Source organism: Gilliamella sp. B14384G12, assembly GCF_016101825.1.
Lineage (GTDB): Bacteria > Pseudomonadota > Gammaproteobacteria > Enterobacterales > Orbaceae > Gilliamella > Gilliamella apicola_N.
The window spans coordinates 1-230686 of record NZ_JACFPU010000002.1 but is presented as its reverse complement, the minus strand read 5'-3'; the positions used below and the strand labels follow the sequence as shown (position 1 = coordinate 230686).

General features: G+C 34.0%; 208 protein-coding genes, 9 tRNA genes, 2 pseudogenes and 1 CRISPR repeat array (1 of these 220 cut by a window edge). Of the genes and pseudogenes, 132 read left to right on the top strand and 87 right to left on the bottom strand.

Features of this window, described 5'->3' with window-relative positions; all coding sequences use genetic code 11:
* The 10 genes from pitA to H3S73_RS03600 form a co-directional block, all read left to right on the top strand.
* Positions 1-204, top strand: partial view of an inorganic phosphate transporter PitA gene (gene pitA / locus H3S73_RS03645; protein ID WP_065737726.1) — the final stretch only. Its footprint begins 1311 nt before the window's first position; the window shows 204 of its 1515 coding nt (coding positions 1312-1515); its start codon lies off the left edge, out of view; the stop codon is at positions 202-204.
* 65 nt (positions 205-269) lie between these two features.
* Entirely contained in the window at positions 270-722 is a 453-nt protein-coding gene (gene uspA, locus H3S73_RS03640; protein ID WP_065602434.1) for a universal stress protein UspA, read from the top strand.
* 189 nt (positions 723-911) lie between these two features.
* Complete coding sequence (locus H3S73_RS03635; RefSeq protein WP_065737725.1) at positions 912-1664, top strand: SDR family oxidoreductase; 753 nt, start codon at positions 912-914, stop codon at positions 1662-1664.
* A 139-nt stretch (positions 1665-1803) separates the two neighbouring features.
* Entirely contained in the window at positions 1804-2133 is a 330-nt protein-coding gene (locus tag H3S73_RS03630) for a hypothetical protein (protein WP_198235602.1), read from the top strand.
* Positions 2134-2492: 359 nt separating this feature from the next.
* Entirely contained in the window at positions 2493-4949 is a 2457-nt protein-coding gene (thrA, locus tag H3S73_RS03625; protein ID WP_039128552.1) for a bifunctional aspartate kinase/homoserine dehydrogenase I, read from the top strand.
* On the top strand, positions 4950-5888 hold the full coding sequence (gene thrB / locus H3S73_RS03620) for a homoserine kinase (RefSeq protein ID WP_086326973.1): 939 nt from the start codon (positions 4950-4952) through the stop codon (positions 5886-5888).
* A gap of 109 nt (positions 5889-5997) precedes the next feature.
* Positions 5998-7287 carry a threonine synthase gene (gene thrC / locus H3S73_RS03615; RefSeq protein WP_144091808.1) on the top strand — a complete coding sequence of 430 codons (1290 nt, stop codon included), beginning with the start codon at positions 5998-6000 and terminating at the stop codon, positions 7285-7287.
* 614 nt (positions 7288-7901) lie between these two features.
* The gene (gene nrdR, locus H3S73_RS03610; RefSeq protein ID WP_039129891.1) at positions 7902-8354 is read left to right on the top strand and encodes a transcriptional regulator NrdR; all 453 of its coding nucleotides are present in this window, start codon (positions 7902-7904) and stop codon (positions 8352-8354) included.
* Between the two features lie 9 nt (positions 8355-8363).
* On the top strand, positions 8364-9473 hold the full coding sequence (gene ribD / locus H3S73_RS03605) for a bifunctional diaminohydroxyphosphoribosylaminopyrimidine deaminase/5-amino-6-(5-phosphoribosylamino)uracil reductase RibD (RefSeq protein WP_198235601.1): 1110 nt from the start codon (positions 8364-8366) through the stop codon (positions 9471-9473).
* 69 nt (positions 9474-9542) lie between these two features.
* On the top strand, positions 9543-9992 hold the full coding sequence (locus H3S73_RS03600) for a hypothetical protein (protein WP_198226402.1): 450 nt from the start codon (positions 9543-9545) through the stop codon (positions 9990-9992).
* Positions 9993-10108: 116 nt separating this feature from the next.
* Here H3S73_RS03600 and H3S73_RS03595 read toward each other — a convergent pair whose 3' ends face one another.
* From H3S73_RS03595 to H3S73_RS03580, 4 genes are read right to left on the bottom strand one after another with little or no spacing between them, the layout of a single operon-like run.
* Positions 10109-10546, bottom strand: coding sequence for a PTS sugar transporter subunit IIA (locus H3S73_RS03595; RefSeq protein ID WP_086326905.1), 438 nt, complete (start codon positions 10544-10546; stop codon positions 10109-10111).
* Positions 10547-10603: 57 nt separating this feature from the next.
* Positions 10604-12019 carry a PTS fructose transporter subunit IIC gene (locus H3S73_RS03590; protein ID WP_198235600.1) on the bottom strand — a complete coding sequence of 472 codons (1416 nt, stop codon included), beginning with the start codon at positions 12017-12019 and terminating at the stop codon, positions 10604-10606.
* 12 nt (positions 12020-12031) lie between these two features.
* A complete protein-coding gene (gene pfkB, locus H3S73_RS03585; RefSeq protein WP_198235599.1) occupies positions 12032-12952 on the bottom strand; it encodes a 1-phosphofructokinase in 921 nt (306 codons plus the stop codon).
* A gap of 11 nt (positions 12953-12963) precedes the next feature.
* Positions 12964-13818 (bottom strand): tagatose bisphosphate family class II aldolase, encoded by an 855-nt coding sequence (locus H3S73_RS03580; protein WP_086326902.1) that lies wholly within the window; start codon positions 13816-13818, stop codon positions 12964-12966.
* 342 nt (positions 13819-14160) lie between these two features.
* Between H3S73_RS03580 and H3S73_RS03575 the strand changes: the two genes are divergently transcribed.
* Both H3S73_RS03575 and H3S73_RS03570 read left to right on the top strand, forming a co-directional pair.
* Positions 14161-14988, top strand: a complete 828-nt coding sequence (locus tag H3S73_RS03575) for a DeoR/GlpR family DNA-binding transcription regulator (protein WP_086326901.1) — start codon at positions 14161-14163, stop codon at positions 14986-14988.
* 1 nt (position 14989) lies between these two features.
* On the top strand, positions 14990-15955 hold the full coding sequence (locus tag H3S73_RS03570) for a sugar kinase (protein WP_198235598.1): 966 nt from the start codon (positions 14990-14992) through the stop codon (positions 15953-15955).
* A 252-nt stretch (positions 15956-16207) separates the two neighbouring features.
* Here the strand turns inward: H3S73_RS03570 and hemW are convergent, their stop codons facing one another.
* Positions 16208-17341 (bottom strand): radical SAM family heme chaperone HemW, encoded by a 1134-nt coding sequence (gene hemW / locus H3S73_RS03565; protein WP_198235597.1) that lies wholly within the window; start codon positions 17339-17341, stop codon positions 16208-16210.
* A gap of 197 nt (positions 17342-17538) precedes the next feature.
* Between hemW and H3S73_RS03560 the strand changes: the two genes are divergently transcribed.
* The 21 genes from H3S73_RS03560 to yfbR all read left to right on the top strand — a co-directional run bounded on the left by H3S73_RS03560 (position 17539) and on the right by yfbR (position 40269).
* Entirely contained in the window at positions 17539-18411 is an 873-nt protein-coding gene (locus tag H3S73_RS03560; protein WP_198235596.1) for a D-hexose-6-phosphate mutarotase, read from the top strand.
* Between the two features lie 182 nt (positions 18412-18593).
* Positions 18594-18878: a 50S ribosomal protein L25 gene (gene rplY, locus H3S73_RS03555; protein ID WP_198226414.1), complete on the top strand. Its 285-nt coding sequence runs from the start codon at positions 18594-18596 to the stop codon at positions 18876-18878.
* A 182-nt stretch (positions 18879-19060) separates the two neighbouring features.
* A complete protein-coding gene (gene zwf, locus H3S73_RS03550; protein ID WP_198235595.1) occupies positions 19061-20521 on the top strand; it encodes a glucose-6-phosphate dehydrogenase in 1461 nt (486 codons plus the stop codon).
* Positions 20522-20534: 13 nt separating this feature from the next.
* Complete coding sequence (pgl, locus tag H3S73_RS03545) at positions 20535-21233, top strand: 6-phosphogluconolactonase (protein WP_198235594.1); 699 nt, start codon at positions 20535-20537, stop codon at positions 21231-21233.
* A 411-nt stretch (positions 21234-21644) separates the two neighbouring features.
* Positions 21645-22091, top strand: a complete 447-nt coding sequence (mraZ, locus tag H3S73_RS03540; RefSeq protein ID WP_065737710.1) for a division/cell wall cluster transcriptional repressor MraZ — start codon at positions 21645-21647, stop codon at positions 22089-22091.
* 18 nt (positions 22092-22109) lie between these two features.
* Positions 22110-23048 (top strand): 16S rRNA (cytosine(1402)-N(4))-methyltransferase RsmH, encoded by a 939-nt coding sequence (rsmH, locus tag H3S73_RS03535; protein ID WP_198235593.1) that lies wholly within the window; start codon positions 22110-22112, stop codon positions 23046-23048.
* Entirely contained in the window at positions 23038-23415 is a 378-nt protein-coding gene (gene ftsL / locus H3S73_RS03530) for a cell division protein FtsL (protein WP_198235592.1), read from the top strand. The genes rsmH and ftsL overlap by 11 nt, the downstream gene beginning before the upstream one ends.
* Positions 23415-25193 carry a peptidoglycan glycosyltransferase FtsI gene (ftsI, locus tag H3S73_RS03525; RefSeq protein WP_198235591.1) on the top strand — a complete coding sequence of 593 codons (1779 nt, stop codon included), beginning with the start codon at positions 23415-23417 and terminating at the stop codon, positions 25191-25193. The genes ftsL and ftsI overlap by 1 nt, the downstream gene beginning before the upstream one ends.
* Positions 25194-25206: 13 nt before the next feature.
* Positions 25207-26757, top strand: coding sequence for a UDP-N-acetylmuramoyl-L-alanyl-D-glutamate--2,6-diaminopimelate ligase (murE, locus tag H3S73_RS03520; RefSeq protein WP_198226429.1), 1551 nt, complete (start codon positions 25207-25209; stop codon positions 26755-26757).
* Positions 26754-28109, top strand: a complete 1356-nt coding sequence (gene murF / locus H3S73_RS03515) for a UDP-N-acetylmuramoyl-tripeptide--D-alanyl-D-alanine ligase (protein WP_198235590.1) — start codon at positions 26754-26756, stop codon at positions 28107-28109. The genes murE and murF overlap by 4 nt, the downstream gene beginning before the upstream one ends.
* An 18-nt stretch (positions 28110-28127) precedes the next feature.
* Positions 28128-29210: a phospho-N-acetylmuramoyl-pentapeptide-transferase gene (mraY, locus tag H3S73_RS03510; protein ID WP_198235589.1), complete on the top strand. Its 1083-nt coding sequence runs from the start codon at positions 28128-28130 to the stop codon at positions 29208-29210.
* 21 nt (positions 29211-29231) lie between these two features.
* Positions 29232-30566, top strand: coding sequence for a UDP-N-acetylmuramoyl-L-alanine--D-glutamate ligase (murD, locus tag H3S73_RS03505; protein WP_198235588.1), 1335 nt, complete (start codon positions 29232-29234; stop codon positions 30564-30566).
* Positions 30563-31714, top strand: a complete 1152-nt coding sequence (gene ftsW / locus H3S73_RS03500) for a cell division protein FtsW (RefSeq protein WP_065737702.1) — start codon at positions 30563-30565, stop codon at positions 31712-31714. Before murD ends, ftsW begins: the two co-directional genes overlap by 4 nt.
* Positions 31714-32766 (top strand): undecaprenyldiphospho-muramoylpentapeptide beta-N-acetylglucosaminyltransferase, encoded by a 1053-nt coding sequence (gene murG, locus H3S73_RS03495; protein ID WP_198235587.1) that lies wholly within the window; start codon positions 31714-31716, stop codon positions 32764-32766. The genes ftsW and murG overlap by 1 nt, the downstream gene beginning before the upstream one ends.
* Positions 32767-32914: 148 nt before the next feature.
* Positions 32915-34363, top strand: coding sequence for a UDP-N-acetylmuramate--L-alanine ligase (gene murC, locus H3S73_RS03490; RefSeq protein WP_198235586.1), 1449 nt, complete (start codon positions 32915-32917; stop codon positions 34361-34363).
* Positions 34364-35272, top strand: a complete 909-nt coding sequence (locus H3S73_RS03485; RefSeq protein WP_198235585.1) for a D-alanine--D-alanine ligase — start codon at positions 34364-34366, stop codon at positions 35270-35272.
* 12 nt (positions 35273-35284) lie between these two features.
* The gene (locus H3S73_RS03480) at positions 35285-36115 is read left to right on the top strand and encodes an FtsQ-type POTRA domain-containing protein (RefSeq protein ID WP_198235584.1); all 831 of its coding nucleotides are present in this window, start codon (positions 35285-35287) and stop codon (positions 36113-36115) included.
* A gap of 21 nt (positions 36116-36136) precedes the next feature.
* Positions 36137-37390: a cell division protein FtsA gene (ftsA, locus tag H3S73_RS03475; protein ID WP_198226444.1), complete on the top strand. Its 1254-nt coding sequence runs from the start codon at positions 36137-36139 to the stop codon at positions 37388-37390.
* Positions 37391-37471: 81 nt separating this feature from the next.
* Positions 37472-38611, top strand: coding sequence for a cell division protein FtsZ (gene ftsZ, locus H3S73_RS03470; protein ID WP_065737696.1), 1140 nt, complete (start codon positions 37472-37474; stop codon positions 38609-38611).
* A 67-nt stretch (positions 38612-38678) separates the two neighbouring features.
* Positions 38679-39593: a UDP-3-O-acyl-N-acetylglucosamine deacetylase gene (lpxC, locus tag H3S73_RS03465; protein ID WP_065737695.1), complete on the top strand. Its 915-nt coding sequence runs from the start codon at positions 38679-38681 to the stop codon at positions 39591-39593.
* Between the two features lie 82 nt (positions 39594-39675).
* Positions 39676-40269: a 5'-deoxynucleotidase gene (gene yfbR, locus H3S73_RS03460; protein WP_198235583.1), complete on the top strand. Its 594-nt coding sequence runs from the start codon at positions 39676-39678 to the stop codon at positions 40267-40269.
* 88 nt (positions 40270-40357) lie between these two features.
* On the opposite strand, the gene H3S73_RS03455 is transcribed toward yfbR, so the two are convergent.
* From H3S73_RS03455 to H3S73_RS03405, 11 genes are all read right to left on the bottom strand, one after another.
* Positions 40358-42805, bottom strand: coding sequence for an autotransporter outer membrane beta-barrel domain-containing protein (locus H3S73_RS03455; RefSeq protein ID WP_198235582.1), 2448 nt, complete (start codon positions 42803-42805; stop codon positions 40358-40360).
* A 123-nt stretch (positions 42806-42928) separates the two neighbouring features.
* Positions 42929-43600: a response regulator gene (locus H3S73_RS03450; protein ID WP_065737692.1), complete on the bottom strand. Its 672-nt coding sequence runs from the start codon at positions 43598-43600 to the stop codon at positions 42929-42931.
* Positions 43578-45221, bottom strand: a complete 1644-nt coding sequence (gene dcuS, locus H3S73_RS03445; protein WP_198226448.1) for a DcuS/MalK family sensor histidine kinase — start codon at positions 45219-45221, stop codon at positions 43578-43580. Before dcuS ends, H3S73_RS03450 begins: the two co-directional genes overlap by 23 nt.
* Positions 45222-45338: 117 nt before the next feature.
* Positions 45339-46502, bottom strand: a complete 1164-nt coding sequence (locus tag H3S73_RS03440; RefSeq protein WP_370528580.1) for an NADP-dependent malic enzyme — start codon at positions 46500-46502, stop codon at positions 45339-45341.
* 114 nt (positions 46503-46616) lie between these two features.
* The gene (locus H3S73_RS03435) at positions 46617-47912 is read right to left on the bottom strand and encodes a 2-hydroxycarboxylate transporter family protein (RefSeq protein ID WP_198226452.1); all 1296 of its coding nucleotides are present in this window, start codon (positions 47910-47912) and stop codon (positions 46617-46619) included.
* Between the two features lie 158 nt (positions 47913-48070).
* A complete protein-coding gene (locus tag H3S73_RS13970) occupies positions 48071-48298 on the bottom strand; it encodes a substrate-binding domain-containing protein (RefSeq protein ID WP_198226720.1) in 228 nt (75 codons plus the stop codon).
* Positions 48299-48407: 109 nt separating this feature from the next.
* Positions 48408-49073: a DUF799 domain-containing protein gene (locus H3S73_RS03425; RefSeq protein ID WP_086327327.1), complete on the bottom strand. Its 666-nt coding sequence runs from the start codon at positions 49071-49073 to the stop codon at positions 48408-48410.
* Between the two features lie 3 nt (positions 49074-49076).
* Positions 49077-49436: a DUF4810 domain-containing protein gene (locus tag H3S73_RS03420; RefSeq protein ID WP_198226454.1), complete on the bottom strand. Its 360-nt coding sequence runs from the start codon at positions 49434-49436 to the stop codon at positions 49077-49079.
* A 34-nt stretch (positions 49437-49470) separates the two neighbouring features.
* Positions 49471-50142, bottom strand: a complete 672-nt coding sequence (locus tag H3S73_RS03415) for a CsgG/HfaB family protein (RefSeq protein WP_198226456.1) — start codon at positions 50140-50142, stop codon at positions 49471-49473.
* Between the two features lie 486 nt (positions 50143-50628).
* The gene (locus H3S73_RS03410) at positions 50629-51216 is read right to left on the bottom strand and encodes a hypothetical protein (RefSeq protein ID WP_086327326.1); all 588 of its coding nucleotides are present in this window, start codon (positions 51214-51216) and stop codon (positions 50629-50631) included.
* A 184-nt stretch (positions 51217-51400) separates the two neighbouring features.
* Positions 51401-52105, bottom strand: coding sequence for a lipopolysaccharide core heptose(II) kinase RfaY (locus H3S73_RS03405; protein ID WP_039127007.1), 705 nt, complete (start codon positions 52103-52105; stop codon positions 51401-51403).
* A 565-nt stretch (positions 52106-52670) separates the two neighbouring features.
* On the opposite strand from H3S73_RS03405, the gene H3S73_RS03400 reads away from it, so the two are divergent.
* The 9 genes from H3S73_RS03400 (at position 52671) to H3S73_RS03360 (ending at position 60090) form a co-directional block, all read left to right on the top strand.
* Positions 52671-53405: a GntR family transcriptional regulator gene (locus tag H3S73_RS03400; RefSeq protein ID WP_039127009.1), complete on the top strand. Its 735-nt coding sequence runs from the start codon at positions 52671-52673 to the stop codon at positions 53403-53405.
* Positions 53406-53414: 9 nt separating this feature from the next.
* Positions 53415-54263 (top strand): class II aldolase, encoded by an 849-nt coding sequence (locus H3S73_RS03395; protein WP_025314740.1) that lies wholly within the window; start codon positions 53415-53417, stop codon positions 54261-54263.
* Between the two features lie 20 nt (positions 54264-54283).
* Entirely contained in the window at positions 54284-54742 is a 459-nt protein-coding gene (locus H3S73_RS03390; protein WP_025314741.1) for a PTS sugar transporter subunit IIA, read from the top strand.
* A gap of 11 nt (positions 54743-54753) precedes the next feature.
* Positions 54754-55041, top strand: coding sequence for a PTS sugar transporter subunit IIB (locus H3S73_RS03385; RefSeq protein WP_025314742.1), 288 nt, complete (start codon positions 54754-54756; stop codon positions 55039-55041).
* Between the two features lie 2 nt (positions 55042-55043).
* A complete protein-coding gene (locus tag H3S73_RS03380; protein WP_039127019.1) occupies positions 55044-56390 on the top strand; it encodes a PTS galactitol transporter subunit IIC in 1347 nt (448 codons plus the stop codon).
* A gap of 190 nt (positions 56391-56580) precedes the next feature.
* Positions 56581-58089, top strand: a complete 1509-nt coding sequence (locus H3S73_RS03375; protein WP_198226460.1) for an L-fuculokinase — start codon at positions 56581-56583, stop codon at positions 58087-58089.
* Position 58090: 1 nt separating this feature from the next.
* Complete coding sequence (locus H3S73_RS03370) at positions 58091-59125, top strand: zinc-dependent dehydrogenase (protein WP_198235581.1); 1035 nt, start codon at positions 58091-58093, stop codon at positions 59123-59125.
* A 74-nt stretch (positions 59126-59199) separates the two neighbouring features.
* Positions 59200-59571 (top strand): hypothetical protein, encoded by a 372-nt coding sequence (locus tag H3S73_RS03365; protein WP_025314746.1) that lies wholly within the window; start codon positions 59200-59202, stop codon positions 59569-59571.
* Between the two features lie 222 nt (positions 59572-59793).
* Complete coding sequence (locus H3S73_RS03360) at positions 59794-60090, top strand: GIY-YIG nuclease family protein (RefSeq protein WP_025314747.1); 297 nt, start codon at positions 59794-59796, stop codon at positions 60088-60090.
* A gap of 81 nt (positions 60091-60171) precedes the next feature.
* Here the strand turns inward: H3S73_RS03360 and H3S73_RS03355 are convergent, their stop codons facing one another.
* From H3S73_RS03355 to H3S73_RS03345, 3 genes are all read right to left on the bottom strand, one after another.
* Positions 60172-61161 (bottom strand): serine/threonine protein kinase, encoded by a 990-nt coding sequence (locus H3S73_RS03355; protein ID WP_144091832.1) that lies wholly within the window; start codon positions 61159-61161, stop codon positions 60172-60174.
* A 16-nt stretch (positions 61162-61177) separates the two neighbouring features.
* Positions 61178-61789, bottom strand: a complete 612-nt coding sequence (gene yihA, locus H3S73_RS03350) for a ribosome biogenesis GTP-binding protein YihA/YsxC (RefSeq protein WP_039127030.1) — start codon at positions 61787-61789, stop codon at positions 61178-61180.
* Positions 61790-61856: 67 nt separating this feature from the next.
* Positions 61857-63068 carry an aspartate aminotransferase family protein gene (locus tag H3S73_RS03345; protein WP_039127032.1) on the bottom strand — a complete coding sequence of 404 codons (1212 nt, stop codon included), beginning with the start codon at positions 63066-63068 and terminating at the stop codon, positions 61857-61859.
* A gap of 216 nt (positions 63069-63284) precedes the next feature.
* Here H3S73_RS03345 and H3S73_RS03340 point away from each other — a divergent pair, with 216 nt between their 5' ends.
* From H3S73_RS03340 to pflA, 5 genes are all read left to right on the top strand, one after another.
* Entirely contained in the window at positions 63285-63554 is a 270-nt protein-coding gene (locus H3S73_RS03340) for an oxidative damage protection protein (protein WP_039127035.1), read from the top strand.
* A gap of 8 nt (positions 63555-63562) precedes the next feature.
* Complete coding sequence (mltC, locus tag H3S73_RS03335; RefSeq protein WP_086326725.1) at positions 63563-64633, top strand: membrane-bound lytic murein transglycosylase MltC; 1071 nt, start codon at positions 63563-63565, stop codon at positions 64631-64633.
* A gap of 199 nt (positions 64634-64832) precedes the next feature.
* On the top strand, positions 64833-65681 hold the full coding sequence (gene focA, locus H3S73_RS03330; RefSeq protein ID WP_232352919.1) for a formate transporter FocA: 849 nt from the start codon (positions 64833-64835) through the stop codon (positions 65679-65681).
* Positions 65682-65749: 68 nt separating this feature from the next.
* Entirely contained in the window at positions 65750-68032 is a 2283-nt protein-coding gene (pflB, locus tag H3S73_RS03325; protein ID WP_039127042.1) for a formate C-acetyltransferase, read from the top strand.
* 275 nt (positions 68033-68307) lie between these two features.
* Positions 68308-69066, top strand: a complete 759-nt coding sequence (pflA, locus tag H3S73_RS03320; RefSeq protein ID WP_198235580.1) for a pyruvate formate lyase 1-activating protein — start codon at positions 68308-68310, stop codon at positions 69064-69066.
* A 48-nt stretch (positions 69067-69114) separates the two neighbouring features.
* On the opposite strand, the gene rarD is transcribed toward pflA, so the two are convergent.
* The 10 genes from rarD to recA form a co-directional block, all read right to left on the bottom strand.
* Positions 69115-70011, bottom strand: a complete 897-nt coding sequence (gene rarD, locus H3S73_RS03315; protein ID WP_198235579.1) for an EamA family transporter RarD — start codon at positions 70009-70011, stop codon at positions 69115-69117.
* A gap of 79 nt (positions 70012-70090) precedes the next feature.
* Entirely contained in the window at positions 70091-71383 is a 1293-nt protein-coding gene (gene serS / locus H3S73_RS03310; RefSeq protein ID WP_198235578.1) for a serine--tRNA ligase, read from the bottom strand.
* A gap of 156 nt (positions 71384-71539) precedes the next feature.
* Positions 71540-71616, bottom strand: a tRNA-Arg gene (locus H3S73_RS03305).
* Between the two features lie 19 nt (positions 71617-71635).
* Positions 71636-71712: transfer RNA gene (locus tag H3S73_RS03300), tRNA-Arg, on the bottom strand.
* An 18-nt stretch (positions 71713-71730) separates the two neighbouring features.
* Positions 71731-71807, bottom strand: a tRNA-Arg gene (locus H3S73_RS03295).
* A 19-nt stretch (positions 71808-71826) separates the two neighbouring features.
* Positions 71827-71919, bottom strand: a tRNA-Ser gene (locus H3S73_RS03290).
* Between the two features lie 125 nt (positions 71920-72044).
* A complete protein-coding gene (gene csrA, locus H3S73_RS03285) occupies positions 72045-72245 on the bottom strand; it encodes a carbon storage regulator CsrA (RefSeq protein ID WP_198235577.1) in 201 nt (66 codons plus the stop codon).
* A gap of 152 nt (positions 72246-72397) precedes the next feature.
* Entirely contained in the window at positions 72398-75031 is a 2634-nt protein-coding gene (alaS, locus tag H3S73_RS03280) for an alanine--tRNA ligase (RefSeq protein ID WP_198235576.1), read from the bottom strand.
* A 212-nt stretch (positions 75032-75243) separates the two neighbouring features.
* Complete coding sequence (locus H3S73_RS03275) at positions 75244-75744, bottom strand: regulatory protein RecX (protein ID WP_198226468.1); 501 nt, start codon at positions 75742-75744, stop codon at positions 75244-75246.
* On the bottom strand, positions 75744-76790 hold the full coding sequence (recA, locus tag H3S73_RS03270; protein WP_025314760.1) for a recombinase RecA: 1047 nt from the start codon (positions 76788-76790) through the stop codon (positions 75744-75746). Before recA ends, H3S73_RS03275 begins: the two co-directional genes overlap by 1 nt.
* Positions 76791-77339: 549 nt before the next feature.
* Between recA and H3S73_RS03265 the strand changes: the two genes are divergently transcribed.
* Genes H3S73_RS03265 through H3S73_RS03255 form a run of 3 tightly spaced genes read left to right on the top strand, consistent with a single transcriptional unit; the run spans position 77340 to position 80822 of the window.
* A complete protein-coding gene (locus tag H3S73_RS03265) occupies positions 77340-78593 on the top strand; it encodes a PqiA/YebS family transporter subunit (protein WP_198226470.1) in 1254 nt (417 codons plus the stop codon).
* A 7-nt stretch (positions 78594-78600) separates the two neighbouring features.
* Positions 78601-80238, top strand: a complete 1638-nt coding sequence (gene pqiB / locus H3S73_RS03260) for an intermembrane transport protein PqiB (RefSeq protein ID WP_198226471.1) — start codon at positions 78601-78603, stop codon at positions 80236-80238.
* A complete protein-coding gene (locus H3S73_RS03255) occupies positions 80238-80822 on the top strand; it encodes an ABC-type transport auxiliary lipoprotein family protein (protein WP_198226473.1) in 585 nt (194 codons plus the stop codon). Before pqiB ends, H3S73_RS03255 begins: the two co-directional genes overlap by 1 nt.
* A gap of 52 nt (positions 80823-80874) precedes the next feature.
* Here the strand turns inward: H3S73_RS03255 and pabB are convergent, their stop codons facing one another.
* Entirely contained in the window at positions 80875-82614 is a 1740-nt protein-coding gene (gene pabB / locus H3S73_RS03250) for an aminodeoxychorismate synthase component I (protein ID WP_172398125.1), read from the bottom strand.
* Between the two features lie 7 nt (positions 82615-82621).
* Complete coding sequence (locus tag H3S73_RS03245; protein ID WP_086300788.1) at positions 82622-83191, bottom strand: aminodeoxychorismate/anthranilate synthase component II; 570 nt, start codon at positions 83189-83191, stop codon at positions 82622-82624.
* A 495-nt stretch (positions 83192-83686) separates the two neighbouring features.
* On the opposite strand from H3S73_RS03245, the gene yiaK reads away from it, so the two are divergent.
* From yiaK to yccX, 8 genes are all read left to right on the top strand, one after another.
* Positions 83687-84700: a 3-dehydro-L-gulonate 2-dehydrogenase gene (gene yiaK / locus H3S73_RS03240; protein WP_198235575.1), complete on the top strand. Its 1014-nt coding sequence runs from the start codon at positions 83687-83689 to the stop codon at positions 84698-84700.
* Positions 84701-84787: 87 nt separating this feature from the next.
* Complete coding sequence (locus H3S73_RS03235) at positions 84788-86296, top strand: MFS transporter (protein ID WP_198235574.1); 1509 nt, start codon at positions 84788-84790, stop codon at positions 86294-86296.
* Between the two features lie 378 nt (positions 86297-86674).
* Positions 86675-87889, top strand: coding sequence for a D-mannonate dehydratase ManD (manD, locus tag H3S73_RS03230; protein ID WP_065737658.1), 1215 nt, complete (start codon positions 86675-86677; stop codon positions 87887-87889).
* Positions 87890-87904: 15 nt separating this feature from the next.
* Complete coding sequence (locus H3S73_RS03225; RefSeq protein ID WP_198235573.1) at positions 87905-88921, top strand: Zn-dependent oxidoreductase; 1017 nt, start codon at positions 87905-87907, stop codon at positions 88919-88921.
* A gap of 52 nt (positions 88922-88973) precedes the next feature.
* Positions 88974-90314, top strand: coding sequence for an MFS transporter (locus H3S73_RS03220; protein ID WP_370528776.1), 1341 nt, complete (start codon positions 88974-88976; stop codon positions 90312-90314).
* Positions 90315-90330: 16 nt separating this feature from the next.
* Complete coding sequence (locus tag H3S73_RS03215; protein ID WP_198235572.1) at positions 90331-91812, top strand: mannitol dehydrogenase family protein; 1482 nt, start codon at positions 90331-90333, stop codon at positions 91810-91812.
* A 184-nt stretch (positions 91813-91996) separates the two neighbouring features.
* Positions 91997-92680 carry a GntR family transcriptional regulator gene (locus H3S73_RS03210; RefSeq protein WP_039128639.1) on the top strand — a complete coding sequence of 228 codons (684 nt, stop codon included), beginning with the start codon at positions 91997-91999 and terminating at the stop codon, positions 92678-92680.
* Positions 92681-92842: 162 nt separating this feature from the next.
* Complete coding sequence (yccX, locus tag H3S73_RS03205) at positions 92843-93121, top strand: acylphosphatase (RefSeq protein ID WP_198235571.1); 279 nt, start codon at positions 92843-92845, stop codon at positions 93119-93121.
* Positions 93122-93226: 105 nt separating this feature from the next.
* Here the strand turns inward: yccX and H3S73_RS03200 are convergent, their stop codons facing one another.
* Complete coding sequence (locus tag H3S73_RS03200; RefSeq protein WP_039128647.1) at positions 93227-93820, bottom strand: CHAP domain-containing protein; 594 nt, start codon at positions 93818-93820, stop codon at positions 93227-93229.
* Positions 93821-94102: 282 nt separating this feature from the next.
* Here H3S73_RS03200 and lptC point away from each other — a divergent pair, with 282 nt between their 5' ends.
* From lptC to H3S73_RS03180, 4 genes are read left to right on the top strand one after another with little or no spacing between them, the layout of a single operon-like run.
* Positions 94103-94666, top strand: a complete 564-nt coding sequence (gene lptC, locus H3S73_RS03195) for an LPS export ABC transporter periplasmic protein LptC (protein ID WP_198235570.1) — start codon at positions 94103-94105, stop codon at positions 94664-94666.
* Positions 94667-94670: 4 nt separating this feature from the next.
* A complete protein-coding gene (lptA, locus tag H3S73_RS03190) occupies positions 94671-95222 on the top strand; it encodes a lipopolysaccharide transport periplasmic protein LptA (RefSeq protein ID WP_198235569.1) in 552 nt (183 codons plus the stop codon).
* A 1-nt stretch (position 95223) separates the two neighbouring features.
* Complete coding sequence (gene lptB / locus H3S73_RS03185) at positions 95224-95949, top strand: LPS export ABC transporter ATP-binding protein (protein WP_086326368.1); 726 nt, start codon at positions 95224-95226, stop codon at positions 95947-95949.
* Positions 95949-97364 carry an RNA polymerase factor sigma-54 gene (locus H3S73_RS03180; RefSeq protein ID WP_198235686.1) on the top strand — a complete coding sequence of 472 codons (1416 nt, stop codon included), beginning with the start codon at positions 95949-95951 and terminating at the stop codon, positions 97362-97364. The genes lptB and H3S73_RS03180 overlap by 1 nt, the downstream gene beginning before the upstream one ends.
* Positions 97365-97412: 48 nt before the next feature.
* Here H3S73_RS03180 and H3S73_RS03175 read toward each other — a convergent pair whose 3' ends face one another.
* The 5 genes from H3S73_RS03175 to leuA all read right to left on the bottom strand — a co-directional run bounded on the left by H3S73_RS03175 (position 97413) and on the right by leuA (position 103085).
* The gene (locus H3S73_RS03175; RefSeq protein ID WP_370528775.1) at positions 97413-98183 is read right to left on the bottom strand and encodes a class I SAM-dependent methyltransferase; all 771 of its coding nucleotides are present in this window, start codon (positions 98181-98183) and stop codon (positions 97413-97415) included.
* Positions 98184-98220: 37 nt separating this feature from the next.
* Positions 98221-98823: a 3-isopropylmalate dehydratase small subunit gene (gene leuD / locus H3S73_RS03170; protein ID WP_198235567.1), complete on the bottom strand. Its 603-nt coding sequence runs from the start codon at positions 98821-98823 to the stop codon at positions 98221-98223.
* An 11-nt stretch (positions 98824-98834) separates the two neighbouring features.
* Complete coding sequence (leuC, locus tag H3S73_RS03165; protein ID WP_198235566.1) at positions 98835-100235, bottom strand: 3-isopropylmalate dehydratase large subunit; 1401 nt, start codon at positions 100233-100235, stop codon at positions 98835-98837.
* A gap of 159 nt (positions 100236-100394) precedes the next feature.
* Entirely contained in the window at positions 100395-101474 is a 1080-nt protein-coding gene (gene leuB / locus H3S73_RS03160) for a 3-isopropylmalate dehydrogenase (protein WP_065737645.1), read from the bottom strand.
* 63 nt (positions 101475-101537) lie between these two features.
* Complete coding sequence (gene leuA, locus H3S73_RS03155; RefSeq protein ID WP_065737644.1) at positions 101538-103085, bottom strand: 2-isopropylmalate synthase; 1548 nt, start codon at positions 103083-103085, stop codon at positions 101538-101540.
* A 607-nt stretch (positions 103086-103692) separates the two neighbouring features.
* Here leuA and nfsB point away from each other — a divergent pair.
* Positions 103693-104337 carry an oxygen-insensitive NAD(P)H nitroreductase gene (gene nfsB, locus H3S73_RS03150; RefSeq protein WP_198235565.1) on the top strand — a complete coding sequence of 215 codons (645 nt, stop codon included), beginning with the start codon at positions 103693-103695 and terminating at the stop codon, positions 104335-104337.
* A 259-nt stretch (positions 104338-104596) separates the two neighbouring features.
* Positions 104597-106264: an energy-dependent translational throttle protein EttA gene (ettA, locus tag H3S73_RS03145; protein WP_065737642.1), complete on the top strand. Its 1668-nt coding sequence runs from the start codon at positions 104597-104599 to the stop codon at positions 106262-106264.
* Positions 106265-106430: 166 nt separating this feature from the next.
* Here the strand turns inward: ettA and H3S73_RS03140 are convergent, their stop codons facing one another.
* The 6 genes from H3S73_RS03140 to H3S73_RS03115 all read right to left on the bottom strand — a co-directional run bounded on the left by H3S73_RS03140 (position 106431) and on the right by H3S73_RS03115 (position 112963).
* Positions 106431-108059 carry a DUF2813 domain-containing protein gene (locus H3S73_RS03140; protein WP_198235564.1) on the bottom strand — a complete coding sequence of 543 codons (1629 nt, stop codon included), beginning with the start codon at positions 108057-108059 and terminating at the stop codon, positions 106431-106433.
* A 14-nt stretch (positions 108060-108073) separates the two neighbouring features.
* Positions 108074-108877 (bottom strand): lipopolysaccharide core heptose(I) kinase RfaP, encoded by an 804-nt coding sequence (rfaP, locus tag H3S73_RS03135; protein ID WP_144091850.1) that lies wholly within the window; start codon positions 108875-108877, stop codon positions 108074-108076.
* Positions 108870-109991 carry a glycosyltransferase family 4 protein gene (locus H3S73_RS03130; protein WP_198235563.1) on the bottom strand — a complete coding sequence of 374 codons (1122 nt, stop codon included), beginning with the start codon at positions 109989-109991 and terminating at the stop codon, positions 108870-108872. The genes rfaP and H3S73_RS03130 overlap by 8 nt, the downstream gene beginning before the upstream one ends.
* A 1036-nt stretch (positions 109992-111027) precedes the next feature.
* Positions 111028-111954 carry a TIGR01212 family radical SAM protein gene (locus H3S73_RS03125; RefSeq protein WP_198235562.1) on the bottom strand — a complete coding sequence of 309 codons (927 nt, stop codon included), beginning with the start codon at positions 111952-111954 and terminating at the stop codon, positions 111028-111030.
* A 322-nt stretch (positions 111955-112276) separates the two neighbouring features.
* Positions 112277-112429: a hypothetical protein gene (locus H3S73_RS03120; protein WP_198235561.1), complete on the bottom strand. Its 153-nt coding sequence runs from the start codon at positions 112427-112429 to the stop codon at positions 112277-112279.
* Between the two features lie 66 nt (positions 112430-112495).
* The gene (locus tag H3S73_RS03115) at positions 112496-112963 is read right to left on the bottom strand and encodes a hypothetical protein (RefSeq protein WP_198235560.1); all 468 of its coding nucleotides are present in this window, start codon (positions 112961-112963) and stop codon (positions 112496-112498) included.
* A 95-nt stretch (positions 112964-113058) separates the two neighbouring features.
* A CRISPR array of direct repeats spans positions 113059-113271; the repeat unit is 29 nt; unit sequence CGGTTTATCCCTGTGTGTACAGGGAACAT.
* 642 nt (positions 113272-113913) lie between these two features.
* Between H3S73_RS03115 and H3S73_RS03110 the strand changes: the two genes are divergently transcribed.
* From H3S73_RS03110 to H3S73_RS03065, 10 genes are all read left to right on the top strand, one after another.
* Positions 113914-114552, top strand: coding sequence for a nitroreductase family protein (locus H3S73_RS03110; RefSeq protein WP_198235559.1), 639 nt, complete (start codon positions 113914-113916; stop codon positions 114550-114552).
* 15 nt (positions 114553-114567) lie between these two features.
* Positions 114568-115767: an FTR1 family protein gene (locus H3S73_RS03105; RefSeq protein WP_198235558.1), complete on the top strand. Its 1200-nt coding sequence runs from the start codon at positions 114568-114570 to the stop codon at positions 115765-115767.
* A gap of 214 nt (positions 115768-115981) precedes the next feature.
* Positions 115982-116545 carry an iron transporter gene (locus tag H3S73_RS03100; RefSeq protein WP_198235557.1) on the top strand — a complete coding sequence of 188 codons (564 nt, stop codon included), beginning with the start codon at positions 115982-115984 and terminating at the stop codon, positions 116543-116545.
* 47 nt (positions 116546-116592) lie between these two features.
* On the top strand, positions 116593-117894 hold the full coding sequence (locus tag H3S73_RS03095) for a Fe-S-containing protein (protein WP_198248891.1): 1302 nt from the start codon (positions 116593-116595) through the stop codon (positions 117892-117894).
* A 21-nt stretch (positions 117895-117915) separates the two neighbouring features.
* The gene (locus tag H3S73_RS03090) at positions 117916-119202 is read left to right on the top strand and encodes an ABC transporter permease (protein ID WP_198226524.1); all 1287 of its coding nucleotides are present in this window, start codon (positions 117916-117918) and stop codon (positions 119200-119202) included.
* A gap of 17 nt (positions 119203-119219) precedes the next feature.
* Positions 119220-120362, top strand: coding sequence for an ABC transporter permease (locus H3S73_RS03085; RefSeq protein ID WP_198235556.1), 1143 nt, complete (start codon positions 119220-119222; stop codon positions 120360-120362).
* A 10-nt stretch (positions 120363-120372) separates the two neighbouring features.
* A complete protein-coding gene (locus H3S73_RS03080) occupies positions 120373-121032 on the top strand; it encodes an ABC transporter ATP-binding protein (protein ID WP_039130581.1) in 660 nt (219 codons plus the stop codon).
* An 18-nt stretch (positions 121033-121050) separates the two neighbouring features.
* A complete protein-coding gene (locus H3S73_RS03075; RefSeq protein WP_065737631.1) occupies positions 121051-121518 on the top strand; it encodes a DUF4418 family protein in 468 nt (155 codons plus the stop codon).
* A gap of 36 nt (positions 121519-121554) precedes the next feature.
* Positions 121555-122766, top strand: coding sequence for an ABC transporter permease (locus tag H3S73_RS03070; protein WP_198235555.1), 1212 nt, complete (start codon positions 121555-121557; stop codon positions 122764-122766).
* Positions 122766-123431: an ABC transporter ATP-binding protein gene (locus H3S73_RS03065; protein ID WP_039130482.1), complete on the top strand. Its 666-nt coding sequence runs from the start codon at positions 122766-122768 to the stop codon at positions 123429-123431. The genes H3S73_RS03070 and H3S73_RS03065 overlap by 1 nt, the downstream gene beginning before the upstream one ends.
* 63 nt (positions 123432-123494) lie before the next feature.
* Here H3S73_RS03065 and H3S73_RS03060 read toward each other — a convergent pair whose 3' ends face one another.
* Positions 123495-124076 (bottom strand): nucleoside triphosphate pyrophosphatase, encoded by a 582-nt coding sequence (locus H3S73_RS03060; RefSeq protein ID WP_065602359.1) that lies wholly within the window; start codon positions 124074-124076, stop codon positions 123495-123497.
* Positions 124073-124483, bottom strand: coding sequence for a GNAT family N-acetyltransferase (locus tag H3S73_RS03055; protein ID WP_065737628.1), 411 nt, complete (start codon positions 124481-124483; stop codon positions 124073-124075). The genes H3S73_RS03060 and H3S73_RS03055 overlap by 4 nt, the downstream gene beginning before the upstream one ends.
* 223 nt (positions 124484-124706) lie before the next feature.
* Here H3S73_RS03055 and H3S73_RS03050 point away from each other — a divergent pair, with 223 nt between their 5' ends.
* Positions 124707-125135 (top strand): universal stress protein, encoded by a 429-nt coding sequence (locus H3S73_RS03050; RefSeq protein WP_065737627.1) that lies wholly within the window; start codon positions 124707-124709, stop codon positions 125133-125135.
* Between the two features lie 130 nt (positions 125136-125265).
* Here the strand turns inward: H3S73_RS03050 and rlmKL are convergent, their stop codons facing one another.
* From rlmKL to glmU, 6 genes are all read right to left on the bottom strand, one after another.
* The gene (gene rlmKL, locus H3S73_RS03045; RefSeq protein WP_198235554.1) at positions 125266-127386 is read right to left on the bottom strand and encodes a bifunctional 23S rRNA (guanine(2069)-N(7))-methyltransferase RlmK/23S rRNA (guanine(2445)-N(2))-methyltransferase RlmL; all 2121 of its coding nucleotides are present in this window, start codon (positions 127384-127386) and stop codon (positions 125266-125268) included.
* Positions 127387-128405: 1019 nt separating this feature from the next.
* A complete protein-coding gene (locus H3S73_RS03040) occupies positions 128406-128957 on the bottom strand; it encodes an MltR family transcriptional regulator (RefSeq protein WP_086326003.1) in 552 nt (183 codons plus the stop codon).
* A 7-nt stretch (positions 128958-128964) separates the two neighbouring features.
* Positions 128965-130125, bottom strand: a complete 1161-nt coding sequence (locus H3S73_RS03035) for a mannitol-1-phosphate 5-dehydrogenase (protein WP_198235553.1) — start codon at positions 130123-130125, stop codon at positions 128965-128967.
* An 83-nt stretch (positions 130126-130208) separates the two neighbouring features.
* A complete protein-coding gene (locus H3S73_RS03030) occupies positions 130209-132083 on the bottom strand; it encodes a PTS mannitol transporter subunit IICBA (protein WP_198235552.1) in 1875 nt (624 codons plus the stop codon).
* 288 nt (positions 132084-132371) lie between these two features.
* Complete coding sequence (glmS, locus tag H3S73_RS03025) at positions 132372-134204, bottom strand: glutamine--fructose-6-phosphate transaminase (isomerizing) (RefSeq protein WP_198235551.1); 1833 nt, start codon at positions 134202-134204, stop codon at positions 132372-132374.
* A 3-nt stretch (positions 134205-134207) separates the two neighbouring features.
* Positions 134208-135587, bottom strand: a complete 1380-nt coding sequence (gene glmU / locus H3S73_RS03020; RefSeq protein WP_370528774.1) for a bifunctional UDP-N-acetylglucosamine diphosphorylase/glucosamine-1-phosphate N-acetyltransferase GlmU — start codon at positions 135585-135587, stop codon at positions 134208-134210.
* 611 nt (positions 135588-136198) lie between these two features.
* Between glmU and hemG the strand changes: the two genes are divergently transcribed.
* A complete protein-coding gene (gene hemG / locus H3S73_RS03015; protein WP_198235549.1) occupies positions 136199-136732 on the top strand; it encodes a menaquinone-dependent protoporphyrinogen IX dehydrogenase in 534 nt (177 codons plus the stop codon).
* Between the two features lie 155 nt (positions 136733-136887).
* Positions 136888-138714, top strand: coding sequence for a translational GTPase TypA (gene typA / locus H3S73_RS03010; protein ID WP_198235548.1), 1827 nt, complete (start codon positions 136888-136890; stop codon positions 138712-138714).
* 61 nt (positions 138715-138775) lie between these two features.
* Here the strand turns inward: typA and H3S73_RS03005 are convergent, their stop codons facing one another.
* Together H3S73_RS03005 and H3S73_RS03000 are read right to left on the bottom strand one after the other, a co-directional pair.
* A complete protein-coding gene (locus tag H3S73_RS03005; protein ID WP_025314827.1) occupies positions 138776-139195 on the bottom strand; it encodes an RnfABCDGE type electron transport complex subunit B in 420 nt (139 codons plus the stop codon).
* Positions 139195-140895 (bottom strand): formate--tetrahydrofolate ligase, encoded by a 1701-nt coding sequence (locus H3S73_RS03000; RefSeq protein WP_198235547.1) that lies wholly within the window; start codon positions 140893-140895, stop codon positions 139195-139197. The genes H3S73_RS03005 and H3S73_RS03000 overlap by 1 nt, the downstream gene beginning before the upstream one ends.
* 153 nt (positions 140896-141048) lie before the next feature.
* On the opposite strand from H3S73_RS03000, the gene sohB reads away from it, so the two are divergent.
* The 6 genes from sohB (at position 141049) to H3S73_RS02970 (ending at position 150792) form a co-directional block, all read left to right on the top strand.
* Positions 141049-142152 (top strand): protease SohB, encoded by a 1104-nt coding sequence (sohB, locus tag H3S73_RS02995; RefSeq protein ID WP_198235546.1) that lies wholly within the window; start codon positions 141049-141051, stop codon positions 142150-142152.
* 228 nt (positions 142153-142380) lie between these two features.
* A complete protein-coding gene (locus tag H3S73_RS02990) occupies positions 142381-143397 on the top strand; it encodes a hypothetical protein (RefSeq protein ID WP_198235545.1) in 1017 nt (338 codons plus the stop codon).
* Between the two features lie 434 nt (positions 143398-143831).
* A complete protein-coding gene (gene aspT, locus H3S73_RS02985; RefSeq protein WP_198226576.1) occupies positions 143832-145532 on the top strand; it encodes an aspartate-alanine antiporter in 1701 nt (566 codons plus the stop codon).
* A 28-nt stretch (positions 145533-145560) separates the two neighbouring features.
* Positions 145561-147162, top strand: a complete 1602-nt coding sequence (locus tag H3S73_RS02980) for a bifunctional aspartate transaminase/aspartate 4-decarboxylase (RefSeq protein ID WP_086301680.1) — start codon at positions 145561-145563, stop codon at positions 147160-147162.
* Between the two features lie 210 nt (positions 147163-147372).
* Entirely contained in the window at positions 147373-149391 is a 2019-nt protein-coding gene (locus H3S73_RS02975) for a TonB-dependent receptor (RefSeq protein ID WP_198235544.1), read from the top strand.
* Between the two features lie 186 nt (positions 149392-149577).
* Positions 149578-150792, top strand: coding sequence for an MFS transporter (locus tag H3S73_RS02970; protein ID WP_198235543.1), 1215 nt, complete (start codon positions 149578-149580; stop codon positions 150790-150792).
* 553 nt (positions 150793-151345) lie between these two features.
* Here H3S73_RS02970 and H3S73_RS02965 read toward each other — a convergent pair.
* Positions 151346-152041: a helix-turn-helix transcriptional regulator gene (locus H3S73_RS02965; RefSeq protein ID WP_198235542.1), complete on the bottom strand. Its 696-nt coding sequence runs from the start codon at positions 152039-152041 to the stop codon at positions 151346-151348.
* Positions 152042-152357: 316 nt separating this feature from the next.
* On the opposite strand from H3S73_RS02965, the gene H3S73_RS02960 reads away from it, so the two are divergent.
* The 6 genes from H3S73_RS02960 (at position 152358) to H3S73_RS02935 (ending at position 156465) form a co-directional block, all read left to right on the top strand.
* The gene (locus H3S73_RS02960; protein WP_086327768.1) at positions 152358-152702 is read left to right on the top strand and encodes an antiterminator Q family protein; all 345 of its coding nucleotides are present in this window, start codon (positions 152358-152360) and stop codon (positions 152700-152702) included.
* 1026 nt (positions 152703-153728) lie between these two features.
* Entirely contained in the window at positions 153729-154037 is a 309-nt protein-coding gene (locus H3S73_RS02955) for a phage holin family protein (protein ID WP_198226584.1), read from the top strand.
* Positions 154038-154270: 233 nt separating this feature from the next.
* Positions 154271-154708 carry a lysozyme gene (locus H3S73_RS02950; RefSeq protein ID WP_198226586.1) on the top strand — a complete coding sequence of 146 codons (438 nt, stop codon included), beginning with the start codon at positions 154271-154273 and terminating at the stop codon, positions 154706-154708.
* Positions 154709-154728: 20 nt separating this feature from the next.
* Complete coding sequence (locus H3S73_RS02945; RefSeq protein ID WP_144093075.1) at positions 154729-155076, top strand: DUF2570 domain-containing protein; 348 nt, start codon at positions 154729-154731, stop codon at positions 155074-155076.
* 562 nt (positions 155077-155638) lie between these two features.
* Positions 155639-156103, top strand: a complete 465-nt coding sequence (locus tag H3S73_RS02940) for a hypothetical protein (protein WP_198235541.1) — start codon at positions 155639-155641, stop codon at positions 156101-156103.
* Positions 156046-156465, top strand: coding sequence for a hypothetical protein (locus tag H3S73_RS02935; protein ID WP_198235540.1), 420 nt, complete (start codon positions 156046-156048; stop codon positions 156463-156465). Before H3S73_RS02940 ends, H3S73_RS02935 begins: the two co-directional genes overlap by 58 nt.
* A 381-nt stretch (positions 156466-156846) precedes the next feature.
* On the opposite strand, the gene H3S73_RS02930 is transcribed toward H3S73_RS02935, so the two are convergent.
* Together H3S73_RS02930 and H3S73_RS02925 are read right to left on the bottom strand one after the other, a co-directional pair.
* Complete coding sequence (locus H3S73_RS02930; protein WP_198235539.1) at positions 156847-157017, bottom strand: hypothetical protein; 171 nt, start codon at positions 157015-157017, stop codon at positions 156847-156849.
* Positions 157018-157100: 83 nt separating this feature from the next.
* Positions 157101-157361: an ROK family protein gene (locus tag H3S73_RS02925; protein ID WP_370528773.1), complete on the bottom strand. Its 261-nt coding sequence runs from the start codon at positions 157359-157361 to the stop codon at positions 157101-157103.
* 343 nt (positions 157362-157704) lie between these two features.
* On the opposite strand from H3S73_RS02925, the gene H3S73_RS02920 reads away from it, so the two are divergent.
* A complete protein-coding gene (locus H3S73_RS02920) occupies positions 157705-158604 on the top strand; it encodes a glycyl-radical enzyme activating protein (RefSeq protein ID WP_198235538.1) in 900 nt (299 codons plus the stop codon).
* A 14-nt stretch (positions 158605-158618) separates the two neighbouring features.
* A complete protein-coding gene (locus H3S73_RS02915) occupies positions 158619-161051 on the top strand; it encodes a formate C-acetyltransferase/glycerol dehydratase family glycyl radical enzyme (protein WP_198235537.1) in 2433 nt (810 codons plus the stop codon).
* Positions 161052-161141: 90 nt separating this feature from the next.
* On the opposite strand, the gene H3S73_RS02910 is transcribed toward H3S73_RS02915, so the two are convergent.
* Complete coding sequence (locus H3S73_RS02910) at positions 161142-162017, bottom strand: aspartyl protease family protein (RefSeq protein WP_198228748.1); 876 nt, start codon at positions 162015-162017, stop codon at positions 161142-161144.
* 475 nt (positions 162018-162492) lie between these two features.
* On the opposite strand from H3S73_RS02910, the gene H3S73_RS02905 reads away from it, so the two are divergent.
* The 3 genes from H3S73_RS02905 to H3S73_RS02895 all read left to right on the top strand — a co-directional run bounded on the left by H3S73_RS02905 (position 162493) and on the right by H3S73_RS02895 (position 164091).
* The gene (locus H3S73_RS02905; RefSeq protein ID WP_198235684.1) at positions 162493-163236 is read left to right on the top strand and encodes a DNA-binding transcriptional regulator YciT; all 744 of its coding nucleotides are present in this window, start codon (positions 162493-162495) and stop codon (positions 163234-163236) included.
* A gap of 309 nt (positions 163237-163545) precedes the next feature.
* Positions 163546-163686 (top strand): hypothetical protein, encoded by a 141-nt coding sequence (locus tag H3S73_RS02900; protein ID WP_198235536.1) that lies wholly within the window; start codon positions 163546-163548, stop codon positions 163684-163686.
* Positions 163687-163809: 123 nt separating this feature from the next.
* On the top strand, positions 163810-164091 hold the full coding sequence (locus H3S73_RS02895; RefSeq protein WP_198235535.1) for a YciI family protein: 282 nt from the start codon (positions 163810-163812) through the stop codon (positions 164089-164091).
* Positions 164092-164469: 378 nt separating this feature from the next.
* Here the strand turns inward: H3S73_RS02895 and H3S73_RS02890 are convergent, their stop codons facing one another.
* The gene (locus tag H3S73_RS02890; protein ID WP_198235534.1) at positions 164470-165378 is read right to left on the bottom strand and encodes a LysR family transcriptional regulator; all 909 of its coding nucleotides are present in this window, start codon (positions 165376-165378) and stop codon (positions 164470-164472) included.
* 103 nt (positions 165379-165481) lie between these two features.
* On the opposite strand from H3S73_RS02890, the gene H3S73_RS02885 reads away from it, so the two are divergent.
* From H3S73_RS02885 to H3S73_RS13965, 6 genes and pseudogenes are all read left to right on the top strand, one after another.
* Positions 165482-167257 (top strand): CocE/NonD family hydrolase, encoded by a 1776-nt coding sequence (locus tag H3S73_RS02885; protein WP_198235533.1) that lies wholly within the window; start codon positions 165482-165484, stop codon positions 167255-167257.
* A 297-nt stretch (positions 167258-167554) separates the two neighbouring features.
* Entirely contained in the window at positions 167555-168013 is a 459-nt protein-coding gene (locus tag H3S73_RS02880) for a lipocalin-like domain-containing protein (RefSeq protein WP_198235532.1), read from the top strand.
* Between the two features lie 894 nt (positions 168014-168907).
* Positions 168908-170407 carry a class I SAM-dependent DNA methyltransferase gene (locus H3S73_RS02875; RefSeq protein ID WP_198235531.1) on the top strand — a complete coding sequence of 500 codons (1500 nt, stop codon included), beginning with the start codon at positions 168908-168910 and terminating at the stop codon, positions 170405-170407.
* The gene (locus H3S73_RS02870) at positions 170404-171576 is read left to right on the top strand and encodes a restriction endonuclease subunit S (RefSeq protein WP_198235530.1); all 1173 of its coding nucleotides are present in this window, start codon (positions 170404-170406) and stop codon (positions 171574-171576) included. Before H3S73_RS02875 ends, H3S73_RS02870 begins: the two co-directional genes overlap by 4 nt.
* 27 nt (positions 171577-171603) lie before the next feature.
* Positions 171604-174930 carry a DEAD/DEAH box helicase family protein gene (locus tag H3S73_RS02865; protein ID WP_198235529.1) on the top strand — a complete coding sequence of 1109 codons (3327 nt, stop codon included), beginning with the start codon at positions 171604-171606 and terminating at the stop codon, positions 174928-174930.
* A gap of 574 nt (positions 174931-175504) precedes the next feature.
* Positions 175505-176361, top strand: a pseudogene (locus H3S73_RS13965) (KilA-N domain-containing protein).
* An 11-nt stretch (positions 176362-176372) separates the two neighbouring features.
* Here H3S73_RS13965 and H3S73_RS02855 read toward each other — a convergent pair.
* Positions 176373-177191 (bottom strand): helix-turn-helix domain-containing protein, encoded by an 819-nt coding sequence (locus tag H3S73_RS02855; protein ID WP_198235528.1) that lies wholly within the window; start codon positions 177189-177191, stop codon positions 176373-176375.
* 275 nt (positions 177192-177466) lie between these two features.
* Between H3S73_RS02855 and H3S73_RS13960 the strand changes: the two genes are divergently transcribed.
* Positions 177467-177826 carry a hypothetical protein gene (locus H3S73_RS13960; RefSeq protein ID WP_370528772.1) on the top strand — a complete coding sequence of 120 codons (360 nt, stop codon included), beginning with the start codon at positions 177467-177469 and terminating at the stop codon, positions 177824-177826.
* A gap of 206 nt (positions 177827-178032) precedes the next feature.
* On the opposite strand, the gene H3S73_RS02845 is transcribed toward H3S73_RS13960, so the two are convergent.
* Together H3S73_RS02845 and H3S73_RS02840 are read right to left on the bottom strand one after the other, a co-directional pair.
* Positions 178033-179562, bottom strand: coding sequence for a DHA2 family efflux MFS transporter permease subunit (locus H3S73_RS02845; RefSeq protein WP_198235526.1), 1530 nt, complete (start codon positions 179560-179562; stop codon positions 178033-178035).
* 8 nt (positions 179563-179570) lie between these two features.
* Positions 179571-180746 carry an efflux RND transporter periplasmic adaptor subunit gene (locus H3S73_RS02840; RefSeq protein ID WP_086309077.1) on the bottom strand — a complete coding sequence of 392 codons (1176 nt, stop codon included), beginning with the start codon at positions 180744-180746 and terminating at the stop codon, positions 179571-179573.
* 412 nt (positions 180747-181158) lie between these two features.
* Between H3S73_RS02840 and H3S73_RS02835 the strand changes: the two genes are divergently transcribed.
* Entirely contained in the window at positions 181159-182226 is a 1068-nt protein-coding gene (locus H3S73_RS02835) for an NAD(P)/FAD-dependent oxidoreductase (RefSeq protein WP_198235525.1), read from the top strand.
* A gap of 271 nt (positions 182227-182497) precedes the next feature.
* On the opposite strand, the pseudogene H3S73_RS02830 reads toward H3S73_RS02835, so the two are convergent.
* The 3 genes and pseudogenes from H3S73_RS02830 to H3S73_RS02820 form a co-directional block, all read right to left on the bottom strand.
* A pseudogene (locus tag H3S73_RS02830) lies at positions 182498-182749 on the bottom strand (Arm DNA-binding domain-containing protein); the annotation flags it as partial.
* A gap of 12 nt (positions 182750-182761) precedes the next feature.
* Positions 182762-183028 (bottom strand): hypothetical protein, encoded by a 267-nt coding sequence (locus H3S73_RS02825; protein ID WP_198235524.1) that lies wholly within the window; start codon positions 183026-183028, stop codon positions 182762-182764.
* Between the two features lie 81 nt (positions 183029-183109).
* Positions 183110-183197, bottom strand: a tRNA-Ser gene (locus H3S73_RS02820).
* A gap of 192 nt (positions 183198-183389) precedes the next feature.
* On the opposite strand from H3S73_RS02820, the gene H3S73_RS02815 reads away from it, so the two are divergent.
* From H3S73_RS02815 to H3S73_RS02790, 6 genes are read left to right on the top strand one after another with little or no spacing between them, the layout of a single operon-like run.
* Positions 183390-183707 carry a TusE/DsrC/DsvC family sulfur relay protein gene (locus H3S73_RS02815; protein ID WP_086327225.1) on the top strand — a complete coding sequence of 106 codons (318 nt, stop codon included), beginning with the start codon at positions 183390-183392 and terminating at the stop codon, positions 183705-183707.
* Between the two features lie 21 nt (positions 183708-183728).
* Positions 183729-184025 (top strand): cell division protein FtsB, encoded by a 297-nt coding sequence (gene ftsB, locus H3S73_RS02810; protein WP_039128044.1) that lies wholly within the window; start codon positions 183729-183731, stop codon positions 184023-184025.
* Positions 184022-184723 (top strand): 2-C-methyl-D-erythritol 4-phosphate cytidylyltransferase, encoded by a 702-nt coding sequence (gene ispD, locus H3S73_RS02805; RefSeq protein WP_039128042.1) that lies wholly within the window; start codon positions 184022-184024, stop codon positions 184721-184723. The genes ftsB and ispD overlap by 4 nt, the downstream gene beginning before the upstream one ends.
* Before the next feature lie 18 nt (positions 184724-184741).
* Positions 184742-185227: a 2-C-methyl-D-erythritol 2,4-cyclodiphosphate synthase gene (gene ispF, locus H3S73_RS02800; RefSeq protein WP_039128040.1), complete on the top strand. Its 486-nt coding sequence runs from the start codon at positions 184742-184744 to the stop codon at positions 185225-185227.
* A gap of 21 nt (positions 185228-185248) precedes the next feature.
* Entirely contained in the window at positions 185249-186271 is a 1023-nt protein-coding gene (gene truD, locus H3S73_RS02795) for a tRNA pseudouridine(13) synthase TruD (RefSeq protein WP_198235523.1), read from the top strand.
* Between the two features lie 5 nt (positions 186272-186276).
* On the top strand, positions 186277-186906 hold the full coding sequence (locus H3S73_RS02790; RefSeq protein ID WP_039128036.1) for a protein-L-isoaspartate(D-aspartate) O-methyltransferase: 630 nt from the start codon (positions 186277-186279) through the stop codon (positions 186904-186906).
* Positions 186907-187268: 362 nt separating this feature from the next.
* Here the strand turns inward: H3S73_RS02790 and pnuC are convergent, their stop codons facing one another.
* Positions 187269-187958 carry a nicotinamide riboside transporter PnuC gene (gene pnuC, locus H3S73_RS02785; protein ID WP_086327552.1) on the bottom strand — a complete coding sequence of 230 codons (690 nt, stop codon included), beginning with the start codon at positions 187956-187958 and terminating at the stop codon, positions 187269-187271.
* 2 nt (positions 187959-187960) lie between these two features.
* Complete coding sequence (gene nadR, locus H3S73_RS02780) at positions 187961-189196, bottom strand: multifunctional transcriptional regulator/nicotinamide-nucleotide adenylyltransferase/ribosylnicotinamide kinase NadR (RefSeq protein ID WP_198235522.1); 1236 nt, start codon at positions 189194-189196, stop codon at positions 187961-187963.
* 242 nt (positions 189197-189438) lie between these two features.
* Here nadR and H3S73_RS02775 point away from each other — a divergent pair, with 242 nt between their 5' ends.
* The 3 genes from H3S73_RS02775 to recD are packed head-to-tail and all read left to right on the top strand — an operon-like array spanning position 189439 to position 191846.
* Positions 189439-189579 (top strand): hypothetical protein, encoded by a 141-nt coding sequence (locus H3S73_RS02775; protein WP_198228767.1) that lies wholly within the window; start codon positions 189439-189441, stop codon positions 189577-189579.
* Between the two features lie 23 nt (positions 189580-189602).
* Complete coding sequence (locus H3S73_RS02770) at positions 189603-189974, top strand: DUF4139 domain-containing protein (protein WP_198235521.1); 372 nt, start codon at positions 189603-189605, stop codon at positions 189972-189974.
* Between the two features lie 21 nt (positions 189975-189995).
* Entirely contained in the window at positions 189996-191846 is a 1851-nt protein-coding gene (gene recD, locus H3S73_RS02765) for an exodeoxyribonuclease V subunit alpha (protein WP_198235520.1), read from the top strand.
* 105 nt (positions 191847-191951) lie between these two features.
* On the opposite strand, the gene H3S73_RS02760 is transcribed toward recD, so the two are convergent.
* The 14 genes from H3S73_RS02760 to H3S73_RS02695 all read right to left on the bottom strand — a co-directional run bounded on the left by H3S73_RS02760 (position 191952) and on the right by H3S73_RS02695 (position 205969).
* Positions 191952-192677 carry an amino acid ABC transporter ATP-binding protein gene (locus tag H3S73_RS02760; RefSeq protein WP_198235519.1) on the bottom strand — a complete coding sequence of 242 codons (726 nt, stop codon included), beginning with the start codon at positions 192675-192677 and terminating at the stop codon, positions 191952-191954.
* Positions 192674-193375 carry an ABC transporter permease subunit gene (locus tag H3S73_RS02755; protein WP_198235518.1) on the bottom strand — a complete coding sequence of 234 codons (702 nt, stop codon included), beginning with the start codon at positions 193373-193375 and terminating at the stop codon, positions 192674-192676. Before H3S73_RS02755 ends, H3S73_RS02760 begins: the two co-directional genes overlap by 4 nt.
* 1 nt (position 193376) lies before the next feature.
* Positions 193377-194111, bottom strand: a complete 735-nt coding sequence (locus tag H3S73_RS02750) for an amino acid ABC transporter permease (protein WP_198235517.1) — start codon at positions 194109-194111, stop codon at positions 193377-193379.
* Positions 194112-194191: 80 nt separating this feature from the next.
* Positions 194192-195100 carry a glutamate/aspartate ABC transporter substrate-binding protein gene (locus H3S73_RS02745; RefSeq protein WP_198235516.1) on the bottom strand — a complete coding sequence of 303 codons (909 nt, stop codon included), beginning with the start codon at positions 195098-195100 and terminating at the stop codon, positions 194192-194194.
* A 227-nt stretch (positions 195101-195327) separates the two neighbouring features.
* Complete coding sequence (lnt, locus tag H3S73_RS02740; protein ID WP_198235515.1) at positions 195328-196869, bottom strand: apolipoprotein N-acyltransferase; 1542 nt, start codon at positions 196867-196869, stop codon at positions 195328-195330.
* Position 196870: 1 nt separating this feature from the next.
* The gene (corC, locus tag H3S73_RS02735) at positions 196871-197734 is read right to left on the bottom strand and encodes a CNNM family magnesium/cobalt transport protein CorC (RefSeq protein WP_198235514.1); all 864 of its coding nucleotides are present in this window, start codon (positions 197732-197734) and stop codon (positions 196871-196873) included.
* Between the two features lie 82 nt (positions 197735-197816).
* The gene (ybeY, locus tag H3S73_RS02730) at positions 197817-198284 is read right to left on the bottom strand and encodes an rRNA maturation RNase YbeY (RefSeq protein ID WP_039128837.1); all 468 of its coding nucleotides are present in this window, start codon (positions 198282-198284) and stop codon (positions 197817-197819) included.
* A 23-nt stretch (positions 198285-198307) separates the two neighbouring features.
* Positions 198308-198778 carry a 23S rRNA (pseudouridine(1915)-N(3))-methyltransferase RlmH gene (gene rlmH, locus H3S73_RS02725; RefSeq protein ID WP_025314901.1) on the bottom strand — a complete coding sequence of 157 codons (471 nt, stop codon included), beginning with the start codon at positions 198776-198778 and terminating at the stop codon, positions 198308-198310.
* A gap of 4 nt (positions 198779-198782) precedes the next feature.
* The gene (gene rsfS, locus H3S73_RS02720) at positions 198783-199100 is read right to left on the bottom strand and encodes a ribosome silencing factor (protein ID WP_039128832.1); all 318 of its coding nucleotides are present in this window, start codon (positions 199098-199100) and stop codon (positions 198783-198785) included.
* Between the two features lie 138 nt (positions 199101-199238).
* The gene (gene cydC, locus H3S73_RS02715) at positions 199239-200882 is read right to left on the bottom strand and encodes a cysteine/glutathione ABC transporter ATP-binding protein/permease CydC (RefSeq protein WP_198235513.1); all 1644 of its coding nucleotides are present in this window, start codon (positions 200880-200882) and stop codon (positions 199239-199241) included.
* Complete coding sequence (gene cydD / locus H3S73_RS02710) at positions 200876-202591, bottom strand: cysteine/glutathione ABC transporter permease/ATP-binding protein CydD (RefSeq protein ID WP_198235512.1); 1716 nt, start codon at positions 202589-202591, stop codon at positions 200876-200878. The genes cydC and cydD overlap by 7 nt, the downstream gene beginning before the upstream one ends.
* Before the next feature lie 15 nt (positions 202592-202606).
* Positions 202607-203560, bottom strand: coding sequence for a thioredoxin-disulfide reductase (gene trxB, locus H3S73_RS02705; protein WP_198235511.1), 954 nt, complete (start codon positions 203558-203560; stop codon positions 202607-202609).
* Positions 203561-204041: 481 nt separating this feature from the next.
* Complete coding sequence (locus H3S73_RS02700; protein WP_198235510.1) at positions 204042-204698, bottom strand: NAD(P)H-dependent oxidoreductase; 657 nt, start codon at positions 204696-204698, stop codon at positions 204042-204044.
* An 8-nt stretch (positions 204699-204706) separates the two neighbouring features.
* On the bottom strand, positions 204707-205969 hold the full coding sequence (locus H3S73_RS02695; RefSeq protein ID WP_198235509.1) for an AmpG family muropeptide MFS transporter: 1263 nt from the start codon (positions 205967-205969) through the stop codon (positions 204707-204709).
* A gap of 262 nt (positions 205970-206231) precedes the next feature.
* On the opposite strand from H3S73_RS02695, the gene H3S73_RS02690 reads away from it, so the two are divergent.
* Together H3S73_RS02690 and mltB are read left to right on the top strand one after the other, a co-directional pair.
* Complete coding sequence (locus H3S73_RS02690) at positions 206232-207236, top strand: 2-hydroxyacid dehydrogenase (RefSeq protein ID WP_198235508.1); 1005 nt, start codon at positions 206232-206234, stop codon at positions 207234-207236.
* A gap of 53 nt (positions 207237-207289) precedes the next feature.
* Complete coding sequence (gene mltB / locus H3S73_RS02685; protein WP_198235507.1) at positions 207290-208366, top strand: lytic murein transglycosylase B; 1077 nt, start codon at positions 207290-207292, stop codon at positions 208364-208366.
* Between the two features lie 1004 nt (positions 208367-209370).
* Here the strand turns inward: mltB and H3S73_RS02680 are convergent.
* Complete coding sequence (locus H3S73_RS02680; RefSeq protein ID WP_198235506.1) at positions 209371-210177, bottom strand: sulfite exporter TauE/SafE family protein; 807 nt, start codon at positions 210175-210177, stop codon at positions 209371-209373.
* Between the two features lie 296 nt (positions 210178-210473).
* Between H3S73_RS02680 and H3S73_RS02675 the strand changes: the two genes are divergently transcribed.
* The 4 genes from H3S73_RS02675 to H3S73_RS02660 all read left to right on the top strand — a co-directional run bounded on the left by H3S73_RS02675 (position 210474) and on the right by H3S73_RS02660 (position 215438).
* Positions 210474-210893 carry an OsmC family protein gene (locus H3S73_RS02675; RefSeq protein WP_086309100.1) on the top strand — a complete coding sequence of 140 codons (420 nt, stop codon included), beginning with the start codon at positions 210474-210476 and terminating at the stop codon, positions 210891-210893.
* Positions 210894-211004: 111 nt separating this feature from the next.
* On the top strand, positions 211005-212354 hold the full coding sequence (locus H3S73_RS02670) for an APC family permease (protein WP_198235505.1): 1350 nt from the start codon (positions 211005-211007) through the stop codon (positions 212352-212354).
* Between the two features lie 91 nt (positions 212355-212445).
* A complete protein-coding gene (locus H3S73_RS02665) occupies positions 212446-213069 on the top strand; it encodes a LysE/ArgO family amino acid transporter (RefSeq protein WP_370528771.1) in 624 nt (207 codons plus the stop codon).
* A gap of 407 nt (positions 213070-213476) precedes the next feature.
* Positions 213477-215438 carry a glycoside hydrolase family 3 protein gene (locus H3S73_RS02660; RefSeq protein WP_198235503.1) on the top strand — a complete coding sequence of 654 codons (1962 nt, stop codon included), beginning with the start codon at positions 213477-213479 and terminating at the stop codon, positions 215436-215438.
* 333 nt (positions 215439-215771) lie between these two features.
* Here H3S73_RS02660 and H3S73_RS02655 read toward each other — a convergent pair whose 3' ends face one another.
* The 5 genes from H3S73_RS02655 to H3S73_RS02635 form a co-directional block, all read right to left on the bottom strand.
* Complete coding sequence (locus H3S73_RS02655; RefSeq protein ID WP_198235502.1) at positions 215772-216380, bottom strand: tetratricopeptide repeat protein; 609 nt, start codon at positions 216378-216380, stop codon at positions 215772-215774.
* 172 nt (positions 216381-216552) lie between these two features.
* On the bottom strand, positions 216553-217257 hold the full coding sequence (locus H3S73_RS02650; RefSeq protein WP_086327466.1) for a tetratricopeptide repeat protein: 705 nt from the start codon (positions 217255-217257) through the stop codon (positions 216553-216555).
* Positions 217258-217802: 545 nt separating this feature from the next.
* Positions 217803-217878: transfer RNA gene (locus H3S73_RS02645), tRNA-Lys, on the bottom strand.
* Between the two features lie 20 nt (positions 217879-217898).
* A tRNA-Val gene (locus H3S73_RS02640) sits at positions 217899-217974 on the bottom strand.
* A 35-nt stretch (positions 217975-218009) separates the two neighbouring features.
* Positions 218010-218085 (bottom strand) — tRNA-Val (locus tag H3S73_RS02635).
* Between the two features lie 199 nt (positions 218086-218284).
* Between H3S73_RS02635 and H3S73_RS02630 the strand changes: the two genes are divergently transcribed.
* From H3S73_RS02630 to tusA, 6 genes are all read left to right on the top strand, one after another.
* Positions 218285-219241: a PilN domain-containing protein gene (locus H3S73_RS02630; RefSeq protein ID WP_198235501.1), complete on the top strand. Its 957-nt coding sequence runs from the start codon at positions 218285-218287 to the stop codon at positions 219239-219241.
* Entirely contained in the window at positions 219231-219704 is a 474-nt protein-coding gene (locus H3S73_RS02625; protein ID WP_198235500.1) for a type II secretion system protein, read from the top strand. Before H3S73_RS02630 ends, H3S73_RS02625 begins: the two co-directional genes overlap by 11 nt.
* A complete protein-coding gene (locus H3S73_RS02620; RefSeq protein ID WP_198235499.1) occupies positions 219701-220075 on the top strand; it encodes a hypothetical protein in 375 nt (124 codons plus the stop codon). The genes H3S73_RS02625 and H3S73_RS02620 overlap by 4 nt, the downstream gene beginning before the upstream one ends.
* A gap of 64 nt (positions 220076-220139) precedes the next feature.
* Positions 220140-221408: a secretin N-terminal domain-containing protein gene (locus tag H3S73_RS02615; RefSeq protein WP_198235498.1), complete on the top strand. Its 1269-nt coding sequence runs from the start codon at positions 220140-220142 to the stop codon at positions 221406-221408.
* 123 nt (positions 221409-221531) lie between these two features.
* Positions 221532-222338, top strand: coding sequence for a Cof-type HAD-IIB family hydrolase (locus tag H3S73_RS02610; protein ID WP_198235497.1), 807 nt, complete (start codon positions 221532-221534; stop codon positions 222336-222338).
* A 19-nt stretch (positions 222339-222357) separates the two neighbouring features.
* Positions 222358-222594 (top strand): sulfurtransferase TusA, encoded by a 237-nt coding sequence (tusA, locus tag H3S73_RS02605; RefSeq protein ID WP_198235496.1) that lies wholly within the window; start codon positions 222358-222360, stop codon positions 222592-222594.
* A gap of 35 nt (positions 222595-222629) precedes the next feature.
* On the opposite strand, the gene H3S73_RS13955 is transcribed toward tusA, so the two are convergent.
* Positions 222630-223037 carry a protein YgfX gene (locus tag H3S73_RS13955; RefSeq protein ID WP_198235495.1) on the bottom strand — a complete coding sequence of 136 codons (408 nt, stop codon included), beginning with the start codon at positions 223035-223037 and terminating at the stop codon, positions 222630-222632.
* A gap of 267 nt (positions 223038-223304) precedes the next feature.
* Here H3S73_RS13955 and H3S73_RS02595 point away from each other — a divergent pair, with 267 nt between their 5' ends.
* The 9 genes from H3S73_RS02595 to H3S73_RS02555 all read left to right on the top strand — a co-directional run bounded on the left by H3S73_RS02595 (position 223305) and on the right by H3S73_RS02555 (position 230336).
* A complete protein-coding gene (locus H3S73_RS02595) occupies positions 223305-225836 on the top strand; it encodes a penicillin-binding protein 1A (protein WP_370528770.1) in 2532 nt (843 codons plus the stop codon).
* Between the two features lie 13 nt (positions 225837-225849).
* Positions 225850-226413 (top strand): 16S rRNA (guanine(966)-N(2))-methyltransferase RsmD, encoded by a 564-nt coding sequence (gene rsmD, locus H3S73_RS02590; protein WP_198235493.1) that lies wholly within the window; start codon positions 225850-225852, stop codon positions 226411-226413.
* Positions 226413-226670 carry a DUF1145 domain-containing protein gene (locus H3S73_RS02585; RefSeq protein WP_086309111.1) on the top strand — a complete coding sequence of 86 codons (258 nt, stop codon included), beginning with the start codon at positions 226413-226415 and terminating at the stop codon, positions 226668-226670. Before rsmD ends, H3S73_RS02585 begins: the two co-directional genes overlap by 1 nt.
* Positions 226671-226740: 70 nt before the next feature.
* Positions 226741-226816: transfer RNA gene (locus tag H3S73_RS02580), tRNA-Gly, on the top strand.
* Between the two features lie 324 nt (positions 226817-227140).
* Positions 227141-227353, top strand: coding sequence for a Flp family type IVb pilin (locus tag H3S73_RS02575; protein WP_198228783.1), 213 nt, complete (start codon positions 227141-227143; stop codon positions 227351-227353).
* Positions 227354-227818: 465 nt separating this feature from the next.
* Complete coding sequence (locus tag H3S73_RS02570) at positions 227819-228040, top strand: Flp family type IVb pilin (RefSeq protein WP_198228784.1); 222 nt, start codon at positions 227819-227821, stop codon at positions 228038-228040.
* Between the two features lie 558 nt (positions 228041-228598).
* Positions 228599-228817 carry a Flp family type IVb pilin gene (locus H3S73_RS02565; protein WP_198228785.1) on the top strand — a complete coding sequence of 73 codons (219 nt, stop codon included), beginning with the start codon at positions 228599-228601 and terminating at the stop codon, positions 228815-228817.
* A 564-nt stretch (positions 228818-229381) separates the two neighbouring features.
* Positions 229382-229603: a Flp family type IVb pilin gene (locus H3S73_RS02560; protein ID WP_198235492.1), complete on the top strand. Its 222-nt coding sequence runs from the start codon at positions 229382-229384 to the stop codon at positions 229601-229603.
* A gap of 511 nt (positions 229604-230114) precedes the next feature.
* Complete coding sequence (locus H3S73_RS02555) at positions 230115-230336, top strand: Flp family type IVb pilin (protein ID WP_198229211.1); 222 nt, start codon at positions 230115-230117, stop codon at positions 230334-230336.
* Positions 230337-230686 lie beyond the last annotated feature (350 nt).

Here is a 230686-nt window from a genome sequence, read left to right as displayed (position 1 = left end):
TCAATTGGTATTGCTAGCTATACGGGTATGCCAGTATCAACTACTCAAGTCCTTTCATCATCAGTGGCTGGAACAATGATCGTTGATGGTGGTGGTGTACAAAGCAAAACGATTAAAAATATTGCATTAACATGGATTTTGACATTGCCGATTTCAATTTTGTTATCTGGGTCACTTTTTTGGCTTGCTCAAAAATTAATTTAGTAGTAAAAAGAGAGTATAAATTCAAAATTTAACCTGAGCGTCAAAATAGGAAGGAGTAAAATATCATGGCTTATAAACATATATTAGTCGCAGTGGATTTATCACCTGAAAGTGAAGTTCTTGTCGAAAAAGCGGTCTCTATGGCAAGGCCATATAATGCTCAAATCTCTTTGATTCATGTTGGTATTAACTATTCTGATCTATATACAGGATTAGTTGATATTAATATGAATGATATGAAAGACAAAATCACAGAAGATGCGCACATTGCTTTAAATAAACTGGCTGATGATGCTGGATATCCTATTGCGCACACACTTTCAGGAAATGGTGAGTTTGGTCAAGTATTGATTGAAGCGATTCACGAATATGGCGCTGATCTTGTTGTGTGTGGTCATCATCAGGATTTTTGGAGTAAGTTAATGTCTTCTGCACGTCAATTAATCAATAATACTCATATTGATACATTGATTGTTCCATTGAAAGACGAAGAACCATCAGAAGAACTTGCTAAATGAAATTTAAATATTAGCCCGCTTTTTTAGCGGGTTTTTTATAAGAGTTGTTTTGCATTATTGTCAAGAAGTTTCAGGTTAACTATACGTTTAAGTAAAATTATGTATTTACCACTTTTTGCATAATTATCATATTGATTATGAGAATATACTCGTATCTATATTATCTTTAAGCCTATAAGGAGTTTTACTATGAATATTGCTTTAGTTACTGGCGCTTCCTCTGGATTTGGACAAGCTATTTGCTGCAAGCTAATAGCCGATGGCTATAAAGTTATTGGTGTCGCTAGGCGAACCGATAAACTACAGAAAATAGCTGATGAATTAGGTTCAAATTTCTTACCATTGTCTTTAGATGTAACAAAAAAAGATGCGGTGGAATCAATTTTGTTACAACTTCCTAAAGAGTTCCAACCAATTGATATTTTAATTAATAATGCTGGATTAGCTTTAGGATTAGAGCCAGCATACCAAGCAGACTATAATGATTGGGAAACCATGATTGAAACCAATATAATAGGCTTAGTACATTTAACTCACCAAATTTTGCCAGGAATGGTCGAACGTAATTTTGGATATATTATTAACCTTGGTTCAGTAGCAGGTAGTTATGCTTATAAAGGCGGTAATGTTTATGGTGCATCGAAAGCATTTGTTAAGCAGTTTAGTGCAAATTTACGAACAGATCTTTTAGGAAAAAAAATTAGAGTTACCAATATTGAGCCTGGTTTGTGTGGTGGTACAGAATTTTCAAATGTAAGGTTTCATGGAAATGATGAACAAGCGGCGGAAGTATATAAAGGCGTAGATTATATCACGCCCGAAGATATAGCTAATACCGTATCTTGGTTAGTTAATACACCAACGCACTTTAATGTTAACTCAATTGAGATAATGCCTGTTGCACAAGCTTCAGCCGGATTATCTGTTTGCAAGGATTTATAATAATAAACTTATTAGCTATTAATTGGTATATGCTGTTTACTAAAAGTAAAAAACTATGTTTAATAAACAAAATACACTTGCACTTCTGCTGACGGGTTGCTATTCTTTCATCTTGTGATTTTGATTGGGGTTTATTGCAATGACATTTTCTGAAGTAACGAAAACATTTGCGACAAGTTTGCCGGGTACGGATAGCTATGTAAAACTACGCAAGGCAATGAGAGCATTAATTCAAGAAGATTCGAAAAATGCATCGGTCTATTTTTTGATCTTTGGATTTGCCCGTACTTATGTCATGTTATATGAAGATCAGGAAGTATCACCGCAGTTTGCCGAAGACAATCAAAAATTAATGTTGTCGTACCTCAATATTCTTGATGAAGCATTAAATAAACAAGATGCGCAAAGTATATATCAAGCTTTGAATAAAGTTGTTAATGAGTACGAAAACAGCAAAAAAGTTTTTTAGAATTACAGCCTGACATGAAAATGTCGGGCTGTTTTGTTTAGAGTTTAAGTGAAAAAGTTTTAGGAAAAATAATGATTATTTCAATCCGTATGACAGGCATTATTGGCACCTTAGGTACTATTACGCGATCTAGGGCGGGTTGATTTTTCCCAAAAAATATAAAAAACCCGCCCCTAAAAGGCGGGTTTTTTTATTGTGTAATAAATATTTTTATTAAAATTTAACTATAGTTTGAAAATAAAATTATAACTAATGTTATAACACTAAAGGGTTTTCATAATACCTATCGATGTAAAAAAGTCGAATAATTGTATTTTGAATCGTAATGGCATAAATAAAAAAGATAAGTAAGGTGTGATATGAAAGTTTTAAAATTTGGAGGAACATCTGTTGCTAACGCAGAACGTTTTTTGCGAGTAGCAGAGATAATTGAAAATAATGCTAAACAAGAACAAACAGCGACTGTTTTATCAGCACCTGCTAAAATCACTAATCATTTAGTTGCAATGGTTGAAAAAACAGTTGCCGGACAAGAAATCAAAAACAATATTTATGATGCGGAAAAAATTTTTGCTGATTTATTAGCGGGGCTTGCAAAAGTACAACCTAATTTTGCTTATGAAGAAATGAAACGTTTTGCGTTAAATGAATTAAATCATATTAAGCAATTGCTGGAAGGAATTCGCTTATTAGGTCAATGCCCAGATAGTATTAATGCATCAATTATTTGTCGTGGTGAAAAACTGTCAATTACTATTATGCAAGAGCTGCTTAAGGCGAAAGGTCACACCATTACCGTAATTGATCCTGTTGCAATGCTTATTGCGGAAGGTGGCTACTTAGAATCTACGGTTGATATTCCCGAATCAAGTCATCGAATTGCACAGATGTGCATTCCACAGCAAAATATTATTTTAATGCCTGGGTTTACAGCGGGTAATGACAAAGGGGAGTTGGTTGTACTTGGTCGTAATGGTTCTGATTATTCGGCTGCTGTTCTTGCTGCTTGTTTAAGAGCCAATAGCTGTGAAATTTGGACCGATGTTGATGGTGTTTACACTTGTGATCCTCGCACTGTTCCTGATGCTAAATTACTAAAAACTATGTCATATCAAGAAGCGATGGAACTTTCTTATTTTGGCGCTAAAGTTCTTCATCCTAGAACTATTTTACCTATTGCACAGTTCCAAATTCCATGTTTAATAAAAAATACCAATAACCCTGATGCACCAGGTACACTTATTGGCGCCAATGTTGTTGATTCAACCACTCCTGTAAAAGGGATTACTAATTTAAATAATATGGCGATGATTAATGTTTCTGGTCCTGGTCTAAAAGGCATGGTTGGTATGTCGGCTCGGGTTTTTTCGGCGATGTCTTACGCAGGCATATCTGTTGTTCTTATTACACAATCATCATCTGAATACAGTATCAGTTTTTGTGTACCACAATCTGAACTTTATCGTGCAGAAGAAGCTTTAAGTGATGAATTCTTCTTAGAATTAAAAGATGGATTACTTGAACCGATTGAAATTATTGAAAGACTGGCTATTATCTCAGTTGTGGGCGATGGTATGCGCACATTACGTGGATTATCAGCTAATTTCTTTACTGCATTAGCTAGAGCAAATATTAACATTGTCGCTATTGCACAAGGATCATCTGAACGTTCAATTTCAGTTGTGGTTGATAATGATGTTGCGGTAATGGGCGTTCGAGTTGCTCATCAAATGCTATTTGGAACAGATAAAATGCTTGATGTCTTTGTAATTGGTGTTGGTGGTGTGGGTGGCGCACTTGTTGATCAAATTGGTCGCCAACAAAAATGGCTTAAAAACAAACAGATTGATTTACGGGTATGCGGTTTATTTAATTCAAAACATAGCGTGCTTAATCGAGATGGTATTATTCTTGATAATTGGCGTGAACAAATCAAACAGAGTGAAATGAAATACACATTAGATAGTATTATTGAATTTGCCAAAAATAACCGACTGCTTAACCCAATTCTAGTCGATTGTACTTCAAGTAGCGAAGTATCCGACAAATATGCTGACTTTTTAGCTAATGGTTTCCATGTGGTTACTCCAAATAAAAAAGCAAATACCAGCTCTATGGCCTATTATCTACGCTTACGCCAAGAAGCTGCAAAAAGTAAACGCAAATTCCTATATGATACCAATGTAGGTGCAGGCTTACCGGTAATTGAAAACTTACAAAATTTACTAAATGCGGGTGATGAGCTTATTAAATTTTCAGGGATATTATCAGGTTCGCTTTCTTTCATTTTCGGTAAGCTTGATGAAGGAATGTCATTGTCTGAAGCAACTAAACTAGCTAAAGAGAAAGGTTTTACTGAGCCAGATCCTCGGGATGATTTATCTGGAACAGATGTTGCTAGAAAATTACTTATTTTAGCGCGAGAAGCTGGATTACAACTTGAACTCGATCAAATTAATGTTGAATCTGTTTTACCCGCTGAATATTCCCAAGGCAATATTGATGAGTTTATGACTAAATTACCGCAATTAGATGCTGAATTTAAAGCAAAATCTGAACAAGCAGCCAAAAACGGAAAAGTATTACGATATGTTGGTAGTATCGAAAATAATCAATGTAGTGTTAAAATTGAAGCAGTTGATAGTGAAGACCCTCTTTATAAAGTTAAGAATGGCGAAAATGCTTTAGCATTTTATACTCGTTATTATCAACCAATTCCATTAGTACTACGTGGTTATGGGGCGGGTAATGACGTGACTGCAGCGGGTGTTTTTGCTGATATTTTACGCACTACATCAGGTAAAATCGGAGGTTAAATGAGTCATAAATCTTTAACAGTATATGCGCCAGCATCAATGGCGAATATCAGTGTTGGTTTTGATATTTTAGGTGCTGCCATTAATCCGATTAGTGGTGTGATGTTGGGTGATCTGATCACAGTTGAAACCGCAACAGAATTCTCTCTTACTTGTAAAGGAATATTTGTTCAAAAGTTACCACGCGATCCTAAATACAATATTGTATATCAATGCTGGCAGCGTTTTTGTGAAGCGATGGGTAAAACGCTCCCAGTTAGTATGACACTTGAAAAAAATATGCCTATTGGTTCAGGATTAGGATCCAGTGCATGTTCAGTAGTAGGGGCATTGGTTGCTTTAAATGAATTTTTTGATAAGCCATTTAGTGAGTTTGAAATGCTTTCTATGATGGGAGAACTTGAAGGTCGGATTTCTGGAAGCGTTCATTACGATAATGTTGCACCCTGTTATTTGGGAGGAATGCAACTTATCCTTGATGAAATGGGGATTATTAGTGAATCCATTCCACATTTTGACAATTGGTATTGGGTGATGGCCTATCCAGGTATAAAGGTATCGACAGCTCAAGCACGAGCTATTTTGCCTGCACAATATCAAAAAGCGGATTGCGTCGCTCATGGTCGATATGTTGGTGGTTTTATTCACGCTTGTTACACAAATCAACCAAAACTTGCTGCAACAATGCTGCGCGATAATATTGCAGAACCTTATCGTAAACAACTATTACCTAACTTTGATGAAACGCAAAATCGGGTAAAACAACTTGGTGCTTTAGCATCGGGTATTTCTGGATCAGGACCGACCATGTTTGTCATTGCTGACAAACTTGAAACAGCGCAGCAAATTGAATTGCTATTAAAAAATTGCTACTTACAAAATGAGGAAGGTTTTACGCATATTTGTAAGATAGATAACCAAGGCGCAAGAGTTATATAACTCTATCTACGATATAAAGTTTGAAAGTTTCCATAGCGTTATCGATAGGTCAATAAATGACTAACAGATAAAGTAAACAATATAAGCATAAAGATAATCGGAAAATATTATGAAATTGTACAACTTAAAAGATCACACACAGCAAGTTAGCTTTGCACAAGCAGTACAACAAGGATTAGGAAGAGGACAAGGTCTATTTTTTCCTCAAGATTTACCAAAATTTTCGCTAAATGAAATTGATGCATTATTAAAACTAGATTTTGTAAGTCGTAGTGCCAAGATTTTATCCGCTTTTATTGGTGATGAAATTGGTGATACTGATATGCATAGATTGGTAAAAAATGCATTTCAGTTTCCTGCTCCAGTCAAATCAGTAGAAAAAGATATAGGTTCATTAGAGTTATACCATGGCCCAACATTAGCCTTTAAAGATTTTGGTGGTCGCTTTATGGCCCAGGCTTTGGTGCAAGTTGCGGCTGATAAAAAAATTACGATTCTAACTGCGACATCCGGCGATACTGGAGCAGCGGTTGCTCATGCATTTTATCATTTACCGAATATTCGAGTAGTGATTTTATATCCAGAAGGAAAAATTAGTCCATTACAAGAAAAGCTATTTTGTACGCTTGGCGATAATATTCATACTATTGCGATACAAAGTGATTTTGATGCTTGCCAAGCGTTAGTTAAAAAAGCATTTGATGATGAAGATTTAAAAACAGCCATTGGCTTAAATTCAGCTAATTCTATTAATATAAGTCGATTATTAGCACAAATTTGTTACTATTTTGAAGCTTTCGCTCAGTTAACCCCAGCACAACGTGAGCAATTAGTGATTTCGGTACCAAGTGGCAATTTTGGTGACTTAACAGCAGGTCTACTTGCTAAGACAATGGGATTACCAATTAAACGTTTCATTGCTGCAACCAACGCCAATGATACTGTGCCACGCTATTTGGAAACAGGTAAGTGGGAACCTCATGCAACGGTAGCAACGCTATCCAATGCTATGGATGTTAGCCAACCTAATAATTGGCCTCGTATTGAGGAGATTTATAAAAGAGAAGGGTGGGCGCTTAAATCACTTGGTCATGCTGCAGTCTCTGATGAAGTATCCAAACAGACGGTACAGGAACTTGACAAAAAAGGTTACCTTTCTGAACCTCATGGTGCAATTGCTTATCGTGCACTGCGTGATCAGTTACAAGAAGGGGAATACGGACTATTTTTAGGTACTGCACATCCAGCTAAATTTAAAGAAGTGGTAGAAGACATTCTTGGTAAATCAATTCCTCTACCGAAAGCTCTCGCTGAACGTGCGGATATGACATTGCTTTCTCATTATATGCCAGATGATTTTGCCAAATTGCGTGATTTTTTAATCAAATTAGATTGGTAAATCTTTATTTCCGTCGTTAGTTTGGCGACGGAATTTTTGTTTTATTATTTTTTATTAACCTAATCTATTGGATTATTGTTTATTTTTTTATAATTGGCAAGTCCTTAATCTCTTTCTAATGTTAATATTGAAGCTAATAAATTTTCTTTAATAGTTTAGATTAGGTAATGCCAATTTCGACTTACCACGAGTTTTTTATTTTAAGAAAATTATGATTTAATGTGTCTGCGTATTTTTTGTTTCTGTTGATGTGTTTACCGTCAATTATTATTGTTGATCTAGATTATAATTATTTGATTTCTTATTCTTTCTAGCTTTTCTTGTTATGCGATCTTAAAACTATAACTAAAAAACGTTAGAATTTTTAAACATTTATCAATGTTATAGCATAGTGGCAATAAATGTAATGAAATGATAAGAATAATAATGTATATATTCATTAATTTAATAGTTTTTTTAATAAATTAATGAGGATTATTTCTTAATTTTAGTTATGTTTAAAATGAATAGAATCATAAAATTATTAATGTAACAACCATTCATTATTGAAACCTTGTTTTAATTGATATTTTCAGCTATTGTAGTGTTAGTTGTGACATTATTAGGATAATTTTATGCACTGTCCGTTTTGTAATGCTGATGATACCAAGGTGATTGATTCACGTCTTGTTGGTGAGGGTTTTCAAGTTCGTCGCCGTCGACAATGTGTAGAATGCAATGAACGTTTTACTACATTTGAAGTTGCTGAATTAATTATGCCTAATGTTATCAAAAGTAATAAAGTTCGTGAGCCGTTCAATGAAGATAAATTACGCAATGGTATAAAACGCGCATTAGAAAAGCGCCCAGTTGGTCTTGATGCAATTGAAGACGCAATTACGCGTATAAAATCAAAAATTAGAGCAACCGGTGAACGTGAAATACCAGCTAAACTTATCGGTAATTATGTTATTGAAGAACTAAAAGATCTAGATAAAGTTGCCTATATCCGTTTTGCTTCAGTCTATTTTAGTTTTCATGATATTGAGCAGTTTAGTAATGAAATTGCTAAACTACAACAAAAATAATTACGTGATATGATAAGAGATAAAGATCAATTTTATATGCAGCAAGCAATTGAGCTTGCTAAACTCGGACGCTTTACTACCCCTCCCAATCCTAATGTCGGTTGTGTTATTGTTAGAGATGATCAGATAATCGGCAAAGGTTATCATCAAAAAGCTGGTGAACCTCATGCAGAGGTTTATGCGCTAAAAATGGCTGGCAATAAGGCACAAGGAGCAACCGCTTATGTGACATTAGAACCATGTAGTCATTTTGGTCGAACTCCTCCCTGTGCTGATGCATTGATAAAAGCAGGTATAACTCGTGTTGTTGTTGCTATGCAAGACCCTAATCCCAATGTTGCGGGTAACGGTATTAAACGATTAAGAGACGCTGGAATTGAAGTTATTGTTGGTGTTTTATATGAACAAGCTGAAGCCATTAATAAAGGTTTTTTAAAATGTATGCGTACAGGCATACCTTATGTCCAACTTAAACTCGCTTCTTCGTTAGATGGTAAAATTGCTATGGCATCAGGCGAAAGTAAATGGATCACTTCAAGTACAGCAAGACAAGATGTACAACAATATCGAGCTCAAGCCAGTTGTATTTTAAGTACTCGAGCAACGGTTCAGGCTGATAAGGCAAGTTTAACGGTTAGATATGACGAATTACCTAATGAGATTAGAAAAATCTATCCAGCAGAAAATATTCGACAACCGATTCGCATTATCATAGACAGTCAAAATCGATTAACAGGGGATGAAAATATTTTCAGACAATCAGGTGAGACATGGATCGTGCGTAAACAAAATATCCCAATTATTAAACCCAATACCAAGTTAATTATTGAATCTTCAGATCAAAATTACATAGATCTAGTCCAATTATTAAAGGAATTAGGTAAAAATCAGATTAATTCTGTTTGGGTTGAAGCGGGGGCACATCTTGCTGGTGCGTTGATTGAACATGATTTAGTTGATGAACTCATTATTTATTATGCGCCTAAATTGCTAGGTCATAATGCAAAAGATTTATGTGTTTTACCTAATCTTAAAAAATTATCCTTAGCACCCCAATTTCAATTTGAATCCGTAAAAGCAATAGGTGATGATTTAAGGACTATTTTAAAAAGAAAGTAAACTGCTTTGGTCATGATTCAATAAGTTAAATAAGATGAAAACTGGAAATAGAAAAGCGATTTAATTGATATGTATGATAAAACAAAATTTAGTATGCTCAATATTGATGATTTTTTTTGTTCAAATCAATATCAAACTTTTGAAGATTTTAGTTACGCTGATGTCCAAGGCATAGGAAAAGGTGGTTATCAAATTCTATTTTTTTATATTTTAGATCGTGTTGAGGCATTATCAATTGAAGAAGTTACAAATAACGCTTTTTTAATTGATAAAGCTAATCAAATTTTAAGTTACCTTGGTTTTGATTTTAAGATTGGTCACCCGTTTGAGTTAACTGATGAATTTAATCATAACTATAGATTTAAAGATAGTATTATTGAAGATCAGATACGTTATTATTATGATTTTAAAGGAATGTTAATTGTTCTAGGTATTACTTGGGAAGGCATTTTGGACTCATTTGAAATGGTTAACAATGAAACAATTATCAATAATCGTCTGGAGTTTTTTACTACCTAATATTCTTCATATAGTTTAAAAACTAACTGTATTAACCGATTTAATTGATTAATCGTCAATCAGATGGAGATAACCTCCCATGAGTTCACATCATTTCTTCTCATGGGATGATTATATTAGTTTCCTTGAAGGATTGTTAATAGTTCTTCTGGTTTTTTAACTGATTGAATTCGCTCTATTGTATTTTCAGCAATAACCGCTCGCGTTAATTGCCGTAAAATATCTAAATGTTCATTATTTTTAGCTGCTATACCGACTACCACATAAGCAATATTGTTATCTTCATCCCATTTTATGCCTTGCGGATAATATATTACTTTCAAACCAGTTTCAATGACACTACTTCGTTTATCTGTAGTGCCATGTGGAATGGCAATACCGTTACCCAAAAATGTGGAAATTTGTGCATCACGGTCAAACATGGCTTGAGTATAGTCATCTTTGACTAAACCAGATTTAATCATGTTTTCTGCTACAGCTTGAATTGCCTCTGATTTAGAATAATATCCATTAATGATTGAAATATCATCGGCTGTTAATTTTAAATTGCTCATTTTATTTCCTTGTTGATTTAGATAAATAGAATATTAAATGATATATCAAAGGGTTAATTATTTAGTTGTTTTAGTCGCTATTTGTCGGTTTTGATGAATACGCAATAAACCTAACAATATTGCTCCAACTAATGCCCCAGTAAAAATACAACCGACCCATAAAAATGGTTTATTGACTAACGGAAGTACTAAGAAACCACCATGAGGTGCAGGTACTTGTATTTGACTAATAAATGTTAATACTGATGCGATAGCTGAAGATAACATCATAATAGGAATTACGCGTAGTGGATCTTTTGCTGCGAATGGAATGGCTCCTTCGGTGATATGGGTTGCTCCTAAAATATAATTTACTACACCTGCGGCACGTTCTTCTTCAGTAAAAGCCTTACCTCGAAAAATAGTAGTGGAAAAAGCGATAACAAAAGGAGGAACAATACAAGCTGCTGAAACACCCGCCATAAAGTAGAAGTTGCCCTCACCTAATAACATCGTACCTGTTACATAGGCAGCTTTATTAACAGGCCCACCAAAGTCGAATGAACACATTGCTCCAATAACCATACCAAGTAAAACAGGATTAGCAGATTGTAATGACTCGAGGAATGATTTCATTGCATTGTTAATATCTGCTATTGGACCACCCAGTAAGAACATTCCAGCGCCGATTACAAATACACCAATTAATGGCATAATAAATATGGATTTAAGGCCTTCAAATGAACGAGGTAGTCCATCAAGTAATTTTTTGACAAAAAGCATCAAGTAACCAGCAGCAAAGCCAGCTATAATGCCCCCTAAGAATCCTGCACCAGTGACATTGGCTATTAATCCGCCAACAAACCCAGCAACCATCGCAGGCCTTCCGCCTATTGAGTAAGCAATAAAACCAGTAAAGATTGGTACCATTATGCCAAATGCTTGTCCTCCTATTTTCATCAATAACGCTGCAAACTCATTGTATTGAGCATTATTGGGATCGGCAGAATAGATTCCCCATAAAAATGATAAAGCAATCAAGACTCCACCAGCTACCACAAAAGGCAACATGTTTGATACACCACTCATTAAATGTTTATAGATTTGACGTCCAATCGACTCTTTTACTACCACTTGATTTGATGATGTCGTGTTAGTAGTACTATTTTGTGTCCCTTTACGAATAGGAATCGTTCCAGAAGTAATTTGTTCAATTAATGTCACAGCTTTATGAATACCATCTTTAACGGGAACTTCAATAACAGGTAATCCATTAAATCGATCGGGATTGACGTCTTTATCTGCTGCGATAATCACGCCAATCGCATTTGCAATATCAGCATCAGTAATAGCATTATCAACACCTCCAGCACCATTTGTTTCAACTTTTATTTCTATTCCTGCTTTTTGGGCTGCAGTTTTCAACGCTTCTTCTGCCATATAAGTATGGGCAATGCCTGTTGGGCATCCTGTAACGGCTAATATCTTCTTCATAACATTCCCCTTTTATTTAATTTTGGTTACTGCTAGTTTGTCCATATAGACGTTGATTTTATCAAGTAAACCTAAGCCATCTGATTCGGCAACATTAGCGCCCGTTGCGGAAGCCTTTTTCATTGCATTCTCAATATTTCCTTGTTCTGGTAACCACTCGCTTAAAAAAGCTGCCAGTGATGCATCACCCGCACAAGCAGAGCTAACCAATTTGATTGTAACGGCATCGCAAAACCAAATGTGTTGCCTATTTGAAAAATAGAGACCTTTAGATCCCATCGTTAATAAAATATTTTGAGCACCGAATGAGTGCAATGTTTCTATAGCTGTAATGACTTGTTCAATTGTTTGGGTTTTCAATCCAAAAATATCATTTAATTCATCATCATTTGGTTTAATTAACAAAGGATGATAAGTGAGTAATTGTTTTAATTTTGGATGGCTGATGTCTAAAATAACTTGTATATTCTGTTTATGACATAACTCTATGATAGATTGGTAATAATCAGATTCAATATTATTTGGTAAACTACCACTAATGACCAAATAACTATTTTTTTCAAGATTACAGATAATATTTAGCATTTCTGCCTTTTTGTTATCTGGAACAAAGGGGCCTTTACCAACTAATTTATATTCTTTCTGTCCATCATTAATAAAAACATTAATACGTGTGATATCGTCAATAAAGCAAGGCATTGTTTGAATTTGCATCTTAGTTAATTCTTCAACGATATATTTACCGGTAAATCCTCCAAAAAATCCTAATGCACACGTTGGTTTGTTAAATTTATGCAACACTATTGAAACATTGACTGCTTTGCCATTTGGACTGTATTCAGTATGTGATGTACGATTGACAGAATATGGAATTAATCCTTGGCAATGTATATTCATATCAATCGCAGTATTAAGTGTTAATGTATAGATCATTATATTGGCCTCTACAATTTACCTGCACATCCACAAGTAGTGATAATTTTTTTAACAATCTCTTTCATTGCCGCTTTTGCGGGTTTCATATAATGACGAGGATCATTAGCATCTGGATGCTCAATAAAATATTCTTTTAATGCATCAGAAAAAGCGATTTTCAATTCTGTTGCTACATTGACTTTACATATACCCCGTTTAATACATTCACGAACATCTTTATCAGGAACACCTGAAGCGCCATGTAGTACCAGTGGAATATCTACCATAGAACGGATCTCTGATAAACGCTCAAAGTCAAGTTTTGGTTCAGATTTATAAAGCCCATGAGCTGTACCTATTGCAATTGCAAGTGAATCAATACCTGTCTTTTCAATAAAATCTACCGCTTGTTTGGGATTTGTATATAAGGCATCTTTAGCATCGACCATTAGATCATCTTCTATTCCGCCAAGGCGTCCTAGTTCTGCTTCAACACTGACATCATAACGGTGAGCATATTCAACAACTTGTTTTACGATGGCAATATTCTCTTCATATGGAAAATGTGAACCATCGATCATTACCGATCTTATGCCAGCGTTAATTTTGTAAGCGATATCGTTATATTCTTCATGGTGATCTAGATGCACAGCTAAAGGAATGTTGTGTTTTTTCGATAACTCTTCAGCAATGGCGATGATATTTTCCGTACCAGCATAACTATAGGTACCGGGTGTTCCAGCTAAGATAACTGGAGACTGTAATTCAGAAACTGTTTCAACAACAACTTGTATCGTTTCTAAATTATGGATATTAAAGGCAGGAACAGCATAATGTTCTTTTTGTGCTTTTTTTAACATGTTATGACTGGAAATGATAGACATGTGTTTTCTCCTTAAATTTCTAAAAATTGTAAAAAATTATAACTTTCAATTCGAAACTTATAATTTAAAATTATGCTTACAAAACGAAAGTTGTGCTAGTGTTAATCGCGTGAGGAAGATCACAAAAATGGATTTTAATATTCAAAAAATAATAAATTTGTTGCCAAAATTTAGTTTTGGCGGTTAACTATTTACTACCTAGATTAGGTTGTAAGAACAATATAATTATTCTTGATTTTTTTAAAGAATTAAGTAATTATTCGATCAATTGATATTGACCACTAGTATGATAAATTTTATTATCTTTGTTTTAATAATTATCAGTTATATAGGAAGTAAAATTTGGCTAGAGCGTCTTCAGCCCTACTAAAACGACGATTAGATATTGCCGAAATCGTACGCAAACAAGGTGAAGTAAAAGTGGATAAGTTATCTGACATGCTTCGAGTCTCGAATGTTACGATTCGACAAGATTTGACTTATTTGGAACAACAAGGATATCTAAAACGTTCTTTTGGGGGAGCGATTTATATTTCACCTGAGAATTTGATTAATCATACAACTATTGAACCACTAAATTACACTAATATAGGTATGGAAAGAGGTGAAATAGATTTAGTAAAAAATTGTTTAAACTATATTAATGATGGCGATACTCTTTTTTTAAGTCATGGCAATTTGATTCGAAAACTTATTCCTTTTTTGCATAACAAAAAGTCATTAAGATTGATTATGAATGACATTAATAATGCTCAATTAGTTAAAGAATTTTCTGATGCAGAAGTTATTCTTGTTGGGGGTGTTTTACAAGATGGAAATACTCTTCAAAATAGTAATACATTAACTCCTATCCTTAATCAATTTCATATTTCGCATTTCATTTTTGAACTAGCAGCTATTAATGATAATAATCATTTGATTATAGAAAATAGTGAACAACAAAATACGTATCAACAGATATTTAAAAATGCTGATCACACCATCGGTGTTTTGCCTCAACGATTTTTATTACCTGATAACTATAGTATTGGAAAATTAAAACATATGGATGTCGTAATATTATCAAAAGCAGCTGTTACTGAATATCATCAACAATTAATAGATTCAGATTTTAAGCAACGTGCTATAAACAAATACTGCATAACTTATCACAATTCAAAGGTAACTTAATATGCAATTTAAAATTTGTACTATTGGAGAATTACTTGTTGAGTTTTTAGCAAAAAAGCAAAACCAACGTTTTGATCAAACTGGTGAATTTATTGGGCCTTTCCCAAGTGGCGCACCTGCAATATTTGCCGATCAAGTAGCAAAATTAGGTTTTCCTGTCATTTTTTTTAGCTGTATAGGTAAAGATCCTTTTGGCAATATGTGTATTAAGCGACTTAAGCAAGATGGGGTTATTATTGATGGTATTACTACTCATAATAAGGCGAATACCGGTAGTGCTTTTGTAACTTATAAAGGTTCAAATGATAGAGACTTTATTTTCAATATTCCTAATAGTGCATGCGGCTTACTTTCGTTCAATCATATCAATGAGAACTTATTAAAAGACTGTAGTCATTTACATGTTATGGGCTCATCACTATATTCTTTTCGGGCAATTGATGCGATGCGTAAAGCACTTGATATCATTAAAAGTAAGGGTGGTACAATTTCGTTCGATCCTAATTTACGCAAGGAAATGTTTAATATTCAAGAGATGGAGCAATCTTTTGACTATATTATGGAATATACTGATATATTTTTACCAAGTGAGAGTGAAGTCAGTTATTTTGCTAGTAGTAACGATGAAAGTGAAGATCAAACAATGTTTACATTGCTCAATAAGGGTATTAAACACATTGTGGTAAAAAAAGGTAGTAAAGGTGCTGATTATTATGGTCGAGACGATAACAATAATTTATTAACATTGCATGTTGACGGCTTTATTACAACATCAGTTGATCCAACTGGAGCGGGGGATTGTTTTGGTGCGACATTTATCAGTCTGATGTTGGCAGGGTATTCAGTTGAGCAAGCATTGCAATATGCTAATGCCAGTGGTGCATTAGCGATATCGAAAACAGGCCCAATGGAAGGAACTTCTACATTTGCTGAATTAAAACAATTTATAGCTCAGTATAAGCAATAAATAAAAGTGTTGTATTATTATTCACAAAGAAACTTAGGTAAAAAAAATCCCAATAACAAAGTTATTGGGAAAACATAAGGAATAGGAAAACAATGAAATAAATGCATTGTCGAGCGTTAGTATGCGCTTTTTTTCCAAGAATGTATGTAAAAATAAATAAATTATTAATTAAATGGTTAGTATTAATATCGTTAAATAAGTGTAAATTTAAAAAATTATTTTCTAATAAATTTATATTTATTATATAATTATTCATAAAAATATTTCTAATAACGAATTTAAAAATAGTTTACCTCGTTCAGTTATTTGCCAACCCAGTTCATTTTCAATTAAATAATTCTGTTCAATAGCAAAATTAATTTGTTTGTTTACAGTCTGTAGAGGTAAAAAAGTTCGTTGCTCAAATTCATGTTTAGGTACAATTTCAAATAACCGAAAACGATTCATAAAAAATTCAAATGGTAATTCTTCTTTTGCAACAATATAAGATCTATCTAAATAACGTCCTTCCAAATAACCTCTAGGATGACGTGTTTTTATTGTACGAATAATCTCACCATTCGATCGCGTAATTTTGCCATGAGCTCCACAACCAATACCTAAATAATCGCCGAAACGCCAATAATTTAAATTATGTTGACATTGAAAATCTGGTTTAGCATAAGCTGAAGTTTCATATTGTTGGTATCCATGATCCGTTAATAATTGGTGACCTTGTTGATAAATTTCCCATAAATTATCGTCATCTGGTAATACTGGTGGTTTTGAACCAAATAATGTATTGGGCTCTATCGTTAATTGATACCATGATAAATGGGGAGGAGCAATCTCAATTGCTTGTTTCAAATCATATAAAGCATCATCCACACTTTGATTAGGTAAACCGTGCATTAAATCTAAATTAAAGCTACGTAAATTTAGGTTATGAGCAAGCGTACCTGCATTTATGGCTTCCTCTGGATTATGTATACGCCCTAAGTTTTTAAGTTTATTGGCTTGAAAACTTTGAACACCAATTGAAATTCGATTAATTCCTGCTTGTTGATAACCATTAAATCTATCTACATCAACAGAATTGGGGTTAGCTTCAATTGTGATTTCTGCATCCTTGTTTATCGGAATGATTTGGTTAACCTTTGTCAAAAGTTTAGCAATTAGTTCAGTAGAAAACAGGCTTGGTGTACCGCCACCAATGAAAATTGAGTGAATTGAACGATCAGAGCACAGAACAACATCTTGTTGCAGATCTTTAATCAAATTATCAATATATGCTTCATAATCAGGGCTTTTTTTCACAGTATGTGAATTAAAATCACAATAAGGACATTTTTGCACACACCATGGCATATGAATATATAGGCTTATTGGGATTTTATACTGAAACATATACATTTCCTGAAACTTTTTGACAAATAATAAATGATGATTTAATGAGTGCGGGGTATATTACTCTAATTAACTAAAAAAAGCTTATTTACGTTATATCGTTTTTATAATGCGCTCAAAAAGCGTAAAATCAATACCAGTATTTAAATTAATTTTTTAGACATTGATCGTCGATCAAGTTAAATATAGGAGTCAATATGAATATTTATAAACAAATTTTAGATAGTACTACAGAATCAAAATTATTAAGCTCATCTGTAAAACAGACAAAATTTGGTGAATTACCTATTTTAGTTATTCAGCATAAAAGTTGCTATGCTGCTGTTAGTTTGCAAGGTGCACATTTATTATTCTGGCAACCTTCAACTGAGCAGACGCCTGTTATTTGGTTAAGTAAACAATCAAAATTTGAAAAAGGTACCGCAATTCGTGGCGGTGTGCCAGTTTGTTGGCCTTGGTTTGGACCTTTAGGAACACCTTCTCATGGCTTTGCTCGTATTGTTGAATGGACTTTAGACTCATGTAATGAAGATGATAACGGTGTCGATCTTGTATTGGTACTCTCTAATAATCAACAAACAAAACCTTATTTTGACAAACCGTTTAATGTATCTTTAAAGATCCATTTAGGTAAAACTTGCGAGGTGACTTTGAGCTGCTCAGGCGACTTTGAAGCAACCAGTGCGCTGCATACTTATTTTGGCATTGACAATATTAGTCATGTTGTTGTTAGTGGATTAGGTGATACTTATCAAGACCGACTTACTGTTGAAAATAAACCAGTTACTGTTGGTCAAATGACTTTTAATCAAGAAGTTGATCGTATTTATACAAATGCCAATACTGAAATGACTATTAATGATAATGTTCGAACTATTAAGCTTACCACTACTAATGCAAGTGATGTAGTTACTTGGAATCCATGGATAGATAAAGCTAAAGCAATGGCTGATTTTGGTGATGATGAATATCAATCTATGGTTTGCGTTGAAGCAGGACGCATCAATAAACCGTTAAAATTGTCACTAAATGAACAATCAACTTATGGTTTCAAGATAGAATTGATTTAATTATTTTTTTGATTATAGTTGTACACGCAATCAATATGATACAAAGTCGATAGTATTATTTGATTGCGTTTAATCGGATTAAACTTTATAATCGCTAGCGCTTTTTAAAGCACCTATTTTATAGCCAACTACTGGGTCGCCTGTAATTGGTTTTTATTTTAAAATAATTAAGAGAAATGAAAATGTTTAAACTTAAAGCAGAAGTTAGAAAAGAGCATGGTAAGGGTGCGAGCCGCCGCCTGCGTCACGCTGGTAAATTCCCAGCCATTATTTATGGTGGAACTGAACCTGCAATCTCTGTTGTGCTTGATCACAACCAAGTCTTCAATATGCAAGAAAAACCAGAATTTTATTCTGAAGTTTTAACTATTGAAGTTGACGGTAAAGCCGTTAAAGCGAAAGTGCAGGCGGTACAACGTCACGCGTTCAAGCCAAAACTAGTTCATATGGATTTTGTTCGCGTATAATTATATTTTAATTGGATATTATCCAATCAAAGATTTAAGATAAAGGTCACCTACATGGTGACCTTTTATTTTAGAAAAAATAAGGCAAATGCCTATTATTATGATTTACCCCATTAACTAGGTATACATAGGTAATACAACAGAATAGAATAAAGTATATTCTACCACCTTAGGAGAGAACCATGTCTGATATCCCAGCTTGCAATTTAGTTATTTTCGGTGCTAAAGGGGATTTGACAAGACGCAAATTATTACCGTCTTTATATCAATTAGAAAAATATGGAAAATTGCCAACACAGACCAAAATTTTAGGTGTCGGACGTGCAGATTGGGATCATGCCGCTTATGTTGAAGTTGCGAAAGATGCATTAACCACCTTTATGTCAGAACCATTGGATGAAAATATTTGGCAAAGATTTAGCCAAAGGCTTAACTTCCATAAATTGGATGTTAATAATCTTTCAGGTTTTAATGCACTCAAAAATGAGCTTGATCAAACTCGACCTACTATTTTTTATTTTGCGATGCATCCAGGGGCTTTTGGTACTATTTGCCAAGGTCTAGCTGAAGCTGGATTAAATCAAGATCAGAATCGAATCGTCATGGAAAAACCGCTGGGTACTGATTTACAATCATCGCGTGAAATCAATGATTCAGTGGCAAAATATTTCAGTGAATCACAAGTGTATCGTATTGACCATTATTTAGGTAAAGAATCCGTTCTAAATCTATTGGCATTACGTTTTGCTAATCCACTGTTTGCCTCATTTTGGGATAGAAATTCGATCGATCATGTGGAAATAACGGTAGCCGAACAAGTTGGTATTGAGGGTCGATGGGGATATTTTGATAAAGCTGGTCAAATGCGTGATATGGTGCAAAATCATTTATTACAAATTTTAACTATGATTGCTATGTCGCCTCCTGCTAACCTAGAAGATAATAGCTTACGTAATGAAAAAATAGCAGTTCTTGATGCACTTAGACCAATAAATAAAACAAATATTCGTGAGAAAGTTGTAAGGGGTCAATATACGGCAGGATTTGTAAATGGTATTAATGTCCCTGGTTATTTAGAAGAAGATGGAGCAAATAAGGAGAGTAATACCGAAACATTTGTAGCCATTCGTGTTGATATTGATAACTGGCGCTGGGCTGGAGTACCTTTTTATTTGCGAACAGGTAAACGTTTACCAAGCAAATGCTCCGAAGTTGTTGTTTATTTTAAACCATTACCACTTAATTTATTTAGTGAATCTTATCCAGAGTTACCACAAAATAAATTAACCATTCGGTTGCAACCGGATGAGGGAATGGATATTGAAATTTTAAATAAAGTCCCAGGATTAGATAGTACGCATACGTTACAAACAACTAAGCTTGATCTCAGTTTTAATGAGGCTTTTCATCAACATCGTGCTGATGCTTATGAACGATTATTACTTGAGGTTATGCGAGGAAGACAAGCTCTATTCGTCCATCGTGATGAAGTCGAAGCCGCATGGAAATGGGTTGATTCGATTATTAGCGCTTGGGAATCAGACAAAGAGTCACCAAAAACTTATCAGGCAGGTACATGGGGGCCGGTTTCATCGGTTGCCTTAATCACTAAAGATGGGTATTCATGGCATGAATTTGAATAAAGGAAAATTAAATATGTTTACGTTAAACAAATATGAAAATAGTCAGTTGTTGACTAAAGATTTAACCTCACATATTGTTAATGCTTTAAAACAAGCAATTGAAAAAAATGGTCATGCTTCTATTGCTGTTTCTGGAGGTAAAACACCTATTCCATTGTTTACCTTACTAAGTCAACAAGATCTAGAATGGAATCGAGTTTTTATCACATTAGTTGATGATAGATGGGTTGATGATACTGATGATGCCAGTAATGAAAAATTAGTAATGACATACTTGTTACAAAATAAAGCAAAATTAGCTAATTTTATAGGACTAAAAAATAGTTATGATAATCCATTTGATGGAGCAGAACTTACTGACAAAATTTTAGATAAAGTACCAATGCCATTTGATGTGGTCATTTTAGGTATGGGAGAAGATGGTCATACAGCTTCATTATTCCCTGGAGCAGCTAATTTGCAAGCGGGCTTAGATATGAAATCAGGTCGTAAGGTTGTTGGCATGACTCCGTTGACCGCTCCTCTTGATCGTATTACCTTGACTTTACCAACTATTTTGAATAGTACAAATATCTATTTGCATTTAGTTGGAGAAAGTAAAATGGCTGTATTAGAGCAAGCAGAAAATGGCGATGATGTTAATGAAATGCCAATTCGAGCCATTTTGCAGCAAAATAAAGTTAAAGTAACTGGATTTTGGTCAGCTTCCTAAATTACATAAGTTAGCCGACAAATGTCGGCTAATTATTTTCAGATAAATTAATCCTTTGTAATATTTTGTTAATTCTTATCATTACTAAAGCAAATATTTCTACTCATTTAGCCCCATATTGTTAATCAGTTTGTGTGATTTTTATACTCAAAAGTAGCATAATCATTCGAATGTTATCTTTAACACTTTGTTATTATTTAAAATAAAAACTTTGGTGATTTTTAGTTTATTTTTAAAAAATAAAATAGAACTGTGTTGTTAAACAATGAGAAATTAATTAATTAAATGCCTATTAATTTTGTGACTTTTGTGGTAAAAAGTGGGGTTAAGTGGCAAGAAAGTCATAATTATTTAACTAATTGATTATTAACAAATAAAAAATACTAAAAATTTATAACTAACGGTGCTTTTATGTTCAGCGGTGCAACTTCAGTCACTTTAGATAGTAAAGGGCGGATGGCTATTCCTACTCGCTACCGTGAATTTTTGTCTGAAGGTATGGTTTGTACTATTGGATTATACCATCCTTGTCTTACTCTTTACTCCATGTCTGAATGGAAAAGAATTGAGCAACAACTTTCGACACTTTCCACTGTGGTTGAGGCTGAACGTAGAGTTAAACGATTATTATTAGGTTATGCAATTGAGTGTCCAATGGATAATTCAGGCAGAATTTTGTTACCGCCAACGTTACGCACATATGCCAAACTAGAAAAACATATCATGTTTGTTGGACAATCTAATAAATTCGAGATTTGGGATGAAGTAATATGGTATCAACAAATTAGTGATGATATTGCAGCATTATCAACCGATATTGCAAATTTATCTGATAATTTGAAAAGTTTAACTATTTAACAAAGAGTAAAAAAATTAATGAGCTATCAACATACTACAGTTTTATTAAATGAAGCCGTAACAGCATTGAATATAAAAAAAAACGGCATTTATGTTGATGGGACTTTCGGTCGAGGTGGGCATTCTCGTCTGATACTAGAACAACTTGGAGAGCAAGGAAAGTTAATTGCTATTGATCGTGACGCGTTAGCACAACAAGCCGCAGCTGAAATAAAAGATCCTAGATTTACCTTTATTCGTGGAGAATTTTCTAATGTTTATCAATATATTGATAATTTAGGGTTACTCGGTAAGGTTGATGGTTTTTTATTAGATCTTGGTGTCTCATCACCACAATTAGATGATCCTCAAAGGGGATTTTCATTTATGCGTGATGGCCCTCTTGATATGCGAATGAATAGCCATAAAGGTATGACTGCAAGTGAGTGGTTATTAACTAGCGATGAAGCTGATATTGCTTGGGTGCTAAAAACATTTGGGGAAGAAAAGTTTGCTAAACGTATTGCTCGGGCAATAGTTGAACAAAATAGAATTGCGCCAATAACTCGAACTTTAGAATTGGCGAATTTAATTGAAAAAGCCACACCTAAAAAAGATAAATATAAACATCCTGCAACTCGGAGTTTTCAAGCGATTCGTATTTATATCAATAGTGAATTGGAAGAAGTTGAACAGGCATTAAATAGTAGTTTGTCAGTACTGGCCGATAAAGGTAGATTGGCAATAATTAGTTTTCATTCTTTAGAAGATAGAATAGTTAAACAGTTTATTAGTAAAAATAGCAAAGGACCAGAACTTCCTGCTGGATTACCACTAACAGAACAACAAATTAAACAATATGGTGGGGCTAAACTAAAAACACTTGGTAAAGTTAAGCCAGGTGCTGATGAGATTAACCACAACCCTCGTTCACGAAGTGCAATATTAAGGGTAGCTGAAAGGAAAAATGAATCGTAATCAAAGTAATGATTTTGATAACTTATATACTGAAATTGATAGCCAAAAAAGGCCAAGAAATAGTCTATTTGGTCTAATTATTGGTGATCTGATTAAGAATCAAAAATTTTCATTACTATTACTAGTTCTTATAATTTTGTCGGCTGGTGCTGTATTAATCACAACTCAACAGGTTCGTAAACAGCTATTTGAACGTGAACAACTTTTATTAGAACAGGATGTCTTAGAGAGTGAATGGCGTAATTTAGTCATCGAAGAAAATGTACTTGCAGATCCGAAACGTGTTGAATATAGAGCAAAAAATCAATTAGATATGTCTTATGTGACACCAGAAAATGAAACCGTCATTGTGATAAAGAGTAAATAATGAAACCTGTTAAAAAAAATAATAAAGATAAATCTAAAAAGGTTTTTAAGACAAGTAAAGTAAACAAACTGAATAATAAAAAACAGTTTTTTACACCTAATCGTTTTTATGTGGTATATGGTCTTATCATTTTTGCTATTGTTTGTTTGATTATCCGAATGGCAATTTTGCAAATCATAGAACCAGATAAACTTATTGCAGAAGGTGATAAACGATCAATTCGATATCAAGAGATGGATGCGCCAAGAGCTATGATTACTGATCGTAATGGACGAGCCTTAGCTGTGAGTGTACCAATGTTTGATGTGTGGGCTGATCCAAAAATTGTTGTACAAAAAGGTGGTGTAAAAACTGATGATATAAGGTGGCAAGGATTAGCAAAAACGCTAAATATTCCGATATCAACGCTTGAGCAAAAACTGAGTAATCCGTCTATGCGCTTTGTTTATTTATCTAAACAAATAACACCGACAATCTCAAATTATTTAGAACAATTAAAATTGCCAGGGATTTCGTTTGCAAAAACGTCAAAACGCTACTATCCAGCAGCAGAGAACATTGCTCAGCTTATTGGTTTAACGGATATCGATGAAAATGGTACGGAAAAAGGTGCTGAAGGTATCGAAAAAAGTTTTAATAAATGGTTAACGGGTGAATCTGGGCAAAGAGTTATTAGACGTGACCGAGTAGGACGCGTCATTGAAGAAATAGAACGAACAGAGAGTGAAGCAGCAGAAGATTTAATATTAAGCATTGATGAACGGTTACAATCTTTAGTTTATAGCGAGCTTAGTCAAGCAGTCGCATTTAATAAAGCGGATAGCGGTACAGCCGTTTTAATTGATGTACACACGGGTGAGATTTTAGCGATGGTAACTAGTCCATCTTATAATCCTAATAATCGCTCATCAATTGATTATAATTTGCTGCGCAACAGGGCTGTAACGGATGCATTTGAACCAGGTTCTACGGTAAAACCTTTAGTTGTGATGGCTGCGTTAGAGAAAAAAATCGCTGATTTGAATACCGTTATTGATACTAGACCTTTTTTAGTAAATCGTTACGAGATTAAAGATGTGTCATATCAAAAATCATTAAATTTAGCAGGTATTTTGGAGAAATCGAGTAACGTTGGTGTGAGTAAATTGGCTTTGCAAATGCAATCTGGCGAACTTGTTGAGTATTATAGTCGTTTCGGTTTAGGACAGCCAACAGGACTCGGACTAGGTGGGGAAGTCAATGGATCAATAGCTGCAGATAGAACCAGAAAATGGGCTGATATTGAAAGAGCAACATTTGCATTTGGATATGGATTAAGTGTGACACCGCTACAATTAGCAAGAGCCTATGCAACGATTGGTAGTTATGGCATTTATCGACCTGTTTCTATTTTAAAAGTTAATGAACCTATCGAAGGTCAGCGAGTTGTACCAGAAAAAATAGCGAAAATAGTTGTTCAATTAATGGAAGCGGTAGCTGTTTCAGGTGGTGGGGCAAAAGCATCTGTGCCTGGTTATAGTGTCGGGGTTAAAACCGGTACTGCTAAAAAATTATCAAGTGGGCGCTATGTCAATCAATATTTGGCGTACACGGCCGGGATTGCACCAGCAACAAGGCCAAAATATTCGTTGGTCGTAATTATTGATAATCCGAAAGCTGGTCAATATTACGGAGGTTCTGTTTCTGCCCCAGTTTTTAGCCGCATTATGGGGGGCGTACTTAGAACTATGAATGTTAAACCAGATCGGCAAGTTGACGGTCAAACGATTATTTATTAATAGGTGGTAAATGATGGCTACAAGCACATTTAAAACATTATTTAAATTATTAGGGGGGGATGAAACTCTAAAATTAAAAAATTTCCCGCTTAATAATTTGCGAATTGATAGTCGCAAAGTGAAAGAAAATGATGTATTTGTTGCTATTAAAGGTTATTCAGTTGATGGGCGAAAATTTATTTCTGAAGCTATTTCAGCGGGCGCTGTTGTTATTTTAATTGAAAGTCATATAAAATCGAATGATTTAAAAATTGATTATTTGAAAAAAGATGATCAATCAGTTATACCACAGATCAGTGTTTTTCAACTTTCACAGCGCTTATCTGTTATTGCAAATGATTTTTATCATTCTCCATCAAAAAAATTATCGGTTATTGGCGTAACAGGTACGAATGGAAAAACTACGATTACACAACTTATTGCTCAATGTACAACATTGCTTAATGATAAAACAGCTATATTAGGTACCATTGGAAACGGAATTTATAATCATCTAGAACCATCAATTAATACAACGGCATCCGCGATAGATGTTCAATCATTATTAGCTGATTTTGTGAAAAAACATGTTAAAGTTGTGGCGATGGAGATCTCATCTCATGGACTTGCGATGAATCGAGTGAAAGGCTTAAATTGTGCCGCAACGGTATTTACTAATTTAAGTCGTGATCATCTTGATTACCATAAAACCATGAGTAAATATGCTAAAGCAAAGTGGTCGTTATTTAATCCTGATGAAAAAGAAAAACACGTTTCAAACTCGGGTAAGTCAATTATTAACTATGATGACAAATATGGTAAACGTTGGATTGAAAAGCTTTCACAAGTGACGGCTGTATCTTGTCAACCTAAATCTTTAAGACGATTAAAAGCGTTAAATACTCCTTATGTTGGCGTATCTATGATTGAATATCATGATAAAGGTGCCAAAATTCATATGGAGTCTACTTGGGGTAATGCCATTATCAACAGTCGATTATTAGGTGAATTCAATGTGTCTAACATATTGTTAGCTATAGCAACATTATTAACGCTTGATTATCCATTTTTTGCTGTAATTAATATGGCATCTTTTCTTAAACCAATTTGTGGACGAATGGAAGTCATACATTCAAACAATAATCCAACAGTCATTGTTGATTATGCCCATACGCCTGATGCATTACAAAAAGCATTACAAGCAAGTCGAATTCATTGTAAAGGATCTTTATGGGTAATTTTTGGGTGTGGTGGAGATAGAGATACAGGCAAAAGACCTTTAATGGCTGAAATAGCTGAGCAATTTGCTGACAAAGTAGTATTAACTAATGACAATCCTCGTACAGAAGATGAAATGAATATTATTCATGATATACAGCAAGGTTTCCATGATAATAAAGAGATACAAGTAATCACAGATAGAGCGCAAGCTATTACACAAACACTTGCACAAGCAAAGCCAAATGATGTGATATTAATTGCAGGAAAAGGCCATGAGGATTATCAAATTATTGGCAAAACAAAATATCACTATTCAGATCAGGAAACAGTCAGACAGCTTTTAGGAATTGAGAGTCAATTATGATCCCATTAAGTATTGAAAAAATTAAGCAACTGATAAATGGAAAATCTTATCATATTGATAATGAAAATTGGGTAGTTGAAGCTATTAGTACCGATTCGCGAAAAATTTCTAATATGTCACTATTTATAGCGCTTATTGGCGATAATTTTGATGGACATGAATTTGCCGAGCAAGCGATAAAAAATGGCGCTATAGCGGTGATTGTTAATCATAAAATTGATCATGAAATACCACAAATTATTGTAAGCGATACTCATCAGGCTTTAGGCAAAATAGCTGCATTTATTCGTCAACAAAGTAAAGCAAAAATTGTAGCGCTTACTGGTTCTTCGGGTAAGACATCAGTTAAAGAAATGACCGCTTCGATTTTACAAAATTGCGGACCAACACTTTATACACAAGGTAATTTCAATAATGATATTGGTGTACCATTAACGCTATTTCGTTTAACACAACAAGATGAGTTTGCTGTAATAGAATTAGGCGCTAATCATATCGGTGAAATTGCCTATACAACTAATATTGTTAAACCTCAAACAGCTTTAATTAATAATATTTCTGAAGCGCATCTTGAAGGTTTTGGTTCACTTGAAGGTGTGGCAATAGCTAAAGGTGAGATTTTTCAAGGGTTACCTAAAGATGGTATTGCAATAATTAATTTGGATAGTTGCAGTGATAAATGGTTTACTCAATTAACGAATAAAACTGTCTGGACTTTTTCATTGAATAATTCATCGGCAGACTTTTATGCTAGTAATATTCATATTTCAGAACATACTCGATTTATTTTACATTCCCCTCATGGCGAATGCGAAATTATATTACCATTAATTGGACAGCATAATGTTTCTAATGCTATTGCAGCTTCAGCTTTAGCTATTTCGGTAGGCGCCAATTTTGAACAAGTGGTTAAAGGTTTATCTACTTTAAACCCTGTAAAGGGGCGATTATTTCCAATAAAATTAAATGGAACACAATTAATTTTAGATGATACTTATAATGCCAATGTTGGATCGATGTCTGCTGCGATTAAAGTTTTAGCAAGTCAACAAGGGTATCGAGTGTTTGTCGTTGGTGATATGGCTGAACTTGGATACGAAGCAGAAAAATATCATCAAAAAATAGGTGAAATAGCTAAACAAGAGCAAATTGATTGTGTAGTAAGTGTTGGAAAACTCAGTCAGAGTATTAGTGAGTTTAGTGGTGTAGGTCACCATTTTATTAATAAACAAGATGCGGTTAGTTATTTACTAACTTTACTTCGTCAGTATCCAAAATTAACTATGCTTGTTAAAGGTTCGCGTAGTGCAAAAATGGAAGAACTCATCGAAAAAATACAATTTAAACAATAGTGAGTCAGGATAAAAATTATGTTGGTTTTATTATCAGAATATTTAGTTAAATATTTTACATTTTTTAATGTTATCTCTTATTTAACGGTAAGAGCTATTCTAGGTTTATTAACTTCATTAGCAATTTCGTTAATTATGGGACAAAAAGTCATTGATTGGTTGCAAAAATTACAAATCGGTCAAGTTATTCGTAATGATGGCCCAGAATCTCATTTAAGTAAAAAAGGCACTCCAACTATGGGTGGCATTTTAATTTTGGCATCTATTTCGTTATCGGTACTTCTATGGGCTGATCTTCGTAATCCTTATGTTTGGGTAACACTATTTGTATTAATTGGTTATGGAATAGTTGGCTTTGCTGATGATTATTTAAAAGTAATTCGTAAAAATAGCGCAGGACTGATTGCAAGATGGAAGTATTTTTGGCAATCGGTTATTGCTTTAGTTGTAGCGTTTGGTCTTTATGCTTATGGTAAAGATAGTTCAGTCACAGTGCTCGTTGTGCCATTTTTTAAAGATGTAATGCCACAATTAGGAGTATGTTTTATTTTACTTACTTATTTTGTCATTGTAGGGGCTGGTAACGCCGTTAATTTAACTGATGGTCTTGACGGACTTGCGATTATGCCAACTGTTTTTGTAGCAGCGGGTTTTGCACTGGTTTCTTGGGCGACAGGTAATGTCAATTTTGCTGCTTATCTGCATATTCCGTATATAAAATTTAGTGGTGAATTAATGATTATTTGTACCGCTATTATTGGGGCTGGACTAGGCTTCTTATGGTTTAACACCTATCCTGCCATGGTATTTATGGGTGATGTTGGTTCATTAGCTTTAGGTGGAGTATTTGGCATTATCTCTGTGTTATTACGGCAAGAATTTTTATTACTGATAATGGGTGGTATTTTTGTTATTGAAACGTTATCGGTCATATTGCAAGTAGGCTCCTTTAAATTACGAGGAAAAAGAATATTTCGCATGGCACCCATTCATCATCACTATGAATTAAAAGGTTGGCCAGAGCCTCGAGTTATTGTGCGTTTTTGGATAATCTCATTAATGTTAGTTGTAATTGGTTTATTAACTTTGAAATTACGCTAATCAAAATATCAGGATTGAATCATGGTTAACTATCAGGGCAAAAATGTTGTTATTATTGGATTAGGCATCACAGGTTTATCTTGTGTTGATTATTTCCTTGCTCAAAATGTTATTCCCAAAGTCATTGATACGCGTCTACAACCACAAGGATTAGAACAATTAGATGAGCGTGTTGATTACCATTTAGGGGAATTAAAAATTGATTGGCTATTAGCTGCTGATTTAATTATTGTCAGTCCTGGTATTGCGCTATTCACACCAGAATTGAAACAAGCCGCTGACAAAGGTATTGAGATTATTGGTGATATTGAGTTATTTTGTCGTGAAGTGAATCTACAAAATAATAAAAAGATTGTCGCGATTACTGGTGCGAATGGAAAAACGACGGTGACGACTTTAGTCGGTGAAATTGTTAAGTCTGCAGGTATTAAAGTAGGGGTTGGAGGTAATATTGGTCAGCCGGCATTATCTTTATTGAATCAAGACTGTGAAGTATATGTACTTGAGCTCTCAAGTTTTCAGTTAGAAACAACAAGCAGTCTAAAAGCCACTGCAGCAACAATTTTAAATATATCCGAAGATCACATGGATCGTTATCCACTAGGTCTAAAACAATATACAGCGGCTAAACAACGAATTTATCATAATGCAAAATATTGCATAATTAATCATGATGATCAATTAACCTTTCCAATATCTAAACATCATTATACTGTTTCATTTGGATTAAAAGAAGGTGATTACCATTTAGATGAACAATGTAAATATTTAATTGCTCAAAATCACGCAGTATTATCAACTAAAGATATGAAACTGACAGGTAGTCATAACTATCTTAATGCTTTGGCTGCATTAGCTATTACTGATAAATTAAATATAGATAGGCAATCCAGCTTAGCTACAATCATGAACTTTCAAGGTTTACCGCATCGCTTTGAGTTAGTTTTAGAGCAAAACGGTGTGAAATGGATTAATGATTCTAAAGCAACAAATGTTGGTAGTACAGAAGCCGCATTGAAAAGTGTTGTCTGTCATGGAAAATTATATTTGTTATTGGGTGGTGATGGTAAATCAGCTGATTTTTCACCTTTAATTCCTTATTTACAAAATAAAAATCTCGAAATTTTCTGTTTTGGTCGAGATCGCGATTTATTAGCTAAATTAGCGCCTAATTTAACTACTGTTACAGAAACAATGGCAGAGGCTATACAAATTATTGCCCAGAAAGTACAATCAAATGATGTAGTCTTGCTTTCCCCGGCTTGTGCGAGTTTAGATCAGTTTAAAAATTATATTGAACGAGGAAATCAATTTGCCAATGTAGCCAAACAGTATGTTCTAAGGAGTGAAAAATGACACTTTTTGGAATAAGAAAACAAGTTAATCCAAATATACCATTTGATAATTCATTACTTTGGACTGTGATTAGTTTAATGGTATTTGGTTTGATAATGGTAACATCTGCATCAATGTCATTTAGTGAAAACGATCCTTTTTTTTATACGCAGCGTGAATTGATTCAAATAACAATTTCATTGTTATTAATGATTATTACTTTATATATTCCTATGCAGCGCTGGCAACAATTTGGATCTGCATTATTAATTATTGCCATTATAATGTTAATTGTAGTTTTAGGTATAGGTGCTTCAATTAATGGCGCTTCAAGGTGGATTCCATTAGGTGTATTTAATTTTCAACCAGCAGAGTTAGCTAAATTATCACTGTTTATCTTTTTGGCAGGATATTTATCAAGAAAGTCAGATGAAGTGCAAAATCGATTTTGGGGATTTTTTAAACCTATGGTCGTAATGACTGTTCTTTCTATTTTGTTGCTTAAACAACCTGATTTAGGGACAGTTATTGTATTATTCATGGTAACAATCGGCATACTATTTATTGCTGGAGCCCAATTATGGCAATTTATTGCTATTTTATTAACTGGTGTAGGTGCGGTAATTTGCTTGATATTGTTTGAGGCTTATCGTTTAACTCGTTTACTAACTTTTCTTGACCCTTGGCAAGATGCTACAGGTTCAGGGTATCAATTAGTTGCATCATTAATGGCAATCGGTAGTGGCGGTATCACCGGTCAAGGAATGGGTAATTCTATTCTTAAATTGGGTTATTTACCAGAATGTCATACTGACTTTATTTTTTCAATTATTTCTGAAGAATTTGGTTATGTTGGTGTAATTACTTTATTAATTTTACTTTTCTTTTTGACATTTAAAGCATTGGCCATTGGATACCGAGCGTTAAATGATGGTTCTTTGTTTTCAGGATATTTAGCTTGTGAAATAGGTATATGGTTTGGTTTTCAAACTTTCGTCAACATTGGCGTTACATCAGGTATGTTACCAACTAAAGGATTAACATTACCATTTATTAGTTATGGTGGTTCAAGTCTTATTGTAATGAGTATTGCTGTAGCAATATTATTGAGAATTGATTTTGAATTTAGACAAAAACAGGCGCAAGCAAGAATAAGGATTATAAAGTAATGAAGAAATTGTTAGTTATGGCAGGCGGTACTGGTGGCCATGTTTTTCCTGGTATTGCCGTTGCGCATTATTTGATGCAACAAGGTTGGCAAGTGAAATGGTTAGGTACTGCAGATAGAATGGAAGCACGCCTTGTACCTGAAAATGGTATAGATATTGATTTTATCGAGATTTCAGGACTACGTGGTAAAGGGGTAATGGCATTATTAAAAGCTCCTTATAAAATTTTAAAAGCAGTGTTACAAGCCAGAAAAATCTTAAAAACTTTTCGTCCTGATGTTGTTCTAGGTATGGGTGGATATGTCTCTGGTCCAGGTGGTATAGCTGCTAAAACTCTTGGTATACCTGTGGTATTGCATGAACAAAATGGCATAGCAGGTTTAACAAATAGATACCTTGCAAAAATTGCAACAAGAGTGTTACAAGCATTTCCAACAGCATTTCCTAATGCTCAAGTAGTTGGTAATCCAGTAAGAAGTGATTTGTTAACTATTGCTAAACCTGAGGACAGATTTAAAGATCGAAATGAGCCTATTAGAGTATTAGTGATGGGAGGCAGTCAGGGAGCAAAAGTTATTAATGACATAGTACCTCAAGCGATAACAAAACTATCTGATAACTTTGAGGTATGGCATCAAACGGGTAAAGGTATGTTGAATTCAGTCATTCAATCTTATCAAAATTGTGATATGACAAAGATTAAGGTTACTGAATTCATTTCTGATGTAGCCGAAGCTTACAGTTGGGCAGATATCGTAATTTGTCGTAGCGGAGCATTAACTGTGAGTGAAATTGAAGTTGTAGGTATTGGAGCAATATTTATTCCATTTATGCATAAAGATCGTCAACAATATTGGAATGCAAAATCCTTAGCTGATGTCGGTGCGGCGCACATTATAGAACAACCAAATTTTAATGTTGAAGCGTTATCAGATTTATTATTAAATTTGAATCGTGATAAGTTAATAGATATGGCCGTTAAAGCAAAAAGTTTATCTATTGTCGATTCTACAGAAAAAGTGGCTGAAACTATTTGTTCAGTGGTAAAATAATAGTTTTTACATAATGTTATGTAATGGTTTTGGTTAATTTAAAGTGTTGGGATAAATGTTTAATTGAATTTAAAAATTAGTATTATGATTTCAATTTTCAATAAAGATTTGACGATAGACACTAAATAAAATGATTAGGAGTTAAATTGTGAATACTAAGGAATTAGCTGAATTAAGGGCAATTATTCCCCAAATGAAACGTGTCAAGCATATCCATTTTGTTGGAATTGGTGGCGCAGGAATGGGGGGTATTGCTGAGGTTCTAGCTAATGAAGGGTACCAAATTAGTGGTTCAGACATTGCTGAAAATGCGGTTACTCAACACTTAGAAACATTAGGTGCAAAAATTGTTATTGGGCATGCTGCTGGAAATGTTCTTAATTCAAGTGTTGTTGTTATTTCTTCAGCCATTTCACAAGATAATATTGAAGTAATCGCAGCTCGTGAAGCTCGTATACCTGTTATTCAAAGAGCAGAAATGTTAGCTGAATTGATGCGTTTTCGATATGGTATAGCAATCGCTGGTACTCATGGTAAAACCACAACAACAGCAATGGTGACAGCCATTTATGCTGAGGCAAAACTTGATCCCACATTTGTTAATGGTGGTTTAGTTAAAGCTGCTGGAACACATGCAAGATTAGGTAGTAGCCGATATTTTATTGCAGAAGCAGATGAGAGTGATGCCTCATTTCTTCATCTACAACCGATGGTATCTATAGTAACAAATATAGAGCCTGACCATATGGATACTTATAACGGTAGTGTTGATAATCTTAAACAGACATTTATTTCGTTTTTGCGTAATCTTCCGTTTTATGGTTTAGCTGTTATGTGTTATGACGATCCCATTAATCGTGAATTATTGCCGATTGTTGGACGTAAAATCATTACTTATGGATTCAATGAAGAGGCAGATGTCGTTATTAAAAATTATCGTCAGGAAAGAGGTGTAAGTTATTACACCGTTTGTCGCCCTGACCGTGAAGATTTACAAATTGAGTTAAATGCACCAGGAAAACATAATGCCCTAAATTCAGCGGCCGCTATTATTGCTGCAACTGAAGATGGTATTGATGATGAATCGATTGTAAAAGCATTAGCTAAATTTGCAGGTACTAGCCGACGTTTTGATTTATTAGGTATTTTCCATAATTCGGATGGAGGCGATATCATGATGGTTGATGATTATGGTCATCATCCAAGTGAAGTTAATGCAACAATTCAAGCTGCAAGAAATGGTTGGCCTGATCGTAGATTAGTAATGTTATTTCAACCACATCGATATACGCGTACACGAGATTTATTTGATGATTTTGCACAAGTATTATCACAAGTTGATGCACTTGTCATGTTAGATGTCTATTCAGCTGGTGAGCAACCAATTGCTGGTGCTGATAGTCGTTCATTATGTCGAACTATTCGCAATCGAGGTAAAGTTGATCCAATTTATGTGTCTGATTTAAAGTTATTACCTGAAATTATGCAAGAAATATTAAAAGGTGGTGATCTTTTATTGACACAAGGTGCTGGTAGTGTTGGTCGAGTAGCACGTCAGTTGGCCAATACACAATTATTTACAAAAGAGGAATTATAAATGGTTGATAAAGTTGCCATATTATATGGTGGTACCTCTGCAGAGCGAGAAGTATCGCTTAAATCAGGTAATGCGGTACTAAATGGTCTATTAGCAAATGGTATTGATGCACATCTTGTTGATACTAAAGATCACTCTATTACTAATTTAAAACAAAAAGGATACACAAAGGCTTTTGTTATTTTGCATGGGCGTGGTGGTGAAGATGGTATTGTTCAGGCAATACTGACTTATCAAAATATTCCTTATACTGGTAGTGACGTATTGGCTTCAGCATTAACGATGGATAAATTAAAAACCAAATTAGTTTGGAAATCATTAGGTTTACCTGTTGCTGATTATGTAATGGTAGAAAAAACACAATCTTTTGATATTGACGCTATTGTTAAACAATTGGGCTTACCATTGTTTGTCAAACCAAGTCATGAAGGTTCTAGTGTAGGTATGACTAGGGTTAATCAAGCATCGGAATTAAAAGCTGCACTTGAGGTTGCCTTTAAATATGATAGTGTTGTGATGGTTGAATCTTTTTTAGCAGGGCCAGAATTTACAGTAGCAATAGTCGGAGATGAAGTTTTACCTTCAATTTACATTAAGCCATCTACCCAATTTTATGATTATGATGCAAAGTATTTATCAGACACAACTCAATACTTTTGTCCAAGTGGATTATCCGATGAAAAAGAACAAGAGATTCGTAAATTAGCTTTAGATGCTTATAAAGCTGTTGGTTGCAGAGGTTGGGGGCGAGTCGATATTATGTTTGATGATAATCAAAAACCATATTTACTTGAAGTTAATACTGCTCCGGGCATGACGGATCATAGCTTAGTGCCAATGGCAGCTAAACAACATGGTTGGTCATTTAATCAACTAGTTAGCCAAATATTACAACTAGCAGCAGTTTAACTGGCTAATTTTATGAAACAAGTTAGACAAGCAGCACATAGAAGAGATGAAACTAGAAGAAAGCTGCTTATTTTTCGTAGTAAGGAACAATTGATAGGATTTTTGTTCTTTATTACGATTATTCTAATAAGTGCTTGGATTGTACAAAGTGTTAAAAACTGGATGGATGATCCCGAACAAATGGTACTGTCACAGTTAACATTAAGTGGTGAACACATTTTTACAACAGAAGATGATCTTCGGGAAGCCATTTTAGGATTAGGATTGCCTAATACTTATGTTGGGCAAGATGTTGTTGATATTCAGCAAGAAATAATGAGATTTCCATGGGTTAAGCAAGTGAGCGTACGAAAACAATGGCCAGATAGGTTAATTGTCTTCGTAGAAGACTATAAACCAACATATTATTGGAATGACTTGTTTTTTCTTGATGAAGAAGGGAATGTTTTTAGTGTGCCATCGGATCGTATTGCTGATTTAAAGTTATCAAGGCTTTATGGTCCAGAGGGTAAAGCTAAGTCTGTACTTGAAAATTATTCTAAATTAGAAAATCTTTCTAAAAAATTAGCTAACAATCAGTTGGCATTAAAGATTAACGCTATAATATCAGATGAGCGTAATTCTTTACAACTGAAGGTAATACAATGTATAGCTGGTGTATGTGAAGACAATCAGGAAATGAAATTAGTGTTGGGAAATAAAAATATTGAAGCACGTTATGAACAATTTATTAAATTGTTTCCTGAAATTCAGTCAAGAACACCGGTTGATGAAAGAATAACGGTCGCTGATTTACGTTATGAAAATGGTATTTCAGTACAAACAGAGAAAATAGCGCAGTAAGGAATCAATAAAGGCTGAAATATGAAAGCAACAGAAAAAAAATTGGTTGTTGGATTAGAAGTTGGTACCTCTAAAGTACTTGCTCTCGTTGGCGAAGTTCTTCCCGATGGTATTATTAATATTATCGGTGTAGGTCATTGCCCATCAAAAGGTGTTGATAAAGGTGGTGTTAACGATCTAGAGTCGGTAGTGAAATCAATCCAACGAGCAGTTGATCAAGCAGAGCTAATGGCTGATTGCCAAATATCTTCCGTTTATTTAAGCCTTTCAGGAAAACATATTCGTTGTCAAAATGAGATTGGTATGGTGCCAATAGCAGAAGAAGAAGTGACAGCAGAAGATGTTGAAAATGTTGTGCATACAGCGAAATCAGTTCGAATTTTAGATGAACACCGTATACTGCATGTGATTGCCCAAGAGTATTCTATTGATTTACAGGAAGGGATTAAAAATCCAATTGGTTTATCCGGTGTACGAATGAAAGCAAAAGTACACTTAGTTACTTGCCATAACGATATGGCAAGAAATATTGTAAAAGCCGTTGAACGCTGTGGATTAAAAGTTGATCAACTTATTTTTTCTGGTTTGGCTTCTAGCTATGCTGTATTGACTGACGACGAAAAAGAACTTGGTGTCTGCGTCATTGATATGGGTGGAGGTACAATGGATGTGACTGTCTATACAGGTGGCGCATTACGACATTCCGTTGTCATACCTTATGCAGGGAATGTAGTTACTAGTGATATTGCTTATGCATTTGGTGCGCCGCCTATGGATGCTGAAAATATTAAAATCCGTTATGGGTGTGCCGTAGGTTCATTAATTGGTAAAGATGAAGTGATTGATGTGCCAAGTGTAGGTGGAAGACCATCACGTTCTTTGCAAAGACAAACGCTTGCTGATGTAATTGAACCTCGATATTCAGAACTTCTTTCATTAGTACAAAAAGAGTTGCTTACTTTACAAGATGAACTGAAGAAACAAAATGTCAAATACCAATTAGCAGCAGGGATTGTATTAACAGGTGGTGCAGCACAAATTAAAGGAATGGTTGAATGTGCTGAGAAAGTTTTTCAAAATCAAGTGCGTATTGGTCAGCCTTTAAATATTTCGGGGTTAACTGATTATGTACAAAAACCTTATTGTTCAACGGCAGTAGGATTATTGCATTATGGAAAACAAAGTTTATTAAATGATGATTCGAAAGATTGTGATAAATCATCATTAAAAGGGATAGCTAAACGTTTGACCGGTTGGTTTAAAAAAGAATTTTAGCTAATATATTACAAGAACTTCGTGGACATTGCAGGCGGTTATCTGTACAATGTTCATAGAGCGTAAATTTGGAGATAAGTTATGTTTGAGCCTATGGTTGCAGATGATGAACCAGCAGCAGTCATTAAAGTTATTGGTGTAGGTGGTGGTGGCGGTAACGCTGTCGAACATATGATTGCTGAACATATCGAAGGTGTAGAGTTTTTTGCGGCAAATACAGATGCACAAGCATTGCGAAGAATTAAGGTAGGTCAAACTATCCAAATCGGTACCAATGTTACTAAGGGACTTGGTGCTGGAGCTAATCCAGAAGTGGGTAGAAACTCTGCAGAGGAAGATCGTGAAGTAATTCGTAGTGCTATTGAAGGTGCTGATATGGTATTTATCGCAGCTGGAATGGGTGGAGGCACCGGAACAGGTGCAGCGCCAGTAGTTGCCGAAATAGCCAAAGAGTTAGGTATTTTGACTGTAGCTGTTGTGACTAAACCTTTCGGTTTTGAAGGGAAAAAGCGCATGGCTTTTGCTGAGCAAGGTATAGCTGAATTAGCAAAACATGTTGATTCGCTTATTACTATACCAAATGATAAATTATTAAAAGTGTTAGGTCGTGGTGTTAAACTACTTGATGCTTTTGCCGCGGCTAATGGTGTGTTAAAAGGTGCGGTACAAGGTATTGCTGAACTGATTACTAAACCAGGTCATATCAACGTAGACTTTGCTGACGTTAGGACTGTTATGTCTGAAATGGGTTATGCCATGATGGGTTCAGGCTGTGCTAGTGGTGATAATCGCGCTGAGGAAGCAGCTGAAATGGCAATTTCTAGTCCATTACTAGAAGATATTGATTTATCTGGAGCACGTGGTGTCCTTGTCAATGTAACAGCTGGTTTAGATCTTGGATTAGAAGAATTTGAAACAGTGGGTAGTACAGTTAGAGCTTTTGCTTCTGACAATGCGACTGTTGTAGTTGGTACAACTTTTGATCCAGACATGTCCGATGAAATTCGTGTTACAGTTGTAGCAACAGGTATTGGTATGGACAAACGTCCAGAAGTAAAAATAGCTAAACCAATGACCCAAAATCCATTATTTGGTCAAACTAGTAACTTAGGACAACAAGAAGAGAGATTAGCTAAAGTTGTGAATGAACAAGGTATTTCTCCTCTTGAAGAAAATAAAATTTTAGATATTCCTGCTTTTATTCGTAAGCAGGCAAATTAGTATTGAACTTAGTTGAGTTTTTATTGTCTAATACGACAGTAAAAACAAATAGAATAGTAGGTGCAAAGTGAAACAAAGAACATTAAAAAAGACAATACAAGCGACAGGTGTAGGTTTGCATACTGGCAAAAAAGTTACTTTGACCTTACGTCCCGCACCTGAAAATACAGGGATTATTTATCGTCGTACTGATTTAAATCCGTATGTAGATTTCCCTGTTGATGCTAAATCTGTGCGTGATACTATGCTTTGTACGTGTCTAGTGAATGAAGATAATGTTCGCATTTCAACTGTTGAGCATATTAATTCAGCACTAGCCGGTCTTGGTATTGATAATCTTATTATTGAAGTTAATGCGCCAGAAATTCCAATTATGGATGGTAGTGCAAGTCCATTTGTTTATTTATTGCTTGATGCAGGTATTACCGAGCAAAATGCATTAAAAAGATTTTTACGAGTTAAAGAAACCGTTCGAGTTGAAAATGGTGATAAATGGGCTGAATTGAGACCGTATAATGGTTTCAAATTAGATTTTACTATCGATTTCCAACATCCGGCTATTGATAGTAGCTCACAGCGTTATCAATTAGATTTTTCTTCTGAATCTTTTATTCGCCAGATTAGCCGTGCTAGAACATTCGGTTTTATGCGTGATATTGAAGCATTACAATCAAAAGGTTTGTGCTTAGGTGGTAGTTTGGATTGTGCTATTGTTGTTGATGACTACAAAGTACTTAATGAAGATGGTTTACGTTTTGAAGATGAGTTTGTTCGTCATAAAATGCTTGATACTATCGGTGATTTATACATGAGCGGTCATAACATGATTGGTGAAGTTGTTTGTTATAAATCAGGGCATGCTTTAAATAACCAATTATTACAAGCATTATTGGCAAAACAAGAAGCATGGGAATATGTGACATTTACTGAAGAGCAAAGTGTTCCACTTGCTTTAGGTACACAGCAACTTGTTTTAGCATAAAACTCTAAATCAATATATTTTAATCGATTGAACGCTTCCATTATATGGAGGCGTTTTTATTTTCTAAAAAAGAGAATTTTATATGAACGGCAGCCATTTTTTTGCTCACTTATCACGATTAAAATTAATTAATCGTTGGCCATTAATGCGTAATGTAAGAACTGAAAATGTATCTGAACATAGTTTGCAAGTTGCTTTTATCGCACATGCCTTAGGGATTATAAAAAACCAAAAATTTAATGGTAATGTTAATCCTGAACGAATTGCATTATTAGCTATGTATCATGATGTTTCTGAAGTGATAACAGGGGATTTACCAACGCCAACAAAATATTACAATCCACAAATTACGATTGAATATAAAAAGATTGAAAAAATAGCACAACATAAACTTATTAATATGCTTCCTGAAGAGTTACGGGATGATTTTAAATTATTGATCGATGATGACTATTACGATGAAGCAGAAAAAAGTATAGTAAAACAAGCAGATGCCTTATGTGCGTATTTAAAGACGATTGAGGAACTGAGTGCTGGTAATAACGAATTTAGATTAGCTGAACAGCGTTTAAAAAAAACCTTATCAGAACGTAATAGTCCTGAAATGGACTATTTTTTAGAAGTCTTTGTTCCTAGTTTCAAATTATCTTTAGATGAGATCACCATGGATAATTAATACATTATTAATATCTAAAAATTTAATATTGAGATCTATGATGCTCATAAATAATATATATGTAGCATCATATTTTTATTTTAAATTATTAAAAACCGAATTTAGCAAGTGCTGTAATATAGTTTGAGTTTTTCTTGCTTTCACCATAATATTGATAGTCAATATTAAAATCAAAAAGATTATAGTGATAGGTTAGTCCAAGACCTAGATTGTATTGATTGTTGGAGCGATTGGCGGTATGAGCACTCATTTTTGCTAATCCATTCACTCCATTGATAGTGATATCACTATCAAATTCATTATGACTTAAATTTACTATATATCCTGTTTTAGCTCTTAATGATATTTGATTATCCTGATCTTTGAAAATTGAATAATCAATGGTCATATCCATTGGTATTAAAAATGCCGAATTCGACGCTTTACCATATTTAACTAAATCAATTTTATTATAGCTAGCATTATGGGAACTGTTTTCAGTATAAAGGTAATTTAAACTAATACTCGGTATTAAAGTTAACTTTTCTTGGACTTGCCAATTATATCCAACAGTACTTCCAACATTCCAAGTATTACTGTGGAATTTTTCATTAATTGAATAATAATTGTCATGGGAATCTAGGTGATTTTTTCCATAAGTATAGCCAACATAAGCAGAAGTAGTAATATTATTAGAAAAACGATAACCAGAATATAATTGGATCTGATAATTATTTATATCAGAATCATTTGAGGATGCCGCTTTATCTTTATATTTACCGGAAGTATAACTAAGTGTTGTGCCAACTAAAAAATTATCTATTATTTGTTTATCATATCCCACGATGAAACCATTAGACGTATATTTGTATCCAGAGATACCTTGGTAATTATTTGCACTCTGATGATGATTAATTAAATTTATCCAAAAATTATCATCCATTCCTTTGTTAGTTTGATCAAAATGTTCAATACGTTTATTTAATGTATTTCGAGTATAATTAAACGAACTCAGTGCGATTTCTGTTAAATGCAACCCATGATTATTATTATATAATCCTGCTAAATTCCGATTGAAATATAATGGAGTATTTTTATTTTCAATAGCCAAATTTCCTCTTCCTATGGCAGCTAGAATATCCCAATTTAAATCACCAGCTAAAGATTTATCAGAACTTACATTGCCATTTGTGAATGTATTGTAAAGTGATTGGTAGGATACTTTTGCTAAATTTTGTGCAAAACCTTTGGCAATATTTTTAACTTTTGTTCCAACTTGCTCGTAGTAACGAGAAATTTGTCGTTCTGCTGCCAATTTGGTATGTTGTATATTACTAAAGTCGGTGACATTACTTGCATTAACAAATTTGAGTTCATTTCCAATTTTTTTAAAGTTTAGGTCACCATAAATATTCTGAATTAGCGCTTTAGTTTCGCCATCTTTAATATTAGAAATATTTAAGGAATTATTTGCAGATAATACGGTGGCATTTATTTCAGAGGAAATGTATTTAAGACTGTTTTTAATAAAGTCATCAGTTGCAGAGATTTTAGCGGAAGATAGAATATTAACATTATCTCCATGAATAGTATTATATTGTTTGGTATCTGATATACCAAAATTAATGGTTCCAGCAATATTCAGATGAGAGGTATTATTATGTTGATTACTTATATATAGCGAACCTTTAGTTGACTCAATTGTGGCTTTTTTATCAATATTAAGTTGTCCATTAGATGAAAGTTTAACAAAACCATCCCCTCTACTAGCCGTTAATATACCTTTATCAATAACATCAAAGTTACCACCATGACTTAAATCAACAGTACCTCCGCGCATAATGATCATTTTTCCGGTTTTACCTATTACAACAGAAGATTTTTGAATATCATTATTAGTTGTTTCTAATACTGTTTTAGCGCCGATAATTTCAATATCGCCACCCGTTATATTAAAACTACGTGTAATTAGTTTTGCTGGCGATGATGATGTTCCCGCTAAATGGTTATCACCACTACGGATATTGGTATCACCATCTACTTTCACTGTTATTTTTCCAGTAGTTATAGGGCCTGTTCCCATGACATTACCAGATAAAATCATGAGTCCGCCTCTTTTTTTGTCAGCGCCTAATTCGACATTAATGTCTCCAGTTACATGCAAATCAATATTATGATCAACAGGATTATATGGAAAATCAGCATGTAACCCTAAATACTCAGTAAAAAACTTTGTATCGAATTTGCCAATCCAAGTATCATTATAAATTTGAAAATTACCGTTAACTTTCATATTGATATCACCGTTAGCAATCGAAGCAGGTTCTGTTGCGGTTTTACCGGTAAAACCGAGATGAAATGATCCTTCACTATTAACGGTCAAGTCATCAGATGTCGTAATATTGATAGGTAGATTACTGCTGTTTGTGAGAAAATAGCGTTCATTGATCTGGTTAAAGGGTAACTTTATATCTGTTGATGCATCATAATTATATGCTTGAGCATAACTTGCGCCAAATAAAGCTGTTATTAGAAAAGAAATTAGTTTGATTTTCATTGTTTTATTTAAAAATTATTATAAGAAAATAAAATAATAAACTATTGAGAATGATAATCAATGAGTTTCAAGTTGTACGTTTATTGGTTCAGCTTAATATCTACTTATTTGATAACAAAAAACTTACTTTTGATAGATATAACGTTTTACCGGTCGGCCAATTGATAAATAAGTTAAATAACTTTCAAGTTCGCCTAGTTCTTCCAAATAATCAAGATATTTTTTTAATGATATTCTTGATAAAGTAATTAATTCAACAATATCACTCATTGAGAATTCATTATTATAGCTAATGATTACCTCTCTAACCTTTTTTAATGTTTGGCTATCGATACCTTTAGGTAGATTTTTATAATGAATAGTTGGTTTTGCAAAGATACGATCGTCTAGCTGATGTTGATTAAGTATTTTTGATGATGATAATAAACGAATTCGTTCTTGGTATGAAATGAGTGCTGTTCTTAATCGTTCAAAAGTAAAAGGTTTAACAATGTAATCAATCACACCTAACCGTAATGCTGTTTGGATATCGCCAGTATTACATGCGGCTGTAACCATAATTATATCGATTTGTGGATAACTAATACGTATATGTTGTAAAAGTTCAAGACCATTTAATTTTGGCATAAAGACATCAAGTAAAATAAGATCAATATGGTTATCATGGATAAAATGTAATGCTTGTTCTCCATTATTGACATTGGCAATAAGATTGAAACCTGAGATCATTTGTAAATATTTTTTGTTTAATTCAGCAACCATAGGGTCATCTTCAACTATTAAAACTTCTATCATGAATTTCTTTCTCCCTGTAGATCTCTTTTAGAGGCAATAATACTTTAAAACAGGCGCCTTTTTTATTATCTACATCACATAATTGAATATGACCATTTAACTCATCGATGCTTGCTAAAACTAAATAAAGTCCAATACCTCGATTATCCCCTTTAGTTGAATATCCTTTTTGAAAAATGTATTGTGTATCTTCTTCTGAAATACCATTTCCATTATCAATAATCTCTATTTGAAAGGTATTATTGGATATAACTAAATTTACATTTATCTGTTTCTCATCTAAAAATTGAACAGCATCTAAACCATTATCAATAAGATTACCAAGGATTGTTATTAAACTATGAGTCACAGAGGTATTGGGAATAAGTTTTAATTCACCATCCACATTTAAAGATAGACAAACACCTAATTCTCTCGCTCTGCTAAATTTGCTATTTAAAAAACCAGCAATAATAGGATCTTTTATTGTTTGACTAATCACATTTGATTCGGCTTGTTTATTTCCTATTATTTCTTCTAAATAATCAATTAGTTCTTGCTTGTTATTGTTGAATGCTAAACCATAAATTACATGCAATTTATTGTTGAACTCATGGGATTGAGAACGTAATGCATCAGCATATCGATTCACTCCGGTAAGATTTTCGGCCAATTGTCGAACCTCAGTCATATCCCGAAACGAAGCAATGGCTCCAACTAAAGATTCTTTTACAAACAAGGGGGTTCTATTGGTAAGAATCACGACACCATTGATATTTTGCTCACAATCATATTGAGCAACACCCGTCATCATGACTTCATATAACCGAGTATTGGGAATGATGTCGTCAATCTGTTGTCCAATGATATTCTCTTTACTATTACTAATGCGTAATATGCGCCTTGCTTCATTATTAATTTGGGTTATATCCCCTTGACGATTAACCACAACAATCCCTTCTTTAACCGTTCTGATGATTGCATTTCTCTCTTCAAAAAGCTGCGCTATTTCTAATGGCTCAAGTCCATATAGGATTTTTTTTATATTACGGGATAATAATGAGGCTAAAATGATGGCAATGACTAGGGATGCAACTAATGATAACCAAATAGGTTGACTTGTCCTTGCTGCTAAATGGTCAATTTTTTTTAAGGTTTGACCTACTAGTACTCCGCCAATTTGCTGATGATGCTCATTAAAAATAGGGCTAAATGCACGAACAGAATCACCTAATGTTCCTTTAGCGATCGATGTATAAGATTCACCTTTTAATGCTCTTTGCTCATCCCCCCCAACAACGAATCGACCTATTTTATTTTTATCAGGATGAGAATAACGAACACCTTGCATATTGAAAATGACAACAAAATCAACTTGCGTCAACTTTCTAACTTGCTCAGTATTTGTTTGAATAAAATCTAGATTTAGTGGGATTGGGTTTTGTATTCTATCAATAAAATCAATTGAATTTGAAATTATATTAGCAACATTTTCAACTTGTTGACGAGAATTAGTTAAATATTCATCGTTCACAATGTGGATAATATAAATATTTTGCGCAATAACTGAAAGTATAAATACTAGACAAATTAAGCTAATGAGTTTAAATTTTAACGTCAATCGATTAAAAAGATATTTCATTTTATTATTCAATTTATTAATACTAACATCATTGTACTAAGGTATTAAATACCTACTAACAAAAAAGATTATTAGTAGGTATATTTGAAATAAATTAGATAATTTTAGAATGGTCAATTAATATTTAGCTGCATTTTTTACACTTTCTGCAACTATTTTTGCTACATTTGGTTCAAAGGCATTTGGTAAAATACAATCTACTGATAATTTATCATTCGATACAATGCTTGCTAAACCTTTGGCTGCGGCTAATTGCATTTCTAACGTAATATTTTTGGCTCTTGCATCTAAAGCCCCTCTAAAAATACCCGGAAATGCTAGAACATTATTGATTTGGTTAGGATAATCACTACGCCCTGTACCAACAATATAAGCTCCAGCCGCTTTGGCTTCTTCTGGAAAGATTTCAGGTGTTGGGTTAGCCATAGCAAAAATAATCGATTTTTCTGCCATTGTAGAAACCCATTCAGGTTTTAATACACCTGGTGCTGAAACACCGATAAATACATCTGCATTTTTTACTGCATCTTGTAAGGTTCCTCGTTGTTTTGAACGATTAGTTCTTTTTGCCATTGCCATATGATGAGAAGGTAAAGAACTATCATCTTCAGATAAAATTCCTATTTTATCGACTACTTTTAGATCTGTTACCCCAGCAGCTAATAGCATATCTGCAATAGCAATACCTGCCGCGCCTCCACCGTTTATTACCACTTTGGCTGATTCAAGTTTTTTATTTGCAACTTTCAGGGCATTATATAATGCAGCTAAAACAACAATTGCAGTGCCATGTTGGTCATCATGGAAAACAGGAATATCTAAAATTTCTTGTAAACGTTTTTCAATTTCAAAACAGCGTGGAGCACTGATGTCTTCAAGATTAATGCCACCAAAGGATGGTGCAAGCGCAGCAATATGTTTAACAAGTTCATCTGGGTCTTGAGTATTTAACGATAAAGGAATTGCATCTACATTGGCAAATTGTTTAAACAATATCGCTTTACCTTCCATAACCGGAATCGCTGCTTCTGGTCCAATATTACCAAGTCCTAATACCGCAGAACCATCGGTAATCACTGCCACTAAATTACGTTTACTTGTATATTCATAAACAGATTCAGGATGTTGTGCGATCTCTGTACAAACCGCTGCTACTCCAGGCGTGTAAGCAACACTAAGATCCGACATTGAATTAACGGGTACTTTTGAGTTGATTTCAAATTTACCATGCATTTGTTTACTAATGGCTAAAGCTTTTTCTTGAACTGTTTTCATGATTATTCCTTTCTGATTACACTTAAAAACTATTAAATTAATAACTAATATTTTTGTTGTTTATATTGTATTAATTACTTTTAAAATCATAGTTCTCATTACTTTTATAATATTATACAACTACATATGTAAGTATCTTAATAATGCTGTGGTACATATTACCATTAAAGCCCCTCCTAATCTTGTTGCAACTTGTGCAAATGGCATTAAGTTCATTCTATTTGCTGTTGACAGTATCGCTACATCACCCGTTCCACCCATACCACTTTGACATGATGAGATGATTGAAGCTTCAACAGGATACATTTTTAGGAAAAAGCTACAGACAAAACCTGTCATTGATACGGTAAATACTACAGAAATAATGGTTATAAAATAAGGAATAGTTAAAACATTTACAACACTGTTTAAATCAATATATAGTAGACCTAGGCCAGTCATTAAAGGGAAAGTAAAATTACCCGAGATAAATTTATACCATTGTTGGCTACCACGTTCGACACTTTCAGGTAATAAACGAAAATATTTAACAAATGCAGTGGCAATAATCATTAATACCGGACCAGGGAAATGAGTTATCTTTTCTAAAATCATACCAAATATGAATAATGTGGCTAAAATCATCACCGCCCCACTCATTGCTCTGGCGTCTAATGGCGTTTTATCTTCTTTTAAAGCATCAGCTAAACCATCAAATTCAATTTTTACTAATTGCCCATGGCCACTTAAATGAGGTTTAACTTCACCAATTCGACTCATTATGGCGGTAAAGGTAATTGCAAAAAAGTTACCTACTACGGTTGCAGGAATTAAAGCACTTACAAATTTATCATAATCCTGCTCAAGGATATTACTATAAGCGTTAGACAGTTGTAATACGCCTTCACCAATTCCTCCAGCCATAACGGGCGAAACAGTATAGAAAAAAGCATGTTCCCAAGTATCACCAAAAGCAACGGCAACACAGACACCGACTAAAGCAGCTAGACACATACCAAGTAACATCGGAATCATCATCCGAATAAAACCTTGTATTAAAATGACTCTATGCATACCTAAAATACTACCACATACTAAGCTGGCAATATAAAAGAGTAGGAAATTAGAGTTTCTCATTAACATGTTGGCCGCAGATAAAGTATTTTCATCAAAAACACCGCAGTAAACTAATAGTGACGGTACAATTAACGATAAAATTGCCGGAGCTCCAAATTTTTTAAAAAAAGGTATATTTTGACCTACTGTTCCTAAAAACCAACCTAATGGTAAAATAACAGCAAATCCCCCAATCAGTGTTTTTGGCAACATATCTAATTGGGCAGCAATAATCACAATAATTGAACAAATCGCAAAAATGGGTAAGGGTAGCGATCCTATGTAAATTTTGTTAATTTTGAAATCCTTCGTCATGCTCATAACTCAACCTTTTGTTGTTTAACTTCGCTTTGGAATCTTAAACAGTATAGTTGTTGATGAAAAATTCAGAAGAATAAGAAAGTTATATAACTAATTATGTAATTAATGTAAGTCATTTAACTATCTTTCAAAACATTAAATTTTTAAATAATAGTCATTTAGGAAAAACCGTATCTAAGTAAGCACTCTTGCACTTGCTTTTTTTGTAAAAAATCGATAAATAATTTTGCATCAATATTTGTTGGATTGAGTAGGGCCATACTGTATTCAATAGTAGGAAAAAGGTGATTAGGTATTTCAATAACCGTTAATTGGGCATTTTGTTGTATTAAGGGAGCATAATTAGCATAACCAATATAAACATTTATCGTATTATTTAAAAATATTGAATAAAAATAAAGTACAAAATTACTTTCTTAATAAAAAAGCGGTAATTAATACCGCCTTGAGTTTACTATAAAGTTATTAATTTATATGGAGTTAGATTAAATTAATCTATTTTTCTACTTTAGTCGTTGCATAAGGTCCATATAATATTCCATTTGCTTTTATTGGATTTGGTGTAAATAATCGTGCCGTAGCAACTCCAGAAATTGCAATACTGTGATCTCTGACAGTATCGGTGATTTGTGTAATTGCAGCAGAAATTAAACTCGATATTAGACTATTGCTAGATTGTTGATTTTCTAAACTTGAAGCAGATGCAAAGCCAGTCCAAAGAATCTTTTCAGAGCGGGCATCGACTAGTTTTGCGTCTAATGTTACCCGTGTGTCACTTTGAATGACTTGATAATTCGTTCCATAATTTTGGATATTGATATATAAAACAGCATCAGGATTAAAGATTTGTCGTATTTTTGCTAGGCTAACCGATTGTATCTCATCCGCAACGGTTAATCCATTTTGTTTAAATACTTCATTAGTTAAGTTAACTGGAAAAACATAGTATCCAGCTTCTGATAGTGGCAATGTTACTTGTGAAAAAACCCCAAAGCTGGCATTAATTTCGTTTGACTGATTGGTTGGTAATAAGACCAATATAGAAGCGGGTTTGCTTTCTTTAAATGCGGTGTAATCGTAGTTTTCTTTTTGTGTTGAACAACCAACTAGCATAAAGAGTGCGAATAAAGTTCCTAATAGAGCAATAAATTTATTATTCATTAATTAACGTCCTTGATATTTGCGTTCAACAAACTCAATAAAGTTTTTGGATTCTGGAAAAAGTGTTTTTTCCAATTCAAATTGTTCCATAGCTTTATTGTTGTTTCCTTGAGTTGTATATAATAATCCCAAGTGAGCATGTAACCCCGGGGGAATAGGTTTATTGGCTGATTTTGCTTTTTCAATGGATTTTTCTAAAGCTAAGATTTGTTCAGAATAGCTTGATTTATCAGGTTGATTATAGTTATAAAGATTTTCTTGATAACCATCCCAATAATAGATTGTATTTGAAGATTGGCAGCCACTTAATAACAACAAAACTCCTGAAAACAATAAATAGGTAATATATTGTTTTTTTAACATTATGATAATCCTTTAATAATTGATTTTTAATTTTTTATTTTGTTGCAGGTTTCCATGCACCATTATTTAATCCATTAACTAGATTATTAATCGCTTCTCGAATAGCGAGATCCAATACTTTTCCGTTGAGAGTTGAATCGTAACTAGCTGTGCCACCAAAACCTATAACCTCACGGTTGGATAAACTGTATTCACCTGCGCCTTGCACGCTATAAACCACTTGAGATGTATTAATATCTATGATGTTCAAATTAACTTTGGCATAAGCAATCTGCTGTTTACCCTTTCCAAGAATTCCCCATAACTGATGATCCCCAACTTCTTTGCGTCCAAACTCAGTGATATCACCAGAAATAATATAATTGGCGCCGATTATGTTTTGCTTTTGTTTTTTATAATTTGCTTCAGCAGCCAGTTCCCCCATATTTGTTCTATCTAATACATTGAAATGATTAGTTTGCTGTAAATGACTAATGAGCAATGTTTTTGATTGATTACCTAACCTATCAACTCCATCTGAAAATATACCATTTTGATAATTAGAACGGTTTTCAAATTTACCTACAGCAATACTGGTTTTCACACCGTTATATTGTGAATTATAACTATTGACTGTTGGGGAAACGATGGTTTGTGATGACTCTTTAGCACAACCAATTAATAAACTACTAAAAATAATAATTCCAACTAATTTTTTTGTATCCATGTCTATCTTGTCCTTTTTTATTAAATGATGAATATTTAGCCATAAATAATATAATAATAATGACCATTATCAATAATAATTTAGTCATTATCATTAAATTTTAATAATTCGACTGTTAGATTAATTATTGTAATATTCAAGTCGGCGATGAATTTGTTAAACAGTTATATTATTTAAATGATGGCATTACTATAAACTACATTCTTAATGTTATTTAAATTCGCAATAGCATAACAACAATCATGATGCTAAAGATTCCTTAAATAAAGTAACAAGAACTTTAATAAGAGGGAGGGATTGATATTGGTGTCATCTGATTTACAATGGAAAGTAAGTATAATCTACAACAATAATAATTATACTAACAATATATTGTATTGAATGATTTTATTTTTTACTAAAAACAATTACATAATTAAATAAAATATACTCAAACGTATGCTTAACCTCAAACTTTTTTACAGAATTTTATACATTACGGCAATCTTATTGGCGTACTAAACACTCCTGAATTTTATCTACTTCTTTATTTAGAGCCTCAATAACCAAGTCTGGATGAGCTCTTTCAACCGTTTTGATATACTCAAATCCATCATTTATTGATGAGCCAGTATATTGCTGAGCTTGCTTAATATTACTAAATAGGTAATTAATACCATTTTTATTACGAGTAGTCGTTAAAGTATAACTTATAAAATATTTTGAGTAATATTGATAATCCGTTACAGCATTAGCAACAACATTATTACCTTCAACAAGTTTTATTGTGTCACCACCACTGACAGTAATTGATTGATGATTATTCATATTGTAATAAGACCACCAATTTGAACCATAATAATTTTCATTAGTAAGTACTACAGGACTATTATCAAGTTCTTGAGCGATGCAGAGTGATAATGAAGAGCGAAGTATGGTGATAGGTCTTGATGTACTATATTTCTTCAATATATCTATGCCTGACGAGTTTTGACCAATTTCTACTCCTTCAGTTTGATAAATTGACATCATTTTTTGAGATGTACAGCCAGTTAGCAAAGCAAATATTGTAAAAATTCCAAGTAACTTTTTCATGTAACGCCCTTTTTAGGATAAGCTAATTAATTCTAGCTGTTTACGTATTGATTTGCTAGTGTTTGCATAAGGAATAAGACTATTAATCAAAAATAGAACGTTTATTGATATTAATTCAATAAGATATACTGTTAAAGTGCAAATTAGAAATGTGAGAGAAATAAAATTTCTCTCATTTGTTATATTAGACTTCTTTACCTCGTAATTTACGAGATAATTTTTTAAATCCGTGAGTAAATTTTTTAATTGCCATTGCCATAACGGGTACTTTAATTTTGATATTGAAACGTTCTTTTAGCTCGATAGCATCATTGGCCTTAGTTAACCAAATAAAGCCCGAATTGGTCAAATCAATTGCTTTAATCTTTCCTTCTGGCGTTAAAATAAAATTACCACCATGTACGTCATTCGAAACCAAATTATAACTATGTAATTTTTCAATACAATCCTTTACTTGATCGCCATATTTATTCATTTCTTCCCATTTCAAGGAACGACCTTCAACAAAATTGAATATCATATAGTGACGTTTGGTTTTTTTATCAAATGCGACCAAATACAGCTCATAAGCGATGTCGCATTTATCAAGTGAAATTTTTGCTAACTTATGAATTAAATTGAAATAAAAATCACCTGTAATTTTAGCAATAATTCGACGCTCTAAACGTTCTTCTACTCCACCATCAATTTTAAAAATAAATTTGCTTTGATTATGATTAATTAGATAAGTATATCGTTCTAATTTATCGCTGGGATCAAGTAACTCATGATGTCCTTCTTCCGCTAAAAACTGATCAAAAAGTTCTAAATAATTTATTTCATTATTTTCTACATAAGCGAACTTCATATCGCCGCGTTCAATTTCAATAATGTTTGCAAAGTTATTCAAATTTTAAGTCCCAAGATACATCAAAAAATTGGTTTATCTTAAACACTATCAAGCTTAAAGTAAATGAAACTGTCAATTTTTAAGAAGATACGAATTAGGACAAACAATAGAGATCAATGAGTAATTTTCAATTCTACTCCTTAAGGTTAATAGAAAAAGATATATAAATTGACAAAATAAAGAACCAATTATTAATAGTCTATTGGTCTAGTCTGATACCCAATCATCTAAATCTTCTAAATGGAGATATGAGTCATTGATTTTTGCATAAACTTAAAAGTGTTGGCTTTGTTAATGATTCATAATAAATTTGTTTTTAATTTTTGTCAAAATTGATACTTTTCATTTGCAAAAAAAAGATATTTCTTCAACAATTCTATATTGTTATTTAGTTACAAATTATTTTTTATTAGATGGATAGCTAAATGCTATCCATGTTCTGAATATTATCAATTAACAATAAAATGTGATTAAGTTCACATTTTGTTTAAAAACAGGTTGTCCATAGTTGTACATAGTTGTCTATGGATGTATATTTAACTTAACCAATATTTTGGGGTAACCAATGAATATAAACAAATTTTCTAGCACACCACTTTACGTACAAGTGAAAGAGTGGATAAGAAATCAGATATATCGTAATGATTTGAAAGCTGGAGATAGAATTCCTTCAGAAAATGAGATTATGAGCATACTTTCTGTTAGTCGAGGCACAGTTAGAAAAGCGGTTGAATTATTGATTAATGAATCTGTTTTAGAACAAATTCAAGGAAAAGGAACTTATGTAAAAGCTGAAAATATCTCCTATCAATTAGGCTATGGTTTACAGTCATTTGCAGAATCGTTAGAGATGCAACATGTTAAGTTCACTACCGAAGTTATTACTAAAAGAGTTGAAAGAGCAAACGAATATATTAGTGGAAAATTACAAGTTCCAGTTAATTCGAACATTTTTTATATGGAACGGGTAAGAAGCGTTAATGGCGAAAAAATTATGTTTATAGAAAATAGAATCAATTTGTCTTTATGTCCAGAAATAGAGCATGTGGATTTTACAAAATATAGTTTATTTAGTGAATTAGAGCGGATTAGTCATAAAAAGATAGATCACTCGGATTGTCGATATTCAGCCCGAGTGGTAGGAAAAGAACGCGCAGATATATTAAATATTAGCGATATATCTCCAGTTCTTCATTTAGAACAATTAGTTTACTTTGATGATGGTCAGCCAATTGAATTTGGTAATGTATGGTTAAAGTCAAATGTTAACTACTTGGGGACAACACTTAGACGAAAGTAGGAGTAAATTATGGCATTAGTCAATGGGTATACTTTAATAGGTGAAGCTAAAAAACAGAAAACTTTAGCTGGCGCATTTAATACAACAAATTTGGAAACAACATTAGCCATATTAGATGCAATTGAGGAAAGTAATATTCCAAGTATGGTTCAAATTGCACCAACAAACATTGTGTTATCTGGTTACAAATATATTGTAGATATGGTACGTAATCGAGCTAGTACGATGAAAACACCCTTTTGTTTACATTTAGATCATGGAAAAACTTTTGAGGATGTAAGGCAAGCCGTTGAAGCTGGGTTTACCTCAATTATGATTGATGGTTCTCATTTACCTTTTGAAGAAAATATTCAATTGACGAAAAAAGTTGTCGACTTTTGTGGTGGATATAATATCCCTGTAGAAGCTGAATTAGGTGCTATTACTGGAAAAGAAGATGATGAGGTTAATGAAGCGGATCGTAAAACAGATCCTAATCAAGTCCTTGAGTTCGTGAAAAGAACTGGCTGTGCAACACTTGCCGTATCAGTTGGTAATGTTCATGGATTTGAACAACAACCGAAAATTGATTTTGATTTACTGGGTAAATTATCTGATATATCGCCAGTCTCACTAGTTATTCATGGAGGTTCAGGAATTGATGATCAAACTTTACAAAAAATTAGTCAATATAATGTAGTCAAACTTAATATTGGTGGTGATTTGCGTAGAGCTTATATTAGTTCAATTGGTAAACAATATGTTGCTAATAATAATGAATACAATCTTATTAAAGTTCTACTTAAAGCAAAAGGTGATGTTCAGCAAGTAGTTTACAACAAAATATTATCTATGAATTTATTAAACATCCATCATTAAAATAAAAATAGGTGGTCATTATGGAATTAGAACAATTGGATGACAATATTATATTTTTAAACAAAAACTTTTCAAGTCGAGAAGATATGTTTAAATCTATAAGTCATGAATTATTAGATAACAATTATGTGACTGAGCAATATTTAGAAAAAGTTATTCAAAGGGAAAATGAACATCCTACAGGATTTAAGTTGAAAACACTAAATGTTGCTATGCCTCATGTAGACTGCGAATTTGTTAAAAAAGATGGCATGTTTGTTGTAACCAGTAAAGAAGGCATTATTTTTAAAAATGCAGAGACTGATGAGGATCTACCCGTCAATATTATATTTGGATTGTTACTTAAACAATCCGATACACATTTAACTTTTTTAATGAAATTAGCATCATCGTTCAGCAATGACATGATTTTGCAAAAGATAGTTGAAAGTAATAACAAATTTGAAATTAAAAATATTTTAAAAGATATTTTGAAATAAGGAGCATCATTATGAAAAAAAGAATTATTTTTGCCTGTACTAGCGGTATTGCTACTTCAACTATTGCAACGGAAAAAGTCAAAAATTATTGTGCTGAACACGGAATTGAAGTCGAAAACATTCAGTCAGATGTGGCAACGGTTCAATCTCAAGATGGTATGGCTGACTTAATTATTGTGACTTCTAAAGTATCCTATAAGTTAGAAAAAACACCAATTATCAATGGAGTACCTTTAATCACTACAATAGGTGAAGAAGATGTCCTGGCCGAAATCGTTAGGATTTTGAAAGGGGATTGATTATGGCTGACAAACTACTGGAAGTTGTTCAATACATATTAGGATTTGGTCCGACCGTCATGTTGCCTGTTGTGATCTTTATTATGGCACTTTGTTTAGGTGTAAAGATAGGTCGGGCAATTCGTTCATCATTAACCATTGGTATGGGTTTTGTTGGTATTTTTGTTATCTTCGACCTATTGGGTACGAGCCTAGGCAGTGCCACCTCGGACTTAGTTGAACATGCAGGAATTCATTTACCAGTAATCGATTTGGGATGGCCTCCATTGGCAGCAATTGCTTGGGCATCTCCGATTGCACCTTTTGTAATACCAATGACCATTATTATTAATATTGTAATGTTAACCCTAAATTGGACTAAAACAGTTGATATTGATTTGTGGAATTTTTGGCATTTTACCTTTGTTGGTGCATTAGTTTACAGCAGTACTGGTAGTTTTATGTATGGGTTAATTATAGCAGGCATAACTGCAGTAATAACCTTTATTCTTGCTGATTGGTGTGCCCCTATGATTCAAAAATATTTTGAATTACCGGGTATATCATTACCGACACTTTCTTCTGTCATTTTCTTTCCTATCGGTGTATTAGGCAATCTAATATTAGATAAAATACCAGGATTGCAAAAATTACATGCTGATCCCGAAACTATTCAAAAAAGATTTGGTATATTTGGCGAGCCGATGATGATTGGATTTGTGATAGGAGGGGCAATAGGAATTGCAGCAGGTTATGATGTTAAAGGTATTTTAAATTTAGCTATCAATCTTGGTGCTGTAATGTTAATTATGCCGAGAATGGTTAAATTGTTAATGGAAGGATTATTGCCATTGTCTGATGCGGTAAAACAATTTTTGAATAAAAAGTTTCCTAACAGAAAAAACTTATACATCGGCTTGGATATTGCTGTTGCTGTTGGTCATCCGTCCGTACTTTCCACTGCATTATTATTAATTCCTGTCGGCTTGATTTTATCAATTATTTTACCTGGCAACCGACTATTACCATTAGGTGATTTAACAAATATTTGGGTGCCTATATCAATGGTGGTATTAGCTTGTCGTGGTAATATCGTCAGATCATTTATCATAGGTATACCTTGTTTAATTGCTAATCTTTATGTTGCTTCATCTGTAGCACCAATTATTACCAATATTGCAAAAAGTATTAATTTTCCAGTAAAAACCGACGGTGAATTTTCAAGTCTATTAGATGGTGGCAATCCTTATCGTTTTTGGGCAGTCAAAGTATTTGAAGGAAATTATATTGCTCTAGCTTTAATTCCAATAATATTTGTGACTTGTTTCATATTGTATCGTCATACAAAGAAATCTTGGGATATAGCCTAAAAAATAACGTACACCCATATTATTAATCAATGTATTAAATCAGATAAGTTAACTTATCTGAATAGGGAAAGCTACAATTTTTTTAAAGATAAGTTGTTTCAAATATATAAATAAATTGAATTTTTTATTTTGGGTGTACATTTGATTTGCTTGAAAATAATAGACAAAAAGAGTAAATAAGGAGGTTAATATGTATTCAATTGGCGTTGATATTGGGACGACAAATTGTAAATTGTGTGTTTTTGAATTGCCATCTTTAAAACTAGTAAATAGCTTTTCTTTTGTTACACCAAAAGTAATCACAAAATATGGTTCTGATTTTGATATTACAGAGTTATACAATCAATTAGAAAAAGGGATAATTGAGATAATTGGCTCACTTTCTGATCCTGAACAAGTAAAAAATATTGCGATTGCTAGTGTGGGTGAGTCTGGTGTTCTTATTGATGAAAAAGGAGATGTTGTAGGTCCTGCTATCACATGGTATGACACAAGGACAAAAAATAATCTCGCGGATATTAATACAAAATTTAGTGATGACGAACTTTATACCATTACAGGTATTCCTATTCATAGTAATTATAGTTTAACTAAAATTTTATGGATAAAAGAAAACTGTGATATTAACCTAAATAAAGTTAAATGGTTATGCATAGCCGAATATATTGCATATAAATTAACTGATGTTAAAAAAGCTGAACCTTCATTAGCATCAAGAACCTTGGTTTATGATTTAAAAAACCATTGTTGGTCAGAAAAAATTTCGTCAATTTTTAAAATTAATAACTTATTTTCTGATTTTGTTCAATCAGGTAAAAATATTGAGAAATTAAAGTCATCATTAGCAAGTAAACTTAATTGTAGTCAGCCTATTTATGTATCAATTGGTGGTCATGATCATATGTGTGGTTCTATAGCCGCTAGACTTAAATCAGGAGAAATACTTAATTCGACTGGTACTACTGAAGGATTGTTGCTTTTACTTAAACAAGCTAATTTTGATAAAAGCTTTTTAAACAGTCATTTGTCAAACGGTCAATATGTAATTGATGATTTATATACTCTTTATGCATCTCTTCCTTCGGCTGGATATAGTATTGAATGGTTTAAACGGACTTATTGTGTAAGTAATGAAGATTTTGATCTACTTATCGAATCACTATTTAATAAACTCTCCGATATTAACTATATAAAGCAGAAGTTAAATATTTTCATTCCACATTTACGTGGTAGTGGCCCTCCGAAACGTAATATTGATTCTAAAGGCTTATGGTATGGTTTTGCTGAAAACAGCTCTTTACAAGACACATTGTTGGCTATTTTTCAGGGATTATGTTTTGAACTAAAAAATATACTTATAACTATTGAGAAACTAACTTCTACTCATCATCCAATAATAAAAGTGATAGGAGCAGCTGCAAAAAATCCAGTTTGGTTGCAGTTAAAGGCCGATATTCTTGGAAGAGAAATAGTATCTTGTAATATCAAAGAAGCCGTATGTAAAGGGGCAGTTATGTTAGCGGGGTATCAAAATCATTATTTAGATAAAGATATTGATAATCAATTTGAAAATCAAATAGTCAGATATATGCCTAATCAACAAATAACGCAATATTATGACCAAGTATTTAATAACTATTATCAACCATTTTATGATTTAAAAACTCAATTAGAATTCCATCGAAAAAAGGGTAATTAAAATGAAAGCGTCAGTGTGTTATAAGCAAAATGATTTAAGAACAGAAGATCTTCCTATTCCTGAAATTTCCGATAATGAAGTATTAATAAAAATGCTTGCATGTGGTTTATGCGGTACTGATATTCAAAAGATTCGTGGTGATTCAGTCAATAAACCTACAGTTTTAGGACATGAAGTTGTCGGTGAAATTGTCAAAAAAGGTAAAAATGTTAGCAAGTTTGAGATAGGGGATAGAGTGATCACTGCTATACATGTCCCTTGTTTTACTTGTCACTATTGTAATAAAGGACACTATACGATTTGTGAACAATTTAGAACCAATAATATCGATCCCGGTGGATTTGCTGAGTTTATTCGTATCCCTAAATTACATTTGAACCATTTAACTCATAAAGTTTCAAATAATGTAACCGATGAAGAAGCTACATTAATCGAACCTATTGCCTGTTGTTTACATGGATTAAAGCAAGCAGATATTAGACCAAATGATAGTGTTTTAATCATGGGAGCAGGAACAATTGGGATATTACATGCTCAATTAGCCAAGATTAAAGGTGCCAATAAAGTGATTGTCAGTGATATGTCCAAATTTAAATTACAAAAAGCACTAAACGTTGGTTGTGATTATGCAATAAATATTAAGGAAAAAAATATTATAGATGAGGTGAATAAAATCACTGATGGCCAAGGTGTCGATGTAATAGTTATTGCTGCTGGTGTTTCCTCTTTAGTTGCAGATGCCGTTAATATGGTAAGAAGAGCTGGTAAAATAATCGTATTTTCAGGATTTGATAAAAATAAATTAGTCACACTTGATGTCAATCGTTTTTTCAAAGATGAGATATCCATTATTGGAACCTATTCCGTTACACCGTATGAGTTTCCTGAGGCGTTAGATCTACTTGAAAAAAGGAAACTCAACACAAAAGAGATGATAACCCATGTTTATCCATTAAATAAATTAAGCGAAGCTATTGATATATCAACGAACCCAGAACAGCCAGTATTAAAAGTTATTATTAAAGCTGAAGTTTAGAACAGTATTATTATTTATATTTACTAGACTTTTGAAATTATGAAATGAGTAAAATTTAAAGTAAGGTAGCACCGATGAAAAAGATACCGATTATTCTGATTTTAACAGTATTATTGTTTAACTTTTTTTCTATTAGTTATGCCTTATATTTAAATTTTACTGAATATCAATTTGATATTTTGTCAACGTTACTCTATTTAGTGATATTGTCTTCTATCGTATTTTTAATCAATTTAATCATTAAAAAAAATACTAAAGCACCGATTTTTCTATCTTATTATTTTGTTCTTTGCTTAATTACCACTATGGCAGAAATTACTTATCTGTCTTACCAAGAAATAGGAACTAGTAATAACATGATCTACTTTCTAATCTATTTTTCACTTTTTATTTATGTCACTAAATCAATTAGTCTAAAAAAATATTTTTCTACTAAAAACAATTAATAATGATTTTTATAGACTGAAAAATATCAATTTTTGCTTTATCAGCCATGGTTCAACAGATTTGAATCAACTACAATAATTTTAATAATGTTTGTAAACTTCTCGACTTCTTTTAAAAGAAATACATCGGATTAAGTTAATAACTAAAGCATATAAAAATATATTTATACACAATCAGTGTTATCATACCCAATTTGTATCTTAGTTATAAAAAATATTATTATGCAAAATAACGCTGTAACATGGTTTTTATATATTATTAGAACATCTAACCAATCATTGTATACTGGAATCACAACAGATGTATCTAGGCGGTTACAGCAGCATCAAAATGGTCGTGGCGCTAAATATCTAAAAGGTCATAAAGATATTTATGTTGTTTATCAAATAAAAGTTGGCGACAGGTCTACCGCTTTAAAATTAGAGTATCGTATAAAGCAACTTTCCAAGCTGAAAAAAGAACAATTGGTTGCAAACTCTCCAGACTTAACTAATTTATTAACATTACTCAATCAATAATCGACTAATTAATTTTATGCAAAGTTTTGGATTTATAACCGCAATCTATTTGGATTTATTATTTACTTTATCAGTTAATATTTAGAATATCGACATCAATTGTAATGGTGGCGCTTTAAGGGCATTTATCTGTTGGTTGAATTCAGATAGTTGTCGTTTCCAAAAATCAATATCAGTTATCCATGGAAAGGCAATAGGAAAGGCTGGATCTTGCCAACGCTCAATAATCCATGCCAGATGATGAATTATTCGCATTGCTCGTAAAGGCTCAATCAATTTAAGTTGTTCTTTATCGAAATCATAAAACTCTTGATACAATTCAAGCAGTTCATCTAACTGTAGGCGTTGTTCTTGTTGATTACCATAGAGCAACATCCAAAGATCTTGAATTGCTGGGCCATTACGAGAATCATCAAAATCTAAGAATATAGCATTATCATCACGCCACAAAATATTACCAGCATGGCAATCAGCATGTAATCGTATTGGTTGCCAATCATTATGCCAATATTGTTCAATCGTTTTGATCAGCTTGCTCAATACTGTTTTGAGATCGAGTTGAATGCTATTGGGAATATAGGTTGAGGATAATAAGATCTCTTGCGGGCGATAAACATATTCCTCAAGTCCAATAGTTGGGCGGTATGAAAAAGTTTCAGTTGCACCAATTTGATGTATACGACCAATCATCGTACCTACCGATTCCATTTGATTTGGATTATCCATTTCATAGGGTCTACCACCCAAACTAGGAAATAAAGCGAATAGATAGCCTTGATATTCATGTAATGTCTTATTATTGATTACGAGTGGCGACACTACAGGAATATCAGCACGGTATAATTGTTCAGTAAATTGGTGTTCTTCAAGTATTTGTTCTCGACTCCAACGATGAGGACGATAAAATTTTGCAACATAACGTTTATGTTCTTCATCGTGAAATTGATAGACGCGATTTTCATAACTATTTAAAGCCGTTAAACCCGAATCTATATATATGCCAATTGAAGCCAAACTCTCGACAATAAGATCGGGTGATAATAATTGAAATGAAAATGCTGAACTATCCATTGAATGATTCCTCTAGTTACTGTTGATTAAACCATTCATCTAGTTTTTGTTTTAATGCTTCAAGTCCAACTCGTTTAGGTGATGAAAATGGTGCAACAGTAATATCACCTTGGAAAGGTAAAATGGCTTCTTTTACCATATTAACTTGCTTCTTAACAGCACCAGAGGCAAGTTTATCCGCTTTAGTCAGTAACAACATGACTGGAATTTCAACCGAAACTGCCCATTGAATCATCTGTTGATCTAAATCTTTTAAAGGATGTCTTATGTCCATTAAAACAACTAGCCCCAATAAACTTTCGCGTTTTTGTAAATATTCTCCTAGCGATTTTTGCCATTGGCGTTTTATCGCTTCAGGAACTTGGGCATAGCCATAACCCGGTAAATCCACTAAACGGCAATTTTTTTCTACCTCAAAAAGATTGATTAATTGGGTTCGCCCAGGTGTTTTACTCGTACGAGCTAAAGACTTCTGGTTAGTTAATGTGTTGAGTGCGCTGGATTTACCTGCATTAGATCGACCAGCAAATGCTACCTCTACACCACTATCACTGGGTAAATGAGAAATATCTGGAGCACTTAAAATAAAATGTGTTTTTGCATAATTTAATGGACGAATATCAGTCATAAAAAGTATCCTTTAAATGCTTTAACGGCACTTAATTGATTTAAATGCCGCTACTGTATAGAAAAACTCAAGCATTGACAACTTTTTCGACTGCTTTTGTAAATCGCATCATGCCTTCTCGAATCTCTTCTTCCGAAATAATTAACGATGGCGTGAAACGCAACACATTTGGCCCTGCATTTAATATCATCACTTTAAATTCTGTTGCAACATTTAAAAAATCACGGGCTTTATGGTGGAATTCTGGTTGTAACTCTGCCCCTAATAATAGACCTTTACCCCGATATTCTCGAAATACTCTAAATTTATCATTAATGTTTTCAAGATGCTCAATGAAGATTGCACGACGTTTTTGTACCCCCTCTAAAACCTCTGCGGTGTTAATGATATCAAATGCTTCACAACCAACTGCACAGGCCAAAGGATTACCGCCATAAGTTGTACCATGGACGCCGGGATGCATTACTGTAGCAATGTCTTCTGTTGTTAACATAGCACTAATTGGAAATCCACCCCCAAGCGCTTTGGCAGAAGTCAAAATATCAGGTGTTACACCATATTGTTGATAAGTATATAAGCTTCCAGTTCGGCCCATTCCACATTGAACCTCGTCAAAAATGAGTAAGGCATGATATTTATCACAAAGCTCGCGAACACCTTGTAAAAACTCAAGTGATGCGCAGGTTAATCCCCCTTCACCTTGTACAGGTTCTAGCACAACGGCACAGGTATGATCGTCTATCACTGCTTTTACTGCATCCAGATTATTAAATGGAACATGGATAATGTCAGCAGGTTTTGGACCAAAACCATCTGAATATTTAGCTTGACCACCGACAGAGACTGTAAAAAATGTTCGTCCATGAAAAGATTGATGAAAGGCGATAATTTTAGTTTTATAAGGATTGTATTTTTCAATAGCATAATAGCGAGCCAATTTGAAAGCCGCCTCATTTGCTTCTGCTCCAGAATTGGCAAAAAAGATGCGATCAGCAAAAGTATTATCAATAAGTTTTTGTGCTAAATTTAAGGCTGGCTCATTGGTAAAAACATTACTAACATGCCATATTTTTTCACTTTGTTCATGCAATGCTTTAACTAGTCTAGGATGGCAATGACCAAGGGCATTGACTGCAATACCACCAGCAAAATCAATATATTCTTCACCATTTTGATCCCATACTCGGCTACCTTTCCCTTTAACTGGTATAAATTGGGCTGGCGCATAAACGGGTAAAATGATCTTATCAAATAGTTGGCGTGTGATCTTTGGCTGCATTGTTAAATCCTTATCTGTTTTTATTGAATAAATTACCATTTATTTTATGCTAATTAATAGCAGAGTAAAGTAAATAATTATTCAAATATAATGAATTAATATTCATCTGTAAAAAATTTTTAAATTCAAAACATATTCAATAATTTACTTCTTTTCTTTAATTATTTTCAGGTATAATCGAATTCTGTTGGTTAATTGCATCTAAAAGAGTTAAAAATGAGTCGTATTATTTATTGCCATTATTTAAAAAAAGAAGCAGACGGTTTAGATTTTCAGCTTTATCCTGGTGAACTTGGTAAACGAATTTTCAATGAAATATCAAAGCCTGCATGGCAAGAATGGCTCAAAAAGCAAACCATGTTAATTAACGAAAATAAACTTAATATGATGAATCCAGAGCATCGTAAACAGATTGAAGCAGAAATGATTAAATTTTTATTTGAAGGTGAAGAAGTTGTTATTGATGGATATAAACCCCAAAACTGAGGTATAACATGAAAAACAATAAAAAGATCATTACGTTGTTTATAGCAATGAGCCTTTTAAATGGATGTTCAGGTGGTAATTCATCTAAGAATAATGAAGATTTTTATATTAAAGACACCAATGCTTTCAATATTTTAATTGGTCAATATGCGAATAATATAGAAGAAATTTGGGGGCCTCAGGAAGTCCTTATCGCTGGCCCAAAAGATTATGTTCAGTATGAGGATAATTTACAAACTCGAGTTCATATCAACTTTGTTTCTGGTGTGATAACAATTGAAACTTTGTCTGATTCTCCCATAGAATCGTTAAAAGAAGCGATAGTTTCAACATTACTAATGCCCGAACCTGTCGATATCATACGTCATGATAAAATTAGTCAAGATTTGTCACAAGAGCCTTTCTTATACAATCAAGTATTAGACCAAGAACGGCAACCTATTCGTTGGAGTGGTCGAGCGAATAATTTTGCTGATTATGTGCTGGCTAATAACTTGAAAATTCGCCCATCGGGCATGCACAGCATTACTTATGTGGAAATTAAATTGGTTCCGAATCACATTAATGAACGAGCAAGAAAATTCTTACCATTGGTGACGGAAGCTTCAAACCGCTATTTCATTGATGAGCGTTTAATTTTAGCAATTATGGAAGTCGAGTCTGCTTTTAACCCTTATGCGGTAAGTCGCTCGGATGCGCTTGGGTTAATGCAAGTTCAGCAGCATACTGCAGGACGTGATATTTTCCAATTACGTGGTAAATCAGGAGAACCAACGAGGAAATATTTACTTGATCCTCGTAATAATGTCGATATGGGTACCGCTTATTTATCATTATTAAAAACGAAATATTTGGCAGGTATTAATAATCCTGTATCTTTAAGGTATGCAATGATTACTTCTTATAATGGTGGGGCAGGTAGTGTATTGCGGACGTTTTCTAATGATCGTGATCGCGCAATTGATATTATAAATTCAATGACACCACAACAAGTTTTTCGAAAAATAGTCACATCACATGTTTCTCAAGAATCACGTAATTATCTGATAAAAGTAAGTAATATATTAGATAACAGATAACATTATGTTATCTAATAATAGCTATCACGGATAAGATAAGGAACTAAGAATGAAATTATAATTTTATCGGCAGTAATATCTTTAAAAAAATAAGATTTTTGTGGTTTAAAAATTTTTTAATAAAAAAAAACGTGATCTACTTCAAATTTTGAGTATACTATGCGTCTCATAAAACCCTAGTTTTTTTGAGGATGTTAGTTTGAGTACCGATAAACTTGTGGATTCATATTCCCCCGCACAAATGACACAAATTGCCGAAGACCTTGGCAACTACAAATTAAGTAAACACCCATGTAGTACGATTTTATCTGCTATTATTGCAGGTGTGTTTATCTCTATTGCTTTCGTATTTTATATTACCGTAACAACTGGCACCGCAACTGTTGCTTTTGGTTTAGCCAAACTAGTTGGTGGCATATGTTTCTCATTAGGATTAATGTTGGTTGTTTGTTGTGGTGCTGATCTTTTTACGTCAACTGTACTAACGATATTACCTAAAATGACTCATAAAGTTACGTGGAAGAAAATGATCCGTAATTGGATTTTAGTCTATGTTGGTAACTTTATTGGTGCTATACTGTTTGTAACAGTTATTTGGTTTTCTGGTCAATATATGGTTGCTGATGGATTGTGGGGATTAAATGTCCTGCAAACAGCGGATCATAAGTTACACCATACTTTTATTGAAGCCGTCTTTCTTGGTTTATTGGCTAATTTGATGGTTTGTTTGGCAGCTTGGTTAAGTTATGCTGGACGTAGCTTACTTGATAAAATGTTAATTATGGTTTTACCTGTAGCAATGTTTGTTGCTAGCGGTTTTGAACATAGCATTGCGAATATGTTTATGATCCCTATGGGAATTGTAATTAATAATTTTGCATCGCCTGAGTTTTGGACTGCAGTAGGGGTATCACCAGATACATTTAAAGAACTAACTGTAGAGCATTTTATTTTAAATAATCTAATTCCTGTAACAATTGGGAATATTTTAGGTGGGTTAGCTGTTGCGCTACCATATTGGGCTTTATATTTACGTAAACCACATTGATTTTAAGATATTTATCCTCATATTGGAGAGGATAAATAGGTATTTTTGTAAACCTGAGGTTAATAATTATGAGTAATTTAAACGAAGTACAAGCAAAGGCTTGGAAAGGATTTAAAGAAGGTGATTGGCAAAATAATGTCAATGTTCGTGATTTCATTCAAACAAATTACACACCTTATGAGGGTGATGAATCTTTCTTAGCTGGCGCTACCGATGCTACCACTAAATTGTGGGACAAAGTGATGGAAGGCATCAAATTTGAAAACTCCACTCATACACCAGTTGATTTTGATACAAGTGTAATTTCTACTATCACTGCTCATGATGCGGGTTATATCGAAAAGGATTTAGAGAAGATTGTTGGTTTACAAACTGAAAAACCATTAAAACGAGCTATTATCCCGTTTGGTGGTATCAAGATGATTGAAAACTCTTGTAAAGCTTACGATAGAACTTTAGATCCATTAGTCAAAAAAATCTTTACTGAATACCGTAAAACTCACAACCAAGGTGTGTTTGATATTTATACTCCAGATATCCTTCGTTGTCGTAAATCAGGTGTTATTACTGGTCTTCCTGATGCGTACGGCCGTGGTCGTATCATTGGTGACTACCGTCGTGTGGCACTTTACGGTATTGATTACTTAATGCAAGATAAATTTGCTCAATTCACTTCTTTACAAGCTGACTTTGAAAATGGTGTTGATTTACCAATGACCATGCAACGTCGTGAAGAAATTGCTGAGCAACATCGTGCACTTGGTCAAATTAAAGAAATGGCTGCAAAATATGGTTTTGATATTTCAGCTCCAGCTACAACGGCACAAGAAGCTGTTCAATGGACCTATTTTGGTTACTTAGCTGCAGTTAAATCTCAAAATGGTGCAGCAATGTCATTAGGTCGTACTTCGACTTTCTTTGATATTTATTTCCAACGTGATTTAGAAGCAGGTCTAATCACTGAGCAAGAAGCACAAGAAATTGTTGACCATTTCGTGATGAAATTACGTATGGTTCGTTTCTTACGTACACCTGAATATGATGAATTATTCTCTGGTGATCCAATTTGGGCAACTGAATCTATCGCTGGTATGGGTATTGATGGCCGTACATTAGTAACTAAGACTTCTTTCCGTTTCTTAAATACTTTATATACAATGGGTCCATCACCAGAACCAAACATGACTATCCTTTGGTCAGAACACTTACCAAGTGGATTTAAAGAATTCGCATCTAAAGTATCAATTGATACTTCATCATTACAATATGAAAATGATGATTTAATGCGTCCAGACTTTAACAACGATGACTATGCAATTGCGTGTTGTGTAAGCCCAATGATTGTCGGTAAACAAATGCAATTCTTCGGTGCTCGTGCTAACCTTGCAAAAACTCTTCTATACGCAATCAACGGCGGTGTGGATGAAAAATTAAAAATGCAAGTTGGTCCTAAAGAAGATCCAATCACTGACGAATATCTTGATTTTGATAAAGTGTTCGCTCGTTTAGATCACTTTATGGATTGGTTAGCAAAACAATACGTGACAGCTTTAAATGCTATTCACTATATGCACGACAAATATAGCTATGAAGCATCATTAATGGCGTTACATGACCGTGATGTTATTCGTACTATGGCTTGTGGTATTGCAGGTCTATCTGTTGCAGCTGACTCATTATCTGCAATTAAATATGCGAAAGTGAAAACGATCCGTGATGAAGATGGTTTAGCAACTGATTTTGAAATCGAAGGTGAATATCCACAATTCGGTAACAATGATCCGCGTGTAGATGATATTGCTGTTGATTTAGTTGAACGTTTCATGAAGAAAATTCAAAAACTTAAAACTTATCGTAATGCAATTCCTACTCAATCAGTATTAACCATTACTTCAAACGTTGTATATGGTAAGAAAACTGGTAATACTCCAGATGGTCGTCGCGCTGGTGCTCCATTCGGACCAGGTGCTAACCCAATGCACGGACGTGACCAAAAAGGTGCGGTTGCTTCATTAACATCTGTTGCTAAACTTCCGTTTGCTTACGCTAAAGATGGTATTTCATATACTTTCTCTATCGTTCCAAATGCTTTAGGTAAAGATGATGATGCACGTAAACGTAACCTAGCAGGTTTAATGGATGGTTATTTCCATCATGAAGCTACTGTTGAAGGTGGTCAGCATTTAAATGTTAACGTATTAAACCGTGAAACATTATTAGATGCTATGGAACACCCTGAAAAATATCCACAATTAACAATTCGTGTATCTGGATATGCAGTGCGTTTCAATTCATTAACTAAAGAGCAACAAAAAGACGTTATTACACGTACTTTCACTCAATCAATGTAATTTGGTTAACTGAAAAACTAAACTTAAATAGCGCCTTTAAGGCGCTATTTTTTTATTAAGTAGCAAAAATAGCTGTTTTAAAGTTAACAAAATTGTAGTACAGCAAGCATTATTAAATATGGTTGTTTTTTGTATAATTTAGTCAAAAACAAAACATATCAATTAATGCAATTGGTGTATGCAAAGTATTATCTGAGTTAGAATAAGAATTAAAATATAAAGCAAAAAGCAATGTGAGTAATTATTAGAGAATATTTATGGAACAAAACATTATTATGACAACGAAACTACCTATAAAAGGTCGTATTCATTCTTTTGAATCCTTTGGTACTGTTGATGGTCCTGGAATTCGCTTCATTGTTTTTTTTCAAGGCTGTTTAATGCGCTGTTTGTACTGCCATAATCGTGACACTTGGGATTTAAAAGCTGGGCGAGAAGTCACTGTTGAAGAACTGATGAAAGAAATTGTTTCTTATAAAAGTTTTATCATGCCTAATGGCGGTGGTGTTACAGCATCAGGTGGCGAAGCTACCTTACAATCTGAATTTATCACTGAATGGTTTAAAGCCTGCCATGAAGAAGGTATCAGTACGTGTTTAGATACTAATGGTTATGCTAGACAGTTAGACCAAACGGTTGATGATCTTTTAGATGTCACAGACTTAGTGATGCTTGACTTGAAACAAGTCAATGATGAAATCCATCAAAAACTTGTCGGAGTATCTAATAAACGTGTTCTTGAATTTGCCAAACATCTACAAAAAATTAATAAACGGACTTGGATCCGCTACGTAGTGGTTCCTGGATGGACGGACGACGACGACTCAGCACATTTACTGGGTAAGTTTATTGAAGGTATGGATAATATTGAACGAGTGGAACTACTTCCTTATCATAAGATGGGCGCTTATAAATGGGATACCATGGGGGATGAATACAAATTACAAGGAGTAGAAGCGCCTCCTCGTGAAACACTTGATAGAATCCAAGCGATTATAGAAAGTTATGGTCAACCAGTAACATTCAGTAAGTAATAAGCTATCGACACTTAATAGGCACCTATAATGGTGCCTTATTTGTATTTATTTTAATTTTTTGCGCTTTACCGCACGTAATAGATAAATGCCACCTTCTAAAGCCAAAACACAAACGGATAACCAAATAAGCCCATATGGAACGATGTGCTCTTTAGATACCGATTCATGCAAAAATAACACCGAAACAAGAGTTAGCAGTACTGGCTCTACGTATCCCAGTAATCCAAATAAACCAAGTGGTAATAACCGTCTCGCAACAAAATACATGGCAAAAGCAATGGCAGTAATGATACCGAGCATTGGAATAAAAATATGAAAGTGAGATAGGTCACTTATAACCTGATTAAAAGAGTAGTGTAAAATAAAATAAATAAGGCAGCCTACAAAGATAAAAAAGAAATCGGAAAATGTCCCTGAAATGCCCTCTATTTGCAATTTACGGCGTGTCATAAAGTAAATTGGGTAACCCAATGCAATAACGGCTGTTTCCCACGAAAACGCGCCAGTTATATAAATTTCCAAAACAACACCTATGCTGGCGAGCACGACTGCTATTTTTTGAAAAATACTTAGCTTTTCTTTATAAAATATTTGCCCGAAAATGACCATCGTTAATGGCAGTAAAAAGTAGCCTAATGAAGCTGATAATCCATGTCCATTGATCGGAGCCCAAATAAAAATTAACATTTGGATGGTCAACAGAAATGAAGAAAATATTAGACCAATTAAAATCAGTGGCTGTTGTTTAATTCGCATAAATAAATTGATAATAGCTGACCACTGTTTTTCGACAATAATTAGTATAATTATTGCGGGAAAGGAGGTTAATAATCGCCAACAAAAAATATCAACAACTGACAATGGTTCTAATAGAACAGGGTAGTAATATAGTAAACCAAAAAGACATGATGCAAATATTGAAAGCGCAACGCCCTTTATCATTCTTTCACCTTTGTTAATAAAAAATAGCGCTAATGATTAGCGCTATTATCTATATGTAATGTAGTGGAATAAATTTTATTTATCCAATTACCTCAACACCATTCATATAAGGTACTAATACGGATGGAATTCTAATTGTTCCATCTGCTTGCTGATAGTTTTCCATAATTGCAACTAACGTGCGTCCTACAGCTAAACCAGAGCCATTTAACGTATGTACTAAATAAGTTTTATTATCAGCTTTATTGCGATAACGCGCTTGCATACGGCGTGCTTGGAAATCCCACATATTAGAGCAAGAAGAAATTTCACGGTAAGTATTTTGAGCCGGTACCCACACTTCAAGATCATATGTTTTACAGGAACCAAAGCCCATATCACCTGTACATAATACAATTTTACGATACGGTAATTCTAGTAATTGTAATACTTTTTCTGCATGTACGGTTAACTCTTCTAAAGCTTTCATAGATTCTTCTGGTTTAACAATTTGCACCAGTTCTACTTTGTCAAATTGATGCATACGGATTAAACCGCGAGTATCTTTACCATAAGAACCCGCTTCAGAACGGAAACATGGAGTATGTGCAGTCATTTTCATAGGTAACGCGCTTTCATCAAGAATCTCGTCACGAACCAAATTGGTTACTGGTACTTCAGCAGTTGGAATAAGCGCGTAATTACTGCTTTCTGATTCTTCATCTAGTGGTTTTGTGTGAAATAAGTCACCTGCAAATTTTGGTAATTGTCCTGTACCGAATAAAGTGGCCTGATTGACAAGATAGGGCACATAAATTTCAGCATAACCATGCTGCTCTGTGTGAAGATCTAACATAAATTGTGTGATAGCACGATGTAGGCGGGCTATCTGTGACTTCATAACAACAAAACGTGCGCCAGTTAGTTTTACACCTGCAGCAAAGTCTAATCCTCCAAAACGTTCGCCTAATGCAACATGATCTTGGATTGGAAAGTCAAATGTTCTTGGGGTTCCAAAGCGAGAAACTTCGACATTGTCGTTTTCGTCTTTACCATCAGGTACAGAGTCATCAGGAATATTCGGAATAGTAGAGGTGATATCTTTAATTTTAGTTAGTAAGATTTCAAGCTCAGCTTTAGCATTATTCAGTTTTTCACCGAGTTTATTAACTTCTTCACGTACGGCTGTAATGTCTTCGCCTCGAGCTTTAGCTTCACCAATAGCTTTAGAACGAGCATTACGCTGTGCTTGTAAGCTTTCAGTTTCAACTTGCAGTACTTTGCGTTTTTCTTCTAGTTGACTAATAGTATCAACATCTAATTTAAATCCACGACGAGCTAACTTTTTAGCGACAACATTTAATTCATTTCGGAGTAAATTCGGATCCAACATAAATAACGTCCATTCTCATTAATAAGGAAATATCTTTCTACTTTAACAGTTATTCTAATATAGTTAACAAAACATATAAATCAAAAAGTAGATTGATTATAGATATTAAATTTTGTGAGCTTAGTATACTAGAATTATATCGGGATTCAACCGCAATGGCGCACCCGAAGGGATTCGAACCCCTGACCGCTCGGTTCGAAGCCGAGTGCTCTATCCAGCTGAGCTACGGATGCGTGTAAGTTCGTAAAAAAATGGTGCATCCGAAGGGATTCGAACCCCTGACCGCCCGGTTCGTAGCCGGGTACTCTATCCAGCTGAGCTACGGATGCATTTTGAATTTGTTAAAATGGTGCATCCGAAGGGATTCGAACCCCTGACCGCCCGGTTCGTAGCCGGGTACTCTATCCAGCTGAGCTACGGATGCATATTTTAATTTTTTAAAATGGCGGTGAGAGAGGGATTCGAACCCTCGATGCAGCTTTTGACCGCATACTCCCTTAGCAGGGGAGCGCCTTCAGCCTCTCGGCCATCTCACCAAAAACATTATGACTTTGCTTGAACAACAAAATCATAATGTCGTGGCGCACATATTACGTTTTACAAAAAATAAGTCAAACATTTTTTTGCTTACGCGTGCTAGTTGTTTATTTCATGCCCAAAATTACTCTTTGGACTCGGGTAATTCATCATTTTTGTTCTGAGATTGATGAATTCTATTGTATATCTCTTCTCGATGAATTGAGACTTCTTTAGGTGCATTAATACCGATTCTGACTTGATTACCCTTCACCCCAAGAATAGTAATAACAACATCATCACCAATAATTAGTGTTTCACCTACTCTCCTAGTTAAAATTAACATTAGATCTCCTAATATCAGTTAAGTATACATCACAATTTTAAGATATAGCTTCGTCAGCCCCCCATCAATATGACAGAAAGACGGAATTTTACAGAAATATTCAAATATTCGATTAATAAATATCTTATTAACCAATATTAGAATATATCTGGCTAACTTGCTTGTAATTTATTACTGATTTCCTTTTTCATTGAAGACAATGCTTCTGGTAATGCTAACAGATCCATTCCACCTGCTTGGGCGAAATCAGGCCGCCCACCGCCTTTACCACCTACTTTTAATGCTAATTGGGAAACTAATTCGCCAGCTTTGACAATATTGATTAAATCATTTGTTACGCCAGCGGCTAAGTTGATTTTGTCATCATTAACAGCAGCCAAAATAATTACTCCTGTTTTTAATTGATTTTTAAGATCATCAATCATAGTACGTAATACTTTTGCCTCGACATTATCAAGTTTAGCAATTAGTAAATTTTTATTATTGATTTTTTCACATTGATTAATTAATTGTGCGCTTTGTTGGCTAGCTTTTTGCGCCTTTAATTGCTCGATGTTTTTTTCAAGTAGTTTAGTTTGTTCGAGCAACTGCTCTACACGAACTAAAACTGCTGATTTATCGCTTTTAACCAATTGTGCAATTTGGCTTAATAAATTTGCTTCATGGTGTATAAAATCCATCGCATTTTGTCCAGAGGTTGCCTCAATACGGCGAACTCCAGAAGCGATGCTTGATTCAGATATTATTTTAAATAAGCCTATATCGCCCGTTCTATCTACATGAGTACCACCACATAATTCAATTGAGAAATCGCCCATAGTTAGAACACGAACAATATCTTCATATTTTTCACCAAATAGCGCCATTGCCCCTTTATTTCTAGCTTCATCTATTGGCATCAGTTCAACGTCAACAGGTAGATTACAACGAATTTGTTGGTTAACTAGATTTTCAATTTCAACAATTTGTTCTTGTGTGATGCTTTGATTATGCGAAAAATCAAAACGCAGATAGCTGTCATTCACTAAAGAACCTTTCTGATGAACATGGCTACCTAAAATTTGTTGTAATGCAGCTTGTAATAAATGAGTCGCTGAATGATTGCGTCTAATACGTTCTCTTAACTCAACATCAATTGCCGCTGTTACTAAATCACCAACTTTAAGGGAACCTTTAACAAGGTTACCGATATGGCCAATGCTTTTGCCATATTTTTGGCTATCTAAAACAGTAAATTCGGCGTTTGCAGAAGTTAATAAACCTTTATCACCAATTTGTCCGCCTGATTCTCCATAAAATGGCGTCTTATCTAAGATGATAATAGCTTCTTCACCAGCATTGGCGCTTTCTACTTTTTTACCATTTTGGAAAATGGCAATTACTTTCCCTGATGCTTCGGTAGCTTGATAACCTAAAAATTCGGTTTTATCATCAAGTTTAATCACATTGCTATAGTCAACACTAAAAGCACTTGATTCACGAGCACGTTTACGTTGTTCTTCCATACATTGATTAAATCCATCTTCATCAATGGTAATATTTTTTTCGCGACATACATCTGCGGTTAAATCTAATGGAAAACCAAATGTATCGTAAAGTTTAAATGCAACATCGCCGGGTAACACCGAATCGGTGATTTTAACCAATTCTTGGTCAAGTAAAAACAATCCTCGTTCTAATGTTTTTAAGAATTGCTCTTCTTCAATTTTAAGTGCATCTTCAACTATTTTTTGATTTTTCGCTAATTCAACTGCTGCACTTCCCATTACATCAATGAGAGGCTTAACTAATTTGTAAAAGAATATTCCTTTAGCACCTAACATATGTCCATGACGCACTGCCCGTCGAATAATGCGACGTAAAACATAGCCGCGACCTTCATTAGAAGGCAATACGCCATCAGAAATTAAAAATGCACAAGAACGAATATGGTCAGCAATAACACGTAAAGATTTACTTTCTAAATCTTTCGTTTGAATTATTTGTGCTGCATCATGAATTAATTTCTTAAATAAATCGATTTCATAATTGGAATTAACATGTTGTAAAACAGCAGCAATTCTTTCTAAGCCCATACCCGTATCGACCGATGGCTTAGGTAATGGTTCCATTGTGCCATCAGGATGACGATTAAACTGCATAAAGACAATGTTCCAAATTTCAATGAAACGATCACCATCTTCTTCTGGGCTGCCTGGAGGTCCTCCCCAAATATGATCACCATGATCATAAAAAATTTCTGTACACGGTCCACATGGTCCTGTATCACCCATTTGCCAGAAGTTATCTGAAGCATAGGGAGCCCCTTTGTTGTCACCAATACGCACGATACGTTCTTTGGGTATACCAATTTCTTTTTCCCAAATTGCGTATGCTTCATCATCTGTTTCATAAACAGTGACGGTTAATTTTTCTTTAGGAAGATTAAACCATTTTTCACTGGTTAATAGCTCCCAAGCAAAATGAATCGCATCATGTTTAAAATAGTCACCGAAACTAAAGTTTCCTAACATTTCAAAAAAAGTATGATGTCGAGCAGTATAACCCACATTATCCAAATCATTGTGTTTACCGCCAGCGCGAACACAGCGTTGTGCCGTTGTTGCTCTGGTATAAGGACGTTTTTCTATCCCTAGAAATACATCCTTGAACTGATTCATTCCAGCGTTGGTAAATAATAGCGTTGGGTCATTATGAGGAACAAGGGAACTACTTGCTACAATTTCATGTCCTTTGCTATTGAAAAAGTCAAGAAAAGTTTGACGAATTTCTGCAGTGCTTTTCATTTAGGCATCCATATAAACGATAAATTTTTAAACATAGTAATATACCTGTTACAACTAAAGTTGAAAAGTAAAGAAAAGTAAAATATTCTTTATAATACAGTTGATCTAGCTAATATTACATGCAAATAAAAGGAAAAATAAATTGATTTAGTGAGCTTAACTAATGGGTATTGAATAATTTAATTCTCGTGTATTTTAGATATTATCAAAATTTAAGTCAATAAATTATACACATCTTTTATATCGTCTTGAGTATAACCTCGAGTAACTAAAAATTGCATTACTTTCTGTTTTTCCGAGATATTTTTAACATTAACTTGTTTAAATTTTTTTAATAATTGCTTATGGGCATTATACGACCAATTTATATCTAATATACGTAAAAGTTCATGGATTAAGTCAGTGGATAGACCGCGTTGTTTTAATTCCATAGCAATTTTATATCTTCCATAACCTTTATTAGCACGCATAACAATATATTTTTCAATATATTGTGTATCGTTCATCCAATTTTGATTTGTACAATATTGAATTACATCAGCGGTTTCTATTCTAAGTTGGTTTAATTGCTCATAGTATTCATCCTCTGAACATTTTATTTTCTTTGTAAAAAATTGGATGATTTTATTCGTTAGTTCGTAGGATGAATGATCGCGCTGTGCAAGTAATTGCACAGCTTTATTTAAGATTAATTTATTGAGTTTTTTGTCCATTATTCAAAGCTTTCATCTTCCGATGTAGTATCTACGTCATCCGCAGCAAAAACGGCAGGACTATTTAATAATAAATCACGTAGTTTTGTTTCAAGCTCTTTGGCTATTTCTGGATGTTCTTGTAAAAATTTGATTGAATTCGCTTTGCCTTGACCAACTTTTTCGCCATTGTAGCTATACCAAGCACCTGCTTTATCAACTAATTTATGTTTAACACCTAGATCAATCAATTCACCTTCTTTAGAAATACCACAACCGTAAAGAATCTGGAATTCAGCTTGTCTAAATGGTGCAGCAACTTTATTTTTCACTACTTTTACACGTGTATCACTACCAATGACATCTTCACCTTCTTTTACTGCGCCAATGCGTCGAATATCTAAACGAACAGATGCATAGAATTTAAGTGCATTACCGCCAGTAGTTGTCTCTGGATTACCAAACATTACACCAATTTTCATACGAATTTGGTTAATAAATACCACTAAGCAGTTAGCATTTTTAATATTTGCAGTTAATTTACGTAAAGCTTGTGACATTAAGCGAGCTTGTAATCCCATATGTGAATCGCCCATTTCGCCTTCAATTTCTGCTTTAGGTGTTAATGCCGCTACTGAGTCAACAATAATAACATCAACAGCACCAGAACGAACTAAGGCATCACAAATTTCAAGTGCCTGTTCACCAGTATCAGGCTGAGAAACTAATAGATCATCAACTTGCACACCTAATTTAGCCGCATAAATTGGATCTAAAGCATGTTCAGCATCAATAAATGCGCATGTTTTACCTTCTTTTTGCGCTTGGGCGATAACTGATAAAGTTAATGTTGTCTTACCTGATGATTCTGGTCCAAAAATTTCAACGATTCGACCCATTGGTAAGCCGCCAATACCTAATGCAATATCGAGTCCTAAAGATCCAGTAGAGACAGAATCAACATCTAACGTTTGGGTATCCCCTAAACGCATAATAGAACCTTTACCAAATTGTTTTTCTATTTGACTTAATGCAGCTGAAAGTGCTCGTTGTTTGTTTTCGTTCATATTATAAAATTCCAATGAGTTAGTATATTGATATACATTATACTGTATTGTTATACAGTATCAAGTTTTTTTTATATCCAATAATCATTTAGTTAATAATGGGAAATGCTTCACAATTTTTTTCAAAATATTACTGGTTATCGTCTAATTGATTGTAACAAATGGTGACGAAACGATAATATTCAAGATTAGATGTAAACCGATAAATGGATTTGATAGCGATATAACTTTGTATAAGGTTATTATGAGATTTTATTTATTTTTTCTTTGAGATAAAATTTTAAATTCAGCGTGTAAAAAATATTGTTTAACCAACTGAAATACTCAAAATCAAGTAATCAAATTATGCTAATGGGGGTAGGTAATACTTTCATAAAAAAATGTCATTTGATATGATTAGCAAAGAAGACGTTTTAGTCATTGTTGTATATTAAAAGTAGTTATCCCACTTGCAATTGAGTAAAAGTAATTTATCAATTATTTACTTAAAGGTTATGCTAATCTGAAACATCTTTACACTTAACTGAATTATCAAATTAAAGGGAAATAATGACTGTTGATAAGCAACAATATGTTTTATGCTCGCACTGCGATTTGGTCATAGAATTATCCGATATAACAATAGGACATAAAGCTATATGTCCTCGTTGTAATACTACATTAGCCAAAAAAAGCATTAATATGAAATTTCGAGCCACAATGTATGCTGTTTGTTCACTCATTATGATTATTGTTGCTTGTGGTTTTATTTTTATTGATATTCGCCTAGTCGGTAATTTTAATGGTGTAAGTGTTTTAGATATACCTAAAACTCTTTTTTTTGATAAATATAGTTATATTTCAGCGCTATTTATTTTATTTGTTTTAATTTTTCCCATAATAAATCTATTAATTATTAGTTTGCTTTGTTCAAAGTTTACAGTGTCAAAATATCGCAAAAGAGATTTATTAATTATTTATGAAAAATTTAAACATTGGTGTATGCCTGAAATATTTATAACAGGCATTTTGGTTAGCTTTGTAAAATTAATGAGCTATGGCAGTATAGGTGTTACAAGTACATTTTGGGCGTTTTGTTTATTTGTCTTTTTTTATATAAAAGCACAAGTAATTTTTTCACCTGAAACAATTTGGGAAGAAATTCATACCAATAATTTTGCTCAAGCACCATTAAAAGTTGGTAAGACGGCAATTAGTCAAAATTTGAAGCTGTGTGGTTGTTGCCATGCTATGATGCCAATCGCTTATGCTAAATGCCCAAGATGTAAACAGAAAAGTGCTGTAAGAAATCGCGACAAAATACAATGGACGATAGCATTATTGGTCACTTCACTAATTATTTATATTCCTGCAAATGTATTTGGAATCATGATAACAGTCGTTTTGGGTTCACCGTCAACGTCGACAATTATGGATGGTGTTATTTATATGTGGCAGGCGGGTGATGTACCTGTAGCATTAGTTATTTTTGTTGCCAGCATAGTTATTCCAATTTTGAAAATAATTTCATTAAGTTGGCTTTGCTATTTTGCAATAGCTGTGAAAAAGAAAAATAAACATAATTGCCTAAAAATGAAAAAATTATATGGTGCAGTAGAATTTATTGGCAAATGGTCAATGATTGATATATTTGTTGTATCAGTTGTTTGTTCACTAGTTAGAAATCAACAAATGATGGGGGTTTATCCTGATATAGGCGTTACATTTTTCGCAACTGTTGTGATTATCACTATGATTGCATCGCAAAAATTTGATCCGCGTTTAATTTGGGATCATTCTCCAAATAAAAGTTATAATAAATAGGAACATTATGGCAACATCAAGTAAATTAGCGAAAATCATCAAAATTAGAGCCATTTCGGCGATATGGATTATTCCGATTGTTACTGCAATTGTTGGTCTTTGGATCATCTATTCTCATTTTGCTGATAGAGGGACTTCTTTTACCTTACTTGCCAAAGATGCAAGTGGTATTGTTGCTGGTAAAACCGTTATTAAAAACCGCAGTGTTGATATCGGTATTGTCGATGAAGTAACATTATCAAAAGATTTTGAAAAAGTGGTCATAAAAGGCCGAATCTATAATGATATGGAACCGCTGCTTAAAAATGACTCTATTTTTTGGGTTGTCAAACCAGAGATTGGTCGTGATGGTGTAACAGGATTAGGTACTATTTTATCTGGTGTTTATATTGAGTTAGCATCCGGCAACGATACACATAGTTTCAAAAATAATCCATTTATACTATCAGATAATCCGCCATTATCAGATCCAAGTATTAAAGGTATTCGGGTTAATCTTGAAAGTGATCAAAACGGTGTGATTCCGCGTGGAGCATCTGTGATGTTTCATGGTTATCGTGTAGGTAATGTTGAAACTTCTGAATTTGATATTGATTCACGTAAAATGAAATATCAAATTTTTATCACCAAACCTTACGATGCTTTAGTCACTCAAAATGTTCGTTTTTGGAAAGAAGGGGGCATTGATTTAGCACTTTCTTCATCGGGTGCGAGTCTTAATGTGCCTTCTTTAGATGTATTAATGTCCGGCGGTATAAGTTTTGATTTGCCTGATGGTTCTAAGTTAGGTGCGCCAGCTGAGCAACATGCAGTATATAAATTATATGAAGATAAAAAATCAATTCAAGATTCACAATATACAGAATATAAAGAATTTCTGATTATGCTTTCTGAATCCATATCTGGATTGGTTGAAGGCGCGCCTGTTGAGTATCATGGTATTCGCCTTGGTACGGTATCTAAAGTACCATTTTATACATCTGAAATGTTAAATAAAACATTTATTTTAAATCAAAGAGTACCCGTATTAATTAGGATCGAGCCCGATCGCTTATCTGAGTTGGTTGATGAAAAGATCGATATTGCTACCTTAATTATGGACGAGCAAAAAAATGGCTTAAGAGCCTCGTTAAAAACTTCAAATATGTTTACAGGTGCGCTTTTTATTGATCTTGATTTTTATCCTGAATTAAAAAATAAATATAACGCTAAATCAAGCATTCTATATGGTTATAATACTATAGAAACAACGTCAACAGGTATTGCACAGATTCAAGCTAAAGTGATGCAGTTATTAGATAATTTCAATAATTTACCACTAAATAATACAATGACGGAATTTAATAAATCGTTAGCTTCAACTCAGCGCTTAATGAATTCATTAAATCAAATTATGGCGAGTAATGAAATGCAAAATATGCCTGGCGATCTACAAGAAACGTTAAGAACGTTAAACGAAACCATGAAAGGCATACAACCAGGTTCAGAACTTAATAAGCAAATGAATGAAAGTCTGCAAAAAGTTCAACAAATGATGGATGAATTAACACCATTACTTAATACACTTAATGATAAAAGTAATGCGTTGATTTTCTCTGCTCCAAATAAGAAAGACCAAGAACCGAAAGCGAAAGGTAAAAAGTAATGAATAAAATGATGCGAAATTTCCTTATAACATTTTGTGGAACTGCATTTATGTTACTCGTTGGCTGTTCAGCAAACACGCAAGACAAAAGTTATTTCCAATTAGCTAGTAATTTGCCTGTTCAAACACCAAAAACAATGAAATCAACTAATCGTTTTATAAAGATCGATTCCATTGATGTAGCCAGTTTCTTAAATAAATCTGGTATTGTTTTGCAAACAGAAGATATCAAGTATGTTACAGCTATAAATAATCTATGGGTTTCGACGCTTTCTCAACAGCTTGAAGAACGATTAGTACAAGATTTAAGTTTGTTACTGCCAGATTATTTGATTTCGAGTAAGTCGCTAGCAACTCCAACATTAACCGTTAAACTTTTTATTGATGGTTTTCATGGTAGTTACAATGGAGATGCGATTATAAAGGGGCGTTGGATTGTTACAAACAATAAAAACCATATCGAAACAAAACCATTTGAACGTCATATTCCATTAGCCAAAAATGGTTATGATGCTTTAGTTAAAGCGTTGTCAAAAGGATGGCAAGAAGAAGAGCAAGATTTTGCTAATTCTATAACATATTAAATTAATAAAACATTCCGCCGCCATTCTGGCGGAATGTTTCAATAATAGTAGATCACAACATCTGCTTGAACCGATCAAATACCTTATCATCAATTTCAACCCATTTGCGAACACTATTAATAAAAGCAATTTTATCAGCCTTTAATAATTCATCGATTAAAATTGTTTTTTCAATTATTTGTTTTTGATCCAAATAAAATTGTCGCATAGTACCAGCCAATAATCCCGATTTAATTTTAGGTGTAACCCATTGATTATTAATTAATAGCACAAGATTACCGTTAACAAATTCAGTTATTTCATTGTTTTGATTAAAATTAATATATTCTTTACCTATCGTTAGTTGCGGAAAATGTTCACGGTTTGATGTTTTGTGATACAAATAGATATTTTTATTATTTACACATTGTGGTGCGAGTGTGATTTCATTGATTTCCATTGGTACGTTAATAATGTCTTTGCTAATATCACATCGACCATCTTGTTGTAGTAAAATTCTGACCTTACAAATACTTTCACATTCTGCACTGGCTAATTTAATCAATTGTAATTTGATGGAATCAATATCGCATTTAAAATCAAAATAGTATGCAGTATTAGCAAGTCTAGTTAAATGTTCATCAAGCAATAAAATTTGCCCTTTTTCTAACAGTAATGATTCAATAAGATATTGGGGGAACCTTGCTGTGCGGTTTAATATAGCGGATTTTGCTAAGATTTCACTATATTCATCGTTTGATGTTGAATCCCAAGTTATCCCACCTCCAACACCATAATGCATCTGCTGATTGTGAATTGTTAATGTACGAATGGGTATATTAAATATTGCAGTTTTCATATAGGGGGTAATGTAACCTATGGTTCCACAATATACACCTCTAGGTGAATTTTCAGTGTCTGCAATGATTTGCATTGTACTTGTTTTAGGTGCTCCAGTAATTGAACCACATGGGAACAATGCTTGAAAAATTTGATATAAACTGATCTTTTCAGCCAACTCGGCTTGAATGGTTGAGGTCAACTGCCAAACGGTAGGGTATTTCTCGGCAGAAAATAATTTTGGGACAACGACCGAGCCAGCTTTAGCAATTCGGCTTAAATCATTACGTAGTAAATCAACAATCATCATATTTTCAGCCTGATTTTTCTCAGAAAATAATGTCTCTAACTGTTGATTATCATGGTGAATATTTAAACCTCGAGCGGCAGTTCCTTTCATCGGTTTTGTTGTGATTGTTTGATTATCTAACTTAAAAAATAGTTCAGGAGAAATCGATAAAATCTGATAATTTTCAAATTCAAGATAAGCACAATAACTCGCTTGGTTATTTTCTTGTAAAAATTTGTAATAATCATAGGCATTATCATTAAATGGTGCACTAAATTGGATCGTGTAGTTGGTTTGATATGTATTTCCCGATTCAATCTGCCCACGAATATAGTCAATTTTTTGATTATATTCTTCAATTGAAGTGTCACATTTTAAATCGAAATGACAAGGTTTATAATCGCTTTTTGTTAATGATTCAACTGTTGAATAATCTTGATAAATACCAAATAGTAGTACAGGTAGCGCATTATCTGATTTTTGGATATTCTTGGTTTTATTTGCTTGATTAAATCCCATTGCACTTTCATAAGCAAGATAACCAACCGCATAAAAACCTTGCTGTGTGAACTTTTCGATTGCATCTAATTGTTGTTTAACCGTGGAGTAATCGTTGGATCTCAAAATTGTAATAGGATCAGAAAAACATTTCTGTTGACCTTCAAAATCAATATAAACTTTCATATTAATATTACTCATAAATAAAATTATGAATCATTTGTAAACCTGATTCTGTTTTAATTGCTTCTGGATGAAATTGCACGGATTCAATGGGTAATGTTTTATGTCGTAATCCCATAATTAATCCTTGTTTGTTACGAGCGGTAACCATGAGAGGTGACTTTGTTTGAGATAAATTATCGTCAGCAATTAAAGAGTGATAGCGAACTACAGAAAGAGGGTTTTTAATGCCTTTAAATAATCCTTGACCATCATGTATAATTTCATCGATTTTACCGTGCATAGGCATAGGTGCTTTGCAAATGGAATAACCATAATACTGTGCAATTGTTTGATGACCCAAACAGATACCTAATATTGGACAACAATTGGCAAATTCGGCAATCACTGTTAGTGATATTCCAGCATTATCGGGCGTTCCCGGACCAGGTGAAATAATTATTTTAGAAAAAGTTAGCTCTTTTATTTGTTCAACGGTCATTTCATCATTTTTTATCACTTGGACTTTTGCACCCAATCGGCATAAATAATCGTAAATATTGAACGTAAAAGAATCATAGTTATCTATTAATAGTATCAAAATATCTTCCGTTAATTAAAAAAGAATTTTTTGTCAACTTGGTGATTATGGAAATCATCATTATAAATGACAAGTCACCATTGCCGACATCATGATTAAAAATTTCATTTCATTGTTTCGATTAATCAAGCTAGATTTAGTTTAAATCCAGCTATTATTGACGCCATTATACAAGCAAGAAGTGCTAATAAGAGATGATTACTAACTTAATATTACTTTATTCCTATTTTTTTACTTAAACGTACCCATAACCTGAAACTTTTTGACAAAAATACCTTCTTTTTGTGATAACTCTCACAAAAGCCTACAGCTATTCTTGTATGGTAGTATATTTTATTATATTTTTCCTAAATTCAATCAACATAGACTTTATTTAATAACAACAACAAACAAATTAGACGTTTTTATGACTCCTTTTTTGATTGAATTATTAAACTCACCAAAACTAAACATTAATAAAAGTTTCGACAGGTCTGTTTATTTGAGGATAAAAATATGCAAAAAATAACATTTGAAGAAATGAAAGCGACTATAAAAAAAGCATTTCTTAATGCTGGATTATCTGAATCACAAGCAGAAATATGTGCACACATACATACCGAATCTACTTCTGACGGGGTTTATTCCCATGGATTAAATCGTGTCGCTCGTTTTGTTGATTATGTCAATAAAGGTTGGGTAGATATTAACGCTAAACCTAGTTTAGTTAAATCACTGGGTGTGCTTGAAGTTTATGATGGAAATCAAGGGATCGGAATAACAAATGCACTATTTGCTTTAGATAAAGCAATTGAATTAGCTAAAAAACATGCTGTTGGCATTATTGGATTACGTAATACAACGCATTGGATGCGAGGCGGAACTTACGGTTGGAAAGCTGTAGAAAAGGGATTTGCAGCAATGTGTTGGACGAATACCGAATCGTGTATGCCTGCGTGGGGAGCAAAAAATACACGTTTAGGCAATAATCCATTCGTGATGGCAGTGCCTAGTTCAGATGATTCAATCGTTGTTGATATGGCGATGTCACAATATGCATATGGTAAGCTTCAAGTCACTCGCTTAAAAGGTGAGAAACTTCCATTTCCAGGAGGGTATGACAAAGATGGAAAATTAACTGATGATCCAGGATCAATCGAAGAATCAATGCGAATTATACCAACTGGATATTGGAAAGGGTCAAGTATGGCTATCGTATTAGATGCAATGGCTGCACTTTTATCGATGGGCAATCCAACTAATGAAATTGATAAGATTCAAAAAGGAAGTTGTACCGGTGCTAGTCAGATTTTTATGGTATTTGACCCATCTCAATTAGGAGGAAAAGAATTTAACGAACAGATGGTTAATAGTATTACTCAATATGTTAATACCTCAACACCAGCTGAAGGACAAAAAGCAGTTTTTTATCCAGGTGAATTATCAAAAAAAACACGCAAAGAGCATCTAACCAATGGTATTCCTGTTGATACTGAAGTGTGGCGTGAAGTTGTTTCATTAGCAAATTAGCTGAAAATCAAAATTAATAATTAAAAAATATATAGCAACTCATTAATTTTTACGCCAAACGAAGAATTGATTAAAAAGGAATAGGATATGAATAATGCGGTTAGTAACAAGAAAAAAGTGACGATTCCAATCGCTATCGGTTATGGTTTAACGGATATTATGGGTGGTGGTGCCTTTACCATCATTGGAGCATGGTTACTCTTTTTTTATACCACCTTTGTAGGATTAACGCCTATTGAGGCAGCATCTATTGTGGCAATTGCACGAATTGTTGATGCAATCGTTAGTTTATTTATGGGTAGTTTTACCGATAATTTTTACAAATATAAATTAGGACAAAAATTTGGTAGAAGACGGTTTTTCTTACTAATTGGTTCTCCTCTTATGTTGATTTATGTTTTACTTTGGATAACAGGGATGAATTATTGGTTTTATTTAACCGTATATCTAGTATTTGAAATTGTTGCAGCTATTGTATTAATTCCTTGGGAAACATTACCCTCAGAAATGACTAAAGATTATAATGATCGAACCAAATTATCTACAGGCCGGATGTTTTTATCTGCGAGTGGAACTTTCTTAGCAACTTTAGTGCCGGGTATTTTAATTCATAATTTTGGTGAAAATAACGCTTACGCTTATTTTATTAATGGACTTTTCTTCGCGATTATTTTTGCTGTTTGTGTATTTATTTCATATAAAGTAACGTGGGAACGAGAACTGACTCCAGAGATGTTAAAGCATCAAGAACAAGGTGTGAACAAAAAGAGTTTTTCTGAAAAAGTAAGTTCTGTTAAACAACTAGTTAAGGATTATTTATCTACATTTCATATTAGAGCTTTTCGTCGCCATTTAGCTATCTATTTATTTTCATTTACAGCAAAAGATATTTTTAATACGGTTTTTGTCTTCTTTTGTGTCTATTGTTTATGTGTCTCTTCGTCATTTGCTGGAGGACTATTATCGTTAAGTATTATAGGGTTACCAATAACATTATTGGCTGGTGTTGCAATGGTAAAATACGGTCCAGGAAAGCTGTATGTTTTCTCTTATACAACTATGATCATCTGTATTCTTGGTTTTTATGCAATATATATAGTCGATCCGTCATCCAAAATCTGGTGGTTGTATATTATAGCGATTTGTTATCAAGCTGGTCGTTGTATTTTAGAATTTACCCCATGGAATGTGTTCCCATTTATTCCTGATATTGACGAAATGCTCACCAGACAACGTCGAGAAGGTTTATTTGCGGCGGTAATGACATTTGGTCGTAAAACAACGGTTGCTATCGCAACGTTTATTGTGGGATTAATTCTACAAAAGGGTGGCTTTATACAAGGAAGTACTCAACAAAGCGCTGAAGCAATAAATACCATAAGTATTTTATTTGTTGGTGGTACCGTTGGTTTATTATTAATTGCGTTAATTTATGCTTTAACTTTTAAGTTAAATAAACAAACTCACACAATTTTGGTCGCAGAAATAGAACGTCTAAAAAATAATGGTTCAAAAAATGATGTTTCAGAACAGACACGTAAAGTTGTTGAAAATCTTACTGGTCATAAATATGAACATTTGTGGCGAGATAAATAATGCAATTATGAGGAGATACATCTTCGCTCATGATAAATATTGTTATCTATAAGATCCTCTATCAAATCTGATATTTATAAATATTTTTATAAAAAAATGTAATATTGATTCAATACTACATTTTTTTATCTATCCCAAATATATCAATAATTAATTTTGATAATCTTGTTTAAAATCAACTTAATAATCTAATGATAATTATCTAATTAACTATTTTTTCAGCATTCCAATCTATAGTTAAAACATTTGCTAAACCTCAATTTCTTTACGATCTCTCCTCCTTAGTGTGATCTTTCTCACAAAAACATTCTAATCTACTTGTATGGTAGTATTGGATCGATTAATTTGATGCTGCACTAATTATTAACGAGGTATTCAATGAAAATTGTAAAAGCAGAAGTTTTTGTATGCAGCCCGGGGCGAAACTTTGTCACATTAAAAATAACTACAGATGAAGGCGTTTATGGTGTTGGTGATGCAACACTTAACGGGCGAGAATTATCAGTAGCATCTTATCTTAAAGATCATCTTTGCCCTCAACTTATTGGGCGTGATCCTCATCAAATTGAAGATATTTTCCAATATTTTTATAAAGGAGCTTATTGGCGTCGTGGTCCAGTGACAATGTCAGCGATATCGGCAATTGATATGGCGTTATGGGATATCAAAGGTAAAGTTGCCAATATGCCACTTTATCAATTATTGGGCGGTGCTTCACGTACTGGCGTAATGGTGTATTGCCATACCACTGGTAAAGATATCGAAGAAGCGTTAGATGATTATGCTAAACATAAAGAGATGGGTTTCAAAGCAATCCGAGTCCAATGCGGTATACCCGGAATGAAAACGACTTATGGTCAAAGTAAAGGGAAAAATCTTGCATACGAACCCGCTACGCGTGGCAATTATCCTGAAGAACAGTTTTGGGCAACGGATAAATATTTAGACTTTACGCCAAAATTATTTGAAGCAGTGCGAAACAAATTCGGTTTTAACGAACATCTATTGCATGACATGCACCATCGCTTAACCCCAATTGAAGCTGCGCGTTTTGGTAAAAGTATTGAAGATTATCGTCTATTTTGGATGGAAGATCCTACACCGGCTGAAAATCAAGAATGCTTCCGTTTAATTCGTCAACACACTGTAACACCCATTGCTGTTGGTGAAGTATTTAACAGCATTTGGGACTGTAAACAACTGATTGAAGAACAGCTCATCGATTACATTCGAACCACAATAACTCATGCTGGTGGTATCACTCACATGCGTCGAATAGCTGATTTTGCTGCGCTTTATCAAGTTAGAACTGGCTCTCATGGACCATCTGATTTATCACCAATCTGTCATGCCGCAGCACTACATTTTGATATGTGGGTGCCTAACTTTGGTGTTCAAGAATTTATGGGTTACTCAGAACAGATGTTAGAAGTCTTTTCTCCAAATTGGACTTTCAATGATGGTTATATGCATCCAAGTGACAAACCAGGTTTAGGTATCGATTTTGATGAAAAACTAGCCGCTAAATATCCATACAACCCCGCTTATTTGCCAATTGCTCGTTTAGAAGATGGCACTTTGTGGAATTGGTAAGTTAAAGGAGTTTATATGAAAAGTATTGCAATAAAACAACCCAATGAATTAGTAATCGAGGAACGTGAAGTTCCTCAACCTAAATCAGGTGAGGTTAGAGTAAGAGTAAAATTAGCTGGTATTTGTGGTTCAGATAGTCATATTTACCGCGGACATAATCCTTTTGCTAAATATCCAAGAGTAATTGGGCATGAATTTTTTGGGGTGATTGATGCTGTTGGAGAGGGGGTTGATCAATCTAGAATCGGTGAGCGTGTTTCTGTTGATCCTGTAATTAGCTGTGGATGTTGTTACCCTTGTTCAGTTGGTCGTCCTAATGTTTGTTCCTCTTTAACTGTTTTGGGTGTTCATCGTGATGGCGGATTCAGTCAATATGCTGTTGTACCAAGTAAAAATGCTTATGTGATACCAAATGAAATCAATGATGAATTTGCTGTAATGATAGAGCCTTTCACAATAGCTGCTAATGCAACTGCACAACTAAAACCGACCCAAAATGATGTTGCATTAATTTATGGTGCAGGCCCAATGGGATTAACTTCAGTGCAAGCCCTGAAAGGTGTGTATAACGTTAAAGAAGTTATTGTTGTCGATCGTATTGATGAACGTTTAGCGATGGCAAAAAGTAGTGGTGCTGATCGGACTATTAATAACACATCATTATCATTAAAAGATGAATTAGATAAATTGAATATCAAACCAACGGTAATCATTGATGCCGCTTGTCATCCTTCAATTTTGCAAGAAGCAATTACAATTGCATCGCCAGCTGCAAGAATTCTCATTATGGGTTTTTCAAGCGATCCATGTCAAATAACACAACAAGGTATTACCAGTAAAGAGCTTTCTATTTTCTCTTCACGACTCAATGCAAACAAATTCCCAATCGTCATTGATTGGTTAAATAAAAAATTAATTGATCCTAACAAACTGATTACTCATCGATTTGATTATACGGATGTGGTTCAGGCAATCCAAACTTTCGAAAAAGATCAGAAACAGTGTTGCAAGGTTTTATTGACTTTTAGTTAGGTCAATTTTTATAAACTAAATGATAAGTGAGAGCGAGTAAAATATGAATAAGATAGGAAATAATAAAAGTGAAAGAAATACTTCAGATTTAGTTAAAGCTGCTGTTTCTGGTTGGCTTGGAACCGCATTAGAGTTTATGGATTTCCAATTATATTCTTTAGGTGCTGCACTTGTATTTCATGAAATATTTTTCCCTGAACAATCAGCGATTATGGCATTGATATTAGCGATGGGAACTTATGGCGCTGGATACGTTGCACGTATTGTTGGCGCTTTTGTTTTTGGCCGCATGGGTGATGCAATTGGTAGAAAGAAAGTATTATTTATCACTATCACTATGATGGGTATTTGTACCACATTGATAGGTTTTTTACCCACCTATGCTCAAGTCGGTATTTTAGCGCCATTAATGTTAGTTGTTTTGCGTATTATTCAAGGATTAGGTGCTGGTGCAGAAATTTCTGGTGCTGGCACTATGCTCGCAGAGTATGCGCCAAAAGGAAAACGAGGAATTGTTTCTTCACTTGTCGCGATGGGTACTAACTGTGGGACTTTAAGTGCGACAGCAATTTGGGCAATTATGTTTTTTATACTAGATAAAGATCAACTCATATCTTGGGGGTGGCGAGTACCATTTATTGCCAGTGTCATTGTTATGATCTTTGCCATTTGGCTCCGAATGAATTTAAAAGAGAGTCCTGTTTTTGATGATGTAAATGATGCAACAGCAAAAACAAGTAATGAAAAACCAGCAATTAAACATATTTCATTATTGGAGATGTGTAAAAGTAAATCTTTTTGGTTAGCAACGGGGTTACGCTTTGGTCAAGCTGGGAATTCTGGTTTAATTCAAACTTTTTTAGCCGGTTACTTAGTACAAGCATTGTTATTTGAGAAAAGCATACCAACTGATGCTTTAATGATCAGTTCAATTGTTGGTTTTTTCACAATTCCTTTCTTAGGTTGGTTATCCGATAAGATTGGGCGTCGCGTACCTTATATAATTATGACTTTATCAGCAATTATTCTTGCTTATCCAATGTTATCTATTATTGTTGATAAAAATCATTCAGTGAGTACCATTATGTTATGTTTGATTGTTATTCATAACGTTGCGGTATTGGGACTGTTTGCATTAGAAAACATCACAATGGCAGAAATGTTTGGCGCGCGTAATCGATTTACTCAAATGGCGATATCTAAAGAAGCAGGTGGACTTATTGCGGTAGGATTTGGTCCAATATTAGCGGGAATTTTCTGTAAAATGGTTAACGATTGGTGGCCAATTGTTGTTATGATTATTATCTATTCTTGTATTGGTTTAGTTTCTGCGATTTTTATGCCTGAGGTAAAAGATCGTAATTTAGCTGATTTAAAAGATGCAGCAGAATAAAAAAATGGGAAAAATAATGAAATTATCAAATCAAACTTTATCACAACTACCTGAAGCGGTAGTTGTACCAAATTATGATAGAAATCAGCTTAAAACTAAAATCGTTCATCTTGGTTTTGGTGCTTTTCATCGTGCTCATCAAGCTGTATTTGCCGATATTTTAGCTGCCGAACATGGTAGTGATTGGGGATACTGTGAAGTCAATTTAATTGGTGGTGAAAAACAAATCGCTGATCTTAAAGAACAAAATTATCTATTTAGTGTTTGTGAAATGTCCTATGATAACTGGTCTACTCGAGTGGTGGGGGTCGCCAAAGAAGCATTACATGCAGATATAGATGGTATAGCAAAAATTTTAGAGGTTATGACGCGTCCAGAAATCGCAATTATATCAATAACTGTCACTGAAAAAGGTTATTGTTATTTACCCGCGACAGCATCAATTGATATCAATAATGTCCTTATTCAACACGACATTGACAATCCAACTCATCCTAAAAGTGTGCCGGGGGTCATTGTTGAAGCTTTACGTATTCGTAAAGAAAAAGGCTTGAAACCTTTTTCGGTCATGTCTTGTGACAATATGCCAGAAAATGGTCATGTAACACGTAATGTAGTTTTGGCTTTAGCAAAAATAAGGGATGCAAACTTATCCCAATGGATTGAAAAAAATGTCAGCTTTCCATCTACTATGGTTGACCGTATTGTGCCAGCAGTAACGCCAGATACAATAACAAAAATACAAAAGCAATTGGGGGGCATTGACGATCCTGCAGGTGTTGCTGGTGAGCCATTCAAGCAATGGGTAATTGAAGATAATTTTGTCGCAGGTCGTCCAGAATGGCAAAAATCGGGTGCAGAGTTAGTCAATGATGTTTTACCGTATGAAGAAATGAAATTACGCATGCTAAATGGCAGTCACTCCTTTTTTGCCTATCTAGGGTATTTGGCAGGATATTTACACATAGATGAATGTATGCAAGATCCCCATTATGTAAAAGCGGCTCGTCACCTTATGTTACAAGAACAAGCAACGACCTTACGCGTAAAAGGGGTTGATTTATCTGCTTACGCAGATTCGTTACTGGATCGTTATCGTAACACTGGTCTTAAACATCGTACTTGGCAAATTGCCATGGATGGTACATTAAAATTACCACAACGTATGCTTGATTCAGTTCGTTATCATTTAACCAATAATACACCATTTGATTGTTTAGCTTTAGGCATTGCTGCTTGGATGCGATACGTTAGTGGTATCGATGATAATGGTAAAAATATTGAAATTAGTGATCCAGCCGCAGAGCAACTAAAAGAGTTGGTATCAAACAGTCCCGATAATGAAGAGCGAGTCAAAGCATTATTATCATTGACGCATGTTTTTGGAAATGATTTATCTAATAATCAACATTTTATAGTTCAGGTTACCAACGCTTATTTATCTTTAAGAGATAAAGGTGCTAAACAAACCGTTCAACAATTAGCACAAAGTTTTTAACACAACTAACAATAATTAATAAAACACAAAGTGTAATAACCAGTAATGGTATTACACTTTTCTAACTGTCTAAATATGAAGCAGCGCCTAATTTATTATTATGGGTATTTATCAAAAAAACTTTTCTTATGCTTAAAAATCACCTACTATTCTTAATTATTTATTCTTTTAAATAAGATGGTATATGTTTAAATCTATCGACTTAAATATTTCTGAACCCGTTAATCAACAAATTTATCGTACATTACGAAAAGCTATTATTACCTGTTATGTTTTACCAGGTGTTTTACTTTCAGAAAAAGAAATTTCCAGTCAATTCAATGTTTCTCGCCAACCTGTTCGTGAAGCATTTATTAAACTAGCTGAAGCAGGTCTTGTACAAATTCTTCCCCAACGTGGCACATTTGTAACGAAAATTTCTATCAAGAAAGTGATGGATGGGCAATTTATCCGTGAAGCAGTTGAATGCGCCATCATCAAACGTGCCGCTGTAGAGATCAGTCAATCAGATATTTTATTATTGCAAAAAAATCTAGCGGAACAAAAACAAGCTAATGAACGTAAAGACATACGCTATTTTTTGGAAAAAGATGACGAGTTTCATCAAATATTAATGAATGTAATTGATTGTCCGATGGCATGGCAAACAGTTGAAAATATCAAAGCTATGATGGATAGAGTAAGATATTTAACATTAGAAGATGTCTCTCCACCGGAAGATCTAGTTAAACAACATGAAAAAATTTTAATTGCACTGGAAAATCATGATCCAGAGCTTGCAGCACAGGCTTTACATGAACATTTGTCGGCGATTCTACAAACTATAACAATCGTGTCGCAGCAAAAAAATGAATGGTTTGTTGATTAATACTGATATTATCTTATCTTTTTTTATTGTAAAACCTGATTATTTATTAAATTTTGTATTCATATCTTTAGCTTATTTAGTTAAAAAAATTAATAAAATTACTGGTTATAATTATCACGCTATAATGTTTTTTGATTTGAAAAACCTAGGTAAGGTTGTAATATGATTAAACAAGTAAAAATTCAAGTGAGTGGACGGGTACAAGGGGTTGGATTTCGTTTTTTTACTCATCAACAAGCAAAAAAGCTGGGTTTATTTGGCTACGTTAAAAATTTGGATAATGGTGATGTTGAAATTCTTATTCAAGGCGATAGTTTACAAATAACTAAATTTACTGAGTGGCTTAACCAAGGGGGACCTTCTTCTGCCCGCATTAGCAATCTTAATATTTGTGAATTAGTACCTAAAAACGATTTAACTTCTTTTAATATCCGATATTAGTTTATTTAAATAAGTTAATCTTAGATGATTTTTAATGGTAGTCACCCAGTTTTTCTAAATAATACTTAGATGGTTAATTAATATAAAATATTATTAAATTTGCTTTTAACGCTTACGTAAATAACCTAAAACACGAAAGGCATCTATTTTCCATAATCCATCTTTATAAACTAGCGGAAACGTAGCTCGACTACTGGCAGTAGGGCCGGGATTTTGCTGAACGATCTCAATATCAGTGTCAGTAACTTTACTGATGATGGCTACATGACCATATCTAGACCAACCTAAGACAATAATATCGTCAACTTGAGGTTTAGTGGGGGAGCCATTATGGAATTGAAGTAAATTCCGTTTAGGATTAAGAGCTCCATCTGGTATCGAATCATCAAAAAAATCTTTAGCATGGCCATAACTGTCAGGCATTTTATGATTAAACCGTTCGTAATAGTAACGTTTAATAAACTCAACACACTGATACTTCAAGCCTAAATTATAACCATCTTTTGCTACATTTCTACCACTAACATGGTTTACTGCACCATTATAATAAACTTTAACACCATTGAATTCATCAACAACCATGCCAATTTTACTTTCATCAACATTTAAATCAGCATAAACAAAATGATAAAAACCAATACCCAATAACATTACTAAAACAATTATTGAAAAAACAATTTTTTTAAAGCTTAATAACATCTGGGGTCCCTTTTACATATCTTTTTTATCTTAAAAACGAAGAATGTTCTAATCCTTGAATGTGTTATATATTATCATTAAAAGTTATCTGTTTTATAGTAAAAAGAAAATTTATAAGTAAATTATCAATATTTTCAATTATTATTTTGAGAATACTTAACTTCTTTTAATGTCAGATATTAATTTAATAAAAAATAAAGTAAAATAACCAAATTACAGAACTTAAAGATAACGATTTATCCTTGTTATTGATTAAACTTATTCGTGTGATAAAAATATGCTATGAATAAAAAAAATTTAATCTATATCTTACTTATCATTGTGGTGGTTGGTGTTTATTATAATTATCAGAAAGATGATGATTCAGATTCAATGTCAACAATCAGCTTATCGGATACGCCGATATATCAAAGTGATGATATGATAACAAATATTTATGACATATCAGGAGAGATCATCTACAAAATTGAATCAGTTAAAGTAAAACATTATGATGAATCAAATAATACTGAATTTGATTTCCCCAATTTGACTATTTATGATCGGGAACATTCCGCTACATGGAATATTCACTCTCAAAAAGCAACGTTAACCAATGATAAATTGATTTATCTTAATCAAAATGTTCAATTAGATAATTTAACTACTGATGCTCAATTAAAGCATGTATTAACGGATAATGCCATTATTGATTTAACGACCCAAAATGTCACCTCTAAAGATCTTGTTACTATTAAAGGGGTTGGTTTTTTTTCAACGGGGCAAGGATTAATTGGAAATTTACGGACAAAAACTGCAAATATACTTGAAAATATAAAAACTTATTACAACACTGAGGCAAAATAAAAAAATGAGATTGCAAAAACGGTTTATTTATCCATTATTTTTTATGTTATCTATTTCATATGGGTGTTTTGCCGATGAGCCAAATACATCAACATCCGAAGAACAACATGATAAAAAGATGTTAGTTAATAATAAACCTATTACTATAGATGCGAATAATCAGCAGATTGATATTGAAAAAAATATCATAACATTTAGTGGTAATGTGCAAATAATTCAAGATGGTTTGACTATTTTAGCCGATAAAGTGATAGTGACTGATATGCAGGATTCCACAAAACAGAAAATTACAGCGTATGGTAATCCAGTCAATTTTAAACAAATTTTACCTCAAAATAATAAAGTTGTGACAGGGCATTCTGAGCAAATTATCTATGATGTTAAACAAAATATTGTCACCTTACGGAACAAAGCAGAATTATTTCAGCAGGATAATCACGTGGTTAGTTCAATCATTTCTTATAATGTAAAACAACAGTTAATACTTGCCCAACCCAAAAATGGTCGAGTAAAAAGCACTATTATTCCTAGCCAAGTTAAAGAGATAAATAAATAAAATGTCAATTTTAAAAGCGGAAAATTTAGCCAAAATTTACAAGAAACGTCGTGTGGTTGAAGATGTCAGTTTAACTGTAAACTCAGGTGAAATTGTTGGTTTATTAGGACCTAATGGTGCTGGTAAAACCACCACTTTTTATATGGTTGTTGGTATTGTAACTTTAAATGCGGGTAAAATATTTCTTGATGATCATGATATAAGTATATTGCCTCTACATGAACGAGCCCAAAAGGGTATTGGATATTTACCGCAAGAAGCGTCAATTTTCAGAAAACTCTCGGTTATTGACAATATTATGGCTATTTTAGAAACACGCAATGATATTGATAAAAGGGAAAAAATTGACAGAGCAGAAGAACTTCTTGAAGAATTTCATATCACCCATATACGTGACAGTATCGGACAGTCTTTATCGGGCGGTGAAAGACGTAGAGTTGAAATTGCCAGAGCGTTAGCAGCTAACCCTAAATTCATTTTACTTGACGAACCTTTCGCTGGGGTTGATCCTATATCGGTTATTGATATTAAAAATATCATTAAGCATTTACGTGATAGAGGACTAGGTGTATTAATTACGGACCATAATGTGCGCGAAACGTTAGATGTATGTGAACGTGCTTATATTGTAAATAAAGGACATTTAATTGCTGAAGGTTCACCAAGTGATATCTTAAGTAACGAATATGTTAAACGCGTTTACTTAGGAAATGAATTTAGATTATGATAAGACCCAGTTTACAACTGAAAATTTCTCAACAGTTGTCAATGACACCTCAACTTCAACTAGCCATTCGATTGTTGCAGTTGTCAACATTAGAACTACAGCAAGAAATTCAAACGGCACTTGAAAATAATCCATTACTTGAAATTGCAGATCAATATGATGAAGTAAATATTGAGAAAATTGAGTTAAATGAAAATGTTGACACTCGTGAAGCCTTAGATAGCCGAGAAATTCCAGACGACATCCCACTTGATGCATCATTAGATGATATTTATACGGCAGGTACGCCTTCTGGAACTCATTCTGATTATCGTAATGATGAGTTACCGGTTTACCAAGGTGAAACCCATGAAACATTATATGACTATTTAAAATGGCAACTTGATTTAACCCCTTTCAGCGACATTGATCGTGCCATTGCTGTGTCAATTATTGATGCGATTGATGACAGAGGTTATTTAACTGTTTCATTAGATGAAATCTTGGAAGAACAAGGTAATGATGAGATTGAACTTGAAGAAGTTGAAACTGTTTTAAAACGAATTTGGCATTTTGACCCAATCGGTGTTGGTGCCAGAACGCTGCAAGAGTGTTTATCTATCCAAATCCAATATTTGACACCACCAACATTTGTTAAGCAAATCATTGATGACTATCTTGATTTATTGGCAGTTCGGGATTATCGAACATTAAAAAAAATGTTGAATGCAACAGATGAACAACTTAAAGAATCTATCGATTTTATTCAGCATTTACAGCCTTATCCGGGTGATTCGGTTAATACCACTTCCCCAGATTATGTGATTCCAGATGTATTAGTCAGAAAAATGGATGGGCGATGGGTTGTTGATTTAAATAATGACACCATGCCGACTTTACGCATTAATCAGCAATATGCAGCAATGGAAAAAATTGCCAGTCAAAGCGATAGTCAATATATAAAATCACATTTGCAAGATGCCAATTGGTTTATTAAAAGTATTGAAAATCGTAACGAAACCTTGTTGAAAGTCAGTCAATTTATCGTTGAACACCAACAAGAATTTTTTGAACATGGTGCAGAATATATGAAACCGATGATTTTATCGGATGTTGCTACAGCGATTGATATGCATGAATCCACGATTTCTCGTGTGACTACTCAAAAATATTTACAGTGTCCAACAGGAATATTTGAACTAAAATTCTTTTTTTCAAGCCATGTTAATACTGAATCTGGGGGCGAAGCATCGTCTACTGCTATTCGTGCTTTAATTAAAAAATATATATCCACAGAAGACAGTAAAAAACCATTGAGCGACAGTAAATTAGTTTCAATGTTAGAAAAACAAGGGATTATTATTGCTCGAAGAACCGTGGCCAAATATCGCGAAAGTTTGTCAATTCCACCATCGAGTCAGCGAAAACAGCTTTGAGCGACAGACTAATTACAAAGCTGTTATCTAACCATTTGAATTGATAAATCAAACAATTCTACTGGTTTCAATAATCATCATATCTGTAGTAAATGAGCCATCAGGTTGCAGTTCAAAATAGTTTTTTGTATCACTAGCAGCTGTTTCTTGATAAGCTCTAATTGCTTCCACTAATTGAGTTGGTGTACGCATGCGTTTAACCCATGTATCAAAAGAGAGTGTTAAACGATGACGAGCAATATTATCGATAGTAAAACCAGCTCCGGTCAAAAAAGTTAACCATTCACCTGGCGTATAGTCACGAACATGTGATGTATCACGCAACGCTTCAATGGTTTGTAACCAGATATCTAATACTGGATGTCCGGGGGATACCACATCCATAATTATCAATTTGCCATTTGGTTTAGTGATCCTATGTAGTTCACGTAAACTTTTACCCACATCGTGCCAATGATGTGCGGAATAGCGACTTGCGACAATATCAAATTGACTATCAGCAAAAGGTTGCTGTTCGGCATAACCTTGTACTGTGGTTAGATTATTTAAACCTCGTTCCTTAGCTGTTTGAGAAACGACAGATAACATTTCATCGGATAGATCATAAGCGATAACGTGTTTTACATGCTGTGCGGCAATAAAACTAACATGACCTGCACCGCAACCCATATCAAGTAATTGAGCTTCAGGATAGTTAGCAAGCAAGTTAGATAAATATTGTAGATCGGGACCTTGGGCGTGAACTTTACTGGTCAAATAGGCATTAGCTTGTTCACCAAATTGCTGTTTTACATGATCGTGATGTGTTGCCATAGCGATTTCCCATAATTTGGCGCCAAAAGGGCGCCTTAAATAATTAAGCTAAAAAGGTTGGAATTTTGTTTTCAAATGCGCTAATCGCATCTTCATGCTGTAAGGTTAATCCAATATTATCCAAACCATTTAATAAACAGTGACGTTTAAATGTATCAATTTTAAATGAATATTGTTTATCGCCAGCAATCACGACTTCGTTAACCAGATCGATAGTAAATTCTATCCCTTCGTTAGCTTCAACAATTTTAAATAATTCATCAATATCATCTTCTGATAAATTAACTAATAGTAACTGATTATTAAACGAGTTATTGTAAAAAATATCAGCAAAACTTGAACCAATGATGGTTTTAAAACCATAATCGGCAAGTGCCCATGGCGCATGTTCACGTGATGAACCACAACCAAAATTTTCGCGTGCTAATAAAATACTTGCGCCTTTATAACGTGGTTTGTTCAGTACGAAATCGGGATTTGGTTGCTGACCAGCATCATCTAAAAAGCGCCATTCATGAAATGCATGTTTACCAAAGCCAGTACGGGTTACTTTTTGTAAAAACTGTTTAGGGATAATTGCATCAGTATCAACGTTAGCCGCATCTAAAGGTACGACTAGTCCGGTATGTTTTGTAAATTTAGCCATGACAAGCCTCCTTAAAATGATTTGCGAATATCAGTAAAATGACCAGTAATAGCTGCCGCTGCTGCCATAGCAGGACTGACTAAATGCGTACGGGCATCACGACCTTGACGACCTTCAAAATTACGGTTACTGGTTGATGCACAGCGGTCGCCTGGTGCTAACTTATCATCATTCATCGCTAAACACATTGAACAGCCCGGTAAACGCCATTCAAAACCAGCTTCAATAAAAATTTTATCTAACCCTTCAGCTTCTGCTTGCTCTCGAACTGGCCCTGATCCAGGAACGACCAATGCTTGCACTCCATCGGCAACTTTACGACCTTTAGCAATTTGAGCCGCAGCACGTAAATCTTCAATACGTGAATTAGTGCATGAACCGATGAAGACTTTATTAATTTTTATGTCCGACATTTTAGTTCCAGCTGTTAATCCCATGTAAGCTAAAGCTCGTTCTGCTGAATGTTTCTCGATAGGATCAGTAAAATCATTAGGGTTTGGCACTTGAGCATCAATCGAAGTGACCTGACCAGGATTAGTACCCCATGTTACTTGTGGCGCAATATCTTTACCTTCTAACGTTACGATGGTATCAAAATGGGCACCTTCATCTGTTTTTAATGTTTTCCAATAAGCAACTGCTTTGTCAAAATCTTCACCTTTTGGCGAAAATTGACGACCTTTCAAATATTCAAAGGTAACTTCATCGGGTGCGATAATGCCCGCTTTCGCACCCATTTCAATTGCCATATTACATAATGTCATACGGCCTTCCATAGATAAGGCTTTTATTGCTTCACCACAAAACTCAACCACATATCCAGTACCACCAGCACTCGTAGTTTTACCAATAATTGCTAAAATAATATCTTTTGCGGTAATACCATCGGCAACATGCCCTTTAACTTCAATTTTCATGGTCTTGGCTCGACCTTGTTTTAGCGTTTGGGTTGCTAACACATGTTCAACTTCCGAAGTACCAATACCAAATGCTAATGCCCCAAAAGCCCCGTGTGTAGCTGTATGGGAATCACCACATACAATGGTCATTCCTGGTAAAGTCATTCCTTGTTCTGGTCCTACCACATGAACAATACCGCGTAATGGACTTTGTAAACCATATAATGAAATCCCAAATTCTTTGGCATTTTTATCCAGTTCGGTTAATTGAATTCGAGCCATTTCACTACAAGCGCTAAGATCATTACTTTTAGTTGAAGTATTATGATCCATTGTTGCAAAAGTTTTATTAGGTTGACGTACTTTACGATTCATGGCTCGTAAACCATCAAATGCTTGCGGGGAGGTAACTTCATGAACTAAATGACGATCGATATATAAGATAGGCGTCTCATTAGGCGCTTCGTAAACGACATGTGCATCATACAATTTTTGATACAGTGTTTTTGACATTGCTGTTTTCCTTGTTATTTCTTATAACGGGTACTAAAAAATTAACTAACATATATCATTCTCTAACAGTTAAATAATCATTAAAACCTGAAAAGGGATATCAAAGAGTGACAAGACACCAATACTCAAATATCCCTTAATTGGATTGATAAAAAACTATTAAATAAGTTTACAAATAATATCACCCATTTCATCGGTTGAAATCGATTGCTGTTTTTGGGCAAGATCAATTGTACGATAGCCTTTTTCTAATGCTTGATTAACGGCCGTTTCAATCGCTGTAGCAATATCATCGCGTTTTAAACTGTAACGAACTAACAACGCTAATGACAAAATTTGTGCAGCAGGATTAGCTATATTTTTACCAGCAATATCTGGTGCACTACCACCAGCAGGTTCGTATAATCCAAAACCTTGCTCATTAAGACTTGCAGATGGTAACATTCCCATAGAACCAGTAATCATTGCGCATTCATCCGATAAAATATCACCAAATAAATTAGAACACAAAATTACATCAAATTGTGAAGGATCTTTTACTAATTGCATGGTGGCGTTGTCAATATACATGTGTTCAAGAGCAACATCAGGATAATTTTTTGCAACTTCTGTCACAACTTCACGCCATAAAATTGAGGTTTGTAGTACATTAGCTTTATCAACAGAAGTCACTTTTTTACGACGTAAACGCGCAGCTTCAAAGCCCATTTTAGCAATCCGCTCAATTTCAAAGCGGTGATATACTTCGGTATCATAAGCTTTTTCTTGAGCACCACTGCCTTCACGTCCTTTAGGTAAACCAAAATAGATGCCGCCTGTTAATTCACGCATACACAAAATATCAAATCCGCGTTCTGCAATATCCGCTCGTAATGGACAAAGATCCTCTAAACCTTGGTATAAACGGGCAGGGCGCATATTAGCAAATAATTTAAAGTGTTTACGTAATGGCAATAAAGCACCACGTTCTGGTTGTTGATCTGGCGGTAAATTAGTCCATTTAGGCCCACCTACTGAACCGAATAAAATTGCATCGGCTTTTTCACAGCCTTCTAACGTATCTTTGGGTAATGGGCAACCATGAATATCAATTGCAGCGCCACCAACATCATATTCACTGGTTGTTATAGCTAAATTATATTTTTTACGGATGACTTCAAGTACTTTATAGGCTTGTTTCATTACTTCTGGGCCAATACCGTCGCCGGGTAGTACTGCAATATGGTAACTTTGTGTCATTTTTCTTATTCCTTAACAATTTAATGAATTGATTAACTTTGCTTCTTAAATCACAAAATAATATTAAACAAGATGTAATTTTTGTTTTTCTTGTGCTACTTGATTTGCTCGATAAACATTATTTAAAACATTAATTAATGCTAATGCCGATGCGTGAACAATATCGGTAGCTAATCCTACACCATGGAAATTGCGCCCTTTATATTCTGCAACAATATCAACTTGACCTAAAGCATTTTCGCCTTGCCCTTTGGAAGCGAGTTGATATTTAACAATTGCTATAGGCTCATTAGTAATTCGATTTATTGCTTGATATACCGCATCAACAGGACCATTACCCGTTGCTGCATCGGAAAATTTTTTATCCCCAACGATTAAGCTAACCGAAGCTGTTGAGACAACTGTTGAGCCAGATTGGACATTAAAATAATCCAAAACATAATGCTCTTTGTCATCTTTTAGTTGATTAATAAAGATAAGTGCTTCAAGGTCGTAGTCAAAGACTTGTCCTTTTTTATCGGCAAGTTCTAGAAATGCTTCATAGACTTGATTTAAGTTATAGTCTTTATCATGATAACCAAGTTCTTCTAAACGGTGTTTCACAGCGGCTCTTCCTGAGCGTGAAGTTAGATTCAATTGAATTTGGTTTAATCCAATTGATTCAGGCGTCATGATTTCATAAGTTTCGCGGTTTTTTAATACCCCATCTTGATGAATTCCTGATGAGTGTGCAAAGGCATTACTACCAATAACCGCCTTATTAGACGGTATTGGTGTATTAGTAATTTGGCTTACGATTTGGCTGGTACGATATATTTCTTGATGATTGATATTAGTGTGAACATTTAAAATATTTTGACGAACTTTAATCGCCATAATCACTTCTTCTAAGGCTGTATTGCCCGCTCGTTCACCTAAACCATTCATCGCGCCTTCAATCTGCCTAGCGCCTTCTTGAATCGCGCTAATCGAGTTAGCCACCGACATGCCCAAGTCATCATGACAATGAACAGAGATAATCGCTTTATCAATGTTCGGGACACGTTCAAATAAGGTACGAATAATGCCACCAAATTGATAAGGGACAGTATAACCGACAGTATCCGGAATATTGATCGTTGTTGCCCCTGCTTGAATTGCTGCTTCAACAATCCGACATAAGTTATCAATTGGGGTACGGCCTGCATCTTCACAAGAAAACTCCACATCATTAGTATAATTACGTGCACGTTTAATACAGTGCACAGCCCTATCAATGACATCTTCAAATGTCATTTTTAATTTGTCTTGCACATGTAAGGTTGAAGTAGCCATAAAAGTATGAATTCGAAATTGATCAGCAACTTTTAAGGCTTCTGCTGCAACATCAATATCTTTGTCAATACAACGAGATAGTGCACAAACACGACTATCTTTTATTGTTTTTGCGATAGTTTGCACCGATTCAAAATCACCAGGAGATGAAATAGGAAAACCAACTTCCATAATATCAACATGCATTCTTTCTAACGCAAGCGCTATTTGTAATTTTTCTTTAACACTTAAACTGGCCTGTAACGCTTGTTCGCCATCGCGTAATGTTGTATCAAAAATAATGACTTGATCGCTCATTGTTTTATCCTTTGTATATTCTAGCGCTATTGCGATATTTCAAGTTAAGAAAACAAAAAAACCCGCACTTTAGCGCGGGTTCTTGTTAATTAGTCGAGTTATTTAATAAATTATCTTTACTCCACACACAAGGTATCCGCGCAATAAGATGCGAGGAGGAGAGTGAGCAAAAGGTAATTTGTTTTAATCATTAAAACTCTCAAACTAGTTAATTTAAATTGGTCAAAATATTAACATCATTTTTATCAAATAATAGTTTAAATGTCAAGATTAATATTTATAGAGTATTACTTTTAACGTACTAATTATTGGGTAAAAATTTTGTATGCGTTAATAACAATTGTTCATTATTATTAGCCATGCTAGTTTACCTGTTTAATGGATTTTTTATGTCACCCTATACAGAGATATCATTTAAGCAACAATTACATTATAATTGAACAAAATGTGTGCACAATATTAATCAATGTTTATTAAAAATATACTCATTACTTTAGTTATTTTAATTGTTATCCAATTCATAAATTTGACAAGCGTATCTAATTAATCTAATTTTAAAAATCTTTAAGTTACCTTTCATTAACAATCATTAAGATGGAGTTATGATATGAATATTGTCGAGATTTCCCAAAATCGTTACACAACCAAACATTATGATAAGACTAAAAAAATCCCTAAAGAGAAACTTGAACAATTATTAACAGTTTTACGAAACAGTCCATCATCAGTCAATTCTCAGCCATGGCATTTTTTTGTGATTGATAATGATACCGTTAAAAATAAAATTTTACCGGCAATTGCTGAGTTTAACCAACCTCGGGTCACAGACTCATCGCACACTATTATTTTTTGTATTAAAACGCCATTAGATGAAGCACATTTGGTTAATTTATTAAATCAAGAAGAAAAAGATGGGCGTATACCAACCGCAGAATTAAAGGATGCTCAGGATCAAGGTAGACGTTATTTTGTTAATTTAAATAGCTCAACACCTCAATCTCTGCAATGTTGGGAGGGTAAACAAGCCTATCTCGCTTTAGGGCAATTGCTTTTTGCAGCAGCTGCTATTGGTATTGATTCAACAGCCGTTGAAGGATTTGATTCTGAAAAAATGGATGAGATTTTAGATTTAAAAGCAAAAGGATTAAAAAGTTTAGTGATTGCGACTCTAGGTTATCGATCTGAAAATGATGGTAATGCGCATCGTCCTAAATCACGTCTACCAAAAGAACAGATTTTTACTTTTTTATAAATATTAAAATAAAGTAATATTTATGATTATCCCGTCCAATAATGGGTGGGATAATTTAAAAAGACCGGTACTATTTATTGAAAATAATTGTCAGATTTTAAGAAGATATCTTCAGTCATTTGTTGTTGTTCTGGTATAAATTTGTCATTATAAAAAAATAACCCTAGACCATACAGATAGAATCATTACAATATACGCCATCAATCATTTAGCAATACAATAGGTTGCTAGTTTTAATTAATTAAACGGATGATGTTTTATGGCACAATATGTCTATACCATGAATCGCGTAGGGAAGATTGTTCCCCCTAAACGCTATATTTTAAAAGATATCTCTTTAAGTTTCTTTCCGGGTGCCAAAATTGGGGTACTCGGTTTAAATGGTGCAGGTAAATCTACACTATTACGCATTATGGCGGGTGTGGATACTGAGATTGAAGGCGAAGCTCGCCCACAACCCGATATTAAAATCGGTTATTTACCTCAAGAACCTAAGCTCGATCCTAAGCAAACTGTACGCGAGGCGATTGAACAGGCTGTTGGTGATGCAAAAAAAGCACTCGCTCGACTAGATGAAGTTTATGCCGCTTATGCTGATCCTGATGCCGATTTTGATAAATTAGCCAAAGAACAAGCAGAGCTTGAAGCAATTATTCAATCGCAAGATGCCCACAATTTAGATAACCAATTAGAGCGTGCCGCCGATGCTTTACGTTTACCTGATTGGGATGCGAAAATTGAAAATTTATCAGGTGGTGAGCGTCGTCGTGTTGCTATCTGTCAGTTATTGCTTGAAAAACCAGACATGTTATTAATTGATGAACCAACTAACCATCTGGATGCTGAATCTGTAGCTTGGCTTGAACGTTTTCTACATGATTATGAAGGAACCGTTGTTGCTGTAACTCATGACCGTTACTTCTTAGATAATGTTGCGGGATGGATTTTAGAGCTTGACCGTGGTGAGGGTATTCCATGGGAAGGTAACTATTCATCTTGGCTTGAACAAAAAGATCAGCGCTTAGCGCAAGAAGCGGCAACCGAATCAGCACGTCGTAAATCGATTGAAAAAGAGCTTGAATGGGTAAGACAAAATCCAAAAGGTCGCCAAGCGAAGAGTAAAGCCCGTTTAGCTAGATTTGAAGAGTTAAACAGCAACGATTACCAAAAACGTAACGAAACAAACGAACTCTTTATTCCACCTGGGCAACGTTTAGGTGACAAAGTTATCGAAGTAAGCAATTTAAGTAAATCTTATGGTGATCGCGTACTGATTGATAATCTTTCATTCACTATTCCAAAAGGGGCAATTGTGGGGATCATTGGTCCAAATGGTGCCGGTAAATCAACGCTATTTAGAATGTTGTCAGGTAAAGAGCAGCCAGATTCAGGTACTATTACCTTAGGTGATACAGTACAATTAGCGTCGGTTGATCAGTTCCGCGATAGTATGGATGATAAAAAAACCGTTTGGGATGAAATATCCAACGGACAAGATATTATGCGTATCGGTAATTTCGAAATACCAAGCCGTGCTTATGTTGGTCGCTTTAATTTTAAAGGCGTTGATCAGCAAAAACGTGTTGGAGAACTTTCCGGTGGTGAACGTGGACGAGTACATTTAGCCAAATTATTACAAGTTGGTGGTAATGTGTTATTGCTCGATGAACCGACCAATGACCTAGATGTTGAAACATTACGTGCGCTTGAAAATGCGTTATTAGAATTTCCGGGCTGTGCCTTAGTGATTTCGCATGACCGCTGGTTCCTTGACCGTATTGCAACGCATATTTTGGATTACCAAGACGAAGGGCATGTTGAGTTCTTTGAAGGTAACTTTACTGAATATGAAGAGTGGAAAAAACGTACTTTAGGTGCAGAAGCTGTCGAACCAAAACGTGCTAAATACAAACGTATTACGAAATAGTTGATATTGTCAATTAAGCTTATCCGCCGATAATGATTCGGCGGAATACTAATAAACAAGAAATAATTAGACACAATCGCTATATCTACAACTGATATTTAAAATAATCATTCTATCCATCCCATTAATTAACAAATCTTTTTAACAATACGGATGCAACAAGTGTTTAAGCAAAATTTTTGGATGCTTTAACAATTTTAGCAAATGTATCAGTTAACAAATGTGGTATAGCACTTACGCCACGGGATTTTGCAGCATCACAAACAGCAATAGCTAAATCGGGTTTAGAACTGCGATGAATCGCTTTTTGAATAATTTTAGGTACAGGCATATCAATATGTTGCACAGTATTATACGCTGCCAATTTATAAACATCACTAAAACCATGTTTAAACAAGAAGTTTTCAATATCGCGCGCAGGTAATACGGTTAAATAATCACTTGGATTTTTGCCTTCAGGACATAGTGATTTTACTGTATCAGCATATTTTTTACCTGCCATATCTCCATCAGTTATTACATACCAATGAATGCCCATTCGATTAGCGTATTTTATCAACGGTTTTAAACCGCATTGAGCAAATTCAATTAACTGTACGCCTTCCGAACTTAAATGATAACCACTCTGTTCAGCGAGCTCTCGCAGTAACCAAACTTCGGTTTCGCCTTCCACTAATAACCAACAACGGGCAAATATGGCGCTGGCACGTCGATAGAAAATATGAAACAAAATTCGACGACTATCATCAGTTCCAAAAGAACGTGGCGTAATGTATTTTGCAATGATTTTATCCGGTAGACGAATCAAGCGATAAATGGTATCTAATGGAAAGAGTGATACTAAATCACTTGAATTAGAGGTGATAATTTTTTGCGTTGGTAGATGTTTGAGTAACCGAAATCCAACCGATAAGATGATAGGGTGGATTTGGCTTTCAGGCTCTTCTAAAATTAAAATGGGTACTGAACTTTGTGAAAGTGCAGTATTACCTTTAGCATTAATAAGCGACCCAAATACTCCTAACAAGGTGGCACGTAAGTAATCATCATCTAAATCATCTAAAATATTATTAATGCGTTCAAGTGAATCCCAATCTTCACTGCGTGGGCTGGTTTTTTTGGCCACTTGTTTATAATGATAGCGATGCTGCTGATCCACAAAGTAATATTCTAAAAGTGCACGAGCAGCTTGCAAACCGCGTTGTAATTCATTTTGGCTTAATTGTGAAGAATGTGTCTTTAACTGATTTGACAGTTGCTCAACAAAATATTGCGACAAGGGTTGATTGGTAATGGGTAAATCATAACTATTAATTGTATTTTTTAACGCCATAATTGGGTTGAGTTCAATTAAATGTGCGATCAACAATTTATGATTTTCAACATTAAAAGGCTCACCATTTGCATCAACCAACACATGCTCACTAATAATATTATCACCTTGTTTATCGGCGCTAATATGGTAAGTAATACGGCGCAACTTATCTTGTTCTGAATTAAAGCTAACCGGTATGAGTGAGTGATAAGCTTGCTTATCTAGCTCGTTTAAGGAAGATTCACAATAAGTAATTTTGATGCTAATGTGATCTCCATAAACATGATTTTGGTCATGATAAAAGTCAGTATCAACAAATTGATAAAACTTATTGTTGAGGGATAACAATGTCAACGCACTAATTAAACTTGAGCGTCCCCAACGGTTCTCGCCAATTAGTACGCTGGAACTTGCGTTAAATTTCAAAGATAATTGGCTAATACCCCGAAATCCTGTAATATCAATTTGCTCAATAAACATAGTATTTCCTTATGTTAAAGTTGATACTTCTGTGTCCGTTTACTAATTCGTTCTGCTTTTTGTTGTGCGCTGGTGATTAATTTATGCTCATCACGTAAAATTGTTTTAATGGGTTTATTAAAATAAACTTTCAAAAATCGCCAAATATCCCGATTTGTTAAGCCAATTTTAGTTGATGAAAAATAAAGTCCAATTAGATCTTTATCACGCCAACGAGTAGGTACTTTATCGCGAATTTGGGCTCGGTGTAAATCGATTACTGATAATTTAATTTGCTGATGATTTTCAAATAACGGTATATCAAGCAAAAAATGACACAAATAGCAGTCACGATGATTTACTCCAGCTGCATGCATTTTAGCGGTCATATTGGCTAAATAAATAATCAATGAACGCTTTAAATGATAACTAGGAGGTTGGTTTGGCCATGGCTTAGTAAAATCTTCTAAACTTATGGTAGGGTTAAGATCTTTGGTAATAATAAACGAGTGACGTGTCAGTGGATTTAATCCCTTTCGTCCAAATGCGCGCCCATCCATAGTATTTACGCCAGCTTGCTCTAAACGATGAATCGCATCCCACTCTTGTTTGGCATCTAAAACAGGTAAACGCAATGAAATTAGATTCTTTACAATCTCTTTAACGGTGGTGCCGCGGTGAATTTTAATAAAATATGATTCATCTTCTAATTGAAAGTTTAACGTTTTACGCTGTTTGACTGCGCGATAGACTTTACCTGAAATTAATTCAACTTCAGTAAACGGATCTTTTTGTTGCCATAACTGCTCAAAAGGTGATTTAAGTATAATTTCATTCATGATGACATCCTAAAATAATGTCTGCTGCACGCTGCGCTAAATGATATAAATCTTCACTATCACCATAGGCAATGGCATTTTTATGCCAACTTAGCCATTGCTCTTTATCGTTAATTAAATTTGCCAATGCTTGATCTAAAGCACTTTGATGATAAGGTTCACTTAACACAATGCCCGCATTCGCTTGGTTAATATGATAAGCATATCCAGAAATTCCTGATACAATAATAGGTACGCCCGCCGCTAATGCTTCAATCAGTACCATACCAGCGGCTTCTTGTCTGGCTGGATGAAGTAATAGATCGGCTGAAAATAAAAAATCAGGAATATCATCACGACCCAAAAAAAATCGTACTTGTTTTGTAATATTTAATTCCTCAGCCAATTTTTGATAGGGTTCAGGTTTATCTTGCCCAACAACCAAATAGATGACTTTTTGTTTTGATTCATTAGGTAAAGCTGCAATGGCTTTCAATGACCGATCCACCCCTTTACGTTTAAAATCTGAGCCAATTTGAACTATCACAAAATCATCTTGATTAATTTGATTTTTTTGTCGAAATTGTTCACGCTTTATTGGGGAGCAAACACTGTATTTACGATCTAACGCAATTCCCGGTGGTAATAAAAAGAATCGTTCATTTTGAGTATGATAATAATTTTTAAAATCTTGAGTTTGTTGTTTAGTCAACACCATGATTTTAGTTTTTGAACTTTGGTCAAAAACGGCTTGTTCAAAGGCTAAATAGTGTTTGCAACGTTTAGAGTGTTTATAAAAAAAGCCCTTGTGTGCTGCTTTTTCAGCAAAACAAGTATCACCTGCAAAATAGACATCTAATCCCGGCATTTTGTTAAATCCTACAACACAATCAGCTGGATTGGCTTGTAAATGCGCTTGTACCCAATGGTAATAAGCTTGATTACGACTATGGTTAGTTAACCCTTTTTTAGGAACAATAATAATATCAAATCCCGCCGGTTTATCTCCTTGCCAGTCTAATACATAAACACGAATTTGATGCCCACGAGCTTGGCAAGCAGTAGCAACTTGCAAAAAATCACGTTGCAAACCACCAAAAGGGAAAAATTTATAAATACAAAAAGCCAGTTGCATGCAGATTATCTCAAATGATAAAACGTCATTATATACTTGTTGTTAATAAAGGTACAAAAATACGCTGATTCAATTAATATTTTTCACTAAATTCGTATAAATAGTATGTAAAAATCTAAAAATGCCTTAAGTTATCACTTTATGGTTTTATATTTAATCGATAATCGATATAGATAATTAAATTTACTTAAAAAATGAATGTGATACTATGTTCAACTTATTAGTGAAATATGAATGTTTATCACAATAAATTAAAAATTATTAATATGTTGAAATGGATTCGGTAGTAAATGTTGTTTATAAATTTAAGCAATCCTTATTACTCACTTGGATAAAATTTAATTATACAATGATTAGGGAATAACCATCGCATCTGCACGGTTTTTGAACTAAACATTGAATAAAATGAATCACGAATTAAATCATCGCTTAATTCAATATATTAATAAAACAGATTTGAATCAATTTTTTGATAAAAATATTAAAGTAGTTTTCAATAAAACAATTCCTAATAGTAATAAATTAAATTTTACAGTTGGACTTGTTTTATAAGTCGGTCTTGCTGATAGTGGATTATTTTTTACTTTAGGAAATTATATTTTTTGATGTTTGATTTTTTTCTGAAATAGAAATGTCCAATATCAGCATTTTTTATGCTCATACCATGAACTAATAAGTAGGATTAAACAAAAGGTAAGTATTTTATTTTTTGTTATCATGTAATTGACGTGTTAATTGTGGGCAGGAGATAACCTTTTTATTTTGCTTTTTAAATAAACCAAACACCTCAAATTCACTAACTTTATTATCTGTTTTTATTACTTTCATAAACTGGTGTGTATAAACTTGATTTTATAATTCAGCAATTGCATCAATATTAACTTCAAATTTTTTGACAGCTTACGCGAAGTAAACCCATATGTACATCAATTCATTGTATCTTAATAGTTTACATCGACATTTGGTTGCTAATTAATGTCAAAATATTCATTAATAAATTAATTATCGCTTATTTAACTATATCAATGTTATTTCTTTATCGTTTAAATTGGTAAGTATCACCAATCGCACTACCTTGAACACCAAATTGGCGTAAGTTGTTATCGACAGCATTCATGGATTGCCAATGATTTTCGCACCAATCAGGGGCGAGTAAAGTTGGTTTTCTGGCATTGGCTGAAATTCGATGATATAAAATATTAGCGGGAGTTTGTCGAATAATATCACCAGCAATATCCACATACTCCTCTAATGACAATACCGTTAAGCGACCCGCTCGCCATGCTTTTGCCATAATACTGCCTTCAACAATATGCAAAGGATGTAGTTTTAGCCCATCAACACCACTGGTTAACACGCGATCAAGCGTAATTAAACTATCTTGCTTGTTCTCATTTGGTAAACCAATAATTAAATGGGTACATACTTTTATACCAAGTTTACGGGCTTTTTGTACCGTTTGGTTATAATCGTCAAATGTATGCCCACGATTAATATGATGTAACGTTTTATCATTAGCAGTTTGCAAACCAAGTTCTAACCAAACTTCGTAACCTTCATCTTGATAATGAGCAAGTAAATCTAATGCTTCTTTAGGTACACAATCTGGGCGAGTACCAACACAAAGCCCGACAATATCAGCACTGTTGAGCGCTTCTTGATACATCTTTTTAAGAATTTCAACTTCGGCATAAGTGCTGGTATAAGCTTGAAAGTAGGCAAGATAACGCTTTGATTTTTTCATTTGATGCGCTTGGGTTGCAAGCTGGTCAGAAATAGATTTGACTTGGATAGATTCATCGATAATTGACGCAACATTACAAAAAGTGCAACCGCCAACACCAAGAGTACCATCACGATTTGGACAACTAAATCCACCATGTAACGTTAATTTATAGATCTTTTCTCCATAACGACGCTGCAAATCGGATCCAAACGTATTAACCACTAAATGTAATTGCATAACAAACCAAAATAAAAATTTTTTTTATTGTACGAAGATAACCAATGAACATCAAGAACTAACAAAACGTTACTTCAACTGTTCACTTTGTTGAAGTATGGTTTTAATACATTAGTTATTATGTCTCTTGATAACGTATTGCTATCCATCAAATAATTGATCAGTTAACTAGATTAATTTTTTATATTTTTATACTGAAACGTAGGCATAACCTGAAACTTTTTAACAAAAATTAGCAAAATCTTGCATAAAAGAAAAATCCCTGTGTGTACAGGGAACATGTTCTGATAAACATGTTCAAAGTCTCGAATTTCTTCATCCGTCATTTTTTTGAGCGTTTTTTTGCTGCTGTTAATTCATCAGTAGCCACCACCGCTTCTTCAGCTTTTTTACTGAATGCATCTAATTTTTTACTAGCCTCGTCAACACTTTGGGTATTGATTTCAAGCGTGAGTGATGTGATTGCTTCTGCCACTGTTTTCTCCAGACATAAAAAAACCTGCCGAAGCAGGTTCTATTCAATTTAGTTTTGCTATTAAATTTAATGTACTACTTTAATACAGTTTTCTTCATGCTTTTGCCTTAAATTATGTTCTACTTGCACTTCCTCTGAATAACCTTTAAAAACATTCTCAATAAACTGAGTGTATTTATATTCTTTATCTGAAATATATTCAAACTTATTAGATATATATTGTCTAAAAGACTCTGATATGCTTAAAATTTTTTCATCTTGCATAGCAACAGTTGACGATACTGAACCCCAGATACCCTTGGCAATGTCATCACCACTCCCTTTCATCAACACTCCATCATAGTTTTTATATGTAATTAGGACTTTTTCACTTATGACCTTTCCAAAATCTTGAAAAGTTCCATTTTCCCATCTTGCCGTTTGCTCGGTATTTGTACACTCCCAATCTCCTGCAAGCATCTCCTCAGTGACTTTCTTTTCACCACAGCCCGATGAAATCAACCCAATCAAGCCTACTAAAATTATTTTTTTCACACCATCTCCTTGATCTTTATATTTTTTTGCAATGGTATGTTATTTAAAGGATTTTGGCAATGAAAAACCGCCACTAGGGCGATTTGTAATATTTTTATTTTATCCCTGTGTATACAGGGAACATATAACCGGTATCGGGTACGGTGTTTATGAACACGGTTTATCCCTGTGTGTACAGGGAACATGCAGGCGCGTGTGTTTTCAATGTACATTAAACGCGGTTTATCCCTGTGTGTACAGGGAACATGATATCAAAGTTTTTAAAAAAACAAATGTTGCCGGTTTATCCCTGTGTGTACAGGGAACATACCAATTATAACATACTGTTTTATAATTAAAATATTGACCGTCAAATTTCTACCGATTTTTTGGGATATTTTTCATTAAAATCAGAATATATAACACTATGTTTTTATTTGATTAATTAAAACTAATGGAAATTAAAATTAGGTTCTACGGGATTCTACCGATAAATTTATATTTTTCATGCAGTTAAAAAATGGTTAACAATAAAATATAGAATTGCGATTTTTGAATAGCAAAAAATGCTATGTAATATTAACGCCCGCCGATTTATCCCTGTGCATACAGGGAACACAAGGGAGTGAATAAATGTATTTTTCTCGAGTTAGATTTATCCCTGTATATACAGGGAACACTCTAATTATAACTTTTTGTTTTATAATTAAAAGTAAGTACATTAAAATTTTACCAACTTTTTGGTTTGTTTTTTGAGCAAATTGTTTTGATTTAACGAGTATTTTTATTATTGGCATAATTAATGCTATAAAGTTGATGTTAGCGCATCGACCGTTAACGATAACCTTATTGATTATTATAATAATTTTAATTTAGCTTAAAAATGATAATTATTATTATTTGGTATTGATAATTGTGATCATTAGCAATAAGATATCACCACATTATTACCAAAAGGTTAGAGGTATGCTATGCCTTGGGGTTTACGGAAGACCGTTGCTGTTCTATTTTTATCATTGTTTTCTTTATCATTTTGTTATGCCGATATTACCTTACCGACACCGCAAACGAAAGATGGAATGAGTCTGTTTGAAAGTCTAAAAAAACGCGCATCAACGCCAGGTGGTGGTTTCCCTGCTGGGCAAGTAACGGATGATGAATTATCAACAGTACTTTGGGCCGCTAGTGGATTAAACCGTGGTAAGACAGGGTGGACAGTTCCGATGGCGAAAGGCAAAGCTCCTTATGTGCGCATTTACGTTGCAAGTGAAAAGGGGACTTTTTTATATGAGTGGGATGGTCATTATCTGCGAGAAATCAATAAGCAAGATATCCGAGGTGATATTGGTCAGCAAAGCTTTACCAAACGTGCCGCTTATTCATTAATTTTTGTGTCAGATGCGAACGCATTGACAGATATTAAACCAGACGAAGTCACAAACTTCAGTTATACCGCAGTTGGTGCTATGAGCCAAAACGTATATTTAGCAGCGGCTGCTTTAAAATTAAGTACTCGTTATATCCATTCCATTAAGTCAGAAGCAATAAGCCAAGAATTACAATTGCCAAAAGACGATATACCGTTAGGTATAATTTTGTTAGGAAAGTAAAAGGTAAAGGACGTTATGAAAAAGTTTTTTACGTTAGCTTTATTGCTAATTGCTAGCTTGGTTGCTTTTGCACCCTCATCTTATGCTAATGAAAAACAGTACAAAAGCTGGAACGAAATTATTGATGAAATGGATGTTATCTTAAATGATGCTTATGATATCTATTTCATGAAAGATGCCGAACGAGCCAAAGCACGAGTCAATAATGCCTATTTCGGTTTTTATGAAAAGTATGGCGTTGAACGTGCAGTAATGTCTTATATTTCAGGAAAGCGCGGAACGGATACCGAGTATCAATTTGCTAAAATTAAGCGATTAATGACCAATGGCGCGCCAAATAAAACCGTTCGTGCTGAAATTGATGTAATTTTAAAAATGTTACATGAAGATGCAAACGAATTGGATGGTAAAAAAGAGAGTGGTTTGAGTGTCTTTTTTGCTTCATTCATTATTATTTTCCGTGAAGGTTTAGAAGCCATATTGGTGATTGCTGCCATTTCTGCCTATTTAGTGCGTACCAATAACAAACCAATGTTAAAAGTAGTATATATCAGCTCAATGGTAGCCATTTTTGCAAGCATTCTTGCAGCTATTGCCTTGCATACTATTGTAGGTTTAAGTGGTGCTAATCAAGAAATTATGGAAGGTAGCGCGATGTTATTGGCGACTGTTGTCCTGTTGTTTGTCAGTAACTGGATGGTTTCAAAAGCTGAAGCCGAGGCTTGGAAGAGTTATGTGGAAGGTAAAGTACAAACCGCGGTAACTACTGGTAGCAGTTTTGCTTTGGGGTTTGCTGCATTCTTAGCTGTATTTAGAGAAGGGGCTGAAACCATTATCTTTTATCAAGCTATGTTAGCTGATGCTAAAGAACATATGGATATGGTGTGGTATGGTCTGGGTGTTGGAACGATCATTTTAACATTTATCTTTCTTGTCATTCGTTTTGGTGCAGTTAGATTACCACTTAAACCATTCTTTATTTGCACAAGCATGCTCATGTATGTGATGGCGATAGCTTTTGCTGGTGGCGGTGTAAAAGAGTTACAAGAAGCGGATATTATTCCTGTAACACCAGTTGATTTTATACACTCGGTTGAAATTTTAGGCATTTACCCAACCGTCGAAACATTGATACCGCAAGTAATTATGGTTCTTGTTGTAGTACTGTCTGTGATGTACTACAAAAAAGGTGAAAATAATAAAAAAGCGCAATAAATTAAAATCCACCTTGTTAAGGCCTAATGATTGAATTGCAAAAGTGGAAAAGTAACAGGCTATTTTTAGTTACCTACATTTTGACTACGCAAAAGATGTTCTAAAAAGCAATAGTACTGTTACCAACGAGTAATAACAGGTAGTTAATCAAAAGTAGTTTAAAACGGATCAATAAGATCGTTAAAACACTATTTAAATTGTAAAGGAGTTTTCAATGAAAAAGTTAGTTATAGCTGTCGGTATTTCATCAATACTTGCATTATCTTCATTTGCTCATGCAGCAGCACCAGCCCCAGGCGAACAAAAAGGTTTTGAAGAGTTTCCGATCGGTGACGAAGTAACAGTTGGTCCATTACATATTGGCGCAGTATATTTCCAACCGGTTGATATGGAGCCAGTTGGTGTTGGTGGTTTACCAGCATCAAAATCGGATATGCATCTTGAAGCTGATATTTCAGCTGCGGAAGGCAATAAATTAGGTTATGGTGTGGGCAGTTTTGTTCCTTATTTAACGGTAAAATATAAAATTCAAAAAGAAGGCAGTAATAGAACTACCGAAGGTAACTTTATGCCTATGAGTGCCTCTGATGGCCCGCATTATGGTAATAACATCAAACTTGAAGGTGCAGGTAAATATAAAGTAACCTTTATTATTGAAAACCCAGAAAAACAAGGTTATTTATTACATGTAGATAAAGAGACGGGGGTTGAAGGTCGTTTCTGGAGTAAACCTATTGAAGTTTCTTGGGACTTCGATTATATCCCTCGCGCATGGTAATTTGTTGTAAAAAAGCAGTATAATGCTTTTTAAAATTAGGATGATTTATGGCGAGTATTAAGCTCGCCGATCTATATTGTAATAACCAGGCAATGATTATGCTTCAATATCTTATCAACATTACCGACAATACTTTTATTTCTGTAATCATGATTGCACTACTCAGTGCAGTAATTGCCAAATCAAATATCTTCTGTCATAAAAAAATTATTTCCTTTGGTTTTCTATTAGGATTTATTGCAGCATTAATTTTTGCCATTTTAAAACGTAACACAGGGTTTGCGGTGCGTGAATTTTATGATCTTGGAGTAATTATACCTTGGGTCATTATTGCGTTACCTTTATTAGTTTGCATTTGGATGCAAAAATCTTGGCATAAAACCTTGATTAAGGTTTTATCTATAATGTTATTTGTGCTGGCTAGTGGTTTAATTACGGCACAATGTTTACCGAATTTAATGCTCTATCCATTCGAATTTGCTGTCGGAATGGAGTCCATTTTTAATAATGAATATTTGTTTAAATGGGTTGGGTATGGATTTGCTCTATTGGTTTGTGTCTTAATTGGTTTATTCACTTATCGACTGTGTGGCAGGTTATCCAATAGGCTAGTTACAATAGTAACAACGCTTTCAATCATTATTTTTACCATTCAAAATGGTATTAATATCATGCAAATTTTAATCGTTAGACGGTTTATTGCTTCGCAGAAATGGATGATGGAATTGGTGATTTTTATTTTAGGTCATGTCAATTTTTTCACATTTATTTTTATGGCAATCCTACTGCTGTTGACGATAGTGCTCTATATCAAATCAAAAACAACCTCGTTAGTGGGTAGCAATCCTGCTCAAATCCGCAAACTTAAATCGCAATTACTTCGAGACAGAAGAACTTCACTATTTTTGATGGCTGGCGTTGCTATTACGGCTTATACAGTGACACGAGCACGTTATATTTTTGAAAAAGGGGTAGAACTTACGCCAGCCGAACCGATTTCAGCCAACGCAAACAATCTAATTGTTATCCCTCTTGATAATATCAATGATGGTAATTTGCATCGTTATGGCTACCAAGCAACCGATGGTACTTTAGTTCGTTTTATTGTGATTAAAAAAAGCGAAAATGCCTATGGTGTAGGCTTTGATGCTTGTGATATTTGTGGTGCAAGTGGGTATTACCAACGTGGTAATCAAGTCGTCTGTATTTTGTGTGATGTAGTAATGAACATTGCCACCATTGGTTTTGCTGGGGGTTGTAATCCAGTACCACTTAAATATGAAATTATTGACGGAAATATGGTGATTCGTCCTGCGCATCTTGAAGCTGAAAAAGGTCGTTTTAAATAAAGAGTATCCAAGGAATAGAGTATGTTTCGTAGAATGTTACTAAGCGTGTTAGTACGCCAAAAAAAGAAGCTCTTTTTAATTGCGCTCACTGTTGCCTTAGGTGTCTCATTAGCCACTGCCATGTTAAATGTTATGTTTGATGTTGGTGATAAAGTTAATCAAGAATTAAAAGCGTATGGAGCTAATCTAAATATTGTGCCTAAAAGTACTGCGTTAGTAAGTGAAATGTATCAGTTGGATAATAATGATAATCAACAAGCGGTGCAATACATCAAACAAGATGATCTCGTTAAAATTAAGATGATCTTCTGGGCATATAATATTGTCGATTTTGCGCCTTATCTTAATGCCCCAGCCATGTTAAACGATAAACCCATTACAATTGTCGGAACTTGGTTTAATAAACACCTTAAAATTCCGACTGGCGATGAGGTTGATACAGGTATGTTAGCCATGAAATCATGGTGGACAATCGAAGGCGATCAGATGACTGATGATAATCTGCAAGGTGTAATGGTTGGTAAATCAATTGCGAAACAGTGGAATTTAAAATTAGGTGACAGTATTGAGGTTACATCTGTTCTAACAAAACAAAAAATCACATTAACCGTGCACAATATTTTCCATAGTGGTGGCGCTGAAGATTCACAATTATTTGTATCCCTCCCAATTGCGCAGCAGTTAGCTGATAAAAATGGACTGGTTGAACGTGTTGAAGTAAGTGCATTAACCACCCCTGAAAACGAATTGGCTCGTAAGGCCGCGCAAGATCCTAACAGCTTATCACGCACCGAGTGGGATACATGGTATTGCACTGCTTATATTAGTTCAATCGCTTATCAACTAGAAGAGTTAATGCCAGATGTCCGCGTTAAAGCCATTATGCAAGTGGCGGATTCAGAAGGTTCTATTTTACAAAAAACGCAGTTATTGATGTTATTGTTAACCATTTTATCCTTAATTTGTTCCGCATTAGCTATTTCAAATTTAGTGACAGCAAATGTGATAGAACGCAGTACCGAAATTGGTTTACTTAAAGCACTCGGCGCAACAAATAGTGCTGTTGCCTTGCTCATTTTAACCGAAATCTTAATTATTGCCTTAATGGGCGGTGTTTTGGGTTACTTTATTGGTCTTGGCTTTGCGCAGATTATTGGTCATACCGTATTTGGTTCGTTTGTCGAACCTAAAATGATTATTGTTCCTTTAGTATTAATAATGGTTACCTTAATTACATTTTTAGGTAGCTTACCTGCACTGCGTATTATGATGTTTTTACGCCCTACTGATGTACTGCATGGACGATAAGGGTAAAGGTAAATCTGATGATTAATAAAAATCGACGCTTTATTATTAAAACCATATTGAGTTCGCTCATTCGTCGTCGCTCTCGCATTATTATTGCACTTTTAGGCGTGGCGATTGGCGCAACGGTATTATTAGGCATGGTTACGCTCTGTTTTGACATTCCAAGACAGATGGGGCAGGAGTTCCGTTCTTATGGAGCGAATTTATTATTAATGCCTGCGAATAATCAGCCAACTATGTCAATGTCTGATGTACAAAAAGCAGTAAGCTTACTACCACAAGACAAATTACTTGGTGTCACGCCGTTTCGCTACGAGGCAGTACGCGTTAATCAGCATCCTTATACCATTGTCGGTACTAACTTTAACCAAGTTACCAAAACCAGTCCTTATTGGCATATTGAAGGCCGTTTGCCACAAAAATCTCATGAAGTGATGATTGGGACCGATATAGCTAACTTTGCCAATTTAAACGTTGGCAGTGAAATATCCATTTCGGGTAAATCTAAACAAGATTCTCGTTTTGATGAAGAGTTAACTATTACCGGTATAGTTAAAACAGGTAGAGCTGAAGATAATTTTATTTTTGTCGATCTGCATGATTTAGGACAATTCTTTGAAGAGAGTGATCAAGCTGAAGTTGTTGAAGTCAGCATCACAGCATCACAAAATGAGTTAAAGGACTATATAGATACCATTAAAAGTCAATCAACCACAATCGAACCCCATTTAATTAAATGGGTGACACAATCAGAAACCTCAGTATTAGGTAAACTGTCATCACTCCTTTATTTAGTGACCCTTGTGGTTTTAGTTCTCACTATGATTTGCGTAGCAACTACCATGATGACGGTTGTAATGGAGCGCCGTAAAGAAATCGGTCTTAAAAAAGCCATTGGAGCCAATAATAAAAGTATCGCTAAAGAGTTTTTAGCCGAGGGATTAGTTCTTGGTATTACTGGAGGGATTATTGGGGTAATTTGTGGACTTATTTTTGCTCAGGTAATCAGTTCTAATGTTTTTGGTCGTTCAATTATTATTGAATTTTATTTGATACCAAGTACCATTTTAATATCAGCAATTGTGACGGTAATTGCCTGTTTAATTCCGGTTAAACGTGCATTAGATGTAGAGCCAGCATTAGTATTGCGTGGCGAATAGGATGTAAAGTATGAATATACTCGAAGTTAATAATGTATCTAAGATTTATGGTTCTCTTCATGCCTTATCAGATGTGAATTTAGTTGTAGAAGAGAGCAAATGGTTATCCATTATGGGACCATCGGGCAGTGGCAAAACGACCTTGATGAATATTATTGGTTGTATGGATAAACCATCTTTAGGTTCAGTCATTTTAGATGGACAAGATATCACCCAATTATCTCTACCCGAATTAACCGAAATCCGCCGTGATAAAATCGGTCTTATCTTTCAACAATTCCATTTAGTGTCTTATCTAACCGCACTCGAAAACGTAATGGTTGCACAATATTATCACAGCATGGTCGATGAAAAAGAAGCCATGCAAGCGCTGGAAAGGGTTGGACTTGCTGCCCGCGCTAAGCACTTGCCAAATCAGTTATCAGGCGGGGAACAGCAACGTGTATGCATTGCCCGCGCCTTAATCAATTATCCAAAATTAATCTTAGCCGATGAACCTACTGGTAATTTAGATGAAAATAATGAAGCAATGGTTATGAATTTACTGCATCAACTGCACGAAGAAGGGAGTACTATTATTGTTGTGACTCATTCACTTGAAGTATCAAAACATGCTCAAACAACCGTTGTACTTGAACATGGCAAGGTTGCCCGAGTAATTAATAATTAATATTTAAGGTTTTAAATTATGCAAAATCGTGTTGTTTCATCACTCATCTATATCATTATTGGCATATTATTTATTTTATTTCCTCTATATATTTTACCCGTCTGCCCACATGAAACCGTTAACCTATCAACTGCAACAATGCAAGGTCAAGTAGAACATGTGCATACAGGTGTTGGTAAAATTATGAAATGCTTTTGGACAGGCCGAGCTGAAGTTGGCGTGGGCAGTTTGATTATTGCAATTGGCACCTTAATGCTATTTTGTCGTAAAATTTTTCTGCGGATGGGATTAAGTATGGCGATTGCTTGCATTTCATTATTTGCTTTGGCTATTCCGACCATTTTAATTGGCGTATGTGATAATCAAATGATGCGCTGCAATATGGGTGCTAAGCCAGCGCTCGTTTTATTGTCATTGTTATTATTTATTATTGCGCTGGTGAATACTTTCTATCTTAACAAAGCGGCCAGAAGAAGCATATTTTAAAGATATACAATCTTTAATAAAAAATAGGATCTAAACATGCAAGAACAACCCATCACCATGGCTAATTTGGCTTGGCAAAACATTCAACGGCGGCCATTTCGGAGTTGTTGTTTGATTATCATTGTTATGTTGTTTTCTGCTACACTTTTTGGCGGTAGCGTGATTATGAAAAATCTCAGTTTGGGAATTTCTGGCATGGCTGATCGCCTTGGTGCGGATATTTTAGTTGTTCCATATGGTTACGAAAAAAATCTAGAAGTTGCCTTATTACGGGGTGAACCAAGTAGCTTTTATTTAAAAGTTGATTTGATTGATAAAATCAAAAATATAAAAGGAATACAAGCAATATCACCCCAGCTTTTTATCGCTTCACTGAGCGCCGGTTGCTGTACTTCAAAAGTACAACTTATTGGTTTTGATCAACAAAGCGATTTTGTTATCAAACCTTGGTTGCAATCACAACTTATTGAGCCACTTACTGATAACCAAGTTGTAGTTGGCTCAAAAATTAGTTCAAATATTGGCGATGAGGTCATGTTTTTCAATCATCCTTTCAAAATAGCAGCCAAAATGGATAGTACGGGGATGGGTTTTGACACTTCGGTATTTATGACTATGCAAGCAGCACACACTTTAATGAAAGAAGCTGAATTAGTGCAAGGCGATATCGATCATTTTGCGGATTATGCCTCTTCCATTTTTATCAAAGTCGATCCTGATTATCAGCCTAAAGATATTGTTAATCAAATCATGCCCAAATACGCCATCGACTATAAACTGGATTTTGTTATGACTAAAGGTATGTTAAGTAATATTTCCAAATGGTTAAATGGCTTTTCGACTATTGTATATAGTTTATCGGCAATTTTTTGGGTATTAGCAATAGTGATTATTTTTGTCATCTTCTCGTCAAATTTAAATGAGCGCAAGCGCGAAATCAGTTTATTGCGTATCTTAGGGGCTTCACGTCGAGATTTAGTAAAAATGCTGCTGCGTGAATCTTTAATTATTAGTGCATTAGGTGGCTTAATGGGCATTGTATTAGCAGGTGTGTTGCTCTATGCGTTTAGCTTATTAATCTGCCAAACCATTGGTTTGCCATGCATTAATCTTTCAGTGATTGATGCGTTATGCTATGCAGTAGTGGTATTGGCATTAACCATAATTATTGGACCATTATCAAGTATCTATTCAGCTTTATCTATGACTAAGTTTGATACTTACAGCACGCTCAGAGAGGGTGAATAATGTTACTGAATGTTCGAAATTTGCGTAAAGATTATCAACGTGGTCAACAAACTTTTGCAGCAGTAAATAATGTCAGTTTCAGTATGCAATCAGGTGATTTTAACTGCATTATGGGTAAATCAGGTAGTGGTAAAACGACGCTTTTGAATATGATTGCGGGTTTATTAACACCAACACAGGGGAAAGTAACCTTTAATGATGTCAATCTATTTGAATTAGATGATCAGCAAGTATCGGCTTTTCGTAATCAGCATATTGGTTATATTCCTCAAGGCAGCAGTTTACTCCCTAATCTTACCGCGATTGATAATATTCGCTTACCTTATTACTTAACTAAGCGCCCAAATAAAAGTAGCTTCAGTTATGCGAAAAGTTTGTTGGAAAAGGCTAAAGTCAGTTATTTGCAAGATGTTTATCCAGCCAATATGTCAGGCGGTGAAATGCGTCGTATTGCCATATTACGTGCATTAATTTGCCAGCCACAAATCATCATTGCAGATGAACCCACCAGTGATCTCGATGAGGAAAGTTCTACTGATATTATGCAACTGCTAAAAGAAATTAACCAACAAGGTACTGCGTTATTGATTGTCACCCATGATAATGATGTAGCAAGTTATAGCCAAAATATCATGAAAATGTCGGCAGGGCGGTTTATTGATTAAATAAGTCAATGCTCACTTACATAATATTAAGTGAATACTGACTTATCCATTTTGCTTCACTGGTTAAAGCAATAAGGGATTACAGCCCATTTCAATCATTATTTTATTAAGCTTTAACAGAGGTAATCCGACTAATGAATTAATATCATCTCCCTCTAACTTATCAAACAACGTTATGCCGAGTTCATCACATTTAAAACTGCCAGCACATTGTAGCGGCATCTCTTTAGCAATATAGGCATCGATTTCAGAACTACTGAGTTGCCGAAAGGTGACTTTGAACGGCTCACAAAGAGTAGTGGATTGACCGGAACGGGTATTAATAACTGTCATCCCTGTGTAAAAATAGAATGTTTTGCCACTGCTATTGGCAAGTTGTTTGCGAGCATTTTCAACAGTATGCGGTTTGCAAACAATTTTTCCCTCTAGAACCCCTACCTGATCTGAGCCAATAATTAAACTGTCTGGGTATTTATCGACTAATGATTGCGCTTTCAGATTCGCTAAACGTACCACTAACTGCTCAGCAGACTCACCCGCAAGCGGTGTTTCGTCACAAATAGGCGGAACACATTCAAAAGGGATAGCGAATTTTTCAAGTACTTTTTTACGTGATAGCGATGTTGACGCTAAAATGATTCTCATATTGATTTATCTCTTAAAATCCAAGCAGAAGGATGAGCATTAAATCCGATATGTCCATAATAATCAACCGCACTTGGTGCAGCCAGTAAAGTTATCGAGCAATTTTCATGAGTATTCTTTTTTACTTCTTTAATTAATTGTTTACCAATACCTTGTTTTTGATAATCCTCATCTACAGCGAGATCGGCCAAATAAGTTATATATACAAAATCCGTTAAACAACGCGCTATACCAATTAATTTATCATTATGCCAAGCGGTTATAACTAAGTTAGCATTATCTAACATAGCTTTAAATCGAGTTGAATCGGTAAGAGGTCGGCGTTCACCTAGTGAACAGTGACGATAAAGGGCAATAGCTTGTTCAAGTTCTGGTTTGATGTCTGAACGGTAAATAATACTACTCATGGTGATCTCCGTCATGAAATGAGTAAAAAATGGTTTCATTTTTCTAAATTGGTTTTAGGATATTATAGTAAGCATCAACTAACTTAACTATTAAAAATAAATAAAGAATAAATCCAAAATAAGTATCATAATAATCAAATGCCATGATTCTTAAACCATATGACTGTTAAACCGTATTGTCAAAGATCATTTATCAGATTTTATTTAGCGAGGGGGTAGTTTTATGTACAACAAAATTTTAGTACCGGTTGATGTGCTTGAAGATGAGTTAACCCAAAAAGTCATCCCACATGTTGAATGTTTGGCAAAATTATCAAATGCTGAGGTGATCTTCTTCCATACTTTGCCAGTAGCGTCAGCAATTGTGAATGCTTACTCATTTGGTTTTGATGAATTTAAAGATAAAGCAACTGTACAAACTGAACAGTGGTTACATAAATTAATGGCTTCTATTAATTTACCTCAAGAAAAATTGTCGTTTTCTATTGCGTTTGGTAATCCAAGAGATGAAATTCTTCATATTGCAGAAGAATTAAAACCCGACTTAATTATATTAGGATCACGTCGCCCTAATATTACCACTCACTTACTGGGATCGAATGCGGCAGGTGTAGTTCGTAGCGCGCAAACTTCAGTTTTAGTCGTTCGATAGTTGCGAAATTTATTCTTTAAACTAAAACGAGGAGCGAATAACTCCTCGTAAGTAATTTATAATCTGATGCTCTTAGTAAATAACCTAAAAATCCATATCAATACAATCTATGCAGATGGACGACATGCATTTACTTTTGCTGTTGGACAATAAAACAGCAGTGAATTTGTTTATTACGTTTAAAGTCCAAAGATAACGTTTTATTGGTGATATCTTGATAAGTCAATCCAAGGTTTTGCATACCAATGTTATCCATTTTAAAACCCCGTTTATTGTTCGAAAACACAATAATGCCATTTGGTTTTAATAACCGTTTTAAATTCGCCATTATTTTTAAATGATCACGTTGAACATCAAAAGTATCACTCATTCTTTTAGAATTTGAAAATGTAGGTGGATCAATAAAGATTAGATCGAACTGATCATCACTATGTTCTAAATACAATAAACAATCAGCTTGAATTAAACGATGCTGTCTACCTGTTAATCCATTTTGTTTTAGATTACGATCGGCCCATTGTAAATAAGTGCGTGACATATCAACTGTCGTAGTTGACTTAGCGCCACCTAGACCCGCATAAACCGTTGCACTACCGGTATAAGCAAACAGATTTAGAAAATCCTTACCTGCACTCATTTCACCAATCATTTTGCGTGCTAAACGATGATCTAAAAACAGCCCTGTATCTAAATAATCGGTCACATTTACCCAAAACTGAGTTTTGCGTTTATTAATGGCATACTCATGCACCAAAAAATAATCCTGTTTTTGGCTCAATTTTTGATATTGCTGTTTGCCTTTCTGCTTTTCACGCGTTTTTAAAACTAATTGATCGGCAGTGAGTTCTAGCACTGACATAGTGGCGTTAATAATATCAAATAGCCGTTGACGAGTTTTTTGTGGATCGATATTTTTAGGTGCTGCATATTCCTGTACGACTACTTTATCTTTATAACGATCGATAGCAACATTGTATTCAGGTAAATCGGCATCATAAAGGCGATAACACTCTAGCTGTTCTTGTGCAGCCCACTTTTCTAGTTTTTGCTTATTTTTTCGTAAACGATTAGCAAAATCAGCCGCTGGCAATATTGGTGTGCTGACTTGTTCGCTAGATCGTTGTGCAATAGTATAATTTTTTTGTACACAATCTAACGGACCATTCTTCGCTTTAAATTGTCTTTCTGCACGCATTTGTAAACAGTCTAACAATTGAGGTGCGCCACTAAATAACGAAAGTCGCCAGCCACCAAAATATTGCTTAATTTGACGACCAAGTGCTGTGTGCAAGGCAACAAGAGCTGGCTCACTTTCTAATCTTTCGCCATAAGGTGGATTACTAATTATTGTACCTGTTATATCATTAGGCAGTGGATTGGTTAACTGTGTTACATCCTGTAATGCAAATGTAATCAAATCGCCTACACCCGCTTGAACGGCATTTTGTTTTGCACGCTCTAACACAACGGTATTATTGTCGTAACCGATAAATGGTATATTCGGTTTGCTAATATTGTGTTTAGCGGCAAATAATAGTTCATTCCACAATATTGGATTAAAGCCTTTCCAAGCAAAGAATCCCCAATGTTTACGTAATAAACCCGGTGGAATTTTAGCAGCAATCATCGCTGCTTCGATTAGTAGTGTCCCAGAACCACACATAGGATCGATTAATGGCGTGTCCATCTGCCAGCCTGAGCGCATAATAATTGCAGCAGCTAAGTTCTCTTTTAATGGCGCTTGTCCAGTTTGCTGACGATAACCACGTTGATGCAAACTATTACCACTTAAATCTAACGAAAGTGTTACACGGTTCTTATTTAAATAAGCATGAATACGAACATCAGGATCTTGCTTAGCCACATTAGGGCGCTCGTTAGTATGACGAGAGAAGTGATCAACAATCGCATCTTTAATTTTGAGTGCACCATATTGGCTATTACGGATAAAATCGTTTACACCAACAAAATTAATCATAAAGGAGTTATCAGCTGCAAAAATATCTGGCCATTTAATATTAAATACGCACGAATAGAGATCTAAATCACTATAAATATCAAACTCTGCAATTGGCAACAATATACGCGATGCCAGACGCGACCATAATAATGATTGATATAATGTCTTTTCATCCGCATCAAAAAAGACACCCCCTTGAGCAATTTTACAATCGACCGAACCTAACTCTTCTAACTCTTTTTTCAATAACTCTTCAAGCCCGCGTGACGTGCTGGCAAATAGTGTTTTCATGCATAATCCACTTAACAATAAAATTGAATGCATTATAGCGAGTTATTTTTATTGTGGGAAATAAAGGATAATCCTTTTTAGGTCTTAAGGATTTTTGAGTATAAAAACAGTAAATTTTGTAAAAAATATTCAGGAGTCTATACCGTTTGCCGATTGTGTTTTGCTGTAATTTATTTTTAATTCTTATCGTTAACTGCTAACCCCTAACCGCTAACCCCTTCTCATGAGTAATTTACAGTTTGATGATCTTGGTAAATAACTCAAATCCATATCAATACGAACTATTATAAGTTGTGTTTATTCTCAACATTAATTTTAGATGTGTTTATGAATCACTGTATAGCATAATTGATTGATATAATATATTTTAATATAACCATTTGAAAAATAAAAAGCCGCATTAATTACTTAGTTTAATCATTTGATCATTAGAAAATATGCCATTCACCTATAGATAATTAAATATAACAATCTGATTTATAATCATTATGTTGGATTTGTTATAGCGAGTTATTTTATTTTGGAAAATAAAGGAAACTTTTTTAACCCTTGAGGATTTTTAATATAGATTTATGCAGCAGTAGTAGTTTAATTTTATTGTGAAATTATTTTGAAACGGTATAGACTCCTGAATATTTTTTACAAGAAATTACAATTTTCTATCTATGACTATCTGTTTTATTTGTCATTATAGTGTGTAAATTAAGATTTAAATTAACTTTCTTAACTTTAAGTAAACATGGTAGATGTTGGAAATTAAAAAAATTAATTTTGGGTTAATAGTTTGATAGACACTATCGCATTGTTGTCTAACTGATATCTAATCCAAAATAAGCATGTCACGATTAAATTGTGAATTGAAAATGTAGGTAAATTTTTTTAACATGAATGCGGTTGGCAAGAATACATTATTCACGATACTGCTACTTTTTCATTCTTTGTTAAGATCAGCACTCAGTTAATCAATCAGCCTTTATTCTGTTTTTTTCTTAAATAAATATCTTTTTAGCATTAATCCCTTAAGGAAAATAGTTAATATTCTGCTTATTAATAATTCTGACTGTCAGATCCGTAATGGCAATAATCAATGCAGAGCGTATCATTTGTTGATAACGATTTTGATACATGGATGATTTTAATGTGTCGACAATACCTGACTCTTTGGCTTTTTGATGGTGTGAATCCCAATTAGGCGGTAATACCATATCATGTAATAGACTAATCGGACCTAATATTTCATCGTCGAGATAGGAGTATTTTTTATCGTCATGGTCAAGTTCATCTAAAATGGCAATTAATAGCTCGATATCTTCATACTCCTCGCGCGTTATGATGCCTAGCGCATAAAGTAATTTTAAGCACACGGATGTATCATTGAGTGGGCCATTTTTACCAATTAGTGATGGTATGACAAATTTTATGGCGTGTGGTTCTTTACGAAATACTTTTATAATTAATTGATTAACACTGTGATTAATCATTTTTATAGCTTCAGCCAACAAGCTGTGTATATCAGCTTGCTGGTTAAGTTTTTCAAGTATTGTATCTTCTGCTAATATCGATTCTAGCATCGGCTAATTAATATTGATGATTTTGCATTGCAGTATAAAGTTGTTCAATCTGACTAACAATAGGATTATTGCTTTCAATACCAGAAATATCACAAAATGTTTGAACTACCCCTTTGTTGCTAATTTGTTGGGTTAGGTCGGTGGCTTGATCGTCGTCATCATTGCGATAATTTAGGGCTGCAGCAATGCCGATAAGCAAATTACTATTCTTTAGTTCATACTCAAATGTGCCAAGTAACGGTTTCACTAATCGATCGCCAGATCCTAATTTGCGAATGGGTTGACGACCCACACGAGCCGTATCATCATGGAGATATGGATTTTCAAAGCGTGTGAGGATCTTCTCAATATAAGCTTGATGTTTAGCTGGGTCAAAATTGTAACGTTTTATCAGTACTTGACCGCTCTCCTGCATGGCTCCTTGTACAACTGAACGAATGCTATCAACTAAAATAGCATCGCGGATGGTCGCAATGTCATTATAAAATCCTAAATAAGCGGTAATGGCATGACCTGTGTTTAAGGTAAATAATTTACGTTCGACAAATGCCATTAAGTTATCAACCGGCTCCATACCTTTGATTTGTGGGATATCACCAATAAATTGATTTTTATCGACAATCCATTCGGAAAATGTTTCAACTGTGACTTCTAATATATCCCCTGTTTTAGAGGTTGCCGGTGGTACGATGCGGTCAACGGCTGAATCAACAAAGCCTATATGACTGTTCATCCATTGGTGGAGTTCATGAGGTATATATTTAAATATTTCTTGTTTAAATTGGCTGGTTCCTCGTACCATGTTTTCACAAGCGATGATGTTAAGAGGGGCGTTGTTGGCTTGCTGATGCCTTGCAATTAACCCCTTTGCCATATTTTCAGCAATGCGAGCTAAAATCTGTGGACCCACTGCGGTAGTCACTAAATCGACTTTCGCAATATAGTCACTTACTTCGTTTGATGAGCTATTAATAGCGTCAACATTGTGGACGATTTCGGTGGTTGATTGTTCGCCCACTACATTAACTGGGTACTGGTGACGTTTGGCTATTTCGTTAATCACTTGCTCGTTAACATCAGCAAACGTTACATGAACACCTGCATCTGATAATAGTTTACCGATAAATCCGCGCCCAATGTTGCCAGCGCCAAAATGTAATGCTTGCATTTTTTTACCTTTAATTTTTATTGAATGTAATTAATTAAACAACTTTCCCGCAGTAGAGCGGGGAAGTCATTGTGATGTAATATTTAACTTAATATTGCTAACACTTCATCAAAGCGGGTTGTGCTCGATAGTTTGGCAATAATGTTTGGATCATCCAACGCGTTAGTTAATTTGGCTATCACATCTAAATGTTCGTTATTGCGAGCAGCAATTCCGATAACGATTTTGGCTTTGTCATCCGCTTCTTCACCAAATTTTACCCCAGCAGGATATTGGCAAAAAACAATACCCGTATTTATTACACTTTCTTTGGCTTCAATTGTGCCATGAGGTACAGCAATGGATTCACCAAGATAGGTTGATGTTAGCCTTTCACGTTCGAGCATTGCTTCAATATACACGGGTTTAACATAGTCGTTATCCACTAATTTTTGTCCAGCAAAACGAATTGCTTCTTCTTTGTTTTGAGCCGTTAATCCTAAAAAGATGTCCTTTTCTGTTAATTTAAATAACGGCTGGTTACTATCTGTTGATGTTGCAATATTACTATTATTCGTATTGCTAACGCCTTGTGCTGCAACCAATTCGTTCACAAGTTGGCTATATAAATCACTATCTAAGAAATTAGTTAATGAGATGTGATGGGCATTTGGTGCATATTGTTTGGCTCGTTGAGTTAAATCTTTATGAGTAATAACAATATCGGCATCGGAAGTTAGATTGTTGATTGCAAGGTTGATAACATTAATATCTAGGTTAGCATCTTGTACTTTTTTACGCAGTACACCCGCCCCCATTGCACTCGATCCCATTCCTGCATCGCACGCGACAACAATTTTTGTTACGTTACCAAGATTAAACGTTTCTGTTTTTAATCCTTTGGATTCGTCTTTCATTGCTATAACATCTGATTGCGCATCTTCAAAACTTTTATCTGCATTTTTAGTTGTTTTTAATAATACTACTGAGACAAGGAATGATACCGTTGCTGCGGCTATAACTGAGATACTTACACCAAGCATTGAAGCTTTAGGAGTCACCGCTAATATGGCAATAATTGAACCAGGTGAAGCGGGTGAACTTAGGCCAGAACCAAAAAGGGTAAGTGTAAATACTCCCGTCATCCCACCTAAAATCATGGCAATAATTAAACGAGGATTCATTAACACATATGGGAAGTAAATTTCGTGAATACCACCAAAGAAGTGAATAATTGCCGCGCCACTTGCTGAACCTTTTGCTGCGCCTTTACCAAAAAACATATAAGCAAGTAATAACCCCAAGCCTGGTCCAGGATTTGCTTCAATTAAAAAGAAAATGGATTGTGCATGCTCGGCTGCTTGTTGAATACCAAGTGGTGAAAATATACCATGGTTAATGGCATTATTTAAAAACAAGATTTTTGCTGGTTCAACAATAATAGAGGTAAGTGGTAATAAATTATGTTGTACCATAAAGTCAACGCCACTCGCCAGTACACTAGATGCAACAACTACTGAAGGTCCAATGGCAAAGAATGATAGTAAAGCAAGGAGCATACCGATAATACCTGCTGAAAAATTATTTACTAACATTTCAAAGCCACTTTTGATTTTACCGTCTACGGCTTTATCAAATTGTTTAATCATCCAGCCACCTAATGGGCCAACAATCATTGCACCTAAAAACATTGGAATTGATGCACCAACAACCACCCCCATGGTCGTTATGGCGCCAACAACGCCCCCGCGTTCACCATGAACTAATTTACCGCCACTGTATCCAATTAATAGTGGTAATAAATAGGTGATCATTGGAGTAATAAGTTTGGCAACATTTTCATTAGGATACCAACCTGTTGGAATAAAAATTGCGGTAATAAATCCCCAAGCAATAAAAGCCCCGATATTAGGCATCACCATATTACTTAAGAATCGCCCAAAGTTTTGGACCTTTAATTTAATGTTTGATGTTGTCATAAAATTAATCTTTCCTTGTTGATTGATATAATCATGATGCTGTTATTGTAGAGGCATTTATTAACCAGATTCATCTGAAAAAATTAGTAAATGTGACCTTTATCACACTTCAAAAGGTGGGGTATTTTCTGATTTTGTGATTTAGATCACACTTATAAAGCAGTTAAATGCTTTTAGGGAAGTTTGGCATAAGTTTTATGCTAATGGTTTTTGATGTTTGTTTGATTTTAATGGATGATTACCCATAATAATTAAGCCATTATGGGCTTAACTATCATGGGTTTGGTTCTACTCAACCGTTACCGATTTTGCTAGATTTCTTGGTTGGTCGACGTCTGTGCCTTTGATTAATGCGACATGGTAAGCCAGTAATTGGGTTGGCACTGTGTAGTAGATTGGCGCAGTGATCTGTTCAATATGAGGTAAATTGATGATATGCATGGTGTCGTCGCTGACAAAGCCTGCATCTTGCTCAGCAAATACATAAAGTTGACCGCCGCGGGCACGAACTTCTTCAATGTTGGATTTTAGTTTTTCCAACATTTCGTTAGTAGGAGCCATAACTACTACTGGCATATCTGCATCAATTAATGCTAAAGGACCGTGCTTGAGTTCACCAGCAGCATAGGCTTCGGCATGTATGTATGAGATTTCTTTTAGTTTTAGTGATGCTTCCATGGCGATTGGGTATTGATCGCCTCGTCCTAAGAATAAGGTGTGATGCTTATTAACAAAATGGCTTGCTAGTTTTTTAATTTGCGGTTCACACATTAATACTTGTTCAATACGATTTGGTAAGGTCTGTAAGGCGTGTATAATGGCTTGCTCGGTGCTTTCTGCCATATCATTTAGGCGCCCTAATTTGGCAACTAATAACAGCAATACCGTTAATTGAGTCGTAAATGCTTTTGTGGATGCAACGCCTATTTCTACCCCAGCTTTAGTTAATAATACCAATTCAGCTTCTCGCACAAGGGTTGAGGCTGCCACATTACAAACTGCGAGTGTACTTAGGTAGTTGTTTTCTTTTGCTAGCCTTAGCGCAGCTAAAGTGTCAGCAGTTTCGCCTGATTGCGATAACGTGATAAATAAGCTATTTTTTCGCCGTGCTGGGTTGCGATAGCGGAATTCTGAAGCTATTTCAACATCACAAGGAATACCTGCTAATGCCTCAAACCAATAGCGAGCAACCATACCTGCATTATAAGCAGTGCCACATGCGACAATTTGTATATGTTCAACCTGTTTTAAAATATTTTCGGCATGGTCTCCTAATTCAGATAAATCCACTTTACCGTGTGCCATACGACCTTCAAGGGTATTTTTTATGGCATTAGGTTGTTCGTAGATCTCTTTTTGCATATAGTGGTTGTAACCTGCTTTGCTACCCGCATCGTATCTGGCATCGGATTCAATACGAGGGCGGGTGACTTGCTGATAGTTTTTATCTAAAATTGTGATTGTACGATGACTAATGAGGGCAATATCACCTTCTTCCAAAAAGATAAATTGACGTGTTACAGGAAGTAATGCAAGCTGATCTGAGGCAATGAAATTTTCGCCTATACCACAACCAATGACTAATGGGCTGCCTGAACGCGCAGCGACTAATATATCAGGATTACGAGTGTCCATTATCACCGTACCATAAGCTCCACGCAATTGTGGTATGGCTTTTTGTACAGCTTCGAATAATGAGCAATCTTCAGTGGCAATGATGTCATGAATTAGATGAGCAATAACTTCAGTATCGGTTTCAGAACGGAACTGGTAACCTTTAGCAATAAGTTGTTCTCGTAATGTTTCGAAGTTTTCAATAATACCGTTATGCACCACAGTAATAAATCCAGAAACATGTGGATGGGCATTATGTTCAGCTGGTTCACCATGTGTTGCCCAGCGGGTGTGAGCAATACCGATTGAACCTTTCAGTGGGTGCACTTCCACAGCATCTTTCAGAGCTTGAACTTTGCCAACACGACGAATGCGTTGCAGTTCACCTTTTGGAGAAATAATAGCAAGTCCCGCAGAATCATAACCTCGATACTCTAATCGTTTTAAACCTTCTAATAATATTTCTGCTACATCACGCTTGGCGATAGCGCCCACAATACCACACATAGTTTATCCCTCGTTTTTTATTTTGGTTGGACGTTTCCAACCACTAAATTGCTTTTGTCTAACTCGGCTTACGACTAATTCGTTATCTTTAACATTGTTGGTGACAGTGGTACCTGCCGCGATGGTTGCACCCTTACCAACTTTAACAGGGGCAATGAGCTGGGTATCTGAACCCACAAATACATCATCTTCAATAATCGTTTTAAATTTATTGGCACCATCGTAATTACAGGTAATAGTGCCGGCCCCAATATTGACATTGCTACCGATTTCACTATCGCCAAGATAGCTTAAGTGTCCTGCTTTGGTTGCTTTACCTAAGTGTGCTTTTTTAAGTTCAACAAAATTGCCAACGTGTACTTGTTCTTCAAGCTCTGAACCCGGTCTTAATCGTGCGAAAGGCCCGATGGTACATTGCTGTGCAATGGTTGAATGTTCAATTATGCTGTATGGGCTGATAATTGAATCATCATCAATACGACAATCTTTTAAGATACAGCCCGCGCCAATAATAACGTTATTGCCCAGTTTTACATCACCTTCAATAATGACGTTACAATCAATTACCACATCTTTGCCATGGGTTAGTGTGCCACGTAAATCAAAACGGTTAGGATCAAGCAGTGTGACGCCAGCAAGCAATAAGTTTTGTATTTGTTGATGTTGATAGTGTCGTTCTAATGTGGCTAACTGTAATCGATTATTTACACCTTCAACTTCAAATTGCTTTATTGGATGAGAGGTCAATATCTCGTACCCGTCCTGATAGGCAAAAGCAATAACATCAGTCAAATAATACTCTTTTTGTGCATTATCATTGGTTAAGCGAGCTAGCCAGTTTTTTAACAGTTTGCCCGTCACCAACATAATGCCAGTATTAACTTCATTAATTTTTTGCTGCTCTAGTGAAGCATCTTTTTGCTCAACAATCGCAACAACCTTGCCATCTTTTCGCTCAATACGCCCATAACCAGTAGGATCATCAAGTATAACGGTCAGTAACGCAATACCTTGTTTGGGTTTACTCGCAATTAAATTTTGTAGGGTAGGTAGTGATATAAGTGGAGTATCACCATATAAAATTAAGATATCTTCGTCATCTTCAATATAGGGAATAGCTTGTTGTACTGCATGCCCAGTACCAAGCTGTTGAGCTTGATAGACCAACTGTACAGGCTGATCTTTAAGCGCATTTTCAAGCTGTTGTTTACCATGACCGTAAACAATATTGATACGATTGGTGTTAAGTTGTTCAACTGTATCAATTACATGTTGAAGCATCGGTTTAGCGCCGATTTTATGTAAAACTTTAGGAAGGTTGGAATACATCCGAGTGCCTTTTCCTGCCGCCAAAATAATTGCACTAAGTTTTGGGGTTGAAATTGCCATATTTATTTCCGCTCAGGTTAAATTAGCATAATACTATAATCAAAGTTTTTTATTAAATCATCCACAATTTATTAATTTTTATCATGAAAAAAGTTAAATGTAGTTTTATTAATATCTCTTTTAATTGTGAAATTAGATTCTAAAAAATATTATCAATATAGATTCGAGACTTAAGTCGAGATTTCAAATTCGATAAAAAATAGAGGCAATATTTAGATGACTAGTAAAAAAGCAATAGAGGTTGTTTCCATTAAGATCTATCCAAAGTTATATAAAAAACGATAAACACGATAAAAAAGTTATTATGATTTATCTAAAATGCTTGGTTAACACTCAAACAGCCGATAACCTCAATCCATGTATCAATTGAAAATTGTTCCGATCTATATTCTACTTTTTAAACAAAAAAGATAATAAATTCCCAAAAAAGAGAATTAAGTTAGTCGTACTTACTGAGTTGTGATGATATAACTACAGATAAAATACGGATTAATTTTCAATGTTTATATATAATAGCTTACGCTTGCAATCCTTATTATCAGTTAACCACTATTAAGTGAAATAAAAAGAGGCAGGTATAAACCCTTTAATAGGAAATTTAAAAAATGAAAGTTTTATTACTCTATACTACTCACGAAAAGCAAACATTAAAAATTATGCAGCGCATCGAAAATCAATTAGTCAGTAAATGTGATTGTGATTTGATTGAGCTTTTACCTAGTACTAATATCGATCTTACCAAGTACCAAGCCGTTTTGTTGGGTTGTTCTATTCGTTATGGATTTTATAGTAAAGTAATGAAAAAATTTATTGATGATAATTATCAGCAATTAAATAAAATGAGATCGGGCTTTTTTGGTGTGAATGTTGTAGCCAGAAAGCCGCATAAAAATACTCCTGAAACAAATTCATATACAAGAAAATTCTTAGCTAAAATTGCATGGCAACCAACCATTAAAGCCGTTTTTGCTGGTGCGCTTTATTATCCAAAATATAATTGGTTTGACCGTAATATGGTTCGTTTCATAATGTGGTTGGGTAAAGGCGATACAGATGTGACTAAACCTATCATTGAATATACTGATTGGGCTAAAGTCGATCAATTTGCAGCACTATTTTATACTCAAACGTGTAGTTAACCTGAAACTTCTTGTCAAAATAGATTATTATTTTTCTGACTTTATCAAATGATAATGCTCTTTTAAATAAACTTTGTGATATAGATCAACATTTGGGCTAAAAAGGTGTACAATATCGCGCCTAAAGAATCTATCTCCTAATTGGGATTTTAATTGTGATTGAAAATTTAAGAAATATTGCCATTATTGCGCACGTTGACCATGGTAAAACAACTTTGGTTGATAAATTATTAAAACAGTCAGGTACGCTAGATAATCTGCGTGGTGACGACAACGAACGTATAATGGATTCTAATGCGCTTGAAAAAGAGCGTGGTATTACTATTTTAGCTAAAAATACAGCAATTGACTGGAACGATTATCGTATCAATATCGTTGATACCCCAGGCCATGCTGATTTTGGTGGTGAAGTTGAACGTGTTATGTCAATGGTCGACTCAGTATTACTGTTAGTTGATGCGATGGACGGACCAATGCCTCAAACCCGTTTTGTAACGCAAAAAGCGTTTGCTTATGGTTTAAAACCAATTGTGGTTATTAATAAAGTTGACCGTCCGGGTGCTCGTCCTGATTGGGTTGTTGATCAAGTATTCGATCTGTTTGTAAATTTAGGTGCAACCGACGAACAGCTTGATTTCCCTATTGTTTATGCTTCTGCATTAATGGGGATCGCTGGTTTAGATCATGAAGATATGGCTGAAGATATGACGCCATTATTTGAAGCAATCGTTAAACATGTTGAGCCACCAAAAGTTGATTTAGATGGACCATTCCAAATGCAAATTTCTCAACTTGATTACAATAATTATGTTGGGGTAATTGGTATTGGTCGAATCAAACGTGGTCGCGTTAAACCAAATCAACAAGTAACTATTGTTGATAGTGAAGGTAATAAACGTACTGGTAAAGTTGGGCAAGTACTAGGTCATTTAGGCTTACAACGTTATGAAGCAGAAGTTGCCGAAGCGGGTGATATTATTGCGTTAACAGGTCTAGGCGAATTAGGTATTTCTGACACGATTTGTGATAATAGTTGTGTTGAAGCGCAGCCTCCATTAACTGTTGATGAACCAACTGTTACGATGTTCTTTAATGTTAATAGCTCACCGTTTGCGGGTAAAGAAGGTAAATTTGTAACTTCTCGCCAAATCCTTGAGCGCTTGAAGAAAGAGCTTGTACATAATGTGGCACTTCGAGTTGAAGAAACGCCAGACCCTGACGCATTTAGAGTGTCTGGTCGTGGTGAATTACACTTATCTGTATTAATTGAAAATATGCGCCGTGAAGGTTATGAACTAGGGGTCTCTCGACCTAAAGTAATCTTCAAAGAGATCGACGGTAAAAGACAAGAACCATTTGAACAAGTAACTCTTGATATTGAAGAACAACATCAAGGTTCTGTGATGGAAGCACTTGGTTTACGTAAAGGTGATCTAACCAATATGTTACCGGATGGTAAAGGTCGTGTGCGTTTAGATTATGTTATTCCAAGCCGTGGTCTAATCGGTTTTAGAACTGAATTTATGACGATGACATCAGGTACTGGTTTGCTTTATTCTACATTTAGTCATTATGACGATGTACGTCCAGGCGAAATTGGTCAACGAATTAATGGTGTTATGATTTCAAACGGTACTGGTAAAGCACTAGCTTATGCGCTTTATAGCTTGCAAGATCGTGGTAAATTATTCTTAGGTCATGGTGCTGAAGTTTATGAAGGTCAAATTATTGGTATTCATACACGTTCAAATGATTTAACCGTTAACTGTTTAACAGGTAAGAAATTAACTAATATGCGTGCATCAGGTACTGATGAAGCAACAACACTTTCACCACCAGTTAAAATGTCATTGGAACAAGCGTTAGAATTTATTGATGATGATGAATTAGTGGAAGTAACGCCACTGTCTATCCGTTTACGTAAACGTCATTTAACTGAGAATGATCGTAAACGTGCGTTTAGAAACAATAATAAAGACTAACCTTGGTGAATAATCTGTAATAAATCAATAACAGGTTATAATTACTGAATAAAAAACCTCGCTATTTAGCGAGGTTTTTTTTGGCTTTAACTCTGGCAATCGCATCAGCAATAGATTGTTTACGATCTTGTTGACTCGTTTGGTTACTGTGATTAACAGCCATTGTGCGCGGAAATAGTATGGTTGGCGGCACAAGTTGATTGTAATTTAATCGTTGCTGTTTTTTCTCAGTGAGTTGTAATTCTTCATTTTCACTTAGCGCTGTACCTAAGGTACTTAATGTAATACAGTCTGTTGGGCAAGTATTGATGCAATTACTGCACGAAGTACATAACTGCGGTAATATGGTGTGTAATACTTGTTTACTGCCGACAATGGCATCGGTCGGGCAAACGCGAATACATTTGCCACAGCCAATACAATTTTCTTCATCAATAAAAGCTTTATATTGTTGTTTGGTTTGCATAATAACTTCTTGCATTAACTTAAACCTACAATATTACCATCCTTGTCAATATCAATTTGTCGATAAGCTGGATTAGTACCAAGTCCTGGCATCGTCATAACATTACCAGCATAAACGCGAATAAATCCAGCACCAGCAGAAATGGCTAAATGACTGATATCAACATCAAAATCAGTTGGTACATTTTTTAAATTCGCATCAGCACTGATTGACATAGGGGTTTTGGCAATACAAAGAGGTAGATGATCCAGTTTTAATGCTTCAATCTCTTTGATATTTTCGAGCGCCTTTTCAGAAAGATTCGCTTTGTTGGCACCATATTTTTTTACCATTGTTTGAATTTTGTCGATTAAAGGCATGTTATCTGGATAAGGTAGCTTAATTTCACTTGGCATATCACATGCTTTAATAACATGTTGTGCCAGTTTTTCAGCACCTTTACCTCCTTGGGTAAATACTTCACTAACTTCACAAGCAAACGCACCATGTTCAATGGCATATTTTTGTAAGAAAGCAAGTTCTTCATCACTATCATGAGGAAAACGGTTGATAGCAACAATCACCTGTAAACCATAACTTTTCGCATTGTTAATATGCCATGCTAAGTTAGCGGCACCAATTTCGAGTAGTTCAACATTCGATTCTGATATCTCTTTTGGAATGGCTTGTCCTGGTTTAATGTTATATTTACCACTGTTTGATTTAAGGCTGCGTACGGTTGCAACTAACACCACACAAGATGCTTTGATACCTGCTTGACGATATTTGATATTGAAGAATTTTTCCATGCCCATATCCGATCCAAATCCAGCTTCAGTAATCACATAATCAGCAAGTTGTAAAGCAATGCGATCAGCAATCACAGAAGAGTTACCATGGGCAATATTAGCAAAAGGTCCAGCATGAATTAATACAGGGGTATGTTCGACTGTTTGCATTAAATTCGGATTGATGGAATTTTTTAATAGTACCGTCATTGCACCCGCAACTTCAAGTTGTTCTGCGGTAATGGGTTCACCTTGAGTATTATAGGCTAAAATAATTCGACCAATACGCGCACGCATGTCATGTAAATCAGACGCTAATGCTAAAATTGCCATCAGTTCTGATGCAGCAGTGATTTCAAAACCGTCACGGCGTTCAATACCATTTACACCACCACCAACGCCAACATTGATATGACGTAGTGCACGATCATTGTGATCAATAACACGTTTCCAAACGATACGATTGACATCAATATTTAAACGCTGTAAACCCGTTTGTGCCGTAAACTCATCACCCAAACGTTCTTCATGATAAAGGCGTGCATCTAATGCAGCTGATGCTAAATCATGAGCCGCTGTGATAGCGTGAATATCACCTGTTAAATGTAAATTTAACGTTTCCATAGGTAAAACTTCGGCCTGACCACCCCCGGCAGCACCGCCTTTTACACCAAACACTGGACCTAAACTTGGTTGACGAATACAGGCGATGGCTGTTTTACCAATGTAATTTAATCCTTCACTCAGTCCAATTGTATTAACGGTTTTACCTTCACCAAGAGGGGTTGGGGTAATGGCGGTAACTAATATCAATTTACCTTTTGGTTTGTTTTGATTTGATTTAAGAATAGATAAATCGATTTTTGCGACATGTTTACCATAAGGTAAAACGTATTGTTCAGGAATATTATATTGCTCTGCGATTTCAGTAATTGGACGTAAGGACATAGTTATTCTCATTTAATTATAATTTTGAAGTATCAGTATAAATAATTTAAATTGCCGAATAAAGCGACAATTTTATCTTTGTCGATTTTCGGCACAATTCTTAATTATATTGTTATAATAATGCAATACATTCAATCAAAGGAAAATTGTTAAATGAATTGGTTTTCACAGTATGCTCTCTTCTTGGCAGAAACAGCAACAGTGGTAATTGCTATTTTGTCCATTCTTATTTTTATATTAAGTCAACGTCGCAAATTATCAATTGTTGCGGGGCGTTTATCTGTTAAAGACATTAGTCAGGAATATGAGCAAATTAAAGATGATATATTGATGTCGAGCATGGATGAGTTTGAAGCTAAGCAGTACACGAAAGATCTCAAAAAACAGAAAAAACTTGAGAAAAAGCAGGCAAAATTAGCCATTAAACAAAAACAGAATAAAAATAATAACCAAGTTACTGAAACCAACATTACTGATAACCCTAACCTACAAATAAAAGTTGCAACAGCTAATGGTGCTAAACCTAAGCTGTTTGTTTTATCATTTAACGGTAGTATGGATGCACATGAGGTTGAAGAGTTACGTCAAGAGATCACAGCTGTTCTTGCTATTATCAAACCAGAAGATCAAGTCGTCATTAAATTAGAAAGTCCTGGTGGTGTTGTTCACGGTTATGGATTAGCTGCTTCACAATTATTACGTTTTAGAACGCGCAATATTCCTTTTACTGCTGTTGTTGATAAAGTGGCAGCAAGTGGCGGTTATATGATGGCGTGTACCGCCAATAAAATTGTTGCTGCGCCGTTTGCTATTGTGGGCTCAATTGGTGTGGTTGCTCAAATTCCAAACTTTAACCGCTTACTTAAAAAACATGATGTCGATATTGAACTACAAACAGCTGGTGAATACAAACGTACACTGACGATGTTTGGTGAAAACACTGATGAAGGACGCCAGAAATTTAAGCAAGAATTAGAAGAGACTCATCTATTATTCAAAGATTTTGTTAAAGAGTACCGTCCTAATGTTGATATTGAGCTAGTAGCAACAGGCGAACACTGGTTTGCAGCCCAAGCAAAAAATAAAGGCTTAGTAGACGAAATCAGTACCAGTGATGATTTTATTCTATCGCATCTTGATACACATAAAATTATTTCAGTTAGCTTTCAACGTAAACAAAAGCTGTCTGAGAGAATTTCCAAAAATGTGGTTAAAAGTGTTGAAAGATTATTGTTTAGACAAGGAAACGGGCTTTAGTAGCCCTTTTCTTTATTATAAAATTGAGATGTTTATTCATTGAATATAAGTAAATATTCCAGCCCATATAACCGTCTACTTAAATTTCACTAATAAAAATTATTACCAACTACTATCTTTATTATCTATCAACTCAAAATTCTGAATAGGAATGGGATTTTTTATTGCCAAAAAAGCTTAAATAACATACTATTACCAAAAAATAAAAAGGTTAAGGATAATAATGGTATGAAAAAGGTTTTTTGTTGTTTGTTTCTTATATTAAGTGTTGTTTCATTTTCTTCATCCGCAATCAAAAAAGAAAAATATAATCCAGTAGATAAAGATATTTTTGTTTTTGATCAATATTCCGCTGATGCTATTAACCTAAAAAAATACAGTGGGTTATATTCTGAACCCAATTCACGTTCACTATTTTATCCTTCTTACAAAAAATATAACGGAATGGAAGGTTATTTGGATAAAGAGGTGAAAGTTGGAAATAAAATTTACTATAAAATAGTTTTGAAAAATGGAGAAGTTCTTTATCTTAATGACCTCAATTCTTATGATCAGATAGTGAGTGTAAAAAATTATCAAAAACGATTAGATGAGATTGAGAAGTTGAAAGAAATTAAATTTCCCAATATAGACGATTTATATGTGGCTAAGGTAGAAACAGACCCAAAATCGAAGGATATTTATATCATTACATTTTCAAATGGTCTAAGACTACACAATGCTAACCTTAATGGACTGTTATCCCTATCAGAAAAAATAACTAATCCAAATGATTTACATCAATTCATTGATATTATTAATACTGATAATATCAATTTTACCTATAATTCTCAAAATAATATGATCAAGGTCGAGTTAGAAAGTGAACCTTTGAGTATAGAAACTTTTATTTTTAAAGAAAAATTATATACGACAACCGTTACTGCCGTATTTAGCAGTAAGGAACGATTATTTATTGATAATTTTAAAATATTACAAAACGATAATATATATGAACCATCCAGTGACTTAACTTTCAAGAGTAAAAGTGGTACCACTGTATCTGAGTGGACTAAATTTATTTTAAATAATCAATTCGTATCTTATATCAATTCACTTAATGATAAAAATGATGTGAAAGTAAGATTTTACGGTTCACGAAAAAATGTGGAACAAAAAATAGATTCAAAAACTATTGCTAAAATCAAGAAAATATCAACATTAAATGCTCTATTAGCTAAGTATTTTAAATCGGGTCTAGAATAACATTTATGCAATAATTGTTTATTCAATCATTTAAAAATAACCCGCTTCTGCGGGTTTTTTATTGTTTATAATGCTCAAATTCAAACCTGAATAATTATTAAACAAATAAAATCTTTATTATTAAATAAAATATTTTGTTCTATTTACCGCCCTATAAATTAGTCATCCTTTTCTTTAAAATTTTGGTAATCGAATATGTATATCAATGAATATTGACTATTTTTAATTTCAATATCTCTTCGTATTTATTCATCTCATTTTTTCTAAGGATTTTGTTATTTTCTAGCAATAATATTAATCGTTAAAATTGACTTTCTATTCTTTGCATTGAAGTTTAATATATGTACATATTCATACATTCCCATGAATATCGTTCCATTCCTTTATTTATCTTTTCTATAAATCATTAATCATAGCGCTTGAGGACAATTATTATGTTTCAATGGCTTTTTAACTGGATTTTAGATGGACTCAAACACTCACCAGAAATACTTTTGTTTTTATCATTAAGTTTAGGGTATTTAATCGGTGGTATTCGGATTGGTAAATTTCAACTAGGTGGCGTAGCAGGATCGTTATTAGTTGCTGTTGCTTTAAGTGTTTTTGGCGTTACCGTTGATGCTGGCGTTAAAGCCGTTCTTTTTGCTCTGTTTATTTATGCGGTTGGATTTGAAAGTGGTCCACAATTTTTCCGTTCATTAGGTGTTAAAACACTTCGTGAAATTTTTTTAGCACTTTTTATTGCGGTTGCAGGTCTAATTACTGTAGTTGTGCTTGCCAAAGTATTTCATTTAGATAAAGGGCTTGCAGCAGGTTTAGCGGCAGGTGGTTTAACACAATCGGCCATTATGGGTACAGCGTCTGATGCATTAACTCAATTAGGTGTTAGTCCTGAAGAACTTAGCCGATTACAAGGTAATGTTACCATTGGTTATGCGGTAACTTATATTTTTGGTTCACTCGGTGCGATCATCATCTGTGTTAATATTTTACCAAAAATAATGGGGCGAGATATTGGCGATGATGCTATTAAAGCTCAAGCTGAACAGCTTCATGGTTCGCTATTATTAGGTGCTAATCAAAATTTTGCTTTATCCGATATCAGTGGTCGGTTATATCGTGTCACTAATAAGATTAATCAAAGCGTGTCTGATATTGAAAAAACAGTTAATGGTATTAGTATTGAACGTATCAAACGTAGCAATAAAATTTTAGAAGCATCACCTGATACCTTAATAAAAGCGAAGGATATCATTTTGGTGGTCGGTCACCGTGATGCCATGATACAGGCCAATGATCTTCTTGGTTCGGAAGTGGATTCTGCTTCAGGTATGGATGTTGTAATGAATACACAAGATGTTGAAATGCGTAATTCTCGTTATGTCGGTCAAAGTTTATCACAAGTGTTATCATCTGACGAAGTAATGCAATTAAAACATGGCATCTATCTTGTCGCTATCCATCGTGATGGACAAACACTGCCTCTTAATAACGATTTCCATTTCAAACTAGGTGATGTAATCACCATTTATGGTACCGATAGTGATCTTCGTCGTGTGATTGATAAAATCGGTGCACCAATCACAAAAAGCGAAAAAACAGACTGGATATTTCATGGTTTAGGTTTGGTGGTTGGTCTGATAATTGGTTTAATTGTTATCCGTGTTAGTGATATTCCAATTACCTTAGGTGCTGGTGGTGGGGCATTGCTTTCAGGTTTATTATTCGGTTGGTTCCGTTCACTTCATCAAACTATTGGTAATATTCCAACCGGTGCGGTGCAATTGTTAAAAGATTTTGGTTTAGCTGGCTTTGTTGCGGTAGTAGGGTTAAGTTCAGGCCTGCAAGCTATCAATACTATTCGCGAACAAGGATTGTCATTATTCTTAATTGGTGTTGTGGTCACAGTATTACCAATGTTACTCGCAATTTACTTTGGTAAATATATTCTTGGTTACAAAAATGCTGCTGTATTTGCTGGTGCTCTAGCTGGAGCTCGTAGCGCTAATCCTGCTTTTGGTGAAGTTCTTAACAAAGCGGGTAACTCTACACCAACAAACTCTTTTGCTATCACTTATGCTTTGGCTAATGTCTTCCTGACTTTATTAGGACCATTGGTTGTGGCCTTTGTTTAATTACAATCTTACTTTAAGGATACAGAATATGAAGAACCAAACACAATATGCTAAGTACGCTAATTTAAGTCCTTTTGAGTTAAAAGATAACTTAATTAAACTGGCCCAAAGCCATGCTGATCGAGCCATGTTAAATGCAGGTCGAGGTAACCCTAACTTTTTAGCCATTTGGCCAAGACAAGCATTTTTCCAATTAGGGATCTTTGCAACGCAAGAATCTGAAATGTCTTATTCTTATCTAAATGAGGGGGTTGGCGGATTTCCAATTAAAGCAGGATTAACAGGGCGCTTTGAACATTTTATTCGCCAAAATTATAATAAAGAAGGCGTTTCGTTTTTAGGTAAAGCGTTTTCTTATATTCGTGATCAACTTGGGCTTGATGAAAATGCTTTTTTACAAGAGATGGTTGAAGGCATTTTAGGTTGTAACTATCCTGTTCCTGATAGGATGCTCCGTTTTAGCGAAGAAGTGGTAAAATCTTATGTTCTACAGCAGATGGGCGCCCAATACCTTGATCGAGATGATCTTGACTTGTTTGCTGTTGAGGGCGGTACCGCCGCTATGGCATATATCTTTAATTCTATGAAAGAAAATAATTTAATCCAAAAAGGGGATAAAATTGCCATTGGTGCTCCGATCTTTACACCTTATCTTGAAATCCCAGAACTAAACGATTATCAATTGGTTGAGGTGTTGATCAACTCTGATCCTGATGCTAATTGGCAGTATCCAGAGTCAGAATTGCGTAAACTTGAAGATCCCTCTATAAAAGCATTCTTTTTGGTCAACCCTTCCAATCCACCATCCGTAAAAATAGATGATAAAGGATTAAAAATCATTGCTGATATTGTTAAAAAACGTCCAGATCTTATTATATTAACCGATGACGTTTATGGTACCTTTGCTGATGATTTCCAATCTTTATTTGCGATTTGTCCTAAAAATACCATTTTAGTCTATTCATTTTCTAAATATTTTGGGGCTACAGGATGGCGTTTGGGTGTTATTGCAACAACAAAAGATAATGTTTTAGATAGAAAAATTAAAGCATTGCCTAGCAAAACCAAGCAAGTCTTAAATAAACGTTATAGCTCAATTGTAACTGAACCCGAAAATCTTAAATTTATTGATCGTTTAGTTGCAGATAGCCGAGCTGTTGCGTTAAATCACACAGCTGGACTTTCAACACCACAACAAGTGCAGATGGTTTTATTTGCATTATGCGAAATGATTGATACCGATCAAAGTTACAAAGCTGCATTAAAATCATTGATCCGTCGTCGTGCTGCGTCTCTTTATCAACATTTAGGCCTTAAACACACTGTGGATAAAAATAGTGTTGATTATTATACTTTAATTGATCTTGAACATATTTGTCGTGAATTATATGACGATAAATTTGCTAAATGGATCTTAAAAAATAAAAATCCGTCTGAAATGTTATTTAGAATAGCTGATGAAGCTGGAGTCGTTTTATTACCAGGTAAAGGTTTTGCTGTGCAACATCCTTCTGCTCGTGCTTCTTTAGCGAATTTAAATGAATATCAATATGCAGCGATTGGTTTGTCAATGCGTAAACTTGCACAAGAGTATTATGATGAGTACAAAAGTAAAGCAAAGAAAAAATAGTTAATCATTTAATCTGATTACTTATAAAACCCTAGTTTATCTAGGGTTTTTTTATTCCAATTGATTAGTTAATATAAATCTTATTTATTTAAATTGACTAAAAACAAATTAATTTAATATTGTTTTTTAATTCTAATTAGTTATTTGACAGCTTATTTTTTAGTCTATAAGATTGTAAATGAAAATCATTATCAACTATAGCGTGTTCGGATGAAAAAAATAACTGCAAAATTTAGTCTATTTAGTTTGTGCCTTATGAGCTGTTATAGTTCTATTGTTCTTGCTGAAAGTAATATCAAAGATATCAAGGAAGATAGTGAAAAAGATAAATTGGACACAATCACTGTTATTGGTGAAGGGGTGCAACGTAGTGAATTACAAACGAGTTCAAGTTTAAGTGTTATAACCAATAAGGATATCGAAAGACGTCCCGATCTTTACTCTCTAACAACTGTACTTAAACAAACTTCCAATATATTAGAAACCGGATTAGGCAATCAATTACCCACAATTCGAGGTGTTGAGGGCTCATCAGCTCATGGTGCAATATCTTTTTTAGCGGGTGCTCGCCCTAGAGTTAATGTACAAGTTGATGGTGATAATTCTAATTATAATGAATTAGCGTTCGCAACTAAATCGCTATGGGATATCGAGCAAGTCGAAGTTTATCGTGGGCCACAAAGTTATGCTCAAGGACGTAATTCTATTGCTGGTGCTATTGTTATGCAAAGTAATGATCCCATCAATATATTTGAAGCGGCAGCAAAAACGGATTATGGTAATCAAAATAAACGTCAATTTGCTGCCATGTTGTCTGGTCCATTAGTTGATGAGCAATTACTCTTTCGTTTTACGGTTGATGATCAAGGTCGTAAATCTTATGAACATTTAGCAAATTATCATCCAGCAGGTGATTCAAGGAAATTTAAAGCCACCACAACTAAGGCTAAATTACTTTGGTTACCTTCAGCTATGCCAGATTTTTATAGCCGTTTAACCTTTAAACATGTAGATTCACGAAATCCTCAGGGTGAGTTTAAACCAACAACAGATTATGATACCTATCGCTCTGTATTCAAAATTCGGACTTCAAGCACAATTTGGGATGCAGGTTATCAATTCAATGATACATGGGAATTTGAAAATAAAGTTGTTTATTCAAATTATATTCATGACCGTTTTTCTCTGCCCTCTGGAGCACCATCAAGAGTTGAGGGGCATAAATGGCAAGTTCAGCCAATTTTAAGATACAACAATGGTACATACAAAGGTTTATTGGGTCTATTTTATTTTCAGTCACCACAAGATGACAGTATTTTATTAGGAGTCCGCAATCGTTATCATGATGTTACTAAAACTAAAGCGGTTTTAGGGGAGTTTACCTTTAGACCAATTGAAGTTATCGAAGTTAATCTATCCGCTCGTTATGAGCAAGAAAAACATACCCGCAAAGGTGGTAGCTTATTTCTTTTAAATTATGATAATAAAACAAATGTTTTCTTACCGAAATTTGATATTGCTTATCTAATCAGTGATGACCAGCGTATTGGCGCTAAAATTGCTCGTGGTTATAATCCAGGAGGGGCTGGAATTACATTTACATATCCTTTTTCCACATACAGTTATGGTACTGAATATCTTTGGAACTATGAACTTTATCACCGCTGGCTTTCAGACGATAAACGTTTAAAAATTAATACTAATATTTTCTATAACGACTATAAAGATATGCAAATTGAGTATTCTCATCCACTCGGTATCACTATTGCTAATGCCGATAAAGCTATAACTTATGGTGCAGAATTTAATATTGAGTGGCAAGCAACACAAAATTTAAATTTAACCACCAGTTTGGGCTTACTTAAAACCAAAATAAAAAAATACAGTGATAGTAAAAGTTATAACGGTAATAAGTTAACACGTGCTCCTGGTTATACATTTAACTTAGGCGGTTATTATAACCTACCATATGGATTGGAAACCGGATTAAATGCATCGTTTGTAGATAGTTACTTTACTGATGCATCAAATAATAAGACATCTAAAATTGATAGTTATTATCAAGCAAATGCTTATTTAGCTTATAACTTCAAACAAGGTCGAATTATGCTTTATGCTGATAATGTTTTCAATTCTCATGACAAAATAAGTCTTATGTCCTCATCTTCTCGTTATAGTACTTATCAGCAACCACGACAAGTAGGTATTTCTGCGCAAATAAACTATTGATAAATTAGTTAAATATTATATTTAAGAAAGATTTAAGTTTGTTTTAGTTTAACAAAACAGATTGTTTTAAATTTACCAAATCATGGGTGGTAATGGGTTATTAAAATATTTTTTTACTATTAAATAATTATATTAATAAATATGTTAGGAACACAAAGTTAGTACTTCAAAAGGAAAAATGAATAAATGAATGACAAAGCAACAATTAAATTGCCCAAAAATGTTTGGTTATTATTTGTAAGCCTTTATATTACAGAATATGTGGGTACTGGTTTTTTGACCATCGCCTTAGCATTAATCTTAAGGAAAGATGGCATGGAGTTAAACCAATTAAGTCTGATTCCTTTAATGATGTTACCAATAGGGTTGAAAATTTTATGGGCACCTATTGTTGATAAATATTTAAAAAGACGATTATCTCATTATCGTAATTGGTTAATCATCTCTTTAATCTTTATGTTAATTTGTCTGATGAATATCGCTTTCCTAGATCCTATTAAACAATTTTACATCATTCTACCCATTGTCTTTATTTTTTCGATAATGACAGCTACTCAAGAATTAGCCATATCCGGATTGGCCTGTAATATTTTTTTAGCCGAGCAGCGTTATCTTATTTCAAGTATCAAGACGAGTGGTTCAATGATCGGTAATATTTTAGGTGGCGGTGTGATATTGCTACTTTATGCTTATATTGGTTGGATGTGGTGCTTATTATTGATTACTGTTTTAGTGGGTTTTACATTAATTCAACTTTTCTTTTTTGAAGAGTACCGTTACAGCCAAAATCAGCCTATTGCCGAAAGTAATGATCCTCAATATTGGAAAAATCTGATTACCATTTGGAAAGGTAAAATAAATTGGTTAATTATCTTAATACTTATGCCGTTTAGTTTCCTCCCCGCTTATAATCTATTATCGCCAATACTTGTTGATGATGGTTGGTCGTTGCCAGATATTGCTATTTTATTAAAAGTATTTGGCTCAATTGTGAGCTTAGTGGCAGTTGTGTTAATTTCAAAAATCCTAAAACGTTTAACAAGAAAACAGAGTCTAGTCTATTCGTTGCTTTGTCATGCTTTTTGTTTACTATCATTTATACCGATTTCGTTAGGATATGTGAATGTATTTAGTGTCTATTTAGCCTGTTTTCTTTATTTCTTTAGTTTACCTTTAATGTCGATAGCGATTACTGCCATTATCATGGACAATTCGGATAGCTCACAGGCTCGTTCCACTGCTTGGAATGCCCAATTGGCACCAAGTTACTTTTGTGGATTTGCGGTAATATCATTAAGTTATTATCTTGCACAAAATTTTGGTTATTTTCCTGTTGTCATTGGTTCAATAGCACTTGCATTTTTCAATGGGGTTTATGCAAGTAAAGTGATAAAAAATTAAAATAATAATGAATTGTTTAATCATCATTTTTCAAAAAAGCCCCGACTAGCGGGGCAGATGATGTACCATTCCCTGTCTTTGTAACAACTTATATCCCTAAAACAGTTGCGTTTTATTTGCTCATTGGAAGTTAAACTGGCTGTTTTAATTGTTACCGAATCAAAACAGCCAATTAGACCGTTTAACGTCATGCCTAAGACGTTCATCAAAACCGCAGTATGTTCATAAGCCCCTGCTAGCTACTTGAATCTTATTAACCCACTAAATAACTCGTAGTATTGTTTAATGACTCTGTTAACTCGATTGGTTTTGATATAATAATGATAATATAAGTTATCATTATTGTCAATAATATAAGTTATTGATTGAAAATTTAAGTCATGAAAAAAGTTATCATTTGTAACCGAGTTAAGCGAAAATGTAGTATAAAAAAAGCCCATCTAAGGGCTTAATAAGTATCATCAGACATTAATGCCATGCGTTTTAGAGATAGAACCATAACAAGCTTAATGAATATAAATTAACATATAGATCTGTATGATGAATAGACCAATTAAATGAGTATTGATGATTGCCACCACACACGTCCTAAGATATTAATTTCATCTAGTGAGATAACTTCATCTTCATAATCAGGATTGTAACTTCTGATTTTGATTAGGTTATTGGGCAATCTTTCAAGTATTTTAATTCTTAGTAAACCAGCGTGATTAATAGCGTAAATTTTACCATCACGAATATTGGTATCAGCTTGGTCAATAGCAACCGTTGCTCCATCTTGGAAAACTGGCTCCATACTATCTCCATAAACAGTTAAACAGACCGTGCAGTTTTTATCAATACCATATCTACGCATGGTTGAACGCGACATGCGTAATTGATAACCATTGTAATCTTCAATATCATCAGCAAAACCATCTCCAGCAGATAATCTGACATCTTTATAAAATGGTACTTCAATTTCGTCATCATTAAGTGGTGTTTTACTATCCCATTCATCCATCGTTCCCACTATTTTTGCATTAGACAAGTTTTTACCTATATCAGGTTTTCCAATTCCTTTCGTTAACCAAAGGAGATCAACGTTCAAAGCAGAAGCAATCTCAATAATTTTACGGGATGTGCTGGATTTACCAGAAATGAGTTTTTGAATGGCTGGTTGACTAATTTTTACCATTTCAGCAAGTTGATGCTGAGACATGCCTGATGCTTCTAAAGCCCAATTAATTCTATCAGTAAAGGTATTCATATCGTTATCTCATGGTTTTAGTGTTGTAAGTATATAATTTAAGTTATCGCGCATCAAATAACAATAGTTATTGATTTGCTCGATAATATTGGTTATAATTTGAAAACATAAGTTATCAAAAATAAGTTGCCGATTAGAAGATAACTTATAATTTCTTTTTCAACAATAACCAAAAAATAGCCGTGAAATTTAGTGAGCAATTTAAACGAATGTCTAAATGGTTTTTTGGGATATAAAGCAAATTAAATTCTTATAAGAAAAATAACTATAAAACCTATAGATAATAAAATAAAAGCATTAATTATAAGAGGTAACAATGAAAGAGACTAAAGAGATTTTAACAGCATGGAAAAATACTCGTGTACTTAAACGTATCGGAACTGAGTATCCTTCACAATCAGCTGTTGTTACTGGTGCTGCTAGAAGTTTTGATTATCGCCAATATCTGACAGAGGAAGAAGCAGAAATAGTGGATAAAGCTATTTTAAATTTAAAAGAATACAATCTTGTTCAATGGACTGTTTTAATGACTTACTATTTAAAAAATGTCTCATGTAATGCACAAGCTAAAGTTATAGGTAAACGCCCTCATGATATTATTAATATACTCAATCAAGCAGAAAGTTTTATTGGTGGTTACATTTACCCATTTTTCAAATAAGTTAGATCAAATGCAGAGCACCGCGCAAATTAGTAATATACAATAACTCTATAATACAATTTTATATTTAAATAAAGCCTAGCTAAAAATCGCTAGGCTTTGTTGTTTCTAGACAAATTTTAATTATCGCTAATATCTGACAAAAAAGAATGAAATAATCAATAATATTATTTTTAAACTAAAGTTTATTAACTTTGAATGGTGGGGTATTTTAATTATTTATTATTTGAAAAATATTTTATTTGATGAATAAATAAAAACCATAAACAAATTTTTTCATAACAACATTTGAATCTTTTATTAGTCTTGTTAGTTTAATTGACGATTATATTTGGCTTTCTAAAGATAAATCATATTAACCTATTGACATTGCGCAAATTAGCATATATAATTACCCCATAATGCAATTTAATATGCATGCAAACAAAGCCCAACTAAAACTAGTTGGGCTTTTTTATTTCTAAAAAAATTATTTTTATTAAATTAGTTCTAGAAACCATAAAGTTAGTATTGATTAATATGTCTAAAACAATACTCAAAAGTTATCGATTCTTTTATTATAATTAACCCATTTCAATTTTATTGTGATTTTTCATAACAATCGTTTATAAATATTAATACTCATTGACGAATATAAACTTTTAAAATTTTAAATCTTATAAGTTGCAAAAATTAAAACCAAGAATGGTAATACAAGATTTATGTTTATTAATAAACTTTTCTATTTTTGAAAAATAACATGGCTGATTAATATTAAACTAATTTACTAATAAAATATAACTGAATTTCCAAATAATATAACTAATAAATTTATTAATGTTCATGATAACTCTAGAATAGTAATGAAAGATAAAACTTTCAATAAAGAATAAATGCTAAATACTACTAGTCAAACAAATCATTCATCGCATCATCAACCTTAATTAACAGCCTATTAATATAGAAATATAGTTTTCATATTAGTGGAATCTTAATTTATATTCTTTTTAACTATTAAAATTTAAATACATAAAAGGGTCAAATAGTATGCCAATAAAAGATCCAGACAACATAAATTGGACCGTTATCGTCTATTTATTTTTCATCACTTTTTTAGGCTCATTAGCCAGTTATTGTTACCATTTACTCAATGGTAATAAATTCTTTCTATGGACACTTATCGCTCAAATTTTTATATCTATTTTTGCTGGTGCTTTGGTTATCTTTATTGCAAGTTATTTTAATTGGGCATTTGAAGTAGCGGGAGGTATTGCTGGTTTAGCTGGTTGGTCAGGTGCTAATTTAATTAAAGTTCTTGAAGAAAAATTAATAAAACAAATTAATAATAAACAATAAATTATTAATTAAAATGTTTTACTAATACAAATTTATCCGCTAATAAATTTATATAAAAGTTGTCTTTAGAGTTATTAAAAAATGGTGTTTTTTAACATTACTTAAAAAGTCAATTTTAATCATTACTTATCTTTATATGAACCAATCTAAGTCTTTTTTAGTTTCCATTCATTATCAAAATAAACTTCTTATTTAACGAATCACTCAAAAATTATCAAACATAAGGAAAATAAATGAATATTAGTCAAGAAGGTATCGATCTGATAAAAAGCTTTGAAAGTCTAAAATTAGAAGCATATAAATGTCAAGCAGGTACATGGACTATTGGTTATGGTCATACTAAAAATGTTAAAGATAAAGACATAATCAGTAATTCTCAGGCTGATTGTTTTTTAGTACAAGATCTCTATTTTATTGAGCAGTCAATTAATCAATTGGTTAAAGTTGAACTGAATCAAAATCAATATGATGCATTATGCTCTTTTGTCTTTAATGTAGGTGTTTTAGCATTTAATCAATCGACATTGTTGGCAAAATTGAATATGGGTAATTATATTGGCGCTTCAAATGAGTTAGAACGTTGGAATAAAATTACGGTTGATGGCATCAAACAATCTTCTACTGGCCTGACAAATCGCAGAAAAGCAGAAAAGAACCTATTTAATAAATAATAATTAATAGGATAGAAAAAATGAATAAATTTATTGGCATTTTTATCTTTCTTTGGTTAGCGTTATTTTATAAGTATATCGAAGAAGTTCGTATCTCAAAAGAAAGACATGCTCAAGTACAAGAATTAACGAGTAAGCTTTTTCAACTTGAGCAAAAAAATATAATTGATAATCAAATTATTGCCAATAATGAACTAACAAAAAGAAATCTTGAAAACCAATCATTACAAATGCAGGAAAAACTCGATGATTTACTTAAAAATAACAATTGCGCTAATGAGTATGTTCCTGATGATATTGCTAACAGGTTGTACGAAAGAGCGAAAGGTATACGTCAATCAACCGATATCCGAAAATCTGTTAACTGATTGTCTACCATTATTACCGCCTAAACCATTAACATTTGCTGGTAGTATTAAATATAACGAGCATTTATTAAATGTTATTGAAAAATGCAATCAAGATAAACAATCCATTAGAGCTTTAAACAAGTCTATTTATTAAAATAGTTATACTATCTTGACCATTTTTAATAATTAATATTTTTCTGTGATGATATCACTATGTCAAATATGAATAAATGTTAAAACTTATTTCAGCATTCTTCACAAAGTAAATTAATCTAATCTAATTAATCAGTACAATTTTTTATCCCATAGAAACTGTAATTGAAGCCGAATAATCTCATTTTGGCTAATAATCTATTTAAATCTTTTTTTCTCAACAAAAGAGAGCCTAGTAACGAATTGTGCAATAACAATCTCGTTATCTACCCTATCGATAGAGCTGACTGAAATTTACCAATCAGTCAGCAATTTCGATTATTACCTTGAGTAATAACAGTAGTAAAACATTGCGCAATAAACTTTAGTTCAAAGTTAAACGCAAATATCTTTTTAATTTAAATTTTTTTAAAAATGGAGAATTTTTATGTCAAATTCACAAGATTTAACTCAAAATAGTAAATTATCTGAAATGGGATTTATTCCAAATGCTAATCCTGAATCTGTATTAATTTATAATAACTACAGAAAAAAAACCTCAAGAGATGAAAATTGGAATTTATTATTTTTTATTAATGCGTTAGTCTCAGCAGGGTTGCATAGAAAATGCACAGGATTATTTTATCTAGCATCACCTAACGGTTCATTTAATCATATAAAGCATAGTATAATCGGTGATAATGTTCTAGATGAGCGTGGATTACCAATAATTAATAGTAATGGAATCCAATGGCAAAATAATACCCATCTTTGGGATCATCAGAAAACTGATGTTTCAAAAAAGGATTTATGTTTGGTGTTTGTTATGTCAAAAGCTTCAACTACCGGGTTTGATTGGGGGGGGAAGATGAAGTTAATCATGTCCATTCATTTTCTTCAGCAGGTAATGTAGATGCAGAAAACTTTAAGAATGTTATATTCAAATGGGATACTAATAAGCATAACCCTGCTATAACAAAACAAGATGATCCACAAGAAGGTAAAGGCGTTTATGTAATTCATATTAATAAAACTTCTTTGCAATACCGTCATAATGATGTAGTTCTTGATAAAGAAGTTTCACATTCATATGCTAATTTCTGCCCATCTCTATTGGACTATCATGCTGAGAAAGATGATTTTCACTACCGTAGTGATGGTGTTATGAAACTTTATGCTACATTTAGTAATGGTGGTCTTGGTCAAAATGGTTTGACCAAAGATGAAATAGCTCAAATTCAACAAATCTTCAAATACTACAACGATTTTCTTTAATTTGCTAATTCATTTTAAAATTAATTGCCCACAGTACTGTGGGCTTTTTTCTTACAGGTGAATTGTTAAAATAATTTAATCTCTTTATTGATTTACCTATCTAAAATTCTCCCATCATCCCTCATTTTAATTCCTTTCAAATATACTGAACTCTAGTTCTTATAAAAATAATTATATTGTTTATAAACAAACTATAGTTTTATTGCGGTAAATTCATTTCTCTATAATTTAACTCTATAATAAATATTAATTAAAAAGTGATTCATTTTTCCATTCAAATTTATTTTTTATAAATCATCGATTACATAAAGAATAATTCCTATCCACATTTTTTTATAATATCAGCGTACAATTATTTATTAATCTCTTTAAATACTAACTTTACTTATTTTTTCTTGATAAATAATTTTCGCCATATTGGTTAGCGGCAATTAAAGCTGCATAAACATCTTGAGGTTGAACATTACCTGGCATATTTTTCATGGTGTCATTTTCTGAACAAAACTCAGTTGCCACTAGATGCATTTTCTTTTCAATATCAGTTGTAACCATATGTTTGGTTTTTCCTGCCTTATAATAACGCCGATAAAATAATTTATTATTAATAAAATACCTCTCAAAAATCTATTAATAATTTAGTAATAAAGCATAGGTGTAAAACCACGTCCAGCGCCATTACGATGTTCTGCTAGTGCTGCTGTATGTGCATCGTTATCAAGCATGATTCTAATATTTCCACCTAATTTTTTATATAAATAACTACGGGCAGGAAAATCTTTTGTCTTCAGTAAGTTTGTCGTTTTCATAATACGACTTTCTTTATAAAAAATATAAAAAGATATACCTATGCCAACACCACAAAAATTAGAATTCTGAACATCATTATCCTTAAGAATTATATTGACATTATCGGCATTCTCATCAAAAAAGCTTGTGCATCTAAATTAGGATTAGCAGGAATTTTTTAAAATTAAATTGTTATTGCTATCAAAAAGCCCGCATACGATTTTAGCACCACCAACATTAATACCTAAAAAATATTCTTGTTCTTCCTCATATTTTTTTAATTAAGGTTTAAATAAATTTAAGACCGAAAGATTAATAATTCACAAAAAAATGATTCAGTTTAAAACGTGATCAAGATCTTACTTTTGATTTAAATACCTAAAAATGAGATCTAAATCACAGACACTTTCGTTCGAAAGTTATTACTATGTAGAAAAAATATTGAGGCAATGTATGATTTTTAATTTACAACGATATTCGACTCATGATGGACCAGGAATTCGAACAGTAGTTTTCTTAAAAGGGTGTTCTTTAGGGTGTTTTTGGTGTCAGAACCCAGAAAGTCAATCCTCTAAGCAAGAAATTCTGTTCGATGAAAGGCTTTGCATGAGTGATTGTGAGCTTTGTTCTGCATCTTGCCCAAATTTAATTAATAAATCAAATGGACACATTTGGATTAATCGGAAAGAATTTGAACAAGCCGATTATAAAAAAATGAAAAATATTTGTCCAAGTTTAGCATTAACAGTGTGTGGTGAATCATTATCAGTACAAGAGGTGATGCAAACTATTAATAAGGATAGTCCTTTTTATCAACGTTCTGGTGGAGGGGTAACATTATCTGGCGGTGAGCCATTTATGCAACCCAAATTAAGTCAAGAAATTCTAGCTGCTTGCAAGCAACAAAGCTATCACACCGCAGTTGAGACGTGTCTGCATGTTCCTTGGAAGAACATAGAAGCTTCATTACCGTATTTAGATCTTTTCTTGGCTGATTTAAAACATACTGACGAATCTATTTTTTATGCTTGGACCAAAGGCTCAGCCAAAAGGATTTTAAAAAACTTCCAACATCTGGCTAATGCTAACAAAAAAATCACTGTCCGAGTGCCATTAATTCAAGGATTTAATGCTGATGAAAAATCGATAAAAAGTATTGTCGATTTTGTCGCTAGCGAAATACCGACTGATGAGATCCATTTTTTACCATATCACACTTTAGGTATAAACAAATACAAAATGCTCGATCTGCCTTATCACGCACCTAAAGAACCTCTAAATGACGCAAATATCATTGATTTTGCAACCAACTATGCCGAACAAAAACAGTTAACCGCTGTTTTACGAGGATAACCAAGGAGAAACTTATGTCTACTCTAGACCTTACTACTGCCACACCAAGGATTAAAGCACATAAAAATGCATTGATTCATATTATTAAACCACCGATTTGCGTAGAACGTGCAGAACATTATACCGAATCTTACCAAGAACATTTGGCAAAACCAGTTGTATTACGTCGCGCTTATGCATTAGCAAATCATTTAAGTAAAAAAACAATTTGGATAAAACACGATGAATTAATCGTTGGTAATCAAGCAAGTTCACCAAGAGCTGCGCCAATATTTCCAGAATATACCGTTGGTTGGGTTGAAAAAGAGATAGATGTATTAGGTGATCGCCCTGGTGCAGGATTTGAAGTTACCGAACAAGATAAAGAAGTTTTACACCGCGTTTGCCCATGGTGGCACGGTCAAACGGTACTTGACCGCTGTTATGCACTATTCAGTGATGAACACAAATCATTGCTTGATACAGTTATGATCAAAGCCGAAGGGAATATGAATTCTGGTGATGCTCATCTTGCCGTTAATTTCCCATTTATTTTGGAAAAAGGCATTGATGGTATTATTGACAAAATTAAAGAACGTCGTAGTCGCATCAATACCACAGATTTTGATGATTTCCATAAAGATCATTTCCTAAAAGCGTCTGAAATTTCAATGCAGGCCATGAGTGAATACATTGAACGTTATGCTCAATTAGCCCGTGAAATGGCAACTAAAGAAGAACGTTCATGGCGTAAAGATGAGTTATTACAGATTGCTAAAAACTGTGATGTTATCTCTCATAGACCACCAGAAACATTCTGGCAAGCTGTACAATTATGTTATTTTGTTATGTTATTGTTACAAATTGAATCAAATGGTCACTCAGTATCGTTCGGTCGCATGGACCAATATCTTTCTTCATGGTATGAAAAAGATGTTGAGCAAGAAAAAACATTATCTCGCGAAGCGGCAATTGAGTTATTGCACAGCTGTTGGTTAAAACTATTAGAAGTCAATAAAATCCGTTCAGGTTCACACTCTAAAAGCTCAGCCGGTAGTCCGATGTATCAAAACGTGACAATTGGTGGTCAAAAGCTGGTTGACGATGTCGCTGTTGATGCAGTTAACTCATTATCTTATGCTATTTTAGAGTCTTGCGGACGATTAAAATCAACTCAACCTAATTTAAGTGTGCGCTATCATGCTGGAATGAGTGATGACTTTTTAGATGCTTGCGTACAAGTTATTCGTTGTGGTTTTGGTATGCCAGCGTTTAATAATGACGAAATCGTTATTCCTGAGTTTATTAAACTTGGTGTAGAACGTGAGGACGCTTACCAATATTCTGCTATCGGCTGTATTGAAACTGCAGTACCGGGTAAATGGGGATATCGCTGCACGGGGATGAGCTTTATTAACTTTGCTCGTGTTGCACTAGCAACTTTAGAGGGTGGTAAAGATGCAACCAGTGGTGTGGTTTACCTACCGCAAGAACAAGCACTTAGTAAAAATAACTTCAAAAGTTTTGACGAAGTCAAAGCCCAATGGGATAAACAAATTCGCTACTACACTCGAAAATCAATCGAAATTGAGTATGTGATTGACACTATCTTAGAAGAAAATGCGCATGACATTATCTGTTCAGTATTAGTTGATGATTGTATTGAACGGGGTAAAACTCTTAAACAAGGTGGCGCGAAATATGATTGGGTATCAGGTTTACAAGTCGGACTGGCAAATACTACTAACAGCTTTGAAGCAGTTAAAAAATTAATTTTTGATGAACACATCATCAAACAATCCGATTTAGCTAAAGCATTGGCTGAAAACTTTGAAGGTTCTGCGGGCGAACAATTACGTCAACGCCTACTCAATAATGCGCCGAAATACGGTAATGATAACGATGAAGTGGATTATCTTTTAGCTGAACTATATAACTATTATATTGATGAGTTAAAAAATTATCGTAACCCTCGCTATGGTCGTGGTCCAATTGGTGGTACTTATTACGCTGGTACTTCATCTATCTCTGCCAATGTGCCATTTGGAGCACAAACTGCGGCAACACCAGATGGACGTAAAGCATGGACACCATTAGCTGAAGGTGCCAGCCCATCATCAGGTACTGATACCTTAGGGCCAACAGCAGTATTTAACTCATTAGGCAAATTACCAACGGATAAGATTCTTGGTGGCGTGCTTTTAAATCAAAAACTCAATCCATCAACCTTAGACAATCCGCGTGATAAGTTAAAACTCATGATGATGCTACGAACATTTTTTGAGGTTCATAAAGGATGGCATGTTCAATATAATGTTGTTTCACGTGATACGTTACTTGCTGCTAAAGCACATCCGGATCAATATCGTGACTTAGTTGTTCGTGTTGCTGGTTATTCTGCGTTCTTTACAGCACTATCACCTGATACTCAGGATGACATTATTGCAAGAACAGAGCATGTTATCTAATTAATGATAATTATAAACCTCAGCAATAAAGCAAAGACCTACTTAACGTAGGTCTTTTTTAATGATTTAATTAGGTTTATTAATTTGAAATTATTCTGTAATAACAGGTTGAATCCACATTTGCTTATTTCTAAAATCAATCTTAACTATATTTTCACGAAAAAAATTTGATCCTAGTATCCCATCAGGTTCAAATACATCAGGAAGTGAATCAATTATAATTGCTTCAACTTTAACACTATCTACGTCTGCCATTTCAAGTGCTGTATATCTAAAATTATATTTAGGTATGGTAAGTTTTTTTGAAAAAGGTGAAAGTGATTTTTCTTTTATGATTGACACAGCAGCTCCTGTGTCTAATATCATTTCGTAGTTTCTTATACCATCAAACAAATTTATAACTAAACCATAATTATTTAAATAAAAGGGAATGGAAAACCAATTTTTATTTAAGTCATCAGAAATCTTTATATCATCTGATATTGTTATTTTATTTTCAGGATAATTGATATTTAAAACATAATCTTTAAACAGACCAAGTCCAATCACTGATTTTTCTGCATCAATTCCCTTTTTTTCAGGATTACTCTTATTAAGATCACTTGATATAAATAAGCCCCAACTTTTATATTCAAGGACTTGTACATTGTTAAAAATAAAAGATCCTAATTTTAACTTGTCGACAATAAACGATCTAACCTCTTTAATATCACCTGTTAAATCATTAAATTTTAATTTCTCTGAATTTTCAGTTTTATTCGGAATTTTATTAATTAAAGCCATTGGTAGGTGTAAAGCTGATTTAGATCCCGTGTCCAATATAAATGGAATTTTTTTATCTTGAAAGTCCATTATTACTGAAGGTAAATTATATCCGTTATCAAAAGTTAGATCCCAAGTTACCTCCAGACTTTGCGCAAAACGACTCATAAATAGCATGATTAAAAATAGTATTTTTTTATTCACAGAATCTTCCCTAATGTATTCTCATTCCTAATATATTTTTTCGATTTGATATTATTGATAAATGTTTGTTATTTATCCTTTTTTACATTTGTCATAATAATAGTATCAAGTTTTTATTCAATAATAAAATTTATATATCGTGATTTAGTTGTTTATGTTGCTGGTTATTCAGCATTCTTTACAGCTCTATCACCTGATATTCACGATGATATTATCGCAAGAACAGAGCAAGATATCTAATTAATGATAATTATAAACCTCAGAAATTAAAGCAAAGATCTACTTATGTGGGTCTTTTTTTGACTTAACATGAGCGTTTTTAAAAGATTAATACAGAAATTTATAACTAAATCGAGTTTTGCCACTTTTATAATGACAAATACGATTTAATTCATTACTATTTTTATCTATGTGTTTACTCATATATTAATATATGGATATGGCAATTTTATAACAGGTGACTATGCTTTATTTAATGAATGAACGGCAACAAGAGATTATTTATAAAGTTAATGAACTCAATCAAGTTAGTGTCAATGATTTAGCTGAGCAATTTAATGTTTCTGTTGTGACCATTCGTCATGATCTCAATTTTTTAGAGCAAAACGGTTATTTAAAACGAGAGCATGGTTATGCTGTTGCGGTCGATAGCGACAATCTTGATGCTCGCATGAAAATAAAGTTCCCATTAAAACAAAAGATAGCAGAATATGCGGCTTCGCTAGTCAATAACGATGAACATATCTTTATTGAAGGAGGGAGTACCAACGCCTTATTAGCAAGGCATTTAGCCTACACTCGCCGAATTACTTTAATTACTTCCAGTTATTACATTGCTCAATTACTGAAAAATACCGATTTAAAAGTGATTGTAATTGGAGGAGAATATCAAAAGAAAAGTGAAAGCGTTGTTGGTGAATTAGCTTGCCTTGCGATAAAACATTTACATTTCGACAAAGCGTTTATTGGTATTGACGGTTTTTTACCAACTACAGGTTTTTCAGGACGAAACCAAATGCGTACCGAATTAGTCAATACAATCTTAACCAAACCTTGTGAAAATATTATCATTACCGATTCCTCAAAATTTGGTCAAAAACAACCCTATCAATTAAAGCCGATCGAATCAATCCACCGAGTTATCACCGATCAAGCGATTAATCTTAATGATGAACAATATCTAATAGAAAAAAAAATTATTGTTGATAAAGTTATTTAATTAAGCATAAAAAATTTTAAATAAAAAAATAGCTAGATTTAACTTCAGCTATTCTTTCTCAAATTCATCCTCTATTTCTGGAGAATAATGAAGATTGTTTTTTGGAAAAGATAGGTAATATACTTCCTTTCAGGTTAATTCTATTTTTAACGAGCCTTTTGATTATTTTTTTAATCGCAAAAGCCATATTGGTTTAACTTCTATTAATTCATTAGGGACAAGGTGAAGACAATTATAATTCTGCTATAAAAACTTTTTTGAAGAGAGTAAAACTTTTATATCGAATATAAAATAGTTAAAGATGAAAAAATGACTATATTGATGAATGGCAATAATTGTAATAAAAGTAATTCATATGAAAGGCCAAACAAAGCAGAAAAAGTAGGCGCTTTTAAAAAATTAGCCAAAAGGTTATTTTATGAAGATGATTATGTAATGATTGCAGGATAAAGAGCAAAAGATCTAATTCATGTTTTTAAATAATATATAAACACTGAAAATTACATCAGTTGATTTTTATGAAATACGAAATTTACTATATTGAATTAAATAGATTTTAAATAAGGAATAAAAATGATAATTGTAACTTTAACGTTTAAAAAACCTATGCCTGAAATTTTTGCAAAACTCGATGAGCACAATGTATTTTTAGATGATTTTTTTGCAAAAAATAAATTTCTAGCATCTGGGCTTCTGGAAGATAAATCAGGGGGTATAATTTTAGTAATGAGTGATTCAATTGAAGAAGCACAAAATATTATGAAATCAGATCCTTTTTATATTCATGATTTGGTGAATTTCGACTATACTTTTTTTGCGGCTACTAAACTATCACCTAGTCTACAGCTAAAATAAAACTTTTTGATATTCTTATTTAATAAATTAAAGGATTTCTTTATTTACTTGAGATTTTTAACATATCTCGAGTGAATAATATTGATATTATACACATTGTTGTATATTTCTAATTTCTCTGTTTTTGCCGCCGTAAGTCCCTCTGTGTAGTCTTATTCCTAGGATATAATCATCTATTGCCTAATAAATACTAAAAATCTAATTCAATAAGTGATTTCGCATTCTCTTCCAAATCCCTAATGCCTCCGCATTTAAATATATTTAACGCCTCTTTCTTGTCTCTGTTAACTCGACTTAAACCTCATTAATACAATAGTGGATTAACATCCACTCAATCAGAAACACTTTTTTGGAAAAACGCTAAGTGTGTATTCTAATTTACTTGACCAATACCGATCTGGGATGATCTTGAGCTAAAATAGTTGGCGCGATCAAGATCTCTTTGAGCTTGTTTAGTAAAGGATCATCTCCATCTCGTCTGCTGATAAGTGACAGCAGAACCGTGCAGTTCGTTGTAAGAGGTTTATAGGTGACCTGTGGAAAATTAGGTAGCTGAAGTACTGTAGGTAATACACAGATGCCATGCTGAGCTTGAACAAGTGCTAGGACTGCGATCGGGTCGGATTTTGCGATGACTGTTTGGGGATGAAGACCAATAAGACTTTTCACTACGTCAAGAGCCTCATCGTCACTATTGGCAAATTTGATAAACACTTCTTCCTTGAGGTCTTCAAGTTCAATTACGGATTTGGAAGCAAGTACATGATGAACCGACATACCCAAGACTACAGGCAATTTTGTAAGGTGGTGCACTCGAAGCGTCTGTTGATAGTTGTCAAGAACAGGAGCGAATACAAAGTCAACCTTATCGGTCATAAGCTTTTCATTCTGTTCCCATGGTTCAATTTGTTGTAGCAGTACTTCGACCTCAGGCATGGCGTGTTCGATCCGCGTGAGGGCTGATGTCAAAATACCAGAATGAACTGCGATGGCTGAATAGCCGATCCGTACACGTCCTAATAGCCCCTTGCTAACGCGCCATGCAGTTTCGATCGCGCGCTCAACATGTTCAAGGGCTTGATTTGCCTCTTCAAGGAACACCTTTCCCGCTTCGCTAAGCGTCACACCTCGACGATTACGATTGAGTAAGCGGCATCCTACGGATTCCTCAAGGAGCAGCATTTGCTTGCTCAGTGCTGACTGGACGATGTGCAGACGCTTCGCCGCTCTTCCAAAATGCAGCTCCTCAGCCAGTACGACAAAAGATTTCAGATGGCGGAGTTCCATTATTACCTCTTGGAATTACAGGGGGAACATAATGTCATTGGACATTATAAGTACCGAATTTTTTTATTGTCAATAATAACCGAAACCAAAGAGAGGATCTGCTATGACTAAATCAAAACAGTCTCCGACAAAATATCTACCTTGCATCAATACTACCGAGTCCATAAGCCGACGACGCTTCCTGAGTGCAATGGGGATTGCCGGCGGGGCTCTTGCCGCCAGTCAGTTCGGTTTGCCATTCATCGGAAAGCCAATTAACTCGGCGTTTGCAGCGTCATCAAAAAATGAAGTTCCTTTTTCCGAAAAGCTGCCTCTTCGTATCTATGGCAACGATGCTTATCCGACCTACTTCCGTCGTCCATTACCTTTGGATGCACCACGAGTGCGTTATCCCGGTTTCAAGCCCGGATCGGAAATTCTGCGTAAAGGAACCATTCGACGTGAGGGTGCAATGCCGTTACCCTGCGACATTATGTTTGAGCGCGATCTCGCGATCACACTACGTGATGGTACGGTGATTTGTACTGATGTTTTCCGTCCTGTCGGCGATGCTGTCTATCCGGCAATTCTCGCTTGGAGTCCATATGGCAAAGAGATTGGTGGCCAATGGCTGGACGAAATTACAGAACGTTATGGCGTCAAATTAAGTATGACGTCTGAAATGATGAAATGGGAAGGTCCTGATCCAGCTTACTGGGTCAATGCTGGTTACGCCGTGATCAATCCAGACATTCGTGGTGCCTATCGTTCTGGTGGAAATATTGTCGGCTGGGGTTGGCAGACAGCCGAAGACGGCTGTGACGTAATTGACTGGGTGGCAAGTCAAGGTTGGTCTAATGGTAAAGTAGGTATGGCAGGTAATAGCTGGCTGTGTGTTTCGCAGTGGTTTATCGCAGCAGAACAACCACCGCACTTAGCTGCCATAGCGCCATGGGAGGGTTGCACCGATATTGCCCGCGGTGATTTTCTTCGTGGTGGCATTCCTCGCACTGCATTCCCAGAAGCGCTAATCCAAAGCTTTGGTGGTGAGCACTTTTTGGAAGATATGCCGCGTATGGCTGCGACTGAACAGGATATGACGCCTTACTGGGCAGATAAAGCTGCGCGCCTTGAGCGCATTGAAGTCCCAGCCTATATTGTTGCTAGCTACGATAATGTCGCTCATACATATGGAACGTTTGACGCGTGGCGCAGAATTTCATCCAAAGAGAAATGGCTGCGTGTTCATAATAAGCAAGAGTGGCCGGATTTCTATGATCCCGCTCATCAGGCTGAGCTTAAACGCTTTTTCGATCGATATCTGAAAGGCGAGAAAAATGGATGGGAAGAAACCCCAAAAGTTCGTATCTCGGTTCTCGATCCCGGGCACAAAGATGAGGTTGAACGTATTGTCGAGGCGTTTCCTCCAAATGGTTTTGAGCATATCAAACTGCATATAGTTGACTCCTCTTCACTGTCAACCACGTCATCCAAGAAATCGGGTGTCGTTTCTTACAATGTGAATGGTGGCTCAGCTACATTCTTATTACCGATTGATCATGAGGCGGAGCTTATTGGCTATAGCAAGCTGCGTTTATTTGTCGAAGCCGATGGGGCGAATGACATGGATCTTACTATTTATTTAGAGAAAGTGGATTCTGCGGGACGAGCCATTATTCGCGAGACATATCCTGGTGGCGCTGCACCAACCCGAACGGCAAGTTATCTCAGGGTTTCACATCGAGCTCTAGATCCTGTCCTTTCAACTGAGATAGACCCTATACTTCTTCTACAAGGTGAACAGCGACTTTCACCTAAAGAAGTGGTTCCTGTTGATATAGGCATCTGGCCGTTGGCAATGAAGTTTCATCCAGGTGAACAGTTGAAACTCACAATCTAGCCTTTCCGTAATGATCCTGTCAACTTACCTTTCGGACAGGCGGCGATTGATCTGCCGAAGAACAGCTTTACGTTTGAACCCGGTACAGAGCCAGAGATGATCCATCTGGCAGGCGGTGGACCAGCAACGATGCCAGCATGGGCCAAGTCTCAAGAAGTGATGCCACCGTCCCGTAACAAGGGCGTTCATCATATCCATTTTGGTGCTGAGTGTGATAGTTATCTCCTTGTACCGTTGAAGAAACTTTAAATCGACCAATACTGACGGGCTTTATGCCTAAAAAAGAGGAAATTTTTGATGACTCATATTCTTCGTGAACAATTAATCGGGGCATGGCGCCTTGTAAGCTACATTGAACGACCGAGAGATGGATCTCCGATACGCCAACCTATGACCGATCGCCCCCAAGGATTGATCCTTTACACACCAGATGGCTACATGTCGGCACAACTTTGTGCTCCTGATCGCTCTCATTTTGCATCGGGAGACTGGTTTGTCGCTTCTCCTGAGGAGTTCAAGGCGGAAGCAACTACATATATCGCCTATAGTGGCCCATGGAAACTGGGCGAGGAGGCCGGAACAATTGTTCACGGCATGGATGTGTCGCTTTTCCCAAACTGGTGTGGTCAACGACAGCTTCGCCGAGCACGCATTGAAGGTGACCGTCTCTTTCTGTCTTCAGTAGAACCGGTACGCTCTGGTGGTGTTGAAATTGATGCCACGCTGGAATGGCAAAAGTGCAGTGGACAAATTTAGTATACTATTGACCAAATCCTGCGGTTTGTTACAGATAATTATAGTGGCATAAAAATAAAGTTAAGGAATCTATTTGAAGGATAGCAGAAAAATTTTTTATTTTTCCACATAGAGCTTGAACTCAATTGACTTGATACGCTATAACGTATAGATTGGATTTATTTGTTATAGCGTATATTTTAGTTTTATCTGTTATAGCGGTTATATATGAAGCTCACAGCCAGCAAAATATTAACCAATAAATTTCGCAATTATCGAATTAAAAAAAACTAACCCAAACAGATATAAGTAAACTTATTGGTATTTGGCAAACATTAGTATCTGTTTTCGAAAATGCATCAAACATTAAAAACTAGAAACGTTACTTAAAAATATGGCAAAGCGTACTTAATAACAGTGTAACTTCATCAAGGTTGTGTTTGGCACTAAAGGCAGTAGAACGCAACAAGTCCATATCATCATCCGACAATAAGCACTCACCATCATCAACAATGACTTACACATCACCACCCAACAAAACGGTAAACTCATCAACAAGCCTAATTTTAAATAAGCCATGAGTTACTGGCAGAATCAAACCAGAGCATTAGGTATAACCGACAAAATCTCACCCCATAGTCTGACAGGCATGACTCAATACCAAATCTAACAAGGTTTTATCGAAAAAGAAGTCCTAGCCTTCAGTTCTATGGATTTCGGATATGGTAGGAGGAGGTTTATAAAACTTCTTATAGTTTAATATAAAAGTAAACATTATTTAATAGGTAAATCCATTTCTTTAGTATGAAAAATGACGGAGAAAACTATTGAAATAGGTAATTAAGAACTAACTCTTTAGTTAATTATTTTTTTCTTTTAGAATAAAGCATAGATAGTGTGTTAGATGGTATATAAATGATTACAGGCGAACATAAGAGTCAAATTGATAGTATTTGGGATGCGTTTTGGAGTGCAGGGTTAACTAGCTCTATTGCTGTATTGGAGCAAATGACTTATCTATTTTTTATAAAAATGCTGGACGATAGTCAGCTCAAAAGAGAAGCGAATGCTCAGGTACTAGGTGGAACAATTAAAGATCCTATTTTTAAAAAGGGTGAACTTTGGCAAAATCCAGAGACAAAACAAAAAGTTCCCTATGAAAATTTACGTTGGCACATATTGAAAAATTTTAATGCCACAAAGATGTTTAATATCGTTCGCAATGATGTATTTGTGTTTATCAAAACGCTAGGTACAGCTAAAGATAGCGCTTTTAGTCGCTATATGGTTAATGCCATTTTTATGATTCCTAACGAACGTACTTTATCCAAAATTGTAGATGGTATCGATAATCTTGACATGAATGATAAAGATACTATGGGCGATGTCTACGAATATATTTTAGGGAAAATGGCAGCTAGTGGTACCAATGGCCAATTTCGTACTCCTCGTCATATTATTCGTATGATGGTACAACTAATGAAGCCCACTATTGAGGATAATATTTGTGATCCTGCTATGGGTTCAGCAGGCTTTATTGTTGAGTCAGCTGCGTATATTAGTGAACATTATAAAAAACAGTTAGTCAGAAGAGAAAATGCCGAGCATTATAAAAACACTATGTTCCATGGTTTTGATACCGATCAGACTATGTTACGTATTGGTGCTATGAATATGATGTTGCATGGTGTAGATAATCCGAATATTAACTATCAAGATTCCCTCTCCGAAGATAATCAAGATAAAAATCTTTATTCACTAGTATTAGCTAATCCACCCTTTACAGGTAGCCTTGATTATGAAGTGGTAGATAAAAGCTTATTAACTATTACCAAAACTAAAAAAACCGAACTACTTTTTTTAAGTCTATTTACCCGTATTTTAAAATCAGGTGGGCGTTGTGCTTCTATTGTGCCTGATGGTGTATTATTTGGTAGCAGTAAAGCACATTTAGCCATTCGTAAAGAATTAGTAGATAACCAGCAACTTGAAGCTATTATCTCTATGCCATCGGGCGTATTTAAACCCTATTCAGGCGTATCTACTGCTATTTTGATTTTTACTAAAACTGATGCAGGTGGTACAGATAAAGTTTGGTTCTATGATATGCGTGCTGATGGCTATAGTTTAGATGATAAACGCAGCCCAATAGAAACCAATGATATTCCTGATATTATTACTCGTTATAATAGTTTAGGAAATGAAGCTAAACGTACCCGTAAAGAACAATCTTTTTTTGTACCTAAAGATGAAATAGTGACTAATGGCTATGATTTAACGATTAATAAATATAAAGAAGTGGAACGAGAAAAAATTGAGTATGAAAAACCTGAAACAGTATTAGCTCGTATTAAAGAATTACAGAGTAAAATCGATCAAGCCATTGCTAGCTATGAAGGATTAATTAAAGAATGAATAAGGATAGTTGGGAAATTAAAATGATTGGTGAAGTTTTTGATTTATATATGGGACGAACGCCAAGCCGAAGTAATCCAATGTATTGGGGAGATAATACTGGTTATAAATGGGTTTCTATTTCTGACATAGGAAATGAAAAATATATACAAACAACAAAAGAATTTATTTCCGAGTTAGGTAAAAAGGAATCAAAAATTAAGGTTGTACCTAAAGGTACAGTTATTATGAGTTTTAAACTATCAATTGGAAAGGTTGCTATAACGGCCGAAGATATGTATACCAATGAAGCTATTATGGCATTTCATCCAATTAATTCAAATATTTTTGAAAAAAATTATATATATTATTATTTAAAAGGTTATGATTGGATTGGAAGTAATCGAGCTGTAATGGGAACGACATTAAATAAGTTTTCTATTTCTAACTACAAAATTGTTATCCCTCCTATTGCTATTCAAGAACAAATAGTAAAAGAACTAGATACACTAAGCGATATTATTACCAAAAAGAAAGAGCAACTTGCAGAACTGGATAAGCTTGCTCAAGCTACTTTTTATGATATGTTTGGTGATCCTGTTGAGAATGAGAAACAATGGAAAACTGAAAAATTAGATACTTTATGTACTAAAATAACTGATGGGGAACATTTTCGCCCAGAAACTACTTCGGAAGGTATACCTTTCCTATCAGCAAAAGATATTTTACAAGAGGGCATTTCATTTAAAAATACTTTATTTGTTACACAAGAAACTGCCAAGAAAGCATTGCGAAGGTGTAATCCAGAAAAAAACGACATACTTATTGTTAGTAGAGGAGCAACGGTTGGTCGAATGAATATGGTGAAAACAGATCAAGTTTTTTGTTTATTAGGTAGTGTTATTTTATTAAAATTTAAACCAAACGAGTTATCATCTTATTTTTTATTACAAACACTTAGAAATCCAGATGTTTTAAATAAAATTAGAGGATTATCTAGCTCATCAGCACAACAAGCCTTATATCTAAAAGATTTAAAATTATTATCTATTCCTGTTCCTCCTCTGTTCCTACAAAACCAATTTGCAGAAAAAATAGAAGCCATAGAGCACCAAAAAGAATTGATTAATCAATCAATCACTAATGTACAACTTTTATTTGACTATACGATGGATAAATATTTTAATTAACTAAATTCGTTAGGTGAGAGCCCTATTATGAAAAGGAATTTTGATTTTCTTAGTACTTTATCTGATTTTGCTGTGTTATATAATTATTGTAATGAAGCCGAACTAAATCAAAAAAGCGACCCTAAGCAATCAGCGCTTAATGCAAGGTTTGCCTTAGAATATACAGTTAAAATCATCTATATCCTACATAATTGGGTAATCCCTAAACGTAGTAGTCTGTTTGAATTAGTAGATAATGAAGACTTTCGTCGTTTCATTAATGATAATGAGTTAATGGTTGCTTTGCATTATATTCGCCGAGCGGGTAATAATGCTGCCCATTTAGAAAAGGTTACGGCTAAAGAGTCTTTATTTGCTCTATTAAATCTGCATAGTTTTGTTAGTGCCGTATTAGTAAAACTAGGTGAAGTCACTAATGTAGCGACGTTTGATCAAACATTACTTACGGAAAATAAAAACAGTACTAGTAAAACATCGGCAACCATTGAAGAGCCCCAAAAAAAGGTTATCAATAAATACCGTGAACAAATAACAGTACACGATACGCTTAATGCTAAAAATCCCCAATATTTTGACGAAGCGGAAACACGAAGTATCTATATTGACCAACAATTACGTGAAGCGGGTTGGGAAGTTTTAGCAAAGAAAAACACTATAACGCCTAGTAAAGCCTGTATTGAAATTATTGTAGAGGGTATGCCAAGCAATTCAGGTGAAGGCCGTATAGATTATGTGTTATTTGGTCGTAACCGTGTTCCTTTAGCCTTAATTGAAGCCAAAAAGACTAGTAAGAACGTGTCTGTAGGTAAGCATCAAGCCACGCTTTATGCAGATTGTTTAGAAAAAAAATATGGTGTTCGCCCTGTTATTTATTGTTGTAATGGTTATGAAACCCATCTGATAGACGGCTTAGGTTATCCCTCTAGATTAGTGTTTGGTTTTCACACTATTGATGAGTTAGAACTACTTATTCAACGTAAAGAGCGTAAGGATATAACCGATCTAACAATCAAAAATGAAATTACCAATAGAGCTTACCAAAAACAGGCGATTACTGTGGTATGTGAACATTTTAACAAAAAGCATCGCCGTGCTTTATTAGTTATGGCTACAGGGACAGGTAAAACGCGAGTAGCTATTTCACTGGTTGAGTTGCTAAATCGTAATGACTGGATTAAAAATGTACTTTTTTTAGCTGATCGTACTGCACTCGTTGAACAAGCTCATAAAAATTTTACTAAGCTTTTACCCTCTGTAACTACCTGTATTTTATCTGACCATACTAATAAAAAACGCGACCTTAATGCACGTATTATGTTTTCTACTTACCATACAATGATTAACCATATAGATAGTGATGCTAAACCGTTATCTATTGGGCGATTTGATTTAATAATTGTCGATGAGGCACATCGTTCTATTTTTGGGCGCTTTGGAGCCATCTTCGATTATTTTGATTCGTTGTTGTTAGGTTTAACCGCTACCCCTAGGGAAGATATAGATCGCAGTACTTATCAAATTTTTGAAGCTGAGCAAGGTATTCCCAATTTTAGTTATGAATTAGAAGAAGCTATTGCTGATAAATACCTAGTCCCTTATAAAGGCTTTAAAAGGCAATCTAAGCATTTGCGACAAGGCATAAAGTACAATGATTTAAGCCAAGACGAAAAAGATCAGCTAGAAAAAGTATGGGATTACGAAACCACTATTCACGATATAGTTGATGAAGACTATAAACGCGATATTGCTAATAGAGAAATGTTTAAGTATATCTTTAATGACAATACCATTGATAAAGTATTGCAAGATTTAATGAGTAATGGCTTAAAGGTACAAAGCGGTGAGCGTATTGGTAAAACCATAATCTTTGCTTACAATCACAAACATGCCCAACAAATAGTTGAACGTTTTGAAAAATTGTACCCACAATACGGTGCTGAGTTTTGTGTATTAATTGATTATTCTGTTAATTATGCACAGGATCTGATTGAACGTTTTGAAGTGAGAGATAAAGAACCACAAATAGCCATATCTGTGGATATGCTGGATACAGGTATTGATATTCCTGATTTATTAAATTTAGTCTTTTTTAAAGAAGTAAAATCCAAGATTAAATTTATGCAGATGATTGGCCGCGGAACCCGGCTATCCCCTGATATCTTTGGCAAAGGTGCAGATAAAGAAGAGTTTTATATTTTTGATTATTGCCAAAACTTTGATTTTTTTAGTCTTAATCCACAGGGTGCAGATGCAAAAGCGACACAATCGCTGACAGATAGAATTTTTTGTTTAAAATCTGAAATTGCTTTTGAATTGCAATCCACTAAATATCAAGAGGATGAATATGCAAGGCAACTGCATGATGCATTAAAAAACGAATTGAAAGAGCAGATTGAAACACTTAATCCAAATCATATTAATGTAAGAAAAAACCGTTTATATGTTGATAAGTTTAGGTTAGCTGATAGCTGGCAGTGTCTTTCTCTGTTAGAACTTAATGAGTTAAAAACCCATATTGCTCCTATATTAAACCCTACCCAAGAAGATGAAAGTGCCAAGAAATTTGATTTATTACTATTTAATATTCAACTGAGTTTATTAAATAAATCTAAAAAAGCAAGTAAAAGCCAGAAGAGTGTTGTTAATTTAGTACAAGCACTCTATGAGAAAGGTACTATTAAAGAGATAAAAGAGAAAATAGCAATTATTAAAGAGGTATTAACGGATAGCTTCTGGCAAACACTAGAACTGGATAAACTTGAGCACGTGCGCGTTGAGTTACGTGATTTAATTAAGCATTTAAAAGATGATGCTAATGGTCAAACATTTAATGTAGATATTGAAGACTTTATTGAATATAAAGGTGAAACTGAACGCTTATTTTCCGTTAAAACTTATAAACAACGTGTTATTGATTATTTAATTGAAAACTCTTGGAATCCTGTTATTAAAAAAATACGTTATCTTGAACCTATCAGTTATGCTGATATTGTTGAACTTGAAAAAGTATTATGGAATGAACTTGGAACAAGAGAGGAATATAATAAATTTACTTTTAATACCCTAGCGGGTGGTAATGTAGCTGTCTTTATACGCTCTATTGTCGGTCTGGACAGACAAACCGCTGAAAAACGTTTTAGCCAATTTTTATCCTATCATCAGCTTAATTCACAACAGCAAGAGTATTTAAAAACCATTATAAATTATGTGAATGAAAATGGCGATATCACTACTGATGTATTGATCAATGAGTCACCTTTTGACAGCTATGACTGGCAGGAAGTGTTTGGTGATAATGTAGCATTTATTCCACAATATATTAATACTATTCATAGTGTAATTATTGCTAATTGATTAAGTTGTTATAAAAAAGAATGTATTCAGAGGAGAAGTATTATTCTTGTATTAAAATAAATTTGTTTTTATTCTAAAAATGTAATCAATTAGCTATAACTCATAATCTAGCCAAGGTAGAGTCTAGAATACTTCCTCATATTTTTTGCCTTGTTCAGGATTAATAGATATTACATATTTTATCAAGCTTTCTAAATGATTTCTAAAACCAATTACAGATTGAAACCTCCATTTTTATCGTGCTCAGGTATGTCTGATTTTTGAGCATAGTATAAATGTATTTTTATAGTATCCTAGACATCTCTAGGAATGGCAGTTTCGTGTTCATTTATTATTAGACCCGTCACTATTTTGATTCTTAATAATATTTATACGTTAAAAAAATTCCCATAAAATCCCGTTCGACGTTCAAATATAGAACTTATTTTGAGTAAAATAATATTATTTTCAAAGTTAAACCTAAATTTTAAGTGTCTCAAATTATTTATTGGGTAACTATTTTAGCTTTTCTTTGTTGAGTTTGTTAAATACATTGATAAAGTTGAACCAATCAAACCCATTAGGAGTTTTTGATATGCCAATTGGAAACACCAAGAAAAGCCATAATATTGTGGTGCAAGGAACACCTGTTACGATTATAAACAATCATGAGCAAGATTATATTTCACTGACTGATATGGTAAAAAACTTTGAGGGTGGTAGTGCTTTATTGAGCAATGGCTGAAAAATAAAGACACAGTACTATTTTTAGGTGTATGGGAAAAAATTAATAACTCCTGTTTTAATTCCCTCGAATTCGAGGGAATTAAAAATGAAGCAGGTCGAAACAGTTTCTACCCCTCTGCTAAGAAATGGAGTGATCTCACTGGAGCTATTGGCCTACAAGCCAAGGCAGGTCGTTACGGTGGCACTTATGCCCATAAAGATATTGCTTTTGAGTTCGGATCATGGCTCAGATCTGAATTCAAGCTCTATCTAATTAAATAATTTCAAAGATTTAAAGATGAATATGCCAAAGCAATGTCACTGGAATGGAATTTCCAACGTACTTTGGCAAAGGTCAACTAACGCATACATACAGATGCCATTAAAGAACACTTGATTCCGATATAATTAACAAATGCACAGACAGGGAAAGTGTAAGCCAGTAAAGCAGACTTACTGAATATGGCTTTGTTTGGTATGACAGCAGCACAATGGCGACAAGCCAATCCTGATCAAAAAGGAAACATACGTGATGTTGCTACATTAGAGCAATTGGTCGTTTTATCTAATCTGGAAAGTATTAACTCAGTCTTAATTCATCTAGGTATAAGTGCTTGCGAACGCTTGATACAACTTAATGGTATTGCGATTAATCAAATGCAATCTTTGGTCAATATTTCTGAAACGAAGAATCTTATTATTCAGTTAGTAGTATATAAACGATAATACAGTGTATTTTAGGTATGTAATGCCTGAAATACGCTGTACAAACAGTAATGTTTTCCACACATAATGTCATTATTATCAATTATTAAAGCTCGTTTCAGTTGTGATGGTCTCAGCCCCAAACTAGATAAACATGTTCTGCTAAAATGAGCCGAATCAGAAAATCCCATATCACTGGCTAATTTTGTCAGTGTTGTAGGGGAGTCGAGTATATCAATTACATCCTGTAATCTTTTCCACAATAGATAACCCCTGAAATTAATACCCAACTCAGAACGAAAAAGATGAAGAAAGCGACTTTCAGAAAGGTGTATTTTTTCGGCGATTTCCCTCGATGAAATTTGCTTTATGGGTAATGATGAAATAATAGAGACTGCTTTATTAATGCGGTTATCTTGATCACATGAACAATTAGGATCTGACTCACATAATAACTTATAGACGTGATAAAGCTCAAATGGTTGGCTAATAGCAACAGATTTTATAAAATAACTGGCAATTTTTAATGCTTCTTTGTGAGTAAGGAAATAAACAGGATTAGTTTCAGTAAAATGCGATAATAAGTGGTAATAGGGATCTTCTGGGCCAATAAGCAAATTAATACAACAGACATCAGGTGCGCTCAGTTTATGGGGAACATTTGATTGAATAATAAAACCAAACACATCTTTTTTTTCATCTGGTGTTTCTAGCTCAAAAGACATATTGTGCAATGATATTGTCAATTGAAGAGAAGGGTGACGATGCCAATCTGTCGTGATATTGTTTATAAAAAGCAATGTAGATAAATTTTGTCGGTGCACTTTAACTAACAAATCATTGTCTAACATGATATTTTATCCTTGCTAAATAAACATCTTTGTCATTAAAAACAGTAACATAAATCATATGTAAAGACTATACATATATACGTAATTCGATTAACTTAAACTAACTAAAGGATAACACATATCATGTATAAAGTTAATCAAGAACAATACAAACGTACTTTTGGATATTTTAAACCTATCACCAAAAACTTTATTATAGGATCTCAAAATATTTCGCAATCTTTTTGCCATTTTTCAGTAGATAATTTTAATATTAATAATTTTGACGATTTACCATTAAAATTAAAAAAAAAGATATTCAATACTTTCCAGTAAGAAGAAAAATAGAGTTCTTAGCTGGTAGAGTGTGTTCTGCTACGGCATTAGAAAACGTATTGCGTGATGGAGAATATTACTGGAGACTAAAAAGTTACAACGGAGCCGTTTTATGGCCTAAAAACATAGCTGGTTCAATATCTCACTCTAATAATTTTGTAACTGCGGTCACAATAAAACATTCAAATGAGGTTCAAAGCATAGGAGTTGATATAGAAAAAATAATGTCCACTCAAAAAGCAATTGATTTAAGTCAAACGATCCTAAAATGCCCTACTCCCAGTGACATGATAATGGACATAACACATACATTACTTTAGTATTTTCAGCCCAAGAGAGTTTATATAAGGCGTTTAGCTCAACTGGTATTACACTTTCATATGAAGATATTTTTTGCATAGGTATAAACAAAGAAAAAAAACATATACGTTACATGTAGGTAATCCGATCAATAAAGTTTTTGAAGTTCATTTTTATTTTTCAAAATATTATAATCTTGTTATGACTTACGTATTTATTTAACCAACTATTTTTCTATTTCATTCTTTGATGTAATGGTTGATTTTGCAAACCAAACAACTATGATTAATAGTAGAAAAATAATTCCATATAGCCAAAAAATTTCGTTGGTTGCGATTACCAACCCCTGATTAGTAATATTTTGTGCTAGTTTAGCCGAAGCTTGAGTTTCAGAAAAACCTTGCAACTGAAACTGATGATATGAGTATTCTAGCGTTTGTATATTTTGATTCATTAGATCAGTTAGTTGATTATGATGAATTGCTTCACGATGTTCCCATAATGAATTTGTTAAAGAAGTACCAATGGAAGTAGATAATGTCCTAAAAAAATTAAATAAACTTCCTGCTGCCGCTACCTTGTGAGAAGGTATATCAGATAAAATTATTATATTCAAAGGCATAACAAAGCAAGCTATCGCAAATCCTTGAAAGAATTGGGGCCATGCAGAACTCGAAAAATCCATATTAGGCTCAAACGAGTAAGCTCTCCAAAAAAAGCACAAAGCAAAAACAATGAAACCAAAAGTCACAAGCTTCCTCATATCTAAATAAGGAACAAAACGGCCGACTATTGGAGCAAGAACGATAGGAACTAAACCGATGGGAGACAATGCTAATCCTGCCCACGTTGCAGTATAACCAAAAACTCGTTGTAATAGCTGTGGTTGTAAAACTAATGTCCCTATATGTAGCAAAAATGCCAAACTTATGCAAATCGTCCCTACTGTAAAATTTCTTGATCTAAATAAAGATAGATCAACAATTGGATCATTCGATGTCATTTCCCAAAGAACAAAAAAAGAAAGTGTTACTAACGCTATCACAGATAAAATAATAATTTCAGATGAATTAAACCAATCCAGTTCTTTCCCTCTATCTAAAATAAGCTGTAAACTACCAACACCAAATATTAATAAAGCAAGCCCAATAGTATCTATTCGAGATTTGCTTATTTCTGTTTCTCGTCCTTTTAATAATATTTTAATACTTATCCAAGCTATTAGACCAATTGGCACATTTAGTAAAAAAATCCAGCCCCAAAATAAATTGTCACTTATCCATCCACCCAAAATAGGTCCACAGACGGGAGCAATAATAATAGTCATCGACCATATTGCTAAAGACATATTTTTTTTGGAATCTGGAGAGTTAGCTAATAATAAGCTTTGAGAAAGAGGAATAATTGGTCCAGAAACCGCACCTTGTAGTACTCGTGAAATAATTAACATTTCAAGGCTGTTGGAGACACCACATAACCAAGAGGCTAAAACAAACAAAAAAATTGAAAACAAAAATAACTTAACTTCCCCAAAGTACTTAGCTAGCCATCCAGATAAAGGAATTGAAATGGCATTAGATACGGCAAATGATGTAATTACCCATGTTGCTTGGCTAGTTGATGTTCCTAGGTTTCCAGAAATAGTAGAGAGTGCTACATTGGCAATTGTTAAATCTAAAATTTGTAAGAAAGCCACTGTTGCCAATGCAACAATAAGCCAAATTAATTTTGCACCTGATAGATATAATGGTGACATTTTATGATTCACTGAATATTACTCTCTAAAATTAAGTTATTTTGCATAATTTCTCGTACTAGTTGCTCGAATTCATCTAGGTCGTAAGCAAGCACATCTGTTTGATATTTAATTTCTTGAGGTGAAATATCAGTAAGTAATTTTCCACTTACATCACTGGTATCCACTGTTACATACATAGATAACCCTACCCGTAATGGATATTCCTTAATTTGCTCTTTATTCAATTCAATACGGACAGGTAAACGCTGAATTACTTTAATCCAATTTCCTGTTGCATTTTGTGCTGGTAATAACGAAAATGCACTTCCCGTTCCCATAGCAATTCCTGTAATCACCCCGTCGAATTTAATATCATCTCCATAATAATCACTAGTTAACTTAACTTTTTGTCCTAATCGAATGTGTTTTAGTTGAACTTCTTTAAAGTTAGCTTCTACCCAAACTTGATCCAAAGGAACAATAACTAATAATCGTTCTCCTCTATTAACCTGTGTTCCAACTTGGACTTGGCGCCTCGAAACATATCCAGTGACAGGGGAAACAATTGTTACTCGTTTTAAGTTAAGCCAAGCTTCCTTTAGTTTAGAAATAGCTTGCTGAATACGTGGCTGTTCTAATAATGAATTCTGCATTAATAGAGCATTATTAATTTCTAACTCTTGCTTGGAAATATTTAAGTCATTTGACGCAATTAATACATCTTGCCTAGCATGCTCTATTTCTTCTTGTGAAATAGCATTACGAGACCAAAGGCCTTCTCTCCGAGCTAAATCTTTTTCTAATTTATCTAATGTCGCTTGCTTTAATTGAATACTTGCTAACAATTTTTCAGTTGTCAGTTTGATCTGTTGAGTTTCTCTTATTACCTTGGCTAATTCATTTTTTGCATAACTAAAATTATTTTCAGCATCAATTGATTCTAATTGAGCGATAACATCTTTTTTTCTCACAAAGTCATTATCATCAACGTAAATGGAGGAGATTCCTCCGCTTATTTGAGTATGAATTGGAATTTGATTTCCCATAACATACGCATTATCTGTAGATTGTGTAAACCGAGAAAACATGTACCAAAAAATGAAGTATCCTATCCCTGAAACTAGGAAAATAACAGATAAAATAATCAATTTTTTATATCGTGTTAAACCATTGAATTGTCGGCCATCAGTGTTGTTTTCCATCGTACACTCCATTTACATCTTTCATTTTAATCATTACTTCTATGAACAGCATCACAAAATGCTGTTTCATTAAGCAGACGTTCCACCATCCATAACTAGAGTTTGACCTGTAATATAATTACCCCCACAACCGAGTAAAAAATTCACAGACATAGCCATTTCCTTATTATTTTCCATTATGTTACTTCATCTCTTGTTTGGTTATTAGATTGTGAAAAGTTAACGGCATTGTATAAATGGGTAAGTAATATTGTCTTGAACAAATAAGCTAACTTCATTTTATAAAAAAATCATTGATTTATTTAACTATCTATATTTCAAATAGTTATTTATTCTTTGACAATTATTTTTATTTAAAAAAAAGAATGAGAGATCTAATATAGCTAGTTTATTCAATTAGAGGATAAAATTCATGACTTACGACTGTGTAATCATTGGTGCTGGACAAGCTGGACTGTGTTTAGCATCATTTCTGACTAAAAAAAATATCACTGTTCTCATATTAGAAAGAGATGAACGTATAGGAGACGTCTGGCGTAGACGACCAGATAGTATGCGGTTATTTACACCAAGAGCAATGAATCAGCTACCAGGTTTAATTATGGCTGGTGATCAAAAAGGGTATCCAGATAAGCATGAAGTGGCTGATTACTTAGAGTTTTACGCTCAACATAACAAATTACATGTATTGCTAAATAAAAATGTATATTCTGTAGAATATAATGATCAAATTTATTCTTTAAAAACTCAAGATGGAGAAACTTTTCAAGCAAAGTGTTTGGTCAATGCAACAGGGGCAAATCAGAAAGTTAATGTTCTTGATATTTCCAGAGATATTCCAGCAGAGATACAGCAGCTGACAATAGATCAGTATCAAAATCCAAAACAACTGTTTTCAAAAAATATTGCAATAATTGGTGATGGTTCTGGTGGCCGCCAAGTTGCTAAAGAGTTAGCTGAAACACATAATGTAACTTTGTTTTGTGGCTTTCCTCGTCCATTTGCTCCTCAGGAACTGTTTGGAATAAACACATTAATTTTATTAAAAAAATTGTCTATTTTAAATTCTGACTCTCGAAGCATTATAGGTCGTTGGCTTAGGAAACGAAATTTAATACCTTGTAACAATATTACCAATAAAATTCTGAATAAAAAAGGAGTTAGGCTTTACTCTAAACTTACTAGCGTAGATGGTAAAAAGTTAATTTCCGAAAGTGGCGAAAACTGTGAACCACATATTGTTATTTGGAGCCTAGGATATAAAGAAGATACAGATTGGTTGACTATTCCTCATTCTTCCAATTCAGACGGGTTTATTTGTCAAGTTGGACATAATGCTGGAGGTAAGACTCCTTATCCCGACTTATTTATTGTTGGAAAAAAATGGTTAAGTTGTCGTGCATCAGAACTAATTTATGGAAGTGTCAATGATGCTCAACGAGTAGCTAATTTTGTTGAAATGGCTTTAAAAAACAAGTGATTTATATGTCTGCAACAAAGTCAGGGAGACTCATAATCGTGTGAAATATACAGAACACCACCACGTTATGAAGCAAAAATGAGCTGATTTAATTGATAAATGGAATAAACAAGGTCTAGAAGAATAAAACTACACCGATTGCAGAGAATGATTCGAATTTCTCTGCTACTTCTAGCTCAGTTCAATCGAATCAGACAGATGTTTTACTATCCCAGAGAACTTACACTCGCTACATTACTTAATATAAATTCCGAGACTACTAATTAACAAGCTAAATAAATACCTCGCCATATTGATGAGCACATTCAGCAAATGTTTTTTGGCTGTCTCTTTCAATTTTTTCCTGAATAACAGTTTTTTGGCGTTTTTGCAGTGGATTGATCTTTTCTCTTAACAACTTTCGACTGTTGCGCGCTTCTTCTCTTGCTTCTAACAAAGAAACAGTATGTGTAGCACCAAGTCCCATTTTATGTTCTTTTTTTTCAAAGCTAAAGCGAAACATCCAAGATTCAGCTCCCTCATGACTAACGCGAAGTCAAAGTCTTGCACCATCGCTATAATCACCTGCTTTATTTATTTTTTTCACAGATAAAGTTGTCAGTTTTTCAATTAGCCTTGCCATGAGTAATCCCCCCAACATTTTTTTAATGCGTTGAATTATGTAGAACGAGATAGGCGCATTTAATAAAAAATACAAAACAGTTCGAGTATTTTTCATTGGACGTTTTGATGGGCGTTCTAAGCGTGGATTGAAATGGATTACTCTGGATGAGTATGGAATGAATAATAAAAATGAAAGCAAAAAAAATTCACTTAAACCCTTTATGATAAAGGTCAAAATGAATTTCTCTGGATTGCTGTGGAACCCGCCACAAAAAATAGATGGCGGAAGCGCAGAGATTCGAACTCTGGGAGGGTCGCCCCTCGCCGGTTTTCAAGACCGGTGCTTTCAACCGCTCAGCCACACTTCCGCAATGGCTGTGCATATTAAAGTAGACTTACTTATTTGTAAATAGGTATTTTAAATTTTTTGATTGTTTGCTTTAATTTTCATCAAATCTAGCCATAATTAGTGTAAATATGGCGCTTTCACTATCAAAATAGTGTTGGAATTTATTTTAACGGGTATAATATGGCACAAATAAAAATGCGTGTTTACAAAAATGTTAGAGCAAATACAAACTGATGATAATGGTTATTTAAAAAATTGGCAGGATTGGACTGTTGATTTGGTTCCTTTATTGGCAAAAAAGGAGTCTATTGAATTAACTGATGCACATTGGGAAGTGATTTTATTTGTCCGTGATTTTTATTTAGAGTATAAAACATCGCCGGCGATTAGAGCGTTAGTTAAAGCGATGGAAAAAAAATTTGGTGTAGAAAAGGGTAATAGCCGTTATTTATATAAATTATTTCCTGATGGTCCTGCTAAACAAGCAACTAAACTTGCAGGCTTACCAAAACCCGTTAAATGTATCTAAATAAGCGAATAGAATAATCTCATGATTAGATGGAAATTGCCTTTAATTTTACTTCTTGTGCTTGGTTATTTGCAATACTCGCTATGGTATGGCAAAAATAATATTTATGATTATCAAGATAATCTACAAGTGTTGGCTGATCTTCATGAGCAAAATGCACGATTAAAAGATCGTAATGAACAGATGTTTGCCGAGATTAATAGTTTGCAGCAAGGTTCTGAAGCGATAGAAGAGCGTGCGCGCAACCATTTAGGTATGGTAAAACCGAATGAATATTTCTATCGAATTATTAAAGATCCCAACCCGCAATCTCAATAAGGCGTAACGTGAATAGTACCAGTAATATTGTCGCAATTGTTCCAGCTGCTGGCATCGGTTGCCGTATGAATAATCAAATACCAAAACAATATTTGAAAATTGGCTCCATGACGGTCATTGAGCATACTTTAAATAAGCTATTATCGCATCCTAAAATTACACAGGTGATTGTCGTTATTAATCGCGAAGATGTAATATTTAAAACACTTGCAATTGCTTTGCATGATAAGATAAAAGTCACTATAGGCGGAGAAACCCGTGCCGAGTCGGTATTAGCGGGTTTGCATTTATTATATGATAATCAATGGGCGCTGGTTCATGACGCAGCAAGACCTTGTGTTTGCCATGATGATATAACACAATTAATTGATATTGTACTCAATGCCCAACAAGGCGGTATTTTAGCTACTCGCGTCAGCGATACCATAAAGCGTGCTTATCAAAATAATGATAATATTATTGAATACTCCGAAGACAGAAATTATTTATGGGCAGCAGCAACGCCACAGTTATTTAAAGCAAATGAGCTAAAATCATGTTTGCAGCAGGCTTTAGATAATCATATGACAATTACTGACGAAGCTTCTGCCATTGAATATTGTGGTGGTCATCCATTACTGGTTGAATGTCGCCGCGATAATATCAAAATTACTCGACCTGAGGACTTAGCGTTGGCCACTTTTTATTTAACTACATAAATGACAATAGGTAGAATTATGCGAATAGGTCATGGATTTGATGTTCATAAATTTGGAGGGGAAGGCCCCATAACGCTTGGAGGAGTGAAAATTCCTTATCAATATGGTCTGGTTGCTCATTCCGATGGGGATGTGGTATTACATGCCATAACTGATGCGTTAATTGGTGCATTAGCGTTAGGAGATATTGGTAAACTTTTTCCTGATAACGATCCTCAATATAAAGGAATTGATAGCCGAATATTATTAAGAAAAGTTTATAGCATTATTCAAAACAAAGGTTATGAACTTGTTAATTTAGATACGACTATTATTGCTCAAGAGCCTAAAATGCGTGGGCATGTCGATCAAATGCGAGTTAATATTGCTGAAGATCTTAATGTTCACTTTGATCAAATTAGTGTCAAAGCAACCACTACAGAACAATTAGGTTTTACCGGGCGTAAAGAGGGTATAGCCTGTGAAGCAGTCGTATTACTTACTAAAATAGCTAAAGTCAATTAAATCAAAAGATAGGTAGCATTCGTGTTAACAGAACTGAATTATTTTTATGGTAAACCAACAGTAACAGGACAATATAAACAACAATATGAAGATTTTATTGTTACTGAAGATCTCGGATTTGAGCTAACCGGTGATGGTGAACACGTCTTGGTTTATCTTCAAAAACGTGATTGTAATACGATATTTGTTGCTGAGCAATTAGCTAAATATGTGGGTATTTCAGCCAAGTTAGTCAGTTATGCAGGATTAAAAGATCGCCAAGCGGTCACTCGTCAGTGGTTTAGTTTACATATGCCAGGTCAAGCAACACCTGATTTTTCGGATTTTAATTTAGACGGATGTGAAATTTTAAAAATTACACGACATAATAAAAAATTAAAAATAGGGGCTTTGAAAGGCAACTATTTTGATATTACGTTGAAAATGCTAAGTGATAAATCAGGGATTGAGACTAAATTAGCGTTAATTAAAGAAAATGGGGTGCCAAATTATTTTGGCGAACAGCGTTTTGGTCGCGAACAAAATAATATCACTCAAGCTATCAAATGGGCAAATGGCGAGATTTCCGTTAAAGATCGTAAAAAACGCAGTTTTTACCTTTCAGCAGCACGTAGTGCAATTTTTAATGATATTGTCAGTCAACGAATTGCCGAAAATTTGCATCGTACCGCGCTTGATGGTGATATATTACAACTTGCTGGGCGTGGAAGTTGGTTTGTTGCAAAAACAGAAGAACTCGATTTATTGCAACACCGTTTAGAAAATCGTGAAATTACCATTACTGCACCTATGCTGGGCGATTCCCCACTAGGAACAATGTCTCAAGCACTTGAATTTGAGCAAAATTGTTTAAAAAATTGGATGACTTTTCTTGAATTATTTAAAAAAGAGCGTATTGAAACTGCAAGACGCTCTATAGTGGTCTATCCTTTAGAACTTAACTGGCAATGGTTGAATGATAATAGTCTTACTATGCGTTTTTATTTACCGTCAGGATGTTACGCCACAAGTGTGATACGTGAATTGATAATAGGAAATGAGTAATACATATGCAAAGTTTAAAAATGCAGTCTCTAATTAAATTATTGCGTCAGCAGGGAATCAAAGATGAGCGTGTCTTAACAGCTTTTGCCTCTATACCACGAGAACACTTTATCGACGAGGCTCTATCCCATCAGGCTTATGATAATTGTTCTTTACCGATAGGGAGTGGGCAAACCATTTCACAACCTTATATCGTTGCAAAGATGACCGAGCTATTACGTTTAGAACCTAACTCAAAAGTGCTTGAAATTGGAACTGGATCTGGTTATCAAACGGCAATTTTAGCCAAATTAGTTAACCACGTTTGTTCGGTTGAAAGAATTAAAAGTTTACAATGGAATACTAAACGTCGTTTAAAACAGTTAGACATTCACAATATTTCAACTCGACATGGAGATGGTTGGTTAGGATGGCCGGAACGAGGTCCATTTGATGGTATTATTGTCACTGCTGCTGCAACACAGGTACCACAAAGTCTTTTAGATCAGTTAGCGGATAAAGGGCGTTTAGTCATCCCTGTTGGTGATGAAGACAATCAAGTCCTTCAATTAATAAAACGCAGTGGTGACGGTTTTATTGTAAAAAATGTCGAAGATGTTAAATTTGTCCCACTTATTAAAGGTGATATTGAATAACAAAGCCTTATTAATAACTTTAATGAGCTCGTTAATATTTAAGATTTAATACTCAGTATTTTTTGACTGATCTTATATTACTGTTTTTTGTTATTTTTAATAATATAAACAAATAGTGATTGATTAGATTTTGCTGATTTTCTTTTGAATATTATCCACCATACTCATGGGTACCTGTCTTTATAGCAATAGCAACTAAAGTGATAACTATTTAATTAAAAAATTCTGGTTGTTGGCTGGTGAAATCTTTCGATTATTAATTTCTAAATATCATTGAATAGATATAAAATTATCCATGCTGTTTGCATGGATAATTTTTTACTGAAACGTATGCATTTCCTGAAACTTTTTGATAGACATATTTATTGTGTTTGTTCAGAATTTCTCCACTCACAAATACCATAAATTGCATTAAATAGATAAATTAAATATTGTGCAGCAATAACGATGTTATCTGTATAAATATTAAGACCAATTACCAACACATTTAGTATCACCCAAAAATACCAATTGAATGAGTAACGCATCATCAACAATAATTGGGCAACAATCCCTAATCCAAAGATAAAGCAGTTAGTTATAAGCTGATAACTACTATTGTTGACTTCAAGCGATTCAGTGATGTAAATATTTAAAAATACTGCTGCAATAAGCGCGATAATGGCACATAAAAAATTACTTTCGCTCAAGGTTCTGGATTTAACATTTTTATTGTTATCTTGATTTTTTTGCCAATTAATTAAGCCATAAATGTGTGAACCAAAATAGCAAATACTTGGTAAGCCAGCACCAATATTACCGTTAAGAAAGTTAGCAGAGCATTCAGCAACATTGGCTAACATGCCCATCACATTTCCCATATTTTTACGTTTGGCCAATAATATTACACAGATCAAGCCACAAAAAGCACCAATATAGGAAATGGTGTAACGAAGATTAAATTGACTAAATGGGTCGGTATATAAAAAGGCCAACGTTACACATATTATGCAAAAAAGTGGATAGAATTTGTTTCGTCCAATAAATATTATAAGTTGATTTAATTTATTCATAATTAATACTCTTCATTGTTGATAAGTTGATTGACTAAATCAATACAACATAAATAGCGTTCTTCATAATTAGGTGAATCTATTCGAATATAGTTAATGCTATTTTTTTCTAAAATTGAGATGAGCAACTGTTGAAAGTCTTTACGCTGTTTCGGACTCCCCAAATGGCGTAAGCCGTCGGCTACCCAAGGTGTATTGTTGCCAAGCAATATAACTAGATCAAAACGGTAGTTGTTAATCATTGCTTGTAAAAATGGGTGTTCTTTACCTTCATATTTTTTACAGAAAGCTTGAGTCGTGACAAAATCAGTATCAATAAATGAGACTTTATTGGCATGTTTTATTGCAAAATCAATATATTGTGCATGGCCTAGTGCAATTTTATCGTAATCTGCATATTGTAATGCCCGTTCGTCTCCGCCTAATTGAGAAAAAACGTAATCTCGCCCATATTCCCAAGCGCTGGTAGTATTAAATACATTAGCTAATTTATTGACTAGTGTTGATTTACCACTTGATTCGCCTCCTAAAATCGCCACTGTTCTAACAAAGAATGGTCTGACTTCAGTTGGAATGTATTGCCAATTTTTGAGGGGTGCTTTGCGAATTTGGGTACCACTAACTTTCATAAATTCTCTGTGAGGATCGATAAGTACCGTATTTAAATTAAATAACTCCTTGTACATGGTAACATCTTGGGGTTCGCTTGAATAAACGCATTCAGGTTCGATGCCTTTTTCTTTAAACAGCTTTTTGACGCGCTCACTCCATTGCTGCCAACCATTTGGATAGGCAGGGATACCATCTTCTTCTAATAATTCAATGTGAATATTTTTTTGATACTTAAAAGTTTGTAATAGCCAACGAATTCGATCATTGATTGTTGGTTGCCGAGACATGGCACTTTCTTCAAATAATGCCATATCACGTTCTGTATCGGAACAAAGAATCACATATAACTCATCGACTTGACTTATTGCACGTTGAATAAGGTGAATATGTCCAGTATGTAATGGATAAAATTTACCAAAAATGACTCCCACTTTTTTGTTTTTAGTTGGTTGTTCAATTTGCAAATATTGGTGAAGCGATTGTAATTTTTGCGCACTTGGATTTTTGATTTTATCGTTAGCGAGTTGACTTAAATAACCTTTAGTCATTTGACAAGCATCGGCAACGGTTTGTAATGATAAATTCCTACGTTTGATTGCTTTTTTTAAATAACTGAAGCTATTCATAGTGTTTCCTTATATTTTGTTTTTTATTTTTAACAAAATATACATTTTTTTAATCAAATGTTCAATATATAAAACTAAATTAATTTTTTATTTAACACAAAATTAAATTTTATGGAAATTTAAGCAGAAATAGCCAATACTATTTTAAGTACGGTTATCATGGATAGATATGCGATACAGACATATTTATAACATGAATATATTTAAATAATTAAAATATAAAATTATTAAAAAGGGACAGTATGAAAATTCAAAAAACAGCTCTTTTAATTGCGTTAGTTTCAGGTAGTATTTTTGCCGATAATAATATTAATTTAAATAAAATGACTTTATTTTTACAGGATGCCGAATTACAAGGTCAAGCAAAGGTATCACTAAAGTAGGCAAAAGCCTTTTTGTCACAAGATTGGCTAAAGATACTTTGGATCTTTATTTAGGTAAAGATAAAAACATTTCAATTTTACGCAATCGAGATAATAGTGAAACGTTAAAATCTTTGTCGGTAGGTAATTATCTTTCACAAAAATATGCCTACATTATTGATGTGAAAAATGGCAAGTCAATGCTAATAAATTTAGTTTTCTATGATCGGATCCCAGTTATTATCAATAAAATCGTAAAGCTTGATAATATTAAGTATAACGGTGCAAGTTATGATAAAAAAACAGGATTAGTAACATGGAAGTTTGATTTGAATCCGAATGAGACTAAAAAACTTAATTTAAGCTTCAAACTCACTTATCCAAAAGATAAAGTTAACGATATAATGGGATTATAAGTTAATAACTGAACATATCCCATGTTAATAGAATGGTTAACCCAATTTGAACAAAACAGCCAAATCAGTTTACTTGATATTCATTTAGCTCTGTTTTTAACCGATAAAGCGGAGCTAGATGACGATATTACAGCTAAACGTTTTAGTTTTTTAGTCTTATCACTGAGTAAAGAAGTGAGAGCAGGTCATGTCTGTCTTGATCTGACTAATTTAAATCAACAATTCATTGAACCACAATTATGGCAGGATTTAGGGGCACCAAGTGAACAAGCTTGGCAAGCTGTACTTGAACAAGCTGAAAGTAAACACGTTGTGAGCGATGGCAAAAACTTATCACCCCTTATTTTTACCCAAAATAAACTCTATTTTCAGCGTATGTGGTTTGATGAAGTCAATGTAGCTCAATATTTTAATCACACAACACTTGCCCAAGAATCCAATTACTTAATTGACTTAAATGTAATTCTCAATCAGCTTTTTAGCAATAATGAAGAATCTATCGATTGGCAAAAAGTTGCCGTGGCAGTTGCATTAACTCGTAAAGTAGCCATTATTTCTGGTGGACCGGGAACGGGGAAAACTACAACAGTTGCAAAAATACTTGCTGCAATTAGGCAAACTAATCCTAAGGCTCGATTAGTTACATCCGCACCTACAGGTAAAGCGGCGTCAAGATTAACTGAATCACTAAGTCGAGCAATTGAACAGCTTTCCTTATCATCTTTAAATATTAATACGGAATCAATTACTTTGCATCGCTTATTAGGCGCCAAAGCGGATAATCGCTCGTTCACGTATGATAAAGATAATCCACTCAATTTGGATGTATTAGTGATAGACGAAGCATCAATGGTAGACTTAAATATGATGGCGAGAGTAATAGATGCGTTACCATCCTCAGCACGCTTAATTTTGCTTGGCGATAAAGATCAACTTTCATCGGTCGAAGCAGGTGCTGTATTTGGTGATCTCTGTGCATTTATTACTGATGGATACAGCAAATTACGAGCTAAAGAACTAAGCCAAGTGACAGGTTATGACGTACCAATTTCAGAGCAAACAGCCAACATTACTGACAGTATTTGCTTATTACAAAAGAGTTATCGATTTGATGAGGCATCGGGTATCGGTTTACTTGCTAATGCGGTAAAAGACGGGAAATCAGGTGTTGTTAAACAATTATTAAACAATGCTTCATTGAGTGATATTAAGTATCAGGAACTTTCATCTCAGCAAGCCTACCAAGCTGTTTTACATGATAGTGTGGATCAATATCAACATTATCTAAATGCAATAAATCAACACTGCATTGATGATATAGCAACGATTTTAGATAAATTTGCCCAATATCGCTTACTCTGCGCAGTGCGAGAAGGGAAGTTTGGTGTGAGTGGTTTAAATAAGCAAATTGAGTCTTTATTAGCTCAAAAAAAATTCATTCACCTTAAGAATGACGAAGCTTGGTACGTCGGTCGTCCGATTATGATTTTACGCAACAGCATTTCATTAGGACTTTATAATGGTGATATTGGAATTACTTTAAGGGCAGTGCATGACCATTCAAAATTACGAGTCTATTTTCCATTTGCTGACGGTTCGATAAAAGGGTTTTCTCCTTTCCGATTACCTGAGCATGAAACGGCTTATGCAATGACGATCCATAAATCACAAGGTTCAGAATTTGATCATGTAAATATTATTTTGCCAACAGAATTTTCGCCATTACTTAATCGTTCATTACTTTATACAGCCATCACTCGTGCTAAAAAAACGGTTTCAATTTATGCAACTGAACAAATTCTGCAACAAGCAATAAAATCTCAAACACAAAGGCACAGTGGTTTAGTTAATTTATTACTGAATAAAGGATAAAGTTATAATAAATAAAAGTTAGCAGATTGATTATTTTATTAAATATTAAAAATAAAATTAAATAGGCAAGAAGAGAGTACAGGGCATATCGCCCTGTAATTGATATTAATGAATAATTTTAGCTAAGAAGTCTTTAGCACGATCTGATTGTGGATTTGTGAAGAATTGTTCTTTTGAGGTATCTTCAATAATTTCTCCCTTATCCATAAAGATAACACGGTGTGCAACTTTACGCGCAAAGCCCATCTCATGAGTAACTACCATCATCGTCATGCCTTCATAAGCAAGTTCAACCATTACATCAAGAACTTCATTAACCATTTCTGGATCAAGCGCTGAGGTTGGTTCGTCAAATAGCATAACAATTGGATCCATGCAAAGCGCTCGAGCAATCGCAACACGTTGCTGTTGACCACCAGAAAGCTGTGCAGGGTATTTATCAGCATGAGCAAGTAAACCCACACGTTCTAATAGATTAAGAGCTTTTTCACGAGCCTCTTCATCCGCTCGACCTAATACTTTAATTTGGGCAAGCGTTAAATTTTTTAAAATGGTTAAATGAGGGAAGAGTTCAAAATGTTGAAATACCATACCCACTTTTGATCGTAATTTCGCTAAATTAGTTGCGGGATCAGTTATTTCTGTCTCTTCAATAATGATTTTACCTTGTTGTACTGGTTCTAAACCATTAACAGTTTTGATTAATGTTGATTTACCTGAACCAGAAGGTCCACAAACAACGACAACCTCACCTTTACCTACTCTTGTTGTGCAGTTTTTTAAAACTTGAAATTGTCCATACCATTTTGATATATTTTCTAAGGAGATCATCGATTTATCCCTTTCTTAAAATAATTAACTAACAGTGAAGCAGTAAAACAAATTACAAAATAACTTGCTGCTGCAAAAATAATCATTGAATATTTAACCGTACCGCCTTGAACATTACCAATTTGAGTTACACTTGCACCGAAAAGGTCAATTAAACTCATCACATAAACTAACGAGGTGTCTTGGAATAAGATAATACCTTGAGTTAGTAAAAGTGGCACCATAGACCGAAATGCTTGAGGTAAGATAATTAAGCGCATGGCCTGACCTTTAGTCATACCTAAAGCATAAGCAGCATGATATTGGCCTTTGTTCACTGCATTGATACCCGCGCGAATGATTTCTGAATAATAAGCTGCTTCAAAAAGTGCAAAAGCGATCATTGCTGAAACAATACGTACATCCGCATAAGGTGGTAAATTAAATACATATTTAATAACTTGTGGCAATGCTAAATAGAACCATAACAGCACTAATAATAGTGGAATGGAGCGAAATAAATTTACGTAGCATTTAGCAAAAATATTAAGCAATTTATTATTTGATAAACGCATTAACGCAAGCATAGTACCCCAAACAATACCAAAAATGACCGCATTAAGGGTGATTTTTGTTGTTAACCATAAACCACTTAATAGTAAATGATAATTATCAAATACCAATGAAGGTATATTTGCAATCCAATCAAAAAGCTGCATTTTATCCTCCATGATTCATGTTAGGTAAGCGAGTATGTTTTTCAACAATACGCATAATAGTGAGTACCGCATAATTTATTAGCATAAAGGCAATCGTTACACCACACAAAATTTCGACAATACTATTGGTTGATTCATTAATACGATCAATCTGTCCAATTAAATCTATTAACCCAATTGTTGAAGCAACAGATGAGTTTTTAATAATATTAGTCATTTCTGATGTTAATGGTGGAATAATGCGACGATAAGCATTAGGTAATAAAACGTATCTATATGCTTGACGATTGGTTAAACCAAGTGCGATTGCTGCATATCTTTGGCCTTTAGGCAAAGTTTGAATACCCGTTCTTACTTGCTCGGCAATTCGCGCAGATGTGAACAATCCTAAAGCAGTTGCGGCGATGATGAACGAACTAATATTTGGTGATAAACCAGATACAAACCACGTTTTTAAACTGCCTATCAGAATTTCAGGAAATAGCATATACCATAAAAACATTTGTACAAGTAAGGGGATATTACGAAATAGCTGAATATAGCTTGACGCAAAACTACTTAGAAACTTGTTGTCAAGTGTTCTACAGATACCAACCAATGAACCCAGCACAAAGGCGATGATCCATGCTGTAATGGCTAATGAAACGGTCACAAAAATGCCATCTAACAGCCAATTTAAATAAATCCCATCACCATAAGGGGTGGGTTCAAAAAATAGTGTCCAATTAAAACTCATAATATATTTAATTCACTAATTTAGATTATGTACTAAATGCTACGGCATTTAGTACATGGATTAGAAAGATAAGAAAAGTATTAATCTAATGCTTTATCGTTAGGGTTTGCAAAAAGCTCAACCATTTTCGGTGAAATTTCAAGTTCCATATTTGCACCTTTTGGTGGTACTGGTTGAGTGAACCATTTGTTATAAGACTCTAATGCTTTTCCTGATTTTTGGGCTTCAGCGATGGCGTTGTCCATTAGTTGTTTAAATTGAGTGTCACCCTTTCTTAACATACAACCGTAAGATTCATAAGATAAAGGTTCACCAACAATTTTCCACTCAGCAGGATTAATTGCACGTGAACGTTCACCAGCCAATAAAGCATCATCCATTAAAAATGCAGCAGCACGACCAGTTTCAAGTGCATTAAATGCATCACCATGATCTTTTGGGGTAATGATCCGGATACCTAATTTTTCTTTATTGTTGATTTGATTTAATCGGATTTCAGAAGTAGTACCCGCAGTCGTTACTACATTTTTGCCTTTTAAATCTTCAATACTATTGATATTACTATCTGCTTTAACTAAAAAGCGCGTACCTACAATAAAGATGGTGTCTGAAAAACCAACTGTTTTTTGGCGTTCAAGATTGTTAGTAGTTGAACCACATTCAAAATCGTAAGTATAGTTGTTAAGAAGTTGAATACGTGTCTTAGAAGTAACAGGTAAATATTTTACTTTAAGGTCAGGTAAGTTTAACTCTTTTTTTACTGCGTCTACGATTAGATTAGAGTAATCTTGTGAATAGCCAATCACTTCTTGCTTATCGCCATAGTAGGAAAATGGAATAGAAGATTCACGATGACCAACAACAATAACACCACTTTCTTTAATTTTAGCTAACGTGCCAGTAAGTTCTTCAGCTAATGCTGAACCAGTCATTAGACCTAACATTGCAAGTGATAAAACTAATTTGGTTAATTTTGTCTTTTTGTTCATTCTCGTCTCCTACTGTTTGATTTGTATCATATTAAATTTATTTAATATTTTTACAAAGGGCGTATATTATAACTTATTTTTTAGCATAAAAGTACTTTTTACTGTTTATTTATATATCATTGGCTCCAAATGCGTAGCTATAATTATGCTTTATAAGCAATTATTTCTGCACATGATTTTATTTGAAACTAGATATATTTAAGCAATATTTATGCCACTATCGTAAATTATGAACGTCTTTTTATAAATATTGGGATACACATTAATATCATGAACAATAAATAAGGTTTATTTCCCCATCTAGCATAAGGAGTTAGGCCAGTGGTTGGTGATAGGCTTTCAGTTAAAACAGCGGTGGTAAATGCTGGAATTTGTTTTATGATTCTTCCTTGCTGGTTAATTATTGCAGTAATACCATTATTAGTACTGCGAATTAATGGACGACCAAACTCTAATGCTCTAGCTTGTGCCATTTGCAAATGCTGTTTTGGACCAATGCTATCACCAAACCAAGCATCATTCGAGACAGTGAGTAAAAAATCAGTATCAGGTTTAAAGTTTTCCCATATAAGATCGGATAAAATTACTTCATAACAGATAGCTGTTGTGAATTTAAACCCTTTCATGGTTAATTGGGGCTGTTTTTCATCGCCTGCTTTCATTGAAGACATTGGAATATTAAGCAGTTCAGTAATCGGTTCTAGTAAAGATTCAAATGGTGTAAATTCACCAAATGGTACTAAATGATGTTTTTGATAACGATGAGCTGTTAGGTATTGATAGGGTTCTTTTTTGCCCAATACAATTAACGAATTATAAATATTACCTTTATTTCGATTGTCTGATTCATTAAAACGATAATCAATAATACCAACGGCAATTTCAGAATCATTCGCTCTTGCTTGATTATCTAGATAATATAAAAAAGGTTGTTGATTGGTTTCAAAATCTGTAATGCTGGCTTCTGACCATATTATAATCTTGTCTTTACCAAAATTTTGTTGGGTAAGTTGATAATAGGTTTCTAAAGTATTATTTAATTGTTCACTGCTCCACCTTAAAGTTTGTGGAATATTGCCCTGAATTAATGAAAAATTCGCTATACGATGATGATCAACCTCGGTCCAGTTTTTATCTTTGAATAAAATTGGTGCAATGAAGAGCGTTAATAGTGCAATTATTGCACCAAGCACGTGCTTTTGGGATTGATGTTGCTTAATTTTATATAAACTGTAAATGGCTAGTCCACATAAAAAACAAGTTAGCAAATTCACACCATCTATACCAACGATAGGAAAATAGGTTCGCAGTGGGCTATCAAGTTGGCTATAACCAAGTTGTAACCAAGAAAAACCCGTTAAAATGTAACCACGTAAAAATTCAGTACATTGCCATAAGATAGGTGCAGCTAATGCCAATTGCCTGAATGAAAATTGAGGTGCTAAACGATCTGCATTTCTAAGTAAAAAAGCAAATAACATCGGGTAAAGAGACAAATATAGGATCAGAAAGCCTAGTATCACCATTGCAATAGGTGTAGGTAGTTCCCCATATTGTTTAATACTGATATAAACCCAATGGACTCCTGAGGTAAAATAACCAATTCCCCAAGTCAATCCTAATAACATTGCTTGTTTTTTAGTTTTATTGGCAATAAGCCATAATAGGCCAGCAAAAGAGATAAATGCTAAAGGCCAAATATGAAAGGGTGCATAACTAAAAACAGCGATGCAACCGTAAATAAAACTTAGTAGCAGATATTTAAGCATGTTATGGCAACTCTAAATTAGGCACTGTGGCATCTTCCGGAATAGTTACATGCAGTTGGATGATACGTCTTTTATCGGCTATGGTTACCTTAAATTGATAACCATCAATGATTATACTTTCACCACGTAAAGGTAAGCGGCCAAAGTGTTGCATTACCAAGCCACCAATCGTATCCATTTCGTCATCACTAAAATGTGTCGCAAAAATTTCGTTAAAATCTTCTACTGGCGTGAGTGCACGTACGGTGTAAACCAAAGGAGATAAGCGACGAACATCCCGATCTTCAACTTCATCGTATTCATCTTCAATATCACCTACAATGAGCTCTAAAATATCTTCAATTGTGACAAGACCTGATACGCCACCAAATTCATCAATCGCTATTGCCATATGGTAACGTTGCATACGAAACTCTTTTAACATATGATCAACACGTTTACTTTCTGGCACAATAACCGTTGGTCGTAGTATCTTTTTTAAATCGAAATCGTCAATACCTTGGCGGATAAATATGAGTAAATCTTTCGCCAGTAACACACCTTCAATGTGGTCTCTATCTTCACTAATTACAGGATAACGAGAGTGACCATGTTCAGAAATAATATCTAAGCATTGATCAAGTGAATAATTGTCTTTGATAGTAACAATTTGTGAGCGGGGGATCATAATATCGCGAATGCGTTGTTCGGCTATATCCATGACGCCTTCAATCATATCAAGTGTGTCTGGATCGATAAGTTCGTTTTCTTCAGCTTCGCGTATAACTTCAATTAGTTCTTCTTTATCTTTGGGTTCTGAATGAAATAACTGACTTAACCATAAGGCAAACCCTTTTTTGGATCTCCGGGGATTATCATCGCTCATTTGCTTTTTCCTTTACTAATTTATTGTATTTAATTATTTTTATTTCAGTTCAGTTATCATCAATGATGATAACTGAACACAGTTATTCGTCAATCGGTTGATATGGATTATTAAATCCTAGCTGTTGCATTATATCAATTTCGATATTTTCCATTTCTTCGGCTTCTTCGTCAAGAATATGATCATATCCTAATAGATGCAAACACCCATGCACGATCATATGTGCCCAATGTGAAGTTAACGATTTATGTTGTTCTTTCGCTTCAGCTTCCACCACTTGTTTGCAAATAATCAAATCACCCAACAGTGGTACCTCAATTTCAATCGGTGATTCAAATGGAAAAGAGAGTACATTGGTGGGTTTATCTTTGTGGCGGTATGTATTATTTAACTGCTGGCTTTCTTGTTCATCCACAATTCGGATAGTGATTTCAGCATTATCCATAAATTGAGGCAAAATCACGTTTAACCATTGCATAATTTGCTCTTCAGTTGGCAAATTTTGGTTATCGTCTGTAGCTATTTGCAAATCTAAAATAATTGCACTCATTTTACTGTGTTTACCTAATTTATTTATTCACGATGATAAGGATGGTTAGTGGTTAAGCTCCATGCTCGATAAAGGCTTTCTGCGACAATGACACGCACTAAAGGATGTGGAAGCGTAAGAGGCGAGAGCGACCAGCTCTGCTCTGCCGCAGCTTTACAAGCAGGAGATAAGCCTTCAGGCCCCCCAATGAGCAAGCTCACATCACGGCCATCAGTTTTCCAACGTTCTAACTGTTGTGCTAAATTATGCGTAGTGTAAGGTTTACCTGGAATATCTAATGTGATAATGCAGTTGCCTTTACCGCAATTTGCTAACATTTGTTCGCCTTCTTTATCTAAAATTCGGGCAATATCTGCATTTTTAGTTCGTTTTCCAGCTGGAATTTCGATAAGTTCTAGTGGCATATCTTTAGGGAAGCGCGAACGATAATCTTCAAAAGCGGTGGTAACCCAACTTGGCATTTTGTTGCCAACAGCGATAAGCTGTATCTTCACGCCACTAACTCCAAAGTTTTTCGAGTTCGTAAAGTTGACGGGTTTCTTCTTGCATAATATGTACAATGACTGAATCCATATCAACCACTACCCAGTCAGCATCATTTTGGCCCTCGCTACCTAAAACAAGAAGCCCATGTTTTTTCGCTTCATCAAGTAAATGCCCTGCAATGGATGATACGTGACGGTTTGAAGTGCCCGTACAGACAATCATATAATCGGTAATGCTTGATTTACCACGCACATCTAAGGTAACAATGTCTTTGCCTTTTAGATCATCAATCTTATCGATAATAAAATCTTGTAACGACTGTTGCAAAATAATCTCTCTATCATAAAAAATTAAAGCATCAGTATATCATATTTTTAAAAAATAACGGTGAAGATAACATTGACCTTGTATATTTTGTCAAGAAGTTTCAGATTCACTATACGTTTGAGTAAAAATTATTTCATCAATTCAACTATTAAGAGCAATTACTCTATCAAATAATGGATTATCCGTTAAACGATGGGTAACCATAATTAACGTTTTATTTTTACAAGTTTGTTTGATCAATTGAATAATTTGTTGCTCAGTCTGCTGATCAAGGCTTTCTGTTGGTTCATCCATCAAAATGAGTGGAGAGTTGTGCAGTAAAGCTCGGGCAATACCGATACGACGAATTTCTCCACCCGATAAAGCGCGACCACCTTGACCGATAGGCAAATTCAAACCTTGATCTGTATTTAACAATTTTTCAAGTTCAACTTGTTTTAAGACTTCGATAAGTTGTTGCTCAGTAGCTTGTGCATTGCCTATCAACAAGTTTTGCCTTAAGGTATCACTAAAAATTGCAATAACTTGTGGCACCATCGCAATCGCCTGTCGTAAGGTTTTTTCGTCTAATTGATTCAATGGTGTGTCATTAAAATAGATATTGCCTGATGTGGGTTCCCAAGCGCGATTAACGAGATTTAATAATGTTGATTTACCGCATCCAGTTTTTCCAATTAATCCAATATGTTCTCCTTGATTAACCGTTAACGAAAAATCTGTTAATACTGCGAAAGGTTGATTGGGATAACTAAAATTGATGTTTTCAAATTGTAGCGTTGCTGAACTTAAATCAACTTTTTTGCTTTCGCTTTCCGAGACAAATTTAATATCAGGTGTTTGATTAAAAATTGCTGTTGTGCGCGTAGCGGAGGTTAATACTTGCCCTAAAAAGATAAACGCGCCAGGAATTGGTGCTAGAATTTCGGCACTGGCAAGACTCACAAATACAAATAAGGCAACTAAAGGAGAAAGGGTATATTGCGTAATTAACCAAAGAACCAATAGAGTTAAAAAGCCAGCAATCAATAATACTAATGCACTTGAAAGTGCCATTAAAGTTGATTGCTGCTGTTGATTACGAAGCCAATTTGTTTCCAGTTCATCCAGTTTGTGACGATAGCGTGATTGAGCATTGAAAAGAGTAAGTTCAGCTTGTCCTTGTAAATAATTGATCAGTAATAAGCGATATTCACTTTGTTGCTTTGCTAAGTTCTTGCCCAGTTCTTTTCCTGCTTGGTAAAAAATAACGGGTACGACTAATAAAGTAAGGGTCAGAATAATAGTGATGATGAGTGCTACCGGTAGATTGATATTACTTAGCACAATAAAGATTATGCCAATCGTGAGCAAAGCGGTCACAATAGGCGAAAACAGTTTGAGATAAAGATGATCCAGCGCGTCAATATCAACAATAAAGCGGTTAAGTAAATCGGCTCTTTGATATTGAGCTAACTGATTGGCACTCAGCGGTAAAATCTTACGAAAAGCTAATGTCCTTAAATAGGCCAAGATCTTAAATGTCGTATTATGATCCACCAAGCGTTCCATATAGCGTGCTGCTGTGCGAGTAATTGCTGCCCCACGCACTCCCGCTGCTGGTAACATATAGTTAAAAGTATATAAGCCAGCAACCCCAACAACTGCCGTTGAAGCTAGAAACCAACCCGATAAAGAGAGTAAAAATACGCTAGTAAAAAGCGTCAAAAGCGCTAAAGATAGACCACACAAAATCTGCCAAAAATAGTGTTTATACAGTGCGATATAAGGACGTAATATGGCTAACATAAATCCTCCTTGCTATCACAATGTAACTGACCATCTGCTAACTGCCAAACTTGGTTATAAATGTGCATATCATCGGTTTGATGGGTAATGGTAATTGTATTTGGTGCGATATGTTGCTGATCTATATTTTGCATGGTTTGTCTATCTAAGCTTGCCGTAGGCTCATCAAGAATGAGTAATTGACATGGTTTTAACATTGCTCGAGCGATGGCCACACGTTGTGCTTGCCCGACTGACAAACGCACTGCGTCTTCACCTACTTGGGTATCTAATCCTTGAGGTAATTTATCAATAACAGATACTAACTGGGATTTGGCAATTACAGTTTCAATCTCATCATCAGAAGCATTCGGTTTTCCTAATAAAATATTTTCACGTACAGAGCCATTAATAAGATAAGGATTCTGTCCGATCCAACTGATTTGTTGTTGCCAATGGCTAATATCTAATTGATTAAATTCGATCCCATTAATCTTTAACGAACCCTGATAAGGTAAAAAGCCAAGCAAAATTTGCATTAACGAAGTTTTACCTTCACCACTTTTACCGACTAAAGCTAATTTAAAAGGTGTTTGTAAAGCGAATGATAATGGTCCAACAATGGGTTGCTGTTCGCTAGAGAGTACAATCAAATTACTTGCTTCAATAGTATGTAATGGTTGATTGATTTGAATTGGGTTGGCATCATGATGAGCTTGATTTAACAAGACATCTTTACTTAAAAAAGCTTCAATATTGTCCGCTGCTGCAATGGCTTCAGCTTTGGCATGGTAGTAAGTTCCTAAATCGCGCAATGGTTGAAAATATTCGGGTGCTAAAATTAATGTAAAAAAACCGGCAAATAAGGTCACAGTACCATTATATGAACCAAAATTAAATTCACCTAAATACGAAAAACCAAAATACACCGCTACGATGGCGATCGAAATTGACGTAAAAAATTCCAACACAGCTGAGGATAAAAAAGCCATTTTTAATACTTGCATGGTTTTAACGCGAAAGTCTTCGGATGCTTGAGCAATTTCGTTGGCTTGTTTTTCTCCTTGATTAAATAGACGGATAGTATTAAGTCCTTTTAAGCGATCTAAAAAGTGACCACTTAAATATGCCAACGCTTTAAAATGACGACGGTTAATATCTGCTGCGCCCATACCAACTAAAATCATAAAGATTGGAATCAGTGGGGCAGTACATAACAAGATAGCGGCTGCTGCCCAGTTAAACGGTAAAATAGCAATGCAAATTAAAATTGGGACGATACTGACTAAACGCATTTGAGGCAGATAACGAGCAAAAAAGTCATGCAGATTTTCTACTTGCTCTATAAGTAACGTACTCCAAGCGCCCGTAGTACTTTGATTTAAATAAGCAGGGCCATAAGCTTCAAGTTGATTAATTAAGTCATTACGAATTTGCTTTCGTACCTTTTTTCCTAGTGCAAAGTTGATCTTTTCGCGCACATACATTAACAACGCTCTACCTAATAAAATAATAATAAGTGAACCAAAGTAAGGTAGGATATCGACAAAATGTTGTTGCTCAATAATCAGTTTTTGTAAAATAACAGCGAGTAGAGCCGCTTGCATAATAACCAATAAAGTCAATGCAAAACCAGTTAAAGCAGAAGCACGCAAATCTGCTTTATGCATTTTTGCATGCTGTTTCAACCAGCCAAGTAGATAAGTTTGACGTTTTTTATCTAGTGACATGATGATATTTTTAGTTTATTTCAAATTATCCAAATAAAGTTCAGCATCGAGTGCAGCCATACATCCAGTTGCAGCAGAAGTGATCGCTTGGCGATAAATATGATCCATCACATCACCTGCGGCAAAAATACCTTCGACACTGGTTTGTGTCGCATTACCATGTGTACCAGATTTAACTTTGATGTAGCCACCATTTAATTCAAGTTGACCTTCGAAAATACTGGTATTGGGTTTATGACCAATGGCAATAAATACGCCCATAACAGATAAATCCTCAGTAAGATTAGGATTTTGAGTGCTACGCAGTCTAACCCCTGTAACGCCCATATTATCACCTAATATTTCATCAACAATTTGATGGGTATGTAAGATTACTTTGCCTTCTTGTATCTTTTCAGCTAAACGATCCATTAAGATCTTTTCTGCTCTAAAGCTATCGCGACGGTGTATTAAATGTACTTCACTGGCAATATTGGCTAAATAAAGCGTTTCTTCAACGGCCGTATTTCCGCCTCCTACTACTGCTACTTTTTGATTGCGATAGAAAAAACCGTCGCAGGTGGCACAAGCTGATACACCTTTACTTTTAAACGCTTCTTCAGAGGGTAAACCGAGATATTGAGCAGAGGCACCGGTCGCAATAATTAATGCATCGCAACTGTACTCTGTTTCACTGCCATAGAGTTTATAAGGTTTGCTACTAAAATCGACTTGATCGATATGATCTAAAATAATTTCAGTATTAAATCTTTCGGCATGCTCTTTCATTTTAACCATTAAATCAGGCCCAGTTAATTCAGGTGCTCCAGCTGGCCAGTTTTCAATTTCAGTCGTGGTTGTGAGTTGGCCACCTTGTTGTATCCCAGTAATTAAAACAGGTGAAAGATTTGCTCGAGCGGCATAAACGGCTGCGGTATAGCCAGCAGGGCCAGAACCAAGTATTAGTAAACGTGCATGTTTAGTTTTCATCTTTAAATCCTTATTTATATTCTGGCTGTTAACACAGAACTCGCTCAATTAATAATTGTTAAGTCTAACATTATCAATCTTTATAGTGCAAAAAAATTGATTATTATAGTGATAGGTAATGACGATAAGATATTTTTTCAACAGTTGACAAAAGTTATCTTTTTTTATTGTTCACTTACTTTTTAAAAACAATTAATAAATGAATTTAAATTATCGATTTGTTTGACAATGTTTATAAAAACAATGAAAGAAGGACAGATTTCTCATGAAAAATTTAGAAGTTGTATAAAAAATAAATGAGAAAAAATATAAAGCGTATAATACCAAAAGGCGGAACAATTTACTAAATCGCTATCTTCTTTTAAACATTTGTTTAGGTAGGATTAAATTAAAAACGGTCTTGGAGCGTTATTGATTAAGTAACCATTAATTTTATTGTTGCTTTACACCTTTGAGGCATAAAGCAATAGACAGTTTATATTTATTCAGATAGATATGTGGTGATATCTTTGAGTGGCCAACGTATTTTAGGTGTTGGTTCATTGATACGATAACCAAATGCTAAACAAAGTGCTACACCGAAATTTTCACCACTAAATGATGGTATGTGATTTTCTAAAATTTTAATAACACCATCATGTTGAAATCCACCAATCGCACAGGAATCAATATTATGATAAGCAGCAGCTGTGAGCATATTGGCACAAGCTAGATAAGCCTGCATTTCAAATGAATGATTCATAGTTAGGCCGCTGGCTAAACCATTTTCATAAAAGTTGAGCCTTGATTGACACATAACATCAATACTGTTTTGATCATCTGGGTCAGGTAAAGTACGAGCAACCGCCTTACGGAAATACTCATTTTGTACCGAAAAACTGTTTGATTTACGATAAAGTACAATCACATAATGTGAGCAACTGGTGACTTGCTCTTGTTTGAAACAAGCCTCAGATAATTCGCTTTTAATTTTAGGGCTGTCAACCACCACAAAATGCCAAGGCTCAAGTCCAAATGCTGAAGGGGATAAGCGACCTGCATCTAAAATATATTCAATTTCAGCAGGATCAATCTTTTTGGTTTCGTCAAATTTTTTACATCCGTGTCGAAAATATAAGGCTTGTGTTAATTTATCCATGTTTTCTCCTATTCTTTTGTATTCCATGGGGCAACTTTTAATAATAATAACATACCAGGTATGGCAAGAATCGTACATAAACCAAAGAAAGTTGTCCATCCTAAATAATTAACCATAATGCCTGTAGTGGCATTAATTAATGTTCTTGGGATAGAAGCAATACTTGTAAATAATGCAAATTGTGTCGCTGTATAAAGGGGATTAGTTGTTTTTGCAATAAAAGCGACAAAGGCCGCTGATCCTAGCCCAACGCCTAACGCTTCAAAGCTAATTACTAAAGCTAATAAAATTTTAGCGTGGTAGGTAATTTCAGTAAATGGACCTTCAACAGACAACCATGCAAACCCTAGAATAGAAATAACTTGTACAAAACCAAATAGCCAAAGTGCACGGTTAATACCAATTTTGATCATCAAGATGCCGCCCATTAATGCACCAAATACACTTGGCCATAATGATGCATTTTTAGCAATCCAGCCAATATCCAAACGGCTAAATCCCATTTGTAAATAAAAAGGGGTTGCCAGTGAGGTTGCCATACTGTCACCCAATTTATAAAGAAAGATAAAAGCTAAAATCGTGAGTGCACTTTTTATACCTTGACGATTAATAAATTCACTAAATGGCTTAATGATGATATCTTCAATACTATGGTTTTTTGGCGCTTGATTGATAGGCTCTTTAACTTTCAATGTCATCATAATTGCTGGCAACATAAATAGCCCAGTAATAATAAACACACTGTTCCAAGGTAGATAATTGGATAAAATTAATGATAGCGAACCTGGTACTAAACCAGCAACACGATAAGCATTGGTATGAATACTGTTGCCAAGTCCCAGTTCGTTATCTAGTAGTAATTCTCGCCTAAATGCATCAAGGGCAATATCTTGTGTGGCTGAAAATAGAGCAATAATAAAACAGATAGCAGCGATTACCCAAATGTTTAATGTAGGCGAGAAAAAACCTAAAATTGTGATAAAGAATACTAATACAATTTGCGAAGCAAGCATCCATCCTCGTCTTCTACCTATATTGAAAAGCGAAATATTGTCCATAAATGGCGCCCAGACAAATTTCAAAATATAGGGAAATTGTGTTAACGAAAACGCGCCAATTGTTTTGATATTGATACCTTCGCTCTCTAGCCAAGCAGGTAATAATTGCAACAATAAATAAAAAGGTAAACCAGATGCAAATCCAGTAAAAATACAGATTAGCATTTTTTCGGTAAAAATTGTTTTTATAAGTGAATTTTGCTCATTAGTCATTCTTTAACTTTATTGATTAGTTTTTTCGCAAAGTGTTATCATAGCATACAACTATAAAAAATAATTCTGCAAGCCAAGATAAAACGGATTATCTCAAGCCTGATTCTAAAACTGGAAAACTGTGACAATGGATGTTTTGAAATAAAAACTTCACTTATTTGGAGCATGCAAGAAATGCTTCAAAACGCTGTTATTAATCAAGCATCAAAGAAAACGACCGATTAATAGATCAACTAATCACCATTCAAAGGGGTGTGATAATATGAAAAATCTAACAAAAATTGCTGTATTCAGTAGTAAACATTATGACAAAGAGCATCTTGAAATTGCCAATAAAAAATTTGGTTTCGATATCGAATATTATGAACACAAACTAAGCCAAAAAACGGTGGTTACAGCGCAAGGATATGATGCAGTTTGTGTATTTGTTAATGATGAAGTTGATAAAAAAGTTTTACACAAATTGGCTGAATATGGCATAAAAATTCTAGCATTACGTTGTGCGGGATTCGATAATGTTGATCTTGCTGAGGCAAAAAAATTAGGTATTACCGTTGTGCGTGTACCCGCTTATTCACCAGAAGCGGTTGCTGAACATGCAGTTGCGTTAATGATGACTCTTAATCGCCGTACCCATAAGGCTTATCAACGCACACGCGATGCTAATTTTTCTTTAGATGGATTAACTGGCTTTAATATGCACAATCGCACTGCTGGCGTCATTGGTACAGGTAAAATTGGACAAGCAGCGATTCGCATCTTAAACGGTTTTGGCATGCATATTTTGGCTTATGACCCATATCCAAATGACATTGTTGTCGAACTTGGCGCACAATATGTCGAATTAGACGAACTTTATGCCAAATCGGATATCATCACATTGCATTGTCCAATGACACCAGAAAATTATCACTTACTGAATAAAGAATCTTTCCAAAAAATGAAAGATGGCGTCATGATTATTAATACCAGTCGAGGAGCATTACTGGATGCTACAGCCGCTATTGATGCATTAAAACAGACCAAAATTGGCGCTCTCGGTATGGATGTATATGAAAACGAACGCGATCTATTTTTTGAAGATAAATCAAACGATGTAATATTAGATGACGTATTTCGTCGCTTATCATCATGTCATAACGTTATCTTTACTGGACATCAGGCATTTTTAACTCAAGAAGCACTGTTAAATATTTCTGATACGACTTTAACGAATATTAAACAGGTTGTTGAAGGTAAAGATTGTCCAAATATTGTTGAAAAATAATAAATACTTTCTGACGTCAACGATTTTTTAATAACATAAAATATAGGTTTTATATGCAGCGAATCATCATTCTAATTAATATAATATTGTTGCTTACAGCTTGTAGTAGTGAGAAATCTTCAATATCGCCTATGCAAGAACATCGCGGACATCCTAATGTCGAAGGGGGTGTCTATTTAGAAGAACACAATCCTCCAAAAAACAACAGTGAACCGTTGGCTGTTGATCAAGAAAATTTTATTACCAGAATGGTCAATAAACATGGATTTAATCGTGAGCAATTACGCGAAGTGCTTTCGCAAACCAACAAACTTGACTGGGTAATTAATTTAATGGATAAGCAAGCGCCAACATCAGGTTCTTCTACAGTATCTAAACCTAATGGTGCATGGATCCGTTATAAAAACAAATTTATCACGCCAAGTAATTTACCTCGTGGGGTAGAATTTTGGAATAATTATAAAAAAGAGTTACAACAAGCGTATGATCAATATGGTGTACCACCTGAAATTATTGTGGGCATTATTGGTGTAGAAACGGGTTGGGGACGAGTGATGGGTAAAACCAAAATCATTGATGCACTCTCAACTCTTGCTTTCTATTATCCAAGACGAGCACAATACTTTACAGATGAGTTAGAGCACTTTTTAGTTATGTGCCGAGATGAAAGCGTTGACCCATTTGATCTGAGTGGATCATTCGCTGGGGCAATGGGATATGGTCAATTTATGCCATCAGCGTTCAGAAATCATGCTGTCGATTTTAACAATGATGGGCACATCGATCTGTGGGATCCGGTTGATGCAATCGGCAGTGTGGCCAACTACTTTAAAGCACATGGTTGGCAAAGTGGTAAAAAAGTCGCGGTTATCGCCGATGGGCAAGCGCTATCACTTGATACGGGTTTTAGTACAAAATACACCGTTGAAACGTTAGCTAGAGCAGGATTAAAACCGAAAAGTTCATTAGATGGCCATAATAAAGTCAGTTTACTGCGGTTGGATATGGGCGATAGATATCAATATTGGTATGGCTTACCAAACTTTTATGTCATCACTCGATACAATCATAGTACGCATTATGCTATGGCCGTATGGCAATTAGGCTTAGCGGTGAAAGAGGCGCGATAATGCCAAGCATATTTCGTAACTTAAACAAAAGGTCGCATCAGCGGCCTTTTTAATTATTTAAAATTGATACGGTATAGACTCCTGAATAATTTTTACAAGACTATCTGTTATATCAATATAATTAGTTAAAACTCTCTAAACTTCTCTATGATCACATGTTATAACTACCGCACACATCCTATTATGGCTGTATGGCAAAAAACTTAGCGGTGAAAGAGGCGTGATGATGCTTAGCATATTTCGTAATTTTAACAAAAGGTCGCATCAGTGACCTTTTTAATTGTTTTAAATTGAAACGGTATAAATTTCTGAATAATTTTTACAAAACTATCTGTTATATCAATATCATTAGTAAGAACTCTCTAAACTTCTCTGCGATCACATGTTATAACCACTGCACTCATTCTATTATGGCGGTATAGCAAAAACTTGACGGTGAAAGAGGCATGATAATGCCTAGCATATTCCGTAATCTAATTAAAAAATCGAATTAGCGACCTTTTTAATTGTTTTAAATTGAAACGGTATAGACTCCTGAATAATTTTTACAAAGTTATCTATTATATCGATATCATTAGTAAGAAACTCTCTAAACTTCTCCGTCATCACATGTTATAACCACTGCACTCATTCTATTATGGCGGTATGGCAAAAAACTTGACGGTGAAAGAGGCATGATAATGCCTAGCATATTCCGTAATCTAATTAAAAAATCGAATTAGCGGCCTTTTTAATTGTTTTAAATTGAAATGGTATAGACTCCTGAATAATTTTTACAAAGCTATCTGTTATATCAATATTATTAGTAAGAAACTCTCTAAACTTCTCCGTCATCACATGCTATAACCACTGCTCGCATCTTATGGCGGTATGGCAAAAACTTAGCGGTAAAAGAGGCACTAAGCCTAGCGTGTTTTTCTATCCAAACAAAAAGTCACTAATGCGATCTGTTTAAATATAAAAATTAACTCTTTCAAAAAACTTAAGAAGAGTAGGGGTGAACGTTAAGAAACAATAAGCTTTACTGCAAGCATTAATAAAAAAATACCGAAATAGGTAATCAGTTTATTTACTGATAATTTTTGCGAAATTTGCACACCGACTTTTGCCATAGGTATACTGGTGAGCATAATTGAAAATACCGCAGGTAAATAGATAAAACCTAAGCTATATTCAGGAAGTTCTTGGATATTCCAACCCGCAATAATGTAACCAATAGTGCCACCAAAAGCGACGGGTAAGGTGAATGCTGCTGATGTTCCAATTGCTTTACGCATATCGACTCCGCATTTTTTCAAAAACGGTACAACCAGTACACCGCCACCCACACCGACCAGCGCAGCAAAAACACCAATTAATGTACCAACAGCAATAAAAATACTGTTACCCAACGAAGTTACTTCAGATATTTGATTTTGTATCACTTTATTGGTTTTAAAAATAAATTTACTACCAACATAAATTAGAAAAACGATAAATAGCCATTTTAACCATATACCTGGAATATAAGGAGTCATGTAAGAACCGGCAATTGTATCGATAATACAACCTATCACCATCTTTTTTAGAATTGACCATTCAATATTTTTGTTTTTATTTTGAGTCCAACTTGATGATAAACTAGTGCCAATAATTGTCGCTAAGGATGAAGCTATAGCAATATGGTGAGTCCAATGGTTACCCAGATTGAAATAATTGAGCGAAAAAATTAGAGCCGGTACAATCAATGCTCCCCCACCAACGCCGAACATACCTGCAAGCAAACCAGCCGCAGCACCGATAATGAGGAAGATAACAAACTCAAAAATCATATTTTTAATCCTTAAGATGGGATAACGTCATTAGCCTGCCTATTTGTTTCAAAAATAAAAATCATAGCTAGCCAATTGATTGTAAATATGTTTCATTCTTGTTGCAAATAATTTGGTTATTCTATCCGAGTTGTTTAATATATAACGAGAAATCGATTAGCAAAGTAATTAACGTTAAGTTTTAATTGATTAACAAAGTAATCAGCTAAAAGATGACATAGTGCTTAAAAAATCTTATGTTATTTAGCCTAATTGATAAAAGTTTTAAGAGAAATTTAAATTGAAAGGAGTGAAAAATGAAAGATCGTTTAAAGTGGATTGATGATTTTGGTTTTTTAGGTGAAACCGCAAGTGGTCATTCATTAGTGATGGATGGCGGAATTGAGCATGGTGGGCGTAATCGTGGTGCTCGTCCTATGGAACTTTTATTGCACGGTGCTGCTGGTTGTATGGCGTATGACATTATCGCTATATTAAAAAATAAAAAAAAGGATGTGCGTGATCTTTGGATTGAAATTGATAAAACTCAGGCAGAATCTTCACCAAAAGTTTATACCACAATTAATTTTCATATCGTAATTACCGGTGTGAATGTGGATAACGAAGCGGTTGAAAATGCGATAAAACTTGCTTCTGAAAAATATTGTAGCGCCTCTATCATGTTAGGTAAGACAGCGAAAATGTCCTACACCTATGAAATACGTGTACATGAGTAAATATCTTCTTATAACAAAAAATTATAATCTAATAACTAGCTGATATTAGTGAGTTTTGCAGTAATCATTTAACATTTTATTTAATTGATAGATTGTTACAAAGGAATGATTATGCAACAGTTAAGTAAAAATATGCGATTTCGAGATATGGTTATTTTGGGATTGCTTTTTATTGGCCCTGCCGCACCGGTGGGTTTGTTTGGTGTTTTAGATGCGATAAGCGATGGTGCTATTGCTTTAGTTTATATTGTTGCAACTTTAGTGATGGCATTTACTGCTTATTCGTATGCCAGAATGGCGAATGCTTTACCTCATGCTGGGGCCGTTTATGCTTATTGTTCTTTAGGAATTCATCCTAATGCGGGTTTTTTAGTCGGTTGGCTATTACTTCTTGATTATATGTTTATTCCAGCCGTTGCTTACTTATTTAGTGGTATTTCACTCAATGCTTTAATACCTGATGTGCCAGTATGGCTATGGACTTGTTTGGCGGTAGTGTTAACAACTACGCTAAATTTAATTGGAGTAAAAAAATCTGCCAAAATTACTTTAATCATTTTATTGTTTGAAATCCTAGTACTGTTTGCGGTGTTATTGGTTGGTATTTGGATCATAGTGACTACGGATCTTAACCAAAATTGGTTACAACCTTTTATTGGTGGAGCAGCATTTACTTGGAGTAATCTATTTAGTGCCGTATCGATTGCTGTTTTATCCTATTTGGGATTTGATGCTATTGCCACTTTTTCGGAAGAAAATAGTGGTCAGCGCAACTTAGTTAGTAAGGCTATTATTACTTGTTTAATTCTAGCTGGTTGTCTATTTGTAATGCAGATTTACGTTGCATCCTTACTTTCTCCTTATGATTCTGAATATTTGCGTAATCATCCTGAACTACAAGGAAAAGCTTACTATCATATTGTCAATCAAGAGATTAATTTATGGTTGGGATGGGCATTAAGTTTAATGAAAGCGATTGGAGCATCATTTGCTGCAATGGTAGGGCAGGCTGCTGCAAGTCGTCTTTTATTCAGTATGGGACGTGATAAGCGCTTACCACCTTTTTTTGCCAAAGTGAGTCAGAAAAGCGGTGTTCCAACAATGGCAATCTTATTTGCAGCTCTATTTAATTTATGCTTAGTGATTATTGCTGCTAATAATGCTAAGGGATTACCGACGTTAGTATCATTTGTTGATATTGGAGCCTTAACCGCATTTATTATGTTACATATTTCAGTTATTGGTTACTTTAAATTCAAGAAAGCTTCAAAAGGAGCACTTTCATGGTGTCTTGATGTGTTTATACCTATTGTGGGTATTTTAGTGCTATTACCCGTGCTATTACACATTGATAATTATGCAAAAATTGTAGGTATTGTGTGGTTAGCAATCGGTTTGATAATTCTTTATTTTAATAGAGATAAAGCTCAATTAAATTGGTTAGATAAAGTTAAATATTAATTATCTGATTGAAATAATTTGAACTATTTGATTAATGGTATTAATTATATAACAATGCTTGTCCATTTTAACTCAATGTTATAACAAAATGATTTCAGAAATATTACGAGGGGCTTTAATTTCAGCCAGTTTAATTATTGCCATTGGTGCACAAAATCTATTTGTATTAAAACAGGGATTATTACGAAATCATATATTTTATGTTTCGGGGATCTGTTTTATCTGTGATTTTGTATTGATGTCAATTGGTATTCTTGGGGTTGGGACATTTATCAGTACTAATCCCTTAATTACGAATATATTAGCAATATTAGGTGCACTTTTTTTACTTTGGTATGGCTTTAAGGCGTTTAAAAGTGCAATTAAAGGTACCAGTAGTATGCAAGTTCAATCTCAAAACTCAAATGACAACAGTTTAGTCAAAGTGATTTTGGCAACATTGGCCATTACTTTACTTAATCCACACGTATATTTAGATACTGTCGTTATTGTTGGCGGTATTGCTGGAACGTTAAGCAGTGAACAAAAAATTGCTTTTCTGATTGGGGCTGTATGTGTTTCATTCATCTGGTTTTTCAGTATTGGTTATGGTGCAAGATTACTTACTCCTTTATTTAAACAAAAAAGAATGTGGGTGATTTTAGATTGTTTAGTTGGTCTGGTAATGTTTTATATTGCTTATCGTTTAATTATGTACGTATATTGTGATAATTAGGCTAAAACTATCTATTCTAAGCGCAATTTCAGTGAGTTACAGCATTAGCTAAAGCATATTGTGCCTTATTTTTGTTCTGATCTGTTTAAACTCTTTTCTCTTTTCTTTCTTTGTCAGATCACTTTTTTCCATAAATATTAAATAGATATATAAAATTGATGTTTTGTTGAAGTAATAACATAAAAAATGTGATTATTATCACAATTGTATCATTTAATTTTAATTGTTGATTTCTTATTTCTATGATTAATGCTAATTTATTGAGCATATTTTTGGATTGTTACTGTAAAACTTAACAAGTATGCAGGCAAAACCTAAGCACTTTGGTTAGCAAAGTGCTTAGGTTTTTGTTGTTTTAAGCGCACAAAAATTAGCTTAAATATAATAAGTTATTCAAGGAGTATAATATGAAATGTAAATCCATAAAGCTAGCATTGTTGATTAGCGCTGCACTTGTATCCAACACATTATGGGCAATTGAGCAGGTTAAAATTGAAAGCCAAGAATTAAAAATCATTACCGTTAATAATCTCAAATTTAAAGATATGAATAAAGATGGCAAACTAACGCCTTATGAAGATTGGCGTTTAACACCGGCTCAGCGCGCAAAAGATCTACTTGCTAGAATGACGCTTGAAGAAAAAGCAGGCATGATGATGCATGGCAATGCTCGAAGTTTAAATGATGAACTTGGTCATGGTGATAAATATAATTTAGAAGAGATCAAGGATCTAGTATTAAATGATAAAGTAAATAGTTTAATCACTCGTTTAGAAGTCAGCCCAGAAGATTTTGCACAACAAAATAATCAGTTGCAAAAAATTGCTGAACTATCACGCCTCTCTATTCCTTTAACTATCAGTGTCGATCCTCGAAATACATTCTATTATGGTAATGAAGTGACCAGTAAAAGTGGTTTTAGCCAATGGCCGGGTACATTAGGAATGGCTGCAATTGGCAGTGAAAAAGATATTAATGAATATGGCGATATTATTCGACAAGAATATCGATCTTTGGGAGTAACTCAAGCATTATCACCGATGGCCGATTTAGGTACTGAACCGCGTTGGGCTCGTTTTGAGGGTACCTTTGGCGAAAACCCTGAATTAAGTAAAAAGATGGTGCGCGGTTATATATCAGGCATGCAAAATGGTAAAAATGGATTAAATTCACAAAGTGTTTCTGCCGTTGTTAAACATTGGGTGGGGTATGGTGCTGCCGAAGAAGGGCTAGATAGCCATAGTTTTTATGGCAAATATGCTTTATTTACACAAAATGATAGTTTGAAACAGCATATTATTCCATTTACTGGTGCTTTTGAGGTGAATGTGGCCGCTATAATGCCGACATATTCCATATTGAAAAATGCTCAAATAAATAATCATGAAATCGATCCTGTTGGTGCAGGTTTTAATAATTATTTATTGAAAGATTTATTACGTGATACCTATAAATTTAAAGGTGTCATCATGAGTGATTGGAATATTACTAAAGATTGTAATGAAGTATGTATTAATGGATCACCTCAAGGTGTTGCACCTAAAGCAGAAGGAATGCCTTGGGGGGTTGAGGATCTAACAGTAGAAGAGCGTTTTATTAAAGCTATCCTAGCGGGTGTTCAACAATTTGGAGGCGTAAGCGACAGTTCAACTATTGTCTCGGCAGTTAAAAATAAAAAACTAGATGAGAAACTAATAGACAGTGCAGTATTGGCAATTTTGACGCAAAAATTTGCTTTAGGCCAATTTGAAACACCTTATAATGATCCAACTGAAGCAAGCAAATTTGTTGGCAATCAACAATTCCAACAAATTGCAAATAAGGCACAATTTAACTCAATGGTATTGCTTGAAAATGAACAACAAACTTTACCACTAGATACTAATAAAAAAGTTTATTTACATGGTTTTATGGCGGAGGCAAAAAATCAATTAAAAAATAAAGTGACTATTGTTGATGATATTGATGATGCTGATGTGGTGGTTGCACGTATTGATGCACCTTTTGAGCAAAACCATAAAAATTACTTTTTTGGTTTAAGACATCATGAAGGTTCACTTGCGTTTCCTGAAAAAGATAAAAATATTAAATTTATCGCCAAGGCAAGTAAAAAATGTCCTGTTATTGTAACAGTTTACTTAGATCGACCAGCCGTTCTTACACCGATAAAACAATATGCTAGCGCTATTGTGGCTAATTTTGGTGTAAATGATGAAGTGTTGTTTGAACGTTTGTTTGCGGATAAACCGTATAGCGCTAAAATGCCGTTTGCTTTACCTGATTCAATGGAAAGTGTACTTCAACAAGCTACTGATTTACCAAATGACATGAAATCTTTATATCCATTAGGTTATGGATTAACGCATTAATTTATCTTGTTAAATATTATTGCTATCTTAATGATGGCAATAATATTACTATCGACACCAGTTAGTATATCTTTTATTATTCTATTTTATAATCATCCAAACTATGAATTAAGGGCTTTTCAAATACGATTTTTGCTGTAATTAATATTCAATGGTAACGTATTCTTCACTCGTTTTTTTGCTGAAAGAGTTACAGGTTACACCTAGGTTTTAGTAAAAAAATAAATTTATTAAATCTCTATTTTACTTTCTTGTGATATATGATCTGACTTTAATATCAAAATTATTAGGCGTACCTATAATAATAGAAAATAGCGTTATAATTATTTTATGTTAATCACAACCACAATCATAATTACTTTTTTGTTTTTTAGCTGCTTGTTGCTTAGCAACAATCGCTGATACTTTTTTCGATACAATGGCCAATTGTTCTTTGGAATCAGAGTAGTTTTGTTCAGCTGCTTTAGCAAACCATTGTTTTGCTTTAAAATAGTCTTGTTTTACGCCTGTACCTTTATAATAAAGATTCGCTAAAGTATATTGGGCTATCACATTACCTTTTTTTGCCGATTTGGTATCCCACTTAATTCCTTGTGAATAATTTTGTTTAGTCCCTTGACCATTATAATAAAGTAAAGCAAGTTGATGTTGTGCTTCAATATGACCTTGATTGGCTGCTTTTTCGAACCACTCTTTAGCTTTAGTATAATCTGGTTGAGATTCATCGGGTTGCTCAAATTGTTTTTCAATACCCTTAAAATGACGCTTTTTAGTATGCGTACCATTGGCATACATAATACCTAAATGAAACTGAGCTTCAGCATTGTTTTGTTCAGTCGCTTTCTGATATTCTTGGTTAAAATCAAATAATATTTGTGAATTAGCACTGACAGAAATACTGAAACATAAACCTAATATCATTTTAGTAAAGAACTTAATCATACTTCATCCTACAGTAAATCATTCGTTGGCATGCTTTGGATTACCTGTTTTGTGTATATTGCCATATATTAGGTTAAAATATCATAAATAATATAAATATAATGGAAATCTCATTTAATTACACTTAAACATCTAGCCATTAAAAATTGAAAGATTTTTAATTAATTTGGTGTTATTGAATATCTTTGGAGAGTTCACACCCTTTTTGTAATCCATTTTTGCAAGCCAAGTCATAATACTTTTTGGCTTCATTAATATCTTGTGATACTGCTATTCCATTATAATACAATACGCCCATTAATAATTGTGCTTCAGGATTATTGGCTTTTAGCCCTTGTTTAAGTAGCTCTAATCCTTTAGGGTAGTTTTTTTTATTTGACAGATATATAGTTGCTAACGCTACTTGAGATTTTAGATGACCTTGATTAGCAGCTTTTTCAAACCAGAATTTCGCTTTATCTAAATCTTGTGGAACCACTTTACCTTCATAATATATTAAACCTAAATTATTTTGCGCTCTCACAAAGTTAGCCTGAGCGGCTTGTTCATAATACATTATTGCTTTTTTATAATCAGGTTTTACGCCTTCTCCTTTATTATACATAAGACCTAGATTATATTGAGATGTCGTATATCCTTGCTTGGCTGACGCTTCAAACCATTTTTTAGCTTGACTATAATCTTGGGTATAACCATTTTGCCCAAAATAGTAATTGGCACCTAAAGCAAATTGCGCTGCAGCATCCTGTAATACAGCTGCTTTTTTATATAACACATCTTTATCGTTATAAGTTTCAACCTCATTATAATCAGAATCAGAACTACAACCCGTCAACAAATTGATCATAATAAACGTCGATAATAATAACTTTTTCATAATATTTCCTAAATCATATCCTTTTGATATTGATATATTTTACATGATAACAAATTTAGGGTGTTAGTTGATTTATTGAGGATGGAGAAGTCAGAGTTATAAATGATTAATAGGGTATTTGCTATTTTAGCAACGTTTATCAAATGTTGGTGTTCTTGAAACTTAATTTTATTAAATAGAATTGATTTTAAGGGTTACATTTTGTAGAAAAATCAAGGTGTTAAATTTGATAATTTGAACAATCGTTTACATGCTCCTTTTGAGCTAATATTCTATGTTAATTAAAAATAGTTGCATATTAATTTATTGAATGTTGGTGTTTTTACTGTTTAATTTATTATCGTTCGTATTGATTTTCTAAAGGAGAAATAATTGGTAGATTTTAAGCTTGATTATTCGGCATATTATGTACCTTATCATTTCATAGCGCAGACATTTAATATTGTTCAGATTCATTACGAGTGGATTAGTTGAACGCTAGTATTCTTATAACTCAATATATTTAATTATTGTCTTTGATTGGTAAAACAGAGAATTAAAAAAGGTGGTGGGTCGTGAGCGATTCGAACGCTCGACAAACGGATTAAAAGTCCGCTGCTCTACCGACTGAGCTAACAACCCATATAGAAAACTGCTAAAAGTGGTGGGTGATACCGGGTTCGAACCAGTGACCCCCTCCTTGTAAGGGAGGTGCTCTCCCAACTGAGCTAATCACCCCAAGTGTTTTATTTCTAAAACGTCACGGTAAAGATTGGTGGGTGATACCGGGTTCGAACCAGTGACCCCCTCCTTGTAAGGGAGGTGCTCTCCCAACTGAGCTAATCACCCTTACCGTGTGGATGTGCATTATAAGGCACGTCTTATTTCAGTCAACCTTTTTTTTTAATTTTCTGCAAAATTAGCTTTGTTCGATTTAATTTTAAACGTTTTTTGGGTGATGAATCGCAAAAATACCTTTTATTTGTGTTTGCCTCAGTTGTTGTGACTATGATTTGTGGATAAAATTATTTTTATGAGCAGTTAATTGATGAAGATAATAGATAAATGTCGGGTCATAATTTATGTCGAACCCAAGGTTATACGATATAAGATAAGTCAATCTAATGGGCTATTAACGTTTTCTCCATTTGGCGATTTAATTGAATATGATTATCAAAATTTCAATGATATTGATATTTTTGTTGGTCAACTACAAGCTAAGTTACCCAAATATACCAAATATGAAATAAACCTTTCAGATAACTATATTCAATTAACAAAAGTGATGATGCCGGAGGTGAAATTGCAACCCAATGAAATTGCTTTATATATCGAAGCCTCGATCTATAAATTATTTGAGTTATCCGCTAAAAACGTCTTTTTTGATTTTAATTTTTTAACTGATAAACAGAACCAAAAGCAAATTATGATTGCCGTATGCGAGCGTGATTATGTTAATAGCTGGATTGAGCTATTTAAAAAAAATGAATGTTTAATCAATTTTATTGGTTGTTCAAGCGATAATAAAAGATTCAATTTTTTACCATGGCGACAAAGTCAATATAATAAGCAAAAACAGTATTTATCAATTGTAATAGTATGTTTGATGGGGGTGATGAGTTGTTTATTTTGTTATATGTGGAGGCAAGCCCAAACAAAATTAACCCGCTGTATAAATGACGTTTCACAGCAACAACTTATTGAGCAAAAGTTAAATGAGCAATTATCAACTTATCTGCCAAATCCTTCCGCGAGTCAAAGACAAATCGAGCAGTCATTAATATTAATTTCAGAACAATTACCTACTAATATTTGGTTAACTTCGTTTACTTATAAACCCGATAAAATAACAATTAAAGGGCATAGTTTTAACTATATTGAACTCACTAATTTTAATCTAAATCTTTTACAACATAAAAATGTCAGTAAAAGCCAAATCAAAACAATTATTAATAATAAACATAGTCTGTTTTTTGAAATGGATATTGACTTAAATGAACAGTGAGTTTTTAAATCGGCCATTTTGGCAACAATATTTAATCTGTATTTTGTTAACGATCGTTATTTTTATTATCGGTTATCTGTTTTTTATTTACGATATAAACAAACAATCAGACAAACAACAAAAATTATATCAAACTAAACAGCTACAAATTGAGTCATTACAATCAAGGCTTAAACATTATCAATTTGGGCAAAACCGTTCATTAATAATCATCAATCAAAACGAATTTGCTCAATATATTGAACGAAACAATTTAGTCCTAAACGCTTTCAAACATTATCAAACGGATGAAACAATAAATTGGGATATTGAACTTAATGGTGAATTTATAGATTTTATGAATTTAATTTCAGACCTTAATAAAGATTATTACTATTTGAATTTTCGAGATTTAAAGATGACTAAACAGGAATCTTATCTACAAATTATATTTACCTTATTATTTAAAAGGAAAATAGAGTGAAAGCAAACTTATTTATAATGGGTTGTTTATTGATTATCAGCTGTTTTAATGTTATCGCGGAGTTAAACTTTTATCGAGATCCATTTGTTGAACCAGCGCAAACGTCATGTAATGAACAGAAAGAAATATTATTAAAACAGATACAAGCTTGGCGATTCAAAGGTCTGATTCAACATAAAAGTCATTATTATCCGCAAATTTGGCTCTATTCTGAAAATCAGTGGCTTGCCATAAATCAAGAGGTTCAGTCTAAAGTTCTATTTCCCTGGTTTTTGCAATCTTGGCAAAATCATAAAATCGTGTGGCAAGCTAATTTGACAGATTATTGTCATGAAACGATTGAATGGACAATGTCATTAAATGAGTCATAAAGATATGCAAACAAAAAAGATGTCATCAATTCATCAATGTCAAAAGATATTGTCAAGGATAACAATGATCTGTTTGATCTCAATGAGCATCATGATAAGTACTGTTAGAGCTAACGAAAATCAGTTAAGTTTTAATTTGTCTTCAAATGTTGAACAACATGATAATGATCTTATTTCAATGAATTTTTATCAAACAGATATTGCCATTATTTTGCAAGCTTTAGCTGATTGTAAACAAATGAATCTTATTATGGGTGAGAATTTATCGATAAAACAAACCATTAAACTGCAAAATATAGATTGGCAAAAAGCATTAACCATTATTTTAGATTCGGCCAATTTACAAGCCACAATGGATGATAATATTCTATTTATTTCCAAAGCTATTGAACCAGAAATTTTAGAACAAAAAAAGCAATTGGAACTCAAACAACAAGAGCAAAAGCTGCCGCTTGAATCTTTGTCCATTGCGATTAATCATGCAGATCTTGCAAATTTAAATGAAACCATTCAGCAGCAAGGATTATTATCCGAACGGGGCAAAGTGATTATGGATAAACGAACCAATTCACTTATTATTATGGATTTACCAAAACAGTTTAAAGCGATTAACAATTTGATTAAGTCGATTGATAAACCAATGCCACAAGTACATATATCTGCACATATTGTAACAATGAGTAGTGAAAGTATGAATGAATTAGGTATTAAATGGGGTTATTCAGGGCGATCATCTCAATTGTTGAATAAGTTTGAAGTTGGGTTGGGTATTACTAACTCTACTTCTACCATAGGTTTCAATTTAGCTAAAATTTCTGGTAGTTTGCTTAATTTAGAACTATCAGCCTTAGAGTCTGAAAATCAAGTTGAAATTATTGCTAGTCCTAATTTATTAACATCCAACCAAAATATGGCATCAATAAAGCAAGGTACAGAAATACCTTATGAAGTTTCAAATGGTAATAATGGTGCAACATCAATTGAATTTAAGCAAGCCGTTTTAGGATTAGAAGTAACGCCAAAAATACTATCTGAAAATCAGATACTTTTAGATTTATATATTACTCAAAATACCGCTGGGCGCTCAATTAAACGAAGTGAGGGAGGGGAAGCATTGGCTATCGATACCCAAGAAATTAAAACACAAGTGAAAGTCAACAATGGCGAAACTATTGTTTTAGGTGGCATCTTTCAGCAAACTAACGATAATCTTAAACGAAACGTACCTAATGCGAGCGAGCTTCCGATTATTGGTAACTTATTTAAATATGAAGGTAAAAAACAGCAAAAAAAAGAACTTGTTATTTTTATCACACCACAATTAGTTGAGTAAATGCCATCAGAGTTGTATCATACAGAGTTTATTTTTCTATGGTTTACTTTGAAACTTAATTTACTGTTTCAATGTTTGGTTTTTTAGTCATCATCATTACAAATTATAAAAGTAGAGAATATTATGTTTCGTGTTGTAGCTTCTGATTTAGATGGTACTTTATTAACTCCTGAGCATTGCTTATCACCTTACACTAAACAAGTCCTTCAAGCTTTGCGTAAAAAAGATATTCATTTTGTGTTTGCAACAGGGCGACACCATATTGATGTGGCTCAAATGCGAGAAAACATGGAAATTGATGCTTTTATGATTACTTCCAATGGCGCTAGGGTGCATGATAGCTCTGGGAATCTAATCTTCGGCCAAAGTATTGATCCTGTTTTAGCATGTGAGGTAGCAAAAGAATGTTTTGATGATCCATTAGTATATACTCATGTCTACCGCGGTGATAATTGGCTTATTAATAAAGAAGATACTTATTCTTTAAGTTTTTTTAGAGATACAGATTTTACTTATGAATATTTTAATCCATCTGATTTTGAAGCCGACGATATTGCCAAAATTTACTTCACAACAAGTAGTGATTCATTACATCCACATTTAGCCGAAATAAAAAATAGGCTTGATAAAAAATATGGTAGTAAAATAAGCATCACATTTTCATCTTTAAACTGTCTTGAAATTATGGCTGAAAACGTATCAAAAGGCAGTGCGCTAAAAAGGGTCGTTGAAAAACTTGGTCTCGATCTAAAAGATAGCATTGCTTTTGGTGATGGTATGAATGATTTTGAGATGTTAAAAATGGCAGGAAAAGGTTGCATTATGCAAAATGCTAGTTTAGATTTACGTCAAAAACTACCTCAATTAGAGGTAATTGGTTCAAACGTTGATGATGCCGTACCTCACTATTTAAGTAATTTATTACTATAAATTAATCTAATTATATTTTATGACTCTAACTTTTGATAAAAAACTCGATACTCTGGGATTACGTTGCCCAGAGCCTATCATGCTGGTTCGAAAAGCTATGAGAGAACTGGGTATAGGACAAGTACTTTATTTGATCGCTGATGATTTTGCCACTACTCGTGATGTACCGAGTTTTTGCAGATATATGGATCATGAATTGCTTGCCTCACAAATAGAATCCAAACCTTATCAATATTGGATAAAAAAATCCCATTGATCTTTCAGATAAAAATTTCAGGTCAACAATACATTTTAGTGAGTTAACTTAATTTGATAGAGATAGTAACGTAAAGTACGCCAGTCGTTTGGAGAAAAATTATCCGACATTAAAAATAGGGTATGTTGTTTATTGGTTCTTCTTGATCGCAAATTTAAAATAATAATGTAACGAAGTATTAATGGATTGCGTCTTAAATACCACCGTTGATTATACCAATAGATCTGATTTATATAATGAAATAGTGCAAATTCTCCTTTGATTTTCTTGCAACAACTAATGCTTCGCCACCAGTCAATAATTAAGAACAATAAAATAATAAAAGTGTAGTTATTTAATAATGTATCGGAAAATTTTAATAAACATTCAACAATTATAATCAAATAACATATTGATAATATTATTATTTGTTGGCCGGATATGGTTAATTTAGTTCTCCACATAATAAAAACTTAGTTCAAATAAAACACAATTAATAGATGATGTTGTTAAAAATTGCTTAAAATTAAGCTAAATATGGGAGATAATACGCATAATTAAAGTAATTTTTTATGAGTGATTAATATATTTGCTCTATGACTAGAATATTAAATTCATCATATCAATGTTCATAAAAACTATGTGTTAAATTATTTGCGGGGTAACAGAAATTACTTTGTTGCCCTTACTTTTTCCTTTGAAAATTCAGCTAGGAATAATTTGTGATAATAATTAAAGTGTTAAAATTTTTTCTTAAGTTTTTTATCGGCTGTTTTCTATGTGCTTTAGTCATAGTAATTGCTGGTTATGCTTATTATTCAAAAGACTTGCCTGATGTTACAACCTTAAAAGATGTAAGGTTGCAAACACCACTGCAAATTTTGAGCAAAGATGGAGAACTCATCGCTATTTTTGGTGAACGTCGACGAACACCATTAAAATATAATGAAATCCCACCTGTTGTGGTTAATGCTGTGATTGCTACAGAAGATGCGAGATTTCATGAGCATTTTGGTATCGATCCGGTCGGGATTGTCCGAGCAATGTACATAGGTTTAAAGCAAAAAGGATTTTCGCAAGGTGGAAGCACTATAACCCAGCAGGTTGCAAAAAACTTTTTCTTAACACCAGAAAAGAGTATTTCACGAAAAGCGAAAGAAGTTATTTTAGCGATTCGTATGGAAAAAGAGCTAACTAAAGAAGAAATCATGACACTTTATTTAAATATGATTAACTTTGGTTCTAGAGCATATGGTGTTGCAGCTGCTTCTTATACTTTTTTTGGTAAGACCCCAGATCAGTTAACCATTGATGAAGCGGCACTATTAGCTGGTTTGCCAAATGCACCTTCAGCTTATAATCCTATTTCACACCCTGATCGTGCACTGACCAGACGTAACTGGGTTTTGGGTCGTATGCTGGATCAATCTTATATTACTCAATCACAATACAATGAAGCAATCAGTAAGCCAATTAATGTAAGTTATCATTCACCACAGATCGAATTTTCAGCCCCATATATTGCCGAAATGGCAAGGCAGTTTATGTATGATAAATTTGGTGAAAATGCTTATACTGATGGCTATAAAGTCTATACAACTATTTCTAAAAGAGATCAGTTAGCAGCCGAGCAAGCTGTGCAAAAAAATATTATTGATTATGATATAAGACATGGTTATCGTGGTCCTGAAAAAATATTATGGAAAGATAACGAGAAAGCATGGAATGATGAGCAAATTCAAAATACGTTAAAGAAATATACTTGTTATAGTGGTATGTGCCCTGGTGTTGTTATTCAATCTTCGGATCTCGAAGCAAATGTTGTTTTAACCGATAAATCTAAAATCGTTATTGCATTCCAAGATATGAAGTGGGCTCGACCATTTATTAGTGATACTAGACAAGGTTCTTTTCCGAAAAAAGTATCTGATACATTAAAACCAGGACAACTTATTTGGGTTAAGAAAACAAATGATAAATGGGCATTAGCACAAATTCCAGCTGTCAATGCTGCACTAGTTTCACTTGATTCTGACAATGGTGCTATCAAAGCAATTGTTGGCGGTTATGATTTTTATTTAAGTAAATTTAATCGTGCTACCCAAGCTCTTCGTCAATTAGGTTCAAATATTAAACCTTTTATTTATACAGCAACATTAGAAAAAGGTTTAACTATGGCTACACTACTCAATGATGCGCCTATTGTTCGCTCAACAGGTAGTGCGACTTGGCGACCTAAAAATTCCCCACCAAACTATGCTGGCCCATTACGTTTAAGAATTGGCTTGGGAATGTCTAAAAATGTAATGATGGTTAGAGCGCTGCGTGCAGTAGGAATTGAATATGTTGCGACTTATTTAGAGCGATTTGGATTCCCTAAAGAAAATATCTCACTTAATGAATCTTTAGCTTTAGGTTCTGCTTCGTTCACACCATTGCAAGTAGCAAGAGCTTATTCGGTGATTGTTAATGGTGGATATTTAATTTCGCCTTATTTAATTGAAAAAATCGAAGACAATAATGGTAGTGGTGTTATTTATCAACATCAACCTTTGATTGCTTGCAAAAATTGTACTGATGAGGTTATCAAAACAGAGTCAATGCCAGTATCCCTAAATAATGTAGAGAATGAAATAGACGAATCAGGTAATGAAGAACCTGAACAAGCTAACCTTAAATCAGATGATAATATGGTATTACCAAATATCAATCTGGATAATAAAGCAACGGATGTTACTCCAAAATATGCACCTCATACGATCGATAGTGGTTTAGCTTTTATTATGAAAGATGGACTTAGAACAATTGTCTTTGGCGGTTCTGATTGGCAAGGTACGGCTTGGCGCGTGAAAGCATTAGGTAGAAAAGATGTAGGGGGGAAAACCGGTACCACAAATTCATCAAAAGATGTTTGGTTTTCTGGCTATGGTGGCAATATTGTCACAACTGTATGGATGGGCTTTGATGATCATCGACGCAATTTAGGTCGAACTATTCGAGCGGAAGCAGGGGCAGTTACAGCCAATCCACTTTGGATTGATTATATGAAAATCGCCTTACAGGATGTACCTGTAAATGAAGATATTAAGCCGGACAATGTCATCTCTGTTACCATTGATCAAAAGACCGGGTTATTACCTCAATCAGGTTCTCAAACAATGTCGGAATACTTTATTAAAGGTACTGAACCAAAATCTTATGCAACTCAAGAAGTTGATACAAGTGTGACCGATTCCCAAGGTAACACACAAGAACTATTCTAGTAAGGTATTGAGTATGAATGGTTCTATAAGAATTATTGGTGGCAAATGGCGTGGACGTAAATTGGCAGTACTTGACAAACAAGGTTTACGCCCTACTACTGATAGAGTTAAAGAAACTCTTTATAATTGGTTAATGCCAGTTATTTATGATAGTGAATGTTTAGATTGTTTTTCGGGAAGTGGTTCATTAGGCTTTGAAGCTGCATCACGAGGTGCAAAAAGTGTAATATTACTAGAAAAAGATAAACAAGTTGCGCAGCTGCTTAATAAAAATAAACTACTTATTGCTTGCGATGCAATTGAGATTCATCACACTAATACGCTAATATGGCTTAATCAACCAGCTCAAAAACAGTTTGATATTGTGTTTATCGATCCACCATTTCATCAATCACTCGTTGCCCAAACGGTTAATCAGCTTGAAAATAATAATTGGCTGAAATCATCTGCATATATTTATATCGAAACAGAAAAAGACCATGAGCTAATGAGTTATATTCCTACTAATTGGCAATTACATCGAGAAAAAACCGTAGGCCAGGTTCACAGCTATCTTTTTATACGAGAAGAAAATTAATGTTTATATTTATTGGTAAATTTTTATATACCATAATGTGGTTATTTTTATTATTCAATCTGATTCACCCATACCCAAAACCTGCCAATATTGTTGCGTATTTTGGTTTGGCTGCTTTTACTCTAACTCATGGCTTGCAAGCCTATATGTTACAGTCAACAATGACGAATAAAGAGAAAGAAGAGGATAAATTTAAAGCACTTCGTCTTTTTATTTTTGGTGTATTTGAATCACTTAGCTGGAAAATTAAAAAATAACGATAAAAGTGGTTGCCAGATACAAAAAATTTTGTATAATGCTCCCACTTCTTTCGAAGTATTCCAATAAGCGGGAATAGCTCAGTTGGTAGAGCGCAACCTTGCCAAGGTTGAGGTCGCGAGTTCGAACCTCGTTTCCCGCTCCAATTCTTCATCTACAAATATTCAATATCGAATAAACATTCTTATAAAAGATCTAGCCTATCTACTTTTTAACGGAATTTGGTGAAACTAATCATCAATACATTATATATATGTAGTATCAATTATGTTGAAACTTAACATTTATATCTGACAAAAATTATTTTTAATTTTATAATTATATATCTTTTTTTTATCCCTCCAAATATTTCTATAATCTTAGATTAATTATCTTTAGTAACTTTAAAGTAATTAGTGTACAATTCTAAAAATTAAAAAAATGAAAGTAAATCAAATAAACTGTAAACTAGTAAATGAACGTTATTATTATGGAAATATCAGCAATTTTTACTCAAATAAAATCCACTGGAACTAAATTTGTAAAAAATGAATGTGGTGTGCATACGATAGAATATGCAATTATAATGTCAGGAATTACAATGGTAGTTTCAGTTATTTTTTTTGATGATGATGGCCCAGTTAAACATGCTTTAACTGAATTATTTGATAAATTAAAACATAAATTAAGTAGTATTATTTAAGTTTGTTTTTTTATTTTTCTAACTTATTATAAACATTAAAATGGATATAAATAACGTTTTGGAGATATGTTTAACCGTTTTGATATAACTATTTAAACTTATAATTTTTCACTTTCCTTTTTAGGTTATCTAATATTCAATATCTTTCTGTTATTTGTTTTCCCTTTTAACTGTTATTTTTTTCGATAAAAATAATTATCAGGTTATTAATAATAATTAATTATTAATACATTATGCTTTCATTATATTTCATATGAATTGTCAAATAATTAACAATAAATTTGTTTGTTATACTTTTCTTTTTATATTATTTATTAACATTATGTTTTAATTGTAAATTTTTTTTATAAAAAATTACAATTACATCTGGTAAATTTACATTAAACAGCATATAATTTGTTAACATTAAGTAAAGATATTTTTACAAAAAATTAAAATAATGTAAATATTAAGGAGAAAGTAATTATGGTGCATTTATCAGCAGTCCGTTCACTAGTAAGAAATTTTACAAGCAAATTCATAAAAAATGAACTTGGTGTAACAGCAATTGAATACGCAATCGTTGCCGCAGGTATTTCTTCTGTGGTTATAGTTATCTTTAATGGTACCGATGGTGCTGTTCATAATATGTTCGAGGATATATTTTTTGAATTAAAAGCTAAATTAGTTAATATTATTGTTAGTTAAAATACTTGATTACATAGCGATATAAACTACTCCTTCGTAAAGGAGTAGTTTATTGTTTTAAGTTAGTTTTTTATTGCGTTAAGTAATAAGATAAATCTTATAAATAATAAAATAGATATTAATAACAGTTAGTATAAAAGGATTAAGTCCTCTATATGTTATTTCAACATTGTATTTTCAGCTTTTTAAAATTAAATTGTTAGAAATGTTATGATTCATATCAATGTACCTCTTTTACCTCTCATGCAATTTAAAGAATTTAATGGTATATCAGCAAAATATTTTAATGAGTAAATTATTTTTATCTTTAAAATTGAGTGATGACTAAAATCTATTTATAAAAGGTTATAGTAGGTAACTTATTAACATATTAGTTATAAAGTCTTATTTTTATTTTTTTACATTATTGGTATTTTTTATTGGTTTGGTATAAAAATTTATTATAAAGTTCAGTTTATGCTGGCAAATTTACATTAAACTACATATAATGCGAAATATTCATGATAATAAATAGAAAAAATCATGAATATAAAATGTAAATATTAAAGGGGGAGTGTTATGATGTACTTATCAGCAGTTCGCGCACAATTTAAAAACTTTGCAAATAAGTTTATCAAAAATGAACGTGGTGTAACAGCAATTGAATATGCAATTGTTGCAGCAGGTGTTTCAGCAGTGATTTTGGTTATCTTTAACGGTACCGGTGGTCCTGTTCACGATATGCTAAATAACGTATTTAATACTTTAAGATTTAAATTAATTAGTATTATTTTTTAACAATACTTGATTACTATAGTGAAACAAACCACCCCTTTATAAAAGGGGGATTATTATTTAGGGTGGTTTGATATCACATCAAATTATAAAATAATCCATTGCAAATCATGCAGTAAATACAAATAACCGCATATACAATAAATTTTAGTTTAAAGTCTGGTTTATTTAGATATTATGGCAGCGTTTTAGCCTTTTAAGATTAGATTATTTTATTACTCATATCAGCATTACCTCTTTTACCTTTTATCTAATTTGAAAAATTTAATGATGTTTTAGTAAAAATATATTAATGAGTAAATTTTTTTAATATAACTAATTAAATAATAATATAAAATATCTTTATTAAAAAACTATAAATGGTTAACTGTTAACGTATGATTATAAAATTATCTCTTTCTTTTGGAGTCGTAATGGTATTTTTTATTGATTTGATATAAAAAAATTAAAATAAAATTGTATTTAATGCTGGTAAATTGATATTAAACCGCATATAATGTGAAAACTTTCTGATAAGAAAGCGAAAACAAATTAAATATAATGTAAATATTGAAGGAGAGAGTTATTATGATGTATTTATCAGCAGTTCGCGCACAATTTAAAAACTTTGCAAACAAATTTATCAAAAATGAACGCGGTGTAACTGCGATTGAATATGCAATCGTTGCAGCAGGTGTTTCAGCAGTGATTTTGGTTATCTTTAACGGTACCAGTGGTCCTGTTCACGATATGCTAACTGATGTATTTTCTACTTTACAAACTAAATTAAATGGCATTATACAATCATAATATTTGATTGTTATTGGTGATATAAACCACTTCTTTAAAAGGGGTGGTTTATTGTTTTTGGTGGTTTGTTATCATGTCAAATTATAAGATAACCCGTTGCAAATCATGCCGTAAATACAAATAACAGAATGATATATAATAAGTTTTAGTCTAAAGCCTCGTTTGTTTAAATATTGCATCTGCATCTGCATCTGCATCTTAGTCTTTTAATATCAGATTATTTTATTACTCATATCAGCATTACCTCTTTTACCTCTTATCCAATTTAAAATATTTAATGTTGTTTTAGTGAATTCTATTTTTCTAGTGTATAGGTATCTATTAACTTATTCATTGTAAACAATTCTCTTTTTGTGCTCACAATAGTTAAATTTTAATTAAATTAATATAAAAATCAGAATCACATTTGATGCTAGTAAGGTTACATTAGATTGCATATAATATGAAAACTTTCTAACAAGAAAGTGAAAATAATATTAAAAACAATGTAAAATTAAAGGAGAAAGTTATTATGATGTATTTATCAGCAGTTCGTGCGCAAGTAAAAAAATTTACAAATAAATTTAACAAAAATGAACGCGGTGTAACAGCAATTGAATATGCAATTGTTGCAGCAGGTGTTTCGGCAGTCATTTTTACTGTCTGTAGCAGCTATGGTGGCCCTGTTTACTTTATGATAAGTGATGTATTTACTTCTTTACAATCTAAATTAACTAACATTATACAATCATAATATTTGATTGTTATGGTGATATAAACCACCCCTTTAAAAGAGGTGGTTTATTATTTTTGGTTTTTTGTTATCATGTCAAATTATAAGATAACCCGTTGCTAATCATGGGGTAAATATAAATAACAGCATATACAATAAGTTTTAATCCAAAGCCTAATTTGTTTAGATATTGCGCCCGCTTTTTAGCCTTTTAAGATCAGATTATTTTATTACTCATATCAGCATTACCTCTTTTACCTTTTATCTAATTTGAAAAATTTAATGATGTTTTAGTAAAAATATATTAATGAGTAAATTGTTTTAATATAACTAATTAAATAATAATATAAAATATCTTTATTAAAAAACTA

Excerpts from the sequence above, each read along its gene's own strand:
- uspA (WP_065602434.1), top strand. The coding sequence starts at position 270 with ATGGCTTATAAACATATATTAGTCGCAGTGGATTTATCACCTGAAAGT.
- H3S73_RS03635 (WP_065737725.1), top strand. The coding sequence starts at position 912 with ATGAATATTGCTTTAGTTACTGGCGCTTCCTCTGGATTTGGACAAGCT.
- H3S73_RS03630 (WP_198235602.1), top strand. The coding sequence starts at position 1,804 with ATGACATTTTCTGAAGTAACGAAAACATTTGCGACAAGTTTGCCGGGT.
- thrA (WP_039128552.1), top strand. The coding sequence starts at position 2,493 with ATGAAAGTTTTAAAATTTGGAGGAACATCTGTTGCTAACGCAGAACGT.
- thrB (WP_086326973.1), top strand. The coding sequence starts at position 4,950 with ATGAGTCATAAATCTTTAACAGTATATGCGCCAGCATCAATGGCGAAT.
- thrC (WP_144091808.1), top strand. The coding sequence starts at position 5,998 with ATGAAATTGTACAACTTAAAAGATCACACACAGCAAGTTAGCTTTGCA.
- nrdR (WP_039129891.1), top strand. The coding sequence starts at position 7,902 with ATGCACTGTCCGTTTTGTAATGCTGATGATACCAAGGTGATTGATTCA.
- ribD (WP_198235601.1), top strand. The coding sequence starts at position 8,364 with ATGATAAGAGATAAAGATCAATTTTATATGCAGCAAGCAATTGAGCTT.
- H3S73_RS03600 (WP_198226402.1), top strand. The coding sequence starts at position 9,543 with ATGTATGATAAAACAAAATTTAGTATGCTCAATATTGATGATTTTTTT.
- H3S73_RS03595 (WP_086326905.1), bottom strand. The coding sequence starts at position 10,546 with ATGAGCAATTTAAAATTAACAGCCGATGATATTTCAATCATTAATGGA.
- H3S73_RS03590 (WP_198235600.1), bottom strand. The coding sequence starts at position 12,019 with ATGAAGAAGATATTAGCCGTTACAGGATGCCCAACAGGCATTGCCCAT.
- pfkB (WP_198235599.1), bottom strand. The coding sequence starts at position 12,952 with ATGATCTATACATTAACACTTAATACTGCGATTGATATGAATATACAT.
- H3S73_RS03580 (WP_086326902.1), bottom strand. The coding sequence starts at position 13,818 with ATGTCTATCATTTCCAGTCATAACATGTTAAAAAAAGCACAAAAAGAA.
- H3S73_RS03570 (WP_198235598.1), top strand. The coding sequence starts at position 14,990 with ATGCAATTTAAAATTTGTACTATTGGAGAATTACTTGTTGAGTTTTTA.
- hemW (WP_198235597.1), bottom strand. The coding sequence starts at position 17,341 with ATGTTTCAGTATAAAATCCCAATAAGCCTATATATTCATATGCCATGG.
- H3S73_RS03560 (WP_198235596.1), top strand. The coding sequence starts at position 17,539 with ATGAATATTTATAAACAAATTTTAGATAGTACTACAGAATCAAAATTA.
- rplY (WP_198226414.1), top strand. The coding sequence starts at position 18,594 with ATGTTTAAACTTAAAGCAGAAGTTAGAAAAGAGCATGGTAAGGGTGCG.
- zwf (WP_198235595.1), top strand. The coding sequence starts at position 19,061 with ATGTCTGATATCCCAGCTTGCAATTTAGTTATTTTCGGTGCTAAAGGG.
- pgl (WP_198235594.1), top strand. The coding sequence starts at position 20,535 with ATGTTTACGTTAAACAAATATGAAAATAGTCAGTTGTTGACTAAAGAT.
- mraZ (WP_065737710.1), top strand. The coding sequence starts at position 21,645 with ATGTTCAGCGGTGCAACTTCAGTCACTTTAGATAGTAAAGGGCGGATG.
- rsmH (WP_198235593.1), top strand. The coding sequence starts at position 22,110 with ATGAGCTATCAACATACTACAGTTTTATTAAATGAAGCCGTAACAGCA.
- ftsL (WP_198235592.1), top strand. The coding sequence starts at position 23,038 with ATGAATCGTAATCAAAGTAATGATTTTGATAACTTATATACTGAAATT.
- ftsI (WP_198235591.1), top strand. The coding sequence starts at position 23,415 with ATGAAACCTGTTAAAAAAAATAATAAAGATAAATCTAAAAAGGTTTTT.
- murE (WP_198226429.1), top strand. The coding sequence starts at position 25,207 with ATGGCTACAAGCACATTTAAAACATTATTTAAATTATTAGGGGGGGAT.
- murF (WP_198235590.1), top strand. The coding sequence starts at position 26,754 with ATGATCCCATTAAGTATTGAAAAAATTAAGCAACTGATAAATGGAAAA.
- mraY (WP_198235589.1), top strand. The coding sequence starts at position 28,128 with ATGTTGGTTTTATTATCAGAATATTTAGTTAAATATTTTACATTTTTT.
- murD (WP_198235588.1), top strand. The coding sequence starts at position 29,232 with ATGGTTAACTATCAGGGCAAAAATGTTGTTATTATTGGATTAGGCATC.
- ftsW (WP_065737702.1), top strand. The coding sequence starts at position 30,563 with ATGACACTTTTTGGAATAAGAAAACAAGTTAATCCAAATATACCATTT.
- murG (WP_198235587.1), top strand. The coding sequence starts at position 31,714 with ATGAAGAAATTGTTAGTTATGGCAGGCGGTACTGGTGGCCATGTTTTT.
- H3S73_RS03485 (WP_198235585.1), top strand. The coding sequence starts at position 34,364 with ATGGTTGATAAAGTTGCCATATTATATGGTGGTACCTCTGCAGAGCGA.
- H3S73_RS03480 (WP_198235584.1), top strand. The coding sequence starts at position 35,285 with ATGAAACAAGTTAGACAAGCAGCACATAGAAGAGATGAAACTAGAAGA.
- ftsA (WP_198226444.1), top strand. The coding sequence starts at position 36,137 with ATGAAAGCAACAGAAAAAAAATTGGTTGTTGGATTAGAAGTTGGTACC.
- ftsZ (WP_065737696.1), top strand. The coding sequence starts at position 37,472 with ATGTTTGAGCCTATGGTTGCAGATGATGAACCAGCAGCAGTCATTAAA.
- yfbR (WP_198235583.1), top strand. The coding sequence starts at position 39,676 with ATGAACGGCAGCCATTTTTTTGCTCACTTATCACGATTAAAATTAATT.
- H3S73_RS03455 (WP_198235582.1), bottom strand. The coding sequence starts at position 42,805 with ATGAAAATCAAACTAATTTCTTTTCTAATAACAGCTTTATTTGGCGCA.
- H3S73_RS03450 (WP_065737692.1), bottom strand. The coding sequence starts at position 43,600 with ATGATAGAAGTTTTAATAGTTGAAGATGACCCTATGGTTGCTGAATTA.
- dcuS (WP_198226448.1), bottom strand. The coding sequence starts at position 45,221 with ATGAAATATCTTTTTAATCGATTGACGTTAAAATTTAAACTCATTAGC.
- H3S73_RS03435 (WP_198226452.1), bottom strand. The coding sequence starts at position 47,912 with ATGAGCATGACGAAGGATTTCAAAATTAACAAAATTTACATAGGATCG.
- H3S73_RS03425 (WP_086327327.1), bottom strand. The coding sequence starts at position 49,073 with ATGAATAATAAATTTATTGCTCTATTAGGAACTTTATTCGCACTCTTT.
- H3S73_RS03420 (WP_198226454.1), bottom strand. The coding sequence starts at position 49,436 with ATGTTAAAAAAACAATATATTACCTATTTATTGTTTTCAGGAGTTTTG.
- H3S73_RS03415 (WP_198226456.1), bottom strand. The coding sequence starts at position 50,142 with ATGGATACAAAAAAATTAGTTGGAATTATTATTTTTAGTAGTTTATTA.
- H3S73_RS03410 (WP_086327326.1), bottom strand. The coding sequence starts at position 51,216 with ATGAAAAAGTTACTTGGAATTTTTACAATATTTGCTTTGCTAACTGGC.
- H3S73_RS03400 (WP_039127009.1), top strand. The coding sequence starts at position 52,671 with ATGAATATAAACAAATTTTCTAGCACACCACTTTACGTACAAGTGAAA.
- H3S73_RS03395 (WP_025314740.1), top strand. The coding sequence starts at position 53,415 with ATGGCATTAGTCAATGGGTATACTTTAATAGGTGAAGCTAAAAAACAG.
- H3S73_RS03390 (WP_025314741.1), top strand. The coding sequence starts at position 54,284 with ATGGAATTAGAACAATTGGATGACAATATTATATTTTTAAACAAAAAC.
- H3S73_RS03385 (WP_025314742.1), top strand. The coding sequence starts at position 54,754 with ATGAAAAAAAGAATTATTTTTGCCTGTACTAGCGGTATTGCTACTTCA.
- H3S73_RS03380 (WP_039127019.1), top strand. The coding sequence starts at position 55,044 with ATGGCTGACAAACTACTGGAAGTTGTTCAATACATATTAGGATTTGGT.
- H3S73_RS03375 (WP_198226460.1), top strand. The coding sequence starts at position 56,581 with ATGTATTCAATTGGCGTTGATATTGGGACGACAAATTGTAAATTGTGT.
- H3S73_RS03370 (WP_198235581.1), top strand. The coding sequence starts at position 58,091 with ATGAAAGCGTCAGTGTGTTATAAGCAAAATGATTTAAGAACAGAAGAT.
- H3S73_RS03365 (WP_025314746.1), top strand. The coding sequence starts at position 59,200 with ATGAAAAAGATACCGATTATTCTGATTTTAACAGTATTATTGTTTAAC.
- H3S73_RS03360 (WP_025314747.1), top strand. The coding sequence starts at position 59,794 with ATGCAAAATAACGCTGTAACATGGTTTTTATATATTATTAGAACATCT.
- H3S73_RS03355 (WP_144091832.1), bottom strand. The coding sequence starts at position 61,161 with ATGGATAGTTCAGCATTTTCATTTCAATTATTATCACCCGATCTTATT.
- yihA (WP_039127030.1), bottom strand. The coding sequence starts at position 61,789 with ATGACTGATATTCGTCCATTAAATTATGCAAAAACACATTTTATTTTA.
- H3S73_RS03345 (WP_039127032.1), bottom strand. The coding sequence starts at position 63,068 with ATGCAGCCAAAGATCACACGCCAACTATTTGATAAGATCATTTTACCC.
- H3S73_RS03340 (WP_039127035.1), top strand. The coding sequence starts at position 63,285 with ATGAGTCGTATTATTTATTGCCATTATTTAAAAAAAGAAGCAGACGGT.
- mltC (WP_086326725.1), top strand. The coding sequence starts at position 63,563 with ATGAAAAACAATAAAAAGATCATTACGTTGTTTATAGCAATGAGCCTT.
- pflB (WP_039127042.1), top strand. The coding sequence starts at position 65,750 with ATGAGTAATTTAAACGAAGTACAAGCAAAGGCTTGGAAAGGATTTAAA.
- pflA (WP_198235580.1), top strand. The coding sequence starts at position 68,308 with ATGACAACGAAACTACCTATAAAAGGTCGTATTCATTCTTTTGAATCC.
- rarD (WP_198235579.1), bottom strand. The coding sequence starts at position 70,011 with ATGATAAAGGGCGTTGCGCTTTCAATATTTGCATCATGTCTTTTTGGT.
- serS (WP_198235578.1), bottom strand. The coding sequence starts at position 71,383 with ATGTTGGATCCGAATTTACTCCGAAATGAATTAAATGTTGTCGCTAAA.
- csrA (WP_198235577.1), bottom strand. The coding sequence starts at position 72,245 with ATGTTAATTTTAACTAGGAGAGTAGGTGAAACACTAATTATTGGTGAT.
- alaS (WP_198235576.1), bottom strand. The coding sequence starts at position 75,031 with ATGAAAAGCACTGCAGAAATTCGTCAAACTTTTCTTGACTTTTTCAAT.
- H3S73_RS03275 (WP_198226468.1), bottom strand. The coding sequence starts at position 75,744 with ATGGACAAAAAACTCAATAAATTAATCTTAAATAAAGCTGTGCAATTA.
- recA (WP_025314760.1), bottom strand. The coding sequence starts at position 76,790 with ATGAACGAAAACAAACAACGAGCACTTTCAGCTGCATTAAGTCAAATA.
- H3S73_RS03265 (WP_198226470.1), top strand. The coding sequence starts at position 77,340 with ATGACTGTTGATAAGCAACAATATGTTTTATGCTCGCACTGCGATTTG.
- pqiB (WP_198226471.1), top strand. The coding sequence starts at position 78,601 with ATGGCAACATCAAGTAAATTAGCGAAAATCATCAAAATTAGAGCCATT.
- H3S73_RS03255 (WP_198226473.1), top strand. The coding sequence starts at position 80,238 with ATGAATAAAATGATGCGAAATTTCCTTATAACATTTTGTGGAACTGCA.
- pabB (WP_172398125.1), bottom strand. The coding sequence starts at position 82,614 with ATGAAAGTTTATATTGATTTTGAAGGTCAACAGAAATGTTTTTCTGAT.
- yiaK (WP_198235575.1), top strand. The coding sequence starts at position 83,687 with ATGCAAAAAATAACATTTGAAGAAATGAAAGCGACTATAAAAAAAGCA.
- H3S73_RS03235 (WP_198235574.1), top strand. The coding sequence starts at position 84,788 with ATGAATAATGCGGTTAGTAACAAGAAAAAAGTGACGATTCCAATCGCT.
- manD (WP_065737658.1), top strand. The coding sequence starts at position 86,675 with ATGAAAATTGTAAAAGCAGAAGTTTTTGTATGCAGCCCGGGGCGAAAC.
- H3S73_RS03225 (WP_198235573.1), top strand. The coding sequence starts at position 87,905 with ATGAAAAGTATTGCAATAAAACAACCCAATGAATTAGTAATCGAGGAA.
- H3S73_RS03215 (WP_198235572.1), top strand. The coding sequence starts at position 90,331 with ATGAAATTATCAAATCAAACTTTATCACAACTACCTGAAGCGGTAGTT.
- H3S73_RS03210 (WP_039128639.1), top strand. The coding sequence starts at position 91,997 with ATGTTTAAATCTATCGACTTAAATATTTCTGAACCCGTTAATCAACAA.
- yccX (WP_198235571.1), top strand. The coding sequence starts at position 92,843 with ATGATTAAACAAGTAAAAATTCAAGTGAGTGGACGGGTACAAGGGGTT.
- H3S73_RS03200 (WP_039128647.1), bottom strand. The coding sequence starts at position 93,820 with ATGTTATTAAGCTTTAAAAAAATTGTTTTTTCAATAATTGTTTTAGTA.
- lptC (WP_198235570.1), top strand. The coding sequence starts at position 94,103 with ATGAATAAAAAAAATTTAATCTATATCTTACTTATCATTGTGGTGGTT.
- lptA (WP_198235569.1), top strand. The coding sequence starts at position 94,671 with ATGAGATTGCAAAAACGGTTTATTTATCCATTATTTTTTATGTTATCT.
- lptB (WP_086326368.1), top strand. The coding sequence starts at position 95,224 with ATGTCAATTTTAAAAGCGGAAAATTTAGCCAAAATTTACAAGAAACGT.
- leuD (WP_198235567.1), bottom strand. The coding sequence starts at position 98,823 with ATGGCTAAATTTACAAAACATACCGGACTAGTCGTACCTTTAGATGCG.
- leuC (WP_198235566.1), bottom strand. The coding sequence starts at position 100,235 with ATGTCAAAAACACTGTATCAAAAATTGTATGATGCACATGTCGTTTAC.
- leuB (WP_065737645.1), bottom strand. The coding sequence starts at position 101,474 with ATGACACAAAGTTACCATATTGCAGTACTACCCGGCGACGGTATTGGC.
- leuA (WP_065737644.1), bottom strand. The coding sequence starts at position 103,085 with ATGAGCGATCAAGTCATTATTTTTGATACAACATTACGCGATGGCGAA.
- nfsB (WP_198235565.1), top strand. The coding sequence starts at position 103,693 with ATGAATATTGTCGAGATTTCCCAAAATCGTTACACAACCAAACATTAT.
- ettA (WP_065737642.1), top strand. The coding sequence starts at position 104,597 with ATGGCACAATATGTCTATACCATGAATCGCGTAGGGAAGATTGTTCCC.
- H3S73_RS03140 (WP_198235564.1), bottom strand. The coding sequence starts at position 108,059 with ATGTTTATTGAGCAAATTGATATTACAGGATTTCGGGGTATTAGCCAA.
- rfaP (WP_144091850.1), bottom strand. The coding sequence starts at position 108,877 with ATGAATGAAATTATACTTAAATCACCTTTTGAGCAGTTATGGCAACAA.
- H3S73_RS03130 (WP_198235563.1), bottom strand. The coding sequence starts at position 109,991 with ATGCAACTGGCTTTTTGTATTTATAAATTTTTCCCTTTTGGTGGTTTG.
- H3S73_RS03125 (WP_198235562.1), bottom strand. The coding sequence starts at position 111,954 with ATGCAATTACATTTAGTGGTTAATACGTTTGGATCCGATTTGCAGCGT.
- H3S73_RS03110 (WP_198235559.1), top strand. The coding sequence starts at position 113,914 with ATGCCTTGGGGTTTACGGAAGACCGTTGCTGTTCTATTTTTATCATTG.
- H3S73_RS03105 (WP_198235558.1), top strand. The coding sequence starts at position 114,568 with ATGAAAAAGTTTTTTACGTTAGCTTTATTGCTAATTGCTAGCTTGGTT.
- H3S73_RS03100 (WP_198235557.1), top strand. The coding sequence starts at position 115,982 with ATGAAAAAGTTAGTTATAGCTGTCGGTATTTCATCAATACTTGCATTA.
- H3S73_RS03095 (WP_198248891.1), top strand. The coding sequence starts at position 116,593 with ATGGCGAGTATTAAGCTCGCCGATCTATATTGTAATAACCAGGCAATG.
- H3S73_RS03090 (WP_198226524.1), top strand. The coding sequence starts at position 117,916 with ATGTTTCGTAGAATGTTACTAAGCGTGTTAGTACGCCAAAAAAAGAAG.
- H3S73_RS03085 (WP_198235556.1), top strand. The coding sequence starts at position 119,220 with ATGATTAATAAAAATCGACGCTTTATTATTAAAACCATATTGAGTTCG.
- H3S73_RS03080 (WP_039130581.1), top strand. The coding sequence starts at position 120,373 with ATGAATATACTCGAAGTTAATAATGTATCTAAGATTTATGGTTCTCTT.
- H3S73_RS03075 (WP_065737631.1), top strand. The coding sequence starts at position 121,051 with ATGCAAAATCGTGTTGTTTCATCACTCATCTATATCATTATTGGCATA.
- H3S73_RS03070 (WP_198235555.1), top strand. The coding sequence starts at position 121,555 with ATGCAAGAACAACCCATCACCATGGCTAATTTGGCTTGGCAAAACATT.
- H3S73_RS03065 (WP_039130482.1), top strand. The coding sequence starts at position 122,766 with ATGTTACTGAATGTTCGAAATTTGCGTAAAGATTATCAACGTGGTCAA.
- H3S73_RS03060 (WP_065602359.1), bottom strand. The coding sequence starts at position 124,076 with ATGAGAATCATTTTAGCGTCAACATCGCTATCACGTAAAAAAGTACTT.
- H3S73_RS03055 (WP_065737628.1), bottom strand. The coding sequence starts at position 124,483 with ATGAGTAGTATTATTTACCGTTCAGACATCAAACCAGAACTTGAACAA.
- H3S73_RS03050 (WP_065737627.1), top strand. The coding sequence starts at position 124,707 with ATGTACAACAAAATTTTAGTACCGGTTGATGTGCTTGAAGATGAGTTA.
- rlmKL (WP_198235554.1), bottom strand. The coding sequence starts at position 127,386 with ATGAAAACACTATTTGCCAGCACGTCACGCGGGCTTGAAGAGTTATTG.
- H3S73_RS03040 (WP_086326003.1), bottom strand. The coding sequence starts at position 128,957 with ATGCTAGAATCGATATTAGCAGAAGATACAATACTTGAAAAACTTAAC.
- H3S73_RS03035 (WP_198235553.1), bottom strand. The coding sequence starts at position 130,125 with ATGCAAGCATTACATTTTGGCGCTGGCAACATTGGGCGCGGATTTATC.
- H3S73_RS03030 (WP_198235552.1), bottom strand. The coding sequence starts at position 132,083 with ATGACAACATCAAACATTAAATTAAAGGTCCAAAACTTTGGGCGATTC.
- glmS (WP_198235551.1), bottom strand. The coding sequence starts at position 134,204 with ATGTGTGGTATTGTGGGCGCTATCGCCAAGCGTGATGTAGCAGAAATA.
- hemG (WP_198235549.1), top strand. The coding sequence starts at position 136,199 with ATGAAAGTTTTATTACTCTATACTACTCACGAAAAGCAAACATTAAAA.
- H3S73_RS03005 (WP_025314827.1), bottom strand. The coding sequence starts at position 139,195 with ATGCAAGAAGTTATTATGCAAACCAAACAACAATATAAAGCTTTTATT.
- H3S73_RS03000 (WP_198235547.1), bottom strand. The coding sequence starts at position 140,895 with ATGTCCTTACGTCCAATTACTGAAATCGCAGAGCAATATAATATTCCT.
- sohB (WP_198235546.1), top strand. The coding sequence starts at position 141,049 with ATGAATTGGTTTTCACAGTATGCTCTCTTCTTGGCAGAAACAGCAACA.
- H3S73_RS02990 (WP_198235545.1), top strand. The coding sequence starts at position 142,381 with ATGAAAAAGGTTTTTTGTTGTTTGTTTCTTATATTAAGTGTTGTTTCA.
- aspT (WP_198226576.1), top strand. The coding sequence starts at position 143,832 with ATGTTTCAATGGCTTTTTAACTGGATTTTAGATGGACTCAAACACTCA.
- H3S73_RS02980 (WP_086301680.1), top strand. The coding sequence starts at position 145,561 with ATGAAGAACCAAACACAATATGCTAAGTACGCTAATTTAAGTCCTTTT.
- H3S73_RS02975 (WP_198235544.1), top strand. The coding sequence starts at position 147,373 with ATGAAAAAAATAACTGCAAAATTTAGTCTATTTAGTTTGTGCCTTATG.
- H3S73_RS02970 (WP_198235543.1), top strand. The coding sequence starts at position 149,578 with ATGAATGACAAAGCAACAATTAAATTGCCCAAAAATGTTTGGTTATTA.
- H3S73_RS02965 (WP_198235542.1), bottom strand. The coding sequence starts at position 152,041 with ATGAATACCTTTACTGATAGAATTAATTGGGCTTTAGAAGCATCAGGC.
- H3S73_RS02960 (WP_086327768.1), top strand. The coding sequence starts at position 152,358 with ATGAAAGAGACTAAAGAGATTTTAACAGCATGGAAAAATACTCGTGTA.
- H3S73_RS02955 (WP_198226584.1), top strand. The coding sequence starts at position 153,729 with ATGCCAATAAAAGATCCAGACAACATAAATTGGACCGTTATCGTCTAT.
- H3S73_RS02950 (WP_198226586.1), top strand. The coding sequence starts at position 154,271 with ATGAATATTAGTCAAGAAGGTATCGATCTGATAAAAAGCTTTGAAAGT.
- H3S73_RS02945 (WP_144093075.1), top strand. The coding sequence starts at position 154,729 with ATGAATAAATTTATTGGCATTTTTATCTTTCTTTGGTTAGCGTTATTT.
- H3S73_RS02940 (WP_198235541.1), top strand. The coding sequence starts at position 155,639 with ATGTCAAATTCACAAGATTTAACTCAAAATAGTAAATTATCTGAAATG.
- H3S73_RS02930 (WP_198235539.1), bottom strand. The coding sequence starts at position 157,017 with ATGGTTACAACTGATATTGAAAAGAAAATGCATCTAGTGGCAACTGAG.
- H3S73_RS02920 (WP_198235538.1), top strand. The coding sequence starts at position 157,705 with ATGATTTTTAATTTACAACGATATTCGACTCATGATGGACCAGGAATT.
- H3S73_RS02915 (WP_198235537.1), top strand. The coding sequence starts at position 158,619 with ATGTCTACTCTAGACCTTACTACTGCCACACCAAGGATTAAAGCACAT.
- H3S73_RS02905 (WP_198235684.1), top strand. The coding sequence starts at position 162,493 with ATGAATGAACGGCAACAAGAGATTATTTATAAAGTTAATGAACTCAAT.
- H3S73_RS02900 (WP_198235536.1), top strand. The coding sequence starts at position 163,546 with ATGACTATATTGATGAATGGCAATAATTGTAATAAAAGTAATTCATAT.
- H3S73_RS02895 (WP_198235535.1), top strand. The coding sequence starts at position 163,810 with ATGATAATTGTAACTTTAACGTTTAAAAAACCTATGCCTGAAATTTTT.
- H3S73_RS02890 (WP_198235534.1), bottom strand. The coding sequence starts at position 165,378 with ATGGAACTCCGCCATCTGAAATCTTTTGTCGTACTGGCTGAGGAGCTG.
- H3S73_RS02885 (WP_198235533.1), top strand. The coding sequence starts at position 165,482 with ATGACTAAATCAAAACAGTCTCCGACAAAATATCTACCTTGCATCAAT.
- H3S73_RS02880 (WP_198235532.1), top strand. The coding sequence starts at position 167,555 with ATGACTCATATTCTTCGTGAACAATTAATCGGGGCATGGCGCCTTGTA.
- H3S73_RS02875 (WP_198235531.1), top strand. The coding sequence starts at position 168,908 with ATGATTACAGGCGAACATAAGAGTCAAATTGATAGTATTTGGGATGCG.
- H3S73_RS02870 (WP_198235530.1), top strand. The coding sequence starts at position 170,404 with ATGAATAAGGATAGTTGGGAAATTAAAATGATTGGTGAAGTTTTTGAT.
- H3S73_RS02865 (WP_198235529.1), top strand. The coding sequence starts at position 171,604 with ATGAAAAGGAATTTTGATTTTCTTAGTACTTTATCTGATTTTGCTGTG.
- H3S73_RS02855 (WP_198235528.1), bottom strand. The coding sequence starts at position 177,191 with ATGTTAGACAATGATTTGTTAGTTAAAGTGCACCGACAAAATTTATCT.
- H3S73_RS02845 (WP_198235526.1), bottom strand. The coding sequence starts at position 179,562 with ATGTCACCATTATATCTATCAGGTGCAAAATTAATTTGGCTTATTGTT.
- H3S73_RS02840 (WP_086309077.1), bottom strand. The coding sequence starts at position 180,746 with ATGGAAAACAACACTGATGGCCGACAATTCAATGGTTTAACACGATAT.
- H3S73_RS02835 (WP_198235525.1), top strand. The coding sequence starts at position 181,159 with ATGACTTACGACTGTGTAATCATTGGTGCTGGACAAGCTGGACTGTGT.
- H3S73_RS02815 (WP_086327225.1), top strand. The coding sequence starts at position 183,390 with ATGTTAGAGCAAATACAAACTGATGATAATGGTTATTTAAAAAATTGG.
- ftsB (WP_039128044.1), top strand. The coding sequence starts at position 183,729 with ATGATTAGATGGAAATTGCCTTTAATTTTACTTCTTGTGCTTGGTTAT.
- ispF (WP_039128040.1), top strand. The coding sequence starts at position 184,742 with ATGCGAATAGGTCATGGATTTGATGTTCATAAATTTGGAGGGGAAGGC.
- H3S73_RS02790 (WP_039128036.1), top strand. The coding sequence starts at position 186,277 with ATGCAAAGTTTAAAAATGCAGTCTCTAATTAAATTATTGCGTCAGCAG.
- pnuC (WP_086327552.1), bottom strand. The coding sequence starts at position 187,958 with ATGAATAAATTAAATCAACTTATAATATTTATTGGACGAAACAAATTC.
- nadR (WP_198235522.1), bottom strand. The coding sequence starts at position 189,196 with ATGAATAGCTTCAGTTATTTAAAAAAAGCAATCAAACGTAGGAATTTA.
- H3S73_RS02775 (WP_198228767.1), top strand. The coding sequence starts at position 189,439 with ATGAAAATTCAAAAAACAGCTCTTTTAATTGCGTTAGTTTCAGGTAGT.
- recD (WP_198235520.1), top strand. The coding sequence starts at position 189,996 with ATGTTAATAGAATGGTTAACCCAATTTGAACAAAACAGCCAAATCAGT.
- H3S73_RS02760 (WP_198235519.1), bottom strand. The coding sequence starts at position 192,677 with ATGATCTCCTTAGAAAATATATCAAAATGGTATGGACAATTTCAAGTT.
- H3S73_RS02755 (WP_198235518.1), bottom strand. The coding sequence starts at position 193,375 with ATGCAGCTTTTTGATTGGATTGCAAATATACCTTCATTGGTATTTGAT.
- H3S73_RS02750 (WP_198235517.1), bottom strand. The coding sequence starts at position 194,111 with ATGAGTTTTAATTGGACACTATTTTTTGAACCCACCCCTTATGGTGAT.
- H3S73_RS02745 (WP_198235516.1), bottom strand. The coding sequence starts at position 195,100 with ATGAACAAAAAGACAAAATTAACCAAATTAGTTTTATCACTTGCAATG.
- lnt (WP_198235515.1), bottom strand. The coding sequence starts at position 196,869 with ATGCTTAAATATCTGCTACTAAGTTTTATTTACGGTTGCATCGCTGTT.
- corC (WP_198235514.1), bottom strand. The coding sequence starts at position 197,734 with ATGAGCGATGATAATCCCCGGAGATCCAAAAAAGGGTTTGCCTTATGG.
- ybeY (WP_039128837.1), bottom strand. The coding sequence starts at position 198,284 with ATGAGTGCAATTATTTTAGATTTGCAAATAGCTACAGACGATAACCAA.
- cydC (WP_198235513.1), bottom strand. The coding sequence starts at position 200,882 with ATGTTAGCCATATTACGTCCTTATATCGCACTGTATAAACACTATTTT.
- cydD (WP_198235512.1), bottom strand. The coding sequence starts at position 202,591 with ATGTCACTAGATAAAAAACGTCAAACTTATCTACTTGGCTGGTTGAAA.
- trxB (WP_198235511.1), bottom strand. The coding sequence starts at position 203,560 with ATGAAAACTAAACATGCACGTTTACTAATACTTGGTTCTGGCCCTGCT.
- H3S73_RS02700 (WP_198235510.1), bottom strand. The coding sequence starts at position 204,698 with ATGGATAAATTAACACAAGCCTTATATTTTCGACACGGATGTAAAAAA.
- H3S73_RS02695 (WP_198235509.1), bottom strand. The coding sequence starts at position 205,969 with ATGACTAATGAGCAAAATTCACTTATAAAAACAATTTTTACCGAAAAA.
- H3S73_RS02690 (WP_198235508.1), top strand. The coding sequence starts at position 206,232 with ATGAAAAATCTAACAAAAATTGCTGTATTCAGTAGTAAACATTATGAC.
- mltB (WP_198235507.1), top strand. The coding sequence starts at position 207,290 with ATGCAGCGAATCATCATTCTAATTAATATAATATTGTTGCTTACAGCT.
- H3S73_RS02680 (WP_198235506.1), bottom strand. The coding sequence starts at position 210,177 with ATGATTTTTGAGTTTGTTATCTTCCTCATTATCGGTGCTGCGGCTGGT.
- H3S73_RS02675 (WP_086309100.1), top strand. The coding sequence starts at position 210,474 with ATGAAAGATCGTTTAAAGTGGATTGATGATTTTGGTTTTTTAGGTGAA.
- H3S73_RS02670 (WP_198235505.1), top strand. The coding sequence starts at position 211,005 with ATGCAACAGTTAAGTAAAAATATGCGATTTCGAGATATGGTTATTTTG.
- H3S73_RS02660 (WP_198235503.1), top strand. The coding sequence starts at position 213,477 with ATGAAATGTAAATCCATAAAGCTAGCATTGTTGATTAGCGCTGCACTT.
- H3S73_RS02655 (WP_198235502.1), bottom strand. The coding sequence starts at position 216,380 with ATGATTAAGTTCTTTACTAAAATGATATTAGGTTTATGTTTCAGTATT.
- H3S73_RS02650 (WP_086327466.1), bottom strand. The coding sequence starts at position 217,257 with ATGAAAAAGTTATTATTATCGACGTTTATTATGATCAATTTGTTGACG.
- H3S73_RS02630 (WP_198235501.1), top strand. The coding sequence starts at position 218,285 with ATGAAGATAATAGATAAATGTCGGGTCATAATTTATGTCGAACCCAAG.
- H3S73_RS02625 (WP_198235500.1), top strand. The coding sequence starts at position 219,231 with ATGAACAGTGAGTTTTTAAATCGGCCATTTTGGCAACAATATTTAATC.
- H3S73_RS02615 (WP_198235498.1), top strand. The coding sequence starts at position 220,140 with ATGATCTGTTTGATCTCAATGAGCATCATGATAAGTACTGTTAGAGCT.
- H3S73_RS02610 (WP_198235497.1), top strand. The coding sequence starts at position 221,532 with ATGTTTCGTGTTGTAGCTTCTGATTTAGATGGTACTTTATTAACTCCT.
- tusA (WP_198235496.1), top strand. The coding sequence starts at position 222,358 with ATGACTCTAACTTTTGATAAAAAACTCGATACTCTGGGATTACGTTGC.
- H3S73_RS13955 (WP_198235495.1), bottom strand. The coding sequence starts at position 223,037 with ATGTGGAGAACTAAATTAACCATATCCGGCCAACAAATAATAATATTA.
- rsmD (WP_198235493.1), top strand. The coding sequence starts at position 225,850 with ATGAATGGTTCTATAAGAATTATTGGTGGCAAATGGCGTGGACGTAAA.
- H3S73_RS02585 (WP_086309111.1), top strand. The coding sequence starts at position 226,413 with ATGTTTATATTTATTGGTAAATTTTTATATACCATAATGTGGTTATTT.
- H3S73_RS02575 (WP_198228783.1), top strand. The coding sequence starts at position 227,141 with ATGGAAATATCAGCAATTTTTACTCAAATAAAATCCACTGGAACTAAA.
- H3S73_RS02570 (WP_198228784.1), top strand. The coding sequence starts at position 227,819 with ATGGTGCATTTATCAGCAGTCCGTTCACTAGTAAGAAATTTTACAAGC.
- H3S73_RS02565 (WP_198228785.1), top strand. The coding sequence starts at position 228,599 with ATGATGTACTTATCAGCAGTTCGCGCACAATTTAAAAACTTTGCAAAT.
- H3S73_RS02560 (WP_198235492.1), top strand. The coding sequence starts at position 229,382 with ATGATGTATTTATCAGCAGTTCGCGCACAATTTAAAAACTTTGCAAAC.
- H3S73_RS02555 (WP_198229211.1), top strand. The coding sequence starts at position 230,115 with ATGATGTATTTATCAGCAGTTCGTGCGCAAGTAAAAAAATTTACAAAT.